The organism is Sphingomonas sp. BK069 (assembly GCF_014193405.1).
GTDB lineage: Bacteria > Pseudomonadota > Alphaproteobacteria > Sphingomonadales > Sphingomonadaceae > Sphingomonas.
On record NZ_JACHZH010000004.1, the window covers coordinates 171,141 to 401,826 of the forward strand.

Sequence of the window (230,686 nt, forward strand, 5' to 3'; positions counted from 1 at the left end):
TAAGAGGCCGCCGAAACGCCGCTCCGTCAAGCCGCCTTTTACCACGCGACTCGCGGACGGAAGCCGAGTCGCTAGCGGAACAAGATGAGTCCACGTCCATATGTTGAGTCACCCGCGGCGGCGTTGACTCGATATATGGTGGTGTGACGGAAAAGACTCAGAACGGCAGAACCGCCTGCGCCACCGGGGCGAAGCTGCGGCGGTGGAGCGGCGACGGCCCGTGCTCGCGCAGCGCGCGCAGGTGCGCGGGGCAACCGTAGCCCTTGTTCGAGTGCCAGCCGTACTGCGGATGTGATTCGGCCGCGGCGATCATGATCTGGTCGCGCGTGTGCTTGGCGACGATCGAGGCGGCGGCGATCGAGCGACTCTGCGCGTCGCCGCCGACGATCGCGGTGGCGGCATAGCCCCAGCGCGGCAGCCGGTTGCCATCGACCAGCACGTGCCCGGGCCCGTCGCCCAGCGCGCGCGCCAGCTCGTCGACCGCGAGCGTCATCGCCTTCATCGTCGCCCAATAGATGTTGAGCGTGTCGATCTCGGCGGGCTCGACGATGCCGACGCCGATGATCGCGCAGTCGCGCAGCCGGGCGTAAAGCCGGGCGCGCTCGCTCGCGGGAAGCTTCTTCGAATCGTCGATCCCGCGCGGCACGCCTCTGGCGGGCAGCACCACCGCGGCGGCGACCACCGGCCCGGCGAGCGGCCCGCGCCCGGCCTCGTCGACGCCCGCGACCGGCGGCACGCAGCGCTTCTCGTGGAGCAGCCCCGGCATCAGAGCCGCCACGGCGGGAAGCGGCGGTTCTCGCCCGCCTGGTAGAGGCACAGAGCATTGCCCGAGGGATCGTATAGCCGCGCCTCGCGCCAGCCCCAGGGTCGGTCGCGCGCCTCTTCGACCGAGACGCCGGCGGCGCGCGCCTGCGCCATCGCCGCATCGACGTCGGCGACCTCGAGGAAGACGAGCGGCTGGCCGTGGAGCTCCTGCGCCGCCTCGATCGACAGCGTCGCGCCGCCGACGCTCTCGAAGCGCGCATAGCGCTCATCGCTGGCGACGATCGGCGTTAGCCCCAGCCCGCGATAGAAAGCGAGCGTCGCGGCGTGGTCGGTCATCGGCAGCGTCACTTGGTTGAGCGTCGGCGCCGCCGCGGCGACGTCGAGCCGGACGCGCGCGTGCCCCATCGGCCCGTGCCCCCCGCCCAGCCCGGGCGCCTCGCGCAACGCGACCCGGACGAAGATCCGCGCGCGCTCGATCGCCTGCGGTAGTGCGAGGCCGCGCGCGAGCCCCTCCGCGACCGCGCTCGCCAGCGTGCAGCCGGTGCCGTGACTGTGGCGCGTGTCGATCCGCGGCGCTTCCCAGCGCAGGATCTCGCCCCCGGCACCGATCAGCCGATCCACCACGACCGCGCCCTCGGCGTGTCCGCCCTTCACCAGCAGCGGCGTCCCGATCGCGGCGGCATAGTCGCGTGCTGCCGTCGCCACGTCGTCGGCCGCGAGCGTGTCGACCCCGCATAGTGCCGCCAGCTCGGGCAGGTTCGGGGTGACCAGCGCGCTGAGCCGCGCCAGCCGCTCGAACGCCGCGATCGTGGCGGCGTCGGCCAGCACCGCGCCGCTGCTCGCCACCATCACCGGGTCGAGCACGATCGCGCCGCCGTAGCGCCCGCCCGCCAGCTCGTCGGCCACCGCCGCGGCGATCTCGGCGCCGCCGAGCATCCCGATCTTGACCGAGTCGACGCCGAGGTCCGCGACCACGCTCGCCATCTGCTGCCGAACCATCTCGGGCGACAGCGCCGCGACCGCCTGGACGCCGAGCGTGTTCTGCGCGGTGATCGCGGTGATCGCGGTCATGGCGTGGCCGCCGAGCATCGTGACGGTCTTGATGTCGGCCTGGATCCCCGCGCCGCCGCCCGAGTCCGAGCCGGCGACGATCAGCACGCGCGGCATCATCCGCGGTGGCGCCGCTCGGTCGCGGCGGGGTATGTCTTCAGCGTCGCGCTGACGCGCGCGGGGCGGTCGAGCAGCTCGCCGCCGCAGCCCGGGCAGCGCTCGTCGAGCTCGTCGGCGCAGTCGGCGCAATAGGTACATTCGAGCGAGCAGATGAAGGCGCCGCCCGCGTCGGCGGGCAGATCGACGCCGCAGCGCTCGCAATCGGGACGCATCTCCAGCATGCGCGCGCCATAGCGCCGTGCGCGCGCGAGGTCACGCGGGATGAGGGTGGTATGAAGTACACTGCCTGCGCCTCGGCGTCGTTGCCGGCTTAAGGCGACGAACCGCCGTCGCCCCGCCCCCCGGCGAACGCCGGGGTCCAGTTGGGAAGGCCGTCGTGGACTCAGCGCGGTCCCCCACCTGGACCCCGGCGTCCGCCGGGGTGGAAGAAGAGGAGGAACACGCCCACCTACCCCCTCACGCCGCGGCGCGCACCGCGTCGCAGATGCGGTCCACCACGCGCTCGACCTGCTGCGGATCGTCGCCCTCTGCCATCACGCGGATCACCGGCTCCGTGCCCGAGGGGCGAATGACCAGGCGGCCGCTGCCCGCCAGCTCGGCCTCGGCCTCGGCGATCACAGCCTTCACCCCTTCCTGCTCGAGCGGCTTGCCGCCGGCGAAGCGCACGTTCTTGAGCAGCTGCGGCAGCGGCTCGAAACGGTGCAGCACCTCGCTCGCCGGCGCGCCCGCACGACACAGTTCGGCCAGCACCTGGAGCGCGGCGACCAGCCCGTCCCCCGTGGTGGCATAGTCGGACAGGATGATATGCCCCGACTGCTCGCCGCCGACATTGTAGCCGCGCCGTCGCATCGCCTCGAGCACGTAGCGGTCGCCCACCTTGGTGCGGATCAGCCCCAGCCCCTGCGCCGACAGATGCCGCTCCAGCCCGAGGTTGGACATGACCGTCGCGACCAGCCCGCCCCCGGCGAGTCGCCCGGCGCGTGCCCAGCCCGCCGCGATCGTCGCCATCAGCTGGTCGCCGTCGATCACGCGACCGCGCTCGTCGACCACGATCAGCCGGTCGGCGTCGCCGTCGAGCGCGATGCCGATCGCCGCGCCATGCTCCACCACCGCCGCCGACAGCGCCTCGGGATGGGTCGAGCCGATCCGATCGTTGATGTTGAGCCCATTGGGGCTGACCCCGATCTGGACGAGGTCGGCGCCGAGCTCCCACAACGCCTCGGGCGCGACCTGATAGGCGGCGCCGTTGGCGCAATCGACCACCACCTTGAGCCCGTCGAGCCGCAGGTCGTTGGGGAAAGTCGACTTCGCGAAGTGGATGTAGCGCCCGCGCGCGTCGTCGATCCGCTTGGCGCGGCCGATCTCGCCCGCGGCGGCCAGCGCGACCTCGCCGTCGATCGCCGCCTCGATCGCCTCCTCGTCCTCGTCGGAGAGCTTGTACCCGTCCGGGCCGAACAACTTGATGCCGTTGTCAGCGAACGGATTGTGGCTGGCCGAGATCATCACGCCCATGTCGGCGCGCATCGACTTGGTCAGCATCGCCACCGCGGGCGTCGGCATCGGCCCAACCAGCGTGACGTCCATGCCGACGCTGGTGAAGCCCGCCTGCAGCGCGCTCTCGAGCATATAGCCCGACAGCCGCGTGTCCTTGCCGATCACGACACGGTGGCGATGCGCGCCGCGCAGGAAGTGGCGCCCGGCGGCCATGCCGACCTTCATCGCCATCTCCGCGGTCATCGCGCCGGTGTTGGTGAGCCCGCGAATACCGTCGGTGCCGAAATATTTCCTTGCCATCGCCTCTTACCTTCGCTCCGCTGACGGGCTCCCATAAACGATGACGAACGAAGGGCGAAGAGCGCGCTGATGTCGCAGGCTACCCGTATCCTCCTTGCCCTGGTCGCCGGCCTCGCCGCCGGCATCGCGCTGACACGCGTGGCGCCCGGCGCGGTGCCGAACGTGGTGGCGGTGGCCGAGCCGCTCGGCACCGCCTGGCTCCACGCCTTGCAGATGACGATCGTGCCGCTGGTGGTCTCGCTGCTGGTCACCGGCGTCGCCGCGACCGCGGAGGCGGCGCGTGCCGGTCGGTTGGCCGCGCGCGCGATCGCGCTCTACGTCGCGCTGCTCGCCGCCTCGGCGACGATCGCCGCATTGCTGACGCCGCTGCTGCTCGCGCTCGTCCCGCTTCCCGCGGCCTCGGCCGCGGCGCTGCGCGGCGCCTTGTCCGACGCGAGCGCGGTGCCGGCGGTGCCGCCGCTGGGTGAGTTCTTCGCCGGCATCGTCCCCAAGAACGTGCTCCAGGCGGCGGCGAGCGACGCGTTCCTGTCGCTGATCATCTTCACCTTGGTCTTCGCCTTCGCGATCGCGCGGATCGAGCGCGCGCAGCGCGACCTGCTGGTGCGCCTGTTCACCGCGCTGCGCGACGCGATGCTGGTGGTGATCGACTGGGTGCTGTGGATCGCGCCCGCTGGCGTGCTGGCGCTGGCGCTGGTGGTGGGCGCGCGCGCCGGCACCGGGGCGTTCGGCGCGCTGATTCATTACATTCTGATCGTGAGCGCCTCGGGCGTGGCGGTGATGCTGCTGGCCTATCCGATCGCGCGGCTGGGTGCGCACCTACCGCTGGGCGCTTTCGCGCGCGCGACACTGCCGGCGCAGGCGGTGGCGATCAGCACGCAGAGCTCGCTCGCCTCGATGCCGGCGATGATCGAGGGCGCGCGCGACCTCGGCGTGGACGTGCGGGTCGCCGGCGTGACGCTGCCACTGGCAGTCGCGATCTTCCGCGCGACTGGACCGGCGATGAACTTGGCGGTGGCGATCTACGTGGCGACCTGGTTCGGCGTCACGCTGTCGCCGGCGACGCTGGCCATCGGGGTGGTGGTGGCGACACTGACCTCGCTCGGCTCGGTCAGCCTGCCCGGCACGGTGAGCTATGTCAGCGCGATTGCCCCGATCGCGGGGACGATCGGGGCGCCGATCGCGCCGCTGGGGCTGCTGGTGGCGGTGGAGACGATCCCCGACATCGTTCGCACCGTCGGCAACGTGACGATGGACATCGCCACCACCGCGCTGCTGGGCCGACGCGGCGATGCGGATGACCGGACAAGCCCGCCCGAGCCCGACGCTTGACGGAGGCAACGCGTCTCTTTTATTGACAAACCTGTCAGTAAGGAGCCTTTCCCGTGACCCGCATGCCCCCCTACCCCGGCACCAGCGGACGGCGCGACTGGCGCGGCGCGCTCGACGCGGTGCGGAGACTGATGCGCGATCCCGATGACACGCGGCAGGTCTTCCGCATCATGCGCGCGCTCAACACCGGCAACGCCCCCGCCAATTACGCGCGGCTGATCGCGTCGGCGGCCGGCGGCCGGATCGCCTATGAGCGCGCCGAGCTCGCCGCGCTGCTCGCCGATCCCACGGCGGTGGCGCGCCACGCGCCCGGCACGGTCGGCGCCGCCTATCGCGATTTCCTTGTCACCACCGGCTATACCGCCGATGGCCTCGTCGCGGTCAGCGAGGCGGACCATGCCGACGCCTGGGGTGCCGAGCACCCCTATGGCTGGATGGGTCGCCGCATCCGCGACCTGCACGATCTCTGGCACGTGCTCACCGGCTACCAGGCCGACGACCCGCTCGGCGAGGCGGCGCTGGTCGCGTTCAGCTTCGCCCAGGTCGGCGGGCTCGGCTGGGCGCTGATCGCGGTCGCGGCCGCACTTAAAAGCCTGGCCGTGACTCGCAGCACTTTGTTCGCACGCGCGGTATGGGAGGGCTATCGTCACGGCCGTGCGGCCGCCTGGCTGGTGGCGGAGGATCCAAGGGCGCTGCTCGACGAGCCGCTGGCCGCGGCCCGCGCACGGTTGGGCATCCGCGAGCCGCACGCCTACCGCCGCGCGCGGCGCGAGCTCGGCGCCGCGATCGCCTCGTTCGGCGGCGCGGGTCGGGCGACCGCGTGAGCAGAGCGGGGCCGGCGCACTAGACCTTGCCTGCCGTCATCCCGGGCTTGCCCCGGGATCCATCGTTCCGCGCACGCTCCGGCCGCTCTCCTCGCCGCATCATGGATCCCGGCTCAGGGCCGGGACGACGGTCCGGCAGGTGACTTCGGCCTGGAAAGCCGTGCAGGCGCGGCAAGAGGGTGCGGCTATGCGTCCCGCTCCGCCGCGGGCGCCGCGCGCCAGCCCGCCACCGCGTAGAGCGCACAGGCGGTCCAGATCAGCGCGAAGCTCAGCAGCTGCGCCGGACGGAGCGGCTCACCGAAGATCAGCACTGCCTCGAGGAACTGCAGCGTCGGCCCGATATATTGCAGCAGCCCCAGCGTGGCATAGCGCAGCCGCCGCGCCGCCGCGGCGAACATCAGCAGCGGCGCCGCGGTCACCGCGCCGGCGAGCACCAAGAGCACGTCCACGCGCGTGTCCTGTCCGAAGGCGCCGCTGCCGTGCGCCTGTGCCCAGCCGACGATCGCGACCGCGGGCAGCAGCAGCAGCGCGGTTTCGATCAGCAGCCCGCCGAGCGCGTCGATCGCCACCACCTTGCGGATCAGCCCATACAGCCCGAAGCTCACGGCCAGCGCGAGCGAGATCCACAGCGCGCCGCCGCCGTCGAGCGCGAGCAGGATCACGCCCACCCCGGCGATCGCGACGGCGCCGGCCTGCACCCGCGTGATCCGCTCGCGCAGCACCGCCACTCCCAGCAGCACGTTGAGCAGCGGATTGATGAAATAGCCCAGGCTCGCCTCGAGCACATGGCCGTTCTGCACCGACCAGATGTAGACGAACCAATTGACCGCGATCAGCAGCGCGGTCGCGGTCAGCAGCGCGAGCGTGCGCCCGCGCGCCCTTTCCATGATCGCGCGCCCGCGCCCCAGCGCGACGACGACCAGCACGAGCAGCAGGAGCGAGAAGATCACGCGATAGGCCAGCACCTGTAGCGCCGGCACCGAGTCGAGCAGGTGCAGGTAGAGCGGCAGCAGCCCCCAGCAGACGAAGGCGCCGACGCCGAGCAGCAGGCCGGTGCGGGTCGGAGCGGGATGGTCGGACATGCCTTGGCCATCGCCTGCCAAACCGCACGGCGCAAGTCGTCACGCCGCCGTCATGACCCAGGCTGGCGGGTCCTGCTTGCGCGCGTGCCGCCGGCAGCGGTACCGTGAGGCGCGTTGCCGCTCACGCCCGCACCGCCTACAGCCGCGGGCGATGCTCGCGCGCCTGGTCCTCACCGATGTCCGCAACCACGCCGCGCTGAGCCTTGCCCCCGCGCCGGGCTTCGTCATTCTCACCGGCCCCAACGGCGCGGGCAAGACCAACGTGCTGGAGGCGGTATCACTGCTCGCGCCGGGCCGGGGTCTACGCCGCGCCGCCTTGTCCGAGATCGCGCGCGCCGACGGGCCGGGCGGCTTCGGCGTGGCCGCGACGCTGCGCGACGGCGTGGACCTCGCCACCGGCGCGTTGGCGGGCGCGCCCGAGCGACGCGTGGTGCGGGTCAACGGCGCCGCCACGGGCGCGGGCGCGCTCGCCGAGCGGGTCGCCGTCCTGTGGCTCACCCCGGCGATGGACCGACTGTTCACGGAGGCGGCGGGCGAGCGCCGCCGCTTCCTCGATCGGCTCACGCTGGCGCTCGCCCCCGAGCACGCGCGCCACGGCACCCGCTACGAGGCCGCGATGCGCGATCGCAACCGCCTGCTCGCCGAGCCGGTGCCCGACCGCGACTGGCTCGCGGCGCTGGAGGCGCAGATGGCGCAGCACGGCGCCGCGCTCGACGCCGCGCGCCGCCGCACCGTCGCGGCGCTGAGCGAGGCGCTGGCGGCGCAGCCCGCCGGCGCGGTGCCGCGCGCCGCGCTCGCGCTCGCCGGCTGGAGCGGCGACACCGGAACGCTCGCCGCCGAGCTGCGCGCGGGCCGCACTAGGGACGCCGCGGCGGGGCGCACGCTCGTGGGTCCGCACCGTGCCGACCTGCTCGTCACGCACGTCGACAAGGCCCGCCCCGCCGCGAGCGCCTCGACCGGCGAGCAGAAGGCGTTGCTGCTCGGCATCGTCCTCGCCCACGCCGAGCTGGTCGCTGGCGCCACGGGTCGCGCGCCGTTGCTGCTGCTCGACGAGATCGCCGCGCACCTCGATCCTTCGCGCCGCGCCGCGCTGTTCGAGCGGCTCGCCCCGCTCGGCCAGGTGTGGATGACGGGGACCGAACCCGAGCTGTTCGCCGCGGCGGGCGCGGCGACGCGTCTGGCGCTGTGACCGGACCGCGCGGCCGGCGTGCCGCAGCGGCGTTGCGTCGCCCAACAAAAGCGCGCAGGCCGCGTTGACCATCCGGCGCCGCGCGCCGCACGCAGGAACCACGCCGCTGACCGAGCCACCGTCTCCCGCCGCCCCCGAACGTGCCCCGCCCGCGGGCACGGACGAGTGGCGACTGGGTTGGCCTCTCGTCTCGGCGGCGATGCTCGGCGCCGGCCTCGGCCCCGGCCTCTATCAGAATCTGTCCAGCCTCTTCACGCCGGGGCTGGAGCGTAGCTTCGGCTGGTCGCGCGGCGAGATCGCCACCGCCGCCGGGCTCGCGCTGCTCGGCGCGCTCGCGGCGCCCCTGATCGGGCGCACCGCCGACCGGTTCGGCGTGCGGCCGGTGATCACCGCCTCGATGCTGCTGCTCGGCATCGCCTATCTGTGGCTCGCCTCGATCGGCGGGGCGATCTGGCGCTACCAGATCGGCGTGGTGCTTCTGGTGCTCACCATCCCGGGGACGAGCAGCCTGGCGTATGGCAAGCTGATCGCGGCGGCGTTCGAACGGCGCCGCGGGCTTGCGCTGGCGCTCGGCACCTCGGGGCTGGCGCTCGCCACCATCGTCGCCGCTCCCGCACTCGGCTGGGTGATCGGACGTTACGGCTGGCGCTACGGTTTCGTCGCGTTGGCGGCGGGAAGCTCGGTGCTGGCGCTGCCGCTGATCCTGCTGGCGATCCGCCGCGCGCCGCGTGCGATCGTCGCGCCGCGCGCGCCGCCCAGCGAGGCGAGCGGCGTGTCGGCGCGCGACGCACGACGCGACCGGCGCTTCTGGATCCTGGTCACCTCAGCGTTGCTGATCAATGCCGCTACCACCGGGCTGGTGACCCAGCTGGTGCCGATCGGGATCGAGTTCGGCCAGAGCGCGGCGCAGGCGGCGCTGCTGCTCACCGCCTTCGCCGCGAGCGCGATCGCGGGGCGACTCATGGTCGGTGTGCTGGTGGACCGGCTGCGCCCGCAGCCCGTGGCGGCGGGGTTCGCGCTGGTGTCGGCGGTGGCGTTCGTGCTGCTCGCGCTCGCGCCGCAGGGACAGGCGACGCTGCTGCTGCTCGTCTTCCTCGCCGGGCTGATGAACGGTGCCGAGAACGACCTGCTGCCCTTCTTCGCGGCGCGACTGTTCGGCCTGCGCGCCTATGCCGAGATCTACGGCACCGCGATGCCGCTGGCTCTGTCGGGCACCGCGATGGGGATCATCGGCTTCGGCCGGCTGCACGACGCCACCGGCACTTACACGCCCGCGCTGGCGTGCGGCGCGGGCGCGCTGCTGCTCGCCTGCTGCTGCTTCCTGCTGCTGCCCGACCGCGCGCTGCCGGGGAGTGGCGAGACGCTCTGATACCGGCGCGGATCGATAACAGAGAGGAGGCGTGTCGGTCCTCACCCACAGAGGATCGTTGCGAGATGGCTCTGCTAGCCTGGATGTGAGTGCAACGGAGACTCGGGAAGCCGCAGTTTGCGCTCGCCGAACAGCCTGTCCCAAGGGCGCTGTTCAGCCAGCCGATCACGCGACCTACCTTCGGTGACATGCGTCCATCCGAGAAGCCAAGCTGATCCGACATCGCCACACCGCCGGCTGAACGGTGGATCACCGTGGACGCGATCTCGCAACGATCCTCCGCAGGAAGAGAAATTGTTTCGCCGAATACGGCTCCACAACGTCGCGAACGCGACACTTCTGACCCGGGCCTCATCAAGCGCGCGATCGTCAAAGCCGACGGCATGCCGCCGTCTCAGATCTGCGAGTAAGCGGTCGGGCTGAGGATCTGGTTGTCGGCGGCCGAGGTGATCTCGGGATCGGTCAGCCCCGGCGTGGTGATCAGCTTGCGCCAGGCCGAGTCCGACCCGAACGTCGCCCAGCTGCGCTCGCGCGTCGCCAGATCGGGGAAGGTGAGCAGGTAGGTCAGGCTCGGCAGATGCGCGCCGGTGAGGTCCTGCGCGAAGAAGACCGGGGTGAGACCGGTGCGGCGGAAGATGTCGATCTCGCCGCCGGTGTCGAACATGCCGATCTTGGTGGTGCCCGCGCGCTCGCTGTGGCTGTAATAGGTGCGCAGCTCGAAGATCCGCGCCTTGTTGCCAGCGGTCGCGGCGGGCAGCTCGACCCGCGGAAAGTGCGGGAAGGCGCGCATCAGCTTGACGTCGAGCGCCACGAAGGGCGGCGCGTCCGGGGTGGTACCGAGGAAGGGCGCCGCCGCGGCGGTGTAGCGGCCGTCCGCGGCGAGCCGCTCGGGCAGCGCGGCGAAGTCGGCGATCGTCGGGTGCGGCACCAGCACCTGGAGCCCCGGCGTGCCATAGCCGATCGCCACCGTGAACACACCGATCGGCCCGCAGCCCGCGCGGCGCGCGGCGGGGATGAAGGCGTCGCGCAGATAGGTGTCGAGCCGCTCGCGCATGGGCCCGCGCACCAGGTGATAGGTGCGCAGCTCGTAGACCTCGGGCGCGGTCGCGGTCGCGGTGGCGGTGGCGGTGCGCTGCGCATGTGCCGCGCCGCTCGCCAGCGTCATGCCGCCGATGGCAGCGCCCGCGAGCAGCGAACGTCGTTGGATTGCTTGCGTCATTCTGTCCTCTCCCCGGCCCCAATGCCCGTAGGAGACGAAATGGCGGGTCTCGTCAATCCGTTACGCCATGCCGCCGGCAGCGACCCGCCGTCCGCGCGGTTCAGCGCGGGGTGGCCTAGCGATCGGTATGGACGAGGCGTTCGAGCGGCATGTCGCTGATCGGACCGGGCGACTGGTCGCGCGCCTCGTAGGCGAAGAGCCAGCGGCCGACCAGCAGCGCGGGGCCGGTACTCCGCGCCGGGTTGACGGAGGTATTGGTCACCGGGATCGAGATCAGGCGGATGAGCGTCAGTGCCAGTCCGATCGCGAGCGGGGCGAAAGGCGCCGGCGAGCGCGCATCGGTCGCGCCGAGGATGACGACGAGGAAACCGGCCGTGAGCAGCGCCTCGACGAGGAAGGCGCTGGCGAGATCATAGCCGCCGGACGAGTGCGCGCCAAAGCCTTTGGCGGCGAGCCCGGTCCCGACGAGATCGAAGCCGGGTACGGCCCGAGGCGATCGTGGCGACCGCCGCGCCGCCGAGGGTCGCGCCGGCGAGCTGTGCCGCGACGTAGCCGGGCAGGTCGCGCGGCGAGAAGCGGCCCGCCACCGCGAGGCCGACACTGACCGCGGGATTGAAGTGGCCGCTGGAGATAAGGCCGACCGCGAAGGCCATGGTGAAGACGGTGAGCCCGAACGCCAGTGAGACGCCGACGAGCCCGATCGAGCCGGGCACGTCGGCCCCCGCCGCGAGCACCGCCGCACCGCAGCGGCCGACGACGAGCCAGAAGGTGCCGAAGGCCTCGGCCGCGAGCCGCCGCGCGGCGGCGATCGGGCGAGGCCTCGGTGCGAGCGTGACGGTTACGGCGTTCTCCGCGGACGAGAGGGAGAAAGGCGGGCAATCGGGAAAGGAGTAGGGCGAGGCGCCGACCGGTGCCTCGCCCTGCGCTGTCACTTGCCGCGCAGCGTGTTGATCAGCGCGATCCCGAGCACGCCGCCCAGCGCCGCGGCGGTGAACGGCCGCTCGTGGATGAACTGGCGCGCATAGTCGATCGCGGGGCGGATCGTGTCCTCCACCGCATTCTTGGCCTCGCCGTAGCTCTGCCGTGCCTGACCACCGAGCTGATCGGCCTTGCCCTCGGCGCGCAGGGTTTTGTCGCCGGTGGCGCTGCCCAGGCTTTCCTTGATCTTGCCGCCGAGGTCGGTCGCGGCGCCGGCGAGCGTATCGGTGTTCATCATTGGTCTCCTTCATTGGACTGCGGGTTGAACGAGGTGGTGCGCCGTGCTGGGCTGCGCTGCGTCGTCGGTGCCGTCATCAGGTCGCGCTCGGTGGCGCCACGCTCGAGCAGCCGCGCGACGATCCGCCCCGCTGCCTCGCGACCGCCGAGGCCGAAGGCGAGCGACGCCGCCACCGCGACCGCCCCGAGCAGCAGCCCGAACGCCATGTTGATGATGTCGTCGGCGAGACCCATGAAGCGCAGCCCGATCGCGGTACCGAGCACGATGATCGCGACCCGCACCAGCGGCGCCGCGGCGCGTGCGCCGCTCTGGCCCTGGCTCCCGATCACGCGAGCGACGAGGCGCGCGATGATCACCGCGGCGAAGATGATGATCGCGCCGAACACCACTTGGCCGAACAACGCCAGCACCTCGGCCATGATGCGCGAGCCGTAAGCGAAGTCGAGCTGGCGGAACGCCTCCATCAGGCCGAAGATCAGTACTGCGACGAAGGCGCCTTTGCCAATCAGCGCGGACGGACGGAGATCGGCGCGCGCCGCGCCCAGCTCGCTCGCGGTCGTCTGCGACCACAGGCCGGTGGCGCCGATCGCTCGGTCGAAGCCGGTGGTGCCGAGGAATTGGGTCAGCAGCCGTGACGCGAACTTGCCGATAGCATAGGCCACCGCGAGGATCAGCGCGGCAGCGATGACGTGCGGGATCGCGTCCAGGATCAGCCGCAGCATCGCGGTGGCGGGCTGAGAGATCGCGGCGATGTTGAGCGTGTCCAGCGCGGCGATCGCGACCGGGATGATGATCAGCGCGAACACGATTGCGCCGAGCGTGCGCGGCAGCATCGACGGGTCGGCCGGGGCGCTGTCGCCGAGGCTGGTGGAGAAGCGCTCGACGTGGCTGGCGGTGACCACCGCCTCGACCGCCTTGCGGGCCACTTTGGCGAGCACGTAGCCGAGGAAGAAGATCAGGCTGGCGCCGATGATATGCGGCACCGCCTGGCCGAAGCCGCGCAGCATGTCGCCCAGCGGCCCGGTCGCGCCGGTCAGCCCCAGCGGCTGGGCCGCGAGGAACAGCGCGATCAGCAGCACGACCCAGTAGGCCGCGTCACCGACCTGGACGCCGATGCTGTCGGGGTGGCGCTCGCCGAGGCTGGCGGCATTGGCGTGCCGCGCGAGCGGGGTGCGGTTGACCAGCTTGGCCACCGCCCATTTTACTGCGCGCGCGGCGAGCCAGCCGATCAGCAGGATGACGAGCGCCGCGAGGAGGCGCGGACCCCATTCCTCGGCGTAGTAGAGCAGACGAGAGCCGAGCTCCCGGCCGTTCGAGACCACCTGGCCGCCCGCGTAAGTGACGTCATTCATGGGTGTGGATCCCCTACCATAGAGTAAGACCGCGTCAGAGCGCGGGTGGCGCGGCGACGATGCCGCAGCCAGCGGCGGCACGGGCGACCTCGAGCGGCACCTTGGGGTCCTTCACCTGACCCGCGACGCGGACGAAGTCGCCCACAGTGAGGCGGCCGGGCGTGGTGTCGCCCTCGCGCGCGGCGCGCGCGGCGCGGCCGAGCTGCTGCAGCTGGCCGAGCGACAGGTTCTTCTCGAGGTGCTCGCCGACACAGGTCGACTGGTCGGGCGCGAACCCGTAACCTTGGAGCGACGAGGCGATGCGCGCCGACGGATCGACGCACGCCGATGTCGCGCCGAGAAGCGCCAAGCACAGCCCGGCGGAAATCAATGGTCTCATGGTGCACCTCCCCTGTTAAAGGAAGAACCACGTTAACCTAGATTGTTTCCTGGTAGTTATGCACTGGCGCCGGGGTCATTTTTACTTGTCACGGGATCAGCAGCGCAGAAACGGCGGCTGCGCTTTGCCCGCCGCGGGAGCCGGATAATCTCTGTCGTTTGAAGCAATAGCGTATGATCGACCTGGTGTGAACCAGAGGAGTGCTCCCGCGCACGCAGGACCCAGAACGACGAGAGTCATGGCAGCGGCTCTGGGCTCCGGCGTTCGCCGGAGCACGGTTCCACGGGGTGGATCAGACCACAGCGGACTACTGCACGGCAGGAGCCAAGGTGGCGAGCATGAGCGACGCGGCCTCGTGCGCCGGCTTGCGCCGGAGCACGACCCCGCACTCTGCGTCCTGCTGACGCACCGCGGCGCGGCGCCGCGCCCCTCAGACGTCGAGGTTGGCGACGCTCAGCGCATTCTCCTGGATGAACTCGCGGCGCGGCTCGACCACGTCGCCCATCAGCCGGGTGAAGATCTCGTCCGCCACGTCGGCCTGATCGATCGCGACCTTGAGCATCGAGCGGTTCGACGGATCGAGCGTGGTCTCCCACAATTGCTCCGCGTTCATCTCGCCGAGCCCCTTGTAGCGCTGGATCGCCAACCCCTTCCGCCCCGCCGCCAGGATCGCGTCGAGCAGCTGCGACGGACGCGCCACGAGCGATTCGCCGCGCCCGACCGTCACCGTCTCCTCGCCCTCCTCGTCGGTCGCGACCGCGTCCGCCGGGGTCTCGACCGCCGCGCCCTTGACCGGCACCAGCTTGGAGGCGTGCGCGAAGTTCTCGGCCTGCTCGGCGGCGAGCGTGTGGAGCTTGCGCGCCTCGGCCGAGGCGAGGAACGCCGGCTCGACGATATGGTGGTCGGTCACGCCGCGCCACAGCCGCTCGAAGTGGATGCCGCCCTCGTCGGTCAGCCGCGCGCTCCAGGTGGCCTCGCTGTCGCCCTGGTCGAGCCGGCGGGTCACCTCGGCCACGGCGTCGGCGCGCGCCTCGCGCGTCAGCTCGGGGGCGAGCGCGCCGCCGAGCGCGAGCGTCTCGATGATCACGGGATCGTAGCGACGCGGCACGTAGCGCATCAGCGTGCGCATCCGGCGCGCATGCTCCACCAGCGGACGCAGGTGCGCGCCGGTCAGCGCCTCCGCGCCGCGGTCGAGCGCCATCGCGCCGAGCCCCGCGTCGACGAGATACTCGTCCAGTGCGGCATCGTCCTTGAGGTAGACCTCCGACCGTCCACGCGTCGCTTTGTAGAGCGGCGGTTGCGCGATGTAGAGATGCCCCTGCTCAATGATCTCGGGCATCTGGCGGTAGAAGAAGGTCAGCAGCAAGGTTCGGATGTGCGCGCCGTCGACGTCCGCGTCCGTCATGATGACGATCTTATGATAGCGCAGCTTGGCGAGGTTGAAGTCGTCGCGCCCGATGCCGGTGCCCATCGCCTGGATCAGCGTGCCGATCTCCTTCGAGCCCAGCATCCGGTCGAAGCGCGCCCGCTCCACGTTGAGGATCTTGCCGCGCAGCGGGAGAATGGCCTGGAAGTGGCGGTCGCGTCCCTGCTTGGCCGAGCCGCCGGCGGAATCACCCTCGACGAGGAACAGCTCGGACTTGGCGGGATCGCGCTCCTGGCAGTCGGCCAGCTTGCCGGGGAGCGAGGCGATGTCCATCACGCCCTTGCGCCGGGTCAGCTCGCGCGCGCGCTTGGCGGCCTCGCGCGCCGCGGCGGCGTCGATGATCTTGCCGACGATCGAGCGGGCGTGCTGCGGATTCTCCTCGAGCCACTCGGCCATCTTGTCGGCCATCAGGCTCTCGAGCGGCTGGCGCACCTCGGACGAGACCAGCTTGTCCTTGGTCTGCGAGCTGAACTTGGGGTCTGGCAGCTTCACCGAGACGATCGCGGTGAGCCCCTCGCGCATGTCGTCGCCGGTGAGGCTGACCTTCTCCTTCTTCAGCAGCCCCGACTTTTCGGCGTAGCTGTTGAGCGTGCGGGTCAGCGCGGCGCGGAAGGCGGCGATATGCGTGCCGCCGTCGCGCTGCGGGATGTTGTTGGTGAACGCCAGGACGTTCTCGTAATAAGAGTCGTTCCACTCCAGCGCGACCTCGATGCCGATCTGGTCGCGCATGCCCGCCACCGAGATCGGGTCGGGGAACAAAGGCTGCTTGTTGCGATCGAGCCACTTCACGAAGGCGGCGATGCCACCTTCGTAGAACAGCTCGACCTGCCTGGGCTCCTCGTGCCGCGCGTCGGTGAGGAACAGCCGCACGCCCGAGTTGAGGAAGGCGAGCTCGCGATAGCGATGCTCGAGCTTGTCGAAGTCGAACTCGGTGATCTTGAACGTGTCGGGCGAGGGAAGGAAGGTGACGCGCGTTCCCTTCATCCCCTCGGCCGTGCCGACCACCTTGAGCGGCGCGACTGCGTCGCCGTGGGCGAAGCGCATGTAATGCTCCTCGCCGTCGCGCCAGATCGTCAGGTCGAGCCACTCGCTGAGCGCGTTGACCACCGACACGCCGACGCCGTGGAGCCCGCCCGACACCTTGTAGGCGTTGTCGTCGCTGGTGTTCTCGAACTTACCGCCGGCGTGAAGCTGGGTCATGATGACCTCGGCGGCGGAGACGCCCTCCTCGGGGTGGATGCCGGTCGGGATGCCGCGACCGTTGTCGGTGACCGAGACCGAGCCGTCGGCGTTGAGCGTGATGTCGATGCGGTCGCAATGGCCGGCGAGCGCCTCGTCGATCGCGTTGTCGCTCACCTCGAACACCATGTGGTGGAGGCCCGAGCCGTCGTCGGTGTCACCGATGTACATGCCGGGACGCTTGCGCACCGCGTCCAGACCCTTCAGCACTTTGATTGAGGAGGCGCCGTACTCGCTGGAATTCTGCTGTTCTGCCATAGCGGGCATATAGGCACGGCGCCCCCCTAACGGAAGCGAAATGGCGCCCTTCTCAGCCGAGGAACTGGTCGATCCGCGCCAGCACGCGCTCGCGGATCGGGTCGGCCTCGCGCAGCAGCTCGTGGCCGCGGCCGGGCAGCAGCTCGAGTTGGCCGAGCGGCAGGATGCGCGCGGCGCGTGCCACCGCGCGCGGCGACACGATCGGGTCGCGCCGCGACACCAGCAGCAGCGCGCGCGTGTCCACCGCGGCGAGTGCGGCGGGGCGCAGCTTCGCGATCGAGGCACAGGCGGCGCGAGTCCAGCCCCAGCTCGGTGCGCCCGAGGCGATCTGGGGATGGTTCGTCTTCCACCAGACCTTGTCGGCCTGGCGTTCGGGGCAGGAGGTCATCCGCCCGCCGACGTTGCCCGCGTCGCCCTCCCACACGCGCCGCTCGCCGCGGCCGGTGCGCGCCGCCGCGGCGGCGAGCGCCGCGATCGCCGGCGTGCCGAGCGGGCCGGCGCGCAGTCCCAGCATCGGCGACGACAGCACAGCGGCGTCGAAGCGCGCGCGCTTCTCGGCGAGCAGGCGGAGCAGCAGGTGCGCGCCCATCGAATGCGCCACCGCAACCTGCGCCGGCCGCGCCGCGACGAACTCGGCCAGATCGTCGAGCAGCGGATCGAGGCTGTCGAGATGGTTGACTAGCGGGTCACGCCCGACCCGCCCCGAACCGCCCTGGCCGCGCCAGTCGAAGCCGGTGACGCTCCACCCGCGCCCGCGCCAATGCGCCATCGCCTCCAGATATTTCTCGGCGAAATCGCCGCGTCCGCCGAGGAACAGCAGCCGCCCGCGCGACGCCGGCGCCGGCCAGTCATAGGCGCGCAAGGCCCAACCGTCGCGCGCGCGCCAGCTCGTGAAGGCGAGCCCGGGCGGGTGGCGGCGCCGATCGAGCATCGCTCAGCCGTCTGCGCGCGGGCGCAGCGAGAGAAACAGCAGCGCCGCCGCCACCATCGCCCCGACGCCGAGCGCGAGCGCGAGATCATAGGCGCCGGTCGCGTCGCGCAGTCGCCCGAAGCCGACCACGCCGGCCGCGGTGCCGAGCAGGGCGATCACCAGCAACGAGCCATACGTCTCACCGTACGCACCGACCCCGAACAGCCGCGCCGCGAAAAAGGGCAGCAGGTCGTTCTCCGCGCCGTTCATCAGCCCGGCGAGGAAGACGATCAGCCATAAGGCGGCGAGACCGGGCGCGCGCAGCTCGAGCAGCGCGAACCCGGCCGCCGACAGCAGCGCCACCGCGGCGGCGACGCGGTGCGGCGCGAGCCGGTCGACCAGCGCGCCGATCGCGACGCGCGCGACCAGCTGCGCGCTGCCGAAGGCGGTGACGAGCAGCGCCGCCTCGATCTCGCCCAGCCCGCGCTCGAGCCCGAGCGGCACGAGCTGGGTCACCAGCCCGACCGTCGCGAAATTGACGCAGAAGGCGGTCAGCCCCAGCCGCCAGAAGCGCCCCTCCCGCCGCGCCGCGCGCGCGCTGGGGCCGCCTGCCGTGTCCAGCGGCGCGACCGGTCCGACGCGGCGCAGCGCGAGCAGGGTCAGTGGCAGCGCCACCGCCACGACATAGAAAGCGAGAACGACGAAGCCGCCGCGCCAGCCCTCTCGCGTGATCGCCGCCCCGACGAGCGGCGGCATCAGCAGGGTGGTCACCGACAGGCCGGAGGTGGCGACGCCGAGCGCCAGCCCCCGATGCGCGACGAAGCGGGTCGCGATCAGCCGCCCGTACGCGACCGCGCTGGTACCGGGCACGCCGAGCGCGAGACACAGCACCATCACCTGATAATGCCACAGCTCGCCCGCCAGCCGCGTGAAGGAAAGATAGGTGGCGCCGAGCAGCAGCAGCGAGAAGGCGATGACCGGAACCGGCCCGGCGCGGTCGGTGGCGCGGCCGAAGAACGGGATGGCCACACAGCCGAGCAGCCCCACCCCCGCGGCGGTGGCGATCTCGCCGCGCGTCCAGCCGAACTCGGCGATCAGTCCGGGGATGAACAGGCTGGAGATGTTCTGGAACAGCCCAGGTCCCGCACCCATGCCGACCAGCCCGCCCAGCACGAGCGGCCATCCCGCGCGCCACTCGGCGCCGGCGCGGTGATTCGGTATACTCATCCGCGCCAAGCCCTAGGATGGTTGACCGGCCGCCTACCAGCGCGCGCGCAGTAAATTTCGGTTCGTCTTGGGTCGGAATGGCGCGGGTGGGCCTCTTCAGCCGGCGCTGCCATGAGCCGACGCTTCTCCGGCGATGGAAGTCACCCGCAAAGACGCTCTGCCGCTCCCGATACCGCTAGCACTTAGGCAACGCTGAGGTCGTCGAAGCTTCGCCTCAAAGCATTCTTGCCACGCGGTGAGGGTGTCTGTTGAGGCGCCGCCTCGACAAGCTCAGGGCTTCTCAGCGCGAACAGACAAGCGGGCGCGGTCGCTGCTCGTCACCAAGCGCCGCCTGGAAGAGTGGCTGGCGGTCGAGGCGGTATCGACACGCGGCTGACCCGATCCCGCGCGACGCGGCACACGCACCGTCGCACGCACCACTTACCCCGCCGTCTCGCATGCTCGCGCCTGTGTCATCGCCCATTACCCAGGTGTCCGCGACGGCACGCCGCTTCGCGGAGGAGTCCTCAGAAGGGCGGGGCAGAAGGGCTCCTTTCGTCGCTGCCCGTCCTAGTCGAGCGATAGCGGCAGCACCGCGGTGAACACCACGCCCTCGGGTCGATAATCGATATCGGCGCTGCCCCCCGCGTCGCTCGCGAGCACGCGGCGGATCAGCTGCGTGCCGAAGCCGCTGCGCTCGGGCGCGACCACCGGGGGGCCCGCGCGCTCGATCCAGCTGAGCCGCAGCAGCGCCGGAGTGGCGCGATCGATCAGCTCCCACGTCACCTCCACCACGCCCGCGGCGTTGGAGAGCGCGCCATATTTGGTCGCGTTGGTGGCGAGCTCGTGCAGCGCCAGCGCGAAGGCCACGACAAGGTGCGGCGGCAGGTTCAGCGCGGGGCCGTTCAGCACGAAGCGCTGGCCATCCTCGATCCCGAACGGCGCCAGCGTACGCTCGAGCAGGTCGCGCACCGAGGCACTGGCGAAAGCCTCGCTGACGAGCAACTCGTTGGCGGCGGCCATCGCCTGGATACGCGCCGCGATCGTCTCGCCCGCGTCCTCGAGCGAGCTGGCGCGGCGGATCGTCTGCGCCACTACCGCCTGGAGCGAGGTGAGCGTGTTCTTCACACGGTGACTGAGCTCGCGCGCCAGCAACGCGCGATGGCCCTGGTCGCGCCGACGCTCGGTGATGTCCTGCGTGGTGCCGACCAGCGCGATCGGTGTGCCGTCGGCGCGGTGGTTGGCCTGGCCGCGCACCTGCACCCAGCGCTCCTCCCCCGAGGGCAGGATGAGGCGGTATTCCGCGTCGAGCATCGTGCCCTCGGTGATCGCGCGCTCGATCGCGCCGGCCTGCATCGCGCGGTCGTCCGGGTGGATCGTCGCCTGCAACTCCTCCAAGCTGAGCGAGTCGTGAGGGCGGCGGCCGCAGATCGCCTTGCAGCTGTCCGAGGCGATCAGGTGGCGCGTCTCAAGATTGAGACTCCACGTGCCGAGCCGCCCCGCCTCCAGCGCCAGCCGCAGCCGCTGCTCGCTCGCCTGTAGCTCGGCGGTGCGGCGCGCCACCTCCGCCTCCAGCTCGTCGCGGTCGCGCTTCAGTCGGGCAAGCCGCTCGCGCTCCTCGGTGACATCATATTGCGAGGCGAAGTAGAAGGTCAGCACGCCGTCGTCGCTGAACACCGGCGAGACCAGGAGGCGGTTCCAGAAGGTGGTGCCATCCTTACGATAGTTGAGCAGCTCGAGCTCGATCGGCTTGCGCAGGTCGATCGCGGCGCGCAGCCGGGCCACCTCGCCGCGGTCGGTCGCCGGGCCCTGAAGGAAGCGACAGTTCTTGCCGATGATCTCGGCGCGGTCATAACCGGTCAGCCGCGCGAACGAGGCGTTGGCGAAGACGATAGGGTTGTCCGGCTGGCGCGGGTTGGTGATGAGCATCGGCATGCGCGTGGTGCGCACGGCCGAGGAGAACGGGTCGGGCCCGTTCCCCGCGCGCACCAGCTCACGGATGATCCGCGCCTCTTCCTTGAAGTCGGGCAAAGTCTCGATGTCCCCCAGCGGCGATCGAGTCGAAGCCGCAAAATCCCTAATATGGGTTAGGAACTCGCGGGGGAAGCCTCCGTTGCGTACGGCCGTCCCGCGGGCGTGATCGCGCGGCGACGTTCAACGGCAGCAGTTGGCGCCGCGACCTGCCTGGATCCCGCCGCAGCGCGAAGATTGATACTCAGGCCGTCGCGAAGAACTTGGTGCCGACGACGCCGATGATGATCAGCACGATGAAGCCGACCTGCGCCAGGTTGAGCGTCTCGCCGAACAGCACTACGCCGAGCAGCGTCACGCCGACCGCGCCCAACCCCGTCCACACCGCATAAGCGGTGCCCGCGGGCAGGCCGCGCATCGCCAGCGCGAGCAGCCCCATGTTGACGAAGCTCAGCGCGATGGGGATCGTCGAGACGAGTACCCCAGGGCGCATCGCCGCCCATTTCAGGCTCAACGCCCAGATGATCTCTGTGACCACGGCAACGCCGAGGATGAGCCACGCCATGAGGAGGTTCCTTCTCGCGGGCTCGGAGACGTGTCCGCGGCCGGAAACCCGGAAGAGGCCGCGAAGGCGCGCGCGATAGGCGCCCGCGCCGGTGCTGTCCAGAGCGGCTCGTCCGCGACCCGGCCGCGTTCCTCGTGCGTCGGAGCCCGGCTGGACGACCGTCGACGTTAGTGACTCTGGGCTCCGGCGTGCGCAGGAGCTCGAGATCTAGAAGTCGTGATTCGGAGTGAGGGGCATCATCCCGCCATGGCGAAGAGGAAACGTTACCTGACCGCGACGCTGGCGGACGGTTACGTCAAGACGATCGGGCCGACCGCGGCGCCGTTGACGCATTACTGGCGCATCGTCGCACAGCTGCACAACGGCCGAACCGAGGTGTTCTGGGGTCACGAATCATCGCATCGCGCGGCGCTCGCCAAACGCCTGCCGGCGGAGGAGGCGGCGAAGCAGCGCGGATGGCGATCGTTCGACTTCGAAGTGGTCGCGTTGCAGGAATACGACTGACGGACCATCGCGGGACACGTAACAACGCCAGCATCCGCGAGCGCTCCGGGATATTCTTCTCACGCAGCAAAGCGCTGCACGAGAAGAGGAAAACATCATGACTGTCGAATATCCTCCGGTTGTCCCCGGGCCGCACCACCGCCTCCAGCACGCCGACTCGCTTGCCTCGGGCGCGCGGCCGCTGTTCCAGCTCGACCAACTCGACGTGAGCTTCGATCCCGCGCTGGGCACCTTGTGGACCTATATGCACCCGCGCACGCGGCCCAGCTTCAACCCGGACCTGCTGCGCGACTTCGTCACCTGGCAGGACGATATCGAGCTCGCCTGCGCCAGCGGCGCCATGCCGATCCGCTACCTCGTGCTCGGCTCGCGCTTCCCCGGCGTCTTCTCGCTGGGCGGGGATCTCGATTTGTTCGCGCAGCATATCCGCGCGGGCGATCGCGAGTCGCTGGTACGGTACGGGCGCGCCTGCGTGCAGATCCTCCACCGCAACATGACCGGGCTCGACCGACCCATCGTCACGATCGGGCTGGTCGAGGGCGACGCGTTGGGCGGCGGCTTCGAGGCGCTGCTGTCATTCAACGTCGTCATCGCCGAACGCGGCGCGAGCTTCGGCCTGCCCGAGACGTTGTTCGGGCTGTTCCCTGGCATGGGCGCGCATTGCTTCCTGTCGCGTCGGCTCGGCGCGGCGCGCGCCGAACAGATGATCCTGAGCGGGCGGACCTATCGCGCGGAGGAGCTGTACGAGATGGGCCTGGTTCACGCGCTCGCCGAGCCGGGCGCGGGCCGCGACATGGTGGAAGACTATATCCGCCAGAATCGCCGCCGCCACAGCGCGCATTGCGCCATCTACGAGGCGTCGCGCGCGGTGAACCCGCTGCCGCTCGCCGAGCTGGAGGCGGTGGTGGACCTATGGGCCGACGCCGCGCTGCGGTTGAGCGAGTCGGATCTCAAGCTGATGCGTCGGCTGACCGGCGCGCAGACCCGACTGCTCGAGCGCGCCGCGGCCTAGCCGTTCCCCGCGCGCAGCCGCGTGCCGGCGAACATGGCGGCGACCATGTCTGCCGGCATCGGCCGCGCGAGCAGATAGCCCTGTACCGCGTCGCAGCGCGTGCGGCGCAGCTGGTCGAGCTGCGCCGCCGTTTCCACCCCCTCGGCCACGGTCCGCATCCCCAGCTTGGCGGCGAGATCGACCACGGTCTGCACGATCGCGATCGACGCCGGGCTGTGATCGAGGTCGGTGACGAAGGAGCGATCGATCTTGAGCGTCTGGAACGGGAAGCGCGTGAGATAGCTCAGCGCGGAATAGCCCGTCCCGAAATCGTCGAGCGTGGTGTTCACCGCGAGCCGATTCAGCGCCTTGAGCGCGGCGAGCGAGGCGTCGACGTCCTCAAGAAGCACAGATTCGGTCACCTCCAGGTGCAGCCGCTGCGGCGCCAGTCCCGTCGAGTCGAGCGCGCTGATCACCACCGCGGGCAGGTTGCTCGCGCGCAGCTGCACCGGCGATAGATTGACCGCGACCGAGATATGCGCCGGCCAGTCGCGCGCGGTGCGGCAGGCCTGGTGGAGCACCCAGTTGCCGATCGCGACGATCTGCCCGTTGTCCTCCGCGATGGGGATGAACTCGGCCGGCGACACCGCGCCGTGGCGTCGGTTGGTCCAGCGCAGCAGCGCCTCGCACGAAGTGATCCGCTCGCCAGCCAGGTCGTAGATGGGCTGGTAGACCAGGTGGAACTCGCCGCGTTGCAGCGCGCCGTGCAGTTCGGCGGCGAGCTGGCGGCGGCGCTCGATCTTCTCGTCCATCGCGGGTTCGTAGAGCGACATCTGGCCGCGTCCGCTCTCCTTGGCACGATACAGCGCGAGGTCGGCGTTCTTGAGCAACGTGTCGGCGTCCGTGCCGTCGCGCGGCGCCACCGCGACCCCGACCGAGACGCTGGAGCGCAGCCGGTGGCCATCGCATTGCGCCGGTTCTCCCACCACCTCGAGCAGCCGCCGCCCGATCGCGACCGCCTGCTCGGGGTTGTCGAGCGCGCAGACGATCGCGAACTCGTCGCCGCCCAGCCGCGCGACCGTGCCGCAGTCGGTGAAGGTGCGCCGCAGCCGCTCCGCCACCGCGACTAGCAGCGCGTTGCCGGCGAGATGCCCGAAGGTGTCGTTCACTTCCTTGAAGCGGTCGAGGTCGAGCCACAACAGGGCGAGCGACCCGCCGTCCGCCGCCACGGCGGCGAGCCGCGCCTCGAACTGCTCGCGGAAAGCGGTGCGATTGGCCAGCCCGGTGAGGTCGTCGCGCCGCGCCATATTGGCGTTGTGCTCGGCCAAGGCGGCTTTCTCGTGCGAGACGACGACCGCGCGCAGAATCGCTTCATAGGTCTGCAGCGTGATCTCCATCATCGCCACGACGAACAGCAGGATGACCGCCGCGAGCACCGCCTTGAGCGGGTCGAACGCGATCAGCAGTCCCACGACCAGCGGCAGGGAGGCACCGCACAGCTGGCTCAGCGCGATCGACGGCCTCCCCGCATTGCGCCCGGCGATCCCGGCGGCGTAGCCGATCGCGGTGGTCACCGCGAGCAGCTGGAGCACGCCGTCCTCCGTGCGTGTGAGCGTCAGCAGCCCGAACAGCCCGAGCAGCCCGGCGTAGCTCAGCGCGCCGAGCCGGTAGCCGCGCTCCTGCCGCCGCGCCGACGCCCCTGCCCCCACCGTGGCCTCCGCCCCCTGGCGGTGCAGCCGCACCGCGTCGACGATGCGAATCACGCCCACCACGCCGATCATCACGGCGCAGCCGGCGAGCCAGCGGTCGCGGCTGACCGCGGCCACCACAGTGGCGATCACGCTGCTGGTCAGCGCGCCGATCACCAGCGACTGCGGCGAGGCATAGAGCGACTCGACCAACGTGGCCCGCACCGCCGCGGTGATCCGCTCGTCCTTGTGTCGCAGCTGCCGCAGCCGGTGGATCAAACGCGCCATAACTTCCTCATGCGCGGCAACTATCTACCTTCTCTAAAGACCCACCTTAACCAGCGTTGGTATCCTGCGGTAACCAGCGCTCCATCCCGCAGGCGCATCGCTGCCGCAGCGACGCGCAGGTCACTGTCTCAAAACGAACCATAAACATCGAGCGAGCGACCGCCGTCGAGACATGCGTCTTGACGAGCGAGCGACCGCGCCGGCGCCACGCAGCTTGCAGCCTGCTACAGAGCGAGCGCCACGCACGGCGTCACGTTCGGATCCGTGCTCGTCTCACTCGCCCGGCCGTTCACTTTTTGACACGCGATCAACGCTGTTTCCCTCCCGGCCTAATCGCGTAAGGCGCTGATTAACCATTCGGTGCCGCCACTTCCTGCGCGGTGACGGGCACCGTGACGCCGGCCTCAGGGAGAGCCCGATGATCCATGACAGAGCGGCCCTCGCCGCGCTCGCTTTCTCCACACTCGCCCTGCCCGCGGCGGCGCAGGTCCTCGAACCGCCCGAGCGGGCCGTGCGCTACGACGCCACCAGCGCGATCTCGCCGTCGAGCGCGAACGCGACCGTCTCCGCTGCCACCGTGCCGCAGGCGATGGAGCGGCTCGACCGCGACGACGCCACCGTCGACGTGTCGCTGGGCGGCATCTACGGCGAGGGCGATTTCGGTACCGGCTCGACGACGACGATCTGGAGCTCAGCGCTCGGCGCGCGGTTTCGCCTGAACGACCTAACGCTCTCGGCCTCGCTGCCGTGGATGCGGATCCGCAGCCGTTCTACCGTCTTCACCGGGATCGACGCCACGCCGGTGCTCGTCGCGCCCAATACATCCGCGGTGAAGCGCACGGCCGAGGGCATCGGCGATCTCACGCTCGGCGCCGCCTACACGATCGCGCCGGCGGGCAGTCCGGTGGAGATCGAGCTGTCGGGGCGCGCCAAGATCAACACCGCATCGCAGCGCAGCGGCCTGTCCAGCGGGGAGAACGACTATGCCGTCGGCGCCGACGCGTCGCTGCCGATCGGCGCGGTGACGCCGTTCGTCTCGGTGACCTATCGCTTCCTCGGCGACACCGCGCAGTACGAACTGCGCGACGGCCCGGCGGCTTCGGCGGGCGCCTCGTTCGCGCTCGGGCGCGACGCCTATCTGCTGACCTCCTACCATTATGCGCGCGCGGCGACTCGCCTGGTCGAGGACGCGCACGAGCTGTTCGCCGGCGCTTCGACACGGCTCGCGGGAACACCGCTGCGGCTGACGGGGTTCACCACCGCAGGGCTATCGCGCGGTGCGGCCAGCTTCTCGGCGGGTCTGGCCGTGTCGGTGGGATTGTCACGAGCGCGCGAGTGAGCGCGCCAGCACAGGGGTAGCGAGCGAGTGACGGGCGGCGATCACGCGAACGAGCCGGGACGGATCTACGCGATCGGCGACGTGCACGGTCGCTTCGATCTATTCCGCGCGCTGATGCGTACGATCGAGCGCGACCATGCCGCACGTGCGCCGACCGTGACTCGGATCGTCCTGCTCGGCGACATCGTCGATCGCGGTCCCGACAGCGCGCGGCTGGTGCGCGGCTGCATGCGGCTGAGCCAGCTCAATTCGCGGTTCACCGTTCTGAGAGGCAATCACGAGGAGATGATGGTGCACGCGCTCCGCGGTGACCTCTGGGCCTATCGCGCGTGGCTGGACTTCGGCGGTCGCGAGACGCTGCTGAGCTGGGGTGCCTCGCCCGCGCTCACCGACGACATGCCAGGGATCCGCGAGCTCCGCGCGGCGGCGCAACTGGTCGGCCGCGACGTGATCGACTGGCTGACGCAGCTGCCTTTGACGCTGCGCCACGAGGATCATCTGTTCGTCCACGCGGGCGTCCGGCCCGGCGTCGCGCTGGAACGTCAAGTGCCGCGCGACCTGCTGTGGATCGGCGAGGACTTCCTCGATTACGACGAGGATCACGGCGCTACCGTCGTGCACGGGCACACCATCGTGGAGGACGGCCCGGAGGTGCGTGGCAACCGCGTCGGGCTCGACACCGGCGCGTATCGCACCGGTCGCCTCACCGCCATGGGTCTGGAACGCGGCGAACGCTGGTTCCTGCAGGCGACGGGTGCGGCCGCGCCGGTGGCGGTGGAGCGCGGAGAGGCAGCCGAGCATCGGCAGACGGTGGCTGCATGGTGACCCGCCCGCCCGCTGCCTTCGACGACGAACTGCTCGACGCCGCGCTGCTGTCGGTGCTGGGGGAGCCCACCGCCGCGACCGACGACGCAAACGGCCGTACCGCGTCGTCGCCGCGCGGCGTCGCCCGCTCGCTCGCGCGATCGCGCCGGGCCTCGGCGACGCTCGGTCTCGCCGCGGTGGGCGCGATCGCCGGCCTCGCCTTCCTGACTCTCGCCCGCGACGACGCTCCCGATCCTTCGCGCGTCCGAGCGACGGTGCCGAGCCAGCGCGCGGATGCCACGAGCGTCGGAAGCGCGCCGGTCAGCATCGCGTCTGTGCCCGTCGCATCGACCGCCGTCCCGGCGACACCCGCCACCCGTCCTCGCTCGATCACGCGACCCACGCCGCTGCCCGCCGTGGCCGTCCGGGTCCCACGCCCCCTCGATCGGCCTGCCGACGTGGAGGTAACCCGCCGACCTGCCGTGGTACTGACGGACCGTATGATCGGCGCGGTGGAGCCGGCGGCGATCGCGATCTCGGCGCCGGCCGCGCCTCAGCCCGAACCCATGGCGAGCATGATAGTCGATCCCGCTCCTCAGACGGAAGCGACCGCCCCCAGCGCCACGACGCAGCGTGCCCGGCGCGACTCCGTGGTGGCGATCCGCGGCTTCCGCCGGCAGTGGTGAGCGCTCGTCGCGATCGACCCGTCTAGCGCCGTGGCGTGAGGTATGAGCGCAGCGGCCCTGCCTAGAACCTGACCCATCCAAGTCGAAGCGCGCCCGCACGCGCCGAAGCCAGCGCCGTGACGGTCGGCGTCGGCGACTCTGGGCTGCGGCGTTCGCCGGAGCACGCGGACGATGCAGACGAGGTGGGTCAGGCGTAGCACCGCCAAAACGGGAATCGTCTCGCCAGCGGAACACCATATCTAAATTGCGTGCCTATTCGCTCCCTCACGGAACGGACATCTTCGCCTTCGTCAACACGACACACGAAGGAGACCCCTCATGACCATTCTCGTCATCGGTGCCACTGGCCGCGTCGGCCAGCACGTCGTCGATCAGCTGCTCGCCCGCGACTCCGACGTCCGCGTTCTCACACGCGATCCCGCCAAGGCGAGCTTCCCCGCCGCGGTCGAGGTGGTGAGAGGCGACCTGCTCGACATCGACTCTCTGCGCGCCGCGCTCGGCGGCATCAGCACCCTGTTCCTGCTCAACGCCGTCACAGGGGATGAATTCACCCAGGCGATCATCACGCTCAACCTCGCGCGCGAGGCCGGGATCGATCGCATCGTTTATCTCTCTGTGTTCGGCGCCGACGAGGCGGTCAACGTCCCGCACTTCGCGGTCAAGTCGGGCGCCGAGCGGATGCTGGCAGCGACGGACGCGGGCGCGACGATCCTGCGCCCGACCTACTTCATCGACAACGAGGCGATGGTGAAGGACGTCATCCTGCAGCACGGCGTCTACCCCATGCCGATCGGCGGCAAGGGCGTGGCGATGGTCGACGCGCGTGACATCGCCGAGGTCGCCGCGATCGAGCTGATCCGCCGCGAGCGCGCGCCCGCGAAGCTGCCGCCCGAGACCATCAACCTGGTCGGCCCGCAGACGCTGACGGGCGCCGATGTCGCGGCGATCTGGTCCGACGTGCTCGGCCGCCCCGTCGTATACGGCGGCGACGATCCGAGCGGCTTCGAGCAGAACATGGCGTCCTTCATGCCGCGCTGGACTGCCTATGAGATGCGGCTGATGGCGGAGCGCTACGTCAGCGACGGCATGATCCCGCACGAGGGCGATCGCGAGCGGCTGACCCAGCTGCTCGGCCGCCCGCTGCACGACTATCGTGAGACCGCCATGCGTTTGGCCGCGGCCTGACCTCATCTGTCCGGCAGAGGCGCGCCCCGCGTCACCGGCAAGAGCTGGAGGCGCGGGGAGAGCTCGAGCAGAGGTTTACCGCAACGCCGACGCGACCTCTTGCGTTAAAATAGATAGATAGCTAACTAACAGGTATGCCCGTTAGGTCGTCTCCGCCCGAGCGTCAGCTCACCACGTTGCTCGTCCCGCTGGCGCGCGCCTACCGCCGCCATCTCGACCGTGAACTGGCCGCTCTCTCGCTTTCGCACTCCTCCGCGCTGGCGGTGATGCTCCTCGGGCGGATGGAGGATGGAGTACGCCAGGGTGCACTGGCCGAGCAGCTCGGGGTCGAGCCGCCCACGGTCGTCCCGATGCTCGACCAGATCGAGCGTGCGGGGCTCGCCGAGCGTCGCGCCGATCCCGCCGACAAGCGCGCCAAGACGCTCCATCTCTCCGACGCGGGCCGCGCGCTGGCCGCGGCGGCGGAGGCGCGCTCGGCCGAGATCCGCACGGCGCTGTTCGCCGGGATCGATCCCGCCGAGATCGCCGTGGCCAGCAAGGTGCTCGAGCGGCTCGCCCACGCGCTGGCCGCGGCGGACGCGACCTGATCCGATGCGCGTGGGTCTGCGCGAGGTCGTGTTCTCGGCCAATTGTTTCGCGGCGGCGATGCTGGCGCTGTACGTCTCGTTCGCGCTGGGGCTCGAGCGCCCGTTCTGGGCGATGGCGACCGTCTATATCACCAGCCAGCCGCTGAGCGGCGCGGTCCGCTCCAAGGCAGTGTTCCGCCTGATCGGCACCCTCGTCGGCGCGAGCGCGGCGGTGGTGATGGTGCCGCTGCTGGTGGGCGCCCCGCTGCTGCTCTCGCTCGCGCTCGCCGGCTGGGTGGCGGCGTGCCAGTTCGTCTCGCTGCTCGATCGCACGCCGCGCTCCTACCTCTTCATGCTCGCTGGCTATACCGCGGCGCTGGTCGGCTTCCCGACCGTCGGCCATCCCGAGGCGATCTTCGACGTCGCGGTGCTGCGCGCGCAGGAGATCGGCATCGGCGTGACCTGCGCCGCGCTCGTCCACGCCGCGATCTGGCCGCGCAGCGTCACCGCGCTGCTCGGCGCGCGCGTGCGGACCTTGCTGACCGAGGCCGAGCGCTGGATCGCCGACGCACTCGCCCCGGCCCCGACGGAGCGCGCCGATCAGGAGCGCCGTCGTCTCGCCGCGGACGTCACCGAGCTGCACGTCATGGCGACGCATGTCCCGTTCGACACCGCCGCCGCGCGCCCCACCCGCGCGCTGCTGAGCGCGCTGCAGGACCGGTTCGTGCTGCTGCTGCCGCTCGTCTCCGCGGTCGAGGACCGTCTCCGCGCGATCGCCGTCGAGGGTGAGGTGCCGGCCGAGGTGGCCGCGCTGGTCGACGATATCCGCGGCTGGGCGAGCGACGCGGACGCGCACGAGCCGGCTAGCCTGGTGGCGCGCGCCGACGCGCTCGCCGCGGCGCTGACACCCACGGACTGGCGCGAGCTGCTGATCGCCAATCTGCTCGACCGGCTGCGCGAGCTGGTGGAGGCGCTCGACACCGCGCGACTCGTCGCGGCGCAGGCGATCGCTCCCGACGCCGCGCCGCCGGAGCGGGTGCTCGCGCTGCTGAGCGAGCGGCGACAGCGGCCGCTCCACCGCGACCTGCCGCTCGCGCTGCTCTCCGCCGTCGCAACCTTCGCCGCGATCCTCGCCTGCTGCGGCTTCTGGATCATGACCGCCTGGCCTGAGGGAGCGGTCGCGGCGATGATCGCGGCGGTGGTATGCTGCTTCTTCGCCACGATGGACGATCCGGTGCCGGCGCAGCGCGGCTTCCTGATCTGGACGGTCGCGTCACTGCCCTTGGTCGCGCTCTACCTGTTCGCGCTGCTGCCGCTGGTACACAGCTTCGAGACGCTCGCGCTGCTGCTCGCGCCCGCGCTGCTGGTGCCCGGCGTGCTGATGGCACTGCCGCGCTGGTACGGGCGGATGATGCCCTTGCTGATCGGGCTCGCGGGCGGGCTGGCGCTGACCAACAGCTTCACCGCCGACGCGGCCGGCTTCTTCAACGGCAGCGTCGCGCAGCTCGCCGGCGTCGCCGCGGCGATGGTGGCGACACGGCTGTGCCGGAGCCTCGGCGCGGGCGCTGCGCTGCGCCGGCTGCGCCGCGCCGGCTGGCGCGAGCTCGTCGAGCTGGCCGCGCGCCCGGGCCGCGCCCCGCTGCCGGCGTGGCGGAGCCGCATGCTCGACCGCGTCGGGCTGCTCGGCGCGCGGGTCGGCGACCTCGAGCAGGGCGACCGCGACGCCGGCATGGCCGCACTGCGCGAACTCCGCGTCGGCGTGAACCTGGCGCAGCTCGCTCCCGCCAACGACACCGCCGATGACACCCTCGCGGCGCTGCGCGCCGACGTCGCGGCGCATTACCGCGCCCGCGCCCGCGGCGAGGTGGCCGCACCTGACGCGGCGCTGCTCGCGCGGCTTGACGCGGCGATCTCAACGGCGCTGGCGGAGGCGCCCGCCCCGCGCGACCGGCTCGCCGCGCTGACCGGGCTGCGCCGCAACTTCTTCCCCGCCGCCCGCGGGCTCGACCACGCGAGGGCGGCGGCATGACTGGCGAGATCGACCTGGCGGGCGTGTACGTCCACCCGCTGCTGCTCGCCGCGGTGCTGGCCTTCGTCGCGGCGGAAACGATCGGCTGGGCGCTGGCGCGGCTCGGCCTCTACCGCTTCGTCTGGCATCGCGGGCTATTCGACGTTGCGCTCACCGTCATCCTGTGGGCCGGCTGCGCCGCCCTCCTCGGCGACACCGCGCCCGCCGCTCTCTTCGGCTAGGAATCATGAGAAAGATCGTCATTCTCCGCGTCGCCGTGACGCTGGTCGTGGTCGCCGTCGCCTGTCTCGCGGCGCAGCGGCTGTGGATCCATTATGAGGAGGAGCCGTGGACGCGCGACGGCCGCGTGCGCGCCGACGTGGTCCAGGTCGCCCCCGATGTCTCGGGTCTCGTCACCCAGGTGTTCGTGCGCGACAACCAGCCGGTCGCGGCGGGGACGCCGCTGTTCGAGGTCGACCGGCCGCGCTACCGGCTCGCGGTGGCGCAGGCGCGCGCGGCGATTGCGGCGCAGCAGGTCCAACTCGCCCAGGCGCGGCGCGAGGCGCGGCGCGACCGCGAGCTCGGCGATCTGGTCGCGGGCGAGGTGCGCGAGCAGAGCCTCGCCAAGGTCGCACAGCTCGAGGCGACGCTGGCGCAGGCGCGCGTCGCACTCGACACCGCCGAGCTCAACCTCGCGCGGACCTTGGTGCGCGCCGGCGTCGCGGGCACGGTGACCAACCTCGACCTCCGCCCCGGCGACTATGCCAGCGCGGGCCACCCCGCCTTCGCGATCATCGACCGCGCCTCGCTCCACGTGATCGGCTATTTCGAGGAGACCAAGCTGCCGCGCATCCACGTCGGCGACGCGGTGCGGGTGCGGCTGATGGGCGACGACGGCGCGCTCGCCGGCCACGTCCAGAGCATCGCCGGCGGAATCGAGGACCGCGACCGCAGCGCCGGCGCCAATCTGCTGGCCAACGTCAACCCGACCTTCAGCTGGGTGCGGCTGGCGCAGCGCATTCCGGTGCGGGTCACGATCGACCGAGCGCCCGCCGGCACGTCGCTCGTGGTCGGGCGCACGGCTACGGTCGAGGTGGTGCCTCCCGCTCCTGCCCCGTCCGCGCGGGAGCATCGCGCGTGAGCCCGCGGCGCCTCGCCCCCACGCTGCTCGCCGGACTGCTCGCCGGCTGCGCCGCCGCCGGCCCGAACTATCACCGCCCCGCCAGCGCCGTGATCGAGCGGCCGAGCGCGACCGGCGCGTTCGTCTCGGGCGCCGCTGCCGCCTACGCGCCGGCGCCGCTGCCCGACCATTGGTGGCGGCTGTACCAGGACCCGCTGCTCGACCGGCTCGTCACCGCGGCGATCGCGCACAACACCGACCTGCGCGTCGCCGACGCCAATATCGCGCGCGCGCGCGCCGCCCTCGACCTCGCCGAGAACGACCGCACGCCGCAGACGCAGGTCGAGGTCGTCCCGGGCTACGCGCAGCGCTCGGCGGAGGAGGAGCTGTTGCCCGGCGCGGCACTCCCCTCCGCCCCGGTCTATTCGGGCCGGGTCGGCGTCTCCTACCAGCTCGACCTCGCCGGGCAGGTGCGCCGCGCGGTCGAGGCCTCGACCGCCGATGTCGCGGCGATGCGGGCCGCCTATGACGCGGTGAGGGTCACGGTCGTGGCGGACACGACTCGCGCCTATGTCGACGCCTGCGCCGCCGGGCGCGAGATCGGCGTGGCGCAGCGCGCGCTGGCACTACAGCAGCGCACCACCGCGCTGACGCAGCGGCTGGTGCGCGCCGGGCGCGGCATCTCGCTCGACGCGACGCGGTCGCGCGCGCAGGAGGAGCAGGTCCGCGCGACGCTGCCGACGCTGCTCGCGGCCCGGCAGGTGGCGCTGTTCCGGCTGGCGACGCTCACCGGCCGGCCTCCCGCCGAGTTCGACCGCGACGTCGCCGCCTGCGCGCTCGAGCCCCGGCTCGACCGCGCGATCCCGATCGGCGACGGCGCCGCGCTGCTGCGCCGCCGCCCTGACGTGCGCCGCGCCGAGTTGCTGCTCCACGCCGCGACCGCGCGGATCGGCGTGGCGGAAGCGGCGCTCTACCCGCGCGTGACACTCGGCGCCTCCGCCGGTTCGGTCGGGCTGCTGCGCAACGCCTTCACGAGCGACACGTATAAGTTCTCGCTCGGTCCGCTGATCAGCTGGGAGTTCCCCAACCGCCGCCGCGTGCGCGCGCGGATCGCTGGCGCGCAGGCCGAGACCGACGCCGCGGTGGCCAGCTTCGACGGCGTCGTGCTCGGCGCGTTGCGCGAGACCGAGACCGCGCTGACCGTCTACGCGCGCGATCTCGACCGCCGCGCCGCGCTGGCGCAGGCGCGCGGGCAGGCGGCGCGGGCGGCGAGCGACTCGGAGCGGCTGTTCACCGCGGGGCGGACCGGCTTCCTGCCGGTGCTCGACGCGCAGCGCACGCTGATCGGCACCGAGCAGACGCTCGCCGCGGCGGACAGCCGGCTCGCGGCGGACCAGGTCCAGCTGTTCCTCGCGCTGGGCGGCGGCTGGGAGGTGTAGCCCTCGCAAATCCTCCCCGCTGGCGGGGAGGTGGCAGCGCGTCTGCGCTGACGGAGGGGGCTTTCCGCGAGCGAGCCGGTCCGTTTGCCCCCCCCCTCCACCACGCGGCTGCGCCGGGCGGTCCCCCTCCCCGTACCGGGGAGGATTGCGCAGCCTCGCGCGTGCGCCACCGTCAAGGCCGCTCCGCCCGTCCTACCGCCGCCAGCACGTGGCGCAGCAGCCCCTGGGCGTCGTGATTGATGTTGTGCCCGCCCGGCATTGCCACCTTGCGCAGATTTGGCAGGTCGAGCAGCGGGCACAGGCTGTCGTCCTCCTCGGCGCCGTAGATGCAGGTCAGCGGCGTCCAGGTCAGCGTGCGCGCGGTCGTCACCGCGACGCTGTCGGGCGTGCCGTGATAGGCCCAGCCAGTCGGGTCGGCGCGGTAGAAGACGGCGTCGCCGGGTAGCACGAGGATGATCCCCGCCACACGCGCGCGCAGCTCGGCCGGCAGGTGCGCCATCCCGGTCTGGACGATGTCCGCGCCATAGGACTGGCCCATCACCACCAGCCGCCGCGCGCCCGTGCGCGCCAATGCCGTGCGCACCGCGTCGGCGATGAAGGCGTCCACCTCGGCGCGGGTGCGGCGTCGGCGGAAGTAGACCGGCGACGAGATGCCGACCACGCCGATATGATGCTCGGTCAGCCCGCGCGAGGTCGAGGCGCCGAGCAGGAAGCGCAGCCCCATGTCACCCGAGAGGTTGACCACCGCGACGTCGCGCACCGGCGGCACCGCGGGGTAGACGTGCACCGCCTCGCGGTCGAAATAGCCCGCCGCCGCCACCGCCGCGCAGACGAACGCCGAGCTGACCAGGCTCACCCGCACGCCGCGCCAGAAGGCCGAGCGCGGCGGCCGCGCCGAGCGCGCCGCCGCGCGCTTTCCCCACCGCCGCGCTATAGCAATTTGTCCAGCGTGATCGGCAGGTCGCGCACGCGCCGGCCGGTGGCGTTGTAGATCGCGTTGGCCACCGCCGCGCCCACGCCGGTGATGCCGATCTCGCCGACGCCGTGCGCGCCCATCGGCGTGTGCGGGTCGGGGATATCGGTCCAGATCACATCGATCTCGGGCACGTCGAGGTGCACCGGCAGGTGATATTCGGCGAGGCTGGGATTCATGATCCGGCCGTTGCGCTCGTCGAACTGGGTCTCCTCCATCAGCGCGAGGCCCAGCCCCATGATGATGCCGCCGCGGAACTGGCTGGCGGCGGTCTTGGCGTTGAGGATGCGACCGCAGTCGAACGCGCCGAGGAAGCGGCTGACCCGCGTCTCGCCCGTCACCGCATTGACCTTTACCTCGCAGAACAAGGCGCTGTGCGAGTGCATCGACCAGTGCATCAGCTCCAGCGGCGGCGAACCGGCCTTGGTGACGGTCACCTCCTCCCGCTGCGCGCGCGCCAGGATCGAGGCGTAGCTCTCGCGCCGCGCAACGTCGTCCAGCTTGGCCAGCCCGCCGTCCTCGCTGCCGACCTCGCCCGCCGCGAGCCCGGCGAGCGACGAGTCGTTCCCCGCCAGCGTCAGCAGCTCGGCCACCAGCGCGTTGTGCGCGGCGATCACCGCCGCGCCGATCGCGGCGGTCTGCTGCGACCCCCCCGCCATGATCGCGCCAGGGATGGCGGAGTCGCCGTAGGCGACCTCGACGCGGTCGAGCGGCAGGCCGAGCCGCTCGGCGGCGACGATCGCGGTGGTGGTGGAGGTGCCCATCCCCATCTCCGCCGCCGCGACCTCGACCAATGCGCTGACCCCGTCGCCGTCGCGGCGGAGCGTGATCCGCGCCTCGGCGCCGGGCATACGATAATAGGGATAGGTGCCGGTGGCGCAGCCGGTGCCGACCAGCCACTCACCCTCGCGCCGCGCGCCCGGCGCGCCGCGGTCCGACCAGCCGAAGCGCGCCGCGCCGTCGCGCCATGCCTTGTCGATGTGGCGCGACGAGAAGGGCAGCCCGGTGGTGGGGTCCTTGTCGGGCTCATTGCGCAGCCGCAGCTCGACCGGGTCGATCGCCAGCGCCACCGCCAGCTCGTCGATCGCCGACTCCAGCGCGAAGGTTCCCACCGCCTCGCCGGGCGCGCGCATGAAGGTGTTGGCGAGCATGTTCATCTGCGTCACCTCCACCTGCAGCCGGATGTTGGGGCAGGCATAGCCCGCGCGGGTCCCGAGGATAAACGGCTCGGGCATGTTGTTGTGCGGCGACATCACCGACAGGCCGGTGTGGATCAGCGCCTCGAATTTGCCGTCGGCGCTGGCGCCTATCGCCACGCGCTGCTCGGTCAGCGTTCGCCCGCCGACGACGCGGTACACGCCCTCGCGCGACAACGTGATCCGCACCGGGCGCCCGGACATCTTCGCCGCGGCGGCGCCGATCACCTGATGGTCCCACAATCCCTTGCTGCCGAAGCCGCCACCGACATAGGGCGAGGTCAGCCGCACCTGCTCAGGGGTGAGATCGAAAACCTCGCCGATCGTCTGCGCCTGCTGCGTCACCATCTGGCTGGCGTCGTGGATCACCAGCTCGTCGCCGACCCAGGCGATCGTCGCGGCGTGCGGCTCGATCGGGTTATGGTTGTGCCGCGGCGTGCGATAGACCGCGTCGACCTTGACCGCGGCCTGGGCCAACGCGCCCTCGGCGTCACCGATCTCGTTGAGCAAAGGCTGGCCCATGAACAGGCCCTGCGCGATGCCGTTCGCCTTGGCGCCGTGCAGCGAGGTGGTCGAGGGCTCGGCGGCGTAGGTGACCTCGACCAGCGCGGCGGCATGGTCGGCCTGCTCCTGCGTCTCGGCCAGCACCGCGACGATCGGCTGACCGTTCCAATGGACGCGATCGTCCTGGAAGATCGTCAGGTCGGCGGGGCCGACGCCGTGCGGAGAGGAACCGAACGCGGGCGGCTTGTTCATCCGAGGCGCGTTGAGGTGTGACATGACCAGCACCACGCCGGCCGCGCCCTCGGCCGCGGCGCTGTCGATCGCGGTGATGCGCCCGCGCGGGATGGTAGCGTAGACCAGCGCGCAATAGGCCATGTTGTCGAAGCGGAACTCCGCCGCGAACGGCGCCGCGCCCTTCACCTTGAGCGGTCCGTCGAGCCGCGACACCGGCGTTCCGATCAGCCCATGCTTGTGCTGGATCAGCGGGTCGGGCACGCCGCCGGGGATCCAGCTGTCGGGCGCGAGCGGGACCAGCTTGGTCATTGCGCCCTGCACGAGGCCCTGCGCGCCCTGCTTGACCGTGTCGACGATGCTCATGCCGCCTCTCCCTTGACCAGCTCGCCCAGCACCGCGGCGAGCGTCCGCCCCGCCAGCGCCGGCTTGAACGCATTGTGCCGCAGCGGCGCGGCGTCGGCGAACTCCAGCGCCGCGGCGGCGTGGAACGCCTCCGCCGTCGCGGGCCCGCCGCGCAGCGCCGCCTCGGCCTTGAGCGCGCGCCACGGCTTGTGCGCGACGCCGCCGAACGCGACGCGCACGTCGCCGACGCGGTCGCCGTCGAGCTCGATCGCCGCCGCCACCGAGATCAGCGCGAAGGCGTAGCTCGCGCGGTCGCGCACCTTGCGATAGGTCGAGCGCGCCGCCAGCGGCAGCGCGGGCAGCTCGATCGCGGTGATCAGCTCGCCCGGCGCCAATATCGTATCGCGATCGGGCGAGTCGCCCGGCAGGCGGTGGAAGTCCGCGATCGGCACCGTCCGCTCGCCGCCGGCACCGGCGACATGCACCTGCGCGTCGAGCGCGACCAGCGCGACGCACATGTCGCTCGGATGGGTCGCGACGCACGCCTCGGACGCGCCGAGCACCGCGTGGATGCGGTTGAAGCCGTCGCGCGCGTCGCAGCCCTCGCCCGGCGAGCGCTTGTTGCAGCGCGATCCGTCGGTGTCGTAGAAATAGGTGCAGCGCGTACGCTGGAGCAGGTTGCCGCCGACCGTCGCCATGTTGCGGATCTGCGCCGAAGCGCCCGCCAGGACCGCGCGCGACAGCATCGGATAGCGCTCGCGCACCGCGCGATGCTCGGCCAGCGCGGTGTTGCGCGCGGCCGCGCCGATCCGCAGCCCGCCGCCGTCGGTCTCCTCGATCGCGGCGGAGAGGCCGGTGACGTCGACCAGCGCCTCGGGCCGCGCCACCGTCTCGCGCATCAGGTCGACCAGATTGGTGCCGCCGCCGAGATAGGCGGTGGCGCTCGCCGCGCCGAGCCGCAGCGCCTCGTCGGCGTCGCCCGCGCGGGCGTAGGTGAAGGGGGTCATGCCGCCCACTCCGCGGCGACGGTGGCGCGGATCGCGTCGACGATCCCGTTGTGCGCGCCGCAGCGGCACAGGTTACCGCTCATCCTTTCCTGCACCTCCTCCCGGGTGAGCGCCACCGGCGCACCGAGGTCGGCGCTGACGTGGCTCGGCACGCCGCGACCCGCCTCGGCCGCCATGCCGATCGCCGAGCAGATCTGGCCGGGCGTACAATAGCCGCACTGGAAGCCGTCATGCTCGATGAACGCCTGTTGCAGCGGGTGGAGCCCGTCCTCGCCCGCCAGCCCCTCGATCGTGGTGACCGAGCGGCCCTCGTACTGCACTGCCAGCGCGAGGCAGGAGAGGATCCGCTCGCCGTCCACCAGCACCGTGCAGGCGCCGCACGCGCCCTGGTTGCAGCCCTTCTTGGTGCCGGTGAGATGCAGCGCCTCGCGCAGGTGATCGAGCAGCGAGACTCGCGGGTCGGACGGCGGCGCCACCGCCTCCCCGTTGACGATGAGCGACATAAGGGCTTCTCCCTACCTCTCCGATGCGGCGCGAGCGCCGTGCTAACCTATACCAAGTTTCGGAAAGCGCGCGGCATCTTTCGCGGCGACGCGGCACTCGATCGGGCGCGGCGGCGCGTCATCGTGGCGCGCGGACGCGGCTGGGCTAAGAGCAGGACGAGAGGACGCGCCGAATCGTCGCCGCGCCGGTCACCTACGCGGAGGACTCCCGTGCCGCTCACCGCCGTCGCGATCCGTCATGTCGCCTTCGAGGACCTCGGTCATCTCGACGCGCCGCTGCGCACCGCCGGCTTTGCGATCCGCTACGTCGAGGCGGCGGATGGCGTCGCAGCGGTCGACCCGCTCGCGCCCGACCTGCTCGTCGTCCTCGGCGGCCCGATGGGCGTCTACGAGACGGCGGAGCACCCCTTCCTCGCCGAGGAACTGGCGCTGCTGCGCGCCCGGCTGGCGGCGGGGCGGCCGACGCTGGGGCTGTGCCTCGGCGCGCAACTGATCGCCGCGGCGCTCGGCGCGCGCGTCTACCCCGGGTCGGTCAAGGAGATCGGCTACGCGCCGGTGACGCTCACCGCGGAGGGGGCGGCCTCACCGCTCGCCGCGCTGCCCGCGGGCCAGCCGGTCCTGCACTGGCACGGCGACACCTTCGACCTTCCGGCGGGCGCGACGCTGCTCGCCTCGACCGACCTCTACCGCCGACAGGCGTTCGCGGTCGGTCGCCACGCGCTCGCCTTGCAGTTCCACCTCGAGGCGGACCGAATCGAGCGCTGGCTGGAGGGCCACGCCGCCGAGCTGCGCGCCGAGCGGATCGACCCCGCCGCGCTCGCGCGCGACGCCGCGCGCCACGACGCCGTGCTGCGCGACGCGTCCGAGGCGGTGCTCACCCGCTGGCTGTCGGCGTCAGCCTGAGCGCTCACTCGGCTGCCTCGCGTCGCGCCGCCATCATCGCGAGCCAGCGCCGCCGCAGCACCGCGCGACGTTCGGGGTAGCGCTCGTCGAGGAAGGTGACGCTCGCGAGCCGGTCGGTGCGGAACATGCGGAAATCGCCGCGCAGCTCGCACCAGGCGATCAGCATGCGCTTGCCGTCCATATAGCCGACCAGGAACGGCCACACCGTCCGCTCGCTCGGCTCGCCCGCGGCGTCCGCATAGCCGATCCGCAGCTTGCGCCCCTGCAGGCTCCAGGCACGCAGACGCGCGACGTCGATCCCCGCGTCGGCGCGCTCGCTCCACGACGGCGGGGTGATCACCGCGGGCTCGTCGATCGCCGCGCGCAGCCGCTCCGGGATCACCGCCGCCACCTTGGCGAGCACGTCGGCCGCGGCGCGCGCCAGCCCCTCGTCGGCGTGCACCAGCACCCATTGTGCGCCGAGCACGACGGCCTCGACCTCGTCCGAGGTGAGCATCAGCGGCGGCATGTCGAAGCCGCGCTCCAGCACGTAGCCGATCCCCGCCTCGCCGCGGATCGGGACGCGCTGCGCCACCAGCGCGGCGACGTCGCGATAGACCGAGCGCCGACTGGTCTCGAGTTCGGCCGCGATCGCGTCGGCGGTCAATGGGCCGGGCGCGCGGCGGAGCAGCTGGACGATCTCGAACAGGCGGTCGGCACGACGCATTGGCCGATCCTAGAGCCGCGCGAGCGGCGAGGCGAGCATCGCGATCAGCGGCGGCGCGGCGCTCGCCAGGATGAGCAGCGAGGTGGCGAGGAAGCCTGCCGCCCCCCAGCGCAGGTCGCGCGCGGTCACGCCGGCACCGCGTCGCGTGCCATGGCGCGCTGGAAGGCGGGACGTTGGGTGAGCCGCGCGAGATAGGCGGGCACCGGGCCTTGCTGCGGCATCAGCTGATGCGCCCAGCCGAGCGTGCCGCCCATCATCACGTCGGCCGCGCTGAAGCGCTCGCCGAGCAGCCACGGCCCGTCCGCCAGCGCACGCTCGACCCGCGCCAGCGCGGCGGCGAAGGCCGGCGGGATCTCACCCTCGGCAGCGCCGAGGCGAGCGCCGATCGCCGGGCCGAACTCGCCCTCGATCCAGCTGAGCCAGGTGAGATAGCGGCCGCGGTCGTGGTCGCCGATCCAGGGCGCGAGCCCGGCACCGTCCGCCTGATCGGCGAGGTAGGTTGCCACCGCAACGGACTCGGTGACGAGCACCTCGTCGTCGAGCAGCGCGGGCACCTTCCTGTCGGGGTGCGGGTTGGCGGCGTCAGGTCCTGCGCCGCTGCCGTCGCGGTAGCGGATCGTGACGTAGCGGAGCTGGTACGGCACGCCGAGCTCCTCGAGCAGCCAGATGATCCGGGTCGAGCGCGAGCGCGGGGCGTGGAACAGTGTCAGCATGGGAGGTCTCCTGGGGCCAAGGCGGCCGGTGGAGACGGTGTACGCCGGGCCTGCTGCCAGCGTGGTGGCAGCAGGGTGTGGGTCGGCAGGCTGGTGTGAACCGGCGAGCGGGGAGAGCTATGGGAGGTGTCAAAACGGCCGGGGCCGGTCGTGCCACCGCTCCTCTCGTCATTCCGCGAAGGCGGGGATCCAGATACGCGGATGCTGGGGCAAGAAGCGCCACGACAGCGCGTCTCGATCCCCGCCTGCGCGGGGATGACGGAAGAGGAAGGACGGGGATGACAGAAGAGGAAGGGCGGGGATGACGGAAGAAGCGGAGGCGGCGGATCGAGGGGAGTGCCAGCGGAAAGATCACCGGCACCGTACGGCGCTTGATCTCGATCGATGTCTTCGTCCCGCCGCGCGCGGAACTGCGCCCGTCGCCCGCTCGTACTCGCGCCACTCGGACCGGAAGGACCTGACACGATGGCATCCAGCCCCGGGCGCTCTGCGCTCGCCCCTCTCGCGTTCGCGGGGAGGCCGATCTACCCGGTGCTGCTGCCGGTGCCGATTACGCTGTTCATCGCCGCGCTCGTCACCGATCTCGCCTATGCTGGCAGCGCCGAGATGATGTGGCTCGACTTCTCGTCCTGGCTGCTGCTCGCCGGGCTGATCGCGGGCGGTGTGGCCGGTGCTCTGCTGCTGGTCGAACTGGTCCGTGCCGGCGCGGCGCGGCGGGGAGCGCTCGGTCTGCACTTCACGCTGCTCCTCTCCGCCTGGATCGTCGAGGTGCTCAACTCCTTCATCCACGCGCGCGACGGGTGGACCGCGGTAGTGCCGACCGGGCTCGCGCTGTCGGTACTCGCCGTGTTGCTGGCGCTCGCCGCCGGGTGGTTCTGGCAGGCGGTGCCGCGGCGCCACTCGGGAGACGTGCGATGACCCGGCGGCTGACATTCGTGCTCGTCGCGCTCCCGCTTGCCGCCTGTGGCAGCGGGCAGCAGATCGACCAGAACCGTCAGTACGGCGCCAACCCGGTGCTGCCGGCGCCGCACGAGCAGCTCGTCGCGGACGTCGGGGTCTACGAGACCGTCGGCTGGAAAAAGGGCGAGACGCCCACCGTCCCCGCCGGCTTCCGCATCGAGCCGCTCGCCAGCGGGCTCAGCAACCCGCGCAACGTCGTCGCGCTCCCGAACGGCGACGTGCTGGTGATCGAGTCGCGCAACGAGGGCAAGGAGCCGGTGCAGCGCCCCAAGGACCCGATCCGCGACTGGGTGATGGCGCGCGCCCACTCGCAGACGCAGAGCGGCGACGCGCCCGCACCAAGCAACCGCCTGACGCTGCTGAGCGGCGCAGCCGGCGATGGCCCGCCAGCCGCGCGCTCCATACTGGTCGACAAGCTCAACGCGCCGTTCGGCGTGGTCGCGCTGGGCGGTCAGCTCTATGTCGCCGACACCGACGCGATCATGCGCTATCCCTTCACGCCGGGGCAGACGCGGATCACCGCGCCGGCGACACGGCTGACCCCGCTGCCCGCGGGGACAATCAACCATCACTGGACGAAGAGCCTCACCGCCAGCCCCGACGGCACGCGGCTGTACGTCGGCGTCGGCTCGAACAGCAACGCGATGGAGCGCGGCAGCGACGCCGAGCGGGACCGCGCCGCGATCTTCGAGGTCGACCCGCGCACCGGTGCGTCACGGCCGTTCGCCACCGGGCTGCGCAATCCGAATGGCCTCACCTTCTATCCCGGCACCAACACCCTGTGGGCGGTGATCAACGAACGCGACGAACTCGGCCCCAACCTGGTGCCCGATTATCTCACCTCGGTCCGCCCCGGCGCCTTCTACGGCTGGCCGTACAGCTATTACGGCCAGCACCTCGATCCCCGCGTCAAGCCGCAGCGCCCCGACCTGGTCGCGCGCGCGATCGCGCCCGATTACGCGCTCGGCTCGCACGTTGCGCCGCTCGGTCTCGCTTTCTACACCGGGGCGAGCTTCCCGGCGGGCTATCGCGGCGGCGCCTTCGTGGGCGAGCACGGCAGCTGGAATCGCACCGCGCCGCACGGCTACAAGGTCACGTTCATCGCCTTCCGCGACGCGCGCCCCATCGGCGTGCCGCGCGACTTCGTCACCGGCTTCCTCAAGGACGGCAAGGCGCGCGGTCGCCCAGTCGGTGTCGCGATCGATCCGCGCGGGCGGCTGCTGATTGCGGACGACGTCGGCGGCACGGTGTGGCGCGTCAGCTATGCCCGCGGCTGAGCCGCTGGCCAGCGCGGCACGAAGCGCGTAGCAGGGCGCCATGGCCGACCGCTTCGAGAGACATCGCCAGCCGTGGCGCCCCGACGAGCTCCAGAAGCTTCACACCCTCGCGAAGAAGGGCATGGCGCTGAAGGCGATCGCCAAGGCGCTGACGCGCAGCGAGGAGTCGGTGAAGGAGCGTGCCAAGCAGGACGGCCTCTCGATCGCCAAGCTGCGCTAGGCGTCAGGCGCCGATCAGCAGCCGCGAGCGCGTCCCGACCAGCGTGCGCAGCAGCTGGACCAATCCTAGCGACAGCAGCAATCCCGCCGCGAAGGTAGCGCCGATCGCGGCGAGCAGCGCCCACCACGGCTGATCGTCTGGCACCCACGCCCCGACCAGCCGCGCCACCGGCCGCAGGATCGGCCCGTGGACGAAATAGATGCCGAACGCCGCCCCGGCGACGAACCCGCTCGCCGCGCGGGCGCCCGACGGCAGCGCGGCCTCACGCGCGCGCGCCCAGAGCAAGAGCAGCAGCGCGATCGTCGCGCGCTGGAGATAGAAGGCGCTCTCGCGCAACGACACGCCATGCCAGGCGTCGCGCTCGAGGACGTAGAGCAGCACCAGCCCGATCGTCGCCGCCGCGGCGACGAGGCCGAGCCAGGCCGCCCGCTGGCGCAGCCAGGCGAGGCGCACCTCCAGGTCGAGCCCCACCGCGATACCGATCGCGTAGGCGCCCGCGAAATAGACGATCATCGCTGGCGTCACCTCGGTTCCCGTGCGCGACGCGAGCAGCGGCGCCAGCATCAGCACCGCGCCGGGCCAGCGCAGGCGCGGCCCGCGCAGCGCGGCGAGCAGCGCCGGGCTCACTAGGTACAGCGCCAGGATCACGGGTATGTACCACAAGGTATTCCAGGTCGCGCCGGTGACCAGATTGGTCGCCAGTGTGCGCGCCAGCAGCGGCGCGTCGTGCGCGGCCAGCGCGGCCTGCGCGGTGGCGTTGGTGGCCAGCGTCAGCACCAGCGTCACCGCCGCATAGGGCAGCGCCACCGCGGAGAGCCGCTGCGCGAGAAAGCGGCGATGCGGGCGGGGCGCGAAGATATGGCCGTAGAGCAGCCCGGAGATGATCGCGAAATAGACCGTCGCGTCGTGCGCGACGACGTGGAGCAGCGCCTGCACCGCCGCGGCGTCACCGTGCCACGCCGGCAGGCCGCGCAGCAGCAGCGCGTTGCCGGCGTGGATCAGCACCACCTGCACGATGCTGAAGCCGCGGAACAGGTCGACGTAGCCCAGGTGCGCGCCTGCACCGGACGACGGTCGCACCGCGAGCGCCTCGACGGCGCCGTCGCGCGGCGCGAGCACGAGGGTCACAGCGGTGCGCCCGCCACCGACCGCCCGTCGACCCGGCGCGGCGCGCGAAACACCCACCAGCGCTGCAAGGCGAAGGTGACGGTAGGGGTGATCAGCACGCTCGGCACCAGCGGCACCCAGTCGGGCCCCTGGAGCGGGCCGGTGATGATCCAGGTGATCGCGCAGTTGATCAGCAGGCCGACCACCTGGGTCAGCAGGAACTTGGCGCGGGTCCGCAGTCCGAAGGGCGCGGCACCCGCCTCGCCGAAGGTCACGCGCGACTGCAGGTGGTAGCCGACATAGACCGAGAGCAGGAACGCGGGCAGCACCGCCGCCACGTTGAGGCTGACGGGCAGGATGATCAGCACGTAGGCAAGGTACACCGACGAGTAGATCGTCGCGCACAATCCACCGATCACGCCGAACCGGACGATCTGCCCCCACATGACCTGTCCCCTCTTCCCTGCGCGGCAGCCTAGCAGCGGGCGTGTGCCGCGGACTCCCGCAGACGAGCGCGCCACGGCTATTGCGGGGGATGCCGAAGGGGGTGTCAGAACCGCCGCGTTCGATCGACTAACTTGTTTGATCCGCGTCGCTTACCGGCGTCGTGTGCGCTCCTGGAGCATGGTCCGCACGTCAGGAACACGAGCGTGCTCCTGGACAAGCGAGACCTTTGCGAAACTTCCTCACGTGCTCCCGCGCACGCGGGAGCCCAGGCTCCTCTCGCACCACAAGCCGTTGCTTTGCGAGGTTCTGGGTTCCCGCGTTCGCGGGAAAACAGCTGGCCGACGAGCGGCATCGTCCCTTACGCAAAGGTCTCGCACAAGCAGGAGCCCAGTGCCACCAGTGCTGTCCCCGCGGCCTTGGGCTTCGTCGTTCGCGGGAGCACGCTTCAGCTTCGATGGATCGAACTTCGGTCAAGCCGTGAGCCGACCTTTGCCCGCCTGATCGTCCGGAATGGCTTTGAGGTCGCCATGCGTGACCGCGGCGCGTCCGGTCACGCGCGCCGTACCCGCGCGGCGCGGCGGTTAGCGGCCGGTCACGCGGCGCAGGTCTTCACCGCGCGCGCGAGCGCGGGCAGCGGATCGCCCTTGGGCACGAACTCGTGCGCGAGATAGCCGTCGAACCCGGTGTCGGCGAGCGCGCGTGCGAAGGCGCCCCAGTTCACCTCCTGCGTGTCGTCGAGGTCGTGGCGCCCCGGCACGCCGCCGGTGTGGACGTGGCCGATCCAGCGGATGTTCTGGCGCACCGTGTCGATCAGGTCGCCCTCCATGATCTGCATGTGATAGGCGTCGTACAGCAGCTTCACGTGCGGCGAGCCCACCGCCTCCATCACACGTGCGCCCCAGGCGGTGTGGTCCGCCATATAGTCCTTGTGGTCGATCTTGCTGTTGAGCAGCTCGAGGCAGATCGTGACGTTATTGTCCTCGGCGATCTTCTTGACGCGGTTGAGCCCGGCGATCGTGTTCTCGGCGCCCTGCTCGTCCGACATGCCCTTGCGGTTACCCGAGAAAGCGATGACGTTGGGCACGCCCGCCTTGGCCGCCTGCGGGACGCCGACGCGATACTGCGCCTCGATCGCGGCGTGGTTCTCGGTGCGGTTGAGCCCGTTCGGGATCTGCATCACGTCGGCGGCGTAGCCCATCGTGCAGCGCAGGCCGTGGCGGCGCGGCACGTCATAGTCTTTGGGCTCGAGCAGGTCGATGCCGTCCAGCCCGATCTTGGCGGCGAAGGCGCAGAGCTGGTCGAGCGGGATCTTCTCATAGCACCAGCGGCTGACCGACTGTTTGAGGCGCCTGCGCGGCGGCGTCGCCGGCCCGGCGACGGCCGCGCTGGCGGCGAGGGTGAGTGACGTGCCGATGACCTGTCGCCTTGTAACCATCTTCCGAGTGTAGCGCGGTCGCCCGCGGGGGCAAGCCGCCGCGCGGCGATCGACAAGAAGCGGCGGCGCTGCGATAGCTTGTGCGGTGTCGACCGCGTCCCCCGCCCCGCTCCGCCGCATCGCTATCGACCGCGGCGGCACCTTCACCGACGTGGTCGCCGAGCGCGAGGACGGCACCATCGCGGTGGTCAAGCTGCTCTCGGTCGATCCCGGCCGCTACGACGACGCCGCGGTGGAAGCGGTGCGGCGGCTGACCGGCGTGCGCGACGGCGCGCTGCCGCCGCTCGATGTGCGCATCGGTACCACGGTGGCGACCAACGCGCTGCTCGAGCGGCGCGGCGAGCCGGTGCTGCTCGCGATCACGCGCGGCTTCGGCGACGCGCTGGCGATCGGCTACCAGGACCGACCCGACATCTTCGCGCGCGCGATCGAGCGCCCGCCGCCGCTGCCAGAGCGCGTGATCGAGATCGACGAGCGAGTCGACGTCGACGGCGCGGTGGTGCGCGCGCTCGACCTCGCCGCGGCGGAGCGCGACCTGCGCGCCGCGTATGACGCCGGGCTGCGCGGGGTCGCGATCGTGCTGATGCACGGCTGGCGCTATCCCGCGCACGAGGCCGCGCTGGCGGATCTGGCGCAGGCGATCGGCTTCACCCAGATATCGGTTAGCCACCGCGTGGCGCCGCTGATCCGGCTGGTCGCGCGCGGCGACACCACCACGGCCGACGCCTATCTCTCGCCGGTGCTGCGCCGCTACGTCGACGGGCTGGAGGCGGCGTTCGGCGGCGCGCCCTTGTTCATGCAGTCGTCGGGCGGACTCGCCGCGGCGCGTGCGGTGAGCGGCAAGGACGCTTTGCTGTCGGGACCCGCGGGCGGGATCGTCGGCATGGCCGCGGCGGCGCGCGCCGCCGGGGTCGAGCGCGTGATCGGCTTCGACATGGGCGGCACCTCGACCGACGTTTCTTTGTGGGCGGGCACGTTCGAGCGGCGCCAGGAGGCGGTGATCGGCGGCGTCCGCGTCGCCGCGCCGATGCTGCGGATCGACACGGTCGCGGCCGGGGGCGGCTCAATCTGCGGCTTCGACGGGGGCCGCTTCACCGTCGGGCCGGAGAGCGCCGGCGCCGACCCCGGCCCCGCCTGCTATCGCCGCGGCGGGCCGCTGACGGTGACCGACTGCAACCTCCTGCTCGGCAAGATCGTGCCCGAGCATTTCCCCGCGGTGTTCGGACCTGGGCGCGACCAGCCACTCGACTACGCCGCCGCGCGCGCCCGGCTCGAGGCGCTGCTCGACATGGTGGAGAGCGCGACCGGCACGCGCCCCGACCCGCTCGCCGCGGCGGAGGGGCTGGTGGCGATCGCGGTCGCCAACATGGCCAAGGCGATCAAGTCGGTGTCGGTCGCGCGCGGGCATGATCCGGCGAGCTACGCGCTGATGAGCTTCGGCGGCGCGGGCGGGCAGCACGCCTGTCTCGTCGCCGACGCGCTGGGGATGCGCGACGTGCTGATCCACCCGCTCGCCGGCGTGCTCTCGGCCTGGGGGATCGCGCTCGCCGACCAACGCGCGGTGCGCCAGCGCACGGTTGCGGCGCCGCTCGACGCGGACGCGTGGCGCGAGACGCTGGACCAGCTCGCCGCCGCGGCGCGCGCCGAGCTTGACGGTGCGGCGACCACCGAGGCGATCGCGACGCTGCGCTACGCGCGCACCGACCAGGGGATCGAGGTGGCGGTCGCCGACGCCGCGGCGATGCGCGCCGCGTTCGAGGCGGCGCACCGCGAGCGGTTCGGGTTCACCGCGGACGACGCGCTGATCGTCGAGCGGCTCCAGGTCGAGGCGATGCGCGCCAGCGCGGTGCCGGCAATGGCGGCGCCGGAGGCGTCGGCGGCTGCGCCCGACACGGTGACGGTGACGATGGCGGGCGCGTCGTACCGGGCACGGCTGCATCGCCGCGAGACGCTCGGCGCGGGCGCGCGCGTTGCCGGGCCGGCGCTGCTGGTCGACTCGACCTCGACCGTGGCGGTCGAGCCCGGCTGGGAGGCGGCGGTGCTGGATGACGGCACGCTGCGGCTCACCCGCGTCGCGGCACGCGCGGCAACGGCGGGCGACGCCGCGGTCGATCCGGTGCGGCTGGCGATCTTCGCCGGGCTGTTCATGGGACTGGCGGAGGAGATGGGCTCCGCGCTCCAGCGCAGCGCCGCCTCGGTCAACATTCGCGAGCGGCTCGATTTCTCCTGCGCGCTGTTCGACGCCGGCGGTCACCTCGTCGCCAACGCGCCGCACATCCCGGTGCATCTCGGCTCGATGGGCGACTGCGTCCGCCACCTGATCGCCAGCCGCGGCGGCGACGGGCGCGGGATGCGCCCGGGCGACGCCTATGCGGTCAACGACCCCTATCGCGGCGGCACGCACCTGCCCGACATCACCGTCGTGCAGCCGGTGTTCGCGGGCGATAGCGCGCCCGCTTTCTTCATCGCCGCGCGCGGGCACCACGCCGACGTCGGCGGCACCAGCCCCGGCTCGATGCCCGCGGACAGCCGCACGCTCGCCGACGAGGGCGTGGTCTTCGACGACGTGCTGGTGCTCGCCGAGGGCCGGCTGCGCGACGCCGAGGTGCGCGCGCTGTTCGCCGGCGGCCAGCACCCGGCGCGCGCGATCGACCAGAACATGGCCGATCTCGCCGCGCAGCTCGCCGCCTGCGCGCGCGGCGCGGCGGGGCTCGAGCGGCTCGTCGCCGAGCAGGGGCGCGAGGTGGTGGCGGCCTATATGGAGCATGTCCAGGCCCACGCCGAGACGCTGGCGCGCGGCGCGGTACGGTCGCTGTCGGACGGTGCCTTCGCCTATGCCACCGACGACGGTGCGGAGGTGTGCGTCGCGGTACGCGTCGACCGCGACGCCGGGGCGCTGACGGTCGACTTCACCGGCACCAGCGCGCAGCGGCCGGGCAACACCAACGCGCCGCTGGCGGTGACGCGCGCCGCGGTGCTCTACGTGCTGCGGACCTTGGTGAGCGAGGACACGCCGCTCAACGACGGCTTCCTGCGCCCGGTGACGCTGATCGTGCCGGGGGGCTCGATGCTCAACCCGCGCTATCCCGCGGCGGTGGTGGCGGGCAACGTCGAGACCAGCCAGGTCGTCACCGACGCGCTGATGGGGGCGCTCGGCGCGTTGGCGGCATCGCAGGGGACGATGAACAACTTCACCTTCGGCGACGCGGCCCACCAATATTACGAGACGATCGCGGGCGGCGCGGGCGCGGGTGACGGCTTCGCGGGCGCGAGCGCGGTGCAGACGCACATGACCAACAGCCGGCTGACCGATCCCGAGGTGCTGGAGACTCGCTTCCCGGTGCTGCTCGAGGCGTTCGCGATCCGGCGCGGCTCGGGCGGCGCGGGGCGCTGGGCCGGCGGCGACGGCGCGGTGCGGCGGGTGAGGTTTCGCGCGCCGATGCGGGCGAACATCCTGTCCAACCACCGTATCGTGGCGCCATTCGGGCTGGCGGGGGGCGGCGACGGTGCGGTGGGGGCGAATCGGGTGGAGCGCGCGGACGGGCGCGTCGAGACGCTCGGCGCTACCGCCTCGGTGGACCTAGCGGCGGGCGACGTGTTCGTGATCGAGACGCCCGGCGGCGGTGGCTATGGGAGCGAGGCGTGAGCGGGTGGGGCTGTCGTCGTCTGAGCGGTGCGGGTCAGGATGATGGGATGGTGCCAGCACCGCCTTTTGGATCAAGCCCGTACCCCGGCGCAGGCCGGGGTCCAGTTGCGGGCCGCTCGCGTGAGCCGCTGAAGCCATTCCATCTGGGCGCCGGCCTCCACCGGGGTGCCGATGAGGTGAAGGGACATGCCTTTTCAAGCCTCCACCCCGGTCGACGCCGGGGTCCAGTTGGGGAACGTGGGTGGTTCTCACATCAGCCTTCCCACCTGGACCCCGGCGTGCGCCGGGGTGGCGGAACGCGCGATCGGGCTCAGAGATGATCCGCGACCATCGTCTTCTCCCCACCCGGCCCCGCCGCTGATGCTGGTCCTCGCCGGCGTCGCCGTGATCGCGCTGGGCTTCCTGCTGCGCTTCAACCCGCTGCTGGTAATCGTCGTCGCCGCCGCGGTGACCGGGCTCGCCGCCGGGCTCGACCCGTTGACGGTGCTCGCCAGGTTCGGCCACGCCTTCAACCAGAGCCGCTACGTCACCGCGATCTACATGGTGCTCCCGGTCATCGGCCTGCTCGAGCGCGCCGGGCTGCAGCAGCGGGCGCGCGGACTGGTCGGCGGGCTGCGCGGGCTCACCGTGGGGCGCCTGCTCGCCGGCTATCTGCTGTTCCGCCAGCTCTCCGCCGCGCTCGGGCTCAACGCGGTGGCGGGGCCGGCGCAGACGGTGCGACCGCTCGTCGCGCCCATGGCCGAGGCCGCCGCGGCACGCCAGGGAGAAGAGGACGGCGAGCCCATCCGCGCGCTCGCCGCGGCGACCGACAATATCGGGCTGTTCTTCGGCGAGGACATCTTCATTGCGATCGGCTCGATCCTGCTGATGCGCGGCGTGCTCGAGGGCTATGGCGTGCGCGTCGAGCCGTTCCAGCTCTCGGTCTGGGCGATCCCGACCGCGCTCGCCGCCTTCCTCGTCCATGGCGCGCGGCTGTGGTGGATCGATCGCCGGCTGAAGCGGCGCGCGCGATGATCGGGCTCAACATCGTCTATGCGGTCGCGGGACTGTTCTTCGCCGCCTGCGCGGTGCTCGGCGCGACCGACCGCCGCTGGGCCAACGCGCTGTTCCACGCGCTGCTCGCGCTCTCCTTCTTCGCGGGCGACGCGATCGGCGATCTCGGCAACGGCGTGCTCGTGCTCGCGCTGGTCGCCACCGCCACCTCGGGCCGGATGCGCCGCGGCGAGCCCGAGACGGCGGGTGAGCCACACGGCCCGCTGCTCGCGCTGGCACTGGTGATCCCCGCCGCCGCGCTCGGCGGCACCCTGCTGTTCAAGCGCCTGCCGACGCTGGTCGACTCGCAGCAGGCCACGCTGGTGGCGCTGACACTCGGCGTGCTGGTCGCGCTCGCGCTCGGGCACTGGCGGCTGCGCGCGCCGCCGCTCGCGGGGGTGCGCGCGGGGCGGCGTCTGCTCGACGAGATCGGCTGGGCCGCGATCATGCCGCAGCTGCTCGCCAGTCTCGGCGCCGTGTTCGCGCTCGCGGGCGTGGGCGACGTGGTCGGCGGGCTGGTCGGTGGCGCGATCCCGGCGGGGAGCGTGCTCGGCGCCGCGATTGCCTATGGGCTCGGCATGGCGCTGTTCACGATCGTGATGGGCAATGCCTTCGCCGCCTTCCCGGTGATGGCCGCGGCGGTCGGCATGCCGCTGCTGGTGCGCCAGTATGGCGGCGACCCCGCCGCCGTCGCCGCGATCGGCATGCTGGCGGGTTTCTGCGGGACGCTGCTCACGCCCATGGCGGCGAACTTCAACATCGTGCCCGCCGCTTTGCTCGAGCTGCGCGACCGCTACGGCGTGATCCGCGCCCAGGCGGCGACCGCGCTGCCGCTGCTCCTCTTCAACGTGCTGCTGCTATGGTGGGCGATCCGATGACCAGGCTCGACCCCGCGCTCGCCGCGCGCTTCGCCCGCATCACGCTCGACCATGTCGGGCGCGATTATCCGTACAAGCTCGACCATGTCCTCACCGGCGCGCACGACGCGGTGCCGCCGGCGACGCTCCACCCAATCTTCCACGGCAGCTTCGACTGGCACAGCTGCGTCCACGGCTGGTGGCAGCTGCTGACGATCCGCCGCCTGTTCCCGTCGCTGGCCGAAGCCGAGGCGATCCGCGCGCGCGCCGACGCCATGCTGGTCCCCGGCAAGGTCGCGGGCGAGCTCGCCTACCTCGACCGGCCGACGAGCGGCGGGTTCGAGCGACCCTACGGCTGGGCGTGGCTGCTCGCGCTCCATGGCGAGGCGGCGCGGCATGCCGCGCCGTGGGGCAAGGCGCTGGAGCCGCTGGCGCGTGCCTTCGCCGCGCGCTTCGCGGCGTATCTGCCCAAGCTGACCTATGCGGTGCGCGTCGGCACGCATTTCAACACCAGCTTCGCGCTGGTGCTGGCGCGCGACTGGGCGCTCCGCCACGACCCCGCGCTGGTCGAGCTGATCGACGCGCGCGCGCGCGGCTGGTTCGGCGGGGACCGAGCATGTCAGGCGTGGGAGCCGTCGGGCGACGACTTCCTCTCCTCGGCGCTGTGCGAGGCGCTGCTGATGAGCCGCGTGCTACCCGCGGACGCGTTCGGCGCGTGGTTCGACGCCTTCCTCCCCGACGTCGCGCGCGGCGAGCCGGCCAGCCTGTTCCGACCGGCGCATGTGTCCGACCGGAGCGACGGCAAGATCGCGCACCTCGACGGGCTCAACCTCAGCCGCGCCTGGTGCTGGCGCCAGCTCGCCGCCGCGCTCGGCCCGCGCCACCCCGCCGCCGCGGCGATGCGCCACGTCGCCGAGGCGCACCTCGCCGCCAGCCTGCCGCACCTCGACGACGATTACATGGGCGGCCACTGGCTGGCCACCTTCGCGCTGCTGGCGGTGCTGTCGGGTTGATCCTGCAACTGTCCGCTATGGATAAGCGGCGTGCTCCTGCACACGCAGGAGCCTAGGGCCGAGAGCGCCACCTTCGTGGCCCTGGGCTCCGGCAGTCGCCGGAGCACGGTGTCGCCTGAGCCCGATTGAGTGTCAGCCGCGCAAGCCCACCGCAACCAGCCGGCGCGCCGGCGGTTCACCGCGTATCACCCGCAGGAGGCGCTATGCTCGAACATGTTCCCCACTGGCTCGGCAGCCTGTTGCACAACGTCCGCGCCGGCCATGCCAAGCTGGTGATCGTGCAGGACGGGATCGTGCCCGCGGGCGGCGCGCAGCTCACGCTCTCCAGCCCCGCCTTCGCCGACGGCGCGCGGCTGCCCGAGCGCTTCACCGCCGACGGCGCGGGCGTGTCGCCGCCGCTCACCTGGACCGGTGTGCCCGCGGGCGCCGTCGCGCTGGCGCTGCTGGTCGAGGATCCCGACGCGCCCGCCCCCAACCCGCTCGTCCACGCGGTGGTGTGGAACCTGCCGCCCGACTCGGCGGGTCTCGAGGAGGGCGCGATCGCGGCCGACGGGCGCGGCGCGTTCGACGGTTCGGACGTCGGCCGCAACAGCTACCAGCAGGAGGGCTGGCTGCCCCCCGACCCGCCCACGGGCCACGGCAGCCACGACTATGTGTTCCAGCTGTTCGCGCTGAGCGAGGCCGCCGCGCTCGACGTCAGCCCGGGGCGCAGCGCGGTGCTGGAGGCGCTGCGCGGGCGCGTGCTCGCGGCGGGCATGCTGAGCGGCACCTATTCGCGCGGCGAGCCGGCCGAGATCGGCCCGGTCGGCGCGGCGCAGCCCGCCTGAGCCGCGTGCGCGACCCGACACCCCGCCCATTGCCCCCTGCGCCGCGCTGGCTCGGACTCTCCGGGCTGCTCCCGCCGGCGGGCTGCGTCGCGGTCGCGCTCGCGCTGCCGGCGCTGCAGCCCGCCGCGACGCTGGTGGGCGGGATCTATGCCGCGGTGATCCTTTCGTTCCTCGGCGGACTGTGGTGGATGGACTCGCTCGAGCGCCGCGTCACCGCGGCCTCGCCCTATGTGCTGGCGGTGGCGCCGAGCCTGGTCGCCTGGGCGGCGCTGCTGGCGTGGCTGCTCGGCGGCGCGCCGCCCGCCTCGTCATTGCTCGCGCTCGGCGCCGCGGTGCTGGTCTCCCCGCTCGCCGATCGCGCCGCCTCGCCGGCCGTGCGCGAGCTGCCCGGCTGGTGGGGGCTGCGGCTGGTGCTCTCGGGCGGGCTCGGCCTCCTGACGCTGCTACTGGCGCTGCTGGCGCGATGACGTCGACCGTAAGGGGGCGAGCCGTTCCTCACCCCTCGGGATCGGGAGCGGTGAAGGCCGAGCAGCACGGCTCGGTCACCGCATGGAACTCCATCAGCTCGACCCGTGTGCCATCGGGGTCGTAGAGGTTGGCCTGCCACTTGCCGTCGAGCCCCATCTGCGGGCCGTCGTGGCGGCCGGTCATCTTCTTGCCGCGGTACAATTCGGTGACGGCGGTCTGCATGTTGCGCACGCCGAGCGAGAGGTGGTTGAGCACGCCGAGCTGGCGTGCGTCGAGGGACGCCTCGGTCACGCGCGAGCCCTCGCCGACCATCATATATTCGAGCCAGTCGCGCCCGTCTGGCGTCTGCTGCGACACCCAGTCGACCTTGGGTGGCTCGAACGAGCCGAACCAATAGGGGCGGAAGCCCAGCAGGGTGCGGTAGAAGCCGTCCTCCTTGGCGCGGTCGCGCACGGCATGGCCGATGTGGATGATCCGGCCGCTCACCGCACCGGATACCGCCGCGGCGCTGGTCTTGGTCTCGACGAACTGCACTTCATTACCCTCGGCGTCACGCGCGCCGAAGCGGCGCTCGCCCGCGCTTTGCTCCAGCGCACCGACGCTGGAAGCGCCGCGCGCCAGCAACCAGGAGCGCAGCGCCGCGGCGTCGGGGGTGCGGTAGGCGGCGTGCGCGAACAGGCTGGCGCCGAGCCCAGCAGGCGCGGGCAGCACCTCGACGAACTGCGTACCGCTGAACTGGAACCGCGCGCCGGCGCCATTCTCCGGGTCCGCCACCTTCCGCGCGCCGAGGACGCCGGCGTAGAAACGTTCCGACGCGACGAGGTCGCGGCTGTACACCGCCAGATGCGAGATGCCGGTGATCGGCGGCCGCTCGGGCGCGCGCGCGCCGACAAAGAAGACCGCCGCGACGATCATCGCCGCCCGCGTGAGACGCATGTGAGACCCTCCCCTGCCGCGCCGAAGAAATAGCGTCAGGTCGATAGGTTAGCTGGCACTTGCGCGCGTGTCACGGGGCGTCGCGCGGAGACGAAAAGAGCGTCGGGCGTGGCCCGTTTACCGGCCCTAGCCGCCTGGCCCCTGAACGTGGCAGCGCCTCGAGACGAGGCTTCGACAAGCTCAGCCTCTCCTCAGCGCGAACGGGAAAGCGGGGGACCGGCCTCGGTACGGTCTGTGCTTGTGAAGAAAGCGGAAGAGCTACAGCCGTTCGCGCTGAGGAGGCACTAAGCTCGTCGAAGTGCCGTCTCGAAGCACCTCGCGAGCTGTTCCCTCGCCAGCCATCCACGGGAGGCGCCGAGCGTCGGTTTGGCGACAAACGAGGTGTTCGATTCACCAGTAAAAGTCCGCTTCATCATCGGTTGCGTCCGCCCCTCCGCCCGTTGTAGCGTCGCGCGAGGAGCGCTGCCCGACCGAGTGGCGGCGCCGGGCGAGGGAGAGGAAGCGTTGCGCGCATCGATCAGCTGGGCCGCCGCCGCGGCACTGCTCGCCACCGCGACCGTCGCGACGGCGCAGACGAAGATACCCGGTGATCCGTACGCCGACGATCCCTCGGGCATCGTCGCCGACCCGTGCCCCGCACACCCAAAACCGGCGGACAAAACCGCGGGGACGATCGCGAACCTCCACATGCTCACGCGCGACCACGGACAGCTGTGCCGCTACGCCGCGGCCAACCGCGCGTTGACGGAGAAGCCACGCGTCGTCTTCATGGGCGATTCGATCACGGACAATTGGATCAACCTCGCGCCCGATTTCTGGCGCGACGGCCGCATCGACCGGGGCATCAGCGGCCAGACCACGTCGCAGATGCTGCTGCGCTTCCGCCAGGACGTGATCGACCTCCACCCACAGGCGGTCCACATCATGGCGGGCACCAACGACGTCGCCGGCAACACCGGCGCGACCACGATCGAGACGGTCGAGGGCCATATCCAGAGCATGGCCGAGCTGGCGCGCGCCAACGGGATCAAGGTGATCCTCGCCTCGGTCCCGCCCGCCGCTGCCTTCCCGTGGAGCCCCGACAAGCGCCCCGCGCCGCAGATCGCCGCGCTCAACGCTTGGCTCAAGGCCTATGCGCGTCGCAGCGGCGCGACCTGGGTCGACTATCACCCGGTGCTCGCCACGCCGGAAGGCGCGATGCGCGAGGGGCTGGCGAGCGACGGCGTCCACCCCACCGCGGCGGGCTATGCGGCGATGGCGCCGGTCGCGCTCGACTCGATCCGCCGCGCGCTCGGGCGCTGAGCGTGGCCGCGATCCAGCGCCGCGCCTTCCTCGCCGGCTCGGCCGCGGTGCTCGCCGCGCGCTCTGGCCTCGCCGCCAGCCCGACCGGCTCGGTACGCGGCCCGGTCCAGCCGACGTGGGAGTCGCTGCGCTCGCACTATCGCGTGCCCGAGTGGTTCCGCGACGCCAAGCTCGGGCTGTGGTCGCACTGGGGGCCGCAGGCGGTGCCCGAGCAGGGCGATTGGTACGGCCGCTTCCTCTACATGCAGGGGCATCCCGTCTACGAGCACCACCTGCGCACCTACGGCCATCCGACGAAGGTCGGGATGAAGGACATCCAGAACCTGTGGAAGGCCGAGCGCTGGGACCCGCAGGCGCTGGTCGAGCGCTACAAGCGCGTCGGCGCCAAGTACTTCATGGCGCTCGCCTGCCACCACGACAATCTCGACTGCTACGACAGCCGCTATCACGCCTGGAACTCGCTGCGCGTCGGGCCGAAGCGCGACGTGGTCGGCACGTGGGAGCGCGCGGCGCGGCAGGCGGGGCTCAAGTTCGGCGTGTCCAACCATGCCGCGCACGCCTGGCACTGGTACCAGCCCGCCTACGCCTATGACCCCGAGGGGCCGCGCGCAGGCGAGCGCTACGACGCCTATCGCCTGACCCGCGCCGACGGGCGCGGCACCTGGTGGGACGGGCTCGACCCGCAGCAGCTCTACACCGGCCGCCACATGGTCGCGCCCGGCGGCATCCGTACCGCCGCGGCGATGGGCAAGTGGCACGAGGCGCATGACGGCCAGTGGATCGAGACGCCGCCCCCCGCCGACCCGCGCTACGCCGCCCGATGGCTGCTGCGCCAGGCCGATCTGATGGCGAAGTACAAGCCCGACCTCTGCTACATGGACGATACCGCGCTGCCGTTCGGCGCGATCGGGCTGGAGGCAGCGGCCGACTATTACAACCGCGCGATCCAGTGGCACGGCGCGCCCGAGGTGGTGCTGACCGGCAAGAAGCTGGAGCCGCACCAGCTCGGCGGCATCGTCGAGGACGTCGAGCGCGGCTTCAGCGACCGGCTGCGCGCCGAGCCGTGGCAGACCGACACCTGCATCGGCGACTGGTTCTACAATGTCGCCAGGCTCAACGACCGCAGCTACAAGACCGCCGAGGACGTGGTGCAGCGGCTCGCCGACGTCGTCTCGAAGAACGGCAACCTGCTGCTCTCGATCCCCCAGCCGGGTCACGGCGCGATCGACGCCGAGGAGGAGAAGATCCTGGACGCGATGGAGCGCTGGATGGCGATCAACGGTGAGGCGATCTTCGCCTCGCGCCCGTGGCGGATCTACGGCGAGGGGCCGACCCGGGTCGCCGCCGGCGCGCAGAACGAGGAGGCCGCCAAGCCCTTCACCGCCGAGGACGTGCGCTTCACCACGCGCGCCGGCGCGCTGTACGCATTGTTCCTCAAGCCGCCCGCCGACACCGCGCGCGTCGCCGCATTGGGCACGGGTCCGAACGCCCCGGTAGTCGAGCGCGTCACGCTGCTCGGCGGCGGCACGGTCGCGCACCGCCAGACGCCGCGCGGGCTCGTACTCGACCTGGGCGGGCGCGCGCCGGGCGGGTTCGTGCCTGCGGTGCGCGTCGATGGGCGCGGGCTGGCATGAGCGGCGCGCCGATGCGGCGGCTGCCGCTGGTGCTCGTCGTCGCGCTCTTCTTCCTGTGGGGCGTCGCCAACAACCTCAACGACGTGCTGATCGCGCATTTCAAGAAGCTGTTCGTGCTGAGCGACCTCGGCGCTGGGCTGGTGCAGTCGGCCTTCTACCTCGGCTATTTCTGCCTCGCCATCCCGGCGGCACTGACGATGCGGCGCTTCGGCTATCGCGCCGCGGTGCTGCTCGGGCTGTTGCTGTACGGCGCGGGGGCGCTGATGTTCTGGCCCGCCGCGGCGTGGCAGAGCTACCCCGCCTTCCTGCTCGCGCTGTTCGTGATCGCGAGCGGGCTCGGCTTCCTCGAGACCTCGGCCAACCCGCTGATGGCCAAGCTGGGCAGCGAGGACAGCGCGGCGCGGCGGCTCAACCTGGCGCAGGCGTTCAACCCGCTCGGCTCGATCACGGGCGTGCTGATCGGCAGCCAGTTCATCCTCTCGGGCCAGTCGGGACCGGTCACCGGCGACGCCGCGCGCGCGGCCGAGGCGGCGGCGGTGCAGTTGCCCTATCTCGTCATCGGGCTGGGTGTACTGGTTTGGGCGGTGCTGATCCGTTTGACGCCCTTCCCGCCGGTCGCGACCGAACGCGACGTCGAGGAAGGCGTCGGCGCCGCGGGCGACTTCGCCGCGGTGATGCGCTCGGTGCGGGTGCGCGGCGGCGTCGCGGCACAATTCTTCTACGTCGGCGCGCAGGTCGGCATCTGGAGCTTCCTGATCCGCTACAGCGAGGTGGCGGTGCCCGGCACGGGCGAGCGCACCGCGGCGCATTACCTGACACTGTCGCTGGTGCTGTTCATGGCGGGGCGGTTCGCGGGCACGGCGCTGATGACGCGCGTCGCGCCCGCGCGGCTGCTCGCCGCCTTCGCCGCGATCGCGGGCGCGCTGACGCTGGCGGCGGCGCTGCTCGGCGGCGGGGTCGGCATCGTCGCGCTGGTGGCGACCAGCTTCTTCATGTCGATCATGTATCCGACGATCTTCGCCGAGGCGGTGCGCGACCTCGGCGCGCTGACCAAGTCCGCCGCGGCGCTGCTGGTGATGGCGATCGTCGGCGGCGCGGTGTTCCCGGCGCTGATGGGGCTGGTGTCGGACCGCAGCGGCTCGATCATCGTCGCCATGGTCGTGCCCGCGGCCTGTTTCGCGGTGGTGCTGTTCTACGCGCTGTCGCTGCGGCGGGGGCGCGCGTGATCGACACGCACGTCCACCTCTGGCGCCTCGGCGCCGACGGTCACAGCTGGCCGACGCCCGACCTCACCGCGATCCACCGCGACTTCCTCATGGACGACTGGCGCGCGCTGCCCGGTGCGGCGGCGGTCGCGGGCGTGGTGCTGGTGCAGTCGCAGCCCGACGCGCGCGACACCGAGTGGCTGCTTGAGGTGGCTTCCAGGGAGCCGCAGGTGCTCGCGGTAACGGGCTGGGTCGACGTGGACGCGCCCGACGCGGTCGCCACGGTCGCGCGACTCGCGCGCGCGCCCAAACTGCGCGCGCTGCGCCCGATGGTGCAGGACCTCGCCGCCGGCTGGTACGACGATCCCGCGCGCGACGCGTTGTGGGACGCGATGGCGCGCGCCGGGCTGGTCCTGGAGGCGCTGGTGCGCCCGCGTCACCTGCCGAGCCTCGCGCGGCTCGCGGCGAGGCATCCCGCGCTCACGATCGTGATCGACCACGGCGCCAAGCCGGTGCTCGGCGATCTGACCGAGTGGCAGGCCGACATGGCCGCGCTCGCCGCGCTGCCGCAGGTGCGCTGCAAGCTCTCAGGCCTGCTCACCGAGCGCGGCCCCGCCGAGCCGCCCGCGGCGATCGCGCCCGCCGCCGCCGCGCTGGTCGCGCTGTTCGCGCCCGACCGGCTGATGTGGGGCAGCGACTGGCCCGTGCTCGCGCTCGCGGGCGACTATGCCGGCTGGCAGGCGCAGGCGCGCGCGCTGGTGCCGGCCGAGCATCACGCCGCGGTGTTCGATGGCACCGCGCGCGCCACCTACGGGATCGCCGCATGACGCTGACGCTGCCGCCGCTCGGCATGGGTTGTGCCGGGATCGGCAACCTCTACCGCGCCGTGGACGACGCCACCGCCGACGCCACCGTCGCCGCCGCGCTCGCCGCGGAGATCGGCTATTTCGACGTCGCGCCGCACTACGGCTTCGGGCTGGCGGAGGAGCGGCTCGGCGGCGCGCTGGCGCGCCACGACCCGGACGCCCGCGCGATCGTCTCGACCAAGGTCGGCCGGCTGCTGGTGCCGACCGACAGCGAAGCGCCCGAGCGCCACGGCTTCGTCGCCGCGCCGCCGCTCGAGCCGGTGTTCGACTATGGCCGCGACGCGGTGCTGCGCAGCCACGAAGCCAGTCTCGCGCGGCTCAGGCGCGACCGCGTCGAGCTGCTGTTCGCGCACGATCTCGGCGAGGTGACCCACGGCGCCGAGGCCGAGCGCCACCTGCGCGCCTTCCTCGACGGTGGCTATCGCGCGCTCCGCGACCTGCGCGACGCCGGCGCGATCGACGCGATCGGATTGGGCGTCAACGAGATCGCGGTGTGCGAGCGGCTGCTCGACGCGGTCGAGCTCGACGTGATCCTGCTCGCCGGCCGTTATACGTTGCTGGAGCCCGACGCCGCCGCCGCGCTGCTCGATCGCTGCGCACGCGTCGGCACGCGCGTCGTGATCGGCGGCCCGTACAATAGTGGGATCCTGGTCGAGGGCAGTGCCTCGCGCAGCCACTTCAACTACGCCCCCGCTCCCGTCGAGGTGGTCGAGCGGGTCGCCGCGCTGGAGCGGGTCTGCGCGCGCCACGGCGTGCCGCTGCCCGCCGCCGCGCTGCAATTTCCCACGCGCGCGGCGGCGGTGGCGAGCGTCATCCCCGGGCTGGTCGGCGAAGCGCAGGTGGCGGACACGCTGCGCTACGCGCGCCACCTGATACCCGAGCAGCTGTGGGACGATTGTCGCGCCGCGCTCGACCTATCTTCAACGGAGACATCTGCGTGAGCGACCGTCTGGCGGGCAAGACCGCCTTCATCACCGCCGCGGGCCAGGGCATCGGCCGCGCCACCGCCGAGCTGTTCGCGCGCGAGGGCGCGCGCGTCATCGCCAGCGATATCGACCGTGCCAAGCTCGACGGCCTCGACGCAGAGACGCTCGCACTCGACGTGCGCGACGCCGCCGCGGTGGCCGCGCTGCCGGGCCGGACTGGACCGGTCGACGTGCTCGTCAACTGCGCCGGCTTCGTCCACAGCGGCACGATCCTCGACTGCGACGAGGACGCCTGGGCCTTCTCCAACGAACTCAACGTCACCGCGATGTATCGCACAGTGCGCGCCTTCCTGCCGGCGATGCTGGAGCGCGGCGGCGGCAGCATCGTCAACGTCGCGTCGATCGCCAGCTCGATCAAGGGCATCCCCAATCGCTTCGCCTATGGCGCGACAAAGGCGGCGGTGATCGGGCTGACCAAGTCGGTCGCGGCCGACTTCGTCGCGCGCGGTATCCGCTGCAACGCGATCTGCCCAGGCACGGTCGACTCGCCCTCGCTCCAGCAGCGGCTGCACGACACCGGCGATTATGCCAAGGCGCGCGCCGACTTCACCGCGCGCCAGCCGATGGGGCGGCTCGGGCGGCCCGAGGAAGTCGCCGCGCTCGCGCTGTACCTCGCCAGCGACGAGTCCGCGTTCACCACCGGACAGGCACACATCATCGACGGCGGGTGGATCAATTGACCCAGCGCCACGTCCTGCTGCTCGACCTCGTCGACGAGCCTGGGTCGATCGCGCGCTACGAGGCGTGGCACGCCGCCGGCGCGGTACCCAGGCCCGTGGTGGCGAGCATCCGCGCCGCCGGGATCGCCGCGATGCAGATCTTCCGCAGCGGCAACCGGCTCGTGATGGTGATGGACGCCACCGCGGCGTTCGACCCTGCGGCGAAGGCGCGGGCGGACGCCGCCGACCCCGACGTGGTCGCCTGGGAAACGCTGATGGACGGTTTCCAGCAGCGCCTGCCCTGGGCCGCGGCTGGGGAGAAATGGGTCGAGGCGGGTTTGATCTTCGACCTCGCGGCGCAGGGCTGACGCGCGAGGCGCAGCCTTGCGCGGCGCTCGCACGAACCGTCGGCAATCGATCCATCGACGTGCTCCTGCGCATGCAGGAGCCCAGAGCCACCTACCTCAACTCCGCGTAACACTGGGCTCCGGCGTTCGCCGACGCACGGCTCAGCCACCCGCCTCGCTTACCTCACGCCCGCCCGTATTGCCCGTTCCCCGGCGCCAGCCCGAGCAGCTCGCGGATCCGCGCCGGCGACATCGGCGCCCGTTCGGCGACCTCGGCGAGCCGCACCACGCGCTCGACCAGCTGGCGATTGGTGGCCAGCGTGGCGCGTGCGCGGTCGAGCCAGATGTTGTCCTCCAACCCGACACGCACGTGGCGCCCCAGCGCCGCCGCGAGCGACGCCGCGGGGGTCTGCGCCGCGCCGATCCCCGCCGCCGCCCACGTGACATCGGACGGCATCACCGCCTCCACCGCGCCGAGCTCGGTGGCGCTCGCCTGTAGACCGGCGATGTTGCCGAACAGTACGTTGCAATAGAAGGGCGGCGTGAGCATCGCGCGGGAGCGCATGTATTTAAGGTAGTTGATCATGCCGAGATCGAACACTTCGAGCTCGGGCATGATGCCGCGCTCCTGCATCCGCCGCGCCAGGAACTGGATCGTCGACGGGCTGTTCACGCTCGCCTGCTGGACGAAGTTGAGCGACGACAGCGTCAGCGAACCCATGTCGGGCTTGAGCTCGCCGTCGAGCCCCAGCGGCGCCGCACGCAGCTCTGGGTCGGTGACGTTGCGGCCACTCAGCGACACGCAGATGACCAGATCGGGCGCGTGGCGGCGGATGCCCTCGATGATCGCGGCGAACGTGTCCGGGTTGACCTCAGGCGCGCCCGACAGCGCGTCGCGCGTGTGCAGGTGCGCGATGCCGGCGCCGAGATCATAGGCGGCGAGCACGTCATCGACGATCTCGCTGACCGTGATTGGGACGTGCGGCGTGTGCTCCTTGGTGGGTACCATCCCGGTGGGAGCGAAGTTGATGATCAGATCGTCCATGCGGCTGCGCCCTTCCTCTATTCTGAGGCGCGGCACGCGGGAGCGACCGCGACCCGATGACGCGCCAGTCCTCTTCTAGGAACGCTCCTCGCCCGGTCCGCCGGTGCGGCCGGGGCGGCTAGCTCAAGACGGTCCGCCCGCACGGCATCGCGATGGTACCGCTACCGAAAAGCGCTTGAGCGATAACGTTCACTTGGGCAAAAGCCGTCATATCAATCGGAGGGGAAAGACGATGAACCGCAGGACGGCGCGTTGGGCGCGGACGCTACCGCTCGGGCTGCTCGCGCTCGGCACGCAGGCGGTCGCCGAGCCGGTCGCCACGGTCGATCGCAACGGCAGCCTCGTCGCGGTCGAGCCCTATGCCCCCAATATCGTCCGCGTCACCATCGCCACCGAGCGCGACCAGGCCGACGGCAAGCCTGGCTACGGCATCAGCGCCGCCGCCGACGCCGCGGGCTGGTCGCACAGCACCACCCAGGCGGGCGACGTCTTCGCCTCGGGCGCACTGAGCGTCACCGTCAAGGCGCAGCCCTGGCCCGCCGCGCCGAGCCAGATGCAGCGCTATTTCGCCCCCTCGCTGCCGCCGGTCTCGGTGGCGATCACCACCGCCGACGGGCGCACGATCACCATGGGCGGCTGGTCGATGGCGCCGCACACCGTCTCGGGCGAGAAGACCTTTCTCGCCGGCGCCAATTTCGAGGCCGATCCGAACGAGCATTTCTACGGGCTCGGTCAGAACCAGGAGGGGATCCTCGACCTGCGCGGGCGCACGATCGACTGCCGCCACTGGTACGACGCGCCCGCGGGCGAGCAGGTCTGCGTGCCCGTCCTCGTCTCCAGCCGCAACTACGCGATCGTGTGGGACAATCCCTCCGCCACCCGGGTCTCACCCGGGATCCACGGCCAGACCCGCTTCGAGAGCGAGGTAGGCGACCGGGTCAGCTTCTTCGTCATCACCGGCAAGTCGAGCGACGAGCTCTACGCCGGCTATGCCAAACTGACCGGCAAGACCCCGCTGCCGCCCAAAGCCGCGTTCGGGCTGATCCAGTCCAAGGCGCGCTACGAGAGCCAGCAGGAGCTGATGGCGGTGGCGGACGGCTATCGCAGCCGCGGCTACCCGCTCGACATGATGGTGCTCGACTGGTTCCACTGGACCCGGATGGGCCAGCTCGACATCGACCGGAACTTCTTCCCCGATCCCGCCGGCATGAACCGCGAGCTGCACCAGCGCGGCCTCCACTCGATCATTTCGGTCTGGCCGCGCTTCGAGAAGGAGAGCCGCTACTTCAACGAGCTGGACGCGAAAGGCTGGTTCCTCAAGGACGCCGACGGCAAGACCGTGGACGGCCTGCCGGTGCGCTCCGACCGCGCCGGCGCGCTGATCGACTCGACCAACCCCGCGGCGCGCGGCTGGTTCTGGGGCAAGGTGCGCGACAACATCCTCAGCCAGGGCTTCGACTATCTCTGGCTCGACGAGACCGAGCCCGATCTCGTGCCCGACGGCTATTTCTACTCGATCGGATCGGGCGACCGCTACCACAACGTCTTCCCGCTGCTCCACACCGACGGAGCGGCCGAGGGATCGCGGCGCGATCGTCCCGATTTCCGCAACATGATCCTGTGCCGCGCGGCTTATCTCGGCACGCAGGCGAACGGCTGCCTGTTCTGGTCGTCGGACATCCAGTCGACCTGGGAGTCGCTGCGCCGCCAGGTGCCGACCGGTCTCAACATGACCGCCTCGGGCATCGCGCTCTGGTCGAGCGACACCGGCGGCTGGCAATATCCCGGCAGCAGCAAACCGGCGCACGCACCGCTGCTCAGCCCGGCGGGCGCCACCGCAATGGGCGCGAACTATCCGGATTATCCCGAACTTTTCGTACGCTGGTTCCAGTACAACAGCTTCACCCCGACGCTGCGCATTCACGGGCAGCGCCCGGCGACCGCGATCTGGGACTATGGCGCCGCCGCCGAGCCGATCCTGGCGAGCTGGTCGAAGCTGCGCTACTCGCTGCTGCCGTACATCTACCCGCTGGCACGGACCACCTACGAGACGGGTGCGCCGTTCATGCGCGCGCTGTGGATGGACTTCGCGAGCGACCCGCAGGTGGCCACCGTCGGCGACGAATATATGTTCGGCCCCGCCTTCCTTGTCGCCCCGGTGACCGAGCAGGGCGTGACCAGCCGCCGCGTCTATCTTCCTGCGGGGAACGACTGGTACGACTGGTGGACCAATCAGAAGCACGCCGGCGGCCAGTGGATCGACGCCGCCGCGCCGATCGAGCGCATGCCGCTGTTCGTCCGCGCGGGCTCGATCGTGCCGATCGGCGCGCCGGTGGCGAACACGTCGGAGAAGCAGGCGCTGGCCGAGGTCCGCGTGTTCCCGGGCCGTGACGCGACGGCGCTCTTGTACGACGACGACGGCACCACCGAGGCCTATCGCAAGAACGGCGGCCGCAGCGCGACGCTGCGCTGGGACGAGGCGGCCGGCCGGCTCACCGCCTCGGGCGCGCTGCCGACCGGCCAGCCGGTGGCGGGGCTGGTGAAGGTGGTGGGGCGGTAACGCGGCGCTTCGCTGAGAGCACGACAATCGCCGCTTCCATCGCCGCCGTCATCCCGGACTTGGTCCGGGATGACGGTGCGGGGGAAAGACATCGCCCCAGATCGGCGCCGCTCGCTCGTCGTGACGAAGTCCTTGACCGCGCGCCCCCTCCCCCGCCTACACAGCGTCTGACAGGCGCCGACGCGCGCCACGGGAGGGGGGACGCCGATGATCGAGGACAGCGCGGGCGAGGACGAGCGCCGCTACCGCGCGCCCGCGCTGGAGAAGGGACTAGACATCCTCGAGCTGCTCGCCGCCGCGCCCAGTCCCCTCACCTTCACCGCGATCGTCAACCGGCTCGGCCGCAGCCACGGCGAGCTGTTCCGCATGGTGCAGGTGCTCCAGTTCCGCGGCTACCTCGATCAGGACCCGAGCGACGACGGCTATTTCCTCACCGACCGGCTGTTCTCGCTCGGCATGAAGCAGCCGCGCACGCAGAGCCTGGTCGAGGTCGCGCTGCCGGTGATGCGGCAGCTGTCGCTCGACATCCAGCAGTCCTGCCACCTCGCGCTGCACACGCTGGGCGAGATGGTGGTGGTGGCACGGATGGAATCGAGCGAGCAGCTCGGCTTCTCGGTTCGCGTGGGCTATCGCAAGCCGCTGGCGCAGGTCGCCTCGGGCGCGGTGCTCTACGCCTTCCAGCCCGAGGACGTGCGGCGTCGCTGGGAGGCGCTGCTCGACCCGCCACTCTCACCCGACGAGCTCGCCACCTTCCGCGCGCACGCCGACGCGGTGCGCGAGCGCCGTGTCGAGCTGACGCCTAGCCCGTTCGTCACCGGCGTCACCGACATCTCCGCGCCGGTGATGCGGGGCGGGGCGGCGGCAGCGGCGCTGACCGTGCCGTTCCTCAAGAAGATCGGCGCCGACCTGCTGCCGCGCGCTGCCGCCAGGTCGGTGCGCGAGGCGGCGGACGCGATCTCGGCGCAGCTCGTCGAGGCGGATAGCCGGCTCTATTGAGCGGTGGCCGCCGCCGTCCTCCGTCCGCGCCGCTTGCACCGCCTCCGCTTCCGGCGTCATCCTGAGCTTGTCTCAGGATCCACGGTGCCGCATTCTCTGCACGCGAGGCGATCGCGGCTGTATCGTGACACGAGTGCAGGATGACCCCGGTGATCGTGCGGGCGCCCTCATCCCCGTTGTGCGCACTCTTGAACATTGGTAGCACCTGCGAACAAACCAGCAGGGGGGGGCGGCATCATTCTGGGCTATCGCAACGCAGCGACCGGCGCGCACGTGACAAAGGCGGCGGCATGACCGTGATCACCGGCCTGCAGGTGCTCGACCTGCGCTTCCCGACCTCGGCCTCGCTCGACGGCTCGGACGCGATGAACCCCGATCCGGACTATTCCGCGGCCTATTGCATCCTCGAGACCGACACGCCTGGCCTCGAAGGCCATGGCCTCACCTTCACGATCGGGCGCGGCAACGACCTGTGCTGCGCCGCGATCGAGGCGCTGCGCCCGCTGGTTGTCGGGCTCGACCTCGCCACCGTGCGTGCCGATGGCGCCGCCTTCTGGCGTCGCGTCACGGGGGACAGCCAGCTTCGCTGGGTCGGCCCCGACAAGGGCGTGATCCATCTCGCCACCGGCGCGATCGTCAACGCGGTGTGGGACCTGCTCGCCAAGGAAGCGGGCAAGCCGCTGTGGCGGCTGGTCGCGGAGATGACGCCGGCCGAGCTGGTGCGACAGATACCCTTCACCTACCTCACCGACTTCATCACCGAGGCGGAGGCGCTGGCGCTGCTCACCACGCGCGCGGCGGGCAAGGAACAGCGCATCGCCGAGCTCGAGCGCGCGGGCTACCCCTGCTACACCACCTCGGCGGGCTGGCTCGGCTATTCCGACGAGAAGCTCGAGCGGCTGTGCCGCGAGGCGATCGCCGAAGGCTTCCGCCACGTCAAGCTCAAGGTCGGCGTCAGCCTCGACGACGACGTGCGCCGCGTCGGCATCGCGCGTCGCGCGATCGGCGACGACGCGGTGCTGATGATCGACGCCAACCAGGTGTGGGAGGTCGGCCAGGCGATCGATCACGTCAACGCGCTCGCCTTCGCGCGGCCCTGGTTCATCGAGGAGCCGACCAGCCCCGACGACGTCGCCGGCCACGCCGCGATCCGCCGCGGCGTCGCCCCGGTCCGGGTCGCGACCGGCGAGATGTGCCAGAACCGCATCGTGTTCAAGCAGTTCATCGCCGAGGGCGCGATCGACGTGGTGCAAATTGACGCTTGTCGCCTTGGCGGCGTCAACGAGGTGCTGGCGGTGCTGCTGATGGCGGCCAAGGCCGAGCTGCCGGTCTGCCCGCACGCCGGCGGCGTGGGGCTGTGCGAGTACGTCCAGCATCTCGCGATGATCGACTATCTCTGTTTCTCTGGCACCGCCGAGGGACGCGTGGCGGAATATGTCGACCACCTCCACGAGCATTTCCTCGAGCCCTGCGTCGTCCGAGACGGCGCCTATCAGGCACCGACCGCGCCGGGCTATTCGATCGAGATGCGGCCGGAGACGCTGGTGGCGTACCGCCACGGCTGAGCTGGCCTGTTATGATCCTCCGCGACACGGGGAGGAGGACCGCCGGCCGCCGGCCGGTGGTGGAGAGGGGGCTTCGGCGTACGCGCCGGTGAAGGTCTCTCCACCGCCGCGCTGCGCACGGCGGTCCCCCTCCCCGGCATGCGGTTAGGATCGACGCCTGAACCCCTCTCCCTTGGCTTGATCCCCCTCAACGCCCTGGCGCTACCCTCACCGCGCGGCTGTGCTAGGGTGCGTGCCGACACGGGCGGAGGACAACGTGCCAGTAACTAGCGCAGGTGACGCGCGGATCGGGATCGCGGGGCTTGACGACGTGCTCAGCGGCGGGCTGGAACGCGCGCGTACCTTCCTGGTGGAGGGCAGCCCCGGCACCGGCAAGACCACGATCGCGATGCAGTTCCTGATCACGGGGGCGGCCCTGGACGAACGTTGCCTGTACGTGACGTTGTCAGAGACCGAGGACGAGCTGCGCGCCACCGGCCGGGCGCATGGCTGGGACCTCGCCGGGATCGACATCTACGAACTGGTGCCGCCCGAGAACCTGCTCGACGAGGAGCAGCAGCAGAGCCTGCTCTACTCGTCCGACCTCGAGCTCGGCGAAACGACCCGGCGCATCTTCGCGGCGTTCGAGCGCGCACGGCCCGATCGCGTGGTGATCGACAGCCTGTCCGAGATCCGGCTGCTGGCACAGAGTTCGCTGCGCTATCGCCGCCAGATCCTGGCTCTGAAGCATTTCTTCGCGCGAAGCGGCGCGACCGTCCTGATGCTCGACGATCTCACCACTGACGCGAACGACAAGACCGTCCACTCGGTCGCGCATGGCGTGATCCGGCTGGAGGAACTCGCGCCCGATTATGGTGCCGAGCGCCGTCGTCTGCGCGTGATCAAATACCGTGGCCGACGCTTTCGCGGCGGTTACCACGACAGTACGATCGCCACGGGCGGCGTACAGGTCTTCCCCCGGCTGATCTCGGCCGAGCACAAGGTGGATTTCACCCGCGACGTGGTCACCACCGACACCCAGGAGCTCAACAACCTGCTCGGCGGCGGCATCGAGCGCGGCTCCAGTATCCTGGTGCTCGGCCCGGCGGGCACCGGCAAGACCCTGTTGACGCTCACCTTCATCAAGACGGCGGTGGCGCGGGGTGAGCGCGCCGCGATGTTCGTGTTCGACGAGGAGATCGGCCTGCTGGTGCAGCGCGCGCTGGCGCTCGGAATCGATCTGGCGGCGATGGTCGCGGCCGGCCAGCTCACCCTTGAGCAGGTGGACGCCGCGGAGCTGACTCCGGGCGAGTTCTCGGCACGGGTACGGCATTGTGTCGAGCAGCACGGCGCGCAGACCGTGGTGGTCGACAGCCTCAACGGCTATCAGACCTCGATGCCGGGCGAACAGGCGCTGGTGCTCCACCTCCACGAGCTGCTGCAATATCTCAATCGCCGCGGCGCGACGACCTTCCTCACCGTGGCGCAGCACGGGCTGGTCGGCGACATGAGCACGCCGGTGGACGTCACCTATCTCGCCGATACGGTGATTTTGCTGCGTTATTTCGAGGCGCTCGGGCAAGTTCGCCGCGCTATCTCGGTCGTCAAGAAACGCACCGGATCACACGAGAACTCAATCCGTGAGTATCAGATCGGCGCGCGCGGCGTCTCACTCGGCGAGCCGCTCGTCGGTTTCCAGGGTATCTTACGCGGCGTCCCAGAGCTGCTCGGCGAACCCACGCTGCTCGCGCGCGAGGACGCGTGAAGCGCAGCACGCTCTCGGAGCGCGCGCTGGTACTGGCTCCACGCGGCCGCGACGCGGCGGTGGCGACCGAGATGCTCGCCGAGGCGGGGCTGGAGGCGCGCGCTTGCGACATGCTGTTGGGTCTGATCGCTGAGCTCGATCGCGGCGCCGGCTACGCCATCGTCACCGAGGAGGCGATCGCCACCGCCGACGTGCGCGCACTGTCGCGCTGGATCGGCGAGCAGGAGGAATGGTCCGACCTGCCCTTCATCCTGCTGACCAGCCGCGGCGGCGGGTTGGAGCGCAATCCCGCGGCGGTGCGCCACCTCGAGCTGCTCGGCAACGTCACCTTCCTCGAGCGCCCCTTTCACCCGACCACCCTGATCAGCCTCGCGCGGGCCGCGATCCGCGCGCGGCGGCGGCAGTATGAGGCGCGCGCGCGGCTCGTCTCGATTCGCGAGAGCGAGGCGCGGTTGCGCACCCTGTTCGACACAATGGACGAGGGCTTCTGCGTCATCGAGTTCCTCGATGGGCCGCACGGACCGCTGAGCGACTATGTCCATGTCCAGGCCAACCCGGCCTATGAGCGCCATACCGGCATCGCGAACGTCGTCGGGCGAAATGTGCGCGACATGGTCGGCGACGAGGCCGAGGGCTGGATCGAGCTCTACCGTGGCGTGCTGACCAGCGGCGAGGCGATCCGCTTCGAGCGCGAGCTGGTCGCTACGCGGCGCCACCTCGAACTCGCCGCCTTCCGCGTCGAACCGGCGAGCCGGCGCGAGGTGGCGGTGATCTTCCAGGACGTCACCGAGCGCAAGCGCGCCGAGATCGCGCTGCGTGAGCTCAACGAGACGCTGGAGCGCCGCGTCGCCGCCGCGATCGACGAGCGTGAGCTGGCGCTGGCGCAGCTGCACGAGGCACAGAAGCTCGAGACGATCGGTCAGCTCACCGGGGGCGTGGCGCACGATTTCAACAACCTGCTCACCCCGATCACGGGCGCGCTCGACCTGCTCGGCAAACGCTACGCCGAGGACGCGCGCGCGGCGCGGCTGATCGACGGCGCGCTCCAGTCGGCCGAGCGCGCCAAGACGCTGGTGCAGCGCCTGCTCCAGTTCGCACGACGCCAGGCGCTGGAGACGCGCGCGGTCGATACCGCGGCGCTGGTCCAGGGGATGCGCGACCTGATCGCCAGCTCGGTCGGCGGGCGGGTCGAGCTCAAGCTGGTGCTGCCCGACGACCTGCCGCCGGCGCTGGCCGACCCCAATCAGCTGGAACTCGCGCTGCTCAACCTATGCGTCAACGCGCGCGACGCCATGCCCGAGGGCGGTCGGCTCACCGTGGTCGCCGCAACCGAGGCGGTCGGGCCAGGCTCCGCTCTCCGCCTCGCGCCCGGCGCCTATGTGCGGCTGGCCGTGATCGATACCGGCACCGGCATGGACGAGGCGACGCTCGCGCGCGCGATCGAGCCCTTCTATTCCACCAAGGAGCGCGGCAAGGGCACCGGCCTGGGTCTGTCGATGGTCCACGGACTCGCCGCGCAGCTCGGCGGCGCCTTCGTCATGACGAGCAAGCCCGGCCAGGGCACGCGGGCCGACCTCTACCTGCCCGTCGCCGAGCGCGACGCAGAGACCGGCACGCGCCAGCGCGAGGGCGGACCGATCGCCGAGACCCGCCCGCTCGCGGTGCTGCTGGTCGACGACGAGGATCTGGTGCGCAGCGGCACCGCCGAGATGCTGCGCGATCTCGGCCATCAGGTCGCCGAGGCGGGCGACGGCGCCGCGGCGCTCGCCGCTCTCGACGACGGCCTGTCGGTCGATGCGGTGCTGACGGACTACATGATGCCGCGGATGAACGGCGCCGAGCTCGCCGCCGAGGTCCACCGCCGCCGCCCCGACCTGCCCGTGCTGGTGGTAACGGGCTATGCCGGCGGCGACCTCGCGCTGGAACTACCGCAGCTCGCCAAGCCATTCCGCCGTGCCGACCTCGCCGGCGCGCTCGCGGCGCTGACGAGCGGCGGCAAGGTGGTGCGGCTGGCCGAGCGGCGGCGCTAGCCCGACACAGCGCGCGGGCGATCGCCGCCTCGCCTCACGTGCCGAAGCCATCGCTGTCCTGCCCCCGCGCGCGCAGCCTCGCCGCATGCACCGCAGCTGCGGTGAGCGCGTGGCCGCGTCGCTCGGCGCGCAGTACCTGCGCCACGCGCTTGCCGTGCACCATCAGCGGCAGACCGAGCAGCGCCACGTCGAAGAGCGGCACCATCAGCGGCGAGCGATCGAGCAAGAGACAGGCGGTGCAGGCACCCGCGGTCAGCACGACGCCGCTCAGGCGCCAGGCGAGATCGCGCCGGGTCACGCCCGCCCTCCGGCGATCACGCGGGCGCTGGCACGCGTCAGCGCGCGCGTCGTCGCTGCGGAGGCGACGGCGGGCACCAGCACGATGTCCGGCGCGAGGTCGTGCTCCTGCGCGAGCCCCGCGACCATGTCGGCGCAGTCGAAGGAAACACCGATGGCCCAGTCGTGGAGCGCCGCTGCGGCGGTGCGGGCGCGCGCGATCAGCGCGGGTGCGCCGTCGACGCCGCGTGCCTCGATCGCGACGAAGCCGAGCGCGCGCGCGTGCCGCGCCGCGGCGAGCAGCAGCGCACCGTCACCGCAGTCGGCGTCGACGATCCGCACTGCGCGGCGCCCCGCCCGGCGCAGCTCGGCCAGCGTCAGCGCCAGCACGGGCCAGCGCGCGTCCGCCATCGCGCCCGAGCGTGGCGCGGCGGGTCGCCGCGGCGCTACTCGATACGGGATCGACGGGGAACGAAGGTGAAGCGGCACCATTTCGCGTCATAGCCTGGCATGGTCGGGCGTCCGAGCGCCCGCCGGCTCCAGCTACGAGGCGGCGCATAGGCTTGCGAGAGCGATCGCGATCGATCGCGTAGCGCGCGCATATGGCGGGCTCAGCGTGCCAGCAGCGCGTCGACCCAGACCGGCACCAGCACGCCGGCCGGTCCCAGCCGCGTCTCGTCGAACCAGGCGCTGCCCGCCGAGTGCTCGAGATTGAGCTCGAGCGTCGCCGCGTCGCCCGCGGCGGCGCCGCGCACGAAGCCGGCGGCCGGATAGACCGCCCCCGACGTGCCGATGGAGACGAACAGGTCGGCACGCGCCAGCGCGGCCTCGATCCGCTCCATCTCGTACGGCATCTCGCCGAAGAAAACGATGTCGGGGCGCAGCGCGGGCGCGCCGCACGTCGGGCAGCGCGTCGCGGGCGGCAGCGCGTCATGCCACGGGTGGCGCGTGCCACAGGCGGCGCACAGCGCCGAGCGCAGCTCGCCGTGCATGTGGAGCAAGCGGCGGGCGCCGGCGCGCTCGTGCAGGTCGTCGACGTTCTGCGTCACGATCAGCAGCTCGCCCGGCCAGGCAGCGTCGAGCCGCGCCAGCGCGTCATGCGCGGCATTGGGCGCCACCGTGTCGAGCGCGGCGCGCCGCAGGTCGTAGAAGCGGTGCACCAGCGCGGGATCGCGCGCGAGCGCCTCGGGCGTGCAGACGTCCTCGACTCGGTGTCCCTCCCACAGGCCGCCCGGCCCGCGGAAGGTAGCGATGCCGCTCTCGGCCGAGACGCCGGCGCCGGTGAGGATGACGATGTTGCCGGCCGCGGTCATGCTCCACGTGATATCGCCGCGGGCCTGGGGCGGCTAGCGCTGCGTTTAAGCGAGAGACGATGGAGCCGATGATGCCGCGAGAACCGGGCCGCTATGCCGCCAGACGCCTGCTGATCGCGATCGCGATCGGCGTGGTCGCGATCGTCGCGGTGATGCTGGTGTTCAAGAACAGCGCCCACAATCCTCGTCTCACCGAGCACAACCATCAGGTCGACGACTGAGAGGCGCGCCGCGTCGCGGTCAGTCGGGCATGACATAGGCGAGCGCCTCGCGCGCGATCCGCTCGACGCGGCGGACGGCGTAGCGCGCGTCACCCAGCGCGACATAGCCACCCGCGGTGGGCAGCGACACCTCGTCGCGCTCGCAGAGGAAGCGCTTCGGCTGATCCTGGCAATAGGTCACGCGGGTGGTGCCCGCGAGCGACGGCGTCATGGGTCGGCTCGACATGGTGCGATGTCCTGGCCGCCGGCGGTCAGCCGGCGCGTGGTGGGGGCGACGCGATCCCGCGCCGCCCCCGATACGCCGACTCGCGTCGACGCGCAGCGGGATGGTCCTCAGACCGCCTGGCTGAAACGCACCGTGGTGCGGCGACGACGCATCGCATAGCCGACCACGCCGAAGCCCATGATCATCATCGCCCAGGTGGCCGGCTCGGGCACCGCCGAGGTGACCGGGGTGAAGGTCGCCTGGCCGCCGTACGCGCCGTTGCCGCGCGACACGCCGTTGACCACCAGGCGATTGAGCTCGCCGGCCACGATCGGCACGTTGTTGGTGAACGCGACCTCGAACGCGCCGCCCGCGGTCTTCGTGATCTGCGCCGCGATGTCGTTGATCGTCACCGAGGTGAAGTCGAGATCGTTGGCCGAACCGAGGTCGGTGACGCTGGTGGTCACCGTGCCGCTACCCAGGCCGTTGGTCGGCAGCGTGAAGGTGAAGGTGTCGGAGAAGACGCCGGCGGCGATACCGGTGGCGAAGAACGCGCCCGAGAAGGTGCCGTTGGGGCCGGCGGTCGCCTGGAAGTTGGACGAGCCGACCGGGTAGGTGGCGGCGGCGGCGGGGGCGGCAGCACCGATCACCGCGGCGGCGGCAGCGGCGATAGCGACGACAGATCTCATGTATGAACTCCCTGACTGGAACACGACTTCGGCGCACGAAGCCGTCGCTCAGAATGCCCGAGAGCGCAGATCGAAGTGACTCCCTTGTTGACCCCGCCTGCCCCAGCGCGAGGCAGCCAAAACAGATGCTTGTTCTTTTTCTTCGGGAACTTTCCCGCGTGGGTGGTAACGGGACCGCTCCTGGGCGCCGCCTACGCCTCCGCCGCGCGACGCGCATGCGCCTGAGAGCCGCGCGTGATCACCTCATCCCCGGGCAGGATCGTCGCGACCGGCACGTCGGGCTGCGCCAGGATCTCGCCGTAGAGCGGCGCGAAGTCGGTTTCCACGGTCGCGCGCAGCAGCGCGTCGAAACTCGGGATGACGAAATAATTCTGCTGGAAGTCGTCGATGCGATAGTCGGTGCGCATCACCCGCTTCAGGTCGAAGGCGATCCGGTGGGGACTGTCGCTCTCCAGCGCGAACCGGGTCTCGGCCGCGGATGAGACGATCCCCGAACCGTAGATGCGCAGCCCGTCGCCCTCGTCGATCAGTCCGAACTCGACCGTGTACCAATAGAGGCGGCCGAGTTGCTTGAGCGCGCCGAGCTCCAGCGCGCGCTGCCCGCCGCGGCCATAAGCCTCCAGATAATCGGCGAAGACCGGGTCAGCGAGCATCGGCACGTGGCCGAACACGTCGTGGAAGACGTCGGGCTCCTGGATATAGTCGAGCTGGTCGGGGCGCCGGATGAAATTGCCCGCGACGAAGCGGCGGTTCGCCATATGGTCGAAGAACACGTCGTCGGGCACCAGCCCCGGCACCGCCACCACCTGCCAGCCGGTCAGCTTCATCAGCCGCTCGGACAGTTCGGCGAAGTCAGGGATCCCGGGCTTGGACAGGTTGAGCACGTCCAGCCCGCGCAGATAGGCGTCGGCCGCGCGCCCCGGCAGCAGCGCGCGCTGGCGCTGGAACAGCATGTCCCAGGTGGCGTGTTCCTCGGCGGTATAGTGCGACCAGTCCTGCGCGACGGTCCAGTCGGTCGCGGCACCGGGCGGCGGGGAATCGAGCACGTGTGTTTCCTCGGTCATGCGACGCGGTATAGCATGGTCGCGTGCCCCGCCTATCCGCCTCGCTCGGTCGCCTGCTTGCCGCGCTGGCGCTGCTGCTCTTCGGCTATGCGGTGGCGGGGACCATCGGCGGGCTGATCCCGCGCCACCCGGGCTGGCGCCCGCCGCCGCAGGGCGTGACGATCTGGGTCGAGGACAATGGCGTTCACACCGGGCTGGTGCTGCCCAAGCATGCCGCCGGGATCGACTGGACCGCCGACTTCCCCGGCGCGGACCTCGCCGACCCGCGCTACGCCGGCCATGACCATGTCGCGATCGGCTGGGGCGAGCGCGGCTTCTATCTCGGCACGCCGACCTGGTGGGACGTGCGACCGGGCGTGCTGCTCGGCGCGGCGCTCGGCAGCGACTCGACGCTGGTCCATGTCGAGCACGTGCCGCGTCCACTCCTCGGCGATGACGTGCGCGCGATCGTGCTACGGCCCGAGGAATATCGCCGCTTGGCGGCGGCGATCCGCGCCAGCCGCGCCGCAGGGCCGGCGGTACACGGCTATCATGGCTACGACGCCTTCTACCCAGGCGCGGGGCGGTACGATGCGATCGCGACCTGCAACGCCTGGACCGGGAACACCCTGGCGGCGGCGGGAGTGCGCGTCGGACGCTGGACGCCCTTCCCGGTGACCGTGATGCGGTGGTTCTCACGAGAGTGAGTTGTCATCGTCATGTTCGTGCCACGGCGTAGGCCGCCACCCGGGTGGGACACGCTTAAGAGACCGATTGACGCCGCTCCAGCTGGGCGCCGGCCTTCGCCGGGGCACAAGAACAGAGCGTCGACGAGCAGCCTTAGTTCGCCGCGCCGGTCTGGTTCGCCATCTCGCCGCGCGTCGCCGCGAGCGTCGGCCCCGGGCCGGTCGCGGGGCGGAGCGACTCGCGCTCGGACGCGGGCACCGGCGCGGTCGGGTCCGGCCGGAAGGCCTCAGGCGCGCGCGTCGTGCCCGGTGTCGGCGCGTCGGCGGCCAGATCTGGCGCGGCATGCTCGGCGTCGTCGGCGGGGAAGTAGCGGTCGAACCAGCCGAACTTCAGTGCCGCGCCGATACCCGCGGCGACCGCGCCGATCAGGCCGGCGGCCGCGATCGCGCGGTCGCGGCGGTGGTGATCCGGCTTGTAGCCGCGCTTGCTCTTGCCCTTCGGCTTGCTCTTCTGGGTCATGCGCGGGTCAACGGGCGGCACGCGCGCGCGTTCCGCCACCGCCAAGCCCCGAAGGTTTTCGCCGCGCCGCCAACCTGCTAGCCCGGTCACCCGCAACCGAGAGACGCGCCATGTCGACCCGCGACGACCTGATCCTGCAGACGCTCGAGCCCGCCACGCACGATCTCGGCGGTTTCAAAGTGTATCGCACCCTGCCCCATCGCGAGCGCACGATGGTGGGCCCGTTCCTGTTCTTCGACCAGATGGGGCCGGCGCATCTCGCCCCCGGCGACGGCGTCGACGTGCGTCCGCACCCGCACATCGGCCTGTCGACCGTCACCTACCTGTTCGACGGTGCGTTCCAGCACAAGGACTCGCTCGGCACCGACGCGCGGATCACGCCCGGCGCGGTCAACCTGATGACGGCGGGGACCGGCATCGTCCACTCCGAACGCTCGCCCGCCGACGTGCGCGCCGACGGCCCCGCGCTCGCCGGCATCCAGACCTGGCTCGCGCTGCCCGACGGACGCGAGGACATCGCCCCCGCCTTCGAGCATGTCGGCGCGGGCGACCTGCCGATCGTCGAGGCGGGCGGCGCGCGCGCGCGTGTCATCATGGGGTCGCTGTGGGGGGCATGCGCCCCGACCACCACCTATGCCGACACGATCTACGCCGACGTGGTGCTCGATCCGGGCGCGAGCGTGCCGATCGATGTCAGCACCGACGAGCGCGCGCTCTATCTGGCAGAGGGCGATGCCTCGCTCGACGGGCTCGTGCTCGAACCGCGCAAGCTCTACGTGCTGCGACCCGGCACCGCCGCGACGCTGAGCTCGGCGCTGGGCGGGCGCGCGATGCTCGCCGGCGGCGCCGCCTTCGCCACCAAGCGCCACGTCTGGTGGAATTTCGTCCACTCGTCGCGCGAGGCGATCCGCGAGGCCAAGCGCGCCTGGATGGCGGGCGAGTTCGCGCGCGTGCCCGGCGACGAGAAGGAGTGGATCCCGATCCCCGAGGTGCCCAAGACCGTCAGCTACCCGTGATCGCGGCCGGCGCCGGCGTGTCGGTGCGCTCGGCGTAGCGCCGCGCCAGCACCGCGCAGACGAACAGCTGGATCTGGTGGAACAGCATCAGCGGCAGCACGATCAGCCCGACCGAGGCGGCGGGGAACAGGATCGCCGCCATCGGGATGCCGCTCGCCATGCTCTTCTTCGAGCCGCAGAAGACGATCGCGATCTCGTCCTCCTTGCTGAAGCCGAGCGCGCGGGCCGCGGCGCGGGTGGCGAAGAGCACCAGCGCCAGCATCACGCTGGCGATCACGACGATCGCGACGAGGTCCACCACCGACACCTGCGTCCAGATCTCCGCGACCATCCCGGCGCTGAAGGCGGCGTAGACGACGACCAGCACCGAGCCGCGGTCGACCGTCGCGGTGAGCCTGGGGTGGCGCAGCAGCCACTGGCCGATCAGCGGGCGCAGCAGCTGGCCGACGACGAAGGGCAGCAGGATCTGCACCGCAATCTCCTCCAGCGCGGCGAGCGACACGCCGCCGCTCGCCGCGGGCATCAGCTGCGCGACGAGCAGCGGGGTGAGCAGCGTGCCGACGAGATTCGACAGCGACGCGCTGCACAGCGCCGCCGGGACGTTGCCGCGCGCGATCGAGGTGAAGGCGATCGAGGACTGGACGGTGGAGGGCAGCAGGCTAAGGAACAGCAGCCCTGTGACCGCCGGCGCGGGCAGGAAGGGCCCGGTCCCCGCTGCGGTCGCGATGCCGATCAGAGGGAAGAGCACGAAGGTGCTGGCGAACACCAGCGCCTGCAGCCGCCAGTGCGTCAGTCCCGCCCAGATCGCCTCGGGCGCGAGCCGCGCGCCGTACAGAAGGAACAGCAGCGCCACCGCGACCGTCACCGCGCCGTCCGCGACGCTGGTGAAGGCGCCGCGCGCGGGCAGCAGCGCGGCGAGCGCGACGGTCGCGATCAGCAGCAGCAGATAGCGGTCAACGCGCGGCCAGCGGAAGGAGCGGGAGGACATGCGGGGCCTTTCGTTCGTGGTGGCGTCGGTCGCGTAGTGTGCGGCTTCGGTGGCACGGCGCTGAGAGTGAGCGCCGCTTCATTCAGAGACGTCGCTCTTCGAGTATGTGTCGCCAAGCGGGGAGTGCGTCTCATCGCCACGCCTCCTCGCACCGGCGTCCCTTTATAGCCGCACCGTCCGCCCCCTCCCGTCATCCCCGCGTAGGCGGGATCCAGAAATGCTGACAGCGCGCCTCCAGTTGTGAGATTCGCGCGATTGGCTTCCCGCCCTCGCGGGATGGACGGAAGAAGGCCCAGGAGCGTCGTCTCGCTCTTCATCTAGGCGATCATGACTCATGCACAAACCCGATCGCCGCGATATCGCTCATCATCTATCGTGATGACCATGCCCGACATCGCGCTCGACCTGCTCCGCACCTTCGTCGCCGTGGCTGAGCACGGAAGCTTCACCGCCGCCGCGCGCTCGCTCGACCTGCGCCAGTCGACGGTCAGCCAGCATATCCGCCGGCTCGAGGAGCAGGCAGGGCGGCGGCTGATCGACCGCGACACGCATCGCGTCGCGCTCACCCCTGACGGCGAGGCGCTGCTCGACCAGGCGCGCGCGGTGCTGGCGGCGAGCGAGCGACTCGCGCGCCATCTCGCCGCGGTGCCGCTGCGCGGGCGGCTGCGGCTCGGCGCGTCGGAGGATTTCGTGCTCTCGGCGCTGCCCAATGTGCTCGCCGGCTTCGCGCGCCGCCACCCGGAGGTGGACCTCGAACTTCGCGCAGGGCTGAGCGAGCACCTTTACGAGGCGTTCGACGCGGGTCAGCTCGACCTTATCTTCGTCAAGCGCCGCAGCGGCGACCGGCGCGGCACGCTGGCGTGGGAGGAGCCGATCGCCTGGGTCGGCCGCGACGGCTGGCGCGCCCACGCCGACGCCCCGCTGCCGCTGCTGCTCTACCCGCCACCGAGCGTGACCCGCGCGCGCGCGATCGCCACGCTGGAGGAGGCCGGGCGGACGTGGCGGGTCGCCTTCACCAGCGCGAGCCTCACCGGACTGAGCGCGGCGGCGCGCGCGGGATTGGGCGTGATGCCGCACTCGGCGCGGCTGCTGCCCGCCGGGCTGGCGGTGCTGCCGCCTGGGGAGTCGCTGCCGGCGTTGCCGACGATGGAGTTCGTGGTGATCGCGCCGGGGCACGATCCCGCCACGGCGGCGCTGGCCGCGGCGATGCTCGGCTGGTCGCGCGGGGTGCGCTGAGGATGGAGCGATGACGCTGGCGCCGCGAGGCCAGCCTGTTCCCCGGCGAAGGCCGGCGTCCAGTTGGAACAGCCGCTGTGAAGACTCTCGACGTCTCCCACCTGGGCCCCGGCCTTCGCCGGGGAACAGGTGAGCGCAGATCGTTCGCTGGAGGCACCCCCGCCGCCATCGGCCGGGCTGCGATGCCGTCCTCGCGTCCGCGTCAGAGACCGACCACGCCGCCGTCGGTCTTGGTGATCACGATCGTCGCCGAGCGCGGGCGTGTCGGATTGGCCACCGCGCCCGCCTGGTTGGCCGGCCAGCTCGAGGTGATGTTCGCCGGGCCGCCGTTCTCGCCCGGATGCTGGATGTTGACGAACAGCGAGCGGCCGTCCGGGGTCGAGGTGATGCCGGTGATCTCGCACTCCTTGGGTCCGACCAGGAAGCGCTTGAGCTTGCTGCCCGGGGCCGCGCCGAGGCGCGTGGTGGTGGTGCTCGTCGTGGTGGTGTTGGCCGCGGTGGTCAGCGTGTTGTTGACCACGCGCGTGCCGCCGTCGCCGACGCTGCCCGGCATCGCGGCGAGCAGCATGCAGTTGGTGACGTCGGTGTAGGCGCCGTCGTCGGTCTCGATCCACAACACCGGCGCGACCTGCCCGCTGGCGTTGCTCGGCAGGCCGAACCACAAGCCGTCGGGCGAGGAGAAGTCGTTGCTGGCGTCGAGGCCCGAGAGGTTGATGTTGGTCGGGTCGAGGTCAGCGCCCGAGCCGAAGGCATAGATGTCCCAGGTGAAGCCGGTCGCCTCGGTGGTGTCGCCGGTCTCGCGCAGGCGGATGACATGGCCGTTGGCGTTGCCGCGCGTCGCCTGCGCGCTGGTGGGCGGGTCGGCGTTGACGACGTCGCCCTGCGGCAGCTTGGAATCGGTGTAGGCGCGCGGGTTGGCGGCGTCGGTGGTCGCCGGGGTGCGCGACGAGTTGTTGGTGAGCGTGCAGTACATCTCGCCGTTGACCGGGTTGACCGCGGTCCACTCGGGCCGGTCCATCCGCGTCGCGCCGAGCACGTCGGCGGCGAGGCGCGCGTTGATCAGCACGTCGGCCTGGTCGGCGAAGGCGTAGTTGGCGTTTGAGGCTGTCAGCCCGTTCTGCCCGAAGGTCAGCGGCAGCCAGGTGCCGCTGCCGTCGGCTTCGAAGCGGGCGACATAGAGCGTGCCGGTGTCGAGATACTTGTCGCCCGTGGCGAGGCGATCGCTCGGCGTCGCGTCGGTGGCGACCCAGGGCGTCGCTGAGACGAACTTGTAGATATACTCGTTCTGCGCGTCGTCGCCCATGTAGAAGGCGGGGCGGACCCCCGCGACCACGCGGCCGGCCATGCAGCCCTCGTGGTTCATGCGACCGAGCGCGGTGCGCTTCCGCGGCGTCGAGGTCTGCGTGTACGGATCGATCTCGACCACCCAGCCGAACTGGAAGGGCTCGTTGCGGAAGTCGGCGGTGCCGTCCGCGGCGCCGTTGGCAGTGGCGGTGGCGTTCCAGCGCGCGAACACGGTGCTGGCCGCGTCGGACGGCGTCACCGTCGTCCAGCCGTAGTTGCCGGCGCGACCCTCGCTGATGCCGTAGCGGGTGAGCGACACGTTCTGCTTGGCGTTGCCCGCGGCGGTGCGGACCGCGGCGTCGCCCGCAGTGCGGCGGAAATAGCCCGCCCAATTCTCCTCGTTGGTCAGGTAGGTGCCCCAGGGCATATAGCCGTTGGCGCAATTGTTGATCGTGCCGCGCCCGGTGGTGCCGTCGGCCGAGTAGAGCGTGCGCAGCGCCGCACTGCCACGCACCGGGCCGTTGAACTGCACCGGCGTGTTGGGGGTGACGCGGCGATTGAGCGCGCTGCCCTGGACGTAGCTCCACACGCCGGTGTTGCTGGCGCGGGTGACCTCGATCACCGAGACGCCGTGCGCCTCGATCTCCTTGATCGCCTCGGGCTCGGGGCGCGGCGACGGCGACGGGCCGTTGGCGTGAAGATAGGCCTGGGTAATGTTCTCGTGGTTGAGCACCAGCACGCCGCGCGTGTTGTTGGTGGTGTCGGGAGCGTTGCCGCTCGCGGCTAGGCCGAAGAACGACATGCCGTCGTGATGGTCGCCCGCGCGCTGCGCGAAGTTGGTGTCGCTGCCGTCATTGGCATAGGCCGCGACGCCCGCCGCGATCGGGTCGCCGAGGCGGTACAGCACGGTTACCTGATAGTCGGAGGGCACGGTGACCACGTCGTTGAGGTTCTTCGCCACCGCGGCGAAGGCGAGCGTCGCGGGCAGCACCGTGACGGTCGACCGCGCGCTGCTCGAGCCGCTGCCGCCACTGGCGGTGAACTCGAAGACCAGCGCCGTCGACTGCGCGACGTTGGGCGCGGTGAAGGTGATCGAATTGCCGCTCGCGATCACCGGCACGGTCGGTCCGCTGACCTGGGTGAACTTGGTCGTGCTCGCATTGTCGGTGGCGGTAGCGGTGAGCGTCACGACGCGACCGCCCTGGGTCTGGACGTTGACGCCGTCGGAGACGGTGATGACATCCGGCTTGTTGTCGTCGTCGCAGCCGGCGAGCAGCGCGCCGCCGAACACCGCGGTGGTCATCGCGCTCATCCCGCCCATCAGCTGGCGACGCGAGTAGCGACGCGCGACGAGATCGGCGAGGTGCGGGTTGCGGGTCGGATTGGTGTCGACGTCACCGTCTTCGTAGGACGCGGTGGCGAGGCTGAGCTGCTGGTCGGTCATGACGCTCCCTGGGCGCTATGTGCTTGTAGCCAGGCCTATTGGCCGCGCTTCGAGGCACGGGCGCGACAGTTTGATGAGAGAGGGATGACGTGGGCGTTACGCGTGCGTGACAGCGGCTACCTGCTTGACTGCGACGCCTGATCCGCTATGAGCCGCCCCGCGCGTCCCGCCCTCGGGCGACGACGCACCGTCCGAGACAGCGGGTGGCCTCACGGCCTTAATTCCCCGCCGAGACGGGGACAGGACCAACGCGGCCGCAGCGCGCCTCTCGAAGGCACGTGCTGTCGCTGCCCGCACGGGCTCCCATTCCCCATCGCTGGACTGTATCGCCGGGCGCTCGCGCACGGCGGTTCGTACCCGGACAGGCGGCCTCGGCCCTCTGTCCCAACGTGGAGAATGGCATGGATCGTAGTCAGAAGACCGCGGCCGTCGCCGAGCTGAACGATACCTTCTCGAAGGTCGGCGTGGTGGTCGTCACCCGCAACCTCGGGATGACGGTGGCGCAGTCGACCGACTTGCGCAACCGGATGCGGGACGCCGGCGCGAGCTACAAGGTCTCGAAGAACAAGCTTGCCAGGATCGCGCTCGACGGCACGGACTATGGCTCGCTCAGCGATATGCTGACGGGTCCGGTCGGCCTGGCCTCCTCGACCGATCCGGTCGCGGCGGCCAAGGTCGCAGTCGATTTCGCCAAGACGACCGACAAGTTCGAGATCGTCGGCGGCGCGATGGGCGCGACGGCGCTCGACCTGGCCGGTGTGCAGGCACTGGCGACGCTTCCGTCGCTGGACGAGCTGCGCGCCAAGCTCGTCGGCCTCATCGTGGCCCCGGCCACGAAGATCGCGACGATCACCCAGGCACCGGCCGCGCAGATCGCGCGCGTCCTCTCCGCCTATGCGGAGAAGGAAGCGGCCTGATCGGGCAGCTGACCGGCATTCGATTGTGAACATGGGGCACCTGTCCCCGCTTGATAGGAAGTAAGATCATGGCAGACCTGAACGCGCTGGTTGACCAGCTGAGCGAGCTGACCGTCCTCGAGGCCGCCGAGCTCTCGAAGCTGCTCGAAGAGAAGTGGGGCGTCTCGGCCGCCGCTGCGGTCGCGGCTCCGGCCGCCGGCGGCGCCGGTGCGGCGGCTCCGGCCGTCGAGGAGAAGACCGAGTTCGACGTGATCCTGACCGGCGACGGTGGCAAGAAGATCAACGTCATCAAGGAAGTCCGCGCGCTCACCGGGCTCGGCCTGACCGAGGCGAAGGCCCTGGTCGAGGGCGCGCCGAAGCCGGTCAAGGAAGGCGTCAGCAAGGACGAGGCCGAGAAGGTCAAGAAGCAGCTCGAGGAAGCCGGCGCGACCGTCGAGCTCAAGTAAGCCGATCACCGTATCTCGCGGGTTCGCCCGCGGGGCACGGGCTCAGCAGCAACGGGGCGGCCTTCCTGGGGGAAGGTCGCCCCGTTCGCGTTGACGCGACGTCGGTTCCGCGCGGCGCTTCTGGTGGCAGCGTCGATGACGAAAGCGACCGGCCGACCGCGGCGCCGTTCCCGACGGGCCTTATTCGGGCCGGAGAGGCTTCACGGCTGCCAATTGGGCCGGTAGCCGGGCTCGAGCCGGCGATCGAGGAAATAGGCCGCGCTGATGAAGGCCAGATGCGTCAGCGCCTGGGGAAAGTTGCCCAGCGCCGCGCCGCGGCGGTCGAGTTCCTCAGCGAACAGGCCGAGATGGTTGCCGTAGGCGATGCCCTTCTCCAGCATCAGCTGTGCCTCCTCCAGCCGCCCGGCGCGCGCCAGGCACTCGGCATACCAGAAGGTGCAGGTGGTGAAGGCGCCCTCGCCGCCCTCCAGCCCGTCGTCGTCGCGGTAGCGATAGACCAGCCCGTCGTCGCGCAGCTGCGCGCCGATCGCGTCGAGCGTCTTCAGCCACACCGGGTCGGTCGAGGAGACGAAGCGTACTAGCGGCATCATCAGCAGCGCGGCATCCAGCGCCGTGCCCCCGCGCTCCTGGACGAAATAGCCGTGCACGGGGTGGCGGAAGTTCGTCCAGACGTCCTCGACGATCGCGTCGCGCGCCTCGGCCCAAGCGACCAGCGGGGCGGGCAGCGAGCGCTTCTTGGCGAGCCGGATGGCGCGATCGAGCGCCACCCAGCACATCACGCGCGAGTGGAGGAAGTGGCGCGGCGGCCCGCGCATCTCCCAGATGCCGGCGTCGGGCTCCTGCCAGTGCGCGATGACGAAGTCGACGATGCCGCGGACATGCTGCCAGCCCGCGTGACTGATCGCCGCGCCATATTTGTTCGAGAGATAGGTGCTGTCGAGCAGCTCGCCGAAGATGTCGAGCTGGGTCTGGCCGTGCGCGGCATTGCCGATCCGCACCGGCCGGCTGCCGGCGTGGCCGGCGAGATGATCGAGTTCGCGCTCGTCGGCCGCCTCGGATCCGTCGATCGCGTACATCACGCGGATCGGATGCTCCTGATCGGCCTGCATCACGCGCTCGCCCGCCCAGCGGCGAAAATGCTCGGCCTCCTCGACGAAGCCCAGCCGCATGAAGGCGTAGACGGTGAAGGAGGCATCGCGGATCCAGGTGGCGCGATAATCCCAGTTGCGCCCCGCCCCGGTCGCCTCGGGCAGCGCGAAGGTCGCTGCCGCGGCGATCGAGCCGTGCCGCGCCGAGGTCAGCAGCTTGAGCCCCAGCGCCGAGCGCAGCACCTGCTCGCGCCACCGCCCCCTGTAGCTGGCGTGGCCGAGCCAGTGGCGCCACGCCCGCGCGGTCGCGTCCACCGCGGCCTCCACCGACGCCGCGTCGGGACGGGCGAGCGAGTCGTCGCCGAGCACGAACCAGGCGCTGTCGCCCGCCGCCAGCGTGAAGTCGGCCGTGGCCTCGCCCCTGCCCTCCCCCTCGCCGACGACGAGCGGCATCGAGGCGTGGAGCCGCAGCGCGAGGTCCGCGCCGACGAAGCGCACGCTGCGGTCCTCGCCCTCGACCCGCGGCACCTCGCGGGCATAGTCGAAGCGCGGCGCGCAGCGCGCGTCGAAGCCAACCGTCCCCTGCGTGACGGTGACGCGACGCAACAGACAACGCGCGCCGAGTGTCCCGACCGCGTCGGGATGCGGCATCAGGTCGAGCACCTCGGCGCTGCCCTCCTGCGCCATCCAGCGAGTCACCAGCACGTTGGTGTCGGGCAGGTAGAGCTGGAGCCGGCGCGGGTCGGCAAGACGCGGTGCGAGCCAGAAGGCGCCGCCCTTCTCGTCGTCGAGCAGGTCGGCGAAGATGGTGGGGCTGTCGAGCGAGGGCCAGCACAGATAGTCGATCGTGCCGTCGCGCGCGACCAGCGCGGCGGTCTCGAGGTCGCCGATGATGCCACGGTCGCCGATCGAGCGCGGCGGGACGCGACGACCGGCTTTCCCGGCCTCAGCCATTGTCGCGGAACTCGGGGTAGAGCGTCATCCCGCCGTCGACGAACAAGGTCGTGCCAGTGACGTAATCGGCGTCGTCGGAGGCGAGCCACACCGCCGCGCGCGCGACATCGTCGGGCTCGCCGATCCGGCCATAAGGGATTAGCCGCAGCAGCTTTTCCAGCGCCGCGTCGGTCTCCCACGCGTCCTTGTTGATCGGCGTCCGGATCGCGCCCGGGGCGATGGCGTTGACCCGGATTTTGTCGCCGGCGACCTCCTGCGCGAGAGAGCGCGTCAGCATGCGGACGCCGCCCTTGGCGGAGGCGTAATTGACGTGTCCCGCCCACGGAATCACCTCGTGGACCGAGCTCATCGCGATGATCGTGCCCGCGCTGCGCGCCGGGCGATCGTCGCTCGGCTGCGCGCGGAAACGGCGCACCGCCTCGCGCGCGCAGAGGAAATGGCCGGTCAGGTTGACCCCGATCACGGTGTTCCACTGGTCGAGCGAGAGGTCGGCGATGGCGGCGTCCTGCTGCACGCCCGAGTTGGCGACGAGTATGTCGACGCGGCCGAAGGCGGCGGCGGTCTCGTCGAAGAGGCGGACCACTTCCTCCTCCTGCGAGACGTCGGCCTCGATCGCGACGGCGCGCCCGCCCGCGGCCTCGATCCGCTCGACCAGCTCGTCGGCGGGCTCGCGCTGCGAGCGATAGTTCACCGCCACCGCGGCGCCGGCGCCGGCGAGCGCCTCGGCGACCGCGAGGCCGATGCCCGAGCTCGCGCCCGTGACGATCGCGCTATGCCCGGCGAGCGGCCGCGCCGGGTCGGTCACCCCCGCCACCTCAATCGCGCGTCGGCGAGGAGGCGTTGACCGGCTCGGGCGCCGACACCGCACGCAGGCTCTGCAGCTGCGTGTCGGGATCGATCCGACGCGTGCGCTGCTTCACCTTGACCGGCTCGGCCTTGCCGCTGCGCATCGCCGCGACCACCGCTTCCACCACGGCGAGGTCGGCCAGCCCCTCCTCGGCGTCGGGCTCGGGGTCGCGGTCCTCGAGGATGCAGTCGCTGAAGTAGCGCAGCTCGCCGCCGAACTGGTCGGTCGCGGCGAAGGTCTCGTGCGAGTCCTTGCCACCGACGCGGCGGAACTGCTCCAGTCCCTGGCCGAAGCCATAGGCCGGGTTCATCTCGATCGAGCCTTTGGTGCCCACGACGATGAGGCTGTCGACCGCGTCGGCGGCGTAGCTCACCGTGAACTGCGCCAGCTTGCCGCCGGGCAGCCGCAACGTCGCGGCGACCGTGTCGTCGAGGTCGCCCAGCCCCGCTGACGCGTGGCGAACGCCGACCGCGGACACGACCTCGACCGGCTCGGCGCCAAACAGATAGCGGATCGCGTTGATTGGATAGGGCCCCATGTCGAACAGCGGCCCGGCCTCGATGCCGTGGTGCGCGCGATGGTTGGCCGGGTCGAGCGGCTGCGAGAAGAGCGAGGTGAAGGCGATCAGCTCGCCTAGCTCACCCGCGCGGATGCGGCGGATCGCGTCGAGCGTGGCGGGCTCGAAGTGGAGGCGATAGGCCGTCATCAGCTTGGCCTTGCCGCGCTTGGCGGCATCGGCGATCCGCTGCGCCTGTTCGCTCGACACCTCGAGCGGCTTCTCGCACAGCACGTGGATGCCCGCCTCGAGCGCGGGGACGGCGAACTCGGCATGACGCCAATTGGGAGTGGCCAGATAGAGCGCGTCGATCTCGCCGCTCTTCAGCAGCGCAGCGAAGCTCTCATAGCCGTAGAGGTGCTTGACGCCGTATTTCTTGCCGAGCTTGGTGAGCTTGACCGGGTCACCGGAGACCAGCGCGGTGATCTCCGAGTTGCCGGTGTGCTTGACGCCGGGCATCAGCGCTTCCTGCGCGATGTCGCCCAAGCCGACGATGGCGTAGCGCACCTTGCGCCCGCCGAGCCCCAGTGCCGACGCGATGCTCATGCCTGTCTCCGCTGCATTCATTCAAGGAACGCCGCAACCGCTCGGGAACGGGGGAAGGTTCCGCTACCAGCGCTATCCCAGCGCCGCCGCGACCGCGGCGCGAAGCGCCGGCAGCACCTCGGCCTCGAACCACGGGTTGCGCCGCATCCACAGCTGCGAGCGCCACGACGGATGCGGCAACGGGAACAGCGCCGGCCCATAGGCGCGATAGTCCGCCACACGCGGCGTCAGCGCCCCCGGACCGAGCACGTGCGCCTGCGCGTAGCTGCCGACCAGCAGCGTCAGCCGCACCTCGGGCATCGCGGCGAGCAGCGGCTGGCGCCACCGCGCCGCGCAGGCGCGCGGCGGCGCGCGGTCGCCCCCGGCGGCGCGGCCGGGATAGCAGAAGGCCATCGGCAGCGTCGCCACCCGCGCCGCGTCGTAGAAGGTGGCGGCGTCGATCCCCATCCAGTCGCGCAGCCGGTCGCCCGAGGCATCGTCGAACGGACGGCCGCTGGCGTGGACCTTGCTGCCCGGCGCCTGGCTCGCGATCAGCAGCCGCGCGCTCGGCGAGACCTGGATCACCGGTCGCGCACCGAGCGGCAGCTCCGCGGCGCAAGCGGTGCAGGCGCGCACCCGCGCCACGAGCTGGTCGAACGTCTCCACCGCGGCGAGGTAAGCCGCGTGGACCGCCGCGCAAGGGAGAGGGGCTTGGCCGCGGCCACAGGGTGCGCCATCTTGCGCGGCGGAGACGCGCGCGATGGATAACCTACCCCCCGACAGCAAGCTCACCCGCTCGAAGCGGCGCTGGGCCGAGGAGCACAAGTTCGCCGACACTGCGCCGCCAGCGGACCGCGAGCGGCTGCCGCCCGGCCAGCATCTCGTCACCAACTGGCCGGTGCTCGACCTCGGCCAGACGCCGGACGTCGCGCCCGCGCGCTGGCGGCTCGAACTCGACGGGCTGGTCGAGCGGCCGGTCACGCTCGACTGGGCGGGCTTCACCGCGCTGCCGGAGACCCGTTCGCGCTCGGACATCCACTGTGTCACCACCTGGTCACGCTACGACAATGATTGGACGGGCGTGAGCACGCGCGACCTGCTCGATCTGGTGCGGCCGCGCGCCGAGGCGCAGGCGGTGATGCTGCACGGCTATGACGGCTACACCACCAACGTGCTGCTCGCCGACTTCGCCGCGGCCGATGCGTTGGTGGCGCACGCCTGGCAGGGAAAGCCGCTGACGCGCGAGCACGGCGGCCCGGCGCGGCTGATCATCCCGCACCTGTACTTCTGGAAGAGCGCCAAATGGATCCGCCGGATCGAACTGATCGCGCGCGACAGGCCGGGCTTCTGGGAGGTCAACGGCTATCACCTGCGCGGCGATCCGTGGAAGGCCGAGCGCTACGGGTGACGAGGAGAAGAGCTGGCGCACCCGACAGGATTCGAACCTGTGGCCTCTGCCTTCGGAGGGCAGCGCTCTATCCAGCTGAGCTACGGGTGCCGGTCGGGTGCGACTAGCAGGGTGCGCGGCGCCGCGCTACCCGCTTTTCGCAGTCCGGCGCGCGATCGTCACCGGCTGGAACGGCGCCAGCCCGCAGCTCGCGCCGCGCATCCCGCCGGTCGCGTACAGGACGGTAATGATGTCCTGCGCGCACAATTGCCCGATCGAGGTGGCGTAGCCGAAACGCCGCTCGAAGCCGAGCCCGGGGCAGGCCTGGGGCAGGATCACGCGGTAGTAACGGTCGCCGGCGGTGTGGAAGTCGATCACGCGGTCGCTGCGCACCAGGCTCTCGCGCAGCGCGGTGATCGGCACGCAGGTGCGCGCCTCGCCCGCGGGGACCGCCTCCGGTACCGTCGGACCGCGGTCGCGCGCCACCGCCGCGCCCGACACGAGCACCACGCTCATCGCCACCCAGCCGCGCATCGTCGCCTCCTCAGCCGGCGCGCGCCGCGGCCCGCTCGGGCGGCGGCGGCGTCTTGGGCTTGAACGCGCAGAGGTCGTGCTCGATGCAGCGCCAGCACTCGGGCCGGCGTGCCTTGCAGACATAGCGGCCATGCAGGATCAGCCAGTGGTGCGCGTGGACGCGGAACGGCGCCGGAGTCACGGCGTCGAGCTTCTTCTCCACCGCGAGCACGGTCTTGCCGCGCGCCAGCCCGGTGCGGTTGCCGACGCGGAAGATATGCGTGTCCACCGCGAAGGTCTCGTCGCCGAACGCGACGTTGAGCACGACATTGGCGGTCTTGCGCCCCACGCCAGGCAGCGCCTCGAGCGCGGCGCGATCGCGCGGGACCTCGCCACCGTGCCGGTCGAGCAGCGCCTGGCTCAGCGCGATGACGTTCTTGGCCTTAGTGTTGAACAGCCCGATCGTACGGATGTGCTGCTTGAGCTTCTCCTCCCCGAGCGCGACCATCTCGGCAGGCGTGTCGACTTCGGCGAACAGAGCGCGGGTGGCGCGATTGACGCCGGCGTCGGTCGCCTGCGCCGACAGCACCACCGCCACCAGCAGCGTGTAGACGTTGACCGACTCGAGCTCGGTCTCGGGATGCGGGTTGGCCTCCGCCAGCCGCCGGTAGAATTCGGCGACCTCACGCCGGGTCACAGCCCGAGCACCTCCGCCATCGCGTAGCGCCCCGGCGCGCGGCCCGCGAGCCACAGCGCCGCCTTGACCGCGCCGCGGGCGAAGATGCTGCGGTCCTCGCCGCGATGGCCCAGCTCGACCCGCTCGCCCTCGCCCGCGAACACGACCGAGTGATCGCCCACCACCGAGCCGCCGCGCAGCGAGGCGAACCCGATCGTGCCCTCGGTGCGCGCGCCGACCAGCCCGGCGCGGCTGTCGACCCGCACCTCGGCGAGCCGTGTCGAGCGCCCCGCCGCCGCGGCCTCGCCGAGCAGCAGAGCGGTGCCCGAGGGCGCGTCGACCTTGTGGCGGTGGTGCATCTCGACGATTTCGATATCCCACTCGGCGCCGAGCCGCGCCGCCGCCTCGCGCACCAGCGTCTGCAGTAGCGTCACGCCCAGCGAGGTGTTGCCGGTCTGGAGCACGGGAATGATCGCGGCGGCCTGCTCAATCAGCGCGTGGTGTGTCGTGCTCAGCCCGGTGGTGCCGATCACGATCGGGGTACGCGCCGCGACCGCGGCGGCGAGATGCGGCTCGAGCGCGGCGGGCGTGGAGAAATCGACCAGCACGTCGGCGGCCTGGGCGAGCGGCAGCGGGTCGCCGCCGGCGTCGACACCGCCCGCGATGGTGCACCCCTCACCCTCGGCGATCGTCGCGATCGCGCGCCCCATGCGACCGTTGCTGCCGTAGATGCCGATGGCGGTCATGTCGCGTCACTCGTTCGGGGGCGGGTCGGAAGGACGAGCCTTGGCACGACGCGCGCGGGAAAGACAGTCGCGCGGTGACCGGGGTGGGACGCGCGGCACGCGGCGCGGCGCGGACCAGGGGACACGCAATCGCGACCCGTCCCTTAAGCCAATTGAGCGTCATCCCCGCGAAGGCGGGGATCCATACACGCTGAGCTCACGACAGACGTCGCCACGTCAGCGTATCTGGATCCCCGCCTCCGCGGGGATGACGGATGGGGTGGAAGCTGTCCTCCCGAGCGACGCGGGTCAGGCCGGGGCCACCCCGGCCCCGCGTCAGCTCACTGGTTGTTCTGGCGGTGCAGGAAGCGCGGCAGGTCGCTGCCCTCGCCCTCGTCGCTGCGGCCGCCGGCATTGCGAGTCGCGTTCTGCATCCGCTCGAACAGCGTACCGCCGAGCTTGACGCGCGGCTGCGGCGGCGCCTCCTCGCCCTCCCCGCCGGGTGCGAGGAAGCGGCGGCGCGCGGCGTCGCCGGCGGGCGCCTGCGGCGTCGGAGCGGGCATCATCGAGTCGGCACCGAGCAGCAGCTCGTCGTCGGCCGGGGCGGTGGGCGCCGGCGCCGGCTCCACCACCGGGCCCGAGGTGGTCGGCGGCACGCCGTGCGCCATCGCACCGGCGGCGGCACCGCTGGGCTGCTGCGGCGGCACCTCGGGGGTCGGCTGATAGGCGCTCGGGACCGGCGCGGGCGTCGGGGTGGCGGCCTGCGGCGCGGGCGTCGCTACGGCGGCGCTCGGCGCGGCGTCGGGGCGGCGCGGTGCCGAGAAGCTGAAGGTGCGCGTCGGCTCGGCCGCGGTCGTGCTCGCCGGCGCCGCGGTGGTGGCGCTGCTCTCGATGCCGGTCGCGACCACCGAGACGCGGATCTTGCCCTCGAGCTCGGGGTTGAACGCCGAACCCCAGATGATGTTGGCATCGGGATCGACCAGCTCGCGGATGTGGTTGGCGGCCTCGTCGACCTCGAGCAGGCGCATGTCGTCGCCCCCGGTGATCGAGACGATCACGCCCTTGGCGCCCTGCATCGACACGCCGTCGAGCAGCGGGTTGGCGATCGCCTTCTGCGCCGCGATCAGCGCGCGATCGTCACCCTCGGCCTCGCCGGTGCCCATCATCGCCTTGCCCATCTCCTGCATCACCGAGCGGACGTCGGCGAAGTCGAGGTTGATGAGGCCGGGCATGACCATCAGGTCGGTGATGCCGCGCACGCCCTGCTGGAGCACCTCGTCGGCCATCTCGAAGGCCTGTTTGAACGTGGTGTTGGCGTTGGCGACCAGGAACAAGTTCTGATTCGGGATGACGATCAGCGTGTCGACGAACTTCTGCAGTTCCTCGATGCCAGCGTCGGCCGACTTGGCGCGGCGGTTGCCCTCGAAGCTGAACGGCTTGGTGACAACGCCGACGGTCAGGATGCCCATGTCGCGCGCGGCCTTGGCGATCACCGGGGCGGCCCCGGTGCCGGTGCCGCCGCCCATGCCCGCGGCGATGAAGCACATGTGGCTGCCCTCGAGCAGCCGCGACAGCTCGTCGATCGTCTCTTCCGCGGCGGCGCGGCCGATCTCGGGGCGGCTGCCCGCGCCGAGCCCCTGCGTGATCTTGGCGCCGAGCTGGATCTTCTGCTCCGCCTCGGACTGTTTCAGCGCCTGCGCATCGGTGTTCGCGACGAGGAACTGCACGCCCTGCACGTCGGCGCGCATCATGTTGGCGATGGCATTGCCGCCGGCGCCGCCGACCCCCACGACGGTGATGCGCGGGGTGAGATCGTCGAGATCCGGGGTGATGAATTCGATGCTCATCGCGTGCTTACTCCGTCCGCTCCGCGCCGCCGTCACTCGCGCGGTTAATTTTGACCGATGTGCAACAACGAGGCGCCGGGCGAAAGAGGAAACACCGCGAAACGCCCTGTAGCCGCGTCAATAATTTGCCTTGGCCGCCTGCACGAGCTTCCAGAATCCGCGCAGGCCGCGCTGGCGGTGGACCATCTGCTGCGACGGCACGAGCCCGCGCAGGTCGATCGGATCGCTCGCCGCGAAGAAGGCCAGGCCCGCCAGCGTGGCGAAACCCGGCCCCGAATGCGCCTCGGGCAGCCCGGTAAGCCCCTTCGGCCGGCCGACGCGGACCGAGCGGCCGAGCGCCTGCTGGGCATAGTCGGCGATACCCTTCAGCTCCGCCCCGCCGCCGGTCAGTACGACCTGGCGGCCGACCGGCCCTTCGAACTTCAGCTCCTTGAGCGCCGCCTGGATCTCGCTGGTGAGATGCTCGAGCCGCTGCCGGATCACCGCGATCAGCGCCGCCTTGGTGATCTGCAGCGCCTCCGAGCCCTCGTCGTCGGTGCGCTCTCGGATCGTCACCATCTCATGATTGTCGCGCGGCGAGGCGTTGGCGGAGCCGTGAAAACATTTGATCCGTTCGGCCTGGAGCCGCGTCGTGCCGAACGCCGAGGCGATGTCGTCGGTGATGTCCGCGCTGCCGTAGGGGATCGACTTGAGCCCGACCAGCATCGAACCCGCGAACAGCGAGACGTTGGTGATCCCCGCGCCGATCTCGACCAGCGCGACGCCGAGGTCGCGCTCCTCGGCGCTGAGGCAGGCCAGACCGGTCGCGACCGGCGCGGCGATGATCGACTTCACCTCGAGGTGCGCCGAACGCACGCACAGGTCGAGGTTGCGCACCGGCGAGCCGTCCGCGGCGATGACGTGGATATGCACGCCGAGCCGGTCGGCGTGGAGCCCGAGCGGCTTCTTGACCCCCGTCAACCCGTCGAGCGTGTACAGCGCGGGCTGGGCGTGGAGCACCATGCGCCCGGCCGGGTCGATCGACTGGCGGCCCTCCTGGAGCAAAGCGTCGATGTCGGCCTGCTCGATCCGCATGCCGCCCAGCTCGGCCTCGATGAAGGCCTCGTCGCTCACCAGCCCGCCCGCGGAGAAGCCGGCCCAGACGTTCTCGATGTTGAAGCCCGCGATCCGCTCGGCCTGCTCCACCGCCTCGCGCACCGCCACCTCGGTCGAGTCCATGTCGGCGATATAGCCGCGCTTGACGCCGCGGCTCTCGCGCTGGCCAGTGCCGAGCACCACCAGCTCGCCGCCGTCGCCCTTCTGCGCGATCATCGCCGACACCTTGGACGAGCCGATGTCGAGCGCGGTGATCAAACCGTCCGGTGCTGCCTTGGCCATGCTATCCCCCTCGTCGCGCCCTGATCCACGCCTGTATTACGCCTCGCCGACGCGCGTCGTTTCCCGCGCGCGTGTCGCCGTCGTCTCGTTGCCGCCGCCGCCGTCGGTGGCATTACCCGCCACCGCATCGGCGCTGCCGTCGTCCTGCAAGCGCTGGTGCAGGTCCTGCCCCGGCTTGCGCGCCACCAGCTTGGCGGGATCGCGCAGGTCGAAGCGCACCCAGCCCTTGCCGAGCAGGGACCGCGCGCCGTCGAGCTGGGCGAACTTGATCAGCGCCTGCGCCGCGCCGTCCTGCGGCAGCGCCAGCGTCTCGCCGGTGTCGAAGGTGAGGTCCCAGCGGCGATTGCCGATCCAGGTGGCGGCGCGGATACGCGGCTTGAGCGCGGGCGCGGCGGCGAGCAGCGCCTGATAGCCCGCCTCCTGCCGGTCCGCGCCCGGCCCGATCACCAGCGGCAGGTCGGGCATGCGCGCGGGATCGACCGGGGCGAGCAGCCGGCCGGTCGAGTCGATCAGCGTGAGCTGGCCATTGTCCTGCCAGATCGCGGCGGGCTCGCGCTCGGTGATGTGGATCACCAGCCGGTCGGGCAGCCGCCGCGCGACATAAGCGTCGGCGATCCAGCCATAGGCGAGCAGGCGCTCGCGCACGCGCGCGAGATCGACGCGCAGCATCGCGCGGCTCGGCTGGTCCTCCAGCGCGATCGCGTAGACGGTCTCGCGGTCCATCCGCTTGAGCCCGGTGATGTCGACCTGCTCGACCTCCAGCCCGGCACGCCCCGCCGCCTCGGCGATGCCGACCCCGATCGCCTGCGGCACGCCCAGCACGGTGGCGAGCGACAGCGCCGCGGCGCCGACGCTCCCGAGCAGCGTCCAGGTCACCGCGCGGCGCAGCGTCTCCTCGCTGACCGGCAGGCGCGCGATCAGCCGGTCACCGAGCGACGCCTTGGGCGCGCGCCGCCGATTGTTGACCGCGCGCCGCGGCGGCGGCCCGCCGCGCTTGATCGTGCGGCTCACCGCGCCGCGTCCTTCGCGCGCGCGGCCGCCTTGGGCGCCGGAGCCCGCAGCGCGGCGTCGACGATCGCCTGCACCAGCTCGGCGTAGCTCGTGCCGGTGTGGCGCGCCTGCTCGGGGACGAGGCTGAGCGCGGTCATGCCGGGCTGGGTGTTGACCTCGAGAAGGAACAGCCCGTCGACGCCGCGCTCGTCGTCCCAGCGGAAGTCGGAGCGGCTGCACCCGCGGCAGCCGAGCACGCGATGCGCCTGGAGCGCCAGGTCACGGCACGCCTCGGCTATCTCGTCGGGCACCGGCGCGGGGAAGAGATGCTCGGTCATGCCGTCGGTGTATTTGGCGTCGTAATCGTACCAGCCCGATTTCGGCCGCAGCTCGGTGACGCCGAGTGCGCGCGGGCCGTCGGCGCCGTCGAGCACCGCGGTGGTCAGCTCGCGCCCGCGGACGTACGGCTCGGCGAGCAGCTCGTCGAACGCCTGCCATGGCCCAGCGGTGTCGCGCCCGATCGGGCTGCCGTAATTGCCGCCCGCGGTGACGATCGCGACACCCACCGACGAGCCCTCGTTAACCGGCTTGAGGACATAGGGGCGCGGCAGCGGGTCGGCCTCGAATACCTCGGCGGAGCGGACGATGCGGCCGCCCGGCATCGGCACGCCGGCGGGGACGAGCACTTGCTTGGTCAGCACCTTGTCGATCGCGATCACCGAGGTGGCGAGCCCGGAGTGGGTATAGCGCAGCCCCATCAGCTCCAGCAGCCCCTGGACGCTGCCGTCCTCGCCGGGTGTGCCGTGGAGCGCGTTGAAGACGAGGTCGGGCGCCGCCGCGGCGAGATCGGCGGCGACGCTAGGGGTCAGGTCGACGCGGGTGACGCGGTGGCCGAGCGACTCGAGCGCCTCGGCGACGCCGGCGCCCGAGTTGAGCGACACCTCGCGCTCGGCCGACCAGCCGCCCATCAGGACGGCGACGTGGAGACGCCTAGACTCCTCCCCGCTCGCGGGGAGGGGGACCGCCGACCGCAGGTCGGTGGTGGAGGGGGCTATCCGCGAGCGCCCCGCCTGCGGAGCCGCCCCTCCACCAGCCTGCGGCTGGTCCCCCTCCCCTTGCAGGGGAGGAATGATACCATCACCCACGCGCTGTATCTCCCATTCCAGTTCGACGCCGCTCGCGGCCTTAACCCGCGCGCGCACGTCCTCGCCCAACGCCTCGATCTCGGCGCTGCTCGCGGCGCCGAGGTTGAGCAGGAAGTTAGTATGCTTATCGCTCACCTGCGCGTCACCGCGGCGCAGCCCGCGGCAGCCCGCGGCGTCGACCAGCTCCCACGCCTTGGCGCCGGGCGGATTCTTGAAGGTGGAGCCGCCGGTGCGCGACCGCAGCGGCTGACTCGCCTCGCGCGTCGCGGCGATGCGGTCCATCTCGGCCTGGATCGCGCCAGGCTCGCCCGGCACGCCGCGGAAGGTCGCGCCCACCACCACCGCCCCGTCGGGCAGCGCCGAGTGGCGGTAGCTGTATCCCAGCGCGTCGCGCGTTAGCGTCCGCCGCGTGCCGTCACGCAGCACCACCTCGGCCTCGACCAGCACGTCGGCGGTCTCGCGTCCGTAGGCGCCGCCGTTCATCCGCACGAAGCCGCCCACCGTGCCGGGAATGGAGCGCAGGAACTCCACCCCCGCCACGCCGGCGTCGCGCGCGCTCGAGGACACGAGGATACCGCTCGCCCCACCGCCGCAGCGCAGCCGCGAGCCGCCGATCGCCTCCACCTGGGCGAAGGCCTTCCCGAGCCGGATCGTCACGCCGGCCACGCCGCCGTCGCGCACGATCAGGTTGGAGCCGAGCCCGAGCGGCAGCACCGGCACGCGCGGATCGAGCGCGGCGAGGAAGGCGGTGAGATCCTCGACGTCGGCGGGCTCGAACAGCCACTCGGCCGCTCCGCCGCTCTTGAACCAGACGAGCGGCGCCAGCGCGGCACCGGCGGTGAGCCGCCCGCGCACCGGAGGAAGCGTCCCGACGCTCACCGCCGCTGCGCCGAGATGGCGGCGGCCAGGCCCGCGGCCCATTTGGTGATGTCGCCCGCCCCCAGGCAGATCACCTGGTCGCCGGCACGCAACTCGCCCGCCAGCGCCGCCGCGAGCGCGGCGGCGTCCTCGACCTGCTCGGCCTGGCGATGGCCGCGGTCGCGCAGCCCCGCCACCAGCGCGGCCGAATCGACGCCGGGCACCGGCGCCTCGCCCGCGGCGTAGACGGGAGTGACATAGACGAGGTCGGCGTCGTTGAACGCGCCGCGGAAGTCCTCCATCAGATTGCCCAGCCGCGAGTAGCGATGCGGCTGCACCACCGCGATCACCCGCCCCTGCGCGGACTCGCGCGCGGCGGCGAGCACCGCGCGGATCTCGACCGGGTGGTGGCCGTAATCGTCGACGATCGTCGCCGCGCCGCCGTCGAGCGCGACCTCGCCCACCGTGGTGAAGCGCCGCTTGACGCCCGAGAAGCGCTCGAACCCCTTCTGGATCGTCGCGTCGTCGATGCCGAGCTCGAGCGCGACGCCGATCGCGGCGAGCGCGTTCTGGACGTTGTGGCGCCCCGGCATCGGCAGGTCGATCCCCTCGATCGAGCGCACCGCGCCGTCGCGCGCGCGCACCTGCGCCTCGAAGCGGTTCCCGCCGGGATAGGGCGTGACGTTGACGCCGCGCACGTCGGCCGAGGCGGCGAAGCCGTAGGTGACGATGCGACGGTCGCGCACCCGCGGGATCAGTGCCTGTACCTCCGGATGATCGAGGCACAGCAACGCCGCACCGTAGAAGGGCACGTTCTCAACGAACTCGACGTATGCATCCTTGGCGCGGTCGAAGCTGCCGTAATGGTCGAGGTGCTCGGGATCGATGTTGGTGACCACCGCGATCGTGCCGTCGAGCCGCAGGAAGCTGCCGTCGCTCTCGTCCGCCTCGACCACCATCCAGTCGCTCGCGCCGAGCCGGGCGTTCGAGCCGTAGCTGTTGATGATGCCGCCGTTGATCACGGTGGGATCCACCCCGCCGGCGTCGAGCAGCGCCGCCACCATCGAGGTGGTGGTGGTCTTGCCGTGCGTGCCCGCGACCGCGACGGTCGACTTCAGCCGCATCAGCTCGGCGAGCATCTCGGCGCGGCGCACCACCGGGACGCGGTTCTGCAGCGCCGCCTCCACCTCGGGGTTGCCGCGCTTCACCGCGGTGGAGGTGACCACCACCGCCGCGCCCGCGACATTGGCGGCGTCGTGCCCGATCGTCACCGTGATGCCGCGCGCGCGCAGGCCCTCGACGACATAGCCCTCGGCGACGTCCGAGCCCTGCACCGTGTAGCCGAGATTGTGCATCACCTCGGCGATGCCGGACATGCCGATCCCGCCGATGCCGACGAAGTGGATCGTCCCGATGTCGGTGCCGACTCCCCTCACGCGAACGCCTTCCGCTGCTGGACGCGACCGACCGGCAGCCGCGAGGCGGGCGAGTCGAGGCTCTCGACCAGGTCGGCGAGGTCGCTCGCCGCCTCGGGCGTGCCACAGGCGCGGGCGCGCGCGGCGGCGTTCTGGAGCGCTTCGGGGTCGAGGCCGAGTTTCTGCATCTGCTTGGCGAGTTCGCTGGGGGTGAAGGCCGCCTGCGCGATCGTGCGCGCGCCGCCGGCGCGGGTGATCTCGCGCGCGTTGGCGGTCTGGTGGTCGTCGGTGGCGCTGGGCAGCGGCACCAGGATGGCGGGGCGCCCCGCCGCGGTCAGCTCGGCGATGGTCGAGGCGCCCGCGCGCGCGATCACGACGTGCGCCCAGCCGAGCTGCTCGGGCAGGTCGGGCAGATAGGTGGCGAGGTCGGCCGCGATCTCGAGCCGCGCGTAGGTCTCGCGCGCGGCGTCGATGTCCTCGATCCGCGCCTGGTGCGTCACCTGGAGCCGGCGGCGGAACGCGACCGGCAGCATCGCCAGCCCCTCGGGCACCACCTGGCTCAGCACCGAGGCGCCCTGGCTGCCGCCGGTGACGAGCACGCGGAAGATGCTGTCCTCGTCGAGCAGCGGATAAGGCTTGGCGCGCAACGCGAGCACGCTCTCGCGCACCGGATTGCCGACGTGATGCGCCTTGGCGCGATGGCGCGGGCGCAGCCGCTCGGTCTCGGCGTAGCTGGTCGCGATCGCGTCGACCTTGCCGGCGACCAGCCGGTTGACGCGGCCGAGCACGGCGTTCTGCTCGTGCACCGCGGTGCGGATCCCCGCCGCGAACGCCGCCGAGAGCGCGGGATAGGCGGGATAGCCGCCGAAGCCGATCACCGCGGCGGGCTTGAACGTCCGGTACAGCTCGGCCGCCATGGCACGGCCCTGCATCATCAGCCGCGCCGCCTTGGCCCAGCCGAGCGGCCCGCCGGCGAAGCGGCCGGCGGGGATGACGTGCGTCTGCACGTCCTCGAACAGCCCGGGGAAGCGCACGCCGCGCGCGTCGCTCACCAAGGCGACGCGGTGGCCGCGCTTGGTCAGCTCGGTCGCGAGCGCGGCGGCGGGCACCATATGGCCGCCGGTGCCGCCCGCGGCGAGTACGAAGTGGCGCGGGCGGAAGTCCTGCACGGGCGTCATTCGGCGTTCCATCGCGTGATATAGGGGCTGCGCAGCAGGAACGGGTTGCGCCGCGTGAACGCCAGCAGCAGCCCCATGCCGAGCGACAGCGCCACCATCGACGAGCCGCCGTAGCTGATGAACGGCAGCGTCATTCCCTTGGACGGCGCCAGCCCGGTGTTCACCGCCATCGAGATCAAAGCCTGCGCGCCGAACTGCACCGCCAGCCCCGAGGCGGCGAGCAATTTGAAGGGGTCCTGCTCGTCGAGCAGCTTGACGAACACGCGCACCACCAGCGCCAGGAACACCAGCGCCACCACCATGCAGGCGAGCAGCCCGAACTCCTCGCCGATCACCGAGAAGATATAGTCGGTGTGCGCCTCGGGGAGGCCGTATTTGACCGTGCCGCCGCCCGGCCCGGTGCCGAACCAGCCGCCGGAGGTGAGCGTACGGTGCGCCGCGTCGGTCTGGAAATGGTCCGCCGCGCCCTCGCCCTCGACGCCGGGGAAGAGGAAAGCGTCGATGCGCGCGCGTGCGGTGCTGTAGAAGAGATAGGCCGCCACCAGCGCGGCGGGCACCATCGCGACGAAGCCCATGATCACGCGCGTCGGCGTCCCCGCGATCGTGACGAGCGCGAGCCAGATGCAGCAGAAGATCACGGTCTGGCCGAAATCGGGCTGGAGCATCAGCAGCAGCGCGATCAACCCGGTGAGCCCGGCGGTGATCATCGTCACCGGCAGCTCCTCGTCGCGTGACTTGAGCGACAGCAGCCACGCCACCGCGACGACGAAGAAGGGCTTCAGGAACTCGGAGGGCTGGAACTGTGCGAAGCCGAAGCCGATCCAGCGCCGCGCGCCGTTCACCATCACCCCCGCGAACGGCACGATCATCAGCAGCGCCACACAGACCGCCGCGCCGATCAGCGACATCCGCCGCGCCGCCGTCACCGGCAGCATCGACACCCCGAACAGCACCGGCAGCGACACGCCAGCCCACAGCAACTGGCGCCAGAAATAATGCAGCGGCGCGAACTTGAGATGCTCGCCCGAATAGCGCGACGCGCTCGCCGGCGACCCCGCAGCGACCGCGATCAGCCCGATCGCGATCAGGAACAGGGCGAGCAGCAGCAGCACGCGGTCGATGTCCCAGAACCAGGTGCCGAGCGGCGACGGGTCGCCGCGCCCGCCGCGTCCCTTGAGCCCCGCCCGCTGTGCCCTGCTCACGTCGGTCATGCCAGCGCCTCCACTGCCGTGCGGAACACGGTACCGCGATGCTCGTAATCGCGGAACTGGTCGAACGAGGCGGCGGCGGGCGACAGCAGCACCACCTCGCCGCGTCGCGCTTCCGCCGCGGCGATCCGAACCGCGTGCTCCAGCGTCTCCGCCTCGTCGACGGGGACGCGGTCGCGCAGCAGCGCGGCGAAGCGCGGGCCGGCCTCGCCGATCGTATAGGCGCGCACCACGTTGCCGAAGTGCGGCGCGCAGGCATCGAGGTCGTCGCCCTTGGCGCGGCCGCCGAGAATCCAGTGGACGCGCGGGAAGGCGGCGAGCGCGGGGGCGGCGCTCTCGGGGTTGGTCGCCTTGCTGTCGTCGATCCAGGTGACCCCGCCCAGCGTCGCGACCCGCTCCATCCGGTGCGGCAGGCCGTTGAAGGTCTCGAGTCCGGCCTCGATCGCGGCGCGATCCAGGCCGAGCGCCTCCGCCACCGCGATCGCAGCGAGCGCGTTCTGCGCGTTGTGCGGCCCCTGCAGCGAGGGCCAGCGCGATTGATCGAGCGGCGTGCCCGGTGCGATCGTGGTGATCGTCTCGCCGCGGTGCGCGAAGCCCTGCGCGATCGCGGCCGAGGCGGCGTCGCCGGTGCCGATCACCGCGCGATGGCGCGGCGACTGCATCGCGAACAGCCGCGCCTTGCTGGCGGCATAATCCTCGAACCCGGCATAGCGGTCGAGATGGTCGGGGGTGACGTTGAGCAGCACCGCGACGTCGCAGTCGAGCGTCTGCGTCAGGTCGATCTGGTAGCTCGACAGCTCGAGCACGTAGACGCCGCCCTCGGACAGCGGCGCCTGCGCGAGGATCGGCAGGCCGATGTTGCCGCCCATCCGCGCGGGCACGCCGGCGGTGTCGAGCAGGTGGTGGATCAGCGCGGTGGTGGTCGACTTGCCGTTCGTGCCGGTAATGCCGACGACCCGGTGCGGCGGCAGCGCGGCGCGCGCCTGCGCGAACAGCTCGATGTCGCCGACGATCGGCACGCTCGCCGCCCGCGCCGCCGCGGCGAGCGGGTGCGTGTTGATCGGCACGCCGGGGGAGACGACCAGCGCGTCGAAGGTGCTGAGATCGAGGGTCGAGAGGTCGGCGATCCGCAGATCCTCCCCGGTACGAGGAGGGGGACCAGCCGAAGGCTGGTGGAGGGGGGCCTCCGCAGACGCTTTGCCATGAGGCGAGCCCCCTCCACCACCGGCCTGCGGCCGGTGGTCTCCTTCCGCGCGAGCGGGGAGGATTTGGTCACGCTTCGCCTCATCCGCATCCCATGCCGTTACCCGCGCGCCAGCGGCGAGCAGCGCCCGCACGGTCGCCGCGCCCGAGCGTGCCAGCCCGAGCACGGCAAAATGCTTCCCCGCCCAGGTGCCGGAGGTAATCACCGCAGCTTCAACGTCGACAGGCCGGCGAGCGCCAGCACCAGAGCGATGATCCAGAAGCGGATCACCACCGTCGGCTCGCTCCAGCCGAGCTGCTCGAAATGGTGGTGGATCGGCGCCATGCGGAAGATACGCTTACCCGTGCGCTTGTACCAGAACACCTGGATGATGACGCTGAGCGCCTCCACCACGAACAGCCCGCCGATGATGCCGAGCACGATCTCGTGGTGCGCCACTACCGCGATCGTCCCCAGCGCGCCGCCGAGCGCGAGGCTGCCGGTGTCGCCCATGAACACCGCCGCGGGCGGCGCATTGTACCAGAGGAAGGCGAGCCCGCCACCGATCACCGCGCCGCAGAAGATCGCCAGCTCGCCCGCGCGCGGCACGTGCGGGATGCCGAGATAGTCCGCGAACTTCACGTTGCCCGCCAGGTACACGATCAGCATGAACGCGACCGAGGCGATGATGACGGGCATGGTCGCCAGTCCGTCGAGCCCGTCGGTGAGGTTCACCGCGTTGCCGAACGCGACGATCGTGAACGCCGCGAAGATCGGATAGAAATAGCCCAGGTCGACGTAATAGCGGCTGGTGAACGGGAAATAGAGCCCGGTGCCATTTTCCTGCATGATGATCCACGCCGCCACCCCCGCGATGGCGAACTCGACCAGCAGCCGCGTGCGACCCGAGACGCCGGCGGTGCTCGCCTTGCGGACCTTGTCGTAGTCGTCGAGGAAGCCGATCGCGCCGAACCCGAGCGTGACGAACAGGCACGCCCAGACGAACGGGTTGCGCAGGTCCATCCACACCATCACCGACAGCACGAGGCTGGTGAGGATCATCAACCCGCCCATCGTCGGCGTGCCGCGCTTGGCGAGATGGCTCTGCGGGCCGTCGGCGCGGATCGGCTGCCCCTTGCCCTGGCGCACGCGCAGCCAGCCGATGAAGCGCGGGCCGATGATCAGCCCGATCAGCAGCGCGGTCGCCACCGCGGCGCCGGCGCGGAACGACTGGTAGCGGATGAGGTTGAACCCGCCCTCAAACCCCAGCAGCTGCGCGATCCAGTACAGCACTCAACCCACCTTGTCGGCGAGCGCGGCGACCAGCCGCGACAGTCCGACCCCGTTCGATCCCTTGACGAGCACCGCGTCTCCCGGACGGAGCAGGGCGCGGACCTGATCCAGCGCCGCGGCGGCATCGCGCACATGGACGAAATCGACCTGCCCCTCAAGCGCCTGCGCGAGCGGCACCATCGCCTCGCCGACCAGCACGGCCGATTCGACGCGTGCCGCCACCACCGCGGGGGCGAGCGCCGCGTGATAGCCGGCCGAGCCTTCGCCGAGCTCGCGCATCTCGCCCAGCACCGCGACATGGCGCCCCGGCTCCTGCGCCAGCACCGCCAATGTCGCGCGCATCGAGGCGGGATTGGCGTTGTAGCTCTCGTCGATCAGCAGCGCGCGGCCGTCGCCGACTGGGACGTCGCGCCGCGCGCCCCGCCCCGCCAGCCCGCCGAGCTCGCCCAGCGCAAGGCCGGCGAGCGCGAGATCAGCGCCGACCGCGTCGACCGCGGCGAGCACCGCCATCGCGTTCGACACCCAATGTTGCCCCGGCTGCGCGATCGTCATGCTCAGCTCGCGCGCGCCGACCTTGGCGCCGACGAAGGTGCCGCCGCGCGGCGAGGGCATCACCTCGGCGGCGTGGACGTCGGCGCGCTTGTCGAGCCCGAAAGTGACGATCTTGCCCGCATAAGGGTGCGCCGCCGCGATCAACCGGTCTCGGTGCGGGCTGTCATAGGGGACGATCGCGATGCCGCCGGGCTCCAGCCCGCGGAAGATCTCGCCCTTGGCATCGGCGATCGCGCTCTCGTCCGGGAAGAACTCGGTGTGCGCCGGCGCGATCGCGGTGACGATCGCGACGTGCGGCCGGACGAGCGTCGTCAGGTGCGCCAGCTCGCCGGGGTGGTTCATGCCCATCTCCAGCACCGCATAGTCGCTGTCCGCAGACATGCGCGCGAGGCTGAGCGGAACGCCCGTATGATTGTTGTAGCTCTTCACCGAACGGTGCGCGCGCCGGCTGGGCGAGCGGTCGAGCGCGGCGAACAGCGCCTCCTTGGTCGAGGTCTTGCCGACCGAGCCGGTGACGCCGATCACCTTACCCCTCACCCGAGCGCGTGCCGCGCGAGCGAGCGCCTCGAGCGCGGCGAAGGTGTCGCTGACGCGCACCGCCGGGTGCGCGGTTTCGCTCGACACGATCGCGCCGGCGGCGCCCTGCGCGAACGCCTGGTCGAGGAAGCGGTGACCGTCGCTCTGCTCGCCCGCCAGCGCGACGAACAGGTCGCCCTCGCCCACCTCGCGCGAGTCGAAGGCGACTCCGTCGGCGACGAAATCGGCGGTGGCGGTGCCGCCGGTGGCGGCGGCGATGTCGACAGCGGTCCAGAGGCTCATGCAACTCCTCCCCGGCCCGGGGAGGGGGACCGCGCCGAAGGCGTGGTGGAGGGGAGGTACGGCATGCGGAGCGCTTGTAGCGGACGGAACGCACTATCGAGAACAGCTTCGGCGACCGATCCGTGAACGGAGGCTATAGCGCCCGCGGCGCCCCCCCTCCACCATGCCTGTGGCATGGTCCCCAGCGGAAGGTCGGATCGTCTCCCGGGCGATCCTCGGCCATGCGGGGCATGGCCGATCTTCCGCTCCGTTCCGGGAAGGACTTTGATGACGCCCGCCGCCCTCACGCCGCCATCTCGCGCGCGACCGCGACGTCGTCGAACGGCAGCACGAGGTCGCCGACGATCTGGCCCTGCTCGTGGCCCTTGCCCGCGATCAGCACGATATCGCCCGCCTGCGCCTCGCGCAGCGCCGCGGCGATCGCGGCGCGACGGTCACCGATCTCACGCGCGTAAGGAGCGCCCTGAAGCAGCTCGGCGCGGATCGCGGTGGGATCCTCCGAGCGCGGATTGTCGTCGGTGACGATCACCACGTCGGCTGCGGCCGCTGCCACCTGCCCCATCGGCTCGCGCTTGCCGCGGTCGCGGTCGCCGCCCGCGCCCACCACCAGGATCAGCCGCCCCGCGACGTGCGGGCGCAGCGCCGCGCAGGCCGCCTCGATCGCGTCGGGCGTGTGCGCATAGTCGACATAGACCGGCGCTCCGCTCGCGGTGATCGCGGCGCGCTCGAGCCGGCCGCGCACCGGCTGGAGCCGCGCCAGCCCCGCGATCGTCGCCGCGACGTCGCCGCCGGTGGCGATCACCAGCCCAGCCGCGATCAGCGCGTTGGCCGCCTGATAGCCGCCGATCAGCGGGAGCTGGACGCGGTGGTCGACGCCACCGGCGCGGATCACCAGTCCCTGCCCGAGCAGGGTGGGCACGCGCTCGATCAGCCGCAGGTCGTCGCCGTGCTCGCCGACGGTGACGACGCGGTTGCCACGCTCGCGCGCGATGTCGATAACTCGCTCGGACTGCGGGTCGTCGGCCCAGACCACGGCGCTGCCGTCGTCGCTCAGCACCTGCGCGAACAGCCGCAGCTTGGCGGTGAAATAGGCCGCCATGTCGCCGTGATAGTCGAGATGGTCGCGGCCGAGGTTGGTGAAGGCGGCAGCGCGCACCGGGAGCCCCTCGGTGCGATACTGGCTCAACCCGTGGCTCGACGCCTCGAAGGCGAGGTGCGTCACTCCTTCGCGCGCGAGCCCGGCGACGTTCGACAGGAAGGTGACGACGTCGGGCGTGGTCAGCCCGGTGACGACTCGCTCGTCGGCGGTGGTGACGCCGAGCGTGCCGATCGAGGCGGCGTGCTCGCCGGCCATGCGCCACAGCTGGCGCGTCATCTCGACGGTCGAGGTCTTGCCGTTGGTGCCCGTCACCGCCACTGCGGTCGCGGGGAAGGGCGCGTAGAAACGCGAGGCGAGCCGGGCGAAGGCCTCGCGCGGGTTGTCGTCGGCGACGTGCACCGCCCCCGCGACACGTGCGCCCGGGCGCGCTACCACCGCTACCGCGCCGGCCTCGACCGCGGCGTCGATATAGTCCTCGCCGTTGACGCGCATCCCCTCGAAGGCGCCGAAGACGTTGCCGGGCGCGACCTTGCGGTGATCGATCGCGAAGCCGGTGACGGTCGCGTCGGCGGTGACGGCGGCGTCGTCGCCGAGAAGCGCGGAGAGCCTCATCGCGCGCGCCTCACTGGCCGCCGCTCTTGGGCGCGTCGTCGCCCTGCCACAACGTCGGGAGGATGTCCGAGACGTCCACATCGCGATGATCGTCGGGCACCACGCCCAGCAGCGAGCCGACCCGCGCGATCGTGCGCCCCACCACCGGCGCGGCGTTCCAGGCCGCGGTCTTCCACCCGCCCGTCTCCTTGGTTCCCTGCGGCGAGTCGAGCATCGCCAGCACGACGTAGCGCGGCGCATCCATCGGGAAGGCCGCCACGAAGGTGGCGACGTTGCGCGACCGATCATAGCCGCCCGCCACCGCCGCCTCCGCCGTCCCCGTCTTGCCGCCGACGCGATAGCCCGGCGCGTCGCCCTTGCGGCCTGTGCCGCGCATGACCACCAGCCGGAGCATCTGCCGCATCCGCGCGCTGGTCGCCTCGCTGATCACGCGGCGACCGACCGGCGCGTGGCCCGGCTGCAGCTTGAGCAAGGTCGCGGGGCGCCAGGTGCCGCCGTTGACCAGTGCGGCATAGGCGTTGGCGAGGTGGAGCGGCGTCACCGCGATGCCGTGGCCGAAAGCGGTCGTCATCGTCGTCGTGCGCGCCCAATATTTCGGCCACAGCGGGCGACCCTTCTCGCGCACCTCTATGTCCGGCCGGGTGTCGAAGCCCAGCTTGCGGAACATCGTCTCCATCCGCTGCTGTCCGACCTCGTCGGCGACGCGCGCGGTGGCGACGTTCGACGAGTAGATCAGCGTCTCCGGCATGTTGAGCCAGCGCTTCGGATCGCCGCGCTCGTCGTGGATCGTGTAGCGGCCGACCTGAAGCGGGTGGGTCGCGTCGAAGCGCGCCTCCATCGAGGTGACCACGCCGGTATCGATCGCGGTCGCCATGGTGATCGGCTTGAAGGTTGATCCCAGCTCGAACACGCTCTGCGTCGTCAGGTTGCGCAGCTGGTCGGTCCCGGACATGCCGACGCGATTGGGGTTGAAGGTCGGCAGCGACACCATCGCCAGAACCTCGCCGGTGTGGACGTCGAGCACGATGCCGCCGCCGCCGCGCGCCGAGAAGGTGGTCATCGCGCGGCCGAGCTCGCTCTCCAGCGCGGCCTGGACGCGCGTGTCGAGCGACAGCGCGACCGGCTGGCCGATCGTGGCCGGGTTGGTGAGGCGCTCGTCGAGCGCGCGCTCGATCCCGCTCATGCCATGGCCGCCGCTGATGAAGCCGAGCGCGTGCGCGGCCAGCGTGCTCTGCGGGTAGAGCCGCTGCGTCTCGCGCTCGAACACGATGCCCGGCTCGCCGATCGCGTTGACCGCCTCGACGAGCGCCGGGCTGGCGCGGCGCTGGAGGTAGGTGAAGCTCACCGGCTTGGTGATCTGCGCGTAGAACCAGGATTGGTCGCCCTTCTCGGGCATCAGCTCGGCCAGCTTGCGCGCGATCTCGGACGGGTCGCCGATCAGCTTCTTGGGATGCACCCCGATCGTCCAGGCGTCGATCGTGCGCGCCAGCGGCGCGCCGTTGCGATCGACGATGTCGCCGCGCGGCGCCGCCGCCGCGACGCTGCCGCCGCGCTCGCTGCCGGCAACGACGCCGAGCAGCGTCAGCCGCCCGATCACCACCAGCACGCCCGCGACGAACAGCAGCATCAGCACCATCAGCCGCAGGTGCTGGGTGGCGAGCAGCTGCTGGCGCTGGTCGCCAGCGCGCGCGCCGCGGACCGGACGGGCGACGAGGGCGGTCACCGCAGGCGACCGCGCTCGGTGCGGGCGCGGCTGAGCAGGTCACCGACGGTGGTTTCGCTTAGCAGCGCGCGGTCGAGCATCGCCACCTTGGCGGCGCGCGCGGCGGACGCGCCCGCGGGTGCGGCCGCCGCCACCGCCGTCGGGGTCAGGCGGGGAGCGGCGGCCGGCTTGGCCGCCGCGACCTTCACCGTCGCGACCGGCGCGGCGGCCGCGGTCCGGACGGTGGCGGGAACGGCGGGAGCGGGAGCGGCAGAGGCGGTGACGGCGGTCGCGGCGGCGGGGACGATCAGCTGCGCGGTCTGCACCGGGGCGGCGGCCCCCGGCAGCGGCGCGGGCACCGGCTGGTTGGGCGACAGCGAGGCGAGCGCTGCCTCGTCGCGGACGAACTGCGCCGCGGTCGGCACGGTCAGCGCCAGCGTGTCGCCGTTCCAGCGCTCGAGCTGGGCGAGGTTGGCGCGTACGTCGAACTCGGTCTCGAGCGCGCGGATGTCGCGCTCGGCGCCGACGATCTTGCGGTCGAGCTGCTCCACGCGCTTGCGCTCGGCGGCCACCTGCGAGGAGACGAGATAGAAGCCGATCGCGACCATCGCGCAGCTGGTGAGCCAGCCCAGCCCCTTCAACCGATACATCGCCGCCATCCTCACGCCTCCCTTACCCAAGCCGCCGCCGCCGTCCGCCGTGCCGCGCGAAGTGTCGCCGAGCGGGCGCGCGGATTCGCCGCCAGCTCGGTGTCGTCGGCGCGCTGCGCGCGCCCGATCATCTCGAAGGTCGCCGCACGCGCCGGCGCCGCCGCCGGCAGGTGGCGCGAGCCGCCCGGTGCCGCGCCCGCGCGATCGCGCAGGAAGCGCTTGACGATACGATCCTCGAGCGAGTGGAAACTGACCACCGCGAGGCGCCCGCCCGGCTTGAGCACGCGCTCCGCCGCGGCGAGGCCACGCTCCAGCTCGTCGAGCTCGCCGTTGACGTGGATCCGCACCGCCTGGAAGGCGCGCGTCGCCGGATCCTTCTTGTCGTGCGGGCGATGGCCGAGCGCGCGGCGCACCACGGTCGCGAACTGCGCGGTCGTGGTCAGCGGGCGCGCCGCCACCACCGCGCGCGCGATCCGGCGCGACTTGGGCTCCTCGCCGTAGCGGTAGAGCACGTCGGCGATCGCTTCCTCGTCGGCGGTGTTGAGGAAATCGGCGGCGGTCGGCCCCTCCTGGCTCATCCGCATGTCGAGCGGCCCGTCGCCCTGGAAGGAGAAGCCGCGCTCGGGCTGGTCGAGCTGCATCGAGGAGACGCCGATGTCCATCGTCACGCCGTCGACCGGGGCGAGGCCGCGCGTCTCCAGCTCCTCGGCGAGCGCCGAGAAGGTGGCGGCGACCATCGTCAGCCGCGGCGCGTCGGCCGCGAGCGCGCGCCCGGTGGCGACCGCGTCGGGGTCGCGATCGAACGCGACCACCTCCGCGCCCGCGGCGAGCAGGGCGCGCGTGTAGCCGCCGGCGCCGAAGGTTGCGTCGACGTGGCGCTCGCCGGGGGCGGGGGCGAGCGCGGCGAGCACGGGCGCGAGCAGCACGGGCACGTGCGGCGCGACGGGACCGGGGGGCAGGCCGGTCTCAGGGGCGGTCTCGCTCATCATAGCGCGATCCCCTTCTCCTCGCAGGCGAACTCGACATATTCCTTCAGGAACGGGTCGATATCCGGGGTCTCGAGCAGGATGTTGGGCGCCCAGATCGTGATCCAGTTGAACGCGCCGAGGAACACCGCCGCCCCCGCGATCCGCGCGTAGCGGCGCTCGAACGCGGGCATGATGAAACGGCCGGAGCCGTCGAAGGGCAAAGGCTCGGCGCCGCCGGCACGATCGAGGATGTTGTAATCGACCTTGCCGGTGCGCTCGAACTGCGCCGCGTCGAGTGCCTCCAGCCGCGTTTTCCAGAACGGCACGAAGCCGGGATCATAGGCGATCAGGCAGCGGTGCTCGGGGTGCGGGGCGATGATGACCGTGCCGCCGTCCTTGCCGTCGTCGCGGGGGGCGTTCTTGGCGAGCATCGCGCGAAGGGTGTTGGGAATCGCGACACGGCCCTTGTCGTCGACAAGACCGAGCCCCTTTCCCTGATAGTCCACCCTGTCCGCCACGCCCACCTCACACCCGGGACGCAAAACCTCCCTGTCCGGCGAACGGTCATCACCGCCCGCCGACGTTGCCCATCAGCAAACAACAGTGGTCTTGCCCCCAATGTCGTCGCACGGAGGTATCAGGGTTGTACGGGGATGAGAAGGGAAATTCGGGGATAGCCGGGGAACCAGCGGATTTTCTCGCCCGATCCGCTCGCTAGGGCGGCGGGGGCAGGCGTGAGCGGGCGCTCGCGGGGGTAAGACTCGGCGTGACGAGCGGATGCGGGCGGGCTTTCCCCGTTTTTCCCCGGCAGAATCGGGGACCGCGCGGGAACGACGGCGCGCGTTGGGAAACCGGAACTGCCGTCAAGCCCGTCGGGCCGTTCGCCCTGTGGCTCCCCCATCTGGCAAGGAGCTGCGCTCGTCGCGACGAGGAGGCCGAATCCGATCTCATCGTCATCCTGCGCTTGAGCCGGGATGCAACGTTCCGCCGGCGCGACGGCTGGGGCGCTCGCGGCACCATGGATGCCGGGTCAAGCCCGGCATGACGAGGTTGCCAGAGTGAAGCCAGCATCAACCCCGCCGACTGTGGCCGCTGGGGGCCAACGCGCTCCGCTGCTGCATGCGCGCACCCGGGCGCGCCGTTCGTCACTGCGCGTGCGGCGCGGGCTTCTCGGCCGGCGGGGTGTTGGCGGCGCTGGGGGTCACGCCGAGTTCCGCGAGCGGCTCGTTGGTCGGCGTCACGGTGGGGATCGGTCCCGGCACGCTCATGTTGACCACGACCGCGGGCTGCGCCGCGCCGGCGACCGCGACCGGGCGCTCCTGATCGACGGTCGAGAAGATCGCGCTGGCCACACCGATCAGCAACACGACCATGGCGAGCCCGACCATGCCGACCCGCACGCGCTGGCGCGCCTGTTCCGACTGTTGGCGCTCGACCGCCACTTTCTTTCGCTGCGAACCCTTCATCTCGTCGTGCGACGTTAACCGATCGTCGCGGCGCTGTCGATCACGCCCCGTCACGACGCTGCCGTACCAGCCCCTTCGCCGCCAGCCAGGCCGGATCATAGAGCGTCGAGAGATAGCGGAAGCCGGTGTCGCACAGGATCGTCGCGATCCGCTTGCCCGGCCCGAGCTGCCGCGCGAGCCGCACCGCGCCGGCGACGTTGATGCCCGAGGACAGGCCGAGGCACAGCCCCTCCTCCGCCAGCAGCCGCTCGGTCCAGTCGAAACCCTCCTGGTCGGCGATGCGGAACTGCGCGTCGACCGGCGCGCCCTCGAGATTGGCGGTGATCCGCCCCTGCCCGATCCCCTCGGCGACCGACGAGCCCTCGGCGCGCAGTTCGCCGCACGCGTAATAGTCGTAGAGCGCGGCGCCGTGCGGGTCGCTCAGCGCGATGCAGACGCGCTCGTCCTTGGCCTTGAGGCCCAGCCCCACCCCGGCGAAGGTGCCGCCGGTGCCGACCGCGCAGGTGAAACCGTCGATCCGGCCCTCCATCTGCGCCCATATCTCCTCGGCGGTGCCGACGATATGCGCGCGGCGGTTGGCGATATTGTCGAATTGGTTGGCCCAGATCGCGCCGGGCGTCTCCTCGGCGATGCGGCGCGAGGTGTGGACGAAGTGGTATTGGCTCGAATAGGGCGCGGCGGGAACGGTCACCAGCTCGGCGCCGAGCGCGCGCAGCGTGTCCATCTTCTCCTTGGACTGGGTGTCGGGCATCACGATGATCGTGCGATAGCCCTTGGCGTTGGCGACCAGCGCCAGCCCGATCCCGGTGTTGCCCGCGGTGCCCTCGACGATCGTGCCGCCGGGCTGAAGCTGCCCACGCGCCTCGGCGTCCTCGACGATGAACAAAGCGGCGCGATCCTTGACGCTCGCGCCCGGGTTGGTGAACTCGCATTTGCCGAAGATGTCGCAGCCGGTCGCCTCGCTCGGCCCCTTGAGCCGCACGAGCGGCGTGTTGCCGATCAGCGCCAGCGTGTCGCTTGTGGTATGCATGCCGCGCTAGATGCGGACCCCGAGGGGAATGCGCAAGCGAGCAGATCTATCGCGGCGTCACCCCGGCCTTGGCGAGGTGCGGTGCGAGGCGCCCGGCGAGCCACAGGAAGAACATGCGATAGTCGGCGAGCAGCGACCAGAGCGGATGGCGGAAGGTCGCCGGCCGGTTGCGCTCGACCGCGAGATGCGCGCTCCAGGCGAAGGCATAGCCGGCCACCGGGACGGCGGCCCAGAACCAGCCGCCGAACGCCAGCGCCGGCGCCGCCGCGGCGAAGCTGAGCGCGGTGCCGGCATAATGGAGCGCGCGGGTGGCGGGGCGGGCGTGCTCGCGAAGGTAATAGGGCCAGAAATCGGCAAAGGTGCGCGGTGTCACGAGCGGGTCTCCGGTCAGGGCGGCGGCCGATCATAGCATGCCGCGATCGTGCAGCCATCGCAGCACCTGCCCGGGCCACTGCGTCGTCACGGGGGCGGCGGTCGGGCGCAGGCCGAAGGCATGTCCTCCCCTGGCGTAGACGCGCAGGTCGACCGGCACGCCGGCGTCGTTGAGCGCCAGCGCATAGGCCAGCGGCTGCCGGATATTGTCGGTCGGATCGTCCATGGCATGGAGGATCAGCGTCGGGGGTGCCTGGGGGCTGATCGTGACCCATGGCCGGAGCTCGAGATTGTTCCGCCCTTTGGTGTTGTCGAGCATGCGGGCGGTGTAGGCGATCACGGCGAAATCGGGCCGCGGCGACGCGCGGTCGGCGGCGTCGGTCAGGGCGTAGCTGCGCGCCTCGGTGTTGCTCATGTTGGCGGCGAGATGAGCGCCCGCGGAGAAGCCTATTACGCCGACCCGGTGCGGGTCGATGCCATAGCCCGGGGCGCGCTGGCGCAGGATGCCGAGCGCGCGTTGCGCGTCCTCGAGCCCAGGCAGCACGTCGGGGCGGCGTTGCTGCCCGTTGATGCGCAGCCAGACCTGCGGGACCCGATATTTGAGCACCGCGCAGGTCATTCCCTGCCGCACCGCCCAGGCGCAGATCTCGGTTCCCTGCCGCGGGGCCCGCCGGTTCGATCCGGCGCGCGGCACAGATCTACCCCGTCCGACGGCAAGCGTCATCGCTCGACGGCCGGATCGCGCCAAGCCGACGCCGCGATCACATCACGGATTCGCCAAATCGCCGCGAACCTGCCATGTTCCTCATCCGTTCCCTCTCGCGAGTCGCCCGCCGGTGCCCAGCGCCGATCTCATTCTGCCCCCGCGTCCGCTGCGTTGGCTGTTCCTCGACCTGAACAGCTATTTCGCCAGCGTCGAGCAGCAGGTGCAGCCCTCGCTGCGCGGGCGGCCGGTGATCGTCGCGCCGGTCGGCAGCGACACAACGGTGGCGATCGCGGCGTCGCGCGAGGCCAAGCTGTACGGCATCTCGACCGGCACACCGGTGTGGGAGGCCAAGCGCAAGTGCCGCGACCTGGTCGTCACGCCGGCAAGGCACGAATTGTACGTCGCCTATCACCACCGCATCGTCGCCGAGGTCGAGCGCCACGTGCCGGTGACGCTGGTCTGCTCGATCGACGAGGTGGCGTGCCGGCTGCTCGACAATGAGAACGGCCGCGACGCCGCGATCGCGCTGGCCGGGCGGATCAAACGCGGGCTGGCCGCCGCGGTCGGCGATTATCTCACCTGCTCGATCGGGATCGCTCCCAACCGGCTGCTCGCCAAGCTCGCCTCCGACCTGCAGAAGCCCGATGGGCTGGTGGTGTTCGAGGCCGCCGCGCTGCCGGAGGCGCTGTACCCGCTCAAACTGCGCGACATCTCGGGGATCGGCCCCAACATGGAGCGGCGGCTGGCGCGCGACGGGGTCAACGACATCCGCCAGCTGCTCGCCCGCCGCCCGCGCGACGCCGGCCACGCCTGGGGCGGCAGCGACGGCGACCGCCTGTGGTACCTGCTCCACGGCGTCGACCTCCCCGAGAAGCCGACGCAGAGCCGCACGATCGGGCACAGCCACGTGCTCTCCCCGCGCTACCGCGGCTATGAATCGGTGCGGCTGACCGCACGGCGGCTCGCGCTCAAGGCCGCCAGCCGGCTGCGCCGCAAGGGCTATCGCGCGCGGCTGCTGGTGCTGCACGCGCGGTTCGAGGACGACAAGAGCAAGTGGCGCGCGAGCGTCAAGCTGCCGGCCACGCAGGACAGTTTCGTCGTGCTCACGCGGCTCGACGCGCTCTTCCCGCGGCTGCACGCGGCGGGCGCGGCGCATCGCAGCGGCTGCCGCATGATCGGCGTGACGCTGGCCGAGATCGAGCCGGTCGCGGGTGAGCAGGGATCGCTCTTCGCCGCGCTCGATCCCGACGACCCGCTCGCGCGCGAGACGCGGACGCTGGCGCTGAGCCGCGCGATGGACCGGATCAACGAGCGGTTCGGGCGCAACGCGGTGTCGGTCGGCCCGCTGAACGGCGGGCGGCTCGATCGCGTCGGCTCGAAGATCGCGTTCGGACGGATCCCCGAGTTGTCCGAATTCCACGAGTGAGCGCTACCGAAATGGGTCGATGATATAATGACTTTAGTATGACAGGGTTGACGACGTTTTCCGCATGCGCGAAGCGTGCGGACCTATGCAAAAGCTCGCTTTCCTCCCCCTCGCCGCCTCCTTGTTCGCGCTCGCAGCGTGCAATTCCGAGCCGTCCAAGCAGGTTCTCGATTCGAACCCCGATCCGATGGCGTCGCAGCTGGCCAATGCCGCGCCCGTCGAGCTGCCGCCCGCGATCAAGGCCGACAAGACGATGCGCTGCAAGGACGGCAGCCTCGTCTACGTGACCTTCTTCACCGGCGACAAGCAGGCGGTGGTGCGTACCGAGAAGAACGGTACGCCGACGATGCTCAAGGGCGAGGGCGGCGAGGCGCCGCTCAGTGCGGACGGCGGCTGGAAGCTGACCGGCAACCCGACCGAGATCACCCTCACCCGCCCCGGCAAGGGCGCGCTCTCCTGCCACGCCTGACCTGAACCGCGCCGGCGCGTCTCGCGGAGAGCGCCGGCGCCTCACCTCGATCAATCCTTGCCGCCCGCCGCGGCCGCCCCTAGCGTCCGTCGCTTATGGCAACCATCGCGATCTACAGCCTGAAGGGCGGCGTCGGTAAGTCGACGCTGGCGGTCAATCTCGCCTGGTGCGCGGCCACGCTGTCAGCGCGACGCACCCTGCTGTGGGACCTCGATCCCCAGGCCGCGTCGAGCTGGGTGCTCGGTGACGGCGCCGCGCACGATCGCGCCCAGGCGCTGTTCTCGCGCGACGTCGATCCCGAGCGACTGATCACGCGCACGCGCTTCGACCGGCTCGAGCTGCTGCCCGCCGACGCCTCGCTGCGCGACCTCAACCACCTGTTCCGCGAGCTCGACAAGAAGAAGCGGCTGCGCAAGTTGATCGCCGACCTAGGCGACCACGACCACGTCCTCCTCGACTGTCCGCCCGGGCTGACCGAGACCGCCGACCAGGTCGCGCGCGCCGCCGACCTGATCGTGGTGCCGGTGGTGCCGTCGGCCTTCTCGCAGCGCGCCCACGCCACGATCGAGCGCCAGTTCGGCGGCCACGTCGCGATCCTGCCCGTCCACAACATGGTCGATCGCCGCCGCGCGCTCCACGTCACCGCGGTCGGGCAGCACGCCGACTGGCCCGCCATCCCCGCGGCCAGCGCGATCGAGGCGGCCACCGCCAAGCGCCTGCCGGTCGGCGTCGCCGCTCCGAACAGCGTCGCGGCAAAGGCGTTCGCGCAGCTGTGGCGCATCGTGGAGCAGCGCTGCGCTTGAGCGAGCCGCTCGACCCGTCGCTGCTGCTGGGCGCCTATTCGGTCGGGGTCTTCCCGATGGCGGACAGCCGCGACGCGGAGGACGTCTATTGGGTCGAGCCGCGCCGCCGCGCGATCCTGCCGCTCGACGGTTTCCATCTCTCGCGCTCGCTGCGCAAGGTGATCGCGGGCGACCGCTTCCGCGTCACCGCCGACCGCGCCTTCGCCGAGATCATCGCGCTCTGCGCCGAGAGCGCCGAGGATCGTCCCGACACCTGGATCAACGCCTCGATCGAGCAGGCGTTCGTGCGCCTGCACGGGCTGGGCCTGGCGCATTCGGTGGAGTGCTGGGACGGTGACCGGCTGGTCGGGGGGCTCTACGGCCTCGCGCTCGGCCGCGCCTTCTTCGGCGAGAGCATGGTGAGCCGCGCGCCCAACGCCTCCAAGGTCGCGATCGCGGCGCTGGTGGCGCGGCTGCGCGCGGGCGGTTTCACGCTGCTCGACTGCCAGTTCATGACCGAGCACCTCGCCTCCCTAGGGGCGATCGAGGTGCCACGGGCCGACTATATGGCGTTGCTGGGCGCGGCGCTCTCTTCGACCGCTTCGTCGGCAGGGGCGGGCTCATCTCCTGCCGCGCTGTCGGAGGCGGCGGGTGCGGGCGCCTTCGGCGCCTTGGATGCCGCGGCGGGTGCCGACGGCGCGGTGCCCGGGAAGGTCATCGCACAGCTCTTGGTCCAGACGTCATAGACCGGGTGGATCACCACGTTGGCGGCGGGCCGCTCCTTGTAAAGCCAGCCTGAGAAGGCGCGGCGCCATCCGCCCTCGACCGCGCGGACGTCGAGCTGCACGAAGGCGCCGGTGAGCGGCTCGGGCTCCCACGGCGCGGTCTGCTCGCACGCGCGCAGCCGCACGATCACATCGCCTGCGCGCACCGCCTGACCGGGCTTGAGCGTAATGTCGCGGCTGACGCCGTTGCGCTTGTTGAGCAGGCCCAGCACCGCGACGCGCTGCGCCATCGGGGTGGCGCCGAGGTCGACCGGATCGTCCTGCGAATCGAGCGACACCTCGTCCGAGGCGCGCGGCGCGGGCGCGCCGACGGGCGCGGGCAGCGCGGTGCTCACGGCCAGCGAGTCGCCGTGGCGTGCGCCGCGCCATCCCAGGCCCGCCCAGGCCGCCGCCGCCGCCACCACTAACAGCCCGCCGAGCGCGAGCCCGCGCCTCACGCGTCGGGGCTCCACGCCTCATAGTCGCCGGTGGCGGAGGCGCGATGGCCGCCCTTCTCCAGCGCGCCCTGGGGGCGATAGGCGAGCGCCGTGCCGGTGAGATTGGGCACTGCGGGCTTCTGCCACTGCCGCGGCGGCGGCAGGTTCTGGTCGGGCGTGCCGTCCACCTGATGGTGCAGCCAGCTGAACCACTCCGGCGGGACGCGGCTGGCGTCGTTGGCGCCGGCGTAGATCACCCAGCGGCGTGGGTTGCCCGCGGTGTCGCGGCCACCCACCCAATAGGTGTTGCCGAGCGAGTCCTCGCCGACCTGGCGCTTGCCGCGCAGCCCGAGGATGGTGCCCCAGCTGGCGCCGTTCCACCAGGTGAAGGGATTGAGGTTGATGCCCATGGTGCCCCGCGCTTACCCGCCCCGCGGGCGCGGTTCAATGCCTGGCAGCGTCCGGCAGATGTGCAGCAGGTGAGTCAAAGCCCACCCTCCCCGCTCGCGGGGAGGAGTTGAGAGAGTTACCAGCTCACCCGGTCGCCCACGGCGATCCCGAGCGCGGCGGCGCGGCCGCCGACCAGCTCGAGCACCGCGGCGACGGGCTCGCCCGAGCTCACCTTCGCCTCCGACAGCGGGGTCGTGCTCGGCGCGATCGCGGCGATGCTGTGGTCGGCGCGGATGAAGACGATGTCGAGCGACAGCGGCGTGTTCTTCATCCAGAACTCCGCCACCTGCGGCGCGCCGCCGCCGGCGGGATAGGGCGCGAACAGCATCGCGTCGTCGGGCTGCAGGTCGGTGCGGAACATCAGGCCCTGCGCCTGCTGCGCCGCGGTCTCGGCGACCTCGGCGCGGAAGGTGTGGCGCTTGCCGCCGCTCTCGATCGTCACCGGTATCGTGCGGCGCTGCGCATCGGTCGTCTCGCTCGTCATGGCGGAGGGCGAGGCCGATGGTGCCGCCTCTGGGGCACCGCGCCCGCAGGCGGCGAGCAGCAGCGCCAAGGCCAGCGGCAGCGCGGCGCGGCTCACTCGACCACCGCCACCGCGACCGCCAGCGGCCCCTTGCGCCCCTGGATGATGCGGGCGCGCAGGCGCTGGTCGGGCTGCGCCTCGGCGACGCCGGCACGGCGCAGCGTCTCCATGTGGACGAAGATGTCGCCCGGCCGCCCGCCCGAGACCAGGAAGCCGTAGCCCTTGATTCGATTGAACCACTTGACCGTGACCTCCTCCCACTCGCCTGCCTCGGCGGTGAGCGCGTTCGGGTCGACGCGCGCGCGGTCGCGGTCGCGCATCGTCTCGAGCGCGACGCTGAGATCGATCTCCGCGATCGTCACCGCCTGCCAGCCGCGCTGCCCCCGCATCGCGGTGCCGCTGACCCGCGCCCCTTCGGGCAGCGTGCGCCGGCCGAACGCCTGGAGGACGCTGAAATGAAGCAGGATATCACCCATCGCGGGATCGTCCGCGACGATGAAGCCGAACCCGCGCGTCGCGTCGAACCACTTGAGAACGCCTGATACCGCTACCGAATCGGCGTCAGCCGTCGGCAGTCCGGCCGGATCGTGCGGATCGCCGGCGGTAGCGGAAGCCTCGTCTCGCACGTCGCGTCGTCGTCCCCTTCTTCGCCGTGTCGCAGCGTTAACGCCCGTCTATCGGTGCACTGCACAATGAAGCTTGGCAAGCGCCGATCGTTCATTCCTCGTCCAGAATCGCGCCGGGTTCGGCCTCGACGATGCGTCGCGCCAACGGCGGCGCGTGGCCGGCTCGCAGCAACTGGCCGAACTGGCGTGCGCGCTGCGCCGCGTCGACCGGCGCGTCGGCGAACGGCCCGATCCGCTTGCGCCGCGCGAGCCGCAGCGCGCTCTCCAGTGCCGCCGCCCGCGCCTGCGCCAGCACGGGCGCGGCGTCCTCGGCGTCGAGCCCGGCAGCGCGCAGCGTCTCGGCGACACGGCGCGCGCCATAGCCGCGCCGACCCAATGCGGCGCCTTTCTGCTCGGCGAAGCCGCGGTCGTCGACATAGCCGAGCGTCGCCATCCGCTCCGCGATGCCGTCCGGGTCGGCGGGCTCCCCGTCCCAGCCGCGCTCGCGGATCTTGCGCGCGAGATAGGCGCTGAGCTTCCCGCGCGTGGTCGCGAACCGCTCGACGTAGCGGAGCGCGAGCCGTTCGAGCGCCGCGTGGTCGAGCGGCGGCGGGCGGCGGCGCGAGGCCTTGGGTGTTTGGGGCAGCGACACGGCCATGTTTGTGCCACACTGGCATCCGATTTTGAACGCTCGGCCAAAGTACGCCTTTAACCGCTTAACTATTGCACCGGCGTGACCGCTGCGACAGGAACACAGGATGACGACCGACATCGCCCCGACTGCCCCCCAGACGCGACCGACGCCGACGGCCGACCCGCTGCCGCGCCGCTTCGCCGATTTCGCGACGCTGGGCGAGGCGCTCGACTATGCCGCGCGGGGCGGCCGCGGACTCAACTTCCATGACGCGCGCGGCACGCTGGTGCGCGCCTACGGCTTCACCGCGCTGCGCGACGACGCGCGCGCCTGCGCCTATCGCCTGATCGCGGCGGGTGTCGCCCCCGGCGACCGCGTCGCGTTGGTGGCGGAGACCAGCGCCGAGTTCGCCGCGCTCTTCTTCGGCGCGGTGCTCGCGGGCGCCTGGCCGGTCCCGCTCCCGCTGCCGACCTCGTTCGGCGGGCGCGATTCCTACATCGACCAGCTGCGCGTCCAGCTCGCCAGCTGCGATCCCGTCATGCTCGTCTTCCCGCCCGAGCTCGCGCAGATGGCGGGCGCGGCGGCCGAGGCGTCGGACGTGCGCGGGATCGACTGGGTCGAGTTCGCCACCCAGCCCGGGCCCGAGACGGCGCTGCCCGCGAGCACCGCCGAGGACGTCTGCTACCTGCAATATTCCAGCGGCTCGACGCGTTTCCCTCACGGCGTGGCGATCACGCATCGCGCGCTGCTGAGCAACCTCGCCGCGCACGCGCACGGCGTGCAGATCATCGAGACCGACCGCTGCGTCTCGTGGCTGCCGTGGTACCACGACATGGGGCTGGTCGGCTGCTTCCTCTCGCCGGTCGCCAACCAGGTCTCGACCGACTATCTCAAGACCGAGGATTTCGCGCGCCGCCCGCTGTCGTGGCTCGACCTGATCAGCCGCAACCCTGGCACCTCGCTGAGCTACTCGCCGACCTTCGGCTATGATATCTGCGCGCGCCGCATCTCCAGCCAGACCAAGGCGTCGGATCGTTTCGATCTGTCACGCTGGCGCGTCGCCGGCAACGGCGCCGACATGATCCGGCCCGACGTCATGCAGGCCTTCGTCGACGCCTTCGCCGACGCGGGCTTCCAGGCAACCGCCTTCCTGCCGAGCTACGGCCTCGCCGAGGCGACGCTGGCGGTGTCGCTGATGCCGCCGGGCGAGGGCATCCGGGTCGAGCTGGTCGAGGAAACCGAGCTCTCGGGCATGCAGCACGGCGAGGACCGGCCGCAGCGCTACCGCGCGATCGTCAATTGCGGCAAGCCGGTGCGCGACATGGAAGTCGAGGTGCGCGAGGAGGACGGCACGCCGCTGCCCGACGGAGCGATCGGCAAGGTGTGGTGCCGCGGGCCGAGCGTGATGGTCGGCTATTTCCGCGATCCCGGCGCCACCGATGCGTGCCTGATCGACGGCTGGCTCGACACCGGCGACATGGGCTATATGTCCGGCGGCTACATCTTCATCGTCGGCCGCGCCAAGGACATGATCATTATCAACGGGCGCAACCACTGGCCGCAGGACATCGAATGGGCGGTGGAGCAGCTGCCCGGATTCAAGGCCGGCGACATCGCCGCCTTCGCGATCACCACGCCCGGCGGCGAGGAGACTCCCGCGGTGCTGGTGCAGTGCCGCAGCTCGGACGAGATCGAGCGCGTGCGGCTGCGCGACGAGATCCGCGACCGCGTCCGCTCGGTCACCGGCATGAACTGCGTCGTTGAGCTGATCCCCCCGCGCACGCTGCCGCGCACCAGCTCGGGCAAGCTCAGCCGCGCCAAGGCGCGGAACCTGTATCTCGCCGGCGAGATCAAGCCCTACGACCTCGCCGCCTGAGGCGCGGCCCGGCGCCCGGCTGCGGGCACGCCGGCCCCGCCCGTGGCGGGTGCGGCGCGATGATTGTTCGTCCATTCCGGACGTTTTCTCCAGCACGGACACCGCCTCGGCGCGCAAGCGACTGACAACGCCGGCCTTGTCTCCGGCAATCCGGTGCCGAAGCGCTGGCATGTTCTTGCCGGCAGCAACGCTTCGTCAACGACGATGCCGCTAAGGCTCGGGCGTGACACGCGATCCCCACTCCCTATCGGCATCCGTGCCGATCCGCGCGCGCCTCGGCCTGCGTCGTAGCGCCGAGCGCACCGCCGGCCACCGCGAGGTGACGGTGGAGCGGGCGGAGAAGCGGGCAGCGGCGCGTCGACTCGCGCCCGCGCTGCTCGCCGCGCATCTGCTCGGCGCCGGCTTGGCGATGGCGCTGCTGCGCCACACGGCGGCGCTGCCCTGGCTGATCACCTGGGGCGCGGCGGTGGCGGTGGCAGCGGCGACGCTCACCCGCCTTCTCGTCGCGCGCGCCGAGCCCGAGGCGCCGCTGCCGCTCGCCAGCGCGGGCGCCGCCGCGGCGGCGCTGGCGCTGGCCTGGGCGGTGATCCCGCTGCACCTCGCCGGCGCGGCCGATCCCCCCGTGACGCACGCGCTCGACCTGCTGCTCGCCACGGTGATGACCGCTTCCGCGCTGACGCTCGCGACCCTGCCGAGCGCGGCGCTGGTCCTCGTCGCCGGCACTGCCGCCGCGACCGCCGCGCCGTTCGCGCTCACCGGCCGGCCCGTCGCGGCGGCCATCGTCGTCGCACTCGCGCTGCTGCTCGCGGCCGTGATCTTCTCCCGCGCGCGCGCGGTGGCGCGGATCGGCGCGGCGGAAAGCGCGCTGCGCGAACGCGAGGCGACGGTGCAGCTGCTGCTGCGCGACTTCGAGGAAGGCGCCGACTGGCTGTGGCAGACCGACGCCGCGCGCCGGATCGTCGGCGCGAGCGAGCGTTTCGCGCGCGCATGCGGGGTCGCCGCCGCGGAGCTCGAGGGCACGCCGCTGCTCCAGTCGCTCGCCGGCGCCGACTGGGACAGCGCCGCCATCCCCGACGAGCTGCGCCTCATCGCCGACAAGATGACGCGGCGCGAGCCCTTCAGCGACGTCGCGCTGCCGGTCACGGTGCGCGGCGAGACGCGCTGGTGGCAGATCGCCGCCGCGCCGCGGCTCGACGCGGCGGGCCGCTTCGCCGGCTTCCGCGGCGTCGTATCGGACATCACCGAGCAGCGCGCCTCGGCCGAGCGGATCAACCGCATGGCCCGCTTCGACGCGCTCACCGGCCTGCCCAACCGCCTCTCGGTCAACGAGGAGCTCACCCGCGCGCTGAGCGAGGCGGAGCGCTGGCGCGCGCGCTGTGCCTTCATGATGATCGACCTCGACCGCTTCAAGGCGGTCAACGACACGCTGGGTCACCCCGTTGGCGACCGCCTGCTGCGCCGCGTGTCCGAGCGGCTCGCCGAGCTGGTGACCGAGAACGAGCTGATCGGCCGGCTCGGCGGCGACGAATTTGCTGTGGTGGTGCGCGACGCGGGCGACCCCGGCCGGCTCGAGCGGCTGGCGCACACCATCATCGAGACGCTGTCGCGCCCCTACGAGGTCGATCAGCACACGCTCTACATCGGCGCCTCGGTGGGCGTCGCCACCGGGCCGCGCGACGGCCGCACCGCGGAGACGCTGATCCGCTCGGCCGATCTCGCGCTGTATCGCTCGAAGGACCGCGGCGGCGGGGTCTACCACGCCTATGTGCCCCAGCTGCACCTGGAGGCGGAGGAGCGCCGTGTGATCGAGCTGGCGCTGCGCCGCGCGCTCGACAACGACGAGCTCCACCTCGCCTATCAGCCGGTGGTCGACTCACGCAGCGGTGCGGTGCGCGGTTTCGAGGCGCTGCTGCGCTGGAGTCACCCCGAGCTGGGCGACATCCCGCCGGCCAAGTTCGTGCCGATCGCCGAGGAAGCGCGGCTGATCGCGCCGATCGGCGAGTGGGTGCTGCGCACCGCCTGCGCGGAGGCGGCGGGCTGGCCCGACGACGTGCGCGTCGCGGTCAACGTCTCGCCCGAGCAGCTCCACAACCCGCAGTTCGTCGGGGTGATCACCGACACGCTGGCGCGCACCGGCCTGCCCGCGCGCCGGCTCGAGCTGGAGGTGACCGAGAGCGTGTTCCTGCGCGAGGGCACCGGCGCGGTGAAGCTGCTCAAGCAGATCCTCGATCTCGGCGTGGGGCTCAGCCTCGACGATTTCGGCACCGGCTATTCCTCTCTCGGTTATCTGAGCGCGACCCGCTTCTCCTCGATCAAGATCGACCGCAGCTTCGTCCAGGCGGCGTCGCGCGGCACCGCCGAGGCGATCGCGATCATCCGCGCGGTGGTGGCGATGGCGCAGAGCATGGGCATGGCCACCACCGCGGAAGGGGTGGAGACCGAGGCCGAGCTGCGGCTGGCGCGGGAACTGGGGTGCGGCAGCATCCAGGGCTTCTACTTCGGCCGTCCGCTGCCGGTGACCGAGGCGCGCGCGCTGGCGATCGCGGTGCGCCGCCCCGACGCCACGCCTGCCGCGACGCGGGCGGCCTAAGACCTTCGGCGCGCTCGCCCCTTGACGAATGCGCGCGCGGCGTCCAACAGCGCCGCGGCACAGGAGTGTAGCTCAGTTGGTAGAGCATCGGTCTCCAAAACCGAGGGCCGTGGGTTCGAGTCCCTCCACTCCTGCCAACCCATAACGGTGGCGAAGGATAGATTCTCCGGCTTGCGCGTTCGCAAGTGCGGCGTAATAGCCCTATACCTCTGACGTACGTCAATCACCAAGGGAGTAGCCATATGCGTTCCATTCTCGCCGGCGCCGCTGCGCTGAGCCTCGTCGCCACTCCGGCGCTCGCCGCCACCGCCAACCCCGCCGCCAGCCTGTCGGTGGCCGGCGCGCGCGCGTCGACCTCGACGTCGAAGGACAGCCAGGTCGCCGGCGCCGGCGTGTTCGGCGCCATCATCGCCGCCGGTATCGCGGCGATCGGCGTGATCGCGATCGTCAACGACAACAACGACGATTCCGACAGCAACTGATCGGGCGCGGTCGCCAGGGGCGACCCGCCGTCAGTAGCGACGGATAGCGAAAAGGGGGTCGGTGCCGCGACGCGCCGGCCCCTTCTTCATGGCAGCGATCGCGACGCCTATACCGCCACCGCGCTTGCCTTTTCACCGCGGCCAACTTATGTCCGCTCGCACTTCCGACAGCACGGACGGTCTATCATCGCTCTCCCCACTCGCGGGGAAGCGGTAGTGGGCCCATGCCGGTCGCTGCCGGGATATTCTATCACGGCTCAACAAGGGCTCAGTATCGTGGCGAAGACGACCCCGCTCGAGTTCATCCGACAGGTCCGCACCGAGACCGCCAAGATCGTCTGGCCGACCGGCCGCGAGACGGTGATGACGGGGGTGATGGTCGTGGTGATGACCACGGTGTTGGCGCTGTTCTTCCTGGCGGTGGACTCGTTCTTCAACGCCGTGGTCAAGGCGCTGCTGAGCCTGGCGAAGTAAGGACGGGAAGCACGACGATGGCGCGCTGGTACATCATCCACGCCTATTCGGGGTTCGAGGGCAAGGTCCGCGACTCGATCATGGCCGAGGCGACCCGCATGGGACTCGAGCAACTGGTCGAGCAGATCGAGGTGCCCACCGAGACCGTCACCGAGGCGCGCCGCGGCAAGAAGATCGCGGTCGAGCGCAAGTTCATGCCCGGCTATGTGCTGGCCAAGCTGAACATGAATGACGACGTCTATCACCTCGTCAAGAACACGCCCAAGGTGACCGGCTTCCTCGGCTCCTCGGGCAAACCGCAGGCGATCTCGGAATCCGAGGCGGCGCGCATGCTGAACTCCAAGGAGGAGGCGGCGGTCGCGCCCAAGACCAAGGTCAAGGTGGACTACGAGATCGGCGACGCCGTCAAGGTGCTCGAGGGGCCGTTCGCGAGCTTCAACGGCACCGTCGAGGAGCTCGACTTCGACAAGTCGAAGGTCAAGGTGTCGGTCAGCATCTTCGGCCGCGCCACGCCGGTCGAGCTCGACTTCGAGCAGGTCGAGCGCAGCAAGTAAGTGCCGGGCTCCCGCTCGGGCGGGAGCGGCGCCGAGCTGGATGAGTTCTAACGCGGCCGGGCCGCGCTCTGCGTCTCCGCGACCGCGGAGCCGCCCGGCGGCATGCCCATTTCCCTGATCGGCATCTCCACCAGCGTGGGAGCTGTCTGCCCGTCCGCCAGCCACGGCGCGGGGGCGTGCGGCGCGAGGTCTGCGCGCTTGCGCTGCTGGCGCACCTCCAGGCCCGGCGTGAGCAGCGGCGTCGGCGTGCGGCGAAACTGTGCCGGGGTCATGCCGACGAACTCGCGGAACTCGCGGTTGAGGTGCGAGGCGTCGTAGAAGCGCAACTCGGCCAGCTCGTCGGCAGTCGGCACCGCGAGCCCGCGCATCACCGCGGCCATGTCGAGGAAGCGGCTGCGCCGCATCACCGTCTTGGGCAGGTGGCCGAAATGCTGGCGCACGGCGCGGTCCAGCCTGCGCCCCGAGATCCCGAACTCCGCGGCGATCTCCGTGACCGGCCGCGTCGGGTCGACCCGCGCGATTCGCTCGAAGCGCGCGCTGATCATGTCGGGCGTCACGGCGCGGACGACGAGATGCTCGCGCACCACCTGGTGGAGCCGGGCGAACGTCTGCTCCTGGTCGAGCACGTCGTCGCACGCCCAGCGCAAAGCCTCGTTCCACCGCCCCGGCACGATCGGCACGAGTCGGTCGGCCAACTCGTCCGCGGTCGCGTCGCTGAAGCCGAACCAGCCGGCGGGCCGGATCGCGAAGCCCGCGGCGACGATCGGACCGACGCAGCGTACCGGGAAGCGACGCTGCTGCGCGCCGAACAGCATCGGCCCTTCATAGTCCCGCCACGCGCCATCGATCATCGTCGACCACTGGCCGATCACCGGAACGCGGATGTAAGCTGTTTCGTGCAATAGGAAATCTTCGAGCACGGCATCGCTAGGCCGATCGAAGATGGTAACGAAGAAGCGTGCGACGAAGGGCGCGAGATCGTCGGGTGGCGTACGACTCAGCGACAGCGGCGCACCGTCACGTGACGTTCCTGTACGTGGGATGAAGCTGCCCATGATTTCGCGATTACGACTTGGCGCCGCCCTCGGCAATAATCACGCTCACAGAACTGGTCGGCGCAAACGATAAATTACGTACAATTCGGTTGAAATTCATCGCGCGCGCGGAGGTGCGGGGTCGCAGCCCTAAACCTTGTCAACGCACCCCGCTTCGGCTACGCGCGCTGGCTTCCACCGCATCACACGATGGAACGCCGCGGGAGGGCGGGGCTGCGGCCGCGCCCGGACGAACCGCTAGACTTGAACCGGGCGCTTCCCTCGGGCGCGCCCAGTAACAGAGTGAGACGAATGGCAAAGAAGATCACAGGCTATATCAAGCTGCAGGTGCCCGCGGGCGCTGCCAACCCGTCGCCGCCGATCGGCCCGGCGCTGGGTCAGCGCGGCGTCAACATCATGGAATTCTGCAAGGCGTTCAACGCGCAGACCGCTGACATGGAGAAGGGCTCGCCGCTGCCCACCGTGATCACCGTCTACGCCGATCGCAGCTTCTCGTTCATCACGAAGACGCCGCCGGCGACCTTCCTGATCAAGAAGGCGGCCAACCTGAAGTCGGGCTCGAAGGAGCCGGGCAAGGTGTCCGCGGGCAAGATCACCCGCTCGGCGCTGGCCGAGGTCGCGCAGACCAAGATGAAGGATCTGAACGCGAACGATCTCGAGGCGGCGACCCGCATCATCGAAGGCTCGGCCCGCGCGATGGGCCTCGAAGTGGTGGAGGGCTGAGGCCGTGGCGAAGGTGAGCAAGAAGCAGAAGGCCTGGACGATCGACCGTGAGAAGCTGCACGGCGTCGACGAGGCGATCGCGCTGGCGAAGCAGAACGCGTCGTCCAAGTTCGACGAGACGATCGAGATCGCGCTGAACCTCGGCGTCGATCCGCGCCACGCCGACCAGATGGTCCGCGGCGTCGTCACGCTGCCGGCCGGCACCGGCAAGACCGTCCGCGTCGGCGTGTTCGCGCGCGGCGCCAAGGCCGACGAGGCGCGCGCCGCGGGTGCGGACGTGGTCGGCGCCGAGGACCTGATGGAGACGGTCCAGGGCGGCACGATCGACTTCGATCGCTGCATCGCGACCCCGGACATGATGGGCGTGGTCGGCCGTCTGGGTAAGGTGCTCGGTCCCAAGGGCCTGATGCCGAACCCCAAGCTCGGCACCGTGACGATGAACGTGGCCGAGGCGGTGAAGGCCGCCAAGGGCGGTCAGGTCGAGTATCGCGTCGAGAAGGCCGGGATCATCCACTCGGGCATCGGCAAGGCGAGCTTCGGCGCCGAGGACCTGCGCCGCAACTTCGACGCTCTGGTCGACGCCGTGGTGAAGGCCAAGCCGTCGGGCGCCAAGGGCAAGTACGTCAAGAAGATCGCGGTCAGTTCGACGATGGGCCCGGGGATCAAGGTCGACGTCGCCGAGGTCGCGGGCGCCTGACGCCCCTGCCCCGGCTCGCCGGGGCGCCTCGACGAACGCACGCCCCGGCTCGCCGGGGCCTCGCCACAGACGAACAGCGGAAGGGCCGGGAGCGATCCCGGCCCTTCTCGCGTCCGCGCCCCGTCGCAACGGCGTGGAACCGCTTCCCGGATTGGCGTACGCCCGCGCGGACACAGGGAGAGCGGGGATGGCGCAGTTCGGCGACTATCAGCTGGCGATCTATCTCGCCGGGCTGGAGGGCATCGTGCCCGAATGGCCGGTCGATTTCGCCACGCTCGAACAGCGCGCCGAGGCGGCGATGCCGCGCTCCTTGCTCACCTATGTCCAGGGCGGCTGCGGCGATGAACTGACGCAGCGTCGCAACGCCAGCGCCTTCGCGCACTGGGGCATGGTGCCGCGGATGATGGTCGACAGCGCGCAGCGTGACCTCTCCGCCGACCTGTTCGGCACGCGGCTCGCCTCGCCGCTCTTCATGGCCCCGATCGGTGTCACCGGCCTGTGCACGTCCGATTCGCACGGCGACCTCGCCGCCGCCCGCGCCGCGGCCGAGACTGGCGTGCCGCTATGCGCCTCGACGCTCGCCAACGATCCGCTGGAGGACGTGATCGCCGACGGCGGCGACACGCCCGCGCTGTTCCAGCTCTACACGCCGCGCGACCGCGAGCTCGCCGCCAGCCTGGTGCGCCGCGCCGAGGCGGCGGGCTGTCGCGCGATCGTGGTGACGCTCGACACCTGGGTCACCGGCTGGCGCCCCCGCGACCTCAATACCGCCAACTTCCCGCAGCTGCGCGGCCACGTCCTGGCCAATTACTTCAGCGACCCGGTGTTCCGTCGCCTGCTCGCGCGGCCGCCCGAGGAAGACCGCCGCGCCGCGGTGATGACCTGGGCGGCGACCTTCGGCCAGGTGCTGACCTGGGACGACCTGCCATGGCTGCGCTCGCTGACCGAGCTGCCGATCGTGCTGAAGGGCCTGTGCCACCCCGACGACGCGCGTCGCGCGATCGATGGCGGCGCCGACGCGGTCTATGTCTCCAATCACGGCGGGCGCCAGGCCAATGGCGGGATCGCCGCGATCGACCTGCTGCCCGACGTGGCGGCGGCGGTGGCGGGGCGCGTCCCGGTGTGGTTCGACGGCGGGGTGCGCAGCGGGACCGATATCGTGAAGGCGGTAGCGCTCGGCGCCGATCTGGTCGGCGTCGGGCGACCGTACAGCTACGGTCTCGCGCTCGGCGGCGCGGCGGGCTGCGCGCATGTGCTCAAATGCCTGCTCGCCGAGGCCGACCTGCTGATGGCGGTCAATGGCTGGCCCACACTCGCCGCGGTGCGCGAGGCGGGCGCGCGGCGGGTGGAGGGATAGGCCCTCCCCGCTTGCGGCGTAGATCTTGCCTCAGCGCGCCCGCGCGGGCTGCGGCCCCACCGTGGCGGACACGCGCACCGGCACGCGACCGATCTTGCGCGCGAGCCCCGGCGGATCGAGCAACGTGACCCGACCGCCCTTCCACTGCAGGTCGTTCTCGCGCCGCGCCTGCTGCACCATGCGGTTGACGTGGACCGAGGTGAGCCCCAGCGCGTCCGCGAGCGTCTCCTGCGTCAGCGGCAGGTCGAAGCTGGTGCCGCGCGCCATGCCGTTGAGCGTGAGCCGCTCGTGCAGCTCCAGCAGCAGGTCGCCGATCCGCTCCTGCGCGTTGAGCCGGCCGAGCCGGGTCACGTGCGCCAGCACATAGGCCTGATCGAGCGCGTCGCCCACGGCATAGACCGTGCCCAGCACCGAGCCGGGTGCGGCGGGCGGGGCCGCGCAGACCAGCACGTCGGTGAGGGCAACGATCGTCGCCACCGCGACCGGGCGCGGCTGCGGGCAGTGGCCGACCACATCGCCGGGCAGCAGGAAGCTGAGGAACTGGCGCCGCCCGTCGGGCAGCAGCCGCACGCGCGCCGCCCAGCCGCGCAGCAGCAGCAGCGGCTCGGCGATCTCGCGCCCCTCGCTCACCAGCTCGCGGCGCGCGCGGATCGTCTGCGCCTGCCCGGCGGCCGCGACGATCGTGTCGATCACCTCGCCGTCGAGCGGGGCCAGCGCGGCGAGCCGCTGCAGCGCGGGCTGACGATCATCGATGATGGTGGCGGCGCGGATCATGGCACGTCCTCCGATGCGAGTAATTGGTCGAGCGCGGCGAGCACCGTTGGCACCGCGAAGGGCTTGGCGATACGCGGCACGTGGCGATAGGCGTCGGGCAGCGCCCAGTCGTCGTAGCCGGTGACGAACACGAACGGCACGCCGCGCGCGGCGAGCCGGTCGGCGATGGCGAGCGACGAGTCGCCCTCAAGGTTCACGTCGAGCAGCGCGGCGGCGATCCCCTCGCGCTCGGCGAGATCCAGTCCGGCGGCGAGGCTGCTCACCGGACCGATCACCAGCGCTTCCTGGGCGGCGAGCGCGCGGCGCAGGTCGGAGGCGATGAAATATTCGTCCTCCACGACCAGTATCTGTTTGCCCGCGAGTCGCCCCGGCATCGTCACGCCCCTTCCTCGTCGCCGCCCAGCGGCAACCCGATGGTGCAGCGCACACCGCCACCGCGGAACTCGAGCCGCGTCTCGGCACCGAGCCGATACGGTAGAGCCTCCTCGATCAACTCGGTCCCGAACCCCTGCCGCGTCGGCCGGATCGGGATCGCAGGCACGCCCTGCTCGACCCAGCTAAGGTCAAGACGGCGCGCTGATCTTCCATCTACATTAACATCCCACGTGATGGAGAGCGACCCTCCTGGCGCACGAAAAGCGCCGAATTTTAAAGCGTTGGTCGCGAGCTCGTGGATCGCGAGACCGAGTAGTTCCACCGGCCCCGCCGGCAGCGCCACGTCGGGTCCCGACATGGAGAGCCCGGGCCCATCGCTGACGCCGACGCTCAGCAGCTCGTCGCGGATCAGATTTTCCAGGTCAACGGTGCCGCTGGCGTTGAGCGTCGCGCTCACCTGCGTGCGCGCCAGCGCGTCGAGCCGTCCGCGGAAATGATCGGCGACGTCGTCGAGCGACTCCGCGCCCTCGACCGTGCGAGCGAAGACGGAGCGTACCACGGTGAGGATGTTGCGTACGCGGTGCTGCAGCTCCGCCACGAGCACGCGCTGGCGCTCCTCGAGCAATTGCATGTCGCTGATGTCGGTCGCCGCGCCGAACCAATGCGTGATCTGTCCGGCACCGTCGCGCACCGGCACCTGCCGGATCAGCAGCGCGCGATAGCCGCCTCCGGCCTGGCGAACGCGACACTGCACGGTCACGGGCTCGCCCGCGGCGTAAGCGCGACGGAAGGCGCGGCTCACCTTGCCCGCCTCGCTTGGGTGGATCAGCTCCATCCAGCCGCCGTTCGAGGCCTGCTCGTCGGTCTGGCCGGTGATCGCGTGCCACTGCTGGTTGGATGCGATGCGCAGGCCGGCGAGATCGACTCGCCACAGCATCGCGGGCACCAGCTCGAGCGTGAGGCGGCGCTGCTCCTCGCTGTCGCGCAACGCCATCTCGGCGCGCTTGCTGTGCAGCGCCTGCACGATCGCGGGAGCCAGCTCCAAGGCGGCGGCGAGGTCCTCGTCGCGGAAACCGCCGGCGCGGTTGCCGAGGCCCACCATGCCGATCACCGCGCCGTTCTGGTGAAGGGGCACGCCGAGGAAACTCTCCAGCGACGGGTGGCCCGCGGGCGTGCCGATGCGATCCGCATGAGTCGCCGCGTCGTTGAAGATCAGGCCCTGTCCCTCGCGCAGCACGCGTCCGTACAGGCCGTGGATGGCCAGCCCGGTCGGCACCTTGCCTCGCGGCCAATCGCTCTTGGCTGCCTCGAACGCGGCCCAGCCCCGCTCGCTGATCGCGATCTCGTCGAGCAGGTCGGTGGCGCGGTCGATCTCGCCCATGAAGCTGAACGACGCGCCGGTGACATCCTCGGCGACGCGCAGACAGACGCGCCCGAGCGCCTCAAGCGAAGGAGCGGTAAGCGCCTCGTGGAAGATCCGGTTGATGCCCTCCAGCACCGCGTTCTTGCGCGCGAGCGTCGCCAGCAGGCTGGTCTCGTCGCGAGGCTCCATCCTCATTGCTCTCACCCTTCCCCGCCAACGTCCCGCGCCGTAAATAGCTCAAATTAAACACCTTAACCTATGTCCTAGGGCAGCCGACGCGAGGGGGCGGGCGCGCAGCGGCCGAGTTGGTGTCGAGGACGGCCGGGAGCGTAGAGCCCGTCACCCCGGCTCGCGGCCGGGATGACGGAGGTGCCGGCGTCGGCGCCACGGCCCACACCAGGCTTAGTTCGCCGGCGCCGCCCCGCCGCGCCCGCGATAGCGGTCGAACCAGGCGAGGATCGCCGCCGCCTTGGCCGCCGACTGCGACGGCCGCGACGTGAAGCCGCCGTGGCTGGCGCCGGGTACCTTCACCAGCGCGGTCGGCACCTTGGCGATCTGGAGCGCGGCATAATATTGCTCCGACTCGCTCACCGGGGTGCGATAATCCTCGCTGCCCACCACCACGAGCGTCGGCGTCGTCACGTTGCCCACCAGGCTGAGCGGCGAGCGCACCCAGTAGCTCATCGGATCCTCCCACGGCAGCTTGCTGAACCAGTAGCGCGAGGTGAAGGTGGTGTTGTCCATCGTCAGCGCCTCGCTGATCCAGTTAATTACCGGCTTCTGCGTCGCCGCCGCCTTGAAACGGTGAGTCTTGCCCACGATCCAGGCGGTCAGCACCCCACCGCCTGAGCCGCCGGTGACGAACAGCTCGTCGGCGTCGGCGGTGCCGTCGGCGATCGCGGCGTCGACAGCGGCCATCAGGTCGTCATAGTCGGCGGAGGGATAGTTCTTGTCGATCAGGTTGGCGAACTGGGCGCCGTAGGAGGTCGAGCCGCGCGGGTTGACCCACAGCACGGCGTAGCCCGCCGCGGCGTAGAGCTGGACGTCGCTGGCGAAGGTCGGGCCATAGGCCGAATGCGGGCCGCCGTGGATCTCGAGGATCAGCGGCACGCGCTGCCCTTCGGCGCGGGTCGGCGGGGTGGCGAGCCAGGCGTCGATCGCGCGACCGTCGGGCGCGGTGACGCTCAGCTTGCGGACGGGGGCGAGCGTCTTGGCGGCGGTCATCACCGCGTTGAGCTGGGTCAGCCGGCGCGGCTTGCCGCCGGCGAGCACCCAGACGTCGGCGGGCGCGGTCGGATCACCGCCGGTGTAGGCGACGGTGCCGTCGCGCGCGACCGAGAAGTCGCCGCCGGTGTAAGGCCGGTCGAGCCCGCTGCCCTGCAGATTGTCGGCGATCACGGTCAGCTTGCCGTCGGTGCCGACGCGGGCGAGCTTACGCTGGCCGCGGTCGTCGAAGCTCGCGTAGAGGCTGCGGCCGTCGCGCGCCCATTGCACGTCCTCGACGCTGCGGTCGAGCGCGGCGGTGAGCGAGCGCGGCGCGCTGCCGTCAGCGCCGCCGACGTAGAGCTGCGCGTCTTCATAGCCGCGGCGGTGGTCGTCGAAGCCGATCCAGGCGACGCGCTGGCCGTCGGGCGAGACGCGCGCGTTGGCGTCCGGTCCTTGGCGCGTGGTCAGCGCGGTGACCGCGCCGCTGGCGAGGTCGACCGACTGGACGTCGGTGTTGAGCACCTCGCGCTCGGTGTCGCCGGCGCGGATCGCGGCGAACAGGAGGCGGTGCCCGTCGGGGCTCCACGCCAGCGGGCCATCGTCGTCGAAGCGGCCGAAGGTGAGCTGGCGCGCCGCGCCGCCGTCCGCCGCGACCATGAAGACATGCGCATAGCCCGGCTTGCGATAGCCGGGGCCGTCGTTGCGATAGGTGACGCGGTCGATCACCGCCAACCCCGGCGCCCATTTCGCGCCCTCGGGCTTGGCTGGGGGCTTGCCGAGCGTCGTGCCCTCGCCCGCGACGGTGGCGACATAGGCGAGGCGGGTGCCGTCGGGCGACCAGGCGAGCGCGCTCGGGTCGCCGGGCAGCGAGGTGGCGCGCGCGCTGCTGCCGCTCGCGAGCCAGCGCACGAACAGCTGCGACTGCTCGCCGTCGCCCGCGACATAGGCGATCCGGGTGCCGTCGGGCGACCAGCGCGGCGAGCTGCCCGATGTGGCGAACGGGGTCTGGCGCCCGCTGGCGACGTCGATCAGCCACAGCGAGGAGGCCATGCGGTCGGTCATGATGTCGCCCGAGCGGCGGACGTAGACGATCGTCTTCCCGTCCGGACTGATCTGCGGGTCGCTCGCGACCGACAGGCCGAACAGGTCGGCGCCGGTGAAGAGGCGGGTGGGACCGTCCGCCGCGGCGGCGGGCGGCTGCTGCGCGGCGACGGGGGCGGCGAGCAGGGCGAGGCAGAGAGCGAGACGGGAGAGCGCTGGACGCACGATGGGGACGACTCCGCGGGGGATGGAACGCGCGCGATCATGGACGAAAGTGTCGCGGGCGCAATGAGGCGGGTGGGTGAGGCGCGAGTGTAGGGGGGCGGAAAAGCTCCTTTCCATGGCATGTCGATCTGCCCAGAGTGCCACGATGCCGCCGGCGAAGGCCGGGGCCCAGTTGGGCGACGCGGATGGCTCGCACACCGGCCTTCCCAACTGGGCCCCGGCCTGCGCCGGGGCACGGGCTCGCGGCGGCGGGGTCGTCTCGCGCGAACGGTCGAACGTGCGGCCCGGTGGATTCTGAGGCGCGTTCAGGATGACGCTGGACGAGGTGGTGGCGCGACATCCCGCGACACCGCCCCGCCCCATATCGGCGGCGCCCCCTTCCCTCTCCGCCCGCCTCTGTTACGCTCGTCACAACGACAAAGATCGGGAGGGAACGGGCATGACCCCGGACGGCGACCAGCGCGCGAGCGGCTATGCGTGGTACGTGCTCGCGATCCTGTTCGTCGTCTACATCCTCAACTTCGTCGACCGGCAGGTGATCTCCATCCTCGCCGAGGACATCAAGCGCGACCTTCACCTGCGCGACGAGGACCTGGGCTTCCTCTACGGCACCGCCTTCGGCGTCTTCTACGCTTTGTTCGGCATCCCGCTCGGCCGCCTCGCCGACAGCTGGCACCGCGTCCGGCTCATGACGATCGGGTTGGCGCTGTGGTCGACCATGACCGCGCTCTCGGGGCTGGCGAACGGGGGCGCGCAGCTCGCCGCGGCGCGCGTCGGCGTCGGGGTCGGCGAGGCCACCGCGTCGCCCTCGGCCTACTCGCTGATCTCGGACTATTTCCCGCGCAAGCTGCGCGCCACGGCGCTGTCGATCTACTCGGCGGGCATCTACGTCGGCGGGGGCTGCTCGCTGCTGGTCGGCGGGCTGGTGGTGCAGCATTGGCAGCGCGCCTTCCCGGTCGACCCGCCGCTCGGGCTCGCCGGCTGGCAGGCCGCGTTCCTCGCAGTCGGGCTGCCCGGCCTGTTGCTCGCCGCGCTGGTGGCAACGCTGCGCGAGCCGGTGCGCGGCGCGGTCGAGGCGCTGCCCCCGCCCCCGCCGCATCCTGCGCCCTTCCGCGCCTTCGCCAGCGAGCTGCTGACGATCCTGCCCCCGCTCACGCTGATCGCGGCGGCGCGGCGCGGGGTCGGCGCGCTGGCCGTCAACCTCGTCGCGCTGGCGGCGGTGGTCGCGTCGGTGGTGCTGCTGCGCTCGCTGGGCGAGCCGCTGCCACAGTGGATCGCGGTCGGCACCGGCGTGTACGCGGTTTTCTCCTGGGCGAGCGCGCTGCGGCGGCGCGACCCGCCGACCTTCGCGCTGATCGTCGGCACCCCCGCCTTCCTGTGCGTGGTGGTCGCCTATGGACTCAACGCTTTCCTGAGCTACGCCGCGTCCTTCTGGGCGGCGCCTTATGCGATGCGCGCGCTCGCGGTGTCGCCGGCGCAGGCCGGGCTGATCCTAGGCGGCGGCGCGGCGCTGTCGGGCTTCCTCGGCGTGACGAGCGGCGGGTTGATCGCGGACCGGCTGCGGCGGACCAACCCGTCCGGGCGGCTGGTGCCGGTTCTGTGCGGCGCGGTGCTGCCGGTGCCCTTCCTCGTGATCGGCTTCACCGCGAGTGCGCCGCTGACGCTCTACCTGTGCCTGTTCGCGTCGCAATATCTGGCGAGCTGGGGGCTGGGCTCGGCCGCCGCGGCGACGCAGGACCTGGTGCTGCCGCGCATGCGTGGCACGGCGACGGCGACCTTCTTCATCGGTACTACGCTGCTCGGGCTGGCGCTCGGGCCGTATCTGGCGGGGCGGATCTCCACGCTGAGCGGCAGCCTGTCGACCGGGATGCTGGTGCTGCTCGCGGTGGTGCCGCTCGGCGTGGCCGCGGGCGTGGCGGCCTACCGGCTGGTGCCCGAGGCGGAGCGGACTCGCGAGGTCCGCGCGCGGGCGGCGGGAGAGGTGGGGTGAGGCGGCTCGGGGAAACGCGCGCCTCTCCTCGCCCTCCGGCGCCCCCTCACGCGCTCGCGTCATCCTGAACTTGTTTCAGAATCCACCGTCCCGCGAGCGCCTCGGCGTCTGACACTGCGGCACGGTGGATCGTGAGACGAGCTCAGGATGATGGTAGCAATGAGAGACCGGCGTTGCCGGCCCCTCCCCTCTCACCCCGCCTGGAACACGCCGCAGGCGATGCGCGCGCCCGAGTTGCCGCTGGGGTCGGTCTTGAGGTCATCCTGCCCGGCGTGGATCACCATCGCGGCGCCGTCGGCGTCGAGCAGCCCAGCCATGGTCGCGCCCGGGATCGTCGCGCCGATCGTACCGCGGCCGTCATTGCCGATCACGAGATTGGGCAGGTCGCCCTGATGCGGCCCCTGCGGGTTCATCGTACCGTGCTTCATCTGCGTCGGATTCCAATGGCCGCCCGCGCTCTCGAAGCCCGGCGGGTCGCAGCGGCCGACCATGTGGACGTGCGCGCCGTGCGTGCCCGGCGGCATGCCGCTGGCGTCCACGGTGAAGCGCAGCCCGCCCGCCACCTCGGTCACGGTGGCGCGGCCGGCCGGCGCGCCCGTCGCGGTGGCGAGCTGCGCAGTGGCGCCGGCACCGCCCGCGACCGGCGCGCCCGTGTCCATCTTCGCCTGGTCGTTGCACGCGGCGAGCGCCAGCGTCGCCAGCCCTACCGCCGTCATGCCCGTGATCCGTCGCATCGCTCGCTCCCTAAATCTCGCTGATCCATGTTCTTGCCGCAGGCAACCCGCGGCCCGCGCGCGGGGTTCCCGTGCACGACCGACGCGGGTCAGCGGTGCCCGTGCGCGATCAGCGCGGTCATCTGCCGCCCGACGTAGGCAGCCTGCACGATCGCGAGCACCAGCACCACGTTGAGCACCACGATCTCGATCAGGAAGAACCAGAGGGGCGTCCCCGCGATCATGCTGAGCCCGAGCAGGATCGTGCGCGGGTTGGCGCCGAGCACCGCGGCGGCGGGAAGCAGCTTGCGCCCCTCCTCGCGCGCGATCTGCGCGATGCGGCGGCGCTCGGGCGGATCCGCCGCGGCGCTCGCCACCAGCGCGTTCACCACCTGCGTCGGCCCCGACATCTTGTGCCACGCCCAGAGATAGAGGCCGGACAGCTTCACCCCGATACCGTCGCCGCCGGACTTGGCGGTCTGCAGCCACGGCACGTCATAGGCCCACCATTGATAGGTGCGCCGCTGGCTCTCGGCGAAGACCGACTGGACCGCACGGCTCACCCCCGCCAGCACGACGATCGGCCAGGCGACCCAGCCGATCCGGTCGTCCATAGCCGCGCCGAGCAGCGTGTACATCACCGCGTGCCCGGCATAGTCGCACAGCCCGTCGACGATCTCGCCCGAGGGCGAGGCGCGACCCGACATCCGCGCCAGCGCGCCGTCGGCACCGTCCACCACGTGCCACAGGCAGTGGAGCAGGAAACCGAGCGCGATCGCCGCAGGCGTCCCCACCCGCGCGTACAGCACCGCTGCCGCCATCACCATCAGCGCGCCCGCGATCGAGACCATGTTCGGCGTCACCGGCGTGGGCACCAGCGCGCGCGCCAGCAGGTGCGCGAGCGGGTGATAAATCGTCCTGTTCAGAAAGCCTTGTAGCTCGCGCGGCTTCCCCGCCACAGCCGGTTCGGAATCGTTCACGCGTTCCTCGTGCATTTGCCCCGGCGCGCCTATACAGGCGATCGGTCCGCTTGACAGTTGCCACGTATCTGTCACGAAGCGGCAACGTATATGTCTTCAGCTCGGCTAGGGGCCGACAAGTGGGGTAGAATGGCTTCGATCAAGGTGGCGGTCATCGGGGTTGGGAACTGCGCGAGCAGCCTCGTGCAGGGCAAATACCACTATGCCGGCAGCAACACCGCCGCCGGTCTGATCCACGAGGAGATCGGCGGCTACAAGGTTGGCGACCTCGATTTCGTCGCGGCGTTCGACGTCGATTCGCGCAAGGTCGGGCTCGATCTCGGCGAGGCGATCTTCGCCAAACCGAACTGCACCAAGGTGTTCCACGCCGACGTGCCCAAGACCGGGACGATCGTGAAGATGGGCGCCAAGCTGGACGGCGTCGCGCCGCACATGCTCACCGCCGCCAACGACCGCGGCTTCGAGATCAACGACACGCGCGACGCGGAGAAGGCGGAGATCATCGCCGAGCTCAAGCGCACCGGCGCCGAGATCCTGGTCAACTTCCTGCCGGTCGGCAGCCAGGAGGCGACCGAATTCTACATGGAGTGCGCGCTCGAGGCAGGCCTCGGCGTGGTCAACTGCATGCCGGTGTTCATCGCCTCGCGTCCCGAATGGGAGAAGAAGTTCGCCGACGCCGGCCTGCCGATCATCGGCGACGACGTGAAGGCGCAGGTTGGCGCGACGATCGTCCACCGCGTGCTGTCGAACCTGTTCGGCCAGCGCGGCGTGACGATTGATCACACCTACCAGCTCAATACCGGCGGCAACACCGACTTCATGAACATGCTCGACCGCAACCGGCTGGCGAGCAAGAAGGAGTCGAAGACCGAGGCGGTGCAGGCGGTGATCGCCGAGCGGCTGGCGGACGAGAACATCCACGTCGGTCCGTCGGACTACATCCCCTGGCTCGGCGACAACAAGCTGTGCTTCCTCCGGCTTGAGGGTGACCTGTTCGGCGGCGTGCCGATGAACCTCGAGCTGCGCCTGTCGGTCGAGGACTCGCCCAACTCGGCCGCGGTCGTGGTGGACGCGATCCGCTGCGTGAAGCTTGGTCTGGAGCGCGGCATCGCTGGCGCACTCGAGGGTCCGTCGGCCTTCTTCTGCAAGCACCCGCCGCAGCAGGTGACCGACGACGTGGCGGCCGCGATGACCAACGAGTTCATCCACGCCGACGCGCGCCTCGCCGCCGAGTAAGGCCCTCCCCTTGCACGCGCTCATCGTCGCGGCCGGCTATGGCAGCCGGCTGCGCGCGGTCTCTCCATCGAAGCCGCTGACGCTCGTGCAGGGCGTGCCGCTGATCGAGCGCGTGCTACGTGCCGCGCTCGACGGTGGCGTCACCGACGTGACGGTCGTCACCGGCCACGAGGGCGAGCGGCTGGAGCGTCACCTCGCCGTGGTAGCGGCGACGCTCAACGTGCCACTGCGCTGCGTGCGCACGCCCGACTGGTCGCTCGCCAATGGCCATTCGGTGCTGACCGGCGCCGAGGCGATCGGCCGGCGTCGCCACCTGCTGATGATGGCGGACCACCTGCTCGACCCGGCGCTGATCGCGCGCGTCGTCGCCGCGCCCGAGGCGGCGCTGACGCTCGGGATCGACCGCCGGCTCGACAATCCCCTAGTCGACCTCGACGACGTCACGCGGGTGCGTACGAGAGGCGATCGCATCGTTGCGATCGGCAAGCACCTGCCCGACTATGACTGCTACGACACCGGCGTGTTCGCGGTCGACGTGCGCTTTCATGACGCGCTGCGCGACTCGATCGCGGCCGGTGGCAGCGGCTCGATCTCGGCCGGGGTCGAGGCGCTGGCGGCGTGCGGCGAGGCGCGGGTGGTGGACGTCGGCGACGCCTGGTGGCTCGACGTCGATGACCCGCGCGCGCTCGACCAGGCCGAGGCGGCGCTCGCGGCGCATCCCCGCGCCGCCTGACAGCAAGAAAATGTAACCTCGATCAGCGGGAACGTGTCTGCCCGCTATGTCATTGCCAGCCGCGAGACCCGACGACGAGGATCGCGATGGACACGAACAAGCACGGCTTCTCCTACCGCAGCTTCGCCGGCTGGCCCGCGCTGCTGGCGATCGCGCTGCTGATCGCGACGGTGTTGTACCTCAACTACGGCCGCGATGCGTCGGCGACGCGGCTCAAGCCCGCCACCGGCACCGCGCGCGCGATGGCGCTGGCGGCGCAGGGCGGCGAGACGGCGCCCCAGCGGCCGTAGCGGAAGGCACTTCGAGACGAGGCGTCGACGCGCTCAGCCTTTCCCCAGCGCGAACGGCTGAGAAAGACAGCCTGGTGCCGCGGCATCCGTTCGCGCCGAGGAGGCGCTGAGCCCGTCGAAGCGTCGTCTCGAAGTACGTCTCGCGCGTCGCCTCACTCCACCCGCACCCGCAGCATCGCCAAGGCCGCCGCCAGCATCGTCGCGGCGGCGAAGGCCAGCGTCCAGATCGGCTCGGTCGGGAAGAAATGCTTGGTGATCGATCCCATCACCGTCGCCACCAGCAGCTGCGGCAGCACCACGAAGACGTTGAACAGCCCCATGTACACTCCGAGCTTGCGCTGCGGCAGCGCCGAGGCGAGGATCGCATAGGGCATCGCCAGGATGGTCGACCAGGCGATGCCGATCGCCACCTCGCTCAGCAGCAGCCAGCGCGCGTCGGGCACCACGAAGACGCTGGCGAAGCCGAGCGCACCGCAGCCGAGCCCGATCGCGTGGGTGCGCGCCTTGCCGACGCGCCGCGCCAGCCACGGCAGCAGCAGCAGCGCGGAGAGCGCCGCCACGCCGTTGTAGGCGGCGAACAGCACGTCGACCCAGTTGGCGCCCTCCTGATAGGCCGGGCTGGCCGCGTCGCGCGCGCCGTAGAAGGCACCGGTGACGACGGGGGTGGTGTTGATCCACATGATGAACAAAGCCGACCAGCTGAAGAACTGGACGAGCGCGAGCCGCTTCATCAGCGGCGGCATGCCCGCGAAATCGCCGACGAGATGCCCGAGCACGCCCGCTCTCCGCCCCCGCCGCGCGCGCCGGATGGCGACCAGGCTGGCGAGACCATAGCCGGCGAGCAGCGCGCCGAGCAGGTACATCTCCTTCTCCAGCCCGAGCGCGGCGACGAGCGCCACCACCGCCGCACCCGCGCCGAGCCAGGCCAGCGGAGCGCCGTCACCGCGCCCAGCGAGCGCGGCGTGGCTCTCGGCCTCACCGGCGGCGCGCGCGCCGTCGAACGCCTCCATCTCCTCGGGCGAATATTCGCGCGTGGTCAGCACCGTCCACAGCACGCTCAGCAGCAGCGCGGCGCCGCCGGCCCAGAAAGCGACGCGGACCGAGTCGGGGATGACGCCCGGCGGCGCGACGTTCGACACGCCCGCCTGCTCGAGCAGCCAGGGGAAGATCGAGCCCACCACCGCGCCGGCGCCGATGAAGGCGGTCTGCACGCCGTAACCGGCGGCGTGCTGGTCGCGATCGAGCATGTCGCCGACGAAAGCGCGGAACGGCTCCATCGAGACGTTGAGCGAGGCGTCGAGCACCCATAGCATCAGCGCCGCGACGAGCAGCCCCGGGCTCAGCGGCATGATCAGGAGCGACAGCGCGGCGAGCAGCGCGCCGGCGAGGAAATAGGGCCGCCGCCGCCCGAACCGGCCCAGCCAGGTGCGGTCGCTGAGGTGGCCGATCACCGGCTGGACCAGCAGCCCGGTGAGCGGCGCGGCGACCCATAGCGCGGGCAGGTCGTCGAGCCGCGTGCCCAGCGACTGGAAGATGCGGCTCATGTTCGCGTTCTGCAGCGCGAAGCCGATCTGGATGCCGAAGAAGCCGAAGCTGATGTTGGCCAGCCCGGCGAGCGACTGGCGGCGGCGACGCGGCTGGGTCATGCGCGGGAGGTCGCGCGGGGGGTGGAGCCAGGGATGGCGTCGGCGGTCGAGGCGGCAGCTGTGGTGACCTCGGCGAGCGGCGACCTCTTCCCTTCTCCCGTCCACCCCGGCGAACGCCGGGGTCCAGTTACGGACGGCACGCGAGATGGCGAAGCGTCCCCCAACTGGGCCCCGGCCTCCGCCGGGGCACCGATGGAGCGAGTGTCGCGCGCCTCGTCACCCGCGTGCCCCGACGCAGGCCGGGGCCCAGTTGCGGGCGGCACGTGAGAAGCGGTGCCGTCCCTCACCTCGATCCCGCCCCCCACCGGGACGCGCAACGCCAGCAGCGCGCCATAGCCCTCAAAACGCGTCCCGCTCACCCCGCTGGCCACCAGTGTCACGCCGTCGGGCAGCGTCAGCTCGCGCGGCTCGGCCGTCAGGTTGACCACGCACAGCAGCCGCTCGTCACCGGCGACTCGCTCGAACGCCACCACGCCCGGCCCCAGGTCGACGAACGCGATCGGTCCGACCCGCAACGCCGGATGCGCGCGGCGGAGCGCCAGCAGCCGCCGCGTCCAGTGCAGCAGCGAGCCCGCATCCGCCTCCTGCGCGTCCACCGCCAGCGCGCCGTGGTCCGCGCCGAACGGCAGCCACGGCGTCCCCGCGGTGAAGCCGTGCCCCGGCCCCTCCGCTCGCCACGGCATTGGCGTGCGCGCGCCGTCGCGGCTGAGCGTCAGCGGCCAATTGGCGATCGCCTCGGGGTCCTGGAGCAGCTCGAACGGCACCGCCACCTGGGTCAGCCCGAGTTCCTCGCCCTGGTAGAGGAAGATGTTGCCGCGCAGCCCCGCCAGCAGCACCATCTTGGCGCGGGCGAAGGCGTCGCGATGCTGGGGCAGCGCCCAGCGCGACACCGCGCGCGGCGCGTCGTGGTTCTCGAACGCCCAGCTCGGCCAGCCCTCGTCCGCGGCGCCGGGCCATTGCGCCAGCGCGGCGCGCACCAGCGCCGGGGTCAGCTGCTCGGCGTAGAGGAAGTCGAAGCCGTAGGCAGTGTCGAGCCGGCGCGGCGCGGTATAATCCTTGCGCACCCAGTCGCTCTCCTCGCCGCCGATCTCGGCCACGGTGAAGCGATCGGGATACTCGTCGGTCAGCGCGCGGATGCGCTCGACGAAAGGCAGCATGTCGGGCTGATCCTGACTGTGCTGCTTGAGCTGGAAGTCGAACGAGCGCGTCCGCGGCTTGTTCGAGGGCGGCGCGGGCGGGTTGTCGGTCAGCGCCGCGCTGCCCATCGCGTGGTTGATCGCGTCGAGCCGGAAGCCGTCGACCCCGCGCTCCAGCCAGAACCGCCCCACCGCCAGCAGCGCCTCCTGCACCGCCGGGTTCCGTACGTTGAGCTGGGGCTGTTCGCGCAGGAAGGTGTGGAGGTAATATTGCTGGCGCCGCGCGTCCCAGGTCCAGGCCGGGCCGCCGAACACCGACTGCCAGTTGTTGGGCGGCGAGCCGTCCTCCTTCGCATCCGCCCAGACGTACCAGTCGTGCTTGTCGCCGTCGCGGCGCTGGCGGCTCTGGCGGAACCAGGCATGCTGCTCCGAGGTGTGCGACCAGACCTGGTCGGTGATCACCTTCAGCCCCAGCGCGTGCGCGCGCGCGACCAGCGCGTCGAAGTCGGCGAGCGTGCCGAAGGTCGGGTCGACGTCGCAGTAATCGGCGACGTCATAGCCGAAGTCGCGCATCGGCGACGTGTAGAAGGGCGAGATCCAGATCGCGTCGACGCCGAGCGAGGCGACATGGTCCAGGTGCGCGGCGATGCCGCGCAGGTCGCCCACACCGTCGCCGTTCGCGTCGGCGAAGCTGCGCGGGTAGATCTGGTAGACGGCGGCGCCCTTCCACCACGGGTCGGTCATTCTGTCTCTCCGATAGCGCACACGGCATAGCCGAGCGGCGGCAAGGTCACACGCAGCGATCCGGGCGCGGCGGCGCGCGCGGCGCAGCCCGCGCCAGCGAGCGTGGCGACGGTGGCACCGCGCAGGCCGATCTCGACCAGCCGGTCGATGGGCTGGGTAGAGGTGTTGAAGGCCAGCAGGATCTCGCGCCCGCTCGCCGCGTCGACGCGCGACACCGCGAGCAGTCCCGGCGTGTCGCCGCGCGCGCGCAGCAGCGTCCGCCCCTCGCGGAGCGCCGGCTCCGCACGGCGCACCTGCGCGAGCGTCGCAATCTGGCGGAACAGCGGGTTGTCGCGCCCGAAATGCGCGGTGGCGGTGGTGGTGCTGGTGCCGAGCAGGCGATTGTCATTGTAGCTGGCGACGCGGCTGGCGAACATATCCTCGCGCGCGTCCTGGTCGTTGCCGTCGCCGGTGAAGCCCTGCTCGTCGCCCGAGTAGATCGTCGGCACGCCGCGCAGGGTGAGCAGCATCGCGTTGGCGAGCTCGACCCGGCGCAGCACCTCGTCTTCGCTCGCCTGCGGGAAGCCCTGGCGAACGAAATAGGCGAAGCGGCCGTTGTCGTGGTTGCTGACGAAGGTGGGGAGCGTGCGCGCGGCCGCCTCGCCGCCATCGTACAAAGCGTCGCCGCGGATCAGCGTCTCGAACGCGTCGGTGCCGCGCTGTCCCGCCACCGTATCGAGCACCGCGCGGCGGAAGGCGAAGTCGAGCACCGCGGGCAATCTGTCGACGCGCGTGTGCACCGCGAGCGGGCCGGGGTCGAGCTGGTCGGCCGCCACCTCACCGAAGACGTGGAAGTTCGGGATTCCGCGCGCCTTCGCCCGCGCCTGGATCGCGGGGACGAACTGCTGCCAGAACTCGGGATTGACGTGGCGCGCGGTGTCGATGCGGAAGCCGTCCACGCCGAAGCGGTCGATCCAGCCGCCGAAGATCTCGATCATGCCGCTGACGACGCGCGGGTTCTCGGTCATCAGATCGTCCAGCCCGACGAAATCGCCCATGGTCGAGCTCTCGTTGCTGAACGTGCTGTTCCCGCGATTGTGGTAGAGCGTGACATCGTTGAGCCAGGCGGGCGACTTGGCTTTCTCCTCGCCCTTGGGCACAAACGGCGTGTAGGCGTAGCTGGGGTCGATCAGGCGGGCGAAATTGGCGGCGCTCTGGTCCTGGTCACCGTCGAAGCCGGGATTGATCGCGGCGCCGCCGACGCCGCCGCGGCGCTGGTACGGATAGTCGGCACGACTGCGATAGGTGCAGTCGCCGCACTCGCGATATTGGATCACGTCGGCGGTGTGGTTGACGATGATGTCCATGTAGACCTTGATGCCGCGCGCGTGCGCGGCGTCGACCAGCGCCTTGAACTCGGCGTCGGTGCCGAGATGCGGGTCGACATGCTCGAAGTCGGTGATCCAATAGCCGTGATAGCCCGCGCTCTCCTGCCCCTTGGGGCCCTGCACTGGCTTGTTGCGGAAGATCGGCCCGACCCAGATCGCGGTCGCGCCGAGCGCCTCGACATAGTCGAGCCGGCGCGTCAGCCCCTTGAGGTCGCCGCCGTGATAGAAGCCCTTGGCGGCCGGGTCATAGCCGGTGACGAGCCGGTCGCCGCTGAGCCCGCCGCGGTCGTTGCTCGGATCGGCGTTGTCGAAGCGGTCGGGCAGCGCGAAGTAGATCACCTCGTCCTGCGGCAGACGCGCGCGCAGATCGGTCAGCGGGTCGGCGAGCGCGGGGGTGGCGGTGGTGAGCAGCGCGGCGAGGATGGTCATGACGGTGAGGGGACGAGCGCGAACGCTTGCGCTCCTAGCGTCATCCTGACCTCGTTTCAGGATCCACGGTCCCGCGAGCGCCGCCGCCACTGAGGACGCGGCATGGTGGATCCCGAAACAAGTTCGGGATGACGTCCAAGAGAACGGAGCGGCGGCGTGCCCCTCTGACGGCGGCAGCGAGGACGGGGCGGTGCCGTCCGTCCCGCGCCACGCGGAGGAGGACGAAGCCGCCCTGGCCTCACCCGCGTTCCCGCGCGGGCGGGAACCCAGAGCCACGAACATGCTGCTCTGTGGCTCTAGGCTCCCGCTTTCGCGGGAGCACACCTCCAGCGAAGATCCCGACACCACCATCCGCTCACCCTCCCCGTGCCGCGTCGGGACAGGCCGCGCGGTTCGCCGCCTGATGCGGCGCGGCGCTGCGCTTGGCCAGCGCAGGGCATACGTATTCACAGCGCGGCGCCCGCGCGGTAGAAGATGCTCCCGCTGGAGAGACCGATCCGCCGCCATGGCGCTGTCCGACAAAGTCACCTCGTTCGACATCGCGGCGCTGGCCGGCGTCTCGCAGCCCACCGTGTCGCGCGCGCTGCGCGGCGACAAGACGGTGAGCGCGGCGACACGGCTTCGCATCGAGGCGATCGCGCGCCAGCTCAACTATAAGGTCGACCGCGCCGCCTCGTCGCTACGGAAAGGCGAGGCGCGCACGCTGGCGCTACTGTTCTTCGAAGACCCGCTGCCCGACGATTCGCACATCAACCCGTTCTTCCTGTCGATGCTGGGATCGATCCTCAAGACCTGCGCGCTGCGCGGCTATGACCTGCTCACCTCGTTCCAGCAGCTCTCCGCCGACTGGCACGTCGACTATGCCGATTCGCGGAAGGCCGACGGGCTGATCCTGCTCGGCTACGGCGACTGGCAGCTGTACCGCGCGCGCGTCGAGCAGCTGGTCGGGCAGAAGACTCGCTTCGTGCGCTACGGCTCGGTCGCGGCGAGCGGCGGGCTCGGCACGGTGATCGGCTGCGACAATCGCGCGGGCGGCGCCGCGGTCGGCCGCCACCTGATCGAGCGCAAGCGCCGCCGCGTCGCCTTCATCGGCGAGGCGAGCGACCATTATCCCGAGTTCCGCGACCGCTACCGCGGCCTCGCCGACGCGCTGCGCGAGGCCGGGCTCGCGGCGGACCCGGGGCTGCACGTCGACGCGCTATCGTCCGAACAGGCGGGCTATGAGGCGACGCAGCGGCTGATCGCGCGCGGCATCGGCTTCGACTCGCTGTTCGCCGCCTCCGACCTGATCGCGCTGGGCGCGCTGCGCGCGCTCGACGAGGCCGGGCTGGTGGTGCCGCGCGCAGTGTCGGTGGTCGGCTTCGACGACATTCCTGCGGCGAGCCTGACGCGCCCGCCGCTCACCACGGTGGCGCAGGATTACGCGCGGGCCGGCGCGGTGCTGGTCGACACTTTGGTGCGCCAGATCGCGGGCGAGCCAACCGATCACCTCACGCTGCCGGCGACCCTGGTGGTGCGCGCGTCGACCTGAGGCGGCAGGCGGTCGCGTCACGGGAGGACGCTGAGGACGACCGCCTGGCGGTGAGAGCTGCTCTTCCGGCAGCAAAGCGGTGACAATGCGGTCGATGGTGTTGCTTCACCGAGGTCCCGACATCCGTCCGTTGACACCCGCAGTTTGCGCGACACCGTTCACCTGCTGAAGCGCTGCGCTGTCGCGTCGCTCGGTCTCAGCGCATCACCGGCTCGCCGTGTGGCCGCGCGCCGAGCGTCTCGTGCATGCGCGCGGGGCCGTCGAGCCGGAAGGGCGCCAGCTTCGTCGCGCCGTCGCGCTCCACGCCCACCGCGAAGGCCGCCGCGCTCTGCGCCTCGCCCGCCCCGCTGGCATAGCGCACGTCCACCGCCGCGACGGGCACGAACATCGCGTGCCCGCCCATGTCGATCGGCCGGATCGCAGCGCGTGGCAGCGTGAGCAGCAGCGGCAGCACGCGCGCCTCGCCCGGCGCGAGGAAGAAGGGCGCCGTCGCGGGACGCACGCGCGGTTCGGCGAAGAGTGCGTCGAGTTCGGCCTGCTGGTCGCGGTGGGCGCTCAGCAGCCGCGCGGTGACGTGTATCGCCTCCGCCGGCGCATCACCCCTGTTGACGATCTCCAATTCGGCGTCGAGCGTCGCGGTGACCAGGTTGATCCCGCCGCGACGCGGGCGCAGCGCCACGGTCAGGCGCGCGCGCGGTGCAGCGACGGCGGGCGACGTCGGTAAGGAGTCGGTCGGCACGGGGGCGAGGGGTGGTACCGGATCCGAGGCGGGCGGCTGGTGCGCGCGCGCCTCCACCGTCGCCGAGGAGACCGCGACCTCATCGGCGTGGACGTCGCTCGATCCCTTGCGCCGCTGCCGCCGCCACAACAGCAGCGCGGCGCCGACCAGCAGGACGAGCGCACCCGCGATCAGCCAGTCGGCTCGCCACAGCGGTGCCGGCGGAGCGGAAGCGGGCGGAGGCACTGGAATGACGCCGCTCGCCGCGGCGCTCGGCGATGGCGTCGGCGACGGCGTGCCGACGGGAGCCGCGGCCGGCGATGTCACCGACGGACTGGACGCGGCGACCGGCGTCGCGACGACGGCCGGCGCACGTTCTGCCGGTGTCGCGATGCCGCGCGGGGTCGGCGTAGGCGCTTCGCGCGGCGTCGGACTCGCTCGCGGCGCCGGCGCGGGCGTCGCTCGCGCCGTCGGCGTCGGACGCGGCGTCGGCGCGACCCGGACCGGCGCGACCGCGGCTGGCACGCTCGGCGTGGCACCAGGCCCCGGCGGCAGCGACCAGGAGATCGGCGGCGGGACTGCCGAATCGGCCGGCGGCACGGTGGTGACCGGCGCCGTTGTCGCCTGCTGCGCCGACGCGGGCAGGGCGAGCGGCAGCGAGGCCAGCAGGACGAGGAGGTTACGCGTGAACATCGCCGCACCCGCTACCGCGCTCACGGAGGAGGTCAACCGCCCTGCCCCGCGCCGCCGAGCCACCCCCGCCCGGTTGACGCTCCAACACGACGAGCCTATATCCCGGTCACTTCCTTCGATCTCGGGACATGGCACGCCGTCGCGCAGCGAGTCATACGTATGGGTCGAGGGGTTCAGGACGCTGAAGGTCGCCGTCTCCCGCCCGCCGGGATCAGACGCGCGGCCTTTCGCCGTTCGGTCCATGCGCCCGTATATTCTGGCTGACGAGGCACACGCTCCTATGGCAACCAAGGCGATCGACGCGGGCTCCGCGCGCTCCGACCGGCTCAGCGGCACGCGCAAGCGGCGCATCCGCAAGGTCTTCGGCAACATCCACGAAGTCGTGCAGATGCCGAACCTGATCGAGGTCCAGCGCGAGAGCTACGAGCAGTTCCTGCGCTCGGATCCCTCGATCGGCTATGTCTCGGGTCTCGAGAAGACGCTGCGCAGCGTGTTCCCGATCCGCGATTTCGCCGGCACCGCCGAGCTCGACTTCGTGACCTACGAGCTCGAGCCGCCGAAGTTCGACGTGGAGGAGTGCCGCCAGCGCGGTATCACCTATGCCGCGCCGATGCGCGTCACGTTGCGCCTGATCGTGTTCGAGGTGGATCCCGATACGGAGACCCGCTCGGTGCTCGATATCAAGGAGCAGGACGTCTACATGGGCGACATGCCGCTCATGACCGAGAACGGCACCTTCTTCATCAACGGCACCGAGCGCGTGATCGTGTCGCAAATGCACCGTTCGCCGGGCGTGCTGTTCGATCACGACCGCGGGAAGACCCACGCGAGCGGCAAGTATCTCTTCGCCGCGCGCGTCATCCCCTATCGCGGCTCGTGGCTCGACTTCGAGTTCGACGCCAAGGACATCGTCAACGTCCGCATCGACCGGAAGCGCAAGCTGCCGGTGACGGCGCTGCTGTACGCTCTGGGCCTCAACTCGGAGGAGATCCTCAACCACTTCTACAACCGCGTCACCTATGTGCGCGGCGAGGGTGGCTGGCAGATCCCGTTCGCGCCCGAGAACTGGCGCGGCGTGAAGCCGACGTTCGACCTGATCGACGCCGCCTCGGGCGAGGTGGTGTTCGCCGCGGGCACAAAGGTGACCCCGCGCGCCGCCAACAAGGCGGGCAAGGACGGGCTGCAGACGCTGCTGATCCCCACCGAGGAGATCTACGGCCGCTATTCCGCCTATGACCTGATCAACGAGAAGACCGGCGAGATCTACGTCGAGGCCGGTGACGAGATGGGGCCGGAGAGCCTCGAGAAGCTCGACAAGGCCGGGATCGACCGGATCGAGCTGCTCGACATCGACCATGTCACTACCGGTCCGTGGATCCGCAACACGCTCAAGGCCGACAAGGCCGAGGAGCGCGAGCAGGCGCTGTCCGACATCTATCGCGTGATGCGCCCCGGCGAGCCGCCGACGCTCGAGACCGCGGAATCGCTGTTCGCCGGCCTGTTCTTCGATCCGGACCGCTACGACCTGTCGGCGGTGGGCCGCGTGAAGCTGAACATGCGCCTCGACCTCGACGCCGAGGACACGGTGACGACGCTGCGCACCGAGGACATCCTCGCGGTGGTCAAGACGCTGGTCGACCTGAAGGACGGCAAGGGCGAGATCGACGACATCGACAATCTCGGCAACCGCCGCGTCCGCTCGGTCGGCGAGCTGCTCGAGAACCAGTATCGCGTCGGCCTGCTGCGCATGGAGCGCGCGGTGAAGGAGCGCATGTCGTCGGTCGACGTGTCGACGGTGATGCCGAACGACCTGATCAACGCCAAGCCCGCTGTCGCCGCGGTGCGCGAGTTCTTCGGTTCGTCGCAGCTGTCGCAGTTCATGGACCAGACCAACCCGCTCTCCGAGGTGACGCACAAGCGTCGCGTCTCGGCGCTCGGGCCGGGCGGTCTGACGCGTGAGCGCGCGGGCTTCGAGGTCCGCGACGTCCACCCGACGCACTATGGCCGCATCTGCCCGATCGAGACGCCGGAGGGCCCGAACATCGGTCTGATCAACTCGCTCGCGAGCTTCAGCCGCGTCAACAAGTACGGCTTCATCGAGACGCCGTACCGTAAGGTCGTCGACAACAAGGTCACCGGCGAGGTGGTCTATCTGTCGGCGATGGAAGAGGCCAAGCACACGATCGCGCAGGCCTCCGCCGACCTCGACGCGGACGGCCGGCTGACCGAGGAGCTGGTCTCCGCGCGTCAGGCGGGCGAGTTCCTCATGGCGCTGCCCGAGACGATCACGCTGATGGACGTCTCGCCCAAGCAGCTCGTGTCGGTCGCGGCCTCGCTGATCCCGTTCCTGGAGAACGACGACGCCAACCGCGCGCTGATGGGCTCGAACATGCAGCGCCAGGCGGTGCCGCTGGTCAAGGCCGAGGCGCCGTTCGTCGGCACCGGCATGGAGGAGACCGTCGCGCGCGATTCGGGCGCGGCGATCGCCGCCAAGCGCGCCGGCGTGGTCGACCAGGTCGACGCCAGCCGCATCGTGATCCGCGCCACGGGTGACGTCAGCGCGACCGAGTCGGGCGTCGACATCTACACGCTGATGAAGTTCCAGCGCTCAAACCAGTCGACCTGCATCAACCAGCGCCCGCTGGTGAAGGTGGGCGACGTGGTCAATGTCGGCGACGTGATCGCGGACGGCCCGTCGACCGAGTTCGGCGAGCTGGCGCTGGGCCGGAACGCGCTCGTCGCGTTCATGCCGTGGAACGGGTACAACTACGAGGATTCGATCCTCATCTCCGAGCGGATCGTCAAGGACGACGTGTTCACGTCGATCCACATCGACGAGTTCGAAGTGATGGCGCGCGACACCAAGCTCGGGCCCGAGGACATCACCCGCGACATCCCGAACGTCGGCGAGGAGGCGCTGCGCAACCTCGACGAGGCGGGCATCGTCTACATCGGCGCCGAGGTGGAGCCGGGCGACATCCTGGTCGGCAAGATCACGCCCAAGGGCGAGAGCCCGATGACGCCGGAGGAGAAGCTGCTCCGCGCCATCTTCGGCGAGAAGGCCAGCGACGTGCGCGACACCTCGCTGCGCTTGCCGCCGGGCGTCGCCGGGACGATCGTCGACGTGCGCGTGTTCAATCGCCATGGCATCGACAAGGACGAGCGCGCGATGGCGATCGAGCGCGAGGAGATCGAGCGCCTGAAGAAGGACTCGGACGACGAGCGCACGATCCTCAACCGGGCGACGTGGAGCCGCCTGCGCGAGATGCTGCTTGACCAGGTCGCGACGGCGGTGCCGAAGGGCCTGAAGAAGGGCGCGACGATCGACATGGACCTGCTCGACAGCGTCGACCGCCACGAGTGGTGGAAGTTCGCGGTGCAGGACGACGCGGTCCAGGCCAATCTGGAAGCGGTCAAGGCGCAGTATGACGAGGCCGCCAAGAAGATCCGCGACAAGTTCGAGGATCGCCGCGAGAAGCTGGAGCGCGGCGACGAGCTGCCGCCGGGCGTGCTCAAGATGGTCAAGGTGTTCGTCGCGGTGAAGCGCAAGCTGCAGCCGGGCGACAAGATGGCCGGCCGCCACGGCAACAAGGGCGTGATCAGCCGCATCCTGCCGGTGGAGGACATGCCGTTCCTCGCCGACGGGACGCCGGTGGACCTCGTGCTCAACCCGCTGGGCGTGCCGTCGCGCATGAACGTCGGGCAGATCTTCGAGACCCACCTCGGCTGGGCCGCGCGCGGCCTGGGGCAGCAGATCTCGCATGCGCTGGAGGACTGGCGCGAGGCCAACCCCGACGCCACCGCGGGCGAGATGCCCGCGGCGGTGAAGGAGCGGCTCGAGACGGTCTATGGCGAGCACTACCTCGACGACATCCGCGCCCGCGACGGCAACGAGATCGTCGAGCTGGCGCAGAACCTGAAAGCGGGCGTGCCGATGGCGACCCCGGTGTTCGACGGCGCGGTGGAAGCCGATGTCGCCGAGATGCTGGAGCTCGCCGGCCTCGATCGCTCGGGCCAGTCGGACCTGTTCGACGGGCGCACCGGCGACCAGTTCGACCGCAAGGTGACGGTGGGCATCATCTACATGCTCAAGCTGCACCACCTCGTGGACGACAAGATTCACGCGCGCTCGATCGGGCCCTACTCGCTCGTCACCCAGCAGCCGCTGGGCGGCAAGGCGCAGTTCGGCGGCCAGCGCTTCGGCGAGATGGAGGTGTGGGCGCTCCAGGCCTATGGCGCCGCCTACACGCTGCAGGAGATGCTGACGGTGAAGTCCGACGACGTGGTCGGCCGCACCAAGGTCTACGAGGCGATCGTCAAGGGCGACGACACGTTCGAGGCCGGCATTCCCGAGAGCTTCAACGTGCTCGTCAAGGAGATGCGCTCGCTGGGTCTCAACGTCGATCTCAAGACGATGGACCTGGGCGTGGACGAGGACGGCGTCGCCATCGCGGCCGAGTGAGCAGATAACACCGTTCGTCCTGAGGAGCCGCTGAGCGAAGTCGAAGCGGCGTCCCGAGGGACTGAGGCGGGGCGTGCCCTTCGAGACGGGCCTTCGCCTCCGCTCAGGCCCTCCTCAGGGCGAACGGATGTGGTTTTTCCCTCCCTGTGAGGAAAGCAAGATGAACGAACTGACCAATTTCGCCAATCCGCTCGCCAAGCCGGAGACGTTCGACCAGATCCAGATCGGGATCGCGTCGCCGGACAAGATCCGCAGCTGGTCGTTCGGCGAGATCAAGAAGCCCGAGACGATCAACTATCGCACGTTCAAGCCCGAGCGTGACGGCCTGTTCTGCGCGCGCATCTTCGGTCCGATCAAGGATTACGAGTGCCTGTGCGGCAAGTACAAGCGCATGAAGTACAAGGGCATCGTCTGCGAGAAGTGCGGCGTCGAGGTGACCGTCTCGAAGGTCCGCCGCGAGCGCATGGGCCATATCGAGCTGGCCGCCCCGGTCGCGCACATCTGGTTCCTCAAGTCACTGCCGTCGCGCATCGGCCTGCTGCTCGATATGCAGCTCAAGCAGCTCGAGCGCGTGCTGTACTTCGAGGCGTATATCGTGATCGAGCCGGGCCTGACCCCGCTCGAGAAGTATCAGCTGCTCACCGAGGACGAGCTGCTCGAGGCGCAGGACGAATATGGCGAGGACGCCTTCTCGGCCGGCATCGGCGCCGAGGCCGTCCGCATCATGCTTGAGAGCCTCGACCTCGAGGGTGAGAAGGTCGCGCTGCTCGAGGAGCTGGCGACGACCAAGTCCGAGCTGAAGCCGAAGAAGATCATCAAGCGGCTCAAGGTCGTCGAGTCCTTCCTTGAGTCCGGCAATCGGCCCGAGTGGATGATCCTCGAGGTCGTGCCGGTGATCCCGCCCGAGCTGCGCCCGCTGGTGCCGCTCGACGGCGGCCGCTTCGCGACGTCGGATCTCAACGACCTGTACCGCCGCGTCATCAACCGCAACAACCGCCTCAAGCGCCTCATGGAGCTGCGCGCGCCGGACATCATCGTCCGCAACGAGAAGCGCATGCTGCAGGAGGCAGTCGACGCTCTGTTCGACAATGGCCGTCGCGGCCGGACGATCACGGGCGCCAACAAGCGTCCGCTGAAGTCGCTGTCCGACATGCTCAAGGGCAAGCAGGGCCGCTTCCGCCAGAACCTGCTCGGCAAGCGCGTCGACTATTCGGGCCGTTCGGTGATCGTGACCGGTCCCGAGCTCAAGCTGCACCAGTGCGGCCTGCCCAAGAAGATGGCGCTCGAGCTGTTCAAGCCGTTCATCTACGCGCGCCTCGACGCCAAGGGCCTGAGCATGACGCTCAAGCAGGCGAAGAAGTGGGTCGAGAAGGAGCGCAAGGAAGTCTGGGACATCCTGGACGAGGTGATCCGCGAGCATCCGGTGCTGCTCAACCGCGCGCCGACGCTCCACCGGCTCGGCATCCAGGCGTTCGAGCCGGTGCTGATCGAAGGCAAGGCGATCCAGCTGCACCCGCTGGTCTGCTCGGCGTTCAACGCCGACTTCGACGGCGACCAGATGGCCGTGCACGTCCCGCTGTCGCTCGAGGCGCAGCTGGAAGCGCGCGTCCTGATGATGTCGACCAACAACATCCTGAGCCCCGCGAACGGCAAGCCGATTATCGTGCCGTCGCAGGACATGGTGCTGGGCCTCTATTATCTGTCGATGGAGAAGCAGGGCGAGCCCGGCGAGGGCATGCTGCTCGGCGACATGGCCGAGGTGCACCAGGCGCTGTTCGCCGGCGCGGTGACGCTCCACACCAAGATCGTCAGCCGCGTGCCGCAGACCGACGAGCAGGGTAAGCAGTATCTCAAGCGCTTCGAGACGACGCCGGGGCGCATGCTGCTGGGCGAGACGCTGCCGAAGAGCCACAAGGTGCCCTTCGACGTCGTCAACCGGCTGCTGACCAAGAAGGACGTCGGCGACGTCATCGACGAGGTCTACCGCCACACCGGCCAGAAGGAGACGGTGTTGTTCGCCGACGCGATCATGTCGCTCGGCTTCCGTCACGCGTTCCGCGCCGGCATCTCCTTCGGCAAGGATGACATGATCATCCCGGGCGACAAGGAGCAGCTGGTCGACGAGACGCGCGACCAGGTGAAGGACTATGAGCAGCAGTATCAGGACGGCCTGATCACGCAGCAGGAAAAGTACAACAAGGTGATCGACGCCTGGAGCCGCTGCGGCGACCAGGTGGCGGCCTCGATGATGAACGAGATCAAGGCGGTCAAGGTCGATCCGGAGACGGGCCGCGAGAAGCCGATCAACTCGATCTACATGATGGCGCACTCGGGTGCGCGTGGCTCGCAGGCGCAGATCAAGCAGCTCGCGGGTATGCGCGGCCTGATGGCCAAGCCGTCGGGCGAGATCATCGAGACGCCGATCATCTCGAACTTCAAGGAAGGCCTGACCGTCCTCGAATATTTCAACTCGACCCACGGCGCCCGTAAGGGCCTGGCGGACACCGCGTTGAAGACCGCCAACTCGGGCTATCTCACCCGCCGCCTTGTCGACGTGTCGCAGGATTGCGTCATCATCGAGGAGGATTGCGGCACCGAGCGCGCGCTCGAGATGAAGGCGATCGTGCAGGGCGGCTCGACCATCGCGTCGCTCGGCGAGCGCATCCTCGGCCGCACCACGGCGGAGGACGTGGTCGACGCCAAGACGGGCAAGGTGGTGATCCCGGTCGGCACGCTGCTCGACGAGCCGATGGTGGCGCAGATCGAGGCGCTGGGCATCCCGGCGATGAAGATCCGCTCGCCGCTGGTCTGCGAGAGCAAGGTCGGCGTCTGCGGCAAGTGCTACGGGCGTGATCTCGCGCGCGGCACCCCGGTCAACATCGGCGAGGCGGTCGGCGTGATCGCGGCGCAGTCCATCGGCGAGCCGGGCACGCAGCTGACGATGCGGACCTTCCACATCGGCGGCGCGGCGCAGCTCAACGAGCAGTCGAACCTCGAGGCGCCGGTCGACGGCACCGTCGAGTTCCGCGACGTTCGCGTGATCGAGGACCAGCGCGGCCGTCGCGTCGTGCTCAGCCGCTCGGCCGAGATCGCGATCGTTGACATGGACGGGCGCGAGCTGGCCGTGCACAAGATTCCGTACGGCGCGTACGTGATGTTCGACGACGGCCATATCGTCTCCAAGGGCGACCGCATGGCCGAGTGGGACCCGTTCACCATGCCGGTGATCACGGAAACCGGCGGTACCGTGAAGTTCCAGGACCTGATCGAGGGCAAGACGCTCACCGAGCAGGTCGACGAGGCGACCGGTATCGCGCAGCGCGTGGTCACCGAATATCGCGCGACCACCAAGTCGAAGGAGGATCTGCGCCCGCGCATGACCCTGCTCGACGAGGGCTCGGGCGAAGCGGCGCGCTACCTGCTGGCGCCGGGGGCGGTGCTGTCGGTGGAGGACAATGCGACGGTGCAGGCGGGCGACGTGCTCGCGCGTGTCGCGCGCGAGTCGGCCAAGACGCGCGACATCACCGGCGGTCTGCCGCGCGTCGCCGAGCTGTTCGAGGCGCGCAAGCCCAAGGAGAACGCGATCATCGCCAAGGTCTCTGGCCGCGTCGTGTTCGGCAAGGACTATAAGGCGAAGCGCAAGATCGGCATCCAGCCCGAGGACGGCGGCGAGGTCGTCGAGTATCTCGTGCCCAAGTCGAAGGTGATCGACGTTCAGGAAGGCGACTACGTCAAGCGTGGCGACAACCTGATCGGCGGCAGCCCCGATCCGCACGACATCCTCGAGGTGCTCGGCATCGAGCCGCTGGCCGAATATCTCGTCTCGGAGATCCAGGAGGTCTATCGTCTCCAGGGCGTGAAGATCAACGACAAGCACATCGAGACGATCGTCCGCCAGATGCTCCAGAAGGTCGAGATCATCGAGAGCGGCGACACCACGCTGCTGGTCGGTGAGCAGGTCGACCGCGAGGAGATGGACGCGATCAACGAGAAGCTGGAGGACGGTCAGGCGCGCGCCGCGGGCAAGCCGATCCTGCTCGGCATCACCAAGGCGTCGCTGCAGACCCGCAGCTTCATCTCGGCGGCGTCGTTCCAGGAGACCACCCGCGTTCTCACCGAGGCGGCGGTCCAGGGCAAGCAGGACACGCTGATGGGCCTCAAGGAGAACGTCATCGTCGGGCGGCTGATCCCGGCGGGCACCGGCGCGGGGATGAACCGCCTGCGCGTGGCGGCCTCGTCGCGTGACGCCGCGCTGCGCGTCCAGCAGCGCAAGCTGCAGGAGGCGATGATCGCGGCGGGTTCGGCCGGCACGGCGTCGCAGACGCGTGCCGCCGAGGAGAAGCGCAGCCCGCGCGACGACACCGGCACCGGCAGCGACCCGCTGGCGGCGGTGGTGCCCTCGGGCACCGGCACCGACGCCGACGCGGGCGAGTATCTCAACGAGCAGTGAGACGAGACGGGCGGCGCCCCGCGCCGCTCGCCGACCTGATCGAGCCGCCGCCCGGGATGCCGGGCGGCGGCTTCTTTTTTGTGCCCCGTCGCGGCGGCGCGACGGCGGAGCGTCCTAGAATGAGAGGGTTAATACCTGACGGAGCCCGCGCGTGATCGATCAGCCCCTTCCCTCGCGCCCCGAAGACGTGCTCGCCGACGGTGTCGATCACGCCGAGATCGACGGCGTTCCCGCGGGTAAGGGCACCGTCGCCGCCTTCCTCCGCAACGCGCGTCGCTGGGCCGAGCCGGATATCGCGCCGCCCGAACGCGCGCTGCTGACGGGCGCGATCGCCGGGGCGGTGCCGGTGCTCCGCGCGCTTGGCCTGTTCGAGGTGCTCGAGGTGCGCGATCCCGCGCTGCGCGCGCTGATCGACGCTTGCTGAGCCATGCCCGGCCGGCGCGGTCACGCGGCGCGGCGGCCGCCGCCCGCGCCGGAGCCCCGGGACACGCCAGCGCCGCCCGTTAGGCAGCCACCGCGCCGTCGGCGAGATCGAGCGCTGCGGCAGCTCGCCCGCGCCAAGCGCCTCGTGCTCACGCTGTCGACGTTGGCGGCGGCACTATCGATCGTGACGCTCTCGACCAGCCCGCTCGAGTGGATCGCCGCCGGTGACGATCTCGTGCCGGGATCGCGGTGTGCCGTGCTCGGCGCACGCGATCCCGCCCGGCCGCTGCTGGCCACGTTGACGCTCCTGCCCGTCGTGGCCCTGCTGCTGTGTGCCTGGTGTCGGCCGCGCTCGCGGCTCTGCCTTCTGCTCGGCGCGGCGACGCTGCTGCTGTGGGTCTATCGCTTTCAGCTCCGTCACTTCGGCTGCTGAGCGGCGGGCAGGTTGACGGCACGTTAACCGATCGACGCGCAATGTGCCGGCGTGCCCGCCTCGTTCTCGTTTCCTGTCGCACTGCCGCCCCGTGCCGTCGCGCGGCTGCTGCTGGCGGCGACGATAATGCTGATCGCGATTGGCCTGCTCTCCCCTGCCCCGCCGACGGCGCACCCTGCCGCCACCGCCTCGAACGGTGACGCCGCGCTGTATCGCGCGATCGACCGCCGCGTCGCCGATGGGCAGGGTTACTACGCCGCGGTCGCCGCCGAACATCGCGCCCGCGATTTCCCGCTGAAGCCCTTCGTCGCGGTGCGGCTACCGACGCGTGCCTGGATCTATCGTCTGGTCGGCGCGCAGGGCGCTCTGTGGGCGCTGCGCGCGCTGGCGCTGCTCGCTGCGATGGCCTTCGCTTATCGCCTGCGCGCGACGATCGGCCCACGTCTCCTCTGGGGCGGCGCCAGCGCGATCGCCGCCGCGTCCGCGCTGCCGCTGGCCAATGCCGTGGTCGCGCTCTGGCCCGAGTGCTGGGCGGGGCTGCTGGTGGCGCTGTCGCTCGCGTCGCGTGACCAGCGCCGCTGGCGGGTCGCCGCGCTGCTTGGGCTCGCCGCCGCGCTCTTCCGAGAGTTGGCGCTCCCGTATCTCGTCGCGATGGCGTTCGCCGCGGTGCTCGAGCGGCGGCATGACGAGGCGCTGGGATGGGCGGCCGCCGCGACTGCCGCCGTTATCGCGCTCACGGCTCATGCGAGCGCGGTCGCCGCGATACTGCGGCCGGGCGACGCGGTGTCGCAAGGATGGGTCCGCGCGGGCGGCTGGAGCTTCGATCTCGCGATGGCGCGCGCCACCACGCCGCTCGCGCTCTTCCCGACAGCGGCCACCGCCGTCTGCGTCCCGCTCGCGCTCTACGGCTGGGTGAGCAACTCGTCGGGCTATACACGCCGCGTTACTCTCGCCTTGGTGACGTTGCTGGTACCCACGCTGCTGATCGGGCGGCCCGAGAACAGCTATTGGGGGCTGATGCTCGCGCCGGTGTGGCTCGCCGGCCTGCCGCTCGCACTGCCCGCCATCGCTCGCGCGGTTGCGCCTGCTGCAACGGCGACGCGTCAACTTGCAATTGCGCGCTAACCAGGCGTTGACCACATGACGGCTATTGCTGCACCGCAGCATCAACCTTAGGATCTCCCATGTTCTCGCTCGTCTACCTCATCATCAGCCATCGCCGCGCCGAGCGCACCTGTGCTGCCGTAGCGCCGGTCGCCGTGCCGATCGTCCCGATCGCTGACGAGCCGTACCGCCTCGCTGCCTGACAGGGCGCGGACTGACGCTCGGCCCAATAGGAGCCGAAGTGGAGGTCCCAACTGACCGGCCGGAAGCGATCGAGCCCCGAGCCGGGATAGAGCGTGAACTCGCCGAAATACGGCCGGCCGGCGACGTCATAGAGGTCTATTCGTGCGAAATCGTGCGGTGTGCCCAGCGTCTCGGCCGCCGCAATCATCCGGTCGAGCGACGCCGGCGGCATCACCGGGCGCGGATCGGCGGGAAACTCGAAGGCGAGGTCGAGCCGGCGCCATGCGCGGTCCAGCATCACGCGGCGGTGGCGATGCTCGCGGTCGAGATCGACCTGGATGAACTCGACCCGCCCTCCGAACACGAAGGACTTATAGTCGACGGGCAGCACCCGGCCGCAGCCGATCAGCGGCTCGACCAGCAGTTGCGGCGCAATCTCCGAGTAGAGCCACTCATGCAGCAGCGGCGCATAGGGCCGGCGCAGCCAGCGCGCCGCGCGACGCCGCTCCGCCGCCCAGTCGAGCGATTCCCCGTCTCGAACGAACACGTTCTGCTGGCTCGCGTGCGAGGACTTGAGCACGAACGGGCGCGGCCAGGGCGGCGTGTCGGGGAGCGCGGTGCCATGCCACAGGGTCGGGATCACCCACTCGCCGCCCAGCGTCGCGGCGACATGCGCCTTCACCGCGACCTTGTCGGCGAGTTTGGGCCAGCGCGGGTCGCGTTCGAACAATTTGCGCGCATACACCAACTCGCTGAAGCGGCGCGGTGCGGCAAGATCGGGCAGCCGCCCGAACCGCCAGAAATAGATCAGTCGCGGCAGCACGTTGGGCGCGCGGCGCGGACGGCACTGCTCGGGATATGGCACGCTCGGTCCCGGACTGCGGAGGCTCGTTGCGCGGTTACTCAGCCGCCGACGCAGGGGCAAGCGCGCGATCGACGCGCCGGTGCCTCCGACCGGAATGGCGTTCAAGGCGCCAACAACAAGCGCCCGGCGCGGGGGAGCGCCGGGCGTAGGTTGGTCTAGGGAGCACTAGACGGTTCGGTGCGGCGCCCGTGGGAGGGGCGCTGAAACTCGGATCAGAGCGTGTTGCCGGCGGTGGCGCTTACATTGTCGCCGGTCGCGTTGGCGGGCAGCGCGCCCAGGTCGGTGCCGTTGCCGACCGACGCGAAGTTGCCGTCGGCGGGCAGCTCCTCGTTGAGCACCGTCTCATTCGCCAGCGTGTCGTTGGCGGCGGTGTCGTTGCTGGTCTTCGAACCGCAGGCGGCGAGCGCCAGCGCCAGGCAGATCCCGGTCGCACCGGCGACGATCTTCTTCATCAACTCCGATCCCCTTCAGATAGGCGGCGCCTCGCGCCGTCATAGCCAATCTACACTGCTCCGATCGGAAAACAAGTGAGTAGAAGCCTCGACCAACCCACGACGGCGAAAGACGGCGTAGCACGCACGAGAACGATCGCGCCCTGAAGGCGCCCCTCTCCCTCATTGTAGGACGAACATCAGGGGAGGAGGAACGTACCCTCGATCACGGTCACGCAATCGCCGCGCAGGATCACCCGGTCGCCGTCGAGCCGGCAGCCCACGCGCCCACCCCGCGCGCTCGCCTGGAACGCGCCGAACGAGTCGCGGCCGAGCCGCTCCGCCCAGTACGGCACCATCACCGCGTGCGCGGAGCCCGTCACCGGGTCCTCGGGGATGTCGAAATAGTCTGTGAAGACCCGGCTGACCACGTCGGCGGTCTCGCCGCGCGCCGCGACGATATGGACGAACGGCCCGAGCGCCTTGATCGCACGCCCGTCCGGCGCCGCCGCCCGCACCGCCGCCTCGTCGGCGACGATCACGAGCGCGTAGCCCTTCTCGTACCACAAGGTCTCGACCGCGTCGACACCGAGCGCCGCGACGATCTCGGGCAGCGCGCGTGGCGTCGGCTTCCAGGCCGGCAGCGCCATCGCGTAGCTCGCGCCCACCGCGCCGTCCGCGCGCGCGACCTCGAGCACGCCCGCCTGCCGCGTGCGGAAGCGCACCGAGTCGCGGTCACCATCCGACGAGAGCACAAAATGGCCGCTCGCCAGCGTGGCATGGCCGCACAGCGCCACCTCCGCGGCGGGGGTGAACCAGCGCAGCTCGAAGTCGCTCTCGCCGCTCGCGTCGGGGATGAGGAAGGCGGTCTCGCTGAGGTTGTTCTCCTCGGCGATCTGCTGGAGCAGCCTGTCCTCGGGCCAGCTCGCCAGCGGCATTACCGCCGCCGGATTGCCCGCGAAGGCCGCGTCGGCGAAGGCGTCGATCTGGGCGAAAGGGATGCGCATCAATAGCCTACTCGCTTGCCGAACCAGTGCGGCGTGACGTCGGCCTCCACCAGCGGGTTGTCGGTATCGACATGCCCCTCGGGGTCGAGGTGGATCAGCGTCTCCACCCGCGGAAAGGTCTGGCGCAGCGCCACCTCCACCCGCTCGACGATGTCATGCGCGTCGCGGACGGTGAGGCTCGGATCGACCTCCATGTGGAACTGCGCGAAATCGTGGCTGCCGGCGCGGCGCGTGCGGAAATCGTGGATGCCGCGGATGCCGGGCTGGCGCGCGGCCACCTCCATGAAGGCGGCTCGCTGGTCCTCGGGCCATTCCTTGTCCATCAGCATGTCGATCGCCTGGCTCGACGCCTGGAACGCGCCCCAGGCGAGCCACAAAGCGATGGCGATGCCGAACACCGGGTCCGCCCCCGACAGGCCGACATATTGGTCGAGCACCAGCGCCGCGATCACTGCCACGTTGAGCAGCACGTCCGACTGGTAATGGACGTTGTCCGCGAGGATCGCGACCGAGCCGGTGCGCCGGATCACGCTGCGCTGATAGGCGAGCAGCGCGAAGGTGGCGAGGATGGCGAGCACCGACACGCCGATGCCCAGCCCCGCGTCCTCGTTGGCGGCAGGCGCGGAGAAGCGCTGGATCGCGCGCACCGCGATGCCGATCGCCGAGGCGGTGATCAGCACCACCTGGAACAGCGCGGCGAGCGCCTCGGCCTTGCCGTGACCGAAGCGATGGTCGTGGTCGGCGGGCTCGGCGGCGAGCTTGACGCCGTACAGCGTCACCAGGCTGGCGAGCAGGTCGAGCCCGGTGTCGGCCAAGCTGCCCAGCATCGCGACCGAGCCGGTGTGCCAGGCGGCATAGCCCTTCACCACCAGCAGCGAGCTGGCCATCGCCACGCTGGCGAGCGCGGCGCGCATCGCCAAGGGAACGGCGCGACGGCGTTCCTCGTTGGTCATGGGAACAGCAGCCCCTCGTTCCAGCCGTCACCCGCGCGGGTGAACAGGCGCCGCTCGTGCAGCCGGTGCGCGCGGTCCTGCCAGAACTCGATCTCCTCGGCGGCGACGCGATAGCCGCCCCAGAACGGCGGGCGCGGCACGTCCTGCCCGTCGAATCGCTCGCGCATCGCCTCGACGCGCGCCTCGAAGGTAGCGCGCGAGTCGAGCGGGCGCGACTGGTCCGAGGCCCAGGCGCCGAGCTGCGAGTCGCGACCGCGCGAGGCGAAATACGCGTCGCTCTCGGCGTCGCTGACGCGAGTTACGCTGCCGGTGACGCGCACCTGACGACGCAGCGACTTCCAGTGGAAGAGCAGCGAGGCCTGGGCGTTGGCGCCGACCTCCTCCGCCTTGCGGCTGCCGCGGTTGGTGTAGAACACGAAGCCATCGGGGCCGTGCCCCTTGAGCAGCACCATGCGCGCTGACGGACGTCCGCGGGCATCCGCGGTGGCGAGCGCCATCGCGTTGGGGTCGTTGGGTTCGCTCTGTTCCGCCTCGGCGAGCCAGCGGTCGAAGAGCGCGATCGGATCGTCGGCCATGCCGCGCATCTAGGCGAAAAGGGCCGCGATTTCCACGCCCGATCGGGCGTGACCCGCGTCGAGGGAACCCGTCTGGCGGCAAATGATTGAATCGCCTCCGGAACAAGGGAAACGACATGGCCGCGCGGGCATATTGGCAGGGACAGATCCGGCTCGCGCTGGTGTCGATCCCGGTGGAGATCTACTCGGCGACCAAGTCGGGCGCGCAGGTCAGCTTCCACCAGATCCACGAACCCTCGGGCAAGCGGATCAAGTATGAGAAGGTGGTGCCGGGCATGGGCCCGGTCGACACCGACGAGATCGTCAAGGGCTTCGAAGTCGAAAAGGGCGAATATGTCCTGCTCGAGCAGGACGAGATCGACGCGGTCAAGCTCGAGTCAAAGAAGACGCTGGAGCTTACCCAGTTTGTCGACGCCAGCGACATCGACGTGCTCTATTATGAGAAGCCCTATTTCGTCGTCCCCGCCGACGATCTCGCCGAGGAGGCGTTCATCGTGCTGCGCGAGGCGCTGCGGCGGACCAAGAAGGTCGGTCTCGGGCAATTGGCGATGCGCGGGCGCGAGTACGTCGTCAGCCTGAAGCCGTGCGGGCGCGGCATGGTGCTGGAGACGCTGCGCTACGCCGACGAGGTCAACAAGGCACAGGGCTATTTCCGCGACATCCCCGACGAGAAGCCCGACCCCGAGCTGCTCGATCTGGCCGAGGCGCTGATCGAGAAGAAGAGCGGCGCGTTCGACCCGCAGGAGTTCCACGACCGCTACGTCGACGCGCTGCGCGGGCTGATCGAGCGCAAGCGCAAGGCGCACGGGCGCAAGATCATCGAGGACAAGGACGAGGGTGGCGGGCGCTCGGGCTCGAACGTGGTCGACCTGATGGCGGCGCTGAAGAAGTCGATGGAGGGATCGCGGGGCGCTGCCAACGAGAACGCGGGCGCTGGCAAAACCGCGGCCAAGCCGGCGACGAAGCGCGCGCCAGCGAAGAAGCCCGCGGCTAGGAAGCCGGCCGCGAAGAAGAGCGCGTGAGTGTCATTCTCCTCCTCCGTCATCCCGGACCTGGTCCGGGATCCACTCGTCCGCGCGAGCAACACCGCCTGAGTACGCGGCACGGTGGATCCCGGACCAAGTCCGGGATGACGCCAGTTGATGAGGCGATTGCTTATCGCAGCAGCCACCCACTTGAGGATTGGGTCGCGTGACGAGGAAGAAGGGCGAGGAAAAGCCGTCCCCCACCGACCCGCTCGCGCGCTACAACGCCAAGCGCGACTTCAGCCGCACCGCCGAGCCCGCCGGCACGCTCGCACCCGGCAACGGCAACAGCTTCATGGTGCAGAAGCACGACGCCACGCGCCTGCACTGGGATTTCCGGCTCGAGATAGACGGCGTGCTCAAGAGCTGGGCGGTGACGCGCGGCCCCAGCCTCGATCCGAACGAGAAACGGCTGGCGGTGCGCACCGAGGATCATCCGCTCTCCTATGCGAAGTTCGAGGGGACAATTCCCAAGGGCGAATATGGCGGCGGCACGGTGATGCTGTGGGACCGCGGCACCTGGTCGCCGATCGCGGGCAAGAGCGCGCGCGACCTCGACAAGGGCCACCTCCATTTCGTGCTCGACGGCGAGCGGATGAGGGGCGAGTGGCTGCTCATCCGATTGCGCCCGCGCGGGAAGGAAAAGAACGAGAACTGGTTGCTGCGCAAGATCGACGATGCCTACGCCGGCGGCACCGACACGTTGGTCGAGACCGCGCTGACCAGCGTCACCACGGGCCGCACGATGCAGGAGATCGCCGAGAGTGCGCCGCCGCACGAGGAGGCCGCCGCGACGAGAGCGAAGCCTGTCAGAGCCAAGGCCAAGCCCGCCAGCCGCGCGCGCAAAGCCGCCCTGCCCGCCTATGAGCCGCCGCAGCTCTGCACCTTGGTCGACGCGGTGCCGAGCGGCAGCGACTGGATCCACGAGGTGAAGTACGACGGCTATCGCGCGCTCGTCGCGGTCGCCGATGCGCAGGCCAAGGTCTACACGCGCAACGGCCTCGACTGGACCGACAAGTTCGCCGGCATCGCCTCGGCCGCCGCCGCGCTCCCGGTCGGCAGCGCGCTGATCGACGGCGAGATCGTCGCCTTCAAGGATGGGCGTCCCGATTTCTCGACGCTCAAGGACGCGATCAGCGGGGGCGGCGCGATGACGCTCTTCGCCTTCGACCTGCTCGAGCAGGACGGCGAGGACCTGCGCGGGCTCGCCAACGTCCAGCGCAAGGAGCAGCTGCGCGCGCTGGTGGGTGTCGGCGAGGAGCGGCTCCAATTCGCCGAGCACGTCATCGGCGCCGGCGAGCAACTGTTCGAGACCATGTGCCGCGAGGGCTTCGAGGGCGTGGTCTCGAAGAAGGCCGACGCGCCCTATCGCGGCAAGCGCACCCAGGCGTGGCTCAAGGTGAAATGTACGCGCCGGCAGGAGTTCGTCGTGGTCGGCTGGACACCGTCGGACAAGCGCCGCGGCTTTCGCTCGCTGCTGCTCGGCGTCAACGAGAGCGGCGAACTGCGCTACGCCGGCAAGGTCGGCACCGGCTTCTCGGGCGCGCTGATCGAGGAGCTGACCGCCAAGCTGGAGAAGCTCGAGCGCAAGACGCCCACGGTCGCGGCGCCGCGCGCGGCGGTACGCGGCGCGCGCTGGGTCAGCCCGAAGCTCGTGGCCGAGATCGCCTTCACCGAGACCACGCCCGAGGGCGTGCTGCGCCACCCCAGCTTCCTCGGCCTGCGCGGCGACAAGAGCGCCGCGGAGGTGGTGGTGGAGCGGCCCGCACCCGCGCCGAAGGCCGCCGCGGCGCCGACCAGCTCGATCAAGGTGTCGAGCCGCGACCGCGTCATCTTCCCCGAGAGCGAGGTGACCAAGGGCGACCTCGCGGATCATTATCTTGCGGTCGCCGGAATCATGCTGCCCTGGGTCGGTCACCGCCCGATTAGCCTGGTGCGCTGCCCGCAGGGACGCGCCAAGCACTGCTTCTTCCAGAAGCACGACGCCGGCTCGTTCGGCGACACCGTGCACCAGGTGCCGATCCGCGAGAAGGACGGCTCGACCGAGAACTACCTCTACGTCGACTCGGCGGACGGCCTCGTCGCCTGCGTCCAGATGGGAACGATCGAGTTCCACGGCTGGGGCTCGACCGTGACAGCGTTGGAACGGCCCGATCGCATGGTGTTCGACCTCGACCCCGACGAGGATCTCGACTTCGCCGCCACGAAGCGCGCCGCCGAGCATCTCAAGGAGCAGCTCGCCGAGCTGGGCCTGACGAGCTTCCCGCTGCTGTCGGGCGGCAAGGGCGTCCATGTCGTGGTGCCGCTGACGCCGTCGGCGGAATGGCCGGCGGTGCGCGACTTCGCCGAGCGGTTCGCGCGCGCGCTGGCGCAGGCCGAGCCCGAACGCTTCGTCGCGAACATGAGCAAGGCCAAGCGCAAGGGCCGGATCTTCATCGACTATCTGCGCAATCAGCGCGGCGCGACGGCGATCATGCCCTATGCCGCGCGCGCGCGCGCCGGCGCACCGGTGGCCGCGCCGGTGTCCTGGACCGAGCTGCGCGACCTCGACACCGCGGCGCGCTGGCACGTCGGCGATGCGGCCGAGCTGATCGCGCGCGCCAACGGCCGCTCGCTCAAGGGCTGGGGTATCGCAGACCAGATTCTGCCCGAGGTGTGAGGGGTGAGAGCGGGACGGCTCCCATGGTCGCAGCTCCTCCCCGCTAGCGGGGAGGGGACAGCTCGCCGTAGGCGAGTGGTGGAGGGGGCTCTCCACGCAGCGCAGCATTCGCGGCGCCCCCCCCTCCACCATGCTGCGCATGGTCCCCCTCCCCGTGCCGGGGAGGATCTGGGGCCACAGCGAGCTCGCGCGGTCGGATCACGTTATAGTGGTCTCATGTACCGCCCGCTCAGCCTCGCCCTCCTCCCGTCCGCCGTCGCGCCAGCGGCCGCGGCGACGCTCCCACCCTCCTGGGTCGGCACGGTGCAGGGGCGGCTCGCCGCCGACGCAGCGCTTCACGCACTGAGCGAGCGGCTCGCGTCCAGCGAGAGCGCGACTCTGGTGCTCGACGGCTGGTGCGCCGAGCATCAGATGGCCGCCGATCCCAGGATCAAGGCCGAGCGGATCCGCGGCGACGAGCGCCCCGCCCCGCCCGAGATCCGCACCCTGCTCAAGGTCTCCGCCACCGAGCGGGTCGGCTACCGCCACGTCCGGCTGCGCTGCGGGCAGCACGTCCTGTCCGACGCGGACAATTGGTACGTTCCGGCGCGGCTCACGCCCGACATCAACCGCCAGCTCGACACCAGCGATACGCCGTTCGGCCGTGCCGCACAGCCGCTCCATTTCCGCCGCTACACGTTGACGAGCCAGCACCTGTGGTCGCCGCTACCGCGGCGCTGGGAGACGCTACCCTCCTGGCGCTGGCCGCACCGCGCCGAGATCGACGTCGCCGACACGGTGATCGAGAATCGTGCCGTGCTGCTGCTCCCCGACGGCGCGCCGATCAGCGCGGTGGTCGAGCGCTATACCGGCGCGGTGCTCGCCTACCCCGGCCCACCGGTGGCGCGCTGAAACATTGCGCCGCGGCTTTGCACTGCACCGCGGCATCGCCTAGGGTCGTCCCCGCCCGCGCACGGAGGACCGAGTGGCGACCCAGCCTGCCCTGTTCGATGCCGGGACGAACGCCCGCCGCTGGCTCGATGATTACGGCGGCGCCGCCGACGATGCGATGCGTGCGGGCGACGCCGCTGCAGCGCTGGCGATGCTCGAGGAACTCGCCGCCGTCGCTGGCGACGACCTCGGCCACGCGCGCGAGCGGGTGCAGCGCCACGCCGCCGACATCGGCACGGGCTTCCGCATCATCGGCGAGGACAGCGAGCGACCCTGGCCGGTCAGCCCGATACCGCTGCTGATCGAGGCGGACGAATGGACGCATATCGAGCGCGGCGTCGCCCAGCGCGCCGATCTGTTCGAGACGATCCTCCAGGACCTGTACGGCGCGGCGCAGCTGGTCGAGCGCGGCCACCTGCCCGCCACGCTCGTCACCGGCAGCCCCTATTTCCTCCGCCCGCTGGTCGGCCTGACGCCGCCGGGCGGCTACCACCTCCGCTTCGTCGCGGTCGATCTCGGGCGTGGGCCGTCGGGCGAGTGGCGCGTGCTGGCCGACCAGCTGCGCGCACCCACCGGCGCGGGCTATGCGCTGGAGAACCGGCTGGCGGTGAGCCGCACGCTCGGCGGATTGCAGGGCCGGCTCAACGTGCGCCGCCACGCCCCCTTCTTCGCCGCCTTCCGCGACGGGCTCGCCGCCGCGTGCCGACGCAGCGACCCGCGGATAGGGCTGCTCACCCCCGGCCGCTACAATCCCAGCTATCCCGAGCAGGCGCATCTCGCGCGCTACCTGGGGTTGCTGCTGGTCGAGGGCGACGATCTCGCCGCGCTAGAGGACCGGCTGTACGTGCGCACGATCGGCGGCCTCAAGCGGGTAGACGCGCTGTGGCGGCGGCTCGACCCGCGGCTGCTCGACCCGCTCGCCTTCGACTCGCACTCGCGCATCGGCGTGCCGGGGCTGATCGACGCCTGGGCCGCGGGCAATGTCGTGCTCGCCAACGCGCCCGGCGCGGGGGTGCTGGAGAGCGCCGCCTTCGGCGCCTTCCTGCCCCAGCTCGCCACTCGGCTCACCGGTGCGGACCTGATCCTGCCCAACATCGCCACTTGGTGGTGCGGCCAGCCGCGCGAGGCGCAGCATGTCGCCGCCGAGCTGCCCTCGCTGCTGCTCTCCTCCGCGTTCGGCGCGCGCACGCTTGGCCTGCCCGGAGAGGCGCCGGTGGCGGGTGCCGACCTGTCCATGGCGCAGCGGGCCGCGCTACTGGAGGAGATGGCGGCGCGACCGCAGGACTATGTCGGGCAGGAGATCGTCCGCCTCTCGACCATGCCCGTCGTGATCGCGGACCGGATGGAGCCGCGCCCCTTCACGCTGCGGGTCTTCGCCGCACGCGACCGCGACGGGTGCTGGCAGGTGATGCCCGGCGGCTTCGCACGCATCGGCGCCCACCCGGACCCGCGCGCGGCGGTGATGGGCGAGGGCAGCTGGTCCGCCGACGTCTGCGTCCACGGCCGCGATCCGGTCGCGCCCGTGTCGCTGCTGCCCGCGGTCGACACGCTCCACGTCCGCCGCAACCCGGGCACATTGCCGAGCCGAGTCGCGGACAATTTCTTCTGGCTCGGCCGCTACCTCGAGCGCGGCGAGGCGATGCTCGCGGTGATCCGCGTGATGCTGGGCAACTCGATCGACGCCGACGCCGGCGCCGCGCTCGGCACCGCGACGGTCGGCAAGTTGGTCAACGAGCTGGTCGGTGCGGGCGCCGCGCCTTCGCCACCGTCGCTGCGCCGCGCCGACCTCACCCATTTCGCGCGCACCGCGATGGAGGCGCGCGCCGACGGCTGGCAGTCGGTCGCCGCGATCAACGCGCACGCGCAGCGGATCGCGGGCGGCTCGCGTGACCGGCTGTCCGCCGACATGATCCGGCTGCTCGACGCGCCCTTCCCTACCCACCGCGGGCTGCTCGACCGCGCCGGCTCGCTCCAGCGCCGCTACGCCGCCATCGCTGGGCTCTCGGCCGAGCATATGGGTCGGACCGCGGCGTGGCGCTTCCACGACCTCGGCCGCCGCATCGAGCGCGCGCAGGCGATCGCGCGCGCCGCGCGCGTGTTCGGCGCGACCGGCGCCTCGCTCGACGATCTCTCAACGCTGCTCGACCTCGGCGACAGCCAGATCAGCTACCGCCAGCGCTATCTCACCGGGATCGCGCGTGTGCCCGTGCTCGACCTGGTCGTGCTCGATCCCGGCAACCCCCGCGCGCTGATGTTTCAGGTCGAGGCGATCCGCGACCATCTCGCCCGCCTGCCGGTGCTGCAGGACGACGGCATGGCCGAGGCACAGCAGATCGAGGCGACCGAGCTCTACGCGATGGTCGCGCCCGAGCAGGCCGCGACGCTGACCGGCGAACTGCTGCTGGCGATCGAGCAACGGCTCGGGCGGCTGTCCGACGCGGTGGCGCGACGCTACTTCCTGCAAGGCGCCGAGCCGCTGCGCGCGGGCGGGTTGACGCTGGCATGAGCGACGTGCTCGCGCCCCCCCCGCTCGCCGCCGACGCGGGCCAGGCCATGCGCTACGACATCGTCCATGTCACCCGCTTCGACTATGGCAATGCGGTCAAGTTCGCGCGCTGCAACCTGCGGCTGCGCCCGATCGACTGGCCCGGGCAGCGGGTCGAGTCCTACACGCTGACCGTCGCGCCGGCGGGGCGCGTCCACCCGGCGCGGGCCGAGGCGGGGCTGGCGCATGTCGCGCGGCTGGTGATCGAGGAGCCGGTGCGCTCGCTGACGATCGAGAGCCGTGCGCGCGTCACGATCGATCGCGCCGTGCCCGTGCCGCAGGCGGACGACCCGTCGCTCGCCGAAGTGGCGGCGCTGGCGCGGTCCTCTAACGACCTCTCCGCGGCGGGACCGGCGGCCTATCTCTTCCCCTCGCCGCTGATCCCGCTCGATCCCGCGATCGCCGATTATTGCCGCGCCGATCTCGCCCCCGGATGCAACGCGCTGGAGGCGGGGATCGCGCTGGCGCGGCGGATCCAGCGCGACTTCGTCTTCGATCCCGCCGCCACCTTGGTCGACACGCCGCCGCACGAGGCGTTCCGCCAGCGCCGCGGCGTGTGCCAGGATTTCGCCCAGGTGATGATCACCGGACTGCGCGCCGCCGGTCTGCCCGCCGCTTATGCTTCGGGCTATATCCGCACGCTGCCGCCGCCCGGGCAGGAGCGGCTGGTCGGCGCCGACGCCACCCATGCCTGGGTGCTGCTGTGGTGCGGCCCCGCGCGCGGCTGGATCGGGCTCGACCCCACCAACGGCATCTGGATGGCCAGCGACCATGTCGTCGTCGCGATCGGGCGCGACTATGCCGAGATCGCGCCGGTCGACGGCGTGGTGCTCGGCTCGGGCGCGCAGGCGATGGAGGTCAGCGTCGACGTCGCGCCGCTGACGGACTGAGCCCGCGGCTCAGCCGCGCCGCGCGATCGTTTCGATCGCATGGGCCGCGGCGCGGCGCGCGCTGTCGGCCAACCCGGTCTCGCCCTCGGAGAAGCGCAGCCACAGCCGCCCGAGCGCGGCGAAGCCGAGCGTCCCCGCAATCCCCGCGACTCGATGCGCCATGTCCGCCAGCGCCGCCAGATCGTGCTCGTCGCGCGCGGCGGTGAGCATCACGCCGAAGCGCTCGACCAGCGCCGCCACCTCGGCGGCACCGAAACTCGCCTCGAGCCGGTCGAGCGTCGCCAGCGTGGCGTCGCGGTGCCAATCCGCGAGCGCGTCGGCGAGCGCCTCTGGCAATGCCTCCGCCGGCACTGCCGCGTCATAGCCGAGCGCGCGCCAGTCGTGCCGTTCGATCCAGTCGTCCGGCGCGAGCGCGAGCACCGGGAGACACGGCACGTCGGCGAGCGCACGAACCCGCGTGGGCGACGGCGCCCCGGGCGTGATCGCGACGAGCGCGGCGTCGGGCGCCTCGGCGCCGACACGCGGATCGGCCGCCCCATCGCACAGCCGCCAGCCGCCGACGTTCAGCGTCGCCGCGGCGGGCCCGACGAGCATGAGACAGTGATTCTTCTTTATCCGCATCAAACTTCCACCGTTCTGGTCGAAAAATCGCTCGACAGAGCGGCCCCGTCGCGAAACCCTTTCTGCCACAAAAAAGATAATGAAGTCGGTATGATGCCAGAACAGGAGCAGAGATTAGGGGGCCGCGCCCTCGTCGCTGACGATCACCCGCTGACGCGCGAGGGATTGTCGCTTGCCGCACGCGCGGCGCTGCCGGGCGTCTCGGTCGTCGCGGTGGGCACCGTGAGCGAGGCGAGCGAGGCTGCCGCCCGCGGACCGTTCCGCATCATCCTGCTCGACTTCCACCTGCCCGACGCGAACGGCTTCTCGGGCCTGCTGACCTTGCAGATGCACGCGCCGCGCACCCCGGTCGTGCTCGTTACCGCCAGCGAGGAGCCCTCGCTGGTCGAGGCGGCGCGCGCGCTCGGTGCCGCCGGCTATCTGTTCAAGAGCCTGCCGCTCGACGCCTTGGCCGAGCGGCTGCGCCGGATCGACTCGGGCCAGACCGCTTTCCCGCCGATCAGCGGCGCCGCGCCCCAACTCGGCGACCTGCGCGCGCGGATCGAGACGCTATCGCCGGCGCAGCGCGGCGTGCTGATCGCGCTCGCCGACGGTCGCTCGAACAAGCAGCTCGCGCGCGACCTCGACGTCACCGAGGCCACGATCAAGGCGCATATGACCGCGATCTTCCGCAAGTTGGGCGTGACCAACCGCGCGCAGGCGATGCTGGCGGTACAGCCGCTGCTCGGCGCCACGCCCAAGTGAGCGCGGGGACGCGACCGCGGCCGCCCTCGCGTCGGCGCTTCCTGCTGGTCGCCGTGCTCGCCCCGCTGCTGGTGGCGGCGCTGATCGCCTGGACCGACTCAGAATATGCGCGCTCGCTTCGGCTGCAATCGGCCGCGGCGCGTTCGTTTGATCGTGAGCGCGCGCAGGTGATGCTGCTCTCCGCCATGAAGGACGCCGAGACCGCGCAGCGCGGTTATCTGCTCACCGGCAATGCCGCCTTCCTCGGTCCCTATGCGCCTGCCCGCCGCTTCGTCACCCGGCTACGTGCGGTGGAGGGGGTCGCTGATCCGGAAGTGGCAGCGCTGATCGACACCAAGTTCGCCGAGCTCGATCGCACGCTGGCGCTGTCTCGCGCCGGCCGGCGCGAGGCCGCGCGTGCTGCGGTGGCCGACGGCGAGGGGCGGCGTGTCATGGACCGGCTGCGCGCCGCGCTCGCGCGCGCCGGTGTCAGCGAGCGGGCGCTGACCGCCGAACGCCGCGCCGCCTTCGCGCGGCAGCGGAGCGAACTGCGGCTGCTGCTGCTCGCCACCGGCGCGATGTTGACACTGGCGCTGGCACTGACGCTTCGCTCGCTGTGGCGCTCGCGTCGCGAAGCATACGATGCCGCGCTCGACGCCTATGAGAAGGGCGAGCGCAATGCCGCGATCCTGCGCGGCACCAGCGACGCGCTGCTGATCCTCAATCCCAGCTGTACGATCGAGATGATCAACGACGCCGCCGGCGCGCTACTCGGTTATACCCCCGAGGAGCTGGAGCGGCGCGATGTCGCCACGGTGCTGCGCATCGCCGAGGGCAGCGGCGGCTTCCACGGGCGTATCGGGCTGGACGATGGCCGGCTCGATCGCCCCCTGCTCACCGACCGGGTCGCGCGCCACCGCGATGGCAGCGAGCGGCACGTCGACGTGGCGATCGGCGTGATGCGCGTGCCGAGCGGCGACCATCTCGTGCTGTCGCTGCGCGACGCCTCCGAGCGCGCGCGGGTCGAGCGCGCCAAGGACGAGTTGATCTCCACGATCGGACACGAGCTGCGTACCCCCCTCACCTCGGTGGTCGGGTCGCTCGCGTTGCTGCGTGGCGGTGCCGCGGCGGACCTGCCGCCGCAGGCGGCGCGGCTGGTCGACATCGCCGACAATAACGCGCGGCGGCTGATCCGGCTGATCAACGATTTACTCGACATCGACCGGATCGAGTCCGGCCAGCTGGCGATGGCGCGCACGCCGCTCGACCTCCGCGAGGTGGTGGCGCGCGCGGCGCTCGACAGCGACGGCCTCGCGCGCAGCCGGGACGTGGTGCTGGCCGACGCGTCCACGGGCGCCCCCGTGCCGGTCGAGGGCGACGCGGAGCGGCTGCTGCAGGTCGTCACCAACCTCGTCTCCAATGCTATCCACGCGTCCCCTGCGGGCGCCACGGTGACGATCGCGGCACGAGTCGAGGCCGGGCGCGCGCTGATCGCGGTCGAGGATCGCGGCGAGGGCGTGCCGGCGGCGGTGCGGCCGCGGCTGTTCGAGCGATTTGAGAGCGGCCGCGCCGCGACCCATGCGCCCGCCTCGGGGCTGGGGCTGGCGATCTCGCGCGAGATCGTCCGCCGCCACGACGGGACGATTTGGTTCGAGGATCGCGACGGCGGCGGTACGCGCTTCGCTTTCGCTCTGCCATCACCAGGAACGGAGCTTGGAGACGCGCCCGCCTCCGACGCGCCGCTGCCGCTGCCGCTGCTGCTTCACCTCGACGACGACCCCGACGTCCGCGATACCGTCGCCGCGGCGCTCGCCGGGGTCGCCCGCGTGCTGCCGGCGGCGAGCCTCGCCATGGCGCGCGCGCTGCTGCGCGACGGCGCGCCGGACCTCGCGCTGCTCGACATGCAGGTGGTCGACGGCCACGGGCCCGAGCTCGCGCCCGAGCTGGTCGACGCGAGCGGCGCGCCGGTGCCGGTGGTGATCTACTCGGGCCAGGTGGTACCGCCCGCGCTCGCTGCCCGCGCGGCGGTGGTGCTCACCAAGGGACGCCACGACCTGCCTGAGCTGGTTGCGACGGTGCGGCGGCTGCTCGCCGAGCGTCACGCGCCGGTGGACGCCTGATGTCGCTGCGCCTGCTCTTCGTCGACGATGATCCCGATATCCGCACCATCGTCGAGCTGGCGCTGGGGCTCGACCCGACGATCGAGCTGCGCGTCGCCGCCAGCGCGGGCGAGGCATTGAACGCGCTCGCCGCGACGCATCCCGACGCCGCGCTGCTCGACGTGTCGATGCCCGACATGGACGGTCCTGCGCTGCTCGCCGCGCTGCACGACCGCAGCCCCGGTCTGCCGGTGATCTTCATGACCGCGCACGGTCGCGAGCGCGACGTCGCAGCGCTGCGCGCGATCGGCGCGCGGGGCGTGATCGTCAAGCCGTTCGACCCGCTGTCGCTGTCCGCGCAGATCCTCGCGCTGCTCAGCGGCTGAGCGTCGCCTCCAGCCGCGCGATCGCACCGGCGAGCTGGCGCACGCTGAGGGGAGCGGCGAACTCGATCGCGAACGCCTCGTCCCCGGCCCAGGCGAGCTTGCCGCGGACGACCAGCTCGGCGTCGATCACCACCTCGATCGCGCTGCCGGCGTCGGCGGGCGGCGCACCCGCGACGCGTACGCCGCCGAGCCCGAGGTCGATCGCGCGATGCTCGGTGAGCCGCGCGTCAGTGACGAGCTCGACCGGGCCGTCGTAGCGGAACCGCGGGCTGCGCGGCGTCTCGGCCACCGCGCGCAGCGCCTCCTCACCGAGCGGCTCGTCGAAGCTCAGCCCCACCATCGTCTCGCGTACCCAGCGCACCGTGGCGGCGCGCGCGATCAGCCCGCGCGTCTCGATCGTCGCCGCCGTGCCGACCGCGGGCGGCGGATCGAGCTCGATCCCCGCACCGCCCGGCCCGAGATTGCGGACGGTGCAGACGTGCTGCCGTCCCGCGACCATCAGGCGACCCAGCGCGTAGAGCGTGCGCTCGCGCGGCGCGGCGCGCTGCTCCTCGCCCGCGCGCGACGGCACCTGATCGGCCCCCTGGCTCATCCCGTCCTCCGTCATGCGCCAGCGCGCCGCGTGATTAATCATCCTGCCCGCCCCAACAATGATCCGACGCTGTCGCGATCGAACTTCAACCGCAGCGTCACATACGGCCCCCGCCGCGTATAGCGATCCTGACCGAAGTCGCGGTCACGATAGCCGCTGACGTTATAGCCCGCGCTGATCCACAGGTCACGTGCCGGCGACACGCCCACGTTCGGCCCGGCGCTGAAGGCCATGGTGTGGCTCGAGATACCGTGCTGCACCGAACCCTGCACCCCGAGATCGAACCGGCGGCCGAGATCGCGCCGCAGCTCGACGCCGACCACCTGGGTGAGCCCGGTGTAGTCGTCGGCCCCGAAGCTGCCGCGCACCCATTTGATGCCGTAATACAGCGTCAGCTCGGTCCCGTGGCCCTCGCCCTCGGCGCCGCTTCGGTAGTTGAGCGCGACGTTGTTGATCGTGCGCAGCGTCGCCTGGAAGGCACCGCCGCCCGTATCGACGCCGAGCACGTTGCGGTCGGTGACACCCGCGTCGGCCTGGTCGTGGCGCAGCGAGAGCCGCTCCAGCAGCGACCAGCGGCCGTCGAGCGGGCGCCACGCCAGCGCGACATCGCCCGCGAGCGAGCTGGCCCTGGCGTCGGGCGACTGCGTCACGCTGTACCAGCGCAGCCCCGCCGCGAGTGTCCGCCCCTCGCCGAGCGAGCGCAGCGCGCTGCTGGTGAGCCCGAGCCGGTCGCCGGCGTCGCTGGCGCGATATTCGGCCCGACCGTTCCACGACCAGCGCCCCGCGCGATAGCTCGCGCCGAGCGTTACCGCGGCATAGTCCGGGCCCGTGGCGTCCTGCGTGGCGGTGCCGGTCACGCCCGACTGGAAGGCGTTGACGGTGGCGCCCGCGGGCAGGTGGCCGCGCAGCGTGCTGCTCGCGTCGAGCGTCGCGTCGACGATCCAGCGCGAGCCGAGCGGCAGCGACTGGCTGAGCCCATATTGCGCGAAGACGCGCTGCGCGTTCTCGCTGCCGACCGCCTGCTGGTTGAGCGTGCTCATCAGCTTGCCGCCGGTCCAGGGCGCGACGTCTAAGCCGAGCCGGGCGGTCTGCGCGGTGTAGCTGCTGCCCTCGGCGATTTCATAGCCGCCGATCAGCCGCACCGTCGGTGCGACGCGATAGGCGGCGCTGAGCTGATGGCGCACCGGGAAGTCGACGCTGGCCTTGTCACCGCCGGGCGCCACCTGGGTCTGGCCGGTCAGGGTCAGCTTACCGTCGAGCACCGCGCGCGTGCCGCCGAGCGTCAGCAGCCGCGAGTCGCGCGCCTGGCCGTCGACGCCGCGATCGGACGCGAGCTGCGCGCCGGCGAACAGCGCGCCCGTCTCACGGCGCCACTCGAGCCGCGCGTCGAGCGCGCTGCGGCTGCCCGGCGCGTCGAGCTGGCGCTGGTACCAGCCGGTCGCGGTGAGCGACAAGGCGCCGCTCAGCTGGACGCGACCGTCGGCACCGAGCCGGCGCGCGCCGGCGTCCACCACGTTCTGCTGCGACACGCCGAAGCCGCGATCCTGCTGGCGCGCGTAGACGAGCAGGTCGCCGCGCGCGCCGTGATGCTCCGCCTCGGCGAGCCAGGCGCGGCCCGCGCCGAACCCGCCGCGCCCGCCCGTCGCGGCCTCGGCGCGCAGCTCGGTCGCCGCGCCGGCATGTGCCTTGACGTCGACCGCGACGAGGTCGGCGGTGGCGGTGGTCTCGTCGTGCAGCGCGGTGGCGCCGAGCTCGACCTTGCCGCTCGCCAGCCGCACCGCGCCGCGCGCACCCGCCACCTTCTTGCGACCGGTGCCATAGGTCTCATAATCGACCACGATCACCACCGGGTTGAGCGCGGCGTCGCGCGTCAGCACCGGCTCGCGGAAGCGGATCGTGCCCGCCGCGGCGTCGATGTCATAGTCGAGGTGGCGCGTCATCTGCGTCGTCGCGACGATGCGGTCGGGGCGGAAGCGGTCGCGCACCTCGATCCGCAGCTTGTCGCTGTTCGGCACGATGTCGCGCGCCATCAGCCGGTACGGCCCGCTTAGCCCATTGCCCGCGATCTCGTCGCGCGCGTAGCGCTCGTCGGTGTGCGCAGCGAAGGCGCTGAACAGCAGGCGCTCGCCGTCATATTCGGCCTTCAGCCCGTTGAGCGTGCGGCTGTAACGGCCGAGCCGGGTCTGCGTCAGCCCGGTCTCATAGTCGCCGAACAGCGCGTAGAACTCGCGCCGCTCCAGCCGCAGGTACAGCTTGCGATCGGTCGCGGCGTCATAGCCCTGGCGCGTGCCGTCACCGTAGACGGTGTAGTAGCGGTCGGGATCGATCGTGCCGAGCAGACCGCGCGTCGGGTCGCGGCGGCGATCGCTGTCATAGGCGATCGTCGCCAGCCACGAACCCTTGATCCGCCCCTTGGCGTAGAGCGCGAGCTGGCCGTCGCGCACCGTGCCGCCGCGCACGCCGGCGGGCAGCGTGCCGCCGTGGCGGCGCAGCGTATCATAGCCGAGCGTGCCGGCGCCGAAGCCGACGACGGTCCAGCTTCGCGCCGGGGCGGCGAGCCAGCCGGTGAGGTCGACGGTGCGGCGCGTGTCGCGGTCGGCGATCTCCACGTGCGCGCGCACCGCGCCGCTCTGCATCGTCGGCTCGAGCGCGACGAAGGCATAACCGTCGTCGCCGACCACCTGCGCGCTGTGGGTGCCGCCGTCTGCGACCTGGCGGCGCTCCTGCGCGATCGCGACCTCTTCCGCCACGGCGTAGGGCGCGTCGACGCGCACGGTGAGCAGCGTGCCTGCGCGTACCGGGCGCCCGCTCGCGTCGGTGACGCGCAGCGCGAGCAGCGGGCGGGCGAGCCCGTCGGCCACCAGCCGGCTCTTCTCGGCCACCGCGACGACCTGCGCGGGCGCGCCGGACGTGTGGACGGTGCGGGTCAGCGTCGCCGCGACCGCACCGTCCGCGCCGAGCACGCGCGCGACGAGCTGGTTATCCCCCGCGCGCAGCGGCACACCCGACCAGCGCGCCACCGCGATGGTGCGGGTGGGGTCCAGGTCGGTGCCGTCGAACGCGAGCGGGTCGCTCGGCTCGCCGTTGATCGTCAACGCGACGCGCTGGCCGGGCAGGTGCTTGATCGCGACGCGGACGGCGGGCGCGCGCGGGTTATGCTCGGGCTCGGGGAACAGGAAGGCGATGCCCGGCGCCTGGCCGGCGAACCAGTCGCGCGCGGCGCCCGCCGCGGCGGCGTCGGCGAGCACCGGCACCGGCAGCGCGGCCGCCGCGGCGGCGGTGCGGCCGGTCGGGCGGAGCTGAAAATCGACCCGCTTCAGCAGCCCGCCCTCACTCTCGACAAAGCGCGAGGTGGCGCTGCCCGCCTGGCGGGTGTCGGCGTCGCATGCCACCGGGGCGTGGCTGGCGGGCACGGAATCGCGGTCGAGCGCGACGACGTGGCGGCCCGGGCGCACCCCCTCGAGATGGTACAGGCCGTCCTTGTCGGTGACGACATAGGTGCCGTCCTCGAGCAGCAGCCGGATACCGGGCACGCCGCGCCGCCCCGCCACCGGGTCGCGGCAGTCGCCCTCGGTCACGCGGCCGATGACGGTGAAGCCGTCGGAGAAGAGCAGCGGCCGGATCCGCACCGCCGCCGCGGCCTCGTTGCCGGTGATCCCTGCGCTGCCGCTGGCGAGCACGCGGTTGACCGTGTCGCCGGGCTTGGCGCCGGCGGCGATGGAGACGGTGTAGCGCAGCTCGACGGTCGCATGCGCCGCGATCTCCGGCACCGCGAAGCTGAGCTTCCGCCCATCCGGCGCGAGCTCTGGCTCGGCGACCCCGCGGGTCGAGCCGCGCTGGTAGCGCAGGCCGGCGGGCAGCAGATCGGTGACCGAGACGGCGCGCGCCGCCTGCTCGCCGCGGTTCGTGATGGTGACGCGATATTGCACGACGTCGCCCGGCGCAGCCTCGCGCGTCGAGGCGGTCTTGCTCAGCAGTAGGATGGTGTCGCCGGTGCGATCGAGCGGGATATCGGAGTAGAAGGGATCGGGCGTGGTGATGGTGAAGCCTGCGCCGAACGACGCGGCGTTGATCATGTACGGCCGCCCCCCCGGGTCGAGCAGCCGCGCCAGCTCGGCGGGGTCGCGCGTCGATGGCGCGACATAATTGGCGGGCGGGACGATGCGCAGGTGGTAGGTGCCCGGCGCGACGAGCGGGAAGCGGTAGTTGCCGGTGGTGAAGCGATACTCGCGGCCGCTCGAATCATGCGCCGAGCCGCCGCTGATGACAGTCGCGGGATAGGCGCTGACGCCGTCGTCGCCGTAGACCTGCGCGACATGGCCGTCCCCGTCGAGCAGCGTCACCTCGGCGCCGTCGACCAGCGCGCCGGTGGCCGAGTCGAACACGTAGCCGGCCGGATCGACCAGCACCGACGCCTCCGACGCCATGCTCAGCGCGTTGCCCGCGTACGACATGCGCAGCCGCATGCCGCGATTGCGGGTCGGGTCGCAGGCAGCGAGCTCAAGCTGGGTGCCGCCGCCCGGCACGCCGCCGGCGAAGACGCCGGTGTTCGGCCCGGTCTCGAGCAACGGCAGCTTGACGGTGCGTGAGTCAGTGGTGACGTCGATCCAGTCGGTCTCGCGTACGGCGGGATCGTGGTTGTCCGCCGCGGCGTCGAGCACGATGATCATCGGCTGCTTGGTATCGATCGTGCGCAGCGGCGCCGCGCGGGCGAGATCCACGGCCTCGATCGGCGCCGGGGTGAACGGCGCCGCGGCGTCGGGTTCGCAGTGCATGCCGGTGAGCCGATAGCCGATCGGCAGCAGCCGGAAGCTCAGCGAGCTTGGCCGTCTTGTCCGGTCGACCGCGAGCGTGACGGTGTTCGAGTCGATCGTCGTGCGGCCGGCGGGCGCGCCGAAGCTGAGCCGCGCGGTGTTGCTCACCTGCGCGAGCTGCCCCTCCGCGCCGGTCGCCAGCGCGGTGAGCGCGCACAGCGTCGCCGCCGCGAGCGTGCGCAGCGTGGCGAAGGCAGAGAGGGCGCGCGATGTGGGCATGCAGGGTCCCTGCCCGGCGCGCGCGAGCGCGCCGGGGGTGGATGACGAGCGGGAGCTGAGCGAGGCTTAGTCGATCGTCACCTTGAACGACGCCGCCACCGCGCCGCCGCCGCTGACGGTGCCGACATTGGCGATCACCTTCTTGGCGACGCCGTCGAACGACGCGGTCACGCCGTCGGTCTCGGTCGCGTCATCCGAGTCGTCGTCCTCGGTCGATCCGTTGACGACGCAGGCGATGCCGAGCGCGCCCGGCGTGCCGATCGAGATCGAGCCGGGCACGTAAGTCGTGTGCGCGGGGACGACGTCGTTCAGCGTCACGCCGTTGGCGCTGGCGTTGAGCGTGGCGTTGCTGACCCGCAGGCAATATTCGACGGTGGCGCCGGGGATCGCCTTGGGATTGGAGGAGCCGAGCCCGTCCGCCAGCACGCGCGCCGATTTGGCGACGCTCAGCGCGACGTTGTTGATCGCGACGAAATAGCCCGAATAGGCCCGGCCCTGACCGTTGCGCGCGATGTCGCCGAGCAGCGCGCCGTCGCTGTCATCGTCGGCGAAGACGATGTCGACGGTGCCGTCGGCGCCGTTGAGGTTGAGGTCGGTCGCGATCAGCGCGCTGCCCTGCGTCCCGGACTGGCCCCCCGCCGCGGCGACGACCCGGAGCGAGTCATAGGCATATTGCGCGCCCGCCTGGTTGGGGACGTTGCCGACGATGAACACGGTGACCGAGGCGTCGGGGGCGAGCTCGTCGATCCAGGTCTGCGTGTCGACTCCCGCGTCGTAGCGGCCGTTGCCGTTCGAATCGACATAGGCGCGCAGGCTCGTCAGATCGAAATTGTCGCTGCCGGGGAACAGCCCGAGCGAGATGTTCTGCTGATCGGGATCGAGCAGGAAATCCTGCACGTCGTTGGTCAGGTTGGTGACGCGGAAGGTCGTCACCGCATTCTGGTCGCCCAGATTGACCTGGGTCGGCCCGGTCTGCGCCGTGACGACGGTGAAGTTGACCTTCTTGTCGACCACGAACGAGGCGGTGGTCGACGTGGTCGACTGGTTGGTGCCGTTGACCGAGTAGGTCACCGAGGCGGTGTTGTCGATCCGCGTGCCGGCGGTGGTCAGCTGCGCCGCCGCGGTCTGCGCCTGCGCCGCTCCGGCGAGACCGGCGAGGGCTGTTCCCGCCAGCAGCACGGCCATGGCCCTTCTCACGAACATGTTGGGTCCTTCCTGTTAAGCGTGGGTCTTCGGGATCACTTGAGCGCGGCCTGGAAGGCGAACTCGCCCTGCGCACCGGGCGCGAGCGGGCGCGCGAGGCGCCAGCGCACGTGGGTCACGTCGTCGACCGCGGCGGCGCGGCGCGCGCCGTTCGCCGCGACGGTCAGCTGATCGAGCGCGCCATAGGCGCGACCGTCGACCGACAGCTCGGGCGCGACCGAGCCCGGCAGCGGCGCGCGATACGCGACCCCGCGCGGCACCGGATTGTCGAACACGATGTTGCTGAGCGGCTGCGTACCGGTGTTGCGATAGGCCAGCACGAAGACGACGCGGTCGCCCGGCACCGCGCGCTTCGCGGGCACCAGCGCGACGCGCGTGGTGCCGTCGGCGGCGCGCTGCTTGCTCTCCACCAGCACCTTGGAGGTGACCTGGAGCGGGCCGGCGGGGGCTGCGGCGACAGCGGCGGGCGCGGCGAGCGCCGCGCCGAGCAGCAGGAGCGGACGGATCATGCGGAGACTCCTCACAGGATGATGGCCTTGAAGCGGATGGTGCGGGTGGTGCCGGCAGGCATGTCGCCGAGCGCGACGCGGACGGTGCTGCCGTCGAGCCGCGCGACGTCGCCGTCGGCCCCGTCGCTCAGCGGGCGGTCGTCGAGCGTCATGCTGCCGGCGACGAAGCGGGTGCCGTCGGGCACGACGTCGCTGACCTCGACCGCGGGGCAGTCGCGCGCGAAGCGAGCGACCAGTGTGTACGTCACGACCGAGCCGACGACGGCGCGCGCGCTGCCGTCCGGCGCGACGACCGACTGCGCCTTGTCGAGCCGCGCCGCGGCAGCGTCGGCGGCGAGCCGGCTGGTGGCGCTGGCGCGCGCGCCGCTGGTCCCCACCACCGCGTCGGCACCGGCGGGGCCCGCGGCGGGGAGCAGCGTCCCCGCGGCACCGCTGCCCGCGTGCGCGGTCGCCGTGGCGGCCACGGTCGCGCCGTTCGCGGCACCGGCGACCAGCACGAAGACGCGCGCGCTGGCACCCGCGGCGAGCGTCACCGTGGCCTCGCCCTTGTCGATCGCGGGATCGTAGCGGCCGTTCCCGTCGACGTCGGGCACGATCGCGGTGACGCTCGCTCCCAGGTCGACCGAGGCGGTGAGATTATAACCCGCCGGCGCGTTGCCGCTGTTGGTGACGGTGAAGGCAACCGGGAGGGTCGCGGCGCCGGTCACCGCCACGCTGGCGGCGTCGGCGGCGAGCGCGACGTCGACCAGCGCGTCGACCGCGACCGAGACCGTGTTGCTGTCGATCGCGCGCGGCGCGTCGCCGGCGACGACCAGCTGTGCGGTGTTGACGATGCGCGTGCCGGCGGGCGTGGCGGCGCGGGTCGGCGCCGCGAGCGACAGCGCCGCCGCGATCACCGCCATTTCTGCCATCCACCGTCCCGGCGTCATCGCCTATACCCCCGCGTCTCGCCCGATGTGGGCGTGCGAGAGCGATCAGCGGCCGATCTGGTTAAGCAGGTGCTAGCGACGTTGCTTCACTGCCGGCGGTTAAGACCGAAGTCGAACGAGCAGACCGCGCATTTTACATCGAACGCCGCACGGCCGGACCGATCGGCCGATCGCGGCACCTTGCCACCATCGGTCGGCGGGTCCAGCATTCCGACGCATCGATGCGTCCGCGCGCGGGCGCGCACCGGGGGGTATAGAATGACCGAGGCGCCCGCGATCCTGGTCGGCTGGAAGCGCGACCGCACCCGCCACGGCTACGTGGTGACGCTGCAGCTGGCGCGCTCGGCGGAAGACGTGCGGCGGCAGGATTATGAGCGGGTCAGCCTGGCGGTGAACGAGCGGCAGCTGCGCTCGCTCACGCGCGATCTGGTCCGCGCGCTCGACGATCGCGGGCTCGACACCTTCCACCGCCCGACCGGCTGGCGTCGCTGGGCCGCGCTGCTGCGCAAGGGATCGCGGACGCCGAGCGCCTGAGCCACCGCGTCCGAACGGTCAGCGTGCTGCGACGCACGCCGGAGTGGCAAGCGTCACCGCCTGCCGTTTTGTGCTCCCGCGTGGCGCGGGAGTACGGCACGGCTCGGATCAGTCAGTCTGAGACGGACCGTGCTCCTGCGCACGCAGGAGACCGGGGCCACGAACGCGACGCCGGTCGATCTGCACTCCTGCGAGCGCAGAGCACGGTTCACCATCGCGTCTGCATGCAGACCGCGCTCCTACTTTCCCGCGCCCGGCTCGGCGGCGTGGAGCGGCGCATGGATTCGCGCGAAGGTAGCGGGCGGCAGCTTGCTCTCGGCGCGATCGTAGGTGAGCAGGCCGTTGATTTCGCCCTCTACGTCGGTGGTCTGGGTATAGACCGCCGCGCTCAGCCCGAGCTCGCGCGCCTGGCGGATCACCTCGTCATATTTGCGCTGATAACGCGCCTGATAGTCGGCCTTGTCCTTGGCAGTCTGGTAGCCCCAATTGTTGCGCGCCGGGAACCAGAGATGCCCCGGCACCGGCAGGCCGATCCCGCCGAACTCGCCGATCACGATCGCGCGATGCGTCTGGTGGGTCGGTGCCTTCGGCACGTCCTCGTAGGTGTGGATGTCGTACAGGTCGGAGCCAGCGTCGCCGGTGTCGAGCCAGCCCGATACCTTGTTGACCAGCCGGCTGGGATCGAGCTCGTGGACCATCTTGGCGAGGCGCGTCGAGGCATATTGCCCCCAGCCCTCGTTGTTGACGACCCAGGTGACGATCGAGGGATGGTTGCGCAGGTCGCTGATCATCCGCGTGAGCTCATATTCGAACTCGTTGGTGGTCTCCTGCGGCATCAGCGCCTCGCCCTGCGACGAGGGGCGGACGAACTGGTCGAGGCTCTCGTCCTCCTCGCCCGAGGGCATGTCCTGCCAGATCAGGATGCCCATCCGATCGGCCTCATAGTAATATTGCGCCGGCTCGACCTTGATGTGCTTGCGCAACATGTTGAAGCCGGAGGACTTGAGATAGTCGATCTCGAAGCGGATCGCCTCCTCGGACGGCGGGGTGAGCAGCCCGTCGGGCCACCAGCCCTGATCGAGCGTGCCGTTCTGGAAGAGCGGCTTGTTGTTGAGCATCATGACCGGCTGGCCGGACACCTTGCCCGCGCCGATGGAGCTCTTGCGCATTGCGAAATAGCCGTCGACCGTGTCGCGCGCGCCGCCCTGCACCGCGGCGGTGCGATACAGCGCCGCCTCCTGCGCGGTGAGGATCGAGTCACCGCGCTGGCGATGCGGGCTGTTGTCCGGCCCCGTGTAGGGGCTGCGCACCTTCACCAGCTCGACCTTGAGGTCGTAGAGGAAGGGATCGTCGGGTGACCACAGGTGCGCGTCGGGGATCGCCAGCGTCGCGGGGCGGTTGCCACGCACCAGCGTGGTCGCGACGGTGCGGCCCTTCTGCGAGGCGGTGATCCGCACCGCGTCATCGTCGGCGGCGCTGCGATTGAGCGCGACGTCGACCGCGAGCGTGCCGCGGTCGATGTCCGGCGTGATCTTCATGTCCTCGACGTGGAGCGCGGGGACGGGCTCGAGCCACACCGTCTGCCAGATGCCGGTGACCGGTGTGTACCAGATGCTGTTAGGCTTGAGCACCTGCTTGCCGCGCGGCTGCGCGCCGGTCGAGGTCGGGTCGGTGACCTGCACCACCAGCTCGTTGTCGCCCGACTTCAGATAATCGGTGACGTCGAGGCTGAACGCGTCCGACCCGCCGCGGTGTGTCCCGACCAGGCTGCCGTTGACCATGATGCTCGCCTCATAGTCGACCGCGCCGAAGTGGAGCAGCACGCGCTGCCCCTGCCAGTCGGCGGGCACCGCGAAGCTGCGCTTGTACCACAGCCGATCGTCGGGCGTGACGGGACGCGCCACGCCCGAGAGGCGCGACTCCACCGCGAAGGGGACGAGGATCTTGCCGTCCATCGCCGCGGGCTGCGGCGCCGCCTTGGGGCGCACGGCATAGTCCCACTGGCCGTTGAGATTCAGCCACCTGGCCCGCTTCATCTGCGGGCGGGGATAGCTGCGCCAGGCGTTGTCCGGGGTGACGGCGCGGCCCCAGCGCGTGACGAGATCGCTGGTATAGATCTTGCCGGCTGGCGTGGCGGGTGCGGTCTGCGCCCTCGCGACTGGGCAGGCCGCCGCGCCAGCGAGCGCCGCGACGATGATGGCCAGCTTGCTCATGTCTCTCTCCCTGCGAGGCGTTCCGCCCGTCTTGTCAGCGGGATGGCACAGGCAGTCCGATAAAGGAAAGAGAATTGTCAGATTATTCTACGTTCCCGTCACGTGGTGGAGGCTGGTCGCGATGCCGTTGTTGGTGCGATCCCGCAGTAGGATACGCCACTGTCAGCGAGTCATGCGCGCTGGCGCGCGTGTAAGGGATTGCGGCTAACTCCACGTCGCGTTGCTGTTCGGCGGCGACAACGAGGAGGTCGTTTCGAACGTCCCGCTTCCCGACTTTGGTCGCTCGATCATATCGGAGTTCGAGGCTTATGTTGGCGGACACAGCGTAGCGACACCCTAAGGGACGCTGATGGCAAGGCGCGAGCGAGTTCGTCCCTGCGGGCAGCCATAATGTTTCCGATGCGCAAGAGTCCTGAAGCCGATGTGCCAAGCCGACGAGGGCGGCTCGCGGGCTTACAGCTCGCCTTCCTGCTGACCAGACAGGACCGAGCCTAGCGCATCGAGCCGCCTGTCCCAGGCTGATCGCCGCGCGCTCAACCACTGCTCCACGATCTTCAAACCACCGTGATCGAGCTGGCATGACCGGACACGACCTAACTTGCTACTGGTGACAAGCCCTGCCTCCTCGAGAACCCGGATGTGCTGACCGACAGCCGTGAGCGTGATCCCGGCCAGGTCGGCCAACGCCGAGACGGCGTGGGGGCGCTGGCCCAGCCGTTCGATCATGCGCCGCCGCGTCGGATCACCCAGCGCATGGAGCAGCAGATCAATCGGCTCGGCGTCGCCCTCACGGCGTGGTCGCGCCACGTCAGTCTGCCAGTGAGCGGCCGAGCCGATCCAGCAGGTCGCTCCAGCCCTGCTCGCGCATAACGGGACCGTCGGAGCCCTCGAAGAACACACCTTGGAAGGTACACGTGAGGGCTGTGCCACCGTCCGCCTCCGCGATCTCGATTGTCTCCAGGGCGACCGAGATCGGCCTGCCCGCGATCGCCATACGAGACGATATGATGATGCGCTGTCCCTCCACGATGTCATGGAAGACGCCGTCGTTCGTCAGCTCGACACCCGGAAAGGGCGTGTTCGGTCCGAACTGATAGGTAAGCCGCTCGGCACCACCGACTTTGAAATCACTCTCGAAAGCCTTGATCTCGTGCGTCTCACTCTCCGCATACCAGCTCTTCTTGATCGCGGGATCGGCGCATGCGGCGAACACCTTGGCGGGCGCCACCGGGTAGCGACGCTCGATGGTGAAGTTGCCATGGACGGCGGCAGGGTTTGTCATGACCAGCTCCTCACTGCGGTAACGACTTCACTATATGGGGCGCCCATCATAGTCAAGTATCAACCTCAGTTCAGGTGAGTCATCCGGATAGATCAGTCTTGGGTTCATGCGACCCCTTCCCCCCGCGGCAGAGGCGCATCCACGAAAGGCGGCGACACGCCGCTTCTCAGCGGGATCGTCCCTGGTTAGCCTCGGCTGATGTCGCTCCCTCAAGCAGAAGCGCTCGCCTTCGAGATCCCCGAGGAACTTGCCATCTGGCTTGCCGAGCACCACGCCACCAGCGGCGAGCTATGGGTGCGCATCTACAAGGAGCGCTCTGGACAGCGGTCCGTTACGTGGACCGACTGCGTCGTGGAGGCGATCCGCTTCGGCTGGATCGACGGCCTAAAGAGATCGGCGGACGAGCGCTCGTACCTCCAGCGCCTCACGCCACGTCGGCCGGGCTCCAATTGGTCCGCCAGGAACCGTGATCATGCCGAGCGGCTGATAGCTGAAGGTCGCATCACACCGGCCGGCCTCGCCCATGTCGAGGCCGCGCGTGCCGAGGGACGTTGGGACACTGCCTATGAGGGGTCGGCCGCGATGGTCATCCCGCAGGATTTTCTGGACGCGCTAGCGGCCCTGCCAGAGGCGGACGCGTTTTTCCGAACCCTCGATCGCAAGAACCTCTACGCGATCTACTATCGCCTTCAGACGGCCAAGCGGCCGGAGTCCCGGGCTCGCACGATGCAGCGGATCCTCGAGCGGCTCGCGCGCGGTGAGCGCTTCCATTGACCTAACCCAGAGGCGATCATTCGTAGCATCTGGAATGCTCCCATCTCCGGCCACTGGTCGATCTGGTGTTTGTGCCTCATCGGCGCCGCTGCGGCGCTCCGCTCGTTAATGGCTTCACCGCCGGTGATGCTATGGACTTCCCGAGCTGCGCCATATGTCTCACAGTGACGATCCCGTGCCGAAGCCGCGCGCGCCGGCGATGCGCAGCACCATCAGATCCGCGGTGACGTTGCCGAGCGTGCGGAAGATGTCGGGCACCGTCTCGATCGCCAGCAGCAGCGGCAGTAGAGTCACGGGCACCCCCATGGCGAGGCAGACCGGCGCGATCACCGCGAAGAACGATACCTGCGCCGGCAGCCCGACCGCGGCCACGCTCACCGTCGCCGCGACCACCGCGCCCAGCCCCAGCGTCGCCGGAGCAAGCGCGACGCCGTGCACCGCGGCGAGATACGTCGCCACCGCGACATTGGCGGCCGCAGTGATGGCGCGGAACAGCGACACCGCGAGCGGCAGCACCACGCCCGCGGCCTCGTCGCGCGCCCCCAGCGCCGGCGCCGCCGCCACCATCGCGGGCAGGGAAGCGAGCGAGGATTGCGTGCTCACCGCGATCACCTGTGCCGGCAGCGCGGCGCGCGCGAAGGCGAGCGGGCTGATCCGGCCGAACAGCGCCGCCGCGGCATAAGCGAGCACGATCGAGGCGAGCGCGGCACCGACGATCACCGCGACATAATGCGCCAGCACGCCCGCCGCGCCCCCGCCGAGCACCAGTCCGACGCCGATCGCGAGCGCGAAGACCCCGAGCGGCGCCACCCACAGCACCCAGCCGACGATCCGCAGCATCGTCTGCGCCACGCCGGTGAACACCTGCGCGAGCGCGGCGCGCGGCCCCGGTTCGATCCCGTTGGCGGCGAGGCCGAACAGCAGCGCGAAGACGACCAGCGGCACCATCGCGCTCTCGGCCGCGGCACGCACCGGGTTGGTCGGCACGATGCTGCCGATCCAGTCGGACGCGGCGGGCACCGCCGGGCCGGGGCCGCTCACCGCCGCGGGCAGCGCCGTCGCGGCCGCAGGCAGCGGCGCGAGCTGGAGCAGCAGCGCAGTGGCCGCGGCGCCGACCAGCGCCGCCGCGAGCAGCAGCACCGCGAACCAGCCCAGCGCGCGCGCCGCGAGCCGCCCGCCGGCGGCCTGCTCGGCGGCGCGCATCACCCCGGTGACGAGCAGCGAGAAGACCAGCGGCACCACCGTCATGGTCAGCGAGTCGAGCCACAAGCGGCCGACCGGCTTGGCCACACCGGCGACCGCGGGCGCCACCGCGCTGCCCGCGAGCAGCGCGCCCGCGACCAGCCCCAGCACCAGCCCGGCGAGGATCCGCGCCGAGGGGCCGCTCAGCACGCGGGCGTGATCGCGTTCGATGAGGCAGGGGCGCGCTCAGCTCGCATCGTCGGGACGGTTCCTCCGCATGGCCGCGACCAGCGCCGCGTCGGTGTGCCCGGCGACGATCTCGGCGAAGGTCGCGGCGCGCTCGTCCTGGCCCAGCTTGAACTGCGGCTCGCACGAGACGATCCGCGCGCGGAAGGCGACGACGTGGTGCGCGAGCTCGTCGAAGCGCGCCCCCATCTGCTCGGGGCGCCACCCGCCGGCGGGTTCGAGCTGCGCGGCGAGGCGGCGCAGCGCGTTCTCCGTCTCCTCCGGCACGAAGGCGAGCGTGGCGACGATCCGCAGCGCGGCATAGTTCCAGGTCGCGCCCCAGGTCGGGTTCGACACCAGCCGCGGCGAGACATAGCCCTCGGGCCCGCGGAACAGGATCAGCGCCTGCGGGTCGCGCTCGAACGCGGCGACCTGCGGGTTGCGACGGGGATAATGGCCGACCAGCGCCACCGGCATGCCGTTCGCGTCGCACTCGGCGATGAGCGGGAGCAGCGTGGCGTCGCGGTCGTCCGACACCACCCAGGCGAGCGGGTGATCGCGGATCAGCGCGCCGATCTCGACCGGCGAGAGCGGGACGAAGCTCACGCCGGCGCGTGCCCCAGCACCGCCGCGAGCCAGCGCGCGGCGTCCTCGAACGCGGCGTCGGCCAGCGGCGCGACCGACACCGCCTCGAGGAAGCTGTGCGTCGCGCCGGGGTAGACGCAGGCCTCGACCGCGACCCCGGCGGCATGGAGCCGCTCCGCCATGGCGCGGTTGGCGTCGGCGAGAATGTCGCACTCGGGGATCGTCACGAAGGCGGGCGGCAGGCCGGTCAGGTCGGCGCGCGCGGGGACAACCAGAGGGTCGTCGAGCGTCGCGGGCTCGCCGGCATAGTCGCGCCAGAACTGGTCCATCTCCGCGATCGTCAGCATATAGGCGGGGCCGTCGTAGCGCGCGTAGCTCGGCGTCGGTGCCGGATCGAAGGCGCCATAATTGAGCAGCAGCGCGGCGGGCAGCGGCTCGCCCAAAGCGCGCAACCGCAGGCTCATCGCCACCGCGAGGTTGCCGCCGGCGGAGTCGCCGCCCACCGCGATCCGCTCCGCGGCGATGCCGTATGCGGCCGCCTCGCCGCGCAGCTCACGATAGGCCGCGACCACCTCGTCGAGCGCGACCGGGAAGCGCGCCTCGGGCGAGAGGCTATAGTCGATCCCGACCACCACCACGTCGGCGCGCGCGGCATATTCACGCATCAACCGGTCGTGCGTGTCGATGCTGAACATCGTCCAGCCGCCGCCATGCACGTATAGCAGCGCCGGCCGCGGCGTCGCACTCGTGCCGGGATAATGGAAGCGGGCGCGACAGCCGGCGAGCGTGCCGTCGCGCGTCTTGGCCATAACCGGCCCGCCGTCGCGCCATGGCGCGCGCACCACCTCCGCGGCGGCGCGGCGCTCGGGCAGCGGGAGCGCGGCGAAGTCGGAGAACTGGCCGTAGCCGTGGTTGAGCGCGACGACGAAGCGGCGGATATCGGGGTCGACGTCGTCGTGCGCGGCGAGCGCCTCGGAGGTGAGAGTCATGCGTCCTGCTCCTCGCGCGGGCGCTGGCGGCCCGTCGCGCTGTCCCGTTCTCGCCCGCCGCTCTCGCACACCGTCGTGCCTCCCGCCCCTATCCGCGCGGGCCGATCATGCGCGCGCGCGGGCCGAGTCACGGCAGCGCGTAGAGGCTGGGCGGTACGCCATAGGCGCGGCGGAACATCGCGGTGAAGGCGCTGGGGCTGTCATAGCCGACATCGAACGCGATCGTCGTGACGGAGCGCCCCGCCGCCATCAGTGACAGCGCCTCCATCAGCCGCACCTGCTGCCGCCACACCGCGAGGCCCATGCCGGTCTCGCGCTTGAACGCGCGCGTGAAGGTGCGCCGCCCCATCCCCGCGACGCGCGCCCAGTCGTCGACGTCGCGGTCGTCCGCCGGCTGCGCCAGGATGGCGCGGCAGACGCGCAGCAGGCGCGCGTCGGCGGGCATCACCGCGCCATAAGGCGCCAGCGGCATGGCGGCGATCTCGTCGAGCAGCACCGCGACGATGCGCCCGGCATGGCCGTCCGCGCCATAGTCGGCACCGAAGGACACGACCTTGAGGATCAGCGCCTTAAGGAAGTCGCTCACCTCGATCACGCGGCACGGCGGCGGATCGGGGTAGAGCGCCGGGTCGACGTAGAGCGTGCGTAGCGACACCGGGCCGCGGCACGACACCTGGTGGCGCTGCCCCGCCGGCAGCCACAAAGCGCGCTGCGGCGGCACAACGAAGCTGGTCGACGGCGTCTCCACCGACATCACGCCCGAGCAGGCGTACAGCACCTGGATCCAGTCGTGCGCGTGCATCGGGTCCACGAAGCCCGCGCCATATTCGTCGGTGAGCCCGCGTACCGGGGGTGCCGCGCGGCCGTTCGGCCCGGTCACGATGCTGGCTGGTCCATCGTCGCGAAGCTGCCACGCGCGCCGCGGCGGGACAAGCCCGTGGCGTGGGCCCGACACGATGGCGGCCGCGGTGCCCCTCACCGCAGCGCAAGGCGCAGGTTGGCGCCCACCGTGCGCGGCCGGGTCACGCTGCCGGCGAAGGAGAAGGGGGCGTTGAGGATGCCGTAGGTGTCGAACAGGTTCTTGGCGAACACGCCGGCCTCGATGCCGTCGCCGAGCCGGACCGCGGCGTTGAGGTCGACCAGGCTGTAGTCGCCCTTCTGCAGCGTCGCGCCGAAGGCGACCGGCGCCGCCGACAGATAGCGGTGCGCGATGCCGATGCGCGGCCGCAGCGGCGAGCTCCTCAGCTCCCAGTCGAGCTGGTTGGCGATGATCCAGTCCGACGCGCCGGGCAGCTGCGTGCCCGCGGCATAGCCGCCGCCCGGCGCGCTGCTGTCGGGCAGTAGCCCGGAGAGCCGCGCGTCATTGTAGGTGACGTTGGCGCTGTAGGTCAGGTTGGCGGTCGGGCGGAAGACCAGCGACAGCTCGACGCCGTCGATCTTCGCCCCGCCGCCGTTGACGGTATAGGCATCGAAGGTGACGGGCGTGAACAGCCGCGACTGGATGTCGTTCCACTTGATGTGGAAGGCGGCGATGTCGAACGACATTGCGCCCGGCACCAACTCGAACTTCGCGCCGACCTCGTAGTTTTGCGTGCTGTCGCTGCCGAACGTCAGCGGCGTGCCCGAGGCGGCGCTGTAGACGTTGACGCCGCCGATGCGGAAGCCCTCGGAATAGAGGCCGTAGAGCGTGAAGCGGTCGCTCGGCTTGTAGGCGAGCGACACTTTGGGGACGAAGCCCGACTGTTTCTGCGAGCCGGGCTGATAGTCGAACGGCGCGATCAGCGCGGCGTTGGGCAGGAACTGCAACCGCGGCCGCGACTCATATTCGAAGACGCGCCCGCCGAGCGTCAGCGTCACCTGATCGAGGAAGGTGTAGGCCAGCTCGCCGAAGGCGGCGATCTCGCGCACGCGGTTGGTGCTGACGGTGCGGCGCAGCAGGTCCCCCGGCGCGATCACGCTGCTGGGCTGGCCGTCGAAGTCGGCGGGGTTGGCGTCGATATACTCGGCGATGCCGTCGAGCCGCGCGCCGTCGGTCGAGTCGGACCGCAGCTTGGTGTAATTGGCGCCGATCAGCCAGGTGAAGGGCCCGGTGCCGCTCGAGGCCAACCGCATCTCGCCGTAATAGGTGGTGGACTTGCCGGTTGAGCTGGAGAGCTGCGGCGTGCCGGTGCGCGCGTCGATGCCCAGGAAGATCGAGTCGTCGAACGCCAGATCGGCCTTCTTCTGCGTGTAGCTGCCGATCGCGGTGAAGTTGGCGAAGCCGAGCTCCTGGTCAAGCCGCAGGCTGAACAGCTGGATCTCGGTGTCCTGATATTCGTCGACGTTGGTGTTCCGCTCGAACGTCTTGGGATTGTCGCCGAACAGCACGTAGGTCTGGTCGTCGAGGTCATATTCCTGGTACATCGCGAGCGCGGCGAGCTTGGTCGTCGCGCCCGGCTGCCATACCACCGAGCCGCGCAGCCCGCGCACGCGCAGGTCGTTGCTGCCCTTCTCACCGGTGCCGACATTGTCGAGATAGCCCGCGTCGTAGCGCTGCAACGCCACCAGCCGCACCGCCAGCTTGTCGTCGACCAACGGCACGTTGACCATCGCCTTCGCGGCGTAGCTAGCCTCGCCCGCTCGCCGCGTGCTGGAGACGATGCCCTCGGCACCGGCGTCGAGCTTCGTGGGATCGGCCTCGTTGACGACATAGTTGACCGCCCCGCCCAGCGAGGAGGAGCCGAACAGCGTGCCCTGCGGCCCGCGCAACACCTCCACCTGCTTGACGTCGAACGCGTCGATGTCGGGGATGACGAGCGGGAAGCCCGGCTCCACCAGCGGGATCTGGTTGATGTAATAGCCCGTGGTCGCCTGATTGGCCTCGTGATAGGTGGTCGAGGCGACACCGCGGATCACCACCTCGGAGACGCCCGGCTGATAGTCGTTGAAGACCACGCCCGGCACGCGCGTGATATAGTCCGATAGGCTCTGCGCGTTGAGCCGCTGCAGGTTCTCCTGGGTCACCGCCGACACCGAGCCGGCGACGTCGCTCGCGGCCTCGTCGCGCTTGGTCGCGGTCACCACGATCTCGCGCTCGCTGCCCGCGTTCGCGTCGGCGTCCGCGTTCGCCGCCGCCGATGCGGTCTGCGCCGCGGCGGTGGTGCTCGCGAACGTCATCGTCGCCGCTGCCAGAATGCTCGCCCCCGCGAGTTGTGAAACGATCGTGCGCATCGCCGCCCCCATTCTTTTCAACAATGCTGTCGGAGATCGTAGTTGACGCTGATTCTTGCGGCGTGGCCGCGCGAACAGGGCCGATCGCCGTCGCGATCGGGCCATTCGGTCGCGTGCGATTGCGGCACGTGCCGGCCTGGCCCTAGCGTCGGCGACGACGCAGCGCGCGAGGATCCTTGACCGTCATGCCCTCTTCTCCGACCGATCGCGCGCGGCGGCGCTTCCTCGTCGGCGCCGGTGCGACGGCACTGCTCGCCGCGAGCGAGGGTCCGGCGCGCGCTGCGGGCGCCGCTCTGCCGATGCCGCCCGTGACGCCGCGCGTGCCGCTGCTGCGGCACCAGCTCGGGCGGACGCGCGACGATCCCTACGCCTGGCTCAAATACGTCCCGCCCCACGGGCAGCGCGACATCGCGACGATGCCGCCCGCGATCCGCGACCATCTGCTCGCCGAGAACGCTTATGCCGGCGCCGTGCTCGACCGCGTCGTGGCCGCGGAGCGCCGCTTCCTCGCCGCGCTCGACGCGCGCTCGCCGCTGGACGGCGGCGAACCCGACGTCACGCGCGGCGGCTGGACCTACAGCGTCGACGACAGCGCGGGCCCGCACCCGCGCTACACCCGCCGCCGCGCCGACACGGGCGCGGTCGAGCTGCTGCTCGACGAGAACGAGCGCGCGCCCGGACAGGCCTATTACCGCACCACCGGGCAGCAGGTCAGCCCGGACGGACGCCTCTACGCCTGGGCCGAGGACGTCGGCGGCAACGACCGGCACCGGCTGTGCGTGCGCGACCTTGCCAGCAGCGCGGTGCGCGTCGTCGTCGACACCGACGCCTATGGCTATGGCGGACTGGTGTTCTCGCCCTCGTCACGGTGGCTGTTCTGGATTTGGCGCGACGCGCGCAACCGGCCGACGCGGGTGTATCGCACGCCGGTGACCGGCGGCGAGCGCGTGTTGGTCTACGAAGAGGACGATCCCGCGATCTTCATGGCGATCGCGCGCACCGCGGCAGACGGCTTCGTCGCGATCACGCTCTCGGGCCCGGACACGAGCGAGGTGCGGCTCGTCGCCGCCGAGGCGGAGGAGCGCGCCCCCGCGCTGGTCCGCCCGCGCGCGCCCGGGCGTCGCTACGCGATCGATGAATGGGACGGCGCGCTGATCGCGCTGATCGAGGACGAGCAGGCGATCGACGGACGCGTCGCCCGGCTGGATCGCCGCAGCTTCGCCGAGATCGACACGTTGGTGCCGCACCGCGCCGGCACGCAGATCCTCCAGCTGGTGCCGTTTCGTCGCGCGCTGGCCTGGGTCGAGCGCCGCGACACGCTGCCTCGGCTCATGCTCCTCGCTCCCGGTGCCGCCGCGCGTGAGGTCACCTTCGCCGGCGACGCTTATGCGCTGACCGTGCCGGGTGAGCAGGATTATGCCGCACCGACCTGTCGCGCCACGATCGAGACCCCCGCCGCACCGCCGCGCTGGGTCGCGGTCGACCTCGCGAGCGCGCGCGTGACGACGATCGCGACGCAGCGGTTCGCCGGCTACGACCCCGCGCGCTTCACCGTGCGCCGGCTCTACGCCACCGCGCCCGACGGCGCGCGCGTGCCGATCACGCTGCTGACGCGCCGCGGCGCGCGCGCGGACGGGCGTGCCCCGCTGCTGCTCTACGGCTATGGCGCCTATGGCGTATCGAGCGAGGCGCTGTTCGACGTCGCGCCGACCGTCCTGGTGGAGCAGGGCTGGACCTACGCGATCGCGCACGTGCGCGGCGGCGCGGAGAAGGGCCGGCGCTGGTTCCTCGACGGGCGGCGCCACCATAAGCGCAACAGCTTCACCGACTTCGTCGCCTGCGCGCAGCATCTCGCCGCAGCGGGTCATGCCGCGCGCGACCGGATCGTGTCCTACGGCCTGTCCGCGGGCGGGCTGCTGGTGGGCGGCGCGATGAACTTGGCGCCGACGCTCTGGGCCGGGGTAATCGCGACCGTGCCCTTCGTCGACATGCTCAACACGATGAGCGACGCCGACCATCCCTTGGTGCCGCTGTTCCGCCCCGACTGGGGCGACCCGCTGTCGAGCGCCGCCGACTACGACTACATGCTGAGCATCTCGCCCTATGAGAACGTGCGGCCGGCGCCCTACCCGCCGCTGTTCACCACCGCCGGGCTCAAGGACGATCGCGTCGGTTACTGGGAGCCGGCCAAGCTGGTCGCCGCAGTCCGCGCCGCCTCGACCGCGCGCGCGCCCGCGCTGCTGCTCACCGACCTCGCCGCCGGCCATCAGGGCAGCGCCGGTCGCGACTCGGTCAACCACAAGATGGCGCGGCTCTACGCCTTCGCGCAGGGTTGCGTCGACGGGAGCCTCGCGTGACGATCGTGTTCGACCGGCGCCAGCTGGCGCACGCCCCCGCGCGCGAGCTGCACAACGGCGACTGGATCGCCTACAACGAATGCCCCGCGCGCGCGGAGTCGATCGTGGCGGCGCTCGGCGCCACGATGCCGGCGCGTGACTTCGGCATCGCGCCGCTCGCGGCGGTGCACGACCCCGATTATCTCGCCTTCCTCCGCGTCGCGCACGACGACTGGATCGCCGCGCGGCGGCAGGGCGACGCGATCGGCTATACCTGGCCGGTGGTGGGGCGGCGCGCGCTCGACCTGACGCGGATCGACGCGCGGCTCGGGCGCTTCAGCTACGACGCGGGCACGCCGATCGCGGCGGGCACGTGGGAGGCAGCCTATTGGTCGGCGCAGACCGCGCTGACCGCGCTCGACGAGGTCGCCGCGGGGGCAACGCGGCGGGCCTTCGCGCTGTGCCGCCCGCCCGGCCACCATGCCGGGCGCGACTATCTCGGCGGCTATTGCTACCTCAACAACGCCGCGATCGTGGCGGCCGAGGCGCGCCGCCGCGGGCTCGGCCCGGTGGCGATCCTCGACGTCGACTATCACCATGGCAACGGCACGCAGGACATCTTCTACGCCGACGCAGAGATGCTGTTCGTCTCGATCCACGCCGATCCGGCGACCGACTATCCCTTCTACTGGGGCCATGCCGACGAGACCGGCACGGGCGCGGGTCGCGGTGCGACGCTCAACCTGCCGCTGCCGCGCGGCACCGGCTGGGCGAGCTACGAACCCGCGCTGGACCGCGCGCTCGACGCGATCGCGTGCTACGGCGCGCGGCTGCTGGTGCTGTCGCTCGGCGCGGATCTCTACGTGGGCGACCCGATCTCGCATTTCACCTTCGCGCGCGACGACTTCACCGCGCTGGCCGCACGGCTCGCGGCGAGCGGACTGGCGATCGTGACGGTGATGGAAGGCGGCTATGCCACCGCCGAGCTGGGAGACAATGTCGCGGCGTTCGTCGCTCAGCTGCATGGCGGAGAGTAAGCGCCACCAATCAACGCGATGCCAAAGACCCATAAGCAGCCGTCCCGACGCTCCCATCGCTCGCCTACCTTCGGCCGTACCAGCTAGCGGCACAAGCGCTGAAAGGGTCACTTGTACGGTGCTCAAACCGGTTCGTTGCACCTTGTGCAATCATGATTGCAGAGACAGATTGTTGCGTATCAGGGAAACAATCTTAACTTAGCGCGTGGCCGGTATATGGCCTTGGAGACTACCCCATGCGTATGTTTGAGACCGCCGCCAGCACCGCGCTGGCGATCGCGGCGCAAGCGCTGGTGGTTGGTGTTGTGCTTACCACGCTCTGATCATCGGCTGACCGCTCCCCTTTTCCAAGGGGAGCGGCGCGTCCGCTGAAGATCGAACGCAACGCGAAACCCGCAGCGCCCTTCGATATACTCTCGCCCGGATGAGAGGATGCGACTGCCCAAAAGGCTGGATCGCCTTCTCAGCGGCCGACACGAGAACCGTCCGCAGGCGCCCTGCCCCAGCGCGTATGTCCGCCTGAGATACTTGCGTCAGGTGATGCGTCCACGCTGCCTGATCCGTCTCGACCGGCGTGACCAGCAGCCTGCGGACCTGCCCGCGTCTCACGCGCAACAGCTTCCTGATCTGCTCCTTGCACAGCGCGCCACCTTCGGCCACGGCGCGGATCACGCAGCTTTGGACACGCGCTCGACACGCTCCCCCGAGCGGCTTGAGGCCGGCAAGGATGATGACGGTGGCGATCGCGGCAGCAGCGTAGAGCCCGCCTCCTGCGGCAAGGCCAAGTGGGGCTACCGCCCAGATGCTGGCGGCCGTCGTTATCCCTCGCACGGTGTTGCCGCGAAGCAGGATCGACCCGGCACCGAGGAACCCCACGCCTGAGACGACCCGCGCGGCGATCCGTGAGGGATCGAGCACCAAGTGGGCCATCTGCCTGGCATTCTCGAAGCCGTTAGCCGACACGATCCTCGCGTCTTCGTATCCAGCCACTTGTTCATCCGTGAACAGGCCGGGAATGCGCCTGACCACGCGTCTGGTGTCGTTGCTTGCCGACCTCACGATCCGGTCAGTCAGCGAGCAACGGCGATCGATCAGCCGGTGGTGAGCGCCGCATGATCCATTTTGGCGAGATCCGTCAGGAGATCGGGGCCGCTCGGCTCCCACCCAAGCCGCGCGCAGGTCCAAGCGTTCGATGCGGTCATGTCGAGGCCTGCAAAGGGCGTCATCCAGCCGAAATAGTGTTCCACTTCCTCTGCCGCGACCGAGCGGACCGGAAGCCCGGCGCCCTTGCCAATCGCCTCTGCGATGGCGCGGGCGGCGACGCCCTCCTCCACCGATGCATGGTAACGCGCGCCCGGCTCGCCCTTCTCCAGTGCCAGCACGTACAGCCTCGCCACATCGCTGACGTGCGCCGCCGACCAGCGCGACTGTCCCTCGCCGAGATAGGCCACCGCGCCGGCGCGGCGCGCCTCCGCGATCAACGGCGTGATAAGCCCCGCCTTGGTGGTGTCGTGCACCTGCGGCAAGCGGATAGTGCGCACGTCGATGCGCTGCGCGATCAACGCCGCGCCAGCGAGCTCGGTCGCGATGCGCGGATTGGCGTGGCGAGGGTTGAGCACGTCTTCGGTCGCCGGACCTCCATGGAGCGGAGTGCCGATACCGACGCCCGAGGTGATCAGGATGGGCTTCTGCGTGCCGGCCAGCGCCTCACCCATGGCGGCGATGTTGCGCTCATCCTTTCTGGTGTTCTCGACGAACCTCTCGAAGTTGTGATCGAACGCGCAGTGGATCACCGCATCGCTCGCCTGGACGCCACTTACGAGCGTCGCGGGGGCATCGAGGTCGCCGCGGTGGACGTCGACGCCGGCCGCTTCGAGCTGGCGGGCGCCCGCGTCGGAACGCGTCAGGCCGAGCACCCGATGGCCGCGGCCGAGCAGTTCGGGGATGATGTGCGAGCCGATGAAGCCGGTCGCACCGGTCAGGAACACACGCATGATAGGCCTCCTTCTTGTCGAAGCGGCATATCGCGGACAGTTGAATCCTGTTAAAGTAGTGAGATTATAGGGGTATAAGCTGCAACAGGATCGACCATGACGAGCGAGGCGCCCAACCAGCTCGGTACGTATCTGCGCGATCGTCGCACCCGGCTCGATCCGGCGGCGTTCGGGTTCGGCGGCGGTCGGCGCCGCACGCCTGGCCTCCGACGTGAGGAGGTGGCGAGCCGAGCCAATATCAGCCCGACGTGGTACACGTGGCTTGAACAGGGCCGCGGCGGCGCGCCGTCGGCAGACGTGCTCGACCGTATCGCCAAGGGGCTGATGCTGACCGAACCCGAGCGCGAGCACCTGTACATGCTGGGCCTCGGGCGTCTGCCCGAGGCGCGCTATCGGGCAGTTGACGGCATCACTTCCCGGCTGCAGCGCGTGCTGGACGGAATGGTGTTGAGCCCGGCCATCATCAAAACGGCGATGTGGGATGTCGTGGGCTGGAACCGTGCGGCGGCGGTGCTGCTGACCGACTATGCAAAGCTGCCGCGTGAAGGACGCAACATTCTCCGCCTGATGTTCGGCAGCGACCATGTTCGCAGGCGGAACGAAGACTGGGAGAGCATCGCTCGGTTCGTCGTCGGCGCCTTTCGCGCCGACGTGGCGCGGGCAGGCGCGAGTGCCAGCGCGGAGGTCACGAAGCTGGTGGGGGAGCTATGCGGGATCAGCCCCGAATTTGCGGCCCTGTGGCAGGACAACGACGTGGTCGCTCACGGAGAGGGCGTGAAACGGATCCACCACCCCGACGCAGGGCTGCTCTCGATGGAGTTCTCCTCCTTCGCTGTCGAAGGCAGGCCGGAGCTGGGGATGATCATCTATAATCCCGCGTCACCCGAAGATGCCGAACGGCTGCGCGTGCTGCTCGATGTTCACGAGGGTTGATCTAACAGGTTCGCGAAAGACGCCTCGCAATCCAGTATCGAGCATCTGGGCGAACTGACTCGGTTTTCAACGTCGGCTCGTCCTTCATCTCGGCAGAATGGGCTATTCGCCGCGGTATCGGATCGCCTAAGCCTCGACGCCGCACGCGCCCGGCGCAGCATCATGCCGACGAGCCCCATACCCACGATCAGGCTCATCCACGTCCCCGGCTCGGGCACCGCGCCGAGCTTCAGCGGATCATAGATCAAGGCCGATCGTGCTAATCTCGATAACGGGTGGCTCCCATATGCTCGCGAATGCCTGACAGCCATCGCACTTTGGCACCTCGATGCCGTGAGCGGGAGCCATCCACCCCATTCATTCATCTCGGCGTTCAAGCCTCCTAGCCGTTCCGCGCAGCTGTCCGGCCACCTGATAGAGCGATAACCTAGATGCCGACGGTCACCGCGGCCGAGCGCGAGCTTGGGGCACCCCCTTATCGGACTCGAACGTTCAGACTCGTGGTCTTGTCATCTGCCGTAAACGTCGTGCGAGGAGGTGACAGGCGCGTCGCGTGCAGGCACTGCGGTGCCATGTCTCGCCCCGCACCTAAGCGCACGTGATCGCGCGCGGTCTGCGTCGCTGGCCGGCCTGGTCGCGCTCGCTTGGCGCCCGCGTGCGCTCATTCGAGTTGCTCTTCGTGCTGGTTGCGGTGCTCGTCGGCATGGGCGCCGGGCTGCTCACGGTGGTGCAGGGCGCGCTGGCGCGAGCGCTGCAGCACCTGCTGTACCGTCTGCCCGATGACCTGCGGCTCAGCGGCCTACCCGCGCTCGACTGGTGGCAGCTGCTCGTGCTGCCGCTCGGCGGCGCGGTGCTGGTGGCTTTCAATCGGATCGTCGGCGCGCGGCGCCGCTCGTTAGTCGACGCGGTCGAGGCCAATGCGCTGCACGGCGGGCAGCTCTCCGCGCGCGACAGCGCGATCGTATCGGGGCAGACGATCCTGTCGAACGGCTTCGGCGCCTCGGTCGGGCTGGAGGCGGCCTACGCGCAGCTCGGCGGGCTGATCGCCTCGGCGAGCGGGCGTTGGCTGGTGCTGCGCCGCGCCGACGTCCGCACTCTGGTAGGCTCGGGGGCGGGGGCGGCGATCGCCGCCGCCTTCGGTGCACCCTTGGCAGGTGCCTTCTACGCCTTCGAGGTGGTGATCGGCGCCTACACGCCGGCCGCGGTCGCGCCGGTCGTCGCGGCTGCTCTGGCGGGATCGCAGGTGGCGCAGCGACTCGGTACCGCTCCCTATATCGTCGCGGTCGAGCGCGGGCCGACGATCCACACCTTCGGATACCTCATCTACGGCGTCCTTGGCGTGTTGTGCGCGCTGATCGGCATCGCGATCATGCGCTCGGTGGGGGCGGTGGAGGCGCAGACGCGCGCGCGCTTGCCGGGGTGGAGTCGTCCGGTGATCGGCGGCGCGCTTCTGGCGGGGCTGGCGGCGGTGTCGCCGCAGGTGCTCTCCGCCGGACATAGCGCACTCCACCTCGACATCACCGGTGGAGTGCCGCTCGCCTTCGTGGCGACGATCCTGCTGACCAAGGCGCTGGCCTCGATCGTCTCGCTCGGTTTCGGCTTCCGCGGTGGGCTATTCTTCGCCTCGCTGTTCCTCGGTACGCTGGTGGGCCATCTCTATGCCGGCGCGCTGGGCTGGATGGCGGGGGAGTCGATGCTCAACCCGGGCAACGCCGCGATGGTGGGGATGGCGGCGCTCGCGGTCGCCGTGATCGGTGCGCCCTTCACCATGACGATGCTGGTGCTCGAGGCGACGGGGAATTTTAGCCTGAGCGGCGCGGTGCTGGCGGCGAGCCTGGTCTCGTCGACGATCGTGCGCCAGTTCTTCGGTTATTCCTTCTCGACGTGGCGGCTGCACCTGCGCGGCGAAACGATCCGCAGCGCGCGCGACGTCGGCTGGGTCAAGGCACTGACCGCCGGGCGCATGATGCGGCGCCAGCCCAATATGGTCGCGGGCAGCACCGGCGCCGCCGCGTTCCGCCGCCGCTTCCCGCTCGGCTCGACCAAGCGCGTGATCGTCCTCGACGAGGCTGGCCGCTATGCCGGGATCGTCGATCCCGTCGCGGCGCATGACGGCGCGATCGACGACGACACGCAGGTGTTCACGCTGGCACAGGGGCAAGGCGACATGCTGCGCCCCGAGACGGACATCCGCGCGGTGATGGCGTGCTTCGACGCGGCGCAGCGCGAGGAGCTGGCGGTGGTGGACGAGGGCGGCAAAGTGCTTGGCCTGCTGACCGAGGCGCACGTGCGGAGGCGCTACGGTGAGGAGCTGGAGAAGAGCCAGCGCGAGCTGTTCGGCGAGGCCTGATCCAGGCTCCGCCATGATCGTGCTGGGGAACAGCGTGCCGCAGGAACGGAGAGCGCCGATGCGCCCGTCCCTGCGATCGTCCCCTCGTCCTGGATCATCCTCTTCGTGCTGCCGGGCCGATTGATTGCTGAGGGCCCACACGTCGAGCTACACCGGCGGGTTGGCTAGGCTAGGCTGGCGCCGCTATCGCATTGATCATGGTTCCGCCCGGCCTCGTCGCGACCTTCATGGCGGTTGCCCGCGGCACCATCCTTGGCCCGTTCGCCGCATTGGACGTGCTCCACATCGCGGGCTTCGCCGTGCTGACGAGCGCTGTTCTTGGCCTTCGCCGCCAGGCAGGTTGGCATAAGCGGCTGGCGCGGTGCGGAACCATCCTCCTCGATGCGCCGACGCGCGGGCTGGCGTCGCCGCGGCTTCGTGACGCGTACGTTGGACGGGGACGGCACCACGACCAGACCGAAGCATCCATACACGCCGCACGAAAAGCCTTGCGCGTGGCAAAGGGCGTCGTCGAGAATGCCGGTATGATCCAGTCCGCTCCTGGCCTCGCTCAGTGAGACATCGCCGATCGAAACCGCAGGCGTTGATCCCAGGTCGGATGGCGGCGCGGTCCGCGGTGCTAGACATACGCCCACGCTTTTACCGTCCTGGACGACTGAGTCCGTTGACGACGTTGGCGATCCGCGGTGTCGCGGTGCTCGTGCTCATCGGCATCGCGCTCGGCGGACACTGGGTCGATCGGGACGGGCTCAGGGACAATACGGACAGGTCGGTCAGCTTCCTAGACATCGTCTATTTCACCGTGATCACGGTCACGACCGTGGGGTACGGCGACATCGTACCGGTCAGCGACTCTGCGCGCATGTTCGACACGTTCGTCGTCACACCTATTCGGATCTTCGTGTTCCTCATATTTCTGGGTAGCGCCTATAGCTTCATGCTGAGGCAAGGCTGGGAGCGGTGGCGCATGGGCCTCGTCAGACATGAGTTGAAGGATCACGTCATCGTTTGCGGCTATGGCAGATCGGGCTCAGCGGCAGTCAGCGAGTTGCTTGAACGAGGTCATTCTCCCCAGCGCATCGTCGTCGTCGATGAGGATAGCGGCCGATTGCGGCTCGCCGAGGAGTGGGGCGTCGCAACGGTCGAGGGCGATGCGACCCACAATCGGGTACTCGAGATCGCGAAGGTTGAGGCTGCCAGCAACATCATTGTCTGCCCGGGCCGGGACGACACCGCCGTTCTTATCGTCCTCACCTGTCGTCGACTTGCTCCGCGTGCGGGCATCGCCGTGTCGATCGCGGCTATCGAGAACGAGCTACTTGCCCGTGACGCAGGCGCGACCATCATCGTCAATCCCGTCAGCTTCGGTGGACAGCTGCTCGCCCAATGCACCACCGGACCGCATGTTGCTGACTACGTCACCGACCTGGTCACGCGAGCTGGCCGGATCGAGCTGCGGGAACGTGCTGTACGAGCAGAGGAGATTGGCACATCTGCGCGTGACGCAGCGGACAGCCAAATTGTCCGGATCTACCGCGAGGAGAAGGTGATCGAGGTGGCACAAGCCCAAGCGGAGCGCCTAATGGCGGGAGATTGGGTGATCGAGCTTGTCGAGGCGACCTAAGAGCTGACCCGAGAGCCGTCACGCGAGACATCCTGAGCGTGTGCTGATTTCGTGCACTCGTTAAGACTCATCGCTGACACTCTCATCCGGCCGGACCGCGTCGGCTCCACTTCGGTCAACGGCCAAGGTGACGTAGTAGACGACTGCTCAACCATCGCCGCATCGGCTCGTCGTAGAGCTTCAGGCTGGCATAGGCCATCGCCACCGCCGCCACCACGAGCGCCGCACCGACCGGAACGCCGATCCGCGGGGGCACCTTCCGGTCGACTACCCAGGCGGTGTAGACGTAGATCAGCGGGTAATGCGTGATGTAGAGCGGGAACGACAGGTCGCCGAAAAAGCGCGCGATCCGCACGCTCCGTCCCGTCGCGGCCTTGTCCCCGGCGCCGAGCGCGACCACGAGCGGGAACAGCAGCAGCACGCAGCCGGCATCGTACAGGCCGTTCGTCCAGTGGTGCGGCGTATCACCCAGTCGCGGCAGGGCGAGCGCGACGATCAGCAGCGCGGCGCTGATCGCGAAGGCATGCCGGTGATGCAGCCGCCAACCCGAACGCATCAGCAGCATGCCGGCGAGGAACGGGTAGCACAGCCGCGCGAAGCCGACATGCACGCCCGCGGCGTCGAGCGACCAACCGCCGATCAGGTCACGGCGTGGCCCGAGCAGCGCGACCTCCAGCAGCAGCGCTGCCGCGAGCGCCGCGAACACGGTCAGCGCGCGCGCCGACAGCCGCCGCAGCACCAGCGCATAGGCCATGTTCGCGACATATTCGTAGAACAGCGACCAGGCCGGGCCGTTGAGCGGGTGGATCTCGTCCCAGCCGCGGATATCGAACTGCTTGGGTAGCGGCAGCAGCGTGCAGCCGAGCAGCATCACCAGCAGCATCTGCCACACCGGCGTCGCCGCGATCCGGGGGAACAGCTCGCCCGCCTGGAGGTAGAAGAGCGCTGCGCCCACCAGGCTGCCCAGCACCACCATCGGCTGGAGCCGGATCAGCCGGCGCAGGTAGAACTCTCGCTTCCCCATCCGCCCCCAGCGGTCGTCATAGGCGTAAGCGATGACGAAGCCCGAGAGCAGAAAGAAGAAGTCGACCGCCAGGTAGCCGTGGTTGATGATCTGCCGCGTCGGGTCACCATCGGCATATGCCTCGAACGTGTGGAACAGGACCACCATCAGTGCCGCGACGCCGCGCAGCCCGTCGAGCACGACATAGTGGCTCTTGCCCGGCGCGGTCGCGTCGGTCGACGTCGCCGCCGCGTCGGACGTGATGCCCGGCGTTGCTGTCAGCGATGCGCCGCTCACGGTCGACGCACCAGAGCGACGATCCCTGCCCGCGGCACCGCGACGACATGCGCGCCGCGCGTCAGGTCGATCAGCGTGCGCGACACCGCTCGCCCTTCCGCGTCGACGGCGCGCGCCTCGTAGCGCCCGAGATCGCGCGTCGCCTCCACCACCAGCCGCGACGCCGCGGTGGCGTTGACGAGGTCGATCGCGCGTACCGGCTCGTCCAGCGCGATGGCGCGATCGGCGTAAGCGGCGACGATCTGCTTGTCGGCGGACGTGGCGCGGACGAGCTCGTACTGCGCGTTGAGTCCTTCCGCACGAAGGCGCCCGTCAAGCAGCACGGCACGGTTGGCGCGCCAGTAAGCGAGATAGTGCGTCAGCATCGCGGCGTGCGCGGGCGTCAGCGTGTCGAGCCGCATCGATACCTGCGGCACCGCGAACAGCGTGTCGAGCAGCTGGAGCGCGGCGGTGTCGCTGGGCTCGTCGGGGTGCCACACGATCGGGTCGGCGTGGACCGGGGTGGCGCCGGCGAGCAGGCGCAGGTCGACGATGCGCTGGCGGTTGAGGATCGACTCGTTCGGCGCGTCCGAGGCGCGCAGCATGTTGCCGAAGGTGCGGATCACCGGCCCGCTATAAGGCTGGCGGAACTCGATCATGACATCGGGGCGGACCGCGCGCAGCGCCGCCATCACGTCCACCATCAGGCGGTTGACCGCCTCGTAGACGGAGGCGGTATCGCGCCCGTCGGCGCGGTCGAGCACGGTCGTCTCGTCGCTGCTGAACATGTCAATGAAGTCGAGCTTGAGCCCGTCCCAGCCCCAGTCGCGCACCGCGCGGCGGAAGGTCTCGACCAGATAGGCGCGCACCTCGGGGTAGCGCGGGTCGAGCACGTTGGTGCGCTGCTCCGCCCAGCGCCGCAGGATCTTGCCGCGGAAGCGCGGCAGCACCGCCGCCTCGTCGCCGACCAGCGGCACCGAGAACCACAGCATCCCCTTCATCCCGCGCGCGTGCAGCGCGTCGGTGACGACGCGCATGCGCCGCAGCCGCTCGGGGCGCCAGTCGCCGGCATGCGCGTAGCCGCGGTTCGTGTCGCCGGTCTGCCAACCGTCGTCGACGATCATCACCTTGAAGCCATGACGCGCCGCCGCCTCGGCTTCGGCCAGCACCGTCGCCTCGTCGACCGCCTGGTGATAGCTGTACCAGGTCGAATCGAGCGGCTCGCGCGCGGCCGTAGGCGCGGGCACGGGCACCTTGCCGGGCTGGCGCGACCACCAGGCCGCGACGTCGCCGAGCGCGTCCGCGACGGGGATCGCGCGCGTGTCGAGGCGCAGGCTGGTGGTGTAGCGCGTGATCGGCGCGTGGCGCTCGCTGAACAGCTCGACGCTGCCGTACACGCGCACATCCTCCTCGCGCAGCCTGGCCGCGAGCAGCACCGGCGTTACCGCCTCCTCGACCGCGACGGTGAGCCGGTTCTGCTCGCCGCGACCGTAGAGTGCCAGGACGGGCGCCGCGGCGGTGAGCGTCGAGCGCAGCCGCGTCGACGCGAAATCGGGCACGATCGTCCGGCCCAGGCTCGCGTCGGGTGTCCACATCCCCGCCATATCCACCGAGGGCTGCGACCAGCGGATCGTCAGCCGCGGCGGGGGTGCCGGCGTGGCGCGCGTCAGGGTCAGCACCGCGCGCGCCACGCCGGGCGCGATCGGCTCGGCGCGCACCGAGAGCGCGAAGCCGTCGAGCGCCCCCGCGACGGTCAGCTCGAGCCCGGCGACGGTGACGCTGCGGCGCGTCTCCGTCGCCGCGGGCGGCCCCGCCTGCGCCATCGTGGGCGCCGCCATGAGGCAGCCGGCCAGCGCGCCGGCGAGCGCCATCTTCCTCATGTCGCCCCCGACCGCGGTCAGAACTTCAGCCGCGCGCCGAAATTGTAGCGCGCGCCGGTCTCCTGGAGCAGCAGGAAGCGCTCTTCGATCGCGGACCATTCGTGGATCCGCTGGTTGGTGACGTTCACGCCCTGGACGTAGATCTGGACGTTCGGCGTAATGTCGTAGCCGACGTTGAAGTCGAACTGGCCGTAGCTCGACCGGTTGCGGGGCCGACCCTGGTCCGAGCGGCACGAGCGCAGGTATTCGGACCGCCAATTGTACGAGCCGCGCGCCGAGATGCCGTACTTCTCGTAGAACACGCTGCCGTTCGCCGAGTGCGGCGACAGTCCGTTGTAGCCGCACTCATAGTCGGCGAGAGAGGCGTCGCGCTCCGCCTTGCTCTCGACATAGGTGTAGTTGCCCGCGACGCCGAAGCCGGACAGAGGACCGGGCAGGAAGTCGAGTGAATATTGCCCACCTACCTCGATGCCGCGGATCCAGCCGGTCTGGCCGTTGCGCGTCCGCGTGTCCTGGAAGGTGCGGCCGAAGCGCTCGACCGGCAGCGTCTGGAGTTCGAGGAAGTTGCTAAGGTCCTTGTAGAAGGCGCCGGCGCTGAGATAGCTGATCGAGTTGAAGTAATATTCGAGCGAGACATCGTAGTTGGTCGACTTAAACGGCTCTAGCGTCGGGTTGCCGCCGCTCGACTGCGGCACGGACACGCGGCCGCCATAGGAATTGTCGACGCCGAGATCGGTCAGCGTCGGCCGCGTGACGGTCTGCGAGAAGGCCGCGCGCGCGATGAACTTGTCGGTGACGTTGAACTTGATGTTCGCCGACGGCAGCGCGTTGACGTAGCTGTTGCGGATCGAGACCGGGGTCGACTCGCCGTAGGTGAAGACCAAGGTGTCGTCGCCGCGCGTGTTGGTGATGTTGATCACCGGCTGGGCGAAGCCGCGCGACACGGTCTGGGTCCGCACCACGCGCACGCCCGCGTTGGCGCTCCAGCGCTCGCCGCCGAAGGACATGGCGATATAGCCGGCGAGCAGCCGCTCGTTGACGTTGGCTGTGCTGCCGACATTCTCGCGCACGCCATAGGGACCGCCCGGCAGCGCCAACAGGCGCGCTGCCTCGGCGGCCTGCTCCGCCGCGGTCCGGCCCTGACGAGCGCGAGCGAGGTTGGCGGGATCGGAGAGGAAGGCGATCACCGCGTCGGTGTCGTAGGTGAAGAACTGCCCGGGCGCGTTCTGCGCGCCGGAGACGCCCTTGAGGAAGTTGTCGAGCGTGTACGGCGACAGCAGCGACTGGTCGACCGGGATGTCATAGCCGCAATAGGCGCAGTTGCCGTCGGAATTGCTGAAGAAGCGGCGGATCTTGGTGCGGTCCGAATAGGCCATGCCGATCCGCACCGAGCGCAGCACGCTGTCGTGGATCTTATAGTCGGTGTCGATGTGATATTCCGAGCTGGTGTCGCGCACGCGATTGGCGTCGATGCCGGTGAAGTGCGCGCGCATCAGCGACGGATCGGTGATGTTGCCGAAGTTGGACGCGGTGGGGACCTGGTCACCGACGTTGAGGTCGAACCGCGGACTGGTCTGCGCGAGCGAGCCGACGACGACGAACTGGGTGGGGTTGCGCTGCGTTGCGCGCGTGCGCGACGCGTCGAGCCGAACCTCGACGTCCTCGGTCGGGTTCCACTTAAGGTTGCCGCCTACCTGGTAGGTCTCGGTACGGCGATCGTTGTTGTTGACGATGTTGTCGTTCTGCGAGAGCGACACGCGGTCCGCCAGCAGCGGGTTGGCGGCGAGGAACTGCTGCCCGGGCCGGTTGAAGCCGATCGCCGAGGCGGTATCGTCGAGCTCCAAGCCGATATAGGGCGCCGAGTAGAAGTTGGCGAAGATGTTCCGGTGCGTGAACACGTCGAATTTGGAGTAGATGCCGTCGACTGTCAGTAGCAGCTGGTCGGTCACCTGCGCCTGGACCGCGCCCGCCAGGTTGATCCGACGGCGGCGGTCGAGCTGGCGCGCGAAGGCGAGGTTCTGCGGCACGTTCACGGTGGCGCCGGTGTTGCCCAGCGCGCCCGTCGTCAGCCCGGTGGAGGTAGCGCTGCCGTTGACGACGTTCTGCGGGCCGAACAACCATCCATCGGTCTGGATATAGTCGAGCTGGCTGCGCCGATCGGTGTAAGATCCCGAGAGCACGATGCCGAGCGTCTTGGCCTCGTTGGTTAGCGAGGTCACCGCCGAGAAATCGGGGCTGAGCTTCTCGCGCAGCGTGTCGTAGATGCCGCCCGCCGAGGCGGCGACGTGGAAGCCGCTGCGGCCATCGAGCGGGCGCGCCGTGATGACGTTGACGGTGGCGCCGATGCCGCCTTCCTGCAGCTCGGGCACGCTCGACTTGAACACGTCGGTGCGCTGGATCATGTTCGACGACAGCACGTCGAACGAGAACTCGCGCCCGGGATTGTCGGTCGCCATCACGCGGCCGTTGACGAGGACAGTGTTGAACTCGGGCCCGAGCCCGCGCACCGTGATGAACTGGCCCTCGCCGCCGGATCGGTCGATCGCGACGCCGGTGATGCGCTGGAGGGATTCCGCGATGTTGGCGTCGGGGAACTTGCCGACGTCCTCGGCCGAGATGGTGTCGACGATCTGCTGCGCGTCTCGCTTGATCCGCGCCGACGACGCGAGGCTGCCGCGAATGCCGGTGACGACGATCTCGTCAGCGGCCTCGCTCTCACCCGGTCCGACCTGCGCCGCGACGGGCGTCGGCTCCTGCTCCGTGCCGGACGGGCTCGTGACCGGCGCCCCCGCCGTGGGCGGCGCCGTCTGCGGCATGTCCTGCGCCAAGGTTGGAAACGCGACGATCATCCCGCTGGCGAGCAGCGCCGCCTTGACTGAAACCTTCATTTCAATCCTCCCCGATGCGAGGGCCGATCTACGCCGCCCCTTTGTTATGATCTATCTGGTATCCAGTCTTCGCAGCCTTGAGCAAGCGCTATTCTGCGGCAGTGATCGGATCAGCGCGGCTTTCATCAATATTGTAAATTACCGCCGCCTCGCGCCACGGCGATTTAGCAGAACCGGCATCGTTAGCTCGCCTGGACGACGGGAGGATGCGCTCCACGGCGGTCGATGCGCTACGAAGCAGTCCGATCTGCTCGCCTGAGGCGCGAGGCCCCTCGCGATCGCCGGTGCGACCTTCGGGTGATCGGGTCGACGGTCAGGATCTCGCTTCAGCGCGCCGCCCCTTTCCCTGAGCGTTGTCCAAGCGTAATGACCGCACCCAAAATTCTCGGGGGAGACAGGAATTGCGCGCTTTTCTGCTCGGTGCCGTGACCGCCTCATTGGTCGCCACGCTCGCGGTGCCGGCGAGTGGTCAGTTCGGCATGCTGAAGAAGCTGGTGCCGGGCGGCATCAACCTTCCGACACTGCGCAAGGAGCCGATATCGACCAGTCTTGCCGATGCGCGATGGGCAGACCCGACGAAGGACGGGTTCGCACCACCCGCACCCAAGCAGCCGTTGACCGCGCTCCAGCGCACGCCCGCCGGCGGCTTCATCCTCCAGCCGGGCTACTACAGCTTCCACGACCAGAGCTACTGCCTTCACGCCGGAACCTACGGGCCGGGCGGCGGAGACGGCTATCTCTACGCACCGCCGCTCGGTGCGGCCAAGGACGCGGTCATCACGATCGTGCGCAACTCGGTCCAGCACCCCGAGATCGAGCAGCACGACATCCAGACGCTTCTCTGGGCGATCGTCGCCCGCGCGAAGCTGGAGGATCTCTCGACGGAGCACAAGGCGATCGCGGCGCAACTGCTGCCGCCGCGCCAACTCGCCGCGCTCAATCGCTCTGTGATGGACATGGTGTCGCAGGGGCCGATCGCCGACAATCTGCCGCGCGAGATCCGGCAGGCGATGCAGGCAGAAGCGGACCTGCGTCGCATGCTGGTGACACCCGGCACCAGCTTCGGCGAACTCGAACGCGTCGCCGTGCTCGCCGGGGCAGCGCCCACTGGCAAGGGCAGCTCGGACGTACCGAGCGGCCGTTGGAGCCATCACCCGGATGGCTATTGGGTGCGCTACCTCCCGGTGAGCTACTCCAACACCGTCGTGGAACTCTGGGTGCCGAACGACGCTCCAGGCGCCGGGCACGAATTCGACCCGGCGACCCACATAGCGGTGCCCGGCAACACCGCTCGTCAGCGGCTGATCCAGTCCGGACGCGCGTACAAGACGTCGTAACACCGCTGCGTGCAAACCGGCACGCGAGCGGCCGTTTGAAAGGCAGAGTGATCAGGTTCCGTCCGCCGGCCGGCGGTCGTGATGGGGCGTAGGCGACGCCCATCGGAATGACCCGCAGCGCGACAGGCGGACACTGGTAGGCCGCGACATAGCCCAGAATTTTAGAATGCGAACGTCGACCCAACCGCGGTCGCCGCGGTGCCTCGCCGGTTCCGCAGCTTCGGTTGCCTGTCGATCTTACGGTGACCCGGCGCGTCGCGGAGCTGCCTCTTCGCCAAGTCCGCAGTATGCTGCTCCTTCAGCGCAGGACGCCCTTGGCCGCCTCACAACCGGGATCACGCTAGACCTATGTCTATCGATTTGCCTGCTTTTTCTCGCTGGACTGGCTTGCGCTAACCAAGCCTAAAGTGTTGCTACCTACAGGTTTCTTCAGCGCCAAGCGGTGATCGCTGACGGGCTGTATAGGGTAACGCAGGCTGGAAAGCTGGTTCGATGCGGCGGCCAACATCGAAACTCGACCTCGCCTCAAGGCCTTCCAAAGCCTCTAGGTCTCTGCTGGAGGCGTTTGCCGCCGCTCAGCGAGAGGCAGATCACTACCGCACCAGTGTCGAGATGGCTCGGCACATCAGCTGGAGCGCGGACGCGAGCGGCGCCATTCGGACCGCCAGCGCCCGGTGGACCGACGTCACCGGCATCGATCTCGCCGAGGCGCTGGACAGCGGCTGGCTTCACGCACTTCATCCGGACGATGTCGAGCCGACGCTGCACGCCTGGCGTTTGGCGCTCGAGACCAGCTCACCGGTCGACGTCGACTATCGTCTACGCACGCCCGGCGGCCATCGCTGGTTCCGCTCATGTGCCTCACCACGGGTGGATCGCTCGGGCGCGGTGCTCGGCTGGTTCGGCACGCTCGAAGACATCGACGATCGGAAACGGGCTGAGGCGGCCCTGCAAGCGAGCGAGGAACGCTTCCGCTTAGCCGCGGAGGCGGCGGGCGTCGGTATCTGGGACTATGATGTCCTGCTCGGCAAACGTCTATGGTCGGACGTATTCCGTGCCATGCTCGGTCTCGCTCCCGAGGTGCCGGCGGAGCCTGCCACTGCCCTCGCCCTGGTCGTTCCGGAAGACCGATCCATCCTGCAGCAGCTCGTCGACTCGATCAGCCACGGCGACGCTCACCCTCGCTTCGAGCTGACCGTCCGCATTCACCGCGCCGACGACGGTGCGCTGCGCTGGATGCAGACCAGTGGTTGGCGAGTGAAGTCGGCGAATGGTCGGATTGAGCGCGTCCTCGTCACCGTCCGCGACGTCACCGAGCAGCTCACCGCCGAGCAGCGCGTGCGTTGGGCGGCCGAGCACGATCCTCTGACCGGACTGGTCAACCGAGCCGCTTTCAACAGCCTCCTCGATGAGGCCATCGCCCGCGCCGATCGACCGGCTGGCGCGGTGCTCACGCTCGCGCTGTTCGACGTCGATCATCTGAAGGAGACCAACGACACGGTCGGGCACGACGCCGGCGACCTGCTACTCAGGACCGTCGCGGAGCGGCTCGTCGCGGCGCTGGGCGGAGACGCTGTGATCGCGCGCCTTGGCGGCGATGAGTTCGCCGCGATCTTCGAGGCCGCCTCGCAAGAGCTTGCGACGGAACGCCTGCGAGCCGCATTGCGCGCGCTGCGCGCGCCCGTCGCAACCGACTCGGTCACGCTCGCCTGCCAGGCGACGGCGGGCTTGGCCTTTTATCCGCAGGATGGGCGCGGCGCGCGTGATCTGCTGAAGACGGCCGATCTCGCGCTCTATTCCGGCAAGGCAAGCGCGCGGGGAGAACTCTCGCGCTTTCGTCCCGAGATGCGGGCGAGCATGCAGCGCCGAACGTCGATGCTTTCGGTCGCGCGGATGGTCGCCCGCGATGATCGCGTGATCCCGTTCTACCAACCCAAGGTGAGACTGAGCGACGGCACGCTGTCGGGGTTCGAGGCGCTTCTGCGCTGGCGGCATGACACTCTGGGCATCCAGGGACCCGACACGATCGCGGCCGCGTTCGACGATCTCACCGCGGCGATCTCGTTGGGTGAGCGGATGCTCGAGCGGGTCTGTGCCGATCTCGCGCGCTGGCGCGACATGGGCCTGCCGCCCACGCGCGTGGCGCTGAACCTGTCACCTGCCGAGTTCCGCCGCGACGATCTGTACGACCGCATCATGGGGCAGCTTGGCCGTTACGACCTGCCCGCCGAGTTCCTTGAGCTCGAGGTGACTGAGACCGTCTTCCTCGGCCGCGGAGCAGACAGTGTCGGCGACACGCTGGCCGCATTCCACGATGCCGGCGTCACCGTCGCGCTCGACGACTTCGGCACGGGCTATGCCTCGCTCAAGCACCTGCGGGAATTCCCGGTCGACGTCATCAAGATCGATCGCAGCTTTGTCGCCGATCTCCTGACGAACTCAGGTGACGCCGCCATCGTCAACGCCGTGCTGGGCTTGGCCAACCAACTCGGGATCGCGGTGGTGGCCGAAGGCGTGGAGAAGCCGGAGCAGGCGACCTATCTGCTCGCGCAGAACTGTGGCCATGCCCAAGGCTATCTGTTCGGCCGGCCGACGCCCGCCGGAGCGGCAGAAACGTTGCTCGCCGCGGCATCAGAACATGGCCGCACGTGATAGCGGGCGCATGCAGGGGGGTTCGGCGCAGGTGGCGCTCACGCCACCGACGATCAATCATTTCGAGCGGCCCGCCCCGGCACCAGCTTCTGCCGTTCGCTCCTCCAGATCTTCTCCCATGCTCCACTCGCCGGCTGAGTGGCTTATCCGCCCGCGGGAGATTTGACCTTCGCCCGATGGCCCTTCACGGCTTTATTCGACGATCTTCGAGGAGGATGCGTGAATGTCAGGTTCGGGCAGAACGGCGGTGGTCACCGGCGGCAATGACGGTCTCGGCCGAGAGATGGTGCTGGCGTTGGCGCGCCGGGGCTGTGACGTCGCGTTCAACTTTACCACGGGGGAGGATCACTCCGCGACGCTCGTCTTGGCGGTCGAGGCCATGGGAAGGCGCGCCATGGCACACCGATCGGATGTCGGGGTGAAGCGCGAGGTCGACGCCTTCTACGCCGCTCTCGCAGACTGGGGTGGAACGCCTGACGTCCTCGTCAACAATGCCGGGGTTCAGACATGGTCGCCGCTGCTGGAGCTCGAAGAGGAGGACTGGGATCGCGTGATCCGGACCAACCTCAAAGGCTGCTTCCTGCATACTCAAGCGGCTGCCCGCCGGATGGTCGCGGCCGGGACAGGCGGCGCCATCATCAACGTGGGATCCGGTTGCAATCTGCTCGCCTTCCCGCGTCTGGTCGACTACACCGCCTCCAAGGGCGGTATCGAGCAGCTCACCAAGGTGTCGGCGCTCGAGCTGGGGCCGCATGGCATACGCGTCAATTGCGTGGCGCCAGGCGCGATCGAGACCGATCGCACGCGCGCCGAAGTGGATGATTACGCGGGCCGCTGGTCGCCGATCACACCGATGAGACGCGTCGGCACGGTAGAGGATGTGGCCGCAGCGGTGGTCTGGCTCGCCGGACCGGAGTCCGCCTTCGTCACCGGGCAGACCTTGCTGGTCGACGGTGGCGTCTTCTCGCAGGCAGTCTGGCCAGAATACGGCAGCGCCGGATAGCTTATCCGCGATCTCCGTCCGCTGGGCGGGGCCGCAGGAGACCCTTCGCCGTCGACGATGGTGCTCGGCCCGGCGATGAGCTGAAAGACCTCTGTGAAGCGCCGGATCGCCGCGACGATCCGGCAGCTCGTCACCTCGGACTCGGGCGAGCGCTGGATGCGCCGTCCGGGTCAGGAGGCGCTATTCGTCGTCGGCGTCGGCGTCTTCCTGCTCCAGCAGTTGGTCGATCGCTTCGCCGAGTAGATCGAGCTGCTCGACCGAGGCGACCAGTTCGAGCGACTCTCCGTCGTCGCCCTCGATGTGCAGCAGATATCCATCGCCGTCGGGCTCAATCGTGAATTTTGCCAGTCTGGCCATGCGTTTGCTCCTATGTAGCGGCAGCCTAACGCTGACCCGGATCGCAAGATCCTGCGTCGGACATCCTTCTGTGTGACGCGATCGCACAGGGAGGTTGCCCACGTGCCGCTCGAGAGAGGGATCGCTAGGTGGCGCTATGCCGACGGCGATGCGTCGGTGGTTGCGCGACCACGTGGTCGAGTCCGCCGTTCCGAGCGGCCAGCGATCGATCCGCCTCGGCTTCAGCAGAATGTGATTGCGCCACATCAAGTAAGCCGCGTCGTCGCTCCACCGCGGTGATTTCGCGATGGTGCCGGCATGCCGGACTGGCTATCCGGCGCCGGTGCATGTTCCGTTAGGTTCGCTCGCCCCGGCGATGGCCCGCGTCCGCGTGGTGCCCGGCTCACCCTATTTCACGACCGACGACGGCGCATCCTGGACGCCGATCGGGCACAATGACGCGATCACCTGGCCCGACCTCGCGCCACTGTTCCGGCGGCGCGACCTCGCGGCGGTCGAGCGGCACCTGCTCGAGCTGCGCGCGCACGGCGTCACCTGCATCCGGCTGATGCTGGAATATTGTCATGGCGAGCACCGCTATCTCGAACGTCCCGCCGGACGGTTCGTCCCTGCCATGGTGCGGGCGTGGGACGACCTGTTCCGCCTGCTCGAGCGCGTCGGGCTGAGGGTGCTGCTCACGCCCTATGACACCTTCTTCATGTGGATCCGTTGGCAGCGGCATCCCTATGCTCGCGCGAACGGCGGCCCGTGTGCCGGCCGCGACACGTGGCTGACCTGTCCCGAGACGCGACGCGCGATCAAGCAGAGGCTGGCGTTCGCGAGCGACCGCTGGGGCGGCAGCCCCGCACTGTTCGCCTGGGACTTGTGGAACGAGATCCACCCGGCGCACGGCGGCGACGACCCGGCCGCGATCGCTCCCTTCATCGACGACCTGTCGACATGGCTGCGCACGCATGAGCGCAGCCGGCTCGGTTACGCCAATCTCCAGACCGTCTCGATCTTCGGCCCCGAGCTGATCCGCTTCCCCGCGCTGGTGGAGCCGATCTTCCGCCATCGGTCGCTCGATTTCGCCAACACCCACCTCTACGAGCATGGCACGATCGACAACCCGCACGACACCGTCGCTCCGGCGCTCGCAGCTGCCCGGCTGATGCGCGCCGCGGTGATCGACGCCGGACCCGCGCGCCCGGTGTTCGACTCCGAGCACGGCCCGATCCACCGCTTCAAGGATCGCAAGCAGACGCTGCCCAGCGCCTTCGACGACGAGTATTTCCGCCACATCCAATGGGCGCATCTCGCCAGCGGCGGCGCGGGCGGTGGCATGCGCTGGCCCAACCGCCACCCGCATGTTCTCACGCGGGGGATGCGGGTGGCACAGCGAGGGTTGGCGGACTTCCTGCCACTCATCGACTGGAGCGCCTTTCGTCGCCGCAATCTCTCCGCGGCGCTGCGCTGCGCCGATCGCGGGGTGGCGACGGTCGGCTGCGGCGATGAGCGGCAGGCGCTCGCATGGCTCGTACGGACCGACGCGATCGACGCGGAGGGCACGCTTGCCCCGCGGCACGACGCGAGCGCCACCGTGCTGCACGTCCCGGGGTTGGCCGACGGCGCCTATGACGTCGTCTGCTATGACACGCGCGCCGGAGCGATCGTCACCCGCACCCGAGCCGAGAGCGAGGGCGGCGAACTCGTCGCCGCGGTCGGTCCGGTCCGAAGCGATCTCGCCGTCGCGGTGCGCGGTGCGGCATGAGCGGGTCTGACGGGACGGCTCGCGCGCCACATGCCACCGACTGGCGCGAGACCGCGTTGTACGAACCAGTGAAGACGTTCCTTGAGGCTCAAGGCTTCGCGGTGAAGGGCGAGATCTGCGGCTGCGACGCCGTCGGGCTTCGCGTTGGCGAGCCGCCGCTCATCGTGGTCGCGGAGCTCAAGCTGTCGTTCACGCTCGAGCTGGTGCTCCAGGCCGTAGACCGGATGCGCGGCGCCGATATCGTCTATCTCGCTGTGGCCGCCTCGCGCCGCGGCCGCGACCAGGATCAGCGGGTCACACGCCTGTGCCGCCTGCTGGGTGTGGGATTGCTCGCTGTCGACCTGCGTCTGGACCTCGTCGCGGTGCTCTGCGAGCCCGTGCCATATCGCCCGCGCCCCAACCTACCGCTGCGTCGCCGGCTCGTGAAAGAACATACCATGCGTCAGGGCGATCCGACTGCCGGAGGCTCATCGCGCCAGCCGATCATGACCGCCTATCGTCAGCGCGCGCTCGCCTGCGCGGCGGCGATGCGCGACACCGGGGCGCGGCCGCGTGATCTGCGCCACCTGGCGGAGGACGCCGGCACCATTCTGTCGCGCAACGTCTACGGCTGGTTCGAGCGGGAGCGCCCCGGCCACTATCGTCTGTCGGATCAAGGAAGAGCGATGATCGCGGTCGCCGCAGGCGAAATCACCACGTCGGCATGACCGTCGCGGACATGTCGTGCCTGCGCTGCGTCCTGGCCGCAGAGGAGACGTCGATGACCGACCATCGCAGCGGCGACGATGCCGCCCCCGCACCGGAGCAGGAGACCGAGGAAATGGAGAAAGTGCAAGAGGATGCCGCGCGAGAGCGCGAGGAGAACGGCGGCTATCAGTAGCCGAGAGGGCTAGCCACTCGGCTTGAACGGGCCGCGGCAAGCTCGGTAGACCGGCGATCGGACGGCATCATCGATCGCGGCGTGACCGAAGCACACATGGAGAAAGGGTAAGGCGGCGCATGTGCGATCCACGGGGTCCGGTGAGACGCGCCGGGGCTGTCGCCGAGTCTACCTCATAGTGTTTGTAGCTTCTGCGGCGCGGGCCGGCGCCGCGCTGGCTTAGGCGCCGGATTGCACCGTCCCAGCAAGGGATCAGCTCATCAAGTCTGCTGTGGCGCCGCTCACGCTCACTCGCCATCTGCACGGAGTGCGCTTTTCAAACGACAATGACATCGAACAGACGGCGGCTGCCCTTGTCGCGCGCCACGGAGCCCGCGCGAGGCAGCAGGTAGTTGATCAGATCATAGCGGCCATTCGCGCGCACGATCTAGCTGCGGCTAAGCGGTGGGACGAGATCGGACAGGCCGTGGATCGCAGGCTCGCGGCTTAACTCAGATCCATCGAACCTAGCGCGGCGCCTAGCGGTTCACCCCCGCGCGCCCTGAACCACTCTCGAGAGACCAGAAGGCTCAGCAGGATCTGGCGTTACGCTGGTGAAAACGCAGCCACGGGAAGCACCTCGACGATCTGCTGCCATCGCGCTCGAACCGTACCGCGTGCTTGCTCGCGCTGGCGCTCCGCAACTTCCACCGCCCGAATCCCGAAGCACTCCGCGAAGACAGAGGCGAAGGCCTCCACCTGATCGGCTCGATCGGTCATTGCAGTACCCTCACCGCTGATGCGCGATCCTCCTAGCGCGCGAGTGCTGAATGAAGATCCTGCCTACGCAGATGAAAAACGACGTCACCCGTTAGCTAAACGTCGAAGAGAGTAGCGCCCGGGCCTGAGCAGCCAAGCCGATCGGATCAAACGGCTTGGCGATCGTGCCGATCGCGCCCGCGTCTGTATAACGCGCGATGTCGGACGATCGTACCGACGCGGTGAAAAAGGCGATCGGTGGTGCCTCGCTCATGGCAGCCTTGATGGCCTTGACGAGGGCCACCCCTTCCATGTCCGGCAGGTTGTTATCAGCCAGGATGAGATCCGGTTTGGGTGAGCGCTCTAGATGCTGCAGCGCATCGGCGCCCGTGCGCATGGCTGTCACCGTGAAGCCTGGATCAAGATGCAACGCCATGACCGCGATGGCGCTTATGTCAGGGTCATCCTCAACCAAGAGGATAAACGCAGCTTTCTCAGCCACAATTGTCTCTCCTCATCATTTCGCCGATAAAGGCTGGTGCGTACCCTCGACGTCAAAGCGTTTTGCATCCGCTTAGGCTGGTTTGCTGGCGCACCGACGAGCCCTGCTCGCGAAGGCTGACGACTTCACCACCTCGCCACGATAGCCTTCCGCGGCCAGGCGGCGTAATGGCTAATGCGATCGCTTGTCGCAGCCCGAGCGCAAGGCAGCATGGCACGGGAGCCAGCACCCAGCAGCACCTTGCCCTGGCTCAGCGCATCGAGAAGATCGTCGCCAACTCCGCGTGACTGGGTGTACCTGGCGCCGATGTCCGGGGATACGAAGCGGAGGATTACAGGGGCGTCGTCCCGGCCGGGTGGCCCGGCCCAGTTACAGCGGCGAGATTACCCAAATGCACGGACTGTCAGCGGTTTAGGTTGAATTGCTTACTTCAGCCCGCGGCTTGTACCGGTGGCCGGTGCCTCGAAGCCGTTGATCATCAGAGTCGCCACGCTGAGGCCGCGTCCGTCCGTCACGTCAATCTGCAAGTGGCCGTCTGCCCAGAAGGAGCCATCGACGATCGCCAGTGTTCGGCTCGCTTCCTCAACCGCCTGAGCCTTTGCGGCTGAAATATCCGGTAGGTCGACAACCTTGCTGCCGACCTCACCTTGGTCATCACGAATGGTGAAGCGGAAGCGTGGCATCGTGCCTCAATGCAGCACAGCTTTGATCGGTACCGCGGCCAGCTTGTATTGTGACGAATGACGGGCACAACCGGTGTTCACTCGAGCGCCAAGCGGCCGGCCACCCTCATCGCGTGCTTCTCGCCTCGCTGTGCCATGCGCTCCCAGCCTTCGGCCGAGTCGATATGGCGCTGACGAACGAAAGGCAGTGTAGCTGTCGAAGCTGCTTGGCGCTCGACCGCAGCACGCTCGCGGCAAAACTCAGACGATTCGAGCATCCAATCCCCTCTTCCTATCTGCCTTTACCATGCCGACGCCGCGCGCTGGTACGCCTCGCAGCACTAGCGAGACCAACAACGAGCAAGACCGCGACCAAGGCGGCAATCATCCAGAATGATGTCAGCACGAGAATGAAACGAAGAGATGTGACGTATCGGTCCGGGTAATCGTGCTGACCTGCGTCAGGCGGTCAGCCCACGCTGCTTCGGACGCGTCGGCTGCCTTCAGGGGCCCTAATGCACGTTGGCGAGGAAGTCGCGAACATGTGCCAGTCAAAGGACAGGCGTTAACCGAGGTGCACACGTGTTAGGCGGACCGGCAGACCGTCGCATAGAGATACTCGCCGAAGGCTTGCGGACGGCAGCGCGTCTCGCTCGCACGAAGGCGCTCCCTGACCTTGTGGCAGGTGAGCAGGCGGACCACGACCGAGCACTTATCGCCCTGACGCTCGGCACCTTCGCGGACGAGCTGGATGCGACGGCGTTTCGGTTCGAGGAGCTTGCGGACGGGACGTTGGCCGTAATCCGGTGAGCAGAACCCGCTGCGGTAACTAGAGGCGTTTCGGCGGGTGATTGCGGCGGAGGTCCACTCCGCGTCGGCGTCCTATTCGGGCACTCGCGGACGCGAAATCACCGCCGCCCGATCTTTTGGTCAGCCCACCGTAGGAAGGTCTCCATGTTCGGCGCGTCCGTATGCCCGCCCTCGTGCTGACGCCAGGCGAGTTCGCCATCAATCAGCGCGGTGGTCGGCGGCGGGATGACCGCCGCCCTATAGTCGTTGCCGCGACCGAGATCCCGCTTGCCAAGCAAGGTCCAGGCACGCCCGGCAGCGATCGTCGCCATGTAGCTGCCTTGCTGGTCGAGCCACTCTGCGTCGCCTTGCGCTGGGATGCCGTAGCTTACGAATGCCAACCGCGGGGCGACGAGCGCCAGCAGTTCATGTGCGTCGACCGGTATGTCCGCCGCCGTCTTCCGGCCTGGCCGTCCTTTCTCCGCCCCGTACTTGAGGAAGTTGCCAGCCATCCAGTGATAGCTGCCAGCACCGGTGAGATTCTCGACCTGTTCGCCGAAGGTTCGGCGATGTGGCTTCACCCCACCCTCGCCCGAGGAGCCGATCAGGACCGTCGCGAACCGCTCATCGAATGCTGCGGCGACTAGTGCCGCTTTGCCCCAACGTGACACGCCCTCGACGCCGACGTGCGCCGCATCGACCTCCCGCCGTTTAGTTAGATAATCCAGAAGTCGGCTGGCGCCCCAGCCCCAAGCCCGCAACGCGCCCCATTGCTCCGGCGTACGAGCGCGCCCCTGATTAGCGAGGCCGATGACGCCTTCGCGCAGGCCTGCGCCATCGTCAGCCTGGATACTAGCGGTATCGAGCAGCGCCACGCCCCAACCGTCGGCTATGAGCGTTGTCACCCGATCATCGCGGGGCGGAGTCGGAGGGAAACTGCCAGGCTCCACGAACGCCAGCCCAGGATGCTTGGCAAAGATCGCTGCGAGCGATGGATCTCGCTGAAGTAGCAGCGCCTTCATCGCTTCGTCCAGGCGAGCGGCGTCGCGCGCGTCGGGCTGCGAAGGCGCGGGGTAACGAGCCGGCGCGAACATGATGAGCAAGGGTACGGGTCCCTTTGCGTTGGCTGGCACGACGAGCGTGGCCCTGATATCGACCGCGATCTGCGGCGCTCCTCGATTGTCGAGATGCCCGATCAGCTGTTGCGCGAGTACTGGCCGGCCTCCGATGAACTCACGATCGGCGCTGTCGACGCGCCAGGTGACCGTTGGCGCAAGGGCGGGTATGCGACCGTAGATCTCACGCTCGAACAGTTCCACCAACTCAGGCCGGCGCTCCCGCTTCCACATGGCCGCGCTGGTCACCGGACGCCCGTCCGCCATCGTCATGAGATCGGGCCAGACCGAATAAGGGTTCGCCTTTGCAGGATCGTAGTTGGCCGCGTTCGGCGCCTCCGGGTCGCCGCTGGGCCCTGGTCGCAATTCCACGATGCCCAATTGTCGCATCATGCCCCGATGGTCCTGTTCGGCGGCGGTGGGTGCGTCACCTGCCGCCGACAGAAACATAGCCGCAAGCAGCAGCCCGCTCCTGCGCCAACCACTTAGCCGCATCCGCTACTCTCCTCGGGTGCTCGTTCCAGCCCAGTGGCACGGTACCGCCCACTTGTGGCGCGGCAAGCCCGCTTGGCGCTCTACAATGCTTTGCCGTCCGACGCCTCGGCATCTGCTCCGCGAGGTTATGTATCCTAGCCGACGGAAGCATAGCTGCACACCCTCGCCGAAAGCAGGTTTCGAGATTGTCGGACGACGTGGTAAGGCAGGCGAACGGCCGAGAATAGCGCGCGTGCAGCTGACTTTCGGAGCAGGCCGCGTCGTACTGGATGGGCGAAGGGACGTTGGTGACGGATCGGTCGAAGGTTGTTCCTGAGCGACTCTACATGCAAGTCGCACGCCGTCTGCAACAGTCGATCCGGTTGGGTCACTATCAGGTGAACAGCCGGCTGCCGTCCGAGCGCGAGCTCGCGGATCTCCTCGGCGTGAGCCGACCGACGGTCCGTGAAGCAATCATCGTTCTCGAGCTGCGCGGCGTGGTGGAGATGCGTCACAGCACCGGCGTCTACGTCATCGCAACGGGGCCCGAGGCGACGACACCCGACCTGACGGACAATGTTGGGCCCTTCGAGGTGACGGAGGCACGACGCCTATTCGAAGGTGAGACTGCGGCCTTGGCCGCCGGCACGATCAACGAGGCCGAGCTGATCGAACTGGAAGGCCTGTTGTCGCAGATGGCAGACAACGGATTAGATCCGACGATCCGCGAACGAGCAGATCGCGATTTCCATCTGACCTTAGCTCGATCGACCCACAACGAGGCCATCGTCAGTGTCGTACAATCGCTCTGGGACAAAAGGTACAGCTCGCCGTTGTGCGTCTATCTTTTCTCGCTCGCGAGGCAGATCGGAATCCAGCCGCCGGTGGAAGACCATCGGCGCATACTCGCCGCGCTACGGGCACACGATCCGGATGGGGCTCGTGAGGCGATGCAGGTCCACCTGACACGCGTCACGGAAAGTCTCTACCGCGCGACGGAGCACGATGCCCGGGAGCGTGCGAGACTGAAGATGGATGAACGTCGGCACCTTTTCGCGCGTCGCGCGGGAGTGGCTGAGCCGGCAGAGTGATCATGCCAGCATCAACGGGTCCGGTCGCGGAGCGCGCGCGCCTTGAACACTCGAGAGAGATGCCCGTGGCGAGCGGACCGGGGGAGCGCACACGCTTAGGTGTGGACGGTCATTGACGATCGATGCGGAAGGCTCTCGCGATCAAGCCCGTCCATCTAGGTACAACAAACGCTCGCGCGTCGACTTCAAGACCTCGCCGCACATACGCCGGCCTCTCGCCGTCGACGCCGACGTGGTAGCCGCCTCAGCGGTAGCGGTAGAGCCGAAGACGATAAACCTTCCCGTCGCCAGAATCCTTTGAAAATAATCGCAGAGATTGGCCTTGACCCGTCTCGTCGCCGTTCAGCCGACGACCGGTGACGGACTGGCCGCCCCGGAAGATCTGCTCGTCGATGCTTTCGATGCCGACGATTGGTAGGCCAGGGCGATCCGTGGTGAAACTGAGCTGCGCGTCGCCGCTGCCCACGACCAGGAACTCGTCTGGGGCGGTCTGCAGGAACATCGCCGCGACGCGGCTGGTCTGATCGACGTCGCCCTTCGCCCCGCCGGCACGCGTCATGTTGACGACGTAGTCGCCGATGCGGCCGCGTCCGGCGCGCTGCGCTCCGCCCTCCATCAGCACGGTCGTGAGCCCACCTTCCACCTGTTTCTGCAGGATCATGGGCGCGAGAGGGGCAAGCTGGCCGTAGAGCGCCGTCATCGCGGGATCGCCCTCGCCCGCCGCACTGAGCCCGATACTCGCGTCTCCCTGCAACACGACGCCCTCGCCATCGATCCCGAAGGGCGAGAAGCCGACCGCGCCCAGCGTACCGAAGCTGTAGAGCGCGTTCGCCGCCCCGACCGGGCCACCGCGGGCTTCCGGCACGAACAAGGGGTTATCGGGTCGCGTGTATTGCGACGCCCAGCTGGCGTAATCCTCGAAGTAGATGTCGGGCGCCAGGAAGTCGAGCGATGGCGCGCCCGCCTTATAGACATCGATGGCGAAGGGGAGTGGGCCGCCAGAATTGTACTGGCCCGGCTCGTAATTGGGCCGGATCAGCGCCGCGTTGGTGAACATCGGCAGCCGGTACTCCGCCTTCCCCGCCGCAGTGACCCCTTCGATGAAGGTCGCGTAAGCCCATGACATGAACAACGAGTCGGTCATCGACTGATCGCCGAAAACCTCGCGCCACGTTCCCGCAGTGCGGGCTCCAGCAGTCTCCCAGGCGGTCCGCAACGTCGGATGCAACGTGGACCGGTTCGCCGCAAGGTAGCGAAGGAGCGGCTCGGGCACGGCCGCGGCCAGCGCCGCACCGGCGGCCGCCGAATGGTCGCGCGACTCCGGAATGACGCCGACCTCATTCTCGACCTGGACCATCAGGACGGTGTGCTGCGCCCCGTCAACGGCACGAAGGTGCCGCATCAGTTTCCCGAACGCGCGCGCATCCGCGTCCCTCGTGGTCCTTGAGAATGGCGAGAGCCTCTCGGTTCCACGTCCATCGCTGGTCTGCGCGCGCGCGAACCGTGTCTGATCGCGCTTCACCCATGCGGGCACATAGCTCGAGTATGTGTTCTTCCACGCACCAAACCAGAGGAGAACCAGCCGAAGGTTCTGCGCGCGCGCGCCCCTCAGCAAGCCATCGACATTGCTGAAGTCAAAGCGACCCTCCTGCGGCTCGATCGTCTCCCACGCGACGGGTGCGAGCACCGTATTGAGATTCATCGACTTCAGCCTGGGCCAGATCGGCGCCATATACGCGAGGTCGCTACTGCTCGAATTGTGGAGCTCGCCACCCAGCACGAGGAACGGTTTGCCGTCGACGATCAGCTGCGTTGCCTTGCCGCGCCGCTCAAGGTGCGGTGCGTCCGTGGACTGCGCCTGTGCGACTGTGCCTACGAGCAAGGCGATGCCAGCCAGGATTATTCGGGTAACGGAGAACAGGCTGGACATCGCAGCTCCCTAGGTGGATCTCGCAAATCAACAAAGGGGCCGGCCCCCCGGGGGAGACCGGCCTAGCAACGGCAAATCTCGGAGAAGGGGTCGAGACGCGCCGGAACTGCTTAGAAACTAGCGCGCAGGCCGAAGAGGACCTGCCGCCCAGGATAGTAGACGTTGTACGCGGCATTGTCGTAGCCGAAGGTCGTGCGGATCGGGGCATTGGTGAGGTTGAGCATGTCGAGCGTGAGCCGCACCGCCTTGTTCATGAACGGCAGCTGATAGCCGGCCGACAGGTCGAGTTGGCCGCGCGCGTCCGCCAGCAGCCCGAGCGGGAGGTTGTTCTGCGGCGCGTTGGCCGCGATCACCCCGCCCTGCCAGACGTAATTGAGGCTCAGCGAGAGGCCATAGTTCTCGTAATAGCCCTGGAGATTGTACTGCCAGCGCGGGACGCCTGCGGCGACGAGCCCGCTATCGGACTTCTGCGTGATGTGCGTGCCGTTGGCCTGGAAGCCGAGCCCCTTGAAGACGAAGTCGAGCGGCTGGTTCCACGTGCCCTCGATTCCCTTGATCACGAGGTTGTTGAGGTTGACGGGCAGGTTGACTGTTATCGGCACTGCGGACACCGCCACGCCCGAGGCGGCCGCCCGGTCAAGCAGCGCCTGCCGCTGCGTGGCCTGAAGCGCGTCCACCGGGATGTTGAGCTCGGAGAAGGGCGTCGCCTGCTGGATGGTGGCGGTGAAGCCGTTGATGCTCTTTCGGAAGAGCGCCACGCCGATGTAGCCGGCGCCGCCGGTGTAGAACTCGCCACCGACGTCGATGTTGTCGGACGTGTAGGGCTGAAGCGCTGGATTGCCCGCGGTGGCGATCTGCGCACTAGGATCAGAGAAGGTGACGCCCGGCAGGATCGAGCCCGCGTCGGGCCGCGTCAGCGACTTGGACACGGCGAAGCGAAGCTTCAGATTGTCCAACACGTCGTAGCTGAGGTTCGCCGATGGCAGCACCTCCTCGTAGTTGGACTCAGCGACGATATCGACGATGGCGGTGCCGATCTGACTGGGGCCGACGACGCGCTGCTTGGTGTAGGTGTAGCGGAAGCCCGCGTTGGCGCGCAGCTCGCGGCCGAATAGCTCGGACGTGCCGTTGATCTCGGCGTAGCCTCCGTAGACCTTCTCGTCGATGTCTCCCGTCGACCCGCCCGTCACGGCACCCCGCGTCTCCGGCGCGGTGTCGCGGAACTGCGCGTAGTTCGTCACCTCCTTCAGGCGATCGAGGTCTGGGACGATGAAGCTCGTCACGCCGAACGAGCCGCGCGACAGATGGCCGAAGTTGCTCGCGGCAGTGCGCATCAGATACTGCGGAATGGCGCTGGTGGGGACGCTGCCGGTGTTGCCGGTGCACGGACTGCCGCACACCGATAGCTGGAACGGGTTGGTGTTGTCATAGGCACGGACGCTGCGCTTGGCTTGATCGTAGGCCGCGCCGAACTTCACGTTGAGCGTGTCGTCACCGACATAGACGTCCAGGTGTGCGCCGCGCGTTTCGGTCTCGCGACGCACATTCTGGACGTTGACGCGGTACCATTGCCAGCCGAGGTTCGGGTCACCCAGGTCGACATTGGCAGCGATGATCGGCTGCGGGTTACCGTTGGTGTTGTCGTAGGTGACCTCGACGCCCGAATTCGGCGCCGTCTGGAACGCGAAGGTCGGCTGCTCGCGAAAGAAGGTGCTCTTGCCGAAGTTGGCCGACAGGTCGACCTTGACCGTCTCGCTCGGCTTCCACGACGCGCTCGGCGTCACGTTCCAGAACTTGGTGTCCTGGTTGAAGATGCTGTTCTCGGAGAAGAAGGAGGAGTTGGCGAACACGCCCGAGGTGACGACGTTGTTCGGATCGACCTCGATGTCGAAGGGCACCATGCCGCCGGTCGACTGGGGTGACGTGCCCGGCCCCGAGTTGCGCACCTGCCAGTTCATATTCGAGCGCAGGTAATCACGCTTCGACCGTGCCCAGATCCCGTCGAGCGCGAAGTGCAGGGCGTCAGAGGGGCGCCACTCGACCGCGCCGACGACCGATATACGCTCGCGGGTGCCCTCGGTCAGCACCGGACGGCCGAGCCGCGGGATGATCGCCTTGGAGAGCTGCGACAGCGACAGCCCCGAAGTCGCCGCGAGGTCCACCGGCGTGCCGGCGACCAGCCCATGGCCGACGTTGGCGGGCGTGATCGAAGCGAAGCTGAAGCCGTTGCTCTCCGGCGGCGAGACGTTACACCCGGCGCCGCAGGCGAGGTTGGCGTCGGTGAAGCCGACCGTGTCATAGCCGTCGACGCGGGTCTTCTGGCGGACGCCGGCCACACCGAGCAGGACGCCGAACGTGTCGCCGAAGGTGTGGCTGGCAACCAGCGCGCCGCGCGGCCCGACCTTGTCGTTGCTGTCGGTATAGGCACCCTGCGCGACCACGGTGATGTGCGTGCCCGGCTTGTCGAACGGCCGCGCGTTGCGGAGGTTGACCGTGCCTGCGATGCCTCCCTCCAGCGTCGAGGCGGTCGGCGTCTTGGCGACGTCGAGCCGGGTGAACAGCTCGGACGGGAAGAAGTCGAGGTCTACCTCGCGGTTGCCGCCGCCCGATCCGTTGGTCCCGCCGTCCGATGCCACCGCGAACTGCGTGCCGTTGAGCAACACCTTGGAGAAGCTGGGGCCAAGGCCGCGGATCGAGACCTGCGTGCCCTCACCGCTGATATCGCGATTGAGGCGAACGCCCGGGATCCGATTGAGTGTCTCGGCGAGGTTGGTGGCTGGCAGCTTGCCGATGTCCTCGGCGAAGATCGAGTCACCGAACGCGACCGAGTTACGTTTGGCGTTGGTTGCACTCTGAAGCGAGGCGCGGATGCCGGTGACGACGATGTCCGCGCCGGGCTGCCCGGTCTCAGTGACCTGCTCGACGCTCTCCACAGCGGCTGGTGACACCTGCGCGTCCGGGTTGGCGGCGGTATCGACCTGCGTGGCTGGGGAAGGCTGTTGACCACCCGGCCCCGGAGGAACGGCGCTCTGCGCCTGCGCTTCCGCGGCGATTAGAGCCATTCCGGCGGCGGCTGCGAGCAGCGATAGGCGGTTGTTGTGACGACGACGTACGAACACGAAGCCTCTCCTCCAGATTTGATCACGCCTGCTTCGTGCCGGCAGGCTGCGTCGCGCCGTTAGCGCTATCATCGTGTTGGTATGTCGAGTGCATGCGATCGTCAAGCCGGTAAGATGGTTTTGGCCTGACAATCCCCTTTGCACCTTTTATCGCACGTCGTTCGAAACGTGGATCGCTCCGTCTGTTCATTAATCGCTGAGAGTTGCTCGGATGGGTCAGCGAGGGATCCTCGATGCCGGTGATCCGCTGCAACGCCTCGGCGACGTTGCGGCCGGGCAGCTTGCCGATGTCCTCGGCGACGATATGGTCGGCGTTGCGCTTGATCCCTGCGCGCTGCTGAGGCTGGCGCGGACGCCGGTGACGACGAAGTCGCCGCCGCCAACAGCGCTGTTGCCACCGCCGGGATCGGCGGTGCCCTGGTCGTCGCTCGGCACGGTGACGCCGCTGGCGGTGCCTTGTTGCTGAGCCGTAGACGTCGCGCCCTCCTGCGTCTGCGCAAGGGCGAGGGGCGCTCGCCAGCAACAGCGCCGCTGCCGAGACCGGCAACGCCAGCCGCGCGCACGTGCCGCGCGGTCACAACAAATCAAGCGTTAGGACAGGGCTGTTCTACTGTCCGCATGGACCCCAGATCGGCCAATCACGACCATCCGACGCCCTTCCAATTTACCACGATGCCGATGCCCGACCAAATGGCGTAGGCGA

The 230,686-nt window shown here is 70.4% G+C and carries 198 protein-coding genes, 2 tRNA genes and 3 pseudogenes (1 of these 203 running past the window's edge); 91 read left to right on the forward strand and 112 right to left on the reverse strand.

Annotated features, from left to right (window positions below):
- Positions 1-157: 157 nt before the first annotated feature.
- The 4 genes from FHY02_RS14360 to glmM all read right to left on the reverse strand — a co-directional run bounded on the left by FHY02_RS14360 (position 158) and on the right by glmM (position 3,729).
- Positions 158-766, reverse strand: a complete 609-nt coding sequence (locus tag FHY02_RS14360; protein WP_183923321.1) for a ribonuclease HII — start codon at positions 764-766, stop codon at positions 158-160.
- Positions 766-1,935: a bifunctional hydroxymethylpyrimidine kinase/phosphomethylpyrimidine kinase gene (gene thiD, locus FHY02_RS14365; protein WP_183923324.1), complete on the reverse strand. Its 1,170-nt coding sequence runs from the start codon at positions 1,933-1,935 to the stop codon at positions 766-768. The genes FHY02_RS14360 and thiD overlap by 1 nt, the downstream gene beginning before the upstream one ends.
- A complete protein-coding gene (locus FHY02_RS14370; protein WP_183923327.1) occupies positions 1,932-2,156 on the reverse strand; it encodes a DUF1272 domain-containing protein in 225 nt (74 codons plus the stop codon). Before FHY02_RS14370 ends, thiD begins: the two co-directional genes overlap by 4 nt.
- Before the next feature lie 235 nt (positions 2,157-2,391).
- Positions 2,392-3,729 carry a phosphoglucosamine mutase gene (gene glmM, locus FHY02_RS14375; RefSeq protein ID WP_183923329.1) on the reverse strand — a complete coding sequence of 446 codons (1,338 nt, stop codon included), beginning with the start codon at positions 3,727-3,729 and terminating at the stop codon, positions 2,392-2,394.
- 69 nt (positions 3,730-3,798) lie between these two features.
- On the opposite strand from glmM, the gene FHY02_RS14380 reads away from it, so the two are divergent.
- Both FHY02_RS14380 and FHY02_RS14385 read left to right on the forward strand, forming a co-directional pair.
- Positions 3,799-5,058, forward strand: a complete 1,260-nt coding sequence (locus FHY02_RS14380; protein WP_183923334.1) for a dicarboxylate/amino acid:cation symporter — start codon at positions 3,799-3,801, stop codon at positions 5,056-5,058.
- A gap of 62 nt (positions 5,059-5,120) precedes the next feature.
- Complete coding sequence (locus tag FHY02_RS14385) at positions 5,121-5,882, forward strand: Coq4 family protein (RefSeq protein ID WP_221198677.1); 762 nt, start codon at positions 5,121-5,123, stop codon at positions 5,880-5,882.
- A gap of 185 nt (positions 5,883-6,067) precedes the next feature.
- On the opposite strand, the gene rarD is transcribed toward FHY02_RS14385, so the two are convergent.
- The gene (gene rarD, locus FHY02_RS14390) at positions 6,068-6,964 is read right to left on the reverse strand and encodes an EamA family transporter RarD (protein ID WP_183923339.1); all 897 of its coding nucleotides are present in this window, start codon (positions 6,962-6,964) and stop codon (positions 6,068-6,070) included.
- Positions 6,965-7,115: 151 nt separating this feature from the next.
- Between rarD and recF the strand changes: the two genes are divergently transcribed.
- Positions 7,116-8,153 carry a DNA replication/repair protein RecF gene (recF, locus tag FHY02_RS14395; protein ID WP_183923341.1) on the forward strand — a complete coding sequence of 346 codons (1,038 nt, stop codon included), beginning with the start codon at positions 7,116-7,118 and terminating at the stop codon, positions 8,151-8,153.
- Positions 8,154-8,217: 64 nt separating this feature from the next.
- Positions 8,218-9,522, forward strand: a complete 1,305-nt coding sequence (locus tag FHY02_RS14400) for an MFS transporter (RefSeq protein ID WP_183923343.1) — start codon at positions 8,218-8,220, stop codon at positions 9,520-9,522.
- 394 nt (positions 9,523-9,916) lie between these two features.
- Here the strand turns inward: FHY02_RS14400 and FHY02_RS14405 are convergent, their stop codons facing one another.
- The 10 genes and pseudogenes from FHY02_RS14405 to FHY02_RS14450 all read right to left on the reverse strand — a co-directional run bounded on the left by FHY02_RS14405 (position 9,917) and on the right by FHY02_RS14450 (position 21,263).
- A complete protein-coding gene (locus tag FHY02_RS14405) occupies positions 9,917-10,741 on the reverse strand; it encodes an NIPSNAP family protein (RefSeq protein ID WP_183923345.1) in 825 nt (274 codons plus the stop codon).
- Between the two features lie 115 nt (positions 10,742-10,856).
- A pseudogene (aqpZ, locus tag FHY02_RS14410) lies at positions 10,857-11,550 on the reverse strand (aquaporin Z).
- Positions 11,551-11,669: 119 nt separating this feature from the next.
- Complete coding sequence (locus FHY02_RS14415; protein WP_183923347.1) at positions 11,670-11,954, reverse strand: CsbD family protein; 285 nt, start codon at positions 11,952-11,954, stop codon at positions 11,670-11,672.
- Positions 11,954-13,309, reverse strand: coding sequence for a mechanosensitive ion channel (locus tag FHY02_RS14420; RefSeq protein WP_183923349.1), 1,356 nt, complete (start codon positions 13,307-13,309; stop codon positions 11,954-11,956). The genes FHY02_RS14415 and FHY02_RS14420 overlap by 1 nt, the downstream gene beginning before the upstream one ends.
- Before the next feature lie 34 nt (positions 13,310-13,343).
- Positions 13,344-13,688, reverse strand: a complete 345-nt coding sequence (locus tag FHY02_RS14425) for a hypothetical protein (protein WP_183923350.1) — start codon at positions 13,686-13,688, stop codon at positions 13,344-13,346.
- A 430-nt stretch (positions 13,689-14,118) separates the two neighbouring features.
- Positions 14,119-16,611, reverse strand: a complete 2,493-nt coding sequence (gyrB, locus tag FHY02_RS14430) for a DNA topoisomerase (ATP-hydrolyzing) subunit B (protein ID WP_183923351.1) — start codon at positions 16,609-16,611, stop codon at positions 14,119-14,121.
- A gap of 52 nt (positions 16,612-16,663) precedes the next feature.
- Positions 16,664-17,542 (reverse strand): alpha/beta hydrolase, encoded by an 879-nt coding sequence (locus FHY02_RS14435; RefSeq protein WP_183923352.1) that lies wholly within the window; start codon positions 17,540-17,542, stop codon positions 16,664-16,666.
- Between the two features lie 3 nt (positions 17,543-17,545).
- Positions 17,546-18,748, reverse strand: a complete 1,203-nt coding sequence (locus FHY02_RS14440) for an MFS transporter (RefSeq protein WP_183923353.1) — start codon at positions 18,746-18,748, stop codon at positions 17,546-17,548.
- 549 nt (positions 18,749-19,297) lie between these two features.
- Positions 19,298-20,758: a PAS domain-containing protein gene (locus FHY02_RS14445; RefSeq protein WP_260172906.1), complete on the reverse strand. Its 1,461-nt coding sequence runs from the start codon at positions 20,756-20,758 to the stop codon at positions 19,298-19,300.
- 184 nt (positions 20,759-20,942) lie between these two features.
- The gene (locus FHY02_RS14450; RefSeq protein ID WP_183923354.1) at positions 20,943-21,263 is read right to left on the reverse strand and encodes a multidrug efflux SMR transporter; all 321 of its coding nucleotides are present in this window, start codon (positions 21,261-21,263) and stop codon (positions 20,943-20,945) included.
- Positions 21,264-21,509: 246 nt separating this feature from the next.
- Here FHY02_RS14450 and FHY02_RS14455 point away from each other — a divergent pair, with 246 nt between their 5' ends.
- On the forward strand, positions 21,510-21,767 hold the full coding sequence (locus FHY02_RS14455; protein ID WP_183923355.1) for a hypothetical protein: 258 nt from the start codon (positions 21,510-21,512) through the stop codon (positions 21,765-21,767).
- 97 nt (positions 21,768-21,864) lie between these two features.
- Positions 21,865-22,779 carry a crotonase/enoyl-CoA hydratase family protein gene (locus FHY02_RS14460; RefSeq protein ID WP_183923356.1) on the forward strand — a complete coding sequence of 305 codons (915 nt, stop codon included), beginning with the start codon at positions 21,865-21,867 and terminating at the stop codon, positions 22,777-22,779.
- Here the strand turns inward: FHY02_RS14460 and FHY02_RS14465 are convergent.
- On the reverse strand, positions 22,776-24,734 hold the full coding sequence (locus tag FHY02_RS14465) for a bifunctional diguanylate cyclase/phosphodiesterase (RefSeq protein WP_183923358.1): 1,959 nt from the start codon (positions 24,732-24,734) through the stop codon (positions 22,776-22,778). The genes FHY02_RS14460 and FHY02_RS14465 overlap by 4 nt on opposite strands.
- A 418-nt stretch (positions 24,735-25,152) precedes the next feature.
- Here FHY02_RS14465 and FHY02_RS14470 point away from each other — a divergent pair, with 418 nt between their 5' ends.
- The 9 genes from FHY02_RS14470 (at position 25,153) to FHY02_RS14510 (ending at position 33,881) form a co-directional block, all read left to right on the forward strand.
- Positions 25,153-26,073 carry a hypothetical protein gene (locus tag FHY02_RS14470; RefSeq protein WP_183923360.1) on the forward strand — a complete coding sequence of 307 codons (921 nt, stop codon included), beginning with the start codon at positions 25,153-25,155 and terminating at the stop codon, positions 26,071-26,073.
- A gap of 27 nt (positions 26,074-26,100) precedes the next feature.
- On the forward strand, positions 26,101-26,898 hold the full coding sequence (locus FHY02_RS14475) for a metallophosphoesterase family protein (RefSeq protein ID WP_183923362.1): 798 nt from the start codon (positions 26,101-26,103) through the stop codon (positions 26,896-26,898).
- On the forward strand, positions 26,892-27,563 hold the full coding sequence (locus FHY02_RS14480) for a hypothetical protein (RefSeq protein WP_183923364.1): 672 nt from the start codon (positions 26,892-26,894) through the stop codon (positions 27,561-27,563). Before FHY02_RS14475 ends, FHY02_RS14480 begins: the two co-directional genes overlap by 7 nt.
- Before the next feature lie 318 nt (positions 27,564-27,881).
- Positions 27,882-28,748 (forward strand): SDR family oxidoreductase, encoded by an 867-nt coding sequence (locus tag FHY02_RS14485; protein ID WP_183923366.1) that lies wholly within the window; start codon positions 27,882-27,884, stop codon positions 28,746-28,748.
- Positions 28,749-28,882: 134 nt separating this feature from the next.
- Positions 28,883-29,335: a MarR family winged helix-turn-helix transcriptional regulator gene (locus FHY02_RS14490; RefSeq protein ID WP_183923368.1), complete on the forward strand. Its 453-nt coding sequence runs from the start codon at positions 28,883-28,885 to the stop codon at positions 29,333-29,335.
- A gap of 4 nt (positions 29,336-29,339) precedes the next feature.
- Positions 29,340-31,343: an FUSC family protein gene (locus FHY02_RS14495; RefSeq protein ID WP_183923370.1), complete on the forward strand. Its 2,004-nt coding sequence runs from the start codon at positions 29,340-29,342 to the stop codon at positions 31,341-31,343.
- Positions 31,340-31,564: a DUF1656 domain-containing protein gene (locus FHY02_RS14500; protein ID WP_183923372.1), complete on the forward strand. Its 225-nt coding sequence runs from the start codon at positions 31,340-31,342 to the stop codon at positions 31,562-31,564. Before FHY02_RS14495 ends, FHY02_RS14500 begins: the two co-directional genes overlap by 4 nt.
- 5 nt (positions 31,565-31,569) lie before the next feature.
- Positions 31,570-32,463 (forward strand): HlyD family secretion protein, encoded by an 894-nt coding sequence (locus FHY02_RS14505; RefSeq protein WP_183923373.1) that lies wholly within the window; start codon positions 31,570-31,572, stop codon positions 32,461-32,463.
- The gene (locus FHY02_RS14510) at positions 32,460-33,881 is read left to right on the forward strand and encodes an efflux transporter outer membrane subunit (protein WP_183923375.1); all 1,422 of its coding nucleotides are present in this window, start codon (positions 32,460-32,462) and stop codon (positions 33,879-33,881) included. Before FHY02_RS14505 ends, FHY02_RS14510 begins: the two co-directional genes overlap by 4 nt.
- Before the next feature lie 172 nt (positions 33,882-34,053).
- On the opposite strand, the gene FHY02_RS14515 is transcribed toward FHY02_RS14510, so the two are convergent.
- The 4 genes from FHY02_RS14515 to FHY02_RS14530 form a co-directional block, all read right to left on the reverse strand.
- Complete coding sequence (locus tag FHY02_RS14515; protein ID WP_311731841.1) at positions 34,054-34,737, reverse strand: AcvB/VirJ family lysyl-phosphatidylglycerol hydrolase; 684 nt, start codon at positions 34,735-34,737, stop codon at positions 34,054-34,056.
- A gap of 74 nt (positions 34,738-34,811) precedes the next feature.
- Positions 34,812-37,151 carry a xanthine dehydrogenase family protein molybdopterin-binding subunit gene (locus FHY02_RS14520; RefSeq protein ID WP_183923377.1) on the reverse strand — a complete coding sequence of 780 codons (2,340 nt, stop codon included), beginning with the start codon at positions 37,149-37,151 and terminating at the stop codon, positions 34,812-34,814.
- Complete coding sequence (locus FHY02_RS14525) at positions 37,148-38,137, reverse strand: xanthine dehydrogenase family protein subunit M (RefSeq protein WP_183923379.1); 990 nt, start codon at positions 38,135-38,137, stop codon at positions 37,148-37,150. The genes FHY02_RS14520 and FHY02_RS14525 overlap by 4 nt, the downstream gene beginning before the upstream one ends.
- The gene (locus tag FHY02_RS14530; protein WP_183923381.1) at positions 38,134-38,640 is read right to left on the reverse strand and encodes a 2Fe-2S iron-sulfur cluster-binding protein; all 507 of its coding nucleotides are present in this window, start codon (positions 38,638-38,640) and stop codon (positions 38,134-38,136) included. Before FHY02_RS14530 ends, FHY02_RS14525 begins: the two co-directional genes overlap by 4 nt.
- Positions 38,641-38,850: 210 nt before the next feature.
- On the opposite strand from FHY02_RS14530, the gene FHY02_RS14535 reads away from it, so the two are divergent.
- A complete protein-coding gene (locus FHY02_RS14535) occupies positions 38,851-39,543 on the forward strand; it encodes a glutamine amidotransferase (protein WP_311721978.1) in 693 nt (230 codons plus the stop codon).
- A 4-nt stretch (positions 39,544-39,547) separates the two neighbouring features.
- Here FHY02_RS14535 and FHY02_RS14540 read toward each other — a convergent pair whose 3' ends face one another.
- Together FHY02_RS14540 and FHY02_RS14545 are read right to left on the reverse strand one after the other, a co-directional pair.
- Complete coding sequence (locus tag FHY02_RS14540; RefSeq protein WP_183923385.1) at positions 39,548-40,249, reverse strand: YafY family protein; 702 nt, start codon at positions 40,247-40,249, stop codon at positions 39,548-39,550.
- Between the two features lie 125 nt (positions 40,250-40,374).
- Positions 40,375-40,962 carry a glutathione S-transferase family protein gene (locus FHY02_RS14545; protein ID WP_183923387.1) on the reverse strand — a complete coding sequence of 196 codons (588 nt, stop codon included), beginning with the start codon at positions 40,960-40,962 and terminating at the stop codon, positions 40,375-40,377.
- Between the two features lie 465 nt (positions 40,963-41,427).
- On the opposite strand from FHY02_RS14545, the gene FHY02_RS14550 reads away from it, so the two are divergent.
- The 3 genes from FHY02_RS14550 to FHY02_RS14560 are packed head-to-tail and all read left to right on the forward strand — an operon-like array spanning position 41,428 to position 43,419.
- Entirely contained in the window at positions 41,428-41,880 is a 453-nt protein-coding gene (locus FHY02_RS14550) for a DUF2231 domain-containing protein (protein ID WP_183923389.1), read from the forward strand.
- The gene (locus tag FHY02_RS14555; protein WP_183923391.1) at positions 41,877-43,199 is read left to right on the forward strand and encodes a sorbosone dehydrogenase family protein; all 1,323 of its coding nucleotides are present in this window, start codon (positions 41,877-41,879) and stop codon (positions 43,197-43,199) included. Before FHY02_RS14550 ends, FHY02_RS14555 begins: the two co-directional genes overlap by 4 nt.
- A gap of 40 nt (positions 43,200-43,239) precedes the next feature.
- Positions 43,240-43,419, forward strand: a complete 180-nt coding sequence (locus FHY02_RS14560; RefSeq protein ID WP_183923393.1) for a hypothetical protein — start codon at positions 43,240-43,242, stop codon at positions 43,417-43,419.
- A gap of 3 nt (positions 43,420-43,422) precedes the next feature.
- On the opposite strand, the gene FHY02_RS14565 is transcribed toward FHY02_RS14560, so the two are convergent.
- From FHY02_RS14565 to FHY02_RS14575, 3 genes are all read right to left on the reverse strand, one after another.
- On the reverse strand, positions 43,423-44,547 hold the full coding sequence (locus tag FHY02_RS14565) for an acyltransferase (protein WP_183923395.1): 1,125 nt from the start codon (positions 44,545-44,547) through the stop codon (positions 43,423-43,425).
- Positions 44,544-44,972 carry a GtrA family protein gene (locus FHY02_RS14570; RefSeq protein WP_183923397.1) on the reverse strand — a complete coding sequence of 143 codons (429 nt, stop codon included), beginning with the start codon at positions 44,970-44,972 and terminating at the stop codon, positions 44,544-44,546. The genes FHY02_RS14565 and FHY02_RS14570 overlap by 4 nt, the downstream gene beginning before the upstream one ends.
- Before the next feature lie 593 nt (positions 44,973-45,565).
- Positions 45,566-46,408, reverse strand: a complete 843-nt coding sequence (locus tag FHY02_RS14575) for a hydroxypyruvate isomerase family protein (RefSeq protein WP_183923399.1) — start codon at positions 46,406-46,408, stop codon at positions 45,566-45,568.
- An 85-nt stretch (positions 46,409-46,493) separates the two neighbouring features.
- Between FHY02_RS14575 and FHY02_RS14580 the strand changes: the two genes are divergently transcribed.
- The 6 genes from FHY02_RS14580 to FHY02_RS14605 all read left to right on the forward strand — a co-directional run bounded on the left by FHY02_RS14580 (position 46,494) and on the right by FHY02_RS14605 (position 54,250).
- Positions 46,494-50,054 (forward strand): hydantoinase B/oxoprolinase family protein, encoded by a 3,561-nt coding sequence (locus FHY02_RS14580; protein ID WP_311731842.1) that lies wholly within the window; start codon positions 46,494-46,496, stop codon positions 50,052-50,054.
- A 360-nt stretch (positions 50,055-50,414) separates the two neighbouring features.
- On the forward strand, positions 50,415-51,068 hold the full coding sequence (locus FHY02_RS14585; RefSeq protein ID WP_183923401.1) for a DUF969 domain-containing protein: 654 nt from the start codon (positions 50,415-50,417) through the stop codon (positions 51,066-51,068).
- Complete coding sequence (locus FHY02_RS14590) at positions 51,065-51,964, forward strand: 5-oxoproline transporter, DUF979 family subunit (RefSeq protein ID WP_183923403.1); 900 nt, start codon at positions 51,065-51,067, stop codon at positions 51,962-51,964. The genes FHY02_RS14585 and FHY02_RS14590 overlap by 4 nt, the downstream gene beginning before the upstream one ends.
- Positions 51,961-52,956, forward strand: a complete 996-nt coding sequence (locus FHY02_RS14595; RefSeq protein WP_183923405.1) for a DUF2891 domain-containing protein — start codon at positions 51,961-51,963, stop codon at positions 52,954-52,956. The genes FHY02_RS14590 and FHY02_RS14595 overlap by 4 nt, the downstream gene beginning before the upstream one ends.
- 203 nt (positions 52,957-53,159) lie before the next feature.
- A complete protein-coding gene (locus FHY02_RS14600) occupies positions 53,160-53,783 on the forward strand; it encodes a YbhB/YbcL family Raf kinase inhibitor-like protein (protein ID WP_183923407.1) in 624 nt (207 codons plus the stop codon).
- A gap of 29 nt (positions 53,784-53,812) precedes the next feature.
- Entirely contained in the window at positions 53,813-54,250 is a 438-nt protein-coding gene (locus FHY02_RS14605) for a DUF3429 family protein (protein WP_183923409.1), read from the forward strand.
- A 28-nt stretch (positions 54,251-54,278) separates the two neighbouring features.
- Here the strand turns inward: FHY02_RS14605 and FHY02_RS14610 are convergent, their stop codons facing one another.
- Positions 54,279-55,187, reverse strand: a complete 909-nt coding sequence (locus FHY02_RS14610) for a VOC family protein (RefSeq protein ID WP_183923411.1) — start codon at positions 55,185-55,187, stop codon at positions 54,279-54,281.
- Between the two features lie 504 nt (positions 55,188-55,691).
- Here FHY02_RS14610 and FHY02_RS14615 point away from each other — a divergent pair.
- Genes FHY02_RS14615 through FHY02_RS14645 form a run of 7 tightly spaced genes read left to right on the forward strand, consistent with a single transcriptional unit; the run spans position 55,692 to position 62,207 of the window.
- Positions 55,692-56,489: an SGNH/GDSL hydrolase family protein gene (locus tag FHY02_RS14615; RefSeq protein WP_221198660.1), complete on the forward strand. Its 798-nt coding sequence runs from the start codon at positions 55,692-55,694 to the stop codon at positions 56,487-56,489.
- Between the two features lie 2 nt (positions 56,490-56,491).
- Positions 56,492-58,123, forward strand: a complete 1,632-nt coding sequence (locus tag FHY02_RS14620) for an alpha-L-fucosidase (RefSeq protein WP_183923413.1) — start codon at positions 56,492-56,494, stop codon at positions 58,121-58,123.
- Positions 58,120-59,349 carry an L-fucose:H+ symporter permease gene (gene fucP, locus FHY02_RS14625; RefSeq protein WP_183923415.1) on the forward strand — a complete coding sequence of 410 codons (1,230 nt, stop codon included), beginning with the start codon at positions 58,120-58,122 and terminating at the stop codon, positions 59,347-59,349. Before FHY02_RS14620 ends, fucP begins: the two co-directional genes overlap by 4 nt.
- Positions 59,346-60,155 carry an amidohydrolase gene (locus FHY02_RS14630; RefSeq protein ID WP_183923417.1) on the forward strand — a complete coding sequence of 270 codons (810 nt, stop codon included), beginning with the start codon at positions 59,346-59,348 and terminating at the stop codon, positions 60,153-60,155. Before fucP ends, FHY02_RS14630 begins: the two co-directional genes overlap by 4 nt.
- Positions 60,152-61,135, forward strand: coding sequence for an aldo/keto reductase (locus FHY02_RS14635; RefSeq protein WP_260172907.1), 984 nt, complete (start codon positions 60,152-60,154; stop codon positions 61,133-61,135). The genes FHY02_RS14630 and FHY02_RS14635 overlap by 4 nt, the downstream gene beginning before the upstream one ends.
- On the forward strand, positions 61,132-61,860 hold the full coding sequence (locus FHY02_RS14640; protein ID WP_183923419.1) for an SDR family oxidoreductase: 729 nt from the start codon (positions 61,132-61,134) through the stop codon (positions 61,858-61,860). The genes FHY02_RS14635 and FHY02_RS14640 overlap by 4 nt, the downstream gene beginning before the upstream one ends.
- On the forward strand, positions 61,848-62,207 hold the full coding sequence (locus FHY02_RS14645; protein WP_311721964.1) for an L-rhamnose mutarotase: 360 nt from the start codon (positions 61,848-61,850) through the stop codon (positions 62,205-62,207). Before FHY02_RS14640 ends, FHY02_RS14645 begins: the two co-directional genes overlap by 13 nt.
- Before the next feature lie 163 nt (positions 62,208-62,370).
- Here FHY02_RS14645 and FHY02_RS14650 read toward each other — a convergent pair whose 3' ends face one another.
- Entirely contained in the window at positions 62,371-63,231 is an 861-nt protein-coding gene (locus FHY02_RS14650) for a 3-keto-5-aminohexanoate cleavage protein (protein ID WP_183923421.1), read from the reverse strand.
- Between the two features lie 232 nt (positions 63,232-63,463).
- Here FHY02_RS14650 and FHY02_RS14655 point away from each other — a divergent pair, with 232 nt between their 5' ends.
- The 5 genes from FHY02_RS14655 to FHY02_RS14675 all read left to right on the forward strand — a co-directional run bounded on the left by FHY02_RS14655 (position 63,464) and on the right by FHY02_RS14675 (position 72,126).
- Positions 63,464-65,791, forward strand: coding sequence for a glycoside hydrolase family 31 protein (locus FHY02_RS14655; RefSeq protein ID WP_183923423.1), 2,328 nt, complete (start codon positions 63,464-63,466; stop codon positions 65,789-65,791).
- Positions 65,792-65,998: 207 nt separating this feature from the next.
- On the forward strand, positions 65,999-66,787 hold the full coding sequence (locus FHY02_RS14660; RefSeq protein ID WP_183923425.1) for an IclR family transcriptional regulator: 789 nt from the start codon (positions 65,999-66,001) through the stop codon (positions 66,785-66,787).
- 290 nt (positions 66,788-67,077) lie between these two features.
- A complete protein-coding gene (locus FHY02_RS14665; RefSeq protein ID WP_183923427.1) occupies positions 67,078-68,352 on the forward strand; it encodes an L-fuconate dehydratase in 1,275 nt (424 codons plus the stop codon).
- A 256-nt stretch (positions 68,353-68,608) separates the two neighbouring features.
- The gene (locus FHY02_RS14670; protein ID WP_311731843.1) at positions 68,609-70,096 is read left to right on the forward strand and encodes an ATPase domain-containing protein; all 1,488 of its coding nucleotides are present in this window, start codon (positions 68,609-68,611) and stop codon (positions 70,094-70,096) included.
- Positions 70,093-72,126: an ATP-binding protein gene (locus FHY02_RS14675; RefSeq protein ID WP_311731844.1), complete on the forward strand. Its 2,034-nt coding sequence runs from the start codon at positions 70,093-70,095 to the stop codon at positions 72,124-72,126. Before FHY02_RS14670 ends, FHY02_RS14675 begins: the two co-directional genes overlap by 4 nt.
- 34 nt (positions 72,127-72,160) lie before the next feature.
- On the opposite strand, the gene FHY02_RS14680 is transcribed toward FHY02_RS14675, so the two are convergent.
- The 3 genes from FHY02_RS14680 to FHY02_RS14690 all read right to left on the reverse strand — a co-directional run bounded on the left by FHY02_RS14680 (position 72,161) and on the right by FHY02_RS14690 (position 73,715).
- Positions 72,161-72,424: a hypothetical protein gene (locus FHY02_RS14680; RefSeq protein WP_183923429.1), complete on the reverse strand. Its 264-nt coding sequence runs from the start codon at positions 72,422-72,424 to the stop codon at positions 72,161-72,163.
- Complete coding sequence (locus FHY02_RS14685) at positions 72,421-72,813, reverse strand: SAM-dependent methyltransferase (protein WP_183923431.1); 393 nt, start codon at positions 72,811-72,813, stop codon at positions 72,421-72,423. Before FHY02_RS14685 ends, FHY02_RS14680 begins: the two co-directional genes overlap by 4 nt.
- A 200-nt stretch (positions 72,814-73,013) precedes the next feature.
- On the reverse strand, positions 73,014-73,715 hold the full coding sequence (locus FHY02_RS14690) for an NAD-dependent deacylase (RefSeq protein WP_183923433.1): 702 nt from the start codon (positions 73,713-73,715) through the stop codon (positions 73,014-73,016).
- A gap of 71 nt (positions 73,716-73,786) precedes the next feature.
- Here FHY02_RS14690 and FHY02_RS14695 point away from each other — a divergent pair, with 71 nt between their 5' ends.
- Positions 73,787-73,936, forward strand: a complete 150-nt coding sequence (locus tag FHY02_RS14695) for a hypothetical protein (RefSeq protein WP_183923435.1) — start codon at positions 73,787-73,789, stop codon at positions 73,934-73,936.
- A 19-nt stretch (positions 73,937-73,955) separates the two neighbouring features.
- Here FHY02_RS14695 and FHY02_RS14700 read toward each other — a convergent pair whose 3' ends face one another.
- From FHY02_RS14700 to phhA, 3 genes are all read right to left on the reverse strand, one after another.
- Complete coding sequence (locus tag FHY02_RS14700; RefSeq protein WP_183923437.1) at positions 73,956-74,162, reverse strand: hypothetical protein; 207 nt, start codon at positions 74,160-74,162, stop codon at positions 73,956-73,958.
- 107 nt (positions 74,163-74,269) lie between these two features.
- Complete coding sequence (locus FHY02_RS14705; protein ID WP_183923439.1) at positions 74,270-74,830, reverse strand: FxDxF family PEP-CTERM protein; 561 nt, start codon at positions 74,828-74,830, stop codon at positions 74,270-74,272.
- Positions 74,831-75,021: 191 nt separating this feature from the next.
- The gene (gene phhA, locus FHY02_RS14710) at positions 75,022-75,894 is read right to left on the reverse strand and encodes a phenylalanine 4-monooxygenase (RefSeq protein ID WP_183923441.1); all 873 of its coding nucleotides are present in this window, start codon (positions 75,892-75,894) and stop codon (positions 75,022-75,024) included.
- A gap of 23 nt (positions 75,895-75,917) precedes the next feature.
- On the opposite strand from phhA, the gene FHY02_RS14715 reads away from it, so the two are divergent.
- Positions 75,918-76,580, forward strand: a complete 663-nt coding sequence (locus FHY02_RS14715) for a TIGR02117 family protein (RefSeq protein WP_311731845.1) — start codon at positions 75,918-75,920, stop codon at positions 76,578-76,580.
- A 133-nt stretch (positions 76,581-76,713) separates the two neighbouring features.
- On the opposite strand, the gene FHY02_RS14720 is transcribed toward FHY02_RS14715, so the two are convergent.
- Entirely contained in the window at positions 76,714-77,079 is a 366-nt protein-coding gene (locus tag FHY02_RS14720; protein WP_183923443.1) for a hypothetical protein, read from the reverse strand.
- A gap of 110 nt (positions 77,080-77,189) precedes the next feature.
- On the opposite strand from FHY02_RS14720, the gene FHY02_RS14725 reads away from it, so the two are divergent.
- Positions 77,190-78,095 carry a pirin family protein gene (locus tag FHY02_RS14725; RefSeq protein ID WP_183923445.1) on the forward strand — a complete coding sequence of 302 codons (906 nt, stop codon included), beginning with the start codon at positions 77,190-77,192 and terminating at the stop codon, positions 78,093-78,095.
- On the opposite strand, the gene FHY02_RS14730 is transcribed toward FHY02_RS14725, so the two are convergent.
- Positions 78,082-79,083, reverse strand: a complete 1,002-nt coding sequence (locus FHY02_RS14730; protein ID WP_183923447.1) for a bile acid:sodium symporter family protein — start codon at positions 79,081-79,083, stop codon at positions 78,082-78,084. The two genes, FHY02_RS14725 and FHY02_RS14730, sit on opposite strands and share 14 nt — an antisense overlap.
- Before the next feature lie 384 nt (positions 79,084-79,467).
- Here FHY02_RS14730 and FHY02_RS14735 point away from each other — a divergent pair, with 384 nt between their 5' ends.
- Positions 79,468-80,319, forward strand: a complete 852-nt coding sequence (locus FHY02_RS14735; protein WP_260172908.1) for a LysR substrate-binding domain-containing protein — start codon at positions 79,468-79,470, stop codon at positions 80,317-80,319.
- A gap of 202 nt (positions 80,320-80,521) precedes the next feature.
- On the opposite strand, the gene FHY02_RS14740 is transcribed toward FHY02_RS14735, so the two are convergent.
- On the reverse strand, positions 80,522-83,047 hold the full coding sequence (locus FHY02_RS14740) for a PhoX family phosphatase (protein ID WP_183923451.1): 2,526 nt from the start codon (positions 83,045-83,047) through the stop codon (positions 80,522-80,524).
- A 401-nt stretch (positions 83,048-83,448) separates the two neighbouring features.
- On the opposite strand from FHY02_RS14740, the gene rplJ reads away from it, so the two are divergent.
- Positions 83,449-83,964, forward strand: a complete 516-nt coding sequence (rplJ, locus tag FHY02_RS14745) for a 50S ribosomal protein L10 (RefSeq protein ID WP_183923716.1) — start codon at positions 83,449-83,451, stop codon at positions 83,962-83,964.
- Positions 83,965-84,032: 68 nt separating this feature from the next.
- Positions 84,033-84,410, forward strand: a complete 378-nt coding sequence (gene rplL, locus FHY02_RS14750; RefSeq protein ID WP_183923453.1) for a 50S ribosomal protein L7/L12 — start codon at positions 84,033-84,035, stop codon at positions 84,408-84,410.
- A 200-nt stretch (positions 84,411-84,610) separates the two neighbouring features.
- Here rplL and FHY02_RS14755 read toward each other — a convergent pair whose 3' ends face one another.
- The 4 genes from FHY02_RS14755 to FHY02_RS14770 all read right to left on the reverse strand — a co-directional run bounded on the left by FHY02_RS14755 (position 84,611) and on the right by FHY02_RS14770 (position 89,046).
- Positions 84,611-86,452 (reverse strand): glycoside hydrolase family 15 protein, encoded by a 1,842-nt coding sequence (locus FHY02_RS14755; RefSeq protein WP_183923455.1) that lies wholly within the window; start codon positions 86,450-86,452, stop codon positions 84,611-84,613.
- Positions 86,445-87,257, reverse strand: a complete 813-nt coding sequence (locus FHY02_RS14760; protein WP_183923457.1) for a glucose 1-dehydrogenase — start codon at positions 87,255-87,257, stop codon at positions 86,445-86,447. The genes FHY02_RS14755 and FHY02_RS14760 overlap by 8 nt, the downstream gene beginning before the upstream one ends.
- 10 nt (positions 87,258-87,267) lie before the next feature.
- The gene (locus FHY02_RS14765) at positions 87,268-88,401 is read right to left on the reverse strand and encodes a Gfo/Idh/MocA family protein (protein ID WP_183923459.1); all 1,134 of its coding nucleotides are present in this window, start codon (positions 88,399-88,401) and stop codon (positions 87,268-87,270) included.
- A gap of 72 nt (positions 88,402-88,473) precedes the next feature.
- Complete coding sequence (locus FHY02_RS14770) at positions 88,474-89,046, reverse strand: uracil-DNA glycosylase family protein (protein WP_183923461.1); 573 nt, start codon at positions 89,044-89,046, stop codon at positions 88,474-88,476.
- Positions 89,047-89,140: 94 nt separating this feature from the next.
- On the opposite strand from FHY02_RS14770, the gene FHY02_RS14775 reads away from it, so the two are divergent.
- Positions 89,141-89,788, forward strand: a complete 648-nt coding sequence (locus tag FHY02_RS14775) for a sulfite oxidase-like oxidoreductase (RefSeq protein WP_183923463.1) — start codon at positions 89,141-89,143, stop codon at positions 89,786-89,788.
- Between the two features lie 13 nt (positions 89,789-89,801).
- Here the strand turns inward: FHY02_RS14775 and FHY02_RS14780 are convergent.
- The 24 genes and pseudogenes from FHY02_RS14780 to FHY02_RS14900 all read right to left on the reverse strand — a co-directional run bounded on the left by FHY02_RS14780 (position 89,802) and on the right by FHY02_RS14900 (position 114,052).
- Positions 89,802-89,878 (reverse strand) — tRNA-Arg (locus FHY02_RS14780).
- A gap of 36 nt (positions 89,879-89,914) precedes the next feature.
- Entirely contained in the window at positions 89,915-90,301 is a 387-nt protein-coding gene (locus tag FHY02_RS14785) for a hypothetical protein (protein ID WP_183923465.1), read from the reverse strand.
- A 10-nt stretch (positions 90,302-90,311) separates the two neighbouring features.
- Complete coding sequence (gene nth, locus FHY02_RS14790) at positions 90,312-90,977, reverse strand: endonuclease III (protein ID WP_183923467.1); 666 nt, start codon at positions 90,975-90,977, stop codon at positions 90,312-90,314.
- On the reverse strand, positions 90,974-91,702 hold the full coding sequence (gene dapB / locus FHY02_RS14795) for a 4-hydroxy-tetrahydrodipicolinate reductase (RefSeq protein WP_183923469.1): 729 nt from the start codon (positions 91,700-91,702) through the stop codon (positions 90,974-90,976). The genes nth and dapB overlap by 4 nt, the downstream gene beginning before the upstream one ends.
- A 320-nt stretch (positions 91,703-92,022) precedes the next feature.
- Positions 92,023-93,528 (reverse strand): cell division protein FtsZ, encoded by a 1,506-nt coding sequence (ftsZ, locus tag FHY02_RS14800; RefSeq protein WP_183923471.1) that lies wholly within the window; start codon positions 93,526-93,528, stop codon positions 92,023-92,025.
- 117 nt (positions 93,529-93,645) lie between these two features.
- Positions 93,646-94,905 (reverse strand): cell division protein FtsA, encoded by a 1,260-nt coding sequence (gene ftsA, locus FHY02_RS14805; protein ID WP_132908983.1) that lies wholly within the window; start codon positions 94,903-94,905, stop codon positions 93,646-93,648.
- Positions 94,906-94,941: 36 nt separating this feature from the next.
- Complete coding sequence (locus tag FHY02_RS14810; protein ID WP_183923473.1) at positions 94,942-95,916, reverse strand: cell division protein FtsQ/DivIB; 975 nt, start codon at positions 95,914-95,916, stop codon at positions 94,942-94,944.
- Complete coding sequence (locus tag FHY02_RS14815) at positions 95,913-96,929, reverse strand: D-alanine--D-alanine ligase (protein WP_260172925.1); 1,017 nt, start codon at positions 96,927-96,929, stop codon at positions 95,913-95,915. The genes FHY02_RS14810 and FHY02_RS14815 overlap by 4 nt, the downstream gene beginning before the upstream one ends.
- 105 nt (positions 96,930-97,034) lie before the next feature.
- Positions 97,035-97,961, reverse strand: a pseudogene (gene murB / locus FHY02_RS14820) (UDP-N-acetylmuramate dehydrogenase); the annotation flags it as partial.
- The gene (gene murC, locus FHY02_RS14825; protein WP_183923475.1) at positions 97,916-99,334 is read right to left on the reverse strand and encodes a UDP-N-acetylmuramate--L-alanine ligase; all 1,419 of its coding nucleotides are present in this window, start codon (positions 99,332-99,334) and stop codon (positions 97,916-97,918) included. The gene murC and the pseudogene murB, both read right to left, overlap by 46 nt.
- Positions 99,331-100,491 (reverse strand): undecaprenyldiphospho-muramoylpentapeptide beta-N-acetylglucosaminyltransferase, encoded by a 1,161-nt coding sequence (gene murG, locus FHY02_RS14830; RefSeq protein WP_132908980.1) that lies wholly within the window; start codon positions 100,489-100,491, stop codon positions 99,331-99,333. Before murG ends, murC begins: the two co-directional genes overlap by 4 nt.
- Positions 100,488-101,702, reverse strand: coding sequence for an FtsW/RodA/SpoVE family cell cycle protein (locus FHY02_RS14835; RefSeq protein ID WP_183923479.1), 1,215 nt, complete (start codon positions 101,700-101,702; stop codon positions 100,488-100,490). The genes murG and FHY02_RS14835 overlap by 4 nt, the downstream gene beginning before the upstream one ends.
- Positions 101,699-103,108 (reverse strand): UDP-N-acetylmuramoyl-L-alanine--D-glutamate ligase, encoded by a 1,410-nt coding sequence (murD, locus tag FHY02_RS14840; protein ID WP_311731846.1) that lies wholly within the window; start codon positions 103,106-103,108, stop codon positions 101,699-101,701. Before murD ends, FHY02_RS14835 begins: the two co-directional genes overlap by 4 nt.
- A complete protein-coding gene (mraY, locus tag FHY02_RS14850; protein WP_183923481.1) occupies positions 103,105-104,175 on the reverse strand; it encodes a phospho-N-acetylmuramoyl-pentapeptide-transferase in 1,071 nt (356 codons plus the stop codon). Before mraY ends, murD begins: the two co-directional genes overlap by 4 nt.
- Positions 104,176-105,546, reverse strand: a complete 1,371-nt coding sequence (gene murF, locus FHY02_RS14855) for a UDP-N-acetylmuramoyl-tripeptide--D-alanyl-D-alanine ligase (RefSeq protein WP_183923483.1) — start codon at positions 105,544-105,546, stop codon at positions 104,176-104,178.
- A 283-nt stretch (positions 105,547-105,829) separates the two neighbouring features.
- Complete coding sequence (locus tag FHY02_RS14860; protein WP_183923485.1) at positions 105,830-107,257, reverse strand: UDP-N-acetylmuramoyl-L-alanyl-D-glutamate--2,6-diaminopimelate ligase; 1,428 nt, start codon at positions 107,255-107,257, stop codon at positions 105,830-105,832.
- A 10-nt stretch (positions 107,258-107,267) separates the two neighbouring features.
- Positions 107,268-108,980, reverse strand: coding sequence for a penicillin-binding protein 2 (locus FHY02_RS14865; RefSeq protein ID WP_183923487.1), 1,713 nt, complete (start codon positions 108,978-108,980; stop codon positions 107,268-107,270).
- Positions 108,977-109,618, reverse strand: a complete 642-nt coding sequence (locus FHY02_RS14870; RefSeq protein WP_260159325.1) for a hypothetical protein — start codon at positions 109,616-109,618, stop codon at positions 108,977-108,979. Before FHY02_RS14870 ends, FHY02_RS14865 begins: the two co-directional genes overlap by 4 nt.
- Positions 109,619-109,620: 2 nt before the next feature.
- Positions 109,621-110,595, reverse strand: a complete 975-nt coding sequence (gene rsmH, locus FHY02_RS14875; RefSeq protein ID WP_183923489.1) for a 16S rRNA (cytosine(1402)-N(4))-methyltransferase RsmH — start codon at positions 110,593-110,595, stop codon at positions 109,621-109,623.
- Positions 110,595-111,095, reverse strand: coding sequence for a division/cell wall cluster transcriptional repressor MraZ (locus tag FHY02_RS14880; RefSeq protein ID WP_183923491.1), 501 nt, complete (start codon positions 111,093-111,095; stop codon positions 110,595-110,597). Before FHY02_RS14880 ends, rsmH begins: the two co-directional genes overlap by 1 nt.
- Before the next feature lie 627 nt (positions 111,096-111,722).
- Positions 111,723-112,097, reverse strand: a complete 375-nt coding sequence (locus tag FHY02_RS14885; RefSeq protein ID WP_311721935.1) for a hypothetical protein — start codon at positions 112,095-112,097, stop codon at positions 111,723-111,725.
- Positions 112,084-113,073, reverse strand: a complete 990-nt coding sequence (locus FHY02_RS14890; RefSeq protein ID WP_183923493.1) for a cysteine synthase A — start codon at positions 113,071-113,073, stop codon at positions 112,084-112,086. The genes FHY02_RS14885 and FHY02_RS14890 overlap by 14 nt, the downstream gene beginning before the upstream one ends.
- A 46-nt stretch (positions 113,074-113,119) precedes the next feature.
- Complete coding sequence (locus tag FHY02_RS14895) at positions 113,120-113,446, reverse strand: DUF962 domain-containing protein (RefSeq protein ID WP_183923495.1); 327 nt, start codon at positions 113,444-113,446, stop codon at positions 113,120-113,122.
- A gap of 30 nt (positions 113,447-113,476) precedes the next feature.
- Positions 113,477-114,052, reverse strand: coding sequence for an alpha/beta hydrolase (locus FHY02_RS14900; protein WP_183923764.1), 576 nt, complete (start codon positions 114,050-114,052; stop codon positions 113,477-113,479).
- Positions 114,053-114,281: 229 nt separating this feature from the next.
- On the opposite strand from FHY02_RS14900, the gene FHY02_RS14905 reads away from it, so the two are divergent.
- From FHY02_RS14905 to aat, 4 genes are all read left to right on the forward strand, one after another.
- The gene (locus tag FHY02_RS14905) at positions 114,282-115,577 is read left to right on the forward strand and encodes a type VI secretion protein ImpB (RefSeq protein WP_311721931.1); all 1,296 of its coding nucleotides are present in this window, start codon (positions 114,282-114,284) and stop codon (positions 115,575-115,577) included.
- 85 nt (positions 115,578-115,662) lie between these two features.
- On the forward strand, positions 115,663-116,046 hold the full coding sequence (locus FHY02_RS14910) for a hypothetical protein (protein WP_183923499.1): 384 nt from the start codon (positions 115,663-115,665) through the stop codon (positions 116,044-116,046).
- Positions 116,047-116,141: 95 nt separating this feature from the next.
- A complete protein-coding gene (locus FHY02_RS14915; protein ID WP_183923501.1) occupies positions 116,142-116,849 on the forward strand; it encodes a ParA family protein in 708 nt (235 codons plus the stop codon).
- Entirely contained in the window at positions 116,846-117,574 is a 729-nt protein-coding gene (gene aat / locus FHY02_RS14920; protein ID WP_221190263.1) for a leucyl/phenylalanyl-tRNA--protein transferase, read from the forward strand. Before FHY02_RS14915 ends, aat begins: the two co-directional genes overlap by 4 nt.
- Before the next feature lie 35 nt (positions 117,575-117,609).
- Here aat and FHY02_RS14925 read toward each other — a convergent pair.
- The 5 genes and pseudogenes from FHY02_RS14925 to FHY02_RS14945 form a co-directional block, all read right to left on the reverse strand.
- Positions 117,610-117,843, reverse strand: a pseudogene (locus tag FHY02_RS14925) (DUF2155 domain-containing protein); the annotation flags it as partial.
- A gap of 203 nt (positions 117,844-118,046) precedes the next feature.
- Entirely contained in the window at positions 118,047-118,439 is a 393-nt protein-coding gene (locus tag FHY02_RS14930) for an NADH:ubiquinone oxidoreductase subunit NDUFA12 (RefSeq protein WP_183923505.1), read from the reverse strand.
- Positions 118,440-118,555: 116 nt separating this feature from the next.
- Positions 118,556-119,059: a DUF192 domain-containing protein gene (locus tag FHY02_RS14935; protein ID WP_311721928.1), complete on the reverse strand. Its 504-nt coding sequence runs from the start codon at positions 119,057-119,059 to the stop codon at positions 118,556-118,558.
- Entirely contained in the window at positions 119,056-119,628 is a 573-nt protein-coding gene (locus FHY02_RS14940; protein ID WP_311721926.1) for a cold shock domain-containing protein, read from the reverse strand. The genes FHY02_RS14935 and FHY02_RS14940 overlap by 4 nt, the downstream gene beginning before the upstream one ends.
- A gap of 91 nt (positions 119,629-119,719) precedes the next feature.
- Positions 119,720-120,265 (reverse strand): regulatory protein RecX, encoded by a 546-nt coding sequence (locus tag FHY02_RS14945; RefSeq protein WP_183923507.1) that lies wholly within the window; start codon positions 120,263-120,265, stop codon positions 119,720-119,722.
- A gap of 100 nt (positions 120,266-120,365) precedes the next feature.
- Between FHY02_RS14945 and FHY02_RS14950 the strand changes: the two genes are divergently transcribed.
- The 6 genes from FHY02_RS14950 (at position 120,366) to nusG (ending at position 126,217) form a co-directional block, all read left to right on the forward strand.
- Entirely contained in the window at positions 120,366-122,117 is a 1,752-nt protein-coding gene (locus tag FHY02_RS14950; RefSeq protein WP_183923509.1) for a fatty acyl-AMP ligase, read from the forward strand.
- Positions 122,118-122,373: 256 nt separating this feature from the next.
- Positions 122,374-124,707, forward strand: coding sequence for a putative bifunctional diguanylate cyclase/phosphodiesterase (locus FHY02_RS14955; protein WP_409322580.1), 2,334 nt, complete (start codon positions 122,374-122,376; stop codon positions 124,705-124,707).
- Positions 124,708-124,768: 61 nt separating this feature from the next.
- Positions 124,769-124,844, forward strand: a tRNA-Trp gene (locus FHY02_RS14960).
- A gap of 105 nt (positions 124,845-124,949) precedes the next feature.
- Entirely contained in the window at positions 124,950-125,189 is a 240-nt protein-coding gene (locus FHY02_RS14965; RefSeq protein WP_183923511.1) for a hypothetical protein, read from the forward strand.
- 276 nt (positions 125,190-125,465) lie between these two features.
- Positions 125,466-125,663, forward strand: coding sequence for a preprotein translocase subunit SecE (secE, locus tag FHY02_RS14970; protein WP_183923513.1), 198 nt, complete (start codon positions 125,466-125,468; stop codon positions 125,661-125,663).
- A 17-nt stretch (positions 125,664-125,680) separates the two neighbouring features.
- Positions 125,681-126,217, forward strand: a complete 537-nt coding sequence (nusG, locus tag FHY02_RS14975; protein WP_183923515.1) for a transcription termination/antitermination protein NusG — start codon at positions 125,681-125,683, stop codon at positions 126,215-126,217.
- 47 nt (positions 126,218-126,264) lie between these two features.
- Here nusG and FHY02_RS14980 read toward each other — a convergent pair whose 3' ends face one another.
- Positions 126,265-127,272, reverse strand: coding sequence for a helix-turn-helix domain-containing protein (locus FHY02_RS14980; protein WP_183923517.1), 1,008 nt, complete (start codon positions 127,270-127,272; stop codon positions 126,265-126,267).
- Between the two features lie 291 nt (positions 127,273-127,563).
- Between FHY02_RS14980 and rplK the strand changes: the two genes are divergently transcribed.
- From rplK to FHY02_RS14995, 3 genes are all read left to right on the forward strand, one after another.
- A complete protein-coding gene (gene rplK / locus FHY02_RS14985; protein ID WP_132909404.1) occupies positions 127,564-127,995 on the forward strand; it encodes a 50S ribosomal protein L11 in 432 nt (143 codons plus the stop codon).
- Positions 127,996-127,999: 4 nt separating this feature from the next.
- Entirely contained in the window at positions 128,000-128,692 is a 693-nt protein-coding gene (gene rplA / locus FHY02_RS14990; RefSeq protein ID WP_132908955.1) for a 50S ribosomal protein L1, read from the forward strand.
- 187 nt (positions 128,693-128,879) lie between these two features.
- Entirely contained in the window at positions 128,880-130,049 is a 1,170-nt protein-coding gene (locus FHY02_RS14995) for an alpha-hydroxy-acid oxidizing protein (protein WP_183923519.1), read from the forward strand.
- A 30-nt stretch (positions 130,050-130,079) separates the two neighbouring features.
- Here the strand turns inward: FHY02_RS14995 and FHY02_RS15000 are convergent, their stop codons facing one another.
- From FHY02_RS15000 to FHY02_RS15015, 4 genes are all read right to left on the reverse strand, one after another.
- The gene (locus FHY02_RS15000) at positions 130,080-130,823 is read right to left on the reverse strand and encodes a Crp/Fnr family transcriptional regulator (protein ID WP_183923521.1); all 744 of its coding nucleotides are present in this window, start codon (positions 130,821-130,823) and stop codon (positions 130,080-130,082) included.
- Positions 130,820-131,197: a response regulator gene (locus FHY02_RS15005; RefSeq protein WP_183923523.1), complete on the reverse strand. Its 378-nt coding sequence runs from the start codon at positions 131,195-131,197 to the stop codon at positions 130,820-130,822. The genes FHY02_RS15000 and FHY02_RS15005 overlap by 4 nt, the downstream gene beginning before the upstream one ends.
- Before the next feature lie 2 nt (positions 131,198-131,199).
- The gene (locus tag FHY02_RS15010) at positions 131,200-132,756 is read right to left on the reverse strand and encodes a sensor histidine kinase (protein WP_183923525.1); all 1,557 of its coding nucleotides are present in this window, start codon (positions 132,754-132,756) and stop codon (positions 131,200-131,202) included.
- A gap of 207 nt (positions 132,757-132,963) precedes the next feature.
- Entirely contained in the window at positions 132,964-135,033 is a 2,070-nt protein-coding gene (locus tag FHY02_RS15015; RefSeq protein WP_409322582.1) for a prolyl oligopeptidase family serine peptidase, read from the reverse strand.
- Positions 135,034-135,472: 439 nt separating this feature from the next.
- Here FHY02_RS15015 and FHY02_RS15020 point away from each other — a divergent pair, with 439 nt between their 5' ends.
- Positions 135,473-137,023 (forward strand): MFS transporter, encoded by a 1,551-nt coding sequence (locus FHY02_RS15020; RefSeq protein ID WP_183923529.1) that lies wholly within the window; start codon positions 135,473-135,475, stop codon positions 137,021-137,023.
- A gap of 191 nt (positions 137,024-137,214) precedes the next feature.
- Here FHY02_RS15020 and FHY02_RS15025 read toward each other — a convergent pair whose 3' ends face one another.
- Together FHY02_RS15025 and FHY02_RS15030 are read right to left on the reverse strand one after the other, a co-directional pair.
- Positions 137,215-137,757: a superoxide dismutase family protein gene (locus tag FHY02_RS15025; RefSeq protein WP_183923531.1), complete on the reverse strand. Its 543-nt coding sequence runs from the start codon at positions 137,755-137,757 to the stop codon at positions 137,215-137,217.
- A gap of 89 nt (positions 137,758-137,846) precedes the next feature.
- Positions 137,847-138,716, reverse strand: a complete 870-nt coding sequence (locus tag FHY02_RS15030) for a CDP-alcohol phosphatidyltransferase family protein (protein ID WP_183923533.1) — start codon at positions 138,714-138,716, stop codon at positions 137,847-137,849.
- 129 nt (positions 138,717-138,845) lie between these two features.
- Between FHY02_RS15030 and FHY02_RS15035 the strand changes: the two genes are divergently transcribed.
- From FHY02_RS15035 to FHY02_RS15045, 3 genes are all read left to right on the forward strand, one after another.
- Positions 138,846-139,952 (forward strand): inositol-3-phosphate synthase, encoded by a 1,107-nt coding sequence (locus FHY02_RS15035; RefSeq protein WP_132908946.1) that lies wholly within the window; start codon positions 138,846-138,848, stop codon positions 139,950-139,952.
- Positions 139,953-139,962: 10 nt separating this feature from the next.
- A complete protein-coding gene (locus tag FHY02_RS15040; RefSeq protein WP_183923535.1) occupies positions 139,963-140,685 on the forward strand; it encodes an NTP transferase domain-containing protein in 723 nt (240 codons plus the stop codon).
- An 86-nt stretch (positions 140,686-140,771) separates the two neighbouring features.
- A complete protein-coding gene (locus FHY02_RS15045) occupies positions 140,772-140,975 on the forward strand; it encodes a hypothetical protein (protein WP_183923537.1) in 204 nt (67 codons plus the stop codon).
- Between the two features lie 152 nt (positions 140,976-141,127).
- Here the strand turns inward: FHY02_RS15045 and FHY02_RS15050 are convergent, their stop codons facing one another.
- Genes FHY02_RS15050 through FHY02_RS15060 form a run of 3 tightly spaced genes read right to left on the reverse strand, consistent with a single transcriptional unit; the run spans position 141,128 to position 146,297 of the window.
- A complete protein-coding gene (locus FHY02_RS15050; protein ID WP_183923540.1) occupies positions 141,128-142,621 on the reverse strand; it encodes an MFS transporter in 1,494 nt (497 codons plus the stop codon).
- Positions 142,618-144,501, reverse strand: a complete 1,884-nt coding sequence (locus tag FHY02_RS15055; protein WP_183923543.1) for an alpha-glucosidase family protein — start codon at positions 144,499-144,501, stop codon at positions 142,618-142,620. The genes FHY02_RS15050 and FHY02_RS15055 overlap by 4 nt, the downstream gene beginning before the upstream one ends.
- A complete protein-coding gene (locus tag FHY02_RS15060; protein ID WP_183923545.1) occupies positions 144,498-146,297 on the reverse strand; it encodes an alpha-amylase family glycosyl hydrolase in 1,800 nt (599 codons plus the stop codon). The genes FHY02_RS15055 and FHY02_RS15060 overlap by 4 nt, the downstream gene beginning before the upstream one ends.
- 505 nt (positions 146,298-146,802) lie before the next feature.
- Between FHY02_RS15060 and FHY02_RS15065 the strand changes: the two genes are divergently transcribed.
- The gene (locus tag FHY02_RS15065; protein ID WP_183923547.1) at positions 146,803-147,828 is read left to right on the forward strand and encodes a LacI family DNA-binding transcriptional regulator; all 1,026 of its coding nucleotides are present in this window, start codon (positions 146,803-146,805) and stop codon (positions 147,826-147,828) included.
- A gap of 196 nt (positions 147,829-148,024) precedes the next feature.
- On the opposite strand, the gene FHY02_RS15070 is transcribed toward FHY02_RS15065, so the two are convergent.
- Positions 148,025-149,239 (reverse strand): hypothetical protein, encoded by a 1,215-nt coding sequence (locus FHY02_RS15070; RefSeq protein ID WP_183923549.1) that lies wholly within the window; start codon positions 149,237-149,239, stop codon positions 148,025-148,027.
- 280 nt (positions 149,240-149,519) lie between these two features.
- Here FHY02_RS15070 and rpoB point away from each other — a divergent pair, with 280 nt between their 5' ends.
- The 5 genes from rpoB (at position 149,520) to FHY02_RS15095 (ending at position 160,132) form a co-directional block, all read left to right on the forward strand.
- Complete coding sequence (rpoB, locus tag FHY02_RS15075) at positions 149,520-153,701, forward strand: DNA-directed RNA polymerase subunit beta (protein ID WP_183923551.1); 4,182 nt, start codon at positions 149,520-149,522, stop codon at positions 153,699-153,701.
- 160 nt (positions 153,702-153,861) lie between these two features.
- Positions 153,862-158,151, forward strand: coding sequence for a DNA-directed RNA polymerase subunit beta' (gene rpoC, locus FHY02_RS15080; RefSeq protein WP_183923553.1), 4,290 nt, complete (start codon positions 153,862-153,864; stop codon positions 158,149-158,151).
- 151 nt (positions 158,152-158,302) lie between these two features.
- A complete protein-coding gene (locus tag FHY02_RS15085; RefSeq protein ID WP_221198661.1) occupies positions 158,303-158,575 on the forward strand; it encodes a hypothetical protein in 273 nt (90 codons plus the stop codon).
- A 144-nt stretch (positions 158,576-158,719) separates the two neighbouring features.
- The gene (locus FHY02_RS15090) at positions 158,720-159,007 is read left to right on the forward strand and encodes a hypothetical protein (RefSeq protein WP_183923555.1); all 288 of its coding nucleotides are present in this window, start codon (positions 158,720-158,722) and stop codon (positions 159,005-159,007) included.
- Positions 159,008-159,058: 51 nt separating this feature from the next.
- Complete coding sequence (locus tag FHY02_RS15095; protein ID WP_183923557.1) at positions 159,059-160,132, forward strand: hypothetical protein; 1,074 nt, start codon at positions 159,059-159,061, stop codon at positions 160,130-160,132.
- Between the two features lie 73 nt (positions 160,133-160,205).
- On the opposite strand, the gene FHY02_RS15100 is transcribed toward FHY02_RS15095, so the two are convergent.
- From FHY02_RS15100 to pdxH, 5 genes are all read right to left on the reverse strand, one after another.
- A complete protein-coding gene (locus FHY02_RS15100) occupies positions 160,206-161,159 on the reverse strand; it encodes an ATP-grasp fold amidoligase family protein (protein WP_311731847.1) in 954 nt (317 codons plus the stop codon).
- A 212-nt stretch (positions 161,160-161,371) separates the two neighbouring features.
- Positions 161,372-161,611 (reverse strand): hypothetical protein, encoded by a 240-nt coding sequence (locus FHY02_RS15105; RefSeq protein ID WP_183923559.1) that lies wholly within the window; start codon positions 161,609-161,611, stop codon positions 161,372-161,374.
- 179 nt (positions 161,612-161,790) lie between these two features.
- Positions 161,791-162,597 carry a PhzF family phenazine biosynthesis protein gene (locus FHY02_RS15110; protein ID WP_183923561.1) on the reverse strand — a complete coding sequence of 269 codons (807 nt, stop codon included), beginning with the start codon at positions 162,595-162,597 and terminating at the stop codon, positions 161,791-161,793.
- Positions 162,597-163,550, reverse strand: coding sequence for a cation diffusion facilitator family transporter (locus FHY02_RS15115; protein WP_183923563.1), 954 nt, complete (start codon positions 163,548-163,550; stop codon positions 162,597-162,599). The genes FHY02_RS15110 and FHY02_RS15115 overlap by 1 nt, the downstream gene beginning before the upstream one ends.
- Positions 163,547-164,125, reverse strand: a complete 579-nt coding sequence (gene pdxH, locus FHY02_RS15120; RefSeq protein WP_183923565.1) for a pyridoxamine 5'-phosphate oxidase — start codon at positions 164,123-164,125, stop codon at positions 163,547-163,549. Before pdxH ends, FHY02_RS15115 begins: the two co-directional genes overlap by 4 nt.
- A 116-nt stretch (positions 164,126-164,241) precedes the next feature.
- Here pdxH and FHY02_RS15125 point away from each other — a divergent pair, with 116 nt between their 5' ends.
- The 5 genes from FHY02_RS15125 (at position 164,242) to FHY02_RS15145 (ending at position 172,174) form a co-directional block, all read left to right on the forward strand.
- Entirely contained in the window at positions 164,242-165,147 is a 906-nt protein-coding gene (locus FHY02_RS15125; RefSeq protein ID WP_183923573.1) for a Ku protein, read from the forward strand.
- A gap of 169 nt (positions 165,148-165,316) precedes the next feature.
- Positions 165,317-167,809, forward strand: a complete 2,493-nt coding sequence (gene ligD / locus FHY02_RS15130; RefSeq protein ID WP_183923575.1) for a DNA ligase D — start codon at positions 165,317-165,319, stop codon at positions 167,807-167,809.
- A 216-nt stretch (positions 167,810-168,025) separates the two neighbouring features.
- A complete protein-coding gene (locus FHY02_RS15135; protein WP_183923577.1) occupies positions 168,026-168,700 on the forward strand; it encodes a hypothetical protein in 675 nt (224 codons plus the stop codon).
- A 73-nt stretch (positions 168,701-168,773) separates the two neighbouring features.
- Positions 168,774-171,245, forward strand: a complete 2,472-nt coding sequence (locus FHY02_RS15140) for a circularly permuted type 2 ATP-grasp protein (protein ID WP_311731848.1) — start codon at positions 168,774-168,776, stop codon at positions 171,243-171,245.
- Between the two features lie 47 nt (positions 171,246-171,292).
- Complete coding sequence (locus FHY02_RS15145; RefSeq protein WP_183923736.1) at positions 171,293-172,174, forward strand: transglutaminase family protein; 882 nt, start codon at positions 171,293-171,295, stop codon at positions 172,172-172,174.
- 9 nt (positions 172,175-172,183) lie between these two features.
- Here FHY02_RS15145 and FHY02_RS15150 read toward each other — a convergent pair whose 3' ends face one another.
- The gene (locus FHY02_RS15150) at positions 172,184-172,768 is read right to left on the reverse strand and encodes a hypothetical protein (RefSeq protein WP_183923579.1); all 585 of its coding nucleotides are present in this window, start codon (positions 172,766-172,768) and stop codon (positions 172,184-172,186) included.
- A 120-nt stretch (positions 172,769-172,888) separates the two neighbouring features.
- Between FHY02_RS15150 and FHY02_RS15155 the strand changes: the two genes are divergently transcribed.
- From FHY02_RS15155 to FHY02_RS15165, 3 genes are read left to right on the forward strand one after another with little or no spacing between them, the layout of a single operon-like run.
- A complete protein-coding gene (locus tag FHY02_RS15155; RefSeq protein WP_183923581.1) occupies positions 172,889-173,539 on the forward strand; it encodes a response regulator transcription factor in 651 nt (216 codons plus the stop codon).
- Positions 173,536-175,638 carry an ATP-binding protein gene (locus tag FHY02_RS15160; RefSeq protein WP_183923583.1) on the forward strand — a complete coding sequence of 701 codons (2,103 nt, stop codon included), beginning with the start codon at positions 173,536-173,538 and terminating at the stop codon, positions 175,636-175,638. The genes FHY02_RS15155 and FHY02_RS15160 overlap by 4 nt, the downstream gene beginning before the upstream one ends.
- A complete protein-coding gene (locus FHY02_RS15165) occupies positions 175,638-176,003 on the forward strand; it encodes a response regulator (protein ID WP_183923585.1) in 366 nt (121 codons plus the stop codon). Before FHY02_RS15160 ends, FHY02_RS15165 begins: the two co-directional genes overlap by 1 nt.
- On the opposite strand, the gene FHY02_RS15170 is transcribed toward FHY02_RS15165, so the two are convergent.
- The 5 genes from FHY02_RS15170 to FHY02_RS15190 form a co-directional block, all read right to left on the reverse strand.
- A complete protein-coding gene (locus FHY02_RS15170; protein WP_183923587.1) occupies positions 175,993-176,595 on the reverse strand; it encodes a PilZ domain-containing protein in 603 nt (200 codons plus the stop codon). The genes FHY02_RS15165 and FHY02_RS15170 overlap by 11 nt on opposite strands.
- Before the next feature lie 38 nt (positions 176,596-176,633).
- Positions 176,634-181,628, reverse strand: coding sequence for a DUF11 domain-containing protein (locus tag FHY02_RS15175; RefSeq protein WP_183923589.1), 4,995 nt, complete (start codon positions 181,626-181,628; stop codon positions 176,634-176,636).
- 66 nt (positions 181,629-181,694) lie between these two features.
- Positions 181,695-182,813 carry a hypothetical protein gene (locus tag FHY02_RS15180; RefSeq protein WP_221190259.1) on the reverse strand — a complete coding sequence of 373 codons (1,119 nt, stop codon included), beginning with the start codon at positions 182,811-182,813 and terminating at the stop codon, positions 181,695-181,697.
- Between the two features lie 53 nt (positions 182,814-182,866).
- Positions 182,867-183,340, reverse strand: a complete 474-nt coding sequence (locus FHY02_RS15185; RefSeq protein WP_183923591.1) for a DUF11 domain-containing protein — start codon at positions 183,338-183,340, stop codon at positions 182,867-182,869.
- 11 nt (positions 183,341-183,351) lie between these two features.
- The gene (locus tag FHY02_RS15190; RefSeq protein ID WP_183923593.1) at positions 183,352-184,242 is read right to left on the reverse strand and encodes a hypothetical protein; all 891 of its coding nucleotides are present in this window, start codon (positions 184,240-184,242) and stop codon (positions 183,352-183,354) included.
- A 285-nt stretch (positions 184,243-184,527) separates the two neighbouring features.
- On the opposite strand from FHY02_RS15190, the gene FHY02_RS15195 reads away from it, so the two are divergent.
- Positions 184,528-184,803 (forward strand): hypothetical protein, encoded by a 276-nt coding sequence (locus tag FHY02_RS15195; protein WP_183923595.1) that lies wholly within the window; start codon positions 184,528-184,530, stop codon positions 184,801-184,803.
- Between the two features lie 239 nt (positions 184,804-185,042).
- On the opposite strand, the gene FHY02_RS15200 is transcribed toward FHY02_RS15195, so the two are convergent.
- From FHY02_RS15200 to FHY02_RS15210, 3 genes are all read right to left on the reverse strand, one after another.
- Complete coding sequence (locus FHY02_RS15200; RefSeq protein ID WP_183923597.1) at positions 185,043-187,016, reverse strand: glycoside hydrolase family 2 protein; 1,974 nt, start codon at positions 187,014-187,016, stop codon at positions 185,043-185,045.
- Between the two features lie 453 nt (positions 187,017-187,469).
- Positions 187,470-187,823: a metalloregulator ArsR/SmtB family transcription factor gene (locus FHY02_RS15205; protein ID WP_221198663.1), complete on the reverse strand. Its 354-nt coding sequence runs from the start codon at positions 187,821-187,823 to the stop codon at positions 187,470-187,472.
- Position 187,824: 1 nt separating this feature from the next.
- On the reverse strand, positions 187,825-188,298 hold the full coding sequence (locus tag FHY02_RS15210; RefSeq protein WP_183923607.1) for an SRPBCC domain-containing protein: 474 nt from the start codon (positions 188,296-188,298) through the stop codon (positions 187,825-187,827).
- A gap of 198 nt (positions 188,299-188,496) precedes the next feature.
- On the opposite strand from FHY02_RS15210, the gene FHY02_RS23045 reads away from it, so the two are divergent.
- Complete coding sequence (locus tag FHY02_RS23045; protein WP_183923609.1) at positions 188,497-189,072, forward strand: YdeI family protein; 576 nt, start codon at positions 188,497-188,499, stop codon at positions 189,070-189,072.
- Positions 189,073-189,231: 159 nt separating this feature from the next.
- Here FHY02_RS23045 and FHY02_RS15220 read toward each other — a convergent pair whose 3' ends face one another.
- From FHY02_RS15220 to FHY02_RS15240, 5 genes are all read right to left on the reverse strand, one after another.
- Positions 189,232-190,464, reverse strand: a complete 1,233-nt coding sequence (locus FHY02_RS15220; RefSeq protein ID WP_311731849.1) for a cation:dicarboxylate symporter family transporter — start codon at positions 190,462-190,464, stop codon at positions 189,232-189,234.
- 36 nt (positions 190,465-190,500) lie between these two features.
- Positions 190,501-191,085 carry an FMN-binding negative transcriptional regulator gene (locus tag FHY02_RS15225; RefSeq protein ID WP_183923611.1) on the reverse strand — a complete coding sequence of 195 codons (585 nt, stop codon included), beginning with the start codon at positions 191,083-191,085 and terminating at the stop codon, positions 190,501-190,503.
- On the reverse strand, positions 191,082-192,053 hold the full coding sequence (locus tag FHY02_RS15230) for an alpha/beta hydrolase (protein ID WP_183923613.1): 972 nt from the start codon (positions 192,051-192,053) through the stop codon (positions 191,082-191,084). The genes FHY02_RS15225 and FHY02_RS15230 overlap by 4 nt, the downstream gene beginning before the upstream one ends.
- Positions 192,054-192,180: 127 nt before the next feature.
- Positions 192,181-192,933, reverse strand: coding sequence for a helix-turn-helix transcriptional regulator (locus FHY02_RS15235; protein WP_311731850.1), 753 nt, complete (start codon positions 192,931-192,933; stop codon positions 192,181-192,183).
- 95 nt (positions 192,934-193,028) lie between these two features.
- Positions 193,029-195,263 (reverse strand): TonB-dependent receptor, encoded by a 2,235-nt coding sequence (locus tag FHY02_RS15240; protein ID WP_183923615.1) that lies wholly within the window; start codon positions 195,261-195,263, stop codon positions 193,029-193,031.
- Between the two features lie 185 nt (positions 195,264-195,448).
- Between FHY02_RS15240 and FHY02_RS15245 the strand changes: the two genes are divergently transcribed.
- The gene (locus FHY02_RS15245) at positions 195,449-197,620 is read left to right on the forward strand and encodes a prolyl oligopeptidase family serine peptidase (RefSeq protein ID WP_221198664.1); all 2,172 of its coding nucleotides are present in this window, start codon (positions 195,449-195,451) and stop codon (positions 197,618-197,620) included.
- On the forward strand, positions 197,617-198,636 hold the full coding sequence (locus FHY02_RS15250) for a histone deacetylase family protein (protein ID WP_183923617.1): 1,020 nt from the start codon (positions 197,617-197,619) through the stop codon (positions 198,634-198,636). Before FHY02_RS15245 ends, FHY02_RS15250 begins: the two co-directional genes overlap by 4 nt.
- A 309-nt stretch (positions 198,637-198,945) precedes the next feature.
- On the opposite strand, the gene FHY02_RS15255 is transcribed toward FHY02_RS15250, so the two are convergent.
- The gene (locus tag FHY02_RS15255) at positions 198,946-199,665 is read right to left on the reverse strand and encodes an MgtC/SapB family protein (protein ID WP_311731851.1); all 720 of its coding nucleotides are present in this window, start codon (positions 199,663-199,665) and stop codon (positions 198,946-198,948) included.
- Between the two features lie 62 nt (positions 199,666-199,727).
- Complete coding sequence (locus tag FHY02_RS15260; protein ID WP_183923620.1) at positions 199,728-200,630, reverse strand: SDR family oxidoreductase; 903 nt, start codon at positions 200,628-200,630, stop codon at positions 199,728-199,730.
- A 96-nt stretch (positions 200,631-200,726) separates the two neighbouring features.
- On the opposite strand from FHY02_RS15260, the gene FHY02_RS15265 reads away from it, so the two are divergent.
- Positions 200,727-201,563 carry a helix-turn-helix transcriptional regulator gene (locus tag FHY02_RS15265; protein ID WP_183923622.1) on the forward strand — a complete coding sequence of 279 codons (837 nt, stop codon included), beginning with the start codon at positions 200,727-200,729 and terminating at the stop codon, positions 201,561-201,563.
- On the opposite strand, the gene FHY02_RS15270 is transcribed toward FHY02_RS15265, so the two are convergent.
- A complete protein-coding gene (locus tag FHY02_RS15270; RefSeq protein ID WP_183923751.1) occupies positions 201,551-201,928 on the reverse strand; it encodes a PEP-CTERM sorting domain-containing protein in 378 nt (125 codons plus the stop codon). The two genes, FHY02_RS15265 and FHY02_RS15270, sit on opposite strands and share 13 nt — an antisense overlap.
- A gap of 233 nt (positions 201,929-202,161) precedes the next feature.
- On the opposite strand from FHY02_RS15270, the gene FHY02_RS15275 reads away from it, so the two are divergent.
- The 3 genes from FHY02_RS15275 to FHY02_RS15285 all read left to right on the forward strand — a co-directional run bounded on the left by FHY02_RS15275 (position 202,162) and on the right by FHY02_RS15285 (position 205,537).
- On the forward strand, positions 202,162-203,913 hold the full coding sequence (locus FHY02_RS15275) for a chloride channel protein (RefSeq protein ID WP_311731852.1): 1,752 nt from the start codon (positions 202,162-202,164) through the stop codon (positions 203,911-203,913).
- Positions 203,914-204,110: 197 nt separating this feature from the next.
- Complete coding sequence (locus tag FHY02_RS15280) at positions 204,111-204,470, forward strand: hypothetical protein (protein WP_183923624.1); 360 nt, start codon at positions 204,111-204,113, stop codon at positions 204,468-204,470.
- 107 nt (positions 204,471-204,577) lie between these two features.
- Positions 204,578-205,537: a TrkA family potassium uptake protein gene (locus FHY02_RS15285; RefSeq protein ID WP_260172910.1), complete on the forward strand. Its 960-nt coding sequence runs from the start codon at positions 204,578-204,580 to the stop codon at positions 205,535-205,537.
- A gap of 115 nt (positions 205,538-205,652) precedes the next feature.
- Here FHY02_RS15285 and FHY02_RS15290 read toward each other — a convergent pair whose 3' ends face one another.
- Genes FHY02_RS15290 through FHY02_RS15300 form a run of 3 tightly spaced genes read right to left on the reverse strand, consistent with a single transcriptional unit; the run spans position 205,653 to position 211,584 of the window.
- Positions 205,653-206,837 (reverse strand): acyltransferase, encoded by a 1,185-nt coding sequence (locus FHY02_RS15290; RefSeq protein ID WP_221190255.1) that lies wholly within the window; start codon positions 206,835-206,837, stop codon positions 205,653-205,655.
- On the reverse strand, positions 206,834-208,696 hold the full coding sequence (locus FHY02_RS15295) for a glycoside hydrolase family 36 protein (RefSeq protein WP_183923628.1): 1,863 nt from the start codon (positions 208,694-208,696) through the stop codon (positions 206,834-206,836). The genes FHY02_RS15290 and FHY02_RS15295 overlap by 4 nt, the downstream gene beginning before the upstream one ends.
- A 17-nt stretch (positions 208,697-208,713) precedes the next feature.
- Positions 208,714-211,584 carry a TonB-dependent receptor gene (locus FHY02_RS15300; RefSeq protein WP_183923630.1) on the reverse strand — a complete coding sequence of 957 codons (2,871 nt, stop codon included), beginning with the start codon at positions 211,582-211,584 and terminating at the stop codon, positions 208,714-208,716.
- 401 nt (positions 211,585-211,985) lie between these two features.
- On the opposite strand from FHY02_RS15300, the gene FHY02_RS15305 reads away from it, so the two are divergent.
- The 3 genes from FHY02_RS15305 (at position 211,986) to FHY02_RS15315 (ending at position 216,576) form a co-directional block, all read left to right on the forward strand.
- On the forward strand, positions 211,986-212,921 hold the full coding sequence (locus FHY02_RS15305) for a hypothetical protein (RefSeq protein WP_183923632.1): 936 nt from the start codon (positions 211,986-211,988) through the stop codon (positions 212,919-212,921).
- A 492-nt stretch (positions 212,922-213,413) separates the two neighbouring features.
- Positions 213,414-215,573 carry a bifunctional diguanylate cyclase/phosphodiesterase gene (locus FHY02_RS15310; protein WP_260172911.1) on the forward strand — a complete coding sequence of 720 codons (2,160 nt, stop codon included), beginning with the start codon at positions 213,414-213,416 and terminating at the stop codon, positions 215,571-215,573.
- A 223-nt stretch (positions 215,574-215,796) separates the two neighbouring features.
- On the forward strand, positions 215,797-216,576 hold the full coding sequence (locus FHY02_RS15315; RefSeq protein WP_183923636.1) for an SDR family NAD(P)-dependent oxidoreductase: 780 nt from the start codon (positions 215,797-215,799) through the stop codon (positions 216,574-216,576).
- A 180-nt stretch (positions 216,577-216,756) separates the two neighbouring features.
- Here FHY02_RS15315 and FHY02_RS15320 read toward each other — a convergent pair whose 3' ends face one another.
- Positions 216,757-216,933: a hypothetical protein gene (locus FHY02_RS15320; RefSeq protein WP_183923638.1), complete on the reverse strand. Its 177-nt coding sequence runs from the start codon at positions 216,931-216,933 to the stop codon at positions 216,757-216,759.
- Positions 216,934-217,288: 355 nt separating this feature from the next.
- On the opposite strand from FHY02_RS15320, the gene FHY02_RS15325 reads away from it, so the two are divergent.
- The 3 genes from FHY02_RS15325 to FHY02_RS15335 all read left to right on the forward strand — a co-directional run bounded on the left by FHY02_RS15325 (position 217,289) and on the right by FHY02_RS15335 (position 219,563).
- Positions 217,289-218,683 (forward strand): hypothetical protein, encoded by a 1,395-nt coding sequence (locus FHY02_RS15325; RefSeq protein ID WP_183923639.1) that lies wholly within the window; start codon positions 217,289-217,291, stop codon positions 218,681-218,683.
- A 101-nt stretch (positions 218,684-218,784) separates the two neighbouring features.
- Positions 218,785-219,390 carry a DUF2161 family putative PD-(D/E)XK-type phosphodiesterase gene (locus FHY02_RS15330; RefSeq protein ID WP_221198666.1) on the forward strand — a complete coding sequence of 202 codons (606 nt, stop codon included), beginning with the start codon at positions 218,785-218,787 and terminating at the stop codon, positions 219,388-219,390.
- Complete coding sequence (locus FHY02_RS15335; RefSeq protein WP_183923643.1) at positions 219,387-219,563, forward strand: hypothetical protein; 177 nt, start codon at positions 219,387-219,389, stop codon at positions 219,561-219,563. Before FHY02_RS15330 ends, FHY02_RS15335 begins: the two co-directional genes overlap by 4 nt.
- Positions 219,564-220,413: 850 nt before the next feature.
- Here FHY02_RS15335 and FHY02_RS15340 read toward each other — a convergent pair.
- The 3 genes from FHY02_RS15340 to FHY02_RS15350 form a co-directional block, all read right to left on the reverse strand.
- Complete coding sequence (locus tag FHY02_RS15340; protein WP_183923644.1) at positions 220,414-220,803, reverse strand: response regulator; 390 nt, start codon at positions 220,801-220,803, stop codon at positions 220,414-220,416.
- 425 nt (positions 220,804-221,228) lie between these two features.
- Positions 221,229-221,486 carry a DUF6894 family protein gene (locus FHY02_RS15345; protein WP_183923646.1) on the reverse strand — a complete coding sequence of 86 codons (258 nt, stop codon included), beginning with the start codon at positions 221,484-221,486 and terminating at the stop codon, positions 221,229-221,231.
- An 887-nt stretch (positions 221,487-222,373) separates the two neighbouring features.
- On the reverse strand, positions 222,374-223,864 hold the full coding sequence (locus FHY02_RS15350; RefSeq protein ID WP_221198667.1) for a hypothetical protein: 1,491 nt from the start codon (positions 223,862-223,864) through the stop codon (positions 222,374-222,376).
- A gap of 287 nt (positions 223,865-224,151) precedes the next feature.
- On the opposite strand from FHY02_RS15350, the gene FHY02_RS15355 reads away from it, so the two are divergent.
- Complete coding sequence (locus tag FHY02_RS15355; protein WP_221198668.1) at positions 224,152-224,934, forward strand: FadR/GntR family transcriptional regulator; 783 nt, start codon at positions 224,152-224,154, stop codon at positions 224,932-224,934.
- 244 nt (positions 224,935-225,178) lie between these two features.
- Here FHY02_RS15355 and FHY02_RS15360 read toward each other — a convergent pair whose 3' ends face one another.
- Entirely contained in the window at positions 225,179-226,864 is a 1,686-nt protein-coding gene (locus tag FHY02_RS15360; protein WP_183923650.1) for a DUF5597 domain-containing protein, read from the reverse strand.
- A gap of 110 nt (positions 226,865-226,974) precedes the next feature.
- On the reverse strand, positions 226,975-229,983 hold the full coding sequence (locus FHY02_RS15365) for a TonB-dependent receptor (protein ID WP_409322596.1): 3,009 nt from the start codon (positions 229,981-229,983) through the stop codon (positions 226,975-226,977).
- Positions 229,984-230,194: 211 nt separating this feature from the next.
- Here FHY02_RS15365 and FHY02_RS23450 point away from each other — a divergent pair, with 211 nt between their 5' ends.
- On the forward strand, positions 230,195-230,449 hold the full coding sequence (locus FHY02_RS23450) for a hypothetical protein (protein WP_183923652.1): 255 nt from the start codon (positions 230,195-230,197) through the stop codon (positions 230,447-230,449).
- A gap of 172 nt (positions 230,450-230,621) precedes the next feature.
- Here FHY02_RS23450 and FHY02_RS15375 read toward each other — a convergent pair whose 3' ends face one another.
- On the reverse strand, positions 230,622-230,686 hold the final stretch of the coding sequence (locus FHY02_RS15375; RefSeq protein ID WP_183923654.1) for a multidrug efflux SMR transporter. It continues 148 nt past the right edge of the window; the window shows 65 of its 213 coding nt (coding positions 149-213); the start codon falls outside the window, past its right edge — the gene reads right to left on this strand; the stop codon is at positions 230,622-230,624.

Bases quoted from the DNA above. Each gene is read 5' to 3' on its own strand.
- FHY02_RS15115 (WP_183923563.1), bottom strand. From the start codon at position 163,550: ATGACCAACGAGGAACGCCGTCGCGCCGTTCCCTTGGCGATGCGCGCC.
- FHY02_RS14690 (WP_183923433.1), bottom strand. From the start codon at position 73,715: ATGACCGCGGCCGGCAACATCGTCATCCTCACCGGCGCCGGCGTCTCG.
- FHY02_RS14755 (WP_183923455.1), bottom strand. From the start codon at position 86,452: ATGGCTGAGGCCGGGAAAGCCGGTCGTCGCGTCCCGCCGCGCTCGATC.
- FHY02_RS15210 (WP_183923607.1), bottom strand. From the start codon at position 188,298: ATGACAAACCCTGCCGCCGTCCATGGCAACTTCACCATCGAGCGTCGC.
- FHY02_RS14740 (WP_183923451.1), bottom strand. From the start codon at position 83,047: ATGACCGACCAGCAGCTCAGCCTCGCCACCGCGTCCTACGAAGACGGT.
- FHY02_RS15240 (WP_183923615.1), bottom strand. From the start codon at position 195,263: ATGCGCACGATCGTTTCACAACTCGCGGGGGCGAGCATTCTGGCAGCG.
- FHY02_RS15320 (WP_183923638.1), bottom strand. From the start codon at position 216,933: ATGGCCAGACTGGCAAAATTCACGATTGAGCCCGACGGCGATGGATAT.
- murF (WP_183923483.1), bottom strand. From the start codon at position 105,546: ATGAGCCTCTGGACCGCTGTCGACATCGCCGCCGCCACCGGCGGCACC.
- FHY02_RS14980 (WP_183923517.1), bottom strand. From the start codon at position 127,272: ATGGGCAGCTTCATCCCACGTACAGGAACGTCACGTGACGGTGCGCCG.
- FHY02_RS14610 (WP_183923411.1), bottom strand. From the start codon at position 55,187: ATGCGTCTCACGCGGGCGGCGATGATCGTCGCGGCGGTCTTCTTTGTC.
- FHY02_RS15180 (WP_221190259.1), bottom strand. From the start codon at position 182,813: ATGGCCGTGCTGCTGGCGGGAACAGCCCTCGCCGGTCTCGCCGGAGCG.
- phhA (WP_183923441.1), bottom strand. From the start codon at position 75,894: ATGACCGAGGAAACACACGTGCTCGATTCCCCGCCGCCCGGTGCCGCG.
- ftsZ (WP_183923471.1), bottom strand. From the start codon at position 93,528: ATGAGCATCGAATTCATCACCCCGGATCTCGACGATCTCACCCCGCGC.
- FHY02_RS14835 (WP_183923479.1), bottom strand. From the start codon at position 101,702: ATGACCGACGTGAGCAGGGCACAGCGGGCGGGGCTCAAGGGACGCGGC.
- murG (WP_132908980.1), bottom strand. From the start codon at position 100,491: ATGACGCCCGTGCAGGACTTCCGCCCGCGCCACTTCGTACTCGCCGCG.
- FHY02_RS14545 (WP_183923387.1), bottom strand. From the start codon at position 40,962: ATGCTGACACTGTTCCACGCCCCGCGCTCGCGCTCGACCCGGATCATC.
- rsmH (WP_183923489.1), bottom strand. From the start codon at position 110,595: ATGAGCGAGACCGCCCCTGAGACCGGCCTGCCCCCCGGTCCCGTCGCG.
- FHY02_RS15200 (WP_183923597.1), bottom strand. From the start codon at position 187,016: ATGAGCAAGCTGGCCATCATCGTCGCGGCGCTCGCTGGCGCGGCGGCC.
- fucP (WP_183923415.1), top strand. From the start codon at position 58,120: ATGAGCGGCGCGCCGATGCGGCGGCTGCCGCTGGTGCTCGTCGTCGCG.
- FHY02_RS15280 (WP_183923624.1), top strand. From the start codon at position 204,111: ATGGTTCCGCCCGGCCTCGTCGCGACCTTCATGGCGGTTGCCCGCGGC.
- FHY02_RS14720 (WP_183923443.1), bottom strand. From the start codon at position 77,079: ATGACCCAGAAGAGCAAGCCGAAGGGCAAGAGCAAGCGCGGCTACAAG.
- FHY02_RS14590 (WP_183923403.1), top strand. From the start codon at position 51,065: ATGATCGGGCTCAACATCGTCTATGCGGTCGCGGGACTGTTCTTCGCC.
- FHY02_RS14725 (WP_183923445.1), top strand. From the start codon at position 77,190: ATGTCGACCCGCGACGACCTGATCCTGCAGACGCTCGAGCCCGCCACG.
- FHY02_RS15025 (WP_183923531.1), bottom strand. From the start codon at position 137,757: ATGCGACGGATCACGGGCATGACGGCGGTAGGGCTGGCGACGCTGGCG.
- rplK (WP_132909404.1), top strand. From the start codon at position 127,564: ATGGCAAAGAAGATCACAGGCTATATCAAGCTGCAGGTGCCCGCGGGC.
- FHY02_RS14485 (WP_183923366.1), top strand. From the start codon at position 27,882: ATGACCATTCTCGTCATCGGTGCCACTGGCCGCGTCGGCCAGCACGTC.
- FHY02_RS15165 (WP_183923585.1), top strand. From the start codon at position 175,638: ATGTCGCTGCGCCTGCTCTTCGTCGACGATGATCCCGATATCCGCACC.
- FHY02_RS14995 (WP_183923519.1), top strand. From the start codon at position 128,880: ATGGCGCAGTTCGGCGACTATCAGCTGGCGATCTATCTCGCCGGGCTG.
- FHY02_RS14665 (WP_183923427.1), top strand. From the start codon at position 67,078: ATGACCGTGATCACCGGCCTGCAGGTGCTCGACCTGCGCTTCCCGACC.
- FHY02_RS14425 (WP_183923350.1), bottom strand. From the start codon at position 13,688: ATGAGACCATTGATTTCCGCCGGGCTGTGCTTGGCGCTTCTCGGCGCG.
- FHY02_RS14460 (WP_183923356.1), top strand. From the start codon at position 21,865: ATGACTGTCGAATATCCTCCGGTTGTCCCCGGGCCGCACCACCGCCTC.
- FHY02_RS14965 (WP_183923511.1), top strand. From the start codon at position 124,950: ATGCGTTCCATTCTCGCCGGCGCCGCTGCGCTGAGCCTCGTCGCCACT.
- rpoC (WP_183923553.1), top strand. From the start codon at position 153,862: ATGAACGAACTGACCAATTTCGCCAATCCGCTCGCCAAGCCGGAGACG.
- FHY02_RS14540 (WP_183923385.1), bottom strand. From the start codon at position 40,249: ATGCGTCGTGCCGACCGCCTGTTCGAGATCGTCCAGCTGCTCCGCCGC.
- FHY02_RS14655 (WP_183923423.1), top strand. From the start codon at position 63,464: ATGAACCGCAGGACGGCGCGTTGGGCGCGGACGCTACCGCTCGGGCTG.
- FHY02_RS14405 (WP_183923345.1), bottom strand. From the start codon at position 10,741: ATGACGCAAGCAATCCAACGACGTTCGCTGCTCGCGGGCGCTGCCATC.
- FHY02_RS14450 (WP_183923354.1), bottom strand. From the start codon at position 21,263: ATGGCGTGGCTCATCCTCGGCGTTGCCGTGGTCACAGAGATCATCTGG.
- FHY02_RS14585 (WP_183923401.1), top strand. From the start codon at position 50,415: ATGCTGGTCCTCGCCGGCGTCGCCGTGATCGCGCTGGGCTTCCTGCTG.
- FHY02_RS14470 (WP_183923360.1), top strand. From the start codon at position 25,153: ATGATCCATGACAGAGCGGCCCTCGCCGCGCTCGCTTTCTCCACACTC.
- FHY02_RS14360 (WP_183923321.1), bottom strand. From the start codon at position 766: ATGCCGGGGCTGCTCCACGAGAAGCGCTGCGTGCCGCCGGTCGCGGGC.
- FHY02_RS15065 (WP_183923547.1), top strand. From the start codon at position 146,803: ATGGCGCTGTCCGACAAAGTCACCTCGTTCGACATCGCGGCGCTGGCC.
- FHY02_RS14480 (WP_183923364.1), top strand. From the start codon at position 26,892: ATGGTGACCCGCCCGCCCGCTGCCTTCGACGACGAACTGCTCGACGCC.
- FHY02_RS14950 (WP_183923509.1), top strand. From the start codon at position 120,366: ATGACGACCGACATCGCCCCGACTGCCCCCCAGACGCGACCGACGCCG.
- FHY02_RS14705 (WP_183923439.1), bottom strand. From the start codon at position 74,830: ATGAGATCTGTCGTCGCTATCGCCGCTGCCGCCGCCGCGGTGATCGGT.
- FHY02_RS14415 (WP_183923347.1), bottom strand. From the start codon at position 11,954: ATGAACACCGATACGCTCGCCGGCGCCGCGACCGACCTCGGCGGCAAG.
- FHY02_RS15265 (WP_183923622.1), top strand. From the start codon at position 200,727: ATGACGAGCGAGGCGCCCAACCAGCTCGGTACGTATCTGCGCGATCGT.
- FHY02_RS15190 (WP_183923593.1), bottom strand. From the start codon at position 184,242: ATGGCGGTGATCGCGGCGGCGCTGTCGCTCGCGGCGCCGACCCGCGCC.
- FHY02_RS15150 (WP_183923579.1), bottom strand. From the start codon at position 172,768: ATGCTCGTCGGGCCCGCCGCGGCGACGCTGAACGTCGGCGGCTGGCGG.
- FHY02_RS14635 (WP_260172907.1), top strand. From the start codon at position 60,152: ATGACGCTGACGCTGCCGCCGCTCGGCATGGGTTGTGCCGGGATCGGC.
- FHY02_RS14735 (WP_260172908.1), top strand. From the start codon at position 79,468: ATGCCCGACATCGCGCTCGACCTGCTCCGCACCTTCGTCGCCGTGGCT.
- FHY02_RS15045 (WP_183923537.1), top strand. From the start codon at position 140,772: ATGGACACGAACAAGCACGGCTTCTCCTACCGCAGCTTCGCCGGCTGG.
- FHY02_RS14600 (WP_183923407.1), top strand. From the start codon at position 53,160: ATGCTCGAACATGTTCCCCACTGGCTCGGCAGCCTGTTGCACAACGTC.
- FHY02_RS23045 (WP_183923609.1), top strand. From the start codon at position 188,497: ATGTCGCTCCCTCAAGCAGAAGCGCTCGCCTTCGAGATCCCCGAGGAA.
- FHY02_RS15315 (WP_183923636.1), top strand. From the start codon at position 215,797: ATGTCAGGTTCGGGCAGAACGGCGGTGGTCACCGGCGGCAATGACGGT.
- FHY02_RS15270 (WP_183923751.1), bottom strand. From the start codon at position 201,928: ATGAATGAATGGGGTGGATGGCTCCCGCTCACGGCATCGAGGTGCCAA.
- FHY02_RS14420 (WP_183923349.1), bottom strand. From the start codon at position 13,309: ATGAATGACGTCACTTACGCGGGCGGCCAGGTGGTCTCGAACGGCCGG.
- FHY02_RS14730 (WP_183923447.1), bottom strand. From the start codon at position 79,083: ATGTCCTCCCGCTCCTTCCGCTGGCCGCGCGTTGACCGCTATCTGCTG.
- FHY02_RS15135 (WP_183923577.1), top strand. From the start codon at position 168,026: ATGTACCGCCCGCTCAGCCTCGCCCTCCTCCCGTCCGCCGTCGCGCCA.
- FHY02_RS14530 (WP_183923381.1), bottom strand. From the start codon at position 38,640: ATGTCGCTCATCGTCAACGGGGAGGCGGTGGCGCCGCCGTCCGACCCG.
- FHY02_RS14910 (WP_183923499.1), top strand. From the start codon at position 115,663: ATGCAAAAGCTCGCTTTCCTCCCCCTCGCCGCCTCCTTGTTCGCGCTC.
- FHY02_RS15020 (WP_183923529.1), top strand. From the start codon at position 135,473: ATGACCCCGGACGGCGACCAGCGCGCGAGCGGCTATGCGTGGTACGTG.
- FHY02_RS14455 (WP_183923355.1), top strand. From the start codon at position 21,510: ATGGCGAAGAGGAAACGTTACCTGACCGCGACGCTGGCGGACGGTTAC.
- FHY02_RS15010 (WP_183923525.1), bottom strand. From the start codon at position 132,756: ATGAGGATGGAGCCTCGCGACGAGACCAGCCTGCTGGCGACGCTCGCG.
- rpoB (WP_183923551.1), top strand. From the start codon at position 149,520: ATGGCAACCAAGGCGATCGACGCGGGCTCCGCGCGCTCCGACCGGCTC.
- FHY02_RS14700 (WP_183923437.1), bottom strand. From the start codon at position 74,162: ATGTCGAGCCGACCCATGACGCCGTCGCTCGCGGGCACCACCCGCGTG.
- FHY02_RS14560 (WP_183923393.1), top strand. From the start codon at position 43,240: ATGGCCGACCGCTTCGAGAGACATCGCCAGCCGTGGCGCCCCGACGAG.
- FHY02_RS14370 (WP_183923327.1), bottom strand. From the start codon at position 2,156: ATGCTGGAGATGCGTCCCGATTGCGAGCGCTGCGGCGTCGATCTGCCC.
- FHY02_RS14505 (WP_183923373.1), top strand. From the start codon at position 31,570: ATGAGAAAGATCGTCATTCTCCGCGTCGCCGTGACGCTGGTCGTGGTC.
- FHY02_RS15050 (WP_183923540.1), bottom strand. From the start codon at position 142,621: ATGACCCAGCCGCGTCGCCGCCGCCAGTCGCTCGCCGGGCTGGCCAAC.
- FHY02_RS14775 (WP_183923463.1), top strand. From the start codon at position 89,141: ATGGATAACCTACCCCCCGACAGCAAGCTCACCCGCTCGAAGCGGCGC.
- FHY02_RS15350 (WP_221198667.1), bottom strand. From the start codon at position 223,864: ATGCGGCTAAGTGGTTGGCGCAGGAGCGGGCTGCTGCTTGCGGCTATG.
- FHY02_RS15170 (WP_183923587.1), bottom strand. From the start codon at position 176,595: ATGAGCCAGGGGGCCGATCAGGTGCCGTCGCGCGCGGGCGAGGAGCAG.
- FHY02_RS14945 (WP_183923507.1), bottom strand. From the start codon at position 120,265: ATGGCCGTGTCGCTGCCCCAAACACCCAAGGCCTCGCGCCGCCGCCCG.
- FHY02_RS14575 (WP_183923399.1), bottom strand. From the start codon at position 46,408: ATGGTTACAAGGCGACAGGTCATCGGCACGTCACTCACCCTCGCCGCC.
- FHY02_RS15110 (WP_183923561.1), bottom strand. From the start codon at position 162,597: ATGCGCATCCCTTTCGCCCAGATCGACGCCTTCGCCGACGCGGCCTTC.
- FHY02_RS14495 (WP_183923370.1), top strand. From the start codon at position 29,340: ATGCGCGTGGGTCTGCGCGAGGTCGTGTTCTCGGCCAATTGTTTCGCG.
- FHY02_RS15310 (WP_260172911.1), top strand. From the start codon at position 213,414: ATGCGGCGGCCAACATCGAAACTCGACCTCGCCTCAAGGCCTTCCAAA.
- FHY02_RS14490 (WP_183923368.1), top strand. From the start codon at position 28,883: ATGCCCGTTAGGTCGTCTCCGCCCGAGCGTCAGCTCACCACGTTGCTC.
- FHY02_RS15105 (WP_183923559.1), bottom strand. From the start codon at position 161,611: ATGAAGAAGATCGTCGCCGGTGCGACCGGGATCTGCCTGGCGCTGGCG.
- FHY02_RS14650 (WP_183923421.1), bottom strand. From the start codon at position 63,231: ATGGACGATCTGATCATCAACTTCGCTCCCACCGGGATGGTACCCACC.
- FHY02_RS14500 (WP_183923372.1), top strand. From the start codon at position 31,340: ATGACTGGCGAGATCGACCTGGCGGGCGTGTACGTCCACCCGCTGCTG.
- dapB (WP_183923469.1), bottom strand. From the start codon at position 91,702: ATGACCGCCATCGGCATCTACGGCAGCAACGGTCGCATGGGGCGCGCG.
- FHY02_RS14765 (WP_183923459.1), bottom strand. From the start codon at position 88,401: ATGAGCATCGCGTCGGCACTGGGGCTCGGCGGGCGCAAGGTGCGCTAC.
- nusG (WP_183923515.1), top strand. From the start codon at position 125,681: ATGGCGCGCTGGTACATCATCCACGCCTATTCGGGGTTCGAGGGCAAG.
- rplL (WP_183923453.1), top strand. From the start codon at position 84,033: ATGGCAGACCTGAACGCGCTGGTTGACCAGCTGAGCGAGCTGACCGTC.
- FHY02_RS14555 (WP_183923391.1), top strand. From the start codon at position 41,877: ATGACCCGGCGGCTGACATTCGTGCTCGTCGCGCTCCCGCTTGCCGCC.
- FHY02_RS15125 (WP_183923573.1), top strand. From the start codon at position 164,242: ATGGCCGCGCGGGCATATTGGCAGGGACAGATCCGGCTCGCGCTGGTG.
- FHY02_RS15195 (WP_183923595.1), top strand. From the start codon at position 184,528: ATGACCGAGGCGCCCGCGATCCTGGTCGGCTGGAAGCGCGACCGCACC.
- recF (WP_183923341.1), top strand. From the start codon at position 7,116: ATGCTCGCGCGCCTGGTCCTCACCGATGTCCGCAACCACGCCGCGCTG.
- FHY02_RS14520 (WP_183923377.1), bottom strand. From the start codon at position 37,151: ATGAGCATCGTCGACACGGTCAAGCAGGGCGCGCAGGGCCTCGTGCAG.
- FHY02_RS14440 (WP_183923353.1), bottom strand. From the start codon at position 18,748: ATGAGTATACCGAATCACCGCGCCGGCGCCGAGTGGCGCGCGGGATGG.
- FHY02_RS15055 (WP_183923543.1), bottom strand. From the start codon at position 144,501: ATGACCGACCCGTGGTGGAAGGGCGCCGCCGTCTACCAGATCTACCCG.
- FHY02_RS14465 (WP_183923358.1), bottom strand. From the start codon at position 24,734: ATGGCGCGTTTGATCCACCGGCTGCGGCAGCTGCGACACAAGGACGAG.
- FHY02_RS15325 (WP_183923639.1), top strand. From the start codon at position 217,289: ATGGCCCGCGTCCGCGTGGTGCCCGGCTCACCCTATTTCACGACCGAC.
- FHY02_RS14660 (WP_183923425.1), top strand. From the start codon at position 65,999: ATGATCGAGGACAGCGCGGGCGAGGACGAGCGCCGCTACCGCGCGCCC.
- FHY02_RS15000 (WP_183923521.1), bottom strand. From the start codon at position 130,823: ATGATCCGCGCCGCCACCATCATCGATGATCGTCAGCCCGCGCTGCAG.
- FHY02_RS15245 (WP_221198664.1), top strand. From the start codon at position 195,449: ATGCCCTCTTCTCCGACCGATCGCGCGCGGCGGCGCTTCCTCGTCGGC.
- FHY02_RS15260 (WP_183923620.1), bottom strand. From the start codon at position 200,630: ATGCGTGTGTTCCTGACCGGTGCGACCGGCTTCATCGGCTCGCACATC.
- FHY02_RS14785 (WP_183923465.1), bottom strand. From the start codon at position 90,301: ATGCGCGGCTGGGTGGCGATGAGCGTGGTGCTCGTGTCGGGCGCGGCG.
- FHY02_RS14915 (WP_183923501.1), top strand. From the start codon at position 116,142: ATGGCAACCATCGCGATCTACAGCCTGAAGGGCGGCGTCGGTAAGTCG.
- FHY02_RS14930 (WP_183923505.1), bottom strand. From the start codon at position 118,439: ATGGGCATCAACCTCAATCCCTTCACCTGGTGGAACGGCGCCAGCTGG.
- FHY02_RS15060 (WP_183923545.1), bottom strand. From the start codon at position 146,297: ATGACCATCCTCGCCGCGCTGCTCACCACCGCCACCCCCGCGCTCGCC.
- FHY02_RS14890 (WP_183923493.1), bottom strand. From the start codon at position 113,073: ATGCATACCACAAGCGACACGCTGGCGCTGATCGGCAACACGCCGCTC.
- FHY02_RS14380 (WP_183923334.1), top strand. From the start codon at position 3,799: ATGTCGCAGGCTACCCGTATCCTCCTTGCCCTGGTCGCCGGCCTCGCC.
- FHY02_RS15300 (WP_183923630.1), bottom strand. From the start codon at position 211,584: ATGAAGGTTTCAGTCAAGGCGGCGCTGCTCGCCAGCGGGATGATCGTC.
- thiD (WP_183923324.1), bottom strand. From the start codon at position 1,935: ATGATGCCGCGCGTGCTGATCGTCGCCGGCTCGGACTCGGGCGGCGGC.
- FHY02_RS15335 (WP_183923643.1), top strand. From the start codon at position 219,387: ATGACCGTCGCGGACATGTCGTGCCTGCGCTGCGTCCTGGCCGCAGAG.
- FHY02_RS15360 (WP_183923650.1), bottom strand. From the start codon at position 226,864: ATGTCCAGCCTGTTCTCCGTTACCCGAATAATCCTGGCTGGCATCGCC.
- FHY02_RS15005 (WP_183923523.1), bottom strand. From the start codon at position 131,197: ATGCCGGGGCGACTCGCGGGCAAACAGATACTGGTCGTGGAGGACGAA.
- FHY02_RS15070 (WP_183923549.1), bottom strand. From the start codon at position 149,239: ATGTTCACGCGTAACCTCCTCGTCCTGCTGGCCTCGCTGCCGCTCGCC.
- FHY02_RS14570 (WP_183923397.1), bottom strand. From the start codon at position 44,972: ATGTGGGGGCAGATCGTCCGGTTCGGCGTGATCGGTGGATTGTGCGCG.
- FHY02_RS15175 (WP_183923589.1), bottom strand. From the start codon at position 181,628: ATGCCCACATCGCGCGCCCTCTCTGCCTTCGCCACGCTGCGCACGCTC.
- FHY02_RS15230 (WP_183923613.1), bottom strand. From the start codon at position 192,053: ATGACTCTCACCTCCGAGGCGCTCGCCGCGCACGACGACGTCGACCCC.
- FHY02_RS15345 (WP_183923646.1), bottom strand. From the start codon at position 221,486: ATGCCACGCTTCCGCTTCACCATTCGTGATGACCAAGGTGAGGTCGGC.
- glmM (WP_183923329.1), bottom strand. From the start codon at position 3,729: ATGGCAAGGAAATATTTCGGCACCGACGGTATTCGCGGGCTCACCAAC.
- FHY02_RS14685 (WP_183923431.1), bottom strand. From the start codon at position 72,813: ATGGCGGACGCGCGCTGGCCCGTGCTGGCGCTGACGCTGGCCGAGCTG.
- FHY02_RS14870 (WP_260159325.1), bottom strand. From the start codon at position 109,618: ATGGCGGCGATGTATCGGTTGAAGGGGCTGGGCTGGCTCACCAGCTGC.
- FHY02_RS14435 (WP_183923352.1), bottom strand. From the start codon at position 17,542: ATGCTCGATCGGCGCCGCCACCCGCCCGGGCTCGCCTTCACGAGCTGG.
- FHY02_RS15155 (WP_183923581.1), top strand. From the start codon at position 172,889: ATGCCAGAACAGGAGCAGAGATTAGGGGGCCGCGCCCTCGTCGCTGAC.
- FHY02_RS14525 (WP_183923379.1), bottom strand. From the start codon at position 38,137: ATGACCCCCTTCACCTACGCCCGCGCGGGCGACGCCGACGAGGCGCTG.
- pdxH (WP_183923565.1), bottom strand. From the start codon at position 164,125: ATGGCCGACGATCCGATCGCGCTCTTCGACCGCTGGCTCGCCGAGGCG.
- FHY02_RS14550 (WP_183923389.1), top strand. From the start codon at position 41,428: ATGGCATCCAGCCCCGGGCGCTCTGCGCTCGCCCCTCTCGCGTTCGCG.
- rarD (WP_183923339.1), bottom strand. From the start codon at position 6,964: ATGTCCGACCATCCCGCTCCGACCCGCACCGGCCTGCTGCTCGGCGTC.
- FHY02_RS14860 (WP_183923485.1), bottom strand. From the start codon at position 107,257: ATGAGGCTCTCCGCGCTTCTCGGCGACGACGCCGCCGTCACCGCCGAC.
- FHY02_RS15185 (WP_183923591.1), bottom strand. From the start codon at position 183,340: ATGATCCGTCCGCTCCTGCTGCTCGGCGCGGCGCTCGCCGCGCCCGCC.
- FHY02_RS15145 (WP_183923736.1), top strand. From the start codon at position 171,293: ATGCGCTACGACATCGTCCATGTCACCCGCTTCGACTATGGCAATGCG.
- FHY02_RS15035 (WP_132908946.1), top strand. From the start codon at position 138,846: ATGGCTTCGATCAAGGTGGCGGTCATCGGGGTTGGGAACTGCGCGAGC.
- FHY02_RS14595 (WP_183923405.1), top strand. From the start codon at position 51,961: ATGACCAGGCTCGACCCCGCGCTCGCCGCGCGCTTCGCCCGCATCACG.
- gyrB (WP_183923351.1), bottom strand. From the start codon at position 16,611: ATGGCAGAACAGCAGAATTCCAGCGAGTACGGCGCCTCCTCAATCAAA.
- ftsA (WP_132908983.1), bottom strand. From the start codon at position 94,905: ATGGCCAAGGCAGCACCGGACGGTTTGATCACCGCGCTCGACATCGGC.
- rplJ (WP_183923716.1), top strand. From the start codon at position 83,449: ATGGATCGTAGTCAGAAGACCGCGGCCGTCGCCGAGCTGAACGATACC.
- FHY02_RS14385 (WP_221198677.1), top strand. From the start codon at position 5,121: ATGCCCCCCTACCCCGGCACCAGCGGACGGCGCGACTGGCGCGGCGCG.
- FHY02_RS15295 (WP_183923628.1), bottom strand. From the start codon at position 208,696: ATGAGGAAGATGGCGCTCGCCGGCGCGCTGGCCGGCTGCCTCATGGCG.
- FHY02_RS14695 (WP_183923435.1), top strand. From the start codon at position 73,787: ATGCCGCGAGAACCGGGCCGCTATGCCGCCAGACGCCTGCTGATCGCG.
- FHY02_RS23450 (WP_183923652.1), top strand. From the start codon at position 230,195: ATGGGTCAGCGAGGGATCCTCGATGCCGGTGATCCGCTGCAACGCCTC.